This is a genomic window from Streptomyces sp. NPDC026659, from assembly GCF_040638245.1.
GTDB lineage: Bacteria > Actinomycetota > Actinomycetes > Streptomycetales > Streptomycetaceae > Streptomyces.
In genome coordinates this window covers 113,877-320,964 of record NZ_JBEZXY010000010.1, presented here as the reverse complement: position 1 = coordinate 320,964, position 207,088 = coordinate 113,877, and the positions used below count along the sequence as shown (strand labels likewise).

The 207,088-nt window shown below is 72.3% G+C and carries 153 protein-coding genes, 3 pseudogenes and 1 riboswitch (1 of these 157 running past the window's edge); of the genes and pseudogenes, 88 read left to right on the top strand and 68 right to left on the bottom strand.

Going from position 1 to position 207,088, the window contains the following annotated elements; translation table 11 throughout:
• Positions 1 to 457 precede the first annotated feature (457 nt).
• Positions 458 to 2,350, top strand: a complete 1,893-nt coding sequence (locus AB0E91_RS25335) for an FG-GAP-like repeat-containing protein (protein ID WP_361786209.1) — start codon at positions 458 to 460, stop codon at positions 2,348 to 2,350.
• Positions 2,351 to 2,490: 140 nt separating this feature from the next.
• Here AB0E91_RS25335 and AB0E91_RS25330 read toward each other — a convergent pair whose 3' ends face one another.
• The 3 genes from AB0E91_RS25330 to AB0E91_RS25320 form a co-directional block, all read right to left on the bottom strand.
• Positions 2,491 to 3,039, bottom strand: coding sequence for a PadR family transcriptional regulator (locus tag AB0E91_RS25330; RefSeq protein WP_361786206.1), 549 nt, complete (start codon positions 3,037 to 3,039; stop codon positions 2,491 to 2,493).
• 117 nt (positions 3,040 to 3,156) lie between these two features.
• Positions 3,157 to 3,981, bottom strand: coding sequence for a prepilin peptidase (locus tag AB0E91_RS25325; protein WP_361786203.1), 825 nt, complete (start codon positions 3,979 to 3,981; stop codon positions 3,157 to 3,159).
• 22 nt (positions 3,982 to 4,003) lie between these two features.
• Positions 4,004 to 4,363 (bottom strand): prepilin-type N-terminal cleavage/methylation domain-containing protein, encoded by a 360-nt coding sequence (locus AB0E91_RS25320; protein ID WP_361786200.1) that lies wholly within the window; start codon positions 4,361 to 4,363, stop codon positions 4,004 to 4,006.
• Between the two features lie 219 nt (positions 4,364 to 4,582).
• On the opposite strand from AB0E91_RS25320, the gene AB0E91_RS25315 reads away from it, so the two are divergent.
• The 13 genes from AB0E91_RS25315 (at position 4,583) to AB0E91_RS25255 (ending at position 43,260) form a co-directional block, all read left to right on the top strand.
• Positions 4,583 to 6,442, top strand: coding sequence for a GspE/PulE family protein (locus AB0E91_RS25315; RefSeq protein WP_361786197.1), 1,860 nt, complete (start codon positions 4,583 to 4,585; stop codon positions 6,440 to 6,442).
• Positions 6,443 to 6,537: 95 nt separating this feature from the next.
• Positions 6,538 to 7,749 (top strand): type II secretion system F family protein, encoded by a 1,212-nt coding sequence (locus tag AB0E91_RS25310; protein ID WP_361786194.1) that lies wholly within the window; start codon positions 6,538 to 6,540, stop codon positions 7,747 to 7,749.
• On the top strand, positions 7,746 to 8,204 hold the full coding sequence (locus AB0E91_RS25305; RefSeq protein ID WP_361786191.1) for a type II secretion system protein: 459 nt from the start codon (positions 7,746 to 7,748) through the stop codon (positions 8,202 to 8,204). Before AB0E91_RS25310 ends, AB0E91_RS25305 begins: the two co-directional genes overlap by 4 nt.
• Positions 8,201 to 8,725 carry a prepilin-type N-terminal cleavage/methylation domain-containing protein gene (locus AB0E91_RS25300; RefSeq protein WP_361786188.1) on the top strand — a complete coding sequence of 175 codons (525 nt, stop codon included), beginning with the start codon at positions 8,201 to 8,203 and terminating at the stop codon, positions 8,723 to 8,725. The genes AB0E91_RS25305 and AB0E91_RS25300 overlap by 4 nt, the downstream gene beginning before the upstream one ends.
• Positions 8,722 to 12,576: a hypothetical protein gene (locus AB0E91_RS25295; RefSeq protein ID WP_361786185.1), complete on the top strand. Its 3,855-nt coding sequence runs from the start codon at positions 8,722 to 8,724 to the stop codon at positions 12,574 to 12,576. Before AB0E91_RS25300 ends, AB0E91_RS25295 begins: the two co-directional genes overlap by 4 nt.
• Positions 12,573 to 13,676, top strand: coding sequence for a type IV pilus twitching motility protein PilT (locus AB0E91_RS25290; RefSeq protein WP_361786182.1), 1,104 nt, complete (start codon positions 12,573 to 12,575; stop codon positions 13,674 to 13,676). Before AB0E91_RS25295 ends, AB0E91_RS25290 begins: the two co-directional genes overlap by 4 nt.
• Positions 13,677 to 13,971: 295 nt before the next feature.
• Entirely contained in the window at positions 13,972 to 14,328 is a 357-nt protein-coding gene (locus tag AB0E91_RS25285) for a DUF5132 domain-containing protein (protein ID WP_361786179.1), read from the top strand.
• Between the two features lie 167 nt (positions 14,329 to 14,495).
• Positions 14,496 to 16,790 (top strand): ATP-binding cassette domain-containing protein, encoded by a 2,295-nt coding sequence (locus AB0E91_RS25280; protein ID WP_361786176.1) that lies wholly within the window; start codon positions 14,496 to 14,498, stop codon positions 16,788 to 16,790.
• A 108-nt stretch (positions 16,791 to 16,898) separates the two neighbouring features.
• Positions 16,899 to 40,802, top strand: a complete 23,904-nt coding sequence (locus tag AB0E91_RS25275; RefSeq protein ID WP_361786173.1) for a non-ribosomal peptide synthase/polyketide synthase — start codon at positions 16,899 to 16,901, stop codon at positions 40,800 to 40,802.
• On the top strand, positions 40,802 to 41,023 hold the full coding sequence (locus AB0E91_RS25270; RefSeq protein WP_361786170.1) for an MbtH family protein: 222 nt from the start codon (positions 40,802 to 40,804) through the stop codon (positions 41,021 to 41,023). The genes AB0E91_RS25275 and AB0E91_RS25270 overlap by 1 nt, the downstream gene beginning before the upstream one ends.
• Positions 41,024 to 41,033: 10 nt before the next feature.
• Positions 41,034 to 42,281, top strand: coding sequence for a cytochrome P450 (locus AB0E91_RS25265; protein WP_361786167.1), 1,248 nt, complete (start codon positions 41,034 to 41,036; stop codon positions 42,279 to 42,281).
• 30 nt (positions 42,282 to 42,311) lie between these two features.
• On the top strand, positions 42,312 to 43,049 hold the full coding sequence (locus tag AB0E91_RS25260; RefSeq protein WP_361786164.1) for an SRPBCC family protein: 738 nt from the start codon (positions 42,312 to 42,314) through the stop codon (positions 43,047 to 43,049).
• A 31-nt stretch (positions 43,050 to 43,080) separates the two neighbouring features.
• Entirely contained in the window at positions 43,081 to 43,260 is a 180-nt protein-coding gene (locus AB0E91_RS25255; protein ID WP_361786161.1) for a hypothetical protein, read from the top strand.
• Between the two features lie 16 nt (positions 43,261 to 43,276).
• Here AB0E91_RS25255 and AB0E91_RS25250 read toward each other — a convergent pair whose 3' ends face one another.
• From AB0E91_RS25250 to AB0E91_RS25235, 4 genes are all read right to left on the bottom strand, one after another.
• Positions 43,277 to 44,275: an ABC transporter ATP-binding protein gene (locus tag AB0E91_RS25250; protein WP_361786158.1), complete on the bottom strand. Its 999-nt coding sequence runs from the start codon at positions 44,273 to 44,275 to the stop codon at positions 43,277 to 43,279.
• Positions 44,272 to 46,215, bottom strand: coding sequence for a dipeptide/oligopeptide/nickel ABC transporter permease/ATP-binding protein (locus tag AB0E91_RS25245; protein ID WP_361786155.1), 1,944 nt, complete (start codon positions 46,213 to 46,215; stop codon positions 44,272 to 44,274). Before AB0E91_RS25245 ends, AB0E91_RS25250 begins: the two co-directional genes overlap by 4 nt.
• Positions 46,216 to 46,219: 4 nt before the next feature.
• Positions 46,220 to 47,206 (bottom strand): ABC transporter permease, encoded by a 987-nt coding sequence (locus AB0E91_RS25240; protein ID WP_361786152.1) that lies wholly within the window; start codon positions 47,204 to 47,206, stop codon positions 46,220 to 46,222.
• Positions 47,207 to 47,283: 77 nt separating this feature from the next.
• On the bottom strand, positions 47,284 to 48,879 hold the full coding sequence (locus AB0E91_RS25235; RefSeq protein WP_361786149.1) for an ABC transporter substrate-binding protein: 1,596 nt from the start codon (positions 48,877 to 48,879) through the stop codon (positions 47,284 to 47,286).
• 155 nt (positions 48,880 to 49,034) lie between these two features.
• Here AB0E91_RS25235 and AB0E91_RS25230 point away from each other — a divergent pair, with 155 nt between their 5' ends.
• From AB0E91_RS25230 to AB0E91_RS25215, 4 genes are all read left to right on the top strand, one after another.
• A complete protein-coding gene (locus AB0E91_RS25230; RefSeq protein WP_361786146.1) occupies positions 49,035 to 50,807 on the top strand; it encodes a DUF885 domain-containing protein in 1,773 nt (590 codons plus the stop codon).
• Positions 50,808 to 50,918: 111 nt separating this feature from the next.
• Positions 50,919 to 51,251, top strand: a complete 333-nt coding sequence (locus AB0E91_RS25225; RefSeq protein ID WP_361786143.1) for a DUF5132 domain-containing protein — start codon at positions 50,919 to 50,921, stop codon at positions 51,249 to 51,251.
• 53 nt (positions 51,252 to 51,304) lie between these two features.
• Positions 51,305 to 52,003: an alpha/beta fold hydrolase gene (locus AB0E91_RS25220; protein ID WP_361786140.1), complete on the top strand. Its 699-nt coding sequence runs from the start codon at positions 51,305 to 51,307 to the stop codon at positions 52,001 to 52,003.
• 183 nt (positions 52,004 to 52,186) lie between these two features.
• A complete protein-coding gene (locus AB0E91_RS25215; RefSeq protein WP_361786137.1) occupies positions 52,187 to 53,329 on the top strand; it encodes an alpha/beta fold hydrolase in 1,143 nt (380 codons plus the stop codon).
• Here the strand turns inward: AB0E91_RS25215 and AB0E91_RS25210 are convergent.
• Entirely contained in the window at positions 53,312 to 53,980 is a 669-nt protein-coding gene (locus tag AB0E91_RS25210; RefSeq protein ID WP_361786134.1) for an alpha/beta fold hydrolase, read from the bottom strand. The genes AB0E91_RS25215 and AB0E91_RS25210 overlap by 18 nt on opposite strands.
• Positions 53,981 to 54,270: 290 nt before the next feature.
• On the opposite strand from AB0E91_RS25210, the gene AB0E91_RS25205 reads away from it, so the two are divergent.
• Positions 54,271 to 54,942, top strand: a complete 672-nt coding sequence (locus AB0E91_RS25205) for an AraC family transcriptional regulator (RefSeq protein ID WP_361786131.1) — start codon at positions 54,271 to 54,273, stop codon at positions 54,940 to 54,942.
• A 71-nt stretch (positions 54,943 to 55,013) separates the two neighbouring features.
• On the opposite strand, the gene AB0E91_RS25200 is transcribed toward AB0E91_RS25205, so the two are convergent.
• Positions 55,014 to 56,279, bottom strand: a complete 1,266-nt coding sequence (locus AB0E91_RS25200; protein WP_361786128.1) for an MFS transporter — start codon at positions 56,277 to 56,279, stop codon at positions 55,014 to 55,016.
• Between the two features lie 160 nt (positions 56,280 to 56,439).
• Between AB0E91_RS25200 and AB0E91_RS25195 the strand changes: the two genes are divergently transcribed.
• From AB0E91_RS25195 to AB0E91_RS25185, 3 genes are all read left to right on the top strand, one after another.
• The gene (locus AB0E91_RS25195; RefSeq protein WP_361786233.1) at positions 56,440 to 57,396 is read left to right on the top strand and encodes a helix-turn-helix domain-containing protein; all 957 of its coding nucleotides are present in this window, start codon (positions 56,440 to 56,442) and stop codon (positions 57,394 to 57,396) included.
• A 138-nt stretch (positions 57,397 to 57,534) separates the two neighbouring features.
• Positions 57,535 to 58,506, top strand: coding sequence for an SDR family NAD(P)-dependent oxidoreductase (locus AB0E91_RS25190; RefSeq protein ID WP_361786125.1), 972 nt, complete (start codon positions 57,535 to 57,537; stop codon positions 58,504 to 58,506).
• Positions 58,503 to 59,108 (top strand): TetR family transcriptional regulator, encoded by a 606-nt coding sequence (locus AB0E91_RS25185; protein WP_361786122.1) that lies wholly within the window; start codon positions 58,503 to 58,505, stop codon positions 59,106 to 59,108. Before AB0E91_RS25190 ends, AB0E91_RS25185 begins: the two co-directional genes overlap by 4 nt.
• A 56-nt stretch (positions 59,109 to 59,164) precedes the next feature.
• Here AB0E91_RS25185 and AB0E91_RS25180 read toward each other — a convergent pair whose 3' ends face one another.
• Positions 59,165 to 60,019 (bottom strand): HEAT repeat domain-containing protein, encoded by an 855-nt coding sequence (locus AB0E91_RS25180; RefSeq protein ID WP_361786119.1) that lies wholly within the window; start codon positions 60,017 to 60,019, stop codon positions 59,165 to 59,167.
• A 10-nt stretch (positions 60,020 to 60,029) separates the two neighbouring features.
• The gene (locus AB0E91_RS25175; RefSeq protein ID WP_361786116.1) at positions 60,030 to 61,301 is read right to left on the bottom strand and encodes an MFS transporter; all 1,272 of its coding nucleotides are present in this window, start codon (positions 61,299 to 61,301) and stop codon (positions 60,030 to 60,032) included.
• A 126-nt stretch (positions 61,302 to 61,427) separates the two neighbouring features.
• Here AB0E91_RS25175 and AB0E91_RS25170 point away from each other — a divergent pair, with 126 nt between their 5' ends.
• Positions 61,428 to 61,802, top strand: coding sequence for an ArsR family transcriptional regulator (locus AB0E91_RS25170; RefSeq protein ID WP_361786113.1), 375 nt, complete (start codon positions 61,428 to 61,430; stop codon positions 61,800 to 61,802).
• An 83-nt stretch (positions 61,803 to 61,885) separates the two neighbouring features.
• The gene (locus AB0E91_RS25165; RefSeq protein ID WP_361786230.1) at positions 61,886 to 63,346 is read left to right on the top strand and encodes a membrane-associated oxidoreductase; all 1,461 of its coding nucleotides are present in this window, start codon (positions 61,886 to 61,888) and stop codon (positions 63,344 to 63,346) included.
• On the opposite strand, the gene AB0E91_RS25160 is transcribed toward AB0E91_RS25165, so the two are convergent.
• Complete coding sequence (locus AB0E91_RS25160) at positions 63,333 to 64,280, bottom strand: TIGR01777 family oxidoreductase (RefSeq protein WP_361786110.1); 948 nt, start codon at positions 64,278 to 64,280, stop codon at positions 63,333 to 63,335. The genes AB0E91_RS25165 and AB0E91_RS25160 overlap by 14 nt on opposite strands.
• Positions 64,281 to 64,796: 516 nt before the next feature.
• Here AB0E91_RS25160 and AB0E91_RS25155 point away from each other — a divergent pair.
• From AB0E91_RS25155 to AB0E91_RS25140, 4 genes are all read left to right on the top strand, one after another.
• Positions 64,797 to 65,819 (top strand): sugar ABC transporter substrate-binding protein, encoded by a 1,023-nt coding sequence (locus AB0E91_RS25155; RefSeq protein WP_361108695.1) that lies wholly within the window; start codon positions 64,797 to 64,799, stop codon positions 65,817 to 65,819.
• A gap of 182 nt (positions 65,820 to 66,001) precedes the next feature.
• Positions 66,002 to 66,997, top strand: coding sequence for an ABC transporter permease (locus tag AB0E91_RS25150; RefSeq protein ID WP_361786107.1), 996 nt, complete (start codon positions 66,002 to 66,004; stop codon positions 66,995 to 66,997).
• A complete protein-coding gene (locus AB0E91_RS25145; protein ID WP_361786104.1) occupies positions 66,994 to 67,830 on the top strand; it encodes an ATP-binding cassette domain-containing protein in 837 nt (278 codons plus the stop codon). The genes AB0E91_RS25150 and AB0E91_RS25145 overlap by 4 nt, the downstream gene beginning before the upstream one ends.
• A gap of 147 nt (positions 67,831 to 67,977) precedes the next feature.
• The gene (locus AB0E91_RS25140; RefSeq protein ID WP_361786101.1) at positions 67,978 to 69,009 is read left to right on the top strand and encodes a LacI family DNA-binding transcriptional regulator; all 1,032 of its coding nucleotides are present in this window, start codon (positions 67,978 to 67,980) and stop codon (positions 69,007 to 69,009) included.
• A gap of 48 nt (positions 69,010 to 69,057) precedes the next feature.
• Here the strand turns inward: AB0E91_RS25140 and AB0E91_RS25135 are convergent, their stop codons facing one another.
• The 3 genes from AB0E91_RS25135 to AB0E91_RS25125 form a co-directional block, all read right to left on the bottom strand.
• Entirely contained in the window at positions 69,058 to 69,336 is a 279-nt protein-coding gene (locus AB0E91_RS25135) for a glutaredoxin domain-containing protein (protein WP_361786098.1), read from the bottom strand.
• Positions 69,337 to 69,400: 64 nt separating this feature from the next.
• Positions 69,401 to 72,694: a TIM-barrel domain-containing protein gene (locus tag AB0E91_RS25130; protein ID WP_361786095.1), complete on the bottom strand. Its 3,294-nt coding sequence runs from the start codon at positions 72,692 to 72,694 to the stop codon at positions 69,401 to 69,403.
• Between the two features lie 204 nt (positions 72,695 to 72,898).
• Positions 72,899 to 73,522, bottom strand: a complete 624-nt coding sequence (locus AB0E91_RS25125) for a TetR/AcrR family transcriptional regulator (RefSeq protein WP_361786092.1) — start codon at positions 73,520 to 73,522, stop codon at positions 72,899 to 72,901.
• 74 nt (positions 73,523 to 73,596) lie between these two features.
• Between AB0E91_RS25125 and AB0E91_RS25120 the strand changes: the two genes are divergently transcribed.
• Both AB0E91_RS25120 and AB0E91_RS25115 read left to right on the top strand, forming a co-directional pair.
• Positions 73,597 to 73,995, top strand: coding sequence for a hypothetical protein (locus AB0E91_RS25120; RefSeq protein WP_361786089.1), 399 nt, complete (start codon positions 73,597 to 73,599; stop codon positions 73,993 to 73,995).
• Between the two features lie 11 nt (positions 73,996 to 74,006).
• Positions 74,007 to 74,561, top strand: coding sequence for a hypothetical protein (locus tag AB0E91_RS25115; RefSeq protein ID WP_361786086.1), 555 nt, complete (start codon positions 74,007 to 74,009; stop codon positions 74,559 to 74,561).
• 9 nt (positions 74,562 to 74,570) lie between these two features.
• Here the strand turns inward: AB0E91_RS25115 and AB0E91_RS25110 are convergent, their stop codons facing one another.
• The gene (locus AB0E91_RS25110) at positions 74,571 to 74,990 is read right to left on the bottom strand and encodes a hypothetical protein (RefSeq protein ID WP_361786083.1); all 420 of its coding nucleotides are present in this window, start codon (positions 74,988 to 74,990) and stop codon (positions 74,571 to 74,573) included.
• 230 nt (positions 74,991 to 75,220) lie between these two features.
• On the opposite strand from AB0E91_RS25110, the gene AB0E91_RS25105 reads away from it, so the two are divergent.
• Positions 75,221 to 77,065 carry a glycoside hydrolase family 76 protein gene (locus AB0E91_RS25105; RefSeq protein ID WP_361786080.1) on the top strand — a complete coding sequence of 615 codons (1,845 nt, stop codon included), beginning with the start codon at positions 75,221 to 75,223 and terminating at the stop codon, positions 77,063 to 77,065.
• A 33-nt stretch (positions 77,066 to 77,098) separates the two neighbouring features.
• Here AB0E91_RS25105 and AB0E91_RS25100 read toward each other — a convergent pair whose 3' ends face one another.
• The 5 genes from AB0E91_RS25100 to AB0E91_RS25080 all read right to left on the bottom strand — a co-directional run bounded on the left by AB0E91_RS25100 (position 77,099) and on the right by AB0E91_RS25080 (position 83,038).
• Positions 77,099 to 78,118, bottom strand: coding sequence for an ABC transporter permease (locus AB0E91_RS25100; RefSeq protein WP_361786077.1), 1,020 nt, complete (start codon positions 78,116 to 78,118; stop codon positions 77,099 to 77,101).
• Positions 78,115 to 79,080 carry an ABC transporter permease gene (locus AB0E91_RS25095; RefSeq protein WP_361786074.1) on the bottom strand — a complete coding sequence of 322 codons (966 nt, stop codon included), beginning with the start codon at positions 79,078 to 79,080 and terminating at the stop codon, positions 78,115 to 78,117. Before AB0E91_RS25095 ends, AB0E91_RS25100 begins: the two co-directional genes overlap by 4 nt.
• Positions 79,073 to 80,614 (bottom strand): sugar ABC transporter ATP-binding protein, encoded by a 1,542-nt coding sequence (locus tag AB0E91_RS25090; protein ID WP_361786071.1) that lies wholly within the window; start codon positions 80,612 to 80,614, stop codon positions 79,073 to 79,075. The genes AB0E91_RS25095 and AB0E91_RS25090 overlap by 8 nt, the downstream gene beginning before the upstream one ends.
• A gap of 145 nt (positions 80,615 to 80,759) precedes the next feature.
• Entirely contained in the window at positions 80,760 to 81,842 is a 1,083-nt protein-coding gene (locus AB0E91_RS25085; RefSeq protein WP_361786068.1) for an ABC transporter substrate-binding protein, read from the bottom strand.
• A 158-nt stretch (positions 81,843 to 82,000) separates the two neighbouring features.
• A complete protein-coding gene (locus tag AB0E91_RS25080) occupies positions 82,001 to 83,038 on the bottom strand; it encodes a LacI family DNA-binding transcriptional regulator (RefSeq protein ID WP_161178410.1) in 1,038 nt (345 codons plus the stop codon).
• A 218-nt stretch (positions 83,039 to 83,256) separates the two neighbouring features.
• Between AB0E91_RS25080 and AB0E91_RS25075 the strand changes: the two genes are divergently transcribed.
• Positions 83,257 to 85,824 (top strand): PA14 domain-containing protein, encoded by a 2,568-nt coding sequence (locus tag AB0E91_RS25075; RefSeq protein WP_361786227.1) that lies wholly within the window; start codon positions 83,257 to 83,259, stop codon positions 85,822 to 85,824.
• A 68-nt stretch (positions 85,825 to 85,892) separates the two neighbouring features.
• A complete protein-coding gene (locus AB0E91_RS25070) occupies positions 85,893 to 88,289 on the top strand; it encodes an RICIN domain-containing protein (protein ID WP_361786064.1) in 2,397 nt (798 codons plus the stop codon).
• 38 nt (positions 88,290 to 88,327) lie between these two features.
• On the opposite strand, the gene AB0E91_RS25065 is transcribed toward AB0E91_RS25070, so the two are convergent.
• The gene (locus AB0E91_RS25065; RefSeq protein ID WP_361786061.1) at positions 88,328 to 88,633 is read right to left on the bottom strand and encodes a hypothetical protein; all 306 of its coding nucleotides are present in this window, start codon (positions 88,631 to 88,633) and stop codon (positions 88,328 to 88,330) included.
• Between the two features lie 413 nt (positions 88,634 to 89,046).
• Between AB0E91_RS25065 and AB0E91_RS25060 the strand changes: the two genes are divergently transcribed.
• Positions 89,047 to 90,372, top strand: coding sequence for a cation:proton antiporter (locus tag AB0E91_RS25060; protein ID WP_361786058.1), 1,326 nt, complete (start codon positions 89,047 to 89,049; stop codon positions 90,370 to 90,372).
• Between the two features lie 18 nt (positions 90,373 to 90,390).
• Here AB0E91_RS25060 and AB0E91_RS25055 read toward each other — a convergent pair whose 3' ends face one another.
• The 7 genes from AB0E91_RS25055 to AB0E91_RS25025 form a co-directional block, all read right to left on the bottom strand.
• Positions 90,391 to 91,050, bottom strand: a complete 660-nt coding sequence (locus AB0E91_RS25055; protein ID WP_361786055.1) for a response regulator transcription factor — start codon at positions 91,048 to 91,050, stop codon at positions 90,391 to 90,393.
• Positions 91,047 to 92,015, bottom strand: coding sequence for a HAMP domain-containing sensor histidine kinase (locus AB0E91_RS25050; protein WP_361786052.1), 969 nt, complete (start codon positions 92,013 to 92,015; stop codon positions 91,047 to 91,049). Before AB0E91_RS25050 ends, AB0E91_RS25055 begins: the two co-directional genes overlap by 4 nt.
• Positions 92,016 to 92,660: 645 nt before the next feature.
• Entirely contained in the window at positions 92,661 to 93,557 is an 897-nt protein-coding gene (locus AB0E91_RS25045) for a YihY/virulence factor BrkB family protein (protein ID WP_361786049.1), read from the bottom strand.
• The gene (locus AB0E91_RS25040; protein ID WP_361786046.1) at positions 93,547 to 94,122 is read right to left on the bottom strand and encodes a hypothetical protein; all 576 of its coding nucleotides are present in this window, start codon (positions 94,120 to 94,122) and stop codon (positions 93,547 to 93,549) included. The genes AB0E91_RS25045 and AB0E91_RS25040 overlap by 11 nt, the downstream gene beginning before the upstream one ends.
• Entirely contained in the window at positions 94,122 to 95,198 is a 1,077-nt protein-coding gene (locus tag AB0E91_RS25035) for a DUF6286 domain-containing protein (protein ID WP_361786043.1), read from the bottom strand. Before AB0E91_RS25035 ends, AB0E91_RS25040 begins: the two co-directional genes overlap by 1 nt.
• The gene (locus AB0E91_RS25030; RefSeq protein ID WP_202485264.1) at positions 95,195 to 95,380 is read right to left on the bottom strand and encodes a hypothetical protein; all 186 of its coding nucleotides are present in this window, start codon (positions 95,378 to 95,380) and stop codon (positions 95,195 to 95,197) included. Before AB0E91_RS25030 ends, AB0E91_RS25035 begins: the two co-directional genes overlap by 4 nt.
• 90 nt (positions 95,381 to 95,470) lie before the next feature.
• Positions 95,471 to 95,956, bottom strand: a complete 486-nt coding sequence (locus AB0E91_RS25025) for an Asp23/Gls24 family envelope stress response protein (protein WP_361786040.1) — start codon at positions 95,954 to 95,956, stop codon at positions 95,471 to 95,473.
• A 274-nt stretch (positions 95,957 to 96,230) separates the two neighbouring features.
• On the opposite strand from AB0E91_RS25025, the gene AB0E91_RS25020 reads away from it, so the two are divergent.
• Positions 96,231 to 96,815 carry a sigma-70 family RNA polymerase sigma factor gene (locus AB0E91_RS25020; RefSeq protein ID WP_199588102.1) on the top strand — a complete coding sequence of 195 codons (585 nt, stop codon included), beginning with the start codon at positions 96,231 to 96,233 and terminating at the stop codon, positions 96,813 to 96,815.
• Positions 96,812 to 97,564, top strand: coding sequence for an anti-sigma factor (locus AB0E91_RS25015; protein ID WP_361786037.1), 753 nt, complete (start codon positions 96,812 to 96,814; stop codon positions 97,562 to 97,564). The genes AB0E91_RS25020 and AB0E91_RS25015 overlap by 4 nt, the downstream gene beginning before the upstream one ends.
• Before the next feature lie 131 nt (positions 97,565 to 97,695).
• Here AB0E91_RS25015 and AB0E91_RS25010 read toward each other — a convergent pair whose 3' ends face one another.
• Genes AB0E91_RS25010 through AB0E91_RS24990 form a run of 5 tightly spaced genes read right to left on the bottom strand, consistent with a single transcriptional unit; the run spans position 97,696 to position 103,118 of the window.
• Positions 97,696 to 98,502: a DUF1295 domain-containing protein gene (locus AB0E91_RS25010; RefSeq protein WP_361786034.1), complete on the bottom strand. Its 807-nt coding sequence runs from the start codon at positions 98,500 to 98,502 to the stop codon at positions 97,696 to 97,698.
• Positions 98,499 to 99,815 carry a cyclopropane-fatty-acyl-phospholipid synthase family protein gene (locus AB0E91_RS25005; RefSeq protein ID WP_361786031.1) on the bottom strand — a complete coding sequence of 439 codons (1,317 nt, stop codon included), beginning with the start codon at positions 99,813 to 99,815 and terminating at the stop codon, positions 98,499 to 98,501. The genes AB0E91_RS25010 and AB0E91_RS25005 overlap by 4 nt, the downstream gene beginning before the upstream one ends.
• Positions 99,812 to 101,116 (bottom strand): cyclopropane-fatty-acyl-phospholipid synthase family protein, encoded by a 1,305-nt coding sequence (locus AB0E91_RS25000; RefSeq protein WP_361786028.1) that lies wholly within the window; start codon positions 101,114 to 101,116, stop codon positions 99,812 to 99,814. The genes AB0E91_RS25005 and AB0E91_RS25000 overlap by 4 nt, the downstream gene beginning before the upstream one ends.
• Positions 101,113 to 101,856 carry a DUF1365 domain-containing protein gene (locus AB0E91_RS24995; RefSeq protein ID WP_361786025.1) on the bottom strand — a complete coding sequence of 248 codons (744 nt, stop codon included), beginning with the start codon at positions 101,854 to 101,856 and terminating at the stop codon, positions 101,113 to 101,115. Before AB0E91_RS24995 ends, AB0E91_RS25000 begins: the two co-directional genes overlap by 4 nt.
• Positions 101,853 to 103,118 carry an FAD-dependent oxidoreductase gene (locus AB0E91_RS24990; RefSeq protein ID WP_361786022.1) on the bottom strand — a complete coding sequence of 422 codons (1,266 nt, stop codon included), beginning with the start codon at positions 103,116 to 103,118 and terminating at the stop codon, positions 101,853 to 101,855. The genes AB0E91_RS24995 and AB0E91_RS24990 overlap by 4 nt, the downstream gene beginning before the upstream one ends.
• A gap of 573 nt (positions 103,119 to 103,691) precedes the next feature.
• On the opposite strand from AB0E91_RS24990, the gene AB0E91_RS24985 reads away from it, so the two are divergent.
• The 14 genes from AB0E91_RS24985 (at position 103,692) to mmsB (ending at position 118,890) form a co-directional block, all read left to right on the top strand.
• Entirely contained in the window at positions 103,692 to 103,934 is a 243-nt protein-coding gene (locus tag AB0E91_RS24985; protein WP_343245786.1) for a hypothetical protein, read from the top strand.
• 41 nt (positions 103,935 to 103,975) lie between these two features.
• The gene (locus AB0E91_RS24980) at positions 103,976 to 104,194 is read left to right on the top strand and encodes a hypothetical protein (RefSeq protein WP_161182509.1); all 219 of its coding nucleotides are present in this window, start codon (positions 103,976 to 103,978) and stop codon (positions 104,192 to 104,194) included.
• A 236-nt stretch (positions 104,195 to 104,430) separates the two neighbouring features.
• Entirely contained in the window at positions 104,431 to 105,291 is an 861-nt protein-coding gene (locus AB0E91_RS24975) for a Rieske 2Fe-2S domain-containing protein (protein ID WP_361786018.1), read from the top strand.
• An 87-nt stretch (positions 105,292 to 105,378) separates the two neighbouring features.
• Positions 105,379 to 105,915 (top strand): DUF488 domain-containing protein, encoded by a 537-nt coding sequence (locus AB0E91_RS24970; protein ID WP_361786224.1) that lies wholly within the window; start codon positions 105,379 to 105,381, stop codon positions 105,913 to 105,915.
• 166 nt (positions 105,916 to 106,081) lie between these two features.
• Positions 106,082 to 106,990 carry a ribonuclease BN gene (locus AB0E91_RS24965; RefSeq protein WP_361786015.1) on the top strand — a complete coding sequence of 303 codons (909 nt, stop codon included), beginning with the start codon at positions 106,082 to 106,084 and terminating at the stop codon, positions 106,988 to 106,990.
• A gap of 93 nt (positions 106,991 to 107,083) precedes the next feature.
• Entirely contained in the window at positions 107,084 to 109,159 is a 2,076-nt protein-coding gene (locus AB0E91_RS24960) for a SpoIIE family protein phosphatase (protein WP_361786012.1), read from the top strand.
• 153 nt (positions 109,160 to 109,312) lie between these two features.
• On the top strand, positions 109,313 to 110,791 hold the full coding sequence (locus AB0E91_RS24955) for a glutamate--cysteine ligase (protein WP_361786009.1): 1,479 nt from the start codon (positions 109,313 to 109,315) through the stop codon (positions 110,789 to 110,791).
• Positions 110,792 to 110,841: 50 nt separating this feature from the next.
• Positions 110,842 to 111,444, top strand: coding sequence for a flavin reductase family protein (locus tag AB0E91_RS24950; protein WP_361786006.1), 603 nt, complete (start codon positions 110,842 to 110,844; stop codon positions 111,442 to 111,444).
• A 176-nt stretch (positions 111,445 to 111,620) separates the two neighbouring features.
• Positions 111,621 to 112,778 (top strand): mandelate racemase/muconate lactonizing enzyme family protein, encoded by a 1,158-nt coding sequence (locus tag AB0E91_RS24945; protein ID WP_361786003.1) that lies wholly within the window; start codon positions 111,621 to 111,623, stop codon positions 112,776 to 112,778.
• Entirely contained in the window at positions 112,775 to 113,764 is a 990-nt protein-coding gene (locus AB0E91_RS24940; protein WP_361786000.1) for an alcohol dehydrogenase catalytic domain-containing protein, read from the top strand. The genes AB0E91_RS24945 and AB0E91_RS24940 overlap by 4 nt, the downstream gene beginning before the upstream one ends.
• A 93-nt stretch (positions 113,765 to 113,857) precedes the next feature.
• The gene (locus AB0E91_RS24935) at positions 113,858 to 114,826 is read left to right on the top strand and encodes a hypothetical protein (RefSeq protein ID WP_361785997.1); all 969 of its coding nucleotides are present in this window, start codon (positions 113,858 to 113,860) and stop codon (positions 114,824 to 114,826) included.
• Between the two features lie 110 nt (positions 114,827 to 114,936).
• Positions 114,937 to 116,055, top strand: a complete 1,119-nt coding sequence (gene chvE / locus AB0E91_RS24930) for a multiple monosaccharide ABC transporter substrate-binding protein (RefSeq protein ID WP_361785994.1) — start codon at positions 114,937 to 114,939, stop codon at positions 116,053 to 116,055.
• A 32-nt stretch (positions 116,056 to 116,087) separates the two neighbouring features.
• Entirely contained in the window at positions 116,088 to 117,632 is a 1,545-nt protein-coding gene (mmsA, locus tag AB0E91_RS24925) for a multiple monosaccharide ABC transporter ATP-binding protein (RefSeq protein WP_361785991.1), read from the top strand.
• Between the two features lie 25 nt (positions 117,633 to 117,657).
• Positions 117,658 to 118,890 carry a multiple monosaccharide ABC transporter permease gene (gene mmsB / locus AB0E91_RS24920; protein WP_361785988.1) on the top strand — a complete coding sequence of 411 codons (1,233 nt, stop codon included), beginning with the start codon at positions 117,658 to 117,660 and terminating at the stop codon, positions 118,888 to 118,890.
• Between the two features lie 23 nt (positions 118,891 to 118,913).
• Here the strand turns inward: mmsB and AB0E91_RS24915 are convergent, their stop codons facing one another.
• From AB0E91_RS24915 to AB0E91_RS24905, 3 genes and pseudogenes are all read right to left on the bottom strand, one after another.
• Positions 118,914 to 119,759, bottom strand: a complete 846-nt coding sequence (locus AB0E91_RS24915) for an SMP-30/gluconolactonase/LRE family protein (RefSeq protein WP_361785985.1) — start codon at positions 119,757 to 119,759, stop codon at positions 118,914 to 118,916.
• The gene (locus tag AB0E91_RS24910) at positions 119,756 to 120,529 is read right to left on the bottom strand and encodes an IclR family transcriptional regulator (RefSeq protein WP_361785983.1); all 774 of its coding nucleotides are present in this window, start codon (positions 120,527 to 120,529) and stop codon (positions 119,756 to 119,758) included. Before AB0E91_RS24910 ends, AB0E91_RS24915 begins: the two co-directional genes overlap by 4 nt.
• Positions 120,530 to 120,661: 132 nt before the next feature.
• Positions 120,662 to 121,006: pseudogene (locus AB0E91_RS24905) on the bottom strand (transcriptional regulator); the annotation flags it as partial.
• A gap of 1 nt (position 121,007) precedes the next feature.
• On the opposite strand from AB0E91_RS24905, the pseudogene AB0E91_RS24900 reads away from it, so the two are divergent.
• A pseudogene (locus tag AB0E91_RS24900) lies at positions 121,008 to 121,502 on the top strand (zinc-binding dehydrogenase); the annotation flags it as partial.
• 22 nt (positions 121,503 to 121,524) lie between these two features.
• Here the strand turns inward: AB0E91_RS24900 and AB0E91_RS24895 are convergent.
• Positions 121,525 to 122,298: a beta-glucanase gene (locus AB0E91_RS24895; RefSeq protein ID WP_361785980.1), complete on the bottom strand. Its 774-nt coding sequence runs from the start codon at positions 122,296 to 122,298 to the stop codon at positions 121,525 to 121,527.
• A gap of 239 nt (positions 122,299 to 122,537) precedes the next feature.
• Here AB0E91_RS24895 and AB0E91_RS24890 point away from each other — a divergent pair, with 239 nt between their 5' ends.
• Positions 122,538 to 123,407 (top strand): DMT family transporter, encoded by an 870-nt coding sequence (locus AB0E91_RS24890; RefSeq protein ID WP_361785977.1) that lies wholly within the window; start codon positions 122,538 to 122,540, stop codon positions 123,405 to 123,407.
• A 72-nt stretch (positions 123,408 to 123,479) separates the two neighbouring features.
• Here AB0E91_RS24890 and snpA read toward each other — a convergent pair whose 3' ends face one another.
• Positions 123,480 to 124,154 (bottom strand): snapalysin, encoded by a 675-nt coding sequence (gene snpA / locus AB0E91_RS24885; RefSeq protein WP_361785974.1) that lies wholly within the window; start codon positions 124,152 to 124,154, stop codon positions 123,480 to 123,482.
• 181 nt (positions 124,155 to 124,335) lie between these two features.
• Between snpA and AB0E91_RS24880 the strand changes: the two genes are divergently transcribed.
• Positions 124,336 to 125,274 (top strand): LysR family transcriptional regulator, encoded by a 939-nt coding sequence (locus AB0E91_RS24880; protein WP_361785971.1) that lies wholly within the window; start codon positions 124,336 to 124,338, stop codon positions 125,272 to 125,274.
• A gap of 7 nt (positions 125,275 to 125,281) precedes the next feature.
• On the opposite strand, the gene AB0E91_RS24875 is transcribed toward AB0E91_RS24880, so the two are convergent.
• Positions 125,282 to 126,808, bottom strand: a complete 1,527-nt coding sequence (locus AB0E91_RS24875; RefSeq protein WP_361785968.1) for a hypothetical protein — start codon at positions 126,806 to 126,808, stop codon at positions 125,282 to 125,284.
• Positions 126,809 to 127,077: 269 nt separating this feature from the next.
• Between AB0E91_RS24875 and AB0E91_RS24870 the strand changes: the two genes are divergently transcribed.
• From AB0E91_RS24870 to hypA, 9 genes are all read left to right on the top strand, one after another.
• Positions 127,078 to 127,809: a DedA family protein gene (locus AB0E91_RS24870; protein ID WP_361785965.1), complete on the top strand. Its 732-nt coding sequence runs from the start codon at positions 127,078 to 127,080 to the stop codon at positions 127,807 to 127,809.
• Between the two features lie 146 nt (positions 127,810 to 127,955).
• Positions 127,956 to 129,488, top strand: a complete 1,533-nt coding sequence (locus AB0E91_RS24865) for a hypothetical protein (protein ID WP_361785962.1) — start codon at positions 127,956 to 127,958, stop codon at positions 129,486 to 129,488.
• Positions 129,485 to 130,546 carry a hydrogenase expression protein HypE gene (locus AB0E91_RS24860; RefSeq protein WP_361785959.1) on the top strand — a complete coding sequence of 354 codons (1,062 nt, stop codon included), beginning with the start codon at positions 129,485 to 129,487 and terminating at the stop codon, positions 130,544 to 130,546. The genes AB0E91_RS24865 and AB0E91_RS24860 overlap by 4 nt, the downstream gene beginning before the upstream one ends.
• A 75-nt stretch (positions 130,547 to 130,621) precedes the next feature.
• The gene (locus AB0E91_RS24855; protein WP_361785956.1) at positions 130,622 to 132,415 is read left to right on the top strand and encodes a nickel-dependent hydrogenase large subunit; all 1,794 of its coding nucleotides are present in this window, start codon (positions 130,622 to 130,624) and stop codon (positions 132,413 to 132,415) included.
• Entirely contained in the window at positions 132,408 to 132,977 is a 570-nt protein-coding gene (locus AB0E91_RS24850; protein ID WP_361785953.1) for a NifU family protein, read from the top strand. Before AB0E91_RS24855 ends, AB0E91_RS24850 begins: the two co-directional genes overlap by 8 nt.
• Complete coding sequence (locus AB0E91_RS24845) at positions 132,974 to 133,564, top strand: DUF5947 family protein (protein WP_361785950.1); 591 nt, start codon at positions 132,974 to 132,976, stop codon at positions 133,562 to 133,564. Before AB0E91_RS24850 ends, AB0E91_RS24845 begins: the two co-directional genes overlap by 4 nt.
• A gap of 20 nt (positions 133,565 to 133,584) precedes the next feature.
• A complete protein-coding gene (locus tag AB0E91_RS24840; RefSeq protein ID WP_161183633.1) occupies positions 133,585 to 133,791 on the top strand; it encodes a hypothetical protein in 207 nt (68 codons plus the stop codon).
• Between the two features lie 20 nt (positions 133,792 to 133,811).
• Entirely contained in the window at positions 133,812 to 134,000 is a 189-nt protein-coding gene (locus AB0E91_RS24835; protein ID WP_361785946.1) for a hypothetical protein, read from the top strand.
• 7 nt (positions 134,001 to 134,007) lie between these two features.
• On the top strand, positions 134,008 to 134,355 hold the full coding sequence (hypA, locus tag AB0E91_RS24830) for a hydrogenase maturation nickel metallochaperone HypA (RefSeq protein ID WP_361785943.1): 348 nt from the start codon (positions 134,008 to 134,010) through the stop codon (positions 134,353 to 134,355).
• A gap of 68 nt (positions 134,356 to 134,423) precedes the next feature.
• Here the strand turns inward: hypA and hypE are convergent, their stop codons facing one another.
• From hypE to AB0E91_RS24795, 7 genes are all read right to left on the bottom strand, one after another.
• On the bottom strand, positions 134,424 to 135,497 hold the full coding sequence (gene hypE / locus AB0E91_RS24825; protein ID WP_361785940.1) for a hydrogenase expression/formation protein HypE: 1,074 nt from the start codon (positions 135,495 to 135,497) through the stop codon (positions 134,424 to 134,426).
• Entirely contained in the window at positions 135,490 to 136,635 is a 1,146-nt protein-coding gene (hypD, locus tag AB0E91_RS24820) for a hydrogenase formation protein HypD (RefSeq protein WP_361785937.1), read from the bottom strand. Before hypD ends, hypE begins: the two co-directional genes overlap by 8 nt.
• Positions 136,632 to 136,922 (bottom strand): HypC/HybG/HupF family hydrogenase formation chaperone, encoded by a 291-nt coding sequence (locus tag AB0E91_RS24815; RefSeq protein ID WP_361785934.1) that lies wholly within the window; start codon positions 136,920 to 136,922, stop codon positions 136,632 to 136,634. Before AB0E91_RS24815 ends, hypD begins: the two co-directional genes overlap by 4 nt.
• 50 nt (positions 136,923 to 136,972) lie before the next feature.
• Complete coding sequence (hypF, locus tag AB0E91_RS24810) at positions 136,973 to 139,324, bottom strand: carbamoyltransferase HypF (protein WP_361785931.1); 2,352 nt, start codon at positions 139,322 to 139,324, stop codon at positions 136,973 to 136,975.
• A complete protein-coding gene (gene hypB, locus AB0E91_RS24805) occupies positions 139,321 to 140,100 on the bottom strand; it encodes a hydrogenase nickel incorporation protein HypB (protein ID WP_361785928.1) in 780 nt (259 codons plus the stop codon). Before hypB ends, hypF begins: the two co-directional genes overlap by 4 nt.
• 63 nt (positions 140,101 to 140,163) lie before the next feature.
• Complete coding sequence (locus AB0E91_RS24800; RefSeq protein WP_361785925.1) at positions 140,164 to 140,754, bottom strand: hydrogenase maturation protease; 591 nt, start codon at positions 140,752 to 140,754, stop codon at positions 140,164 to 140,166.
• Positions 140,751 to 142,466: an enoyl-CoA hydratase-related protein gene (locus tag AB0E91_RS24795; RefSeq protein ID WP_361785922.1), complete on the bottom strand. Its 1,716-nt coding sequence runs from the start codon at positions 142,464 to 142,466 to the stop codon at positions 140,751 to 140,753. The genes AB0E91_RS24800 and AB0E91_RS24795 overlap by 4 nt, the downstream gene beginning before the upstream one ends.
• A gap of 247 nt (positions 142,467 to 142,713) precedes the next feature.
• Between AB0E91_RS24795 and AB0E91_RS24790 the strand changes: the two are divergent.
• Together AB0E91_RS24790 and AB0E91_RS24785 are read left to right on the top strand one after the other, a co-directional pair.
• A pseudogene (locus tag AB0E91_RS24790) lies at positions 142,714 to 144,051 on the top strand (carotenoid oxygenase family protein); the annotation flags it as partial.
• A gap of 202 nt (positions 144,052 to 144,253) precedes the next feature.
• The gene (locus AB0E91_RS24785; protein ID WP_361785919.1) at positions 144,254 to 145,366 is read left to right on the top strand and encodes an AI-2E family transporter; all 1,113 of its coding nucleotides are present in this window, start codon (positions 144,254 to 144,256) and stop codon (positions 145,364 to 145,366) included.
• Between the two features lie 57 nt (positions 145,367 to 145,423).
• Here AB0E91_RS24785 and AB0E91_RS24780 read toward each other — a convergent pair whose 3' ends face one another.
• Positions 145,424 to 146,272, bottom strand: a complete 849-nt coding sequence (locus AB0E91_RS24780) for a lysozyme (RefSeq protein WP_361785917.1) — start codon at positions 146,270 to 146,272, stop codon at positions 145,424 to 145,426.
• A 159-nt stretch (positions 146,273 to 146,431) separates the two neighbouring features.
• Entirely contained in the window at positions 146,432 to 148,288 is a 1,857-nt protein-coding gene (locus AB0E91_RS24775) for a M1 family aminopeptidase (RefSeq protein ID WP_361785914.1), read from the bottom strand.
• Positions 148,289 to 148,576: 288 nt separating this feature from the next.
• On the opposite strand from AB0E91_RS24775, the gene AB0E91_RS24770 reads away from it, so the two are divergent.
• Complete coding sequence (locus AB0E91_RS24770) at positions 148,577 to 149,482, top strand: SGNH/GDSL hydrolase family protein (RefSeq protein ID WP_361785911.1); 906 nt, start codon at positions 148,577 to 148,579, stop codon at positions 149,480 to 149,482.
• Positions 149,483 to 149,516: 34 nt separating this feature from the next.
• Here AB0E91_RS24770 and pgm read toward each other — a convergent pair whose 3' ends face one another.
• A complete protein-coding gene (pgm, locus tag AB0E91_RS24765) occupies positions 149,517 to 151,157 on the bottom strand; it encodes a phosphoglucomutase (alpha-D-glucose-1,6-bisphosphate-dependent) (RefSeq protein ID WP_361785908.1) in 1,641 nt (546 codons plus the stop codon).
• 113 nt (positions 151,158 to 151,270) lie between these two features.
• On the bottom strand, positions 151,271 to 152,074 hold the full coding sequence (locus AB0E91_RS24760) for an SAM-dependent methyltransferase (RefSeq protein ID WP_361785906.1): 804 nt from the start codon (positions 152,072 to 152,074) through the stop codon (positions 151,271 to 151,273).
• 123 nt (positions 152,075 to 152,197) lie between these two features.
• Here AB0E91_RS24760 and AB0E91_RS24755 point away from each other — a divergent pair, with 123 nt between their 5' ends.
• On the top strand, positions 152,198 to 152,746 hold the full coding sequence (locus AB0E91_RS24755; RefSeq protein WP_361785903.1) for a GNAT family N-acetyltransferase: 549 nt from the start codon (positions 152,198 to 152,200) through the stop codon (positions 152,744 to 152,746).
• On the opposite strand, the gene AB0E91_RS24750 is transcribed toward AB0E91_RS24755, so the two are convergent.
• The 4 genes from AB0E91_RS24750 to AB0E91_RS24735 all read right to left on the bottom strand — a co-directional run bounded on the left by AB0E91_RS24750 (position 152,722) and on the right by AB0E91_RS24735 (position 157,449).
• The gene (locus AB0E91_RS24750; protein WP_161178858.1) at positions 152,722 to 153,516 is read right to left on the bottom strand and encodes an SDR family oxidoreductase; all 795 of its coding nucleotides are present in this window, start codon (positions 153,514 to 153,516) and stop codon (positions 152,722 to 152,724) included. The two genes, AB0E91_RS24755 and AB0E91_RS24750, sit on opposite strands and share 25 nt — an antisense overlap.
• A gap of 128 nt (positions 153,517 to 153,644) precedes the next feature.
• Positions 153,645 to 155,480, bottom strand: a complete 1,836-nt coding sequence (locus tag AB0E91_RS24745) for an arabinofuranosidase catalytic domain-containing protein (RefSeq protein WP_361785899.1) — start codon at positions 155,478 to 155,480, stop codon at positions 153,645 to 153,647.
• Positions 155,481 to 155,704: 224 nt separating this feature from the next.
• Entirely contained in the window at positions 155,705 to 156,313 is a 609-nt protein-coding gene (locus tag AB0E91_RS24740; RefSeq protein WP_361785896.1) for a CE1759 family FMN reductase, read from the bottom strand.
• A complete protein-coding gene (locus AB0E91_RS24735; protein ID WP_361786221.1) occupies positions 156,310 to 157,449 on the bottom strand; it encodes an LLM class flavin-dependent oxidoreductase in 1,140 nt (379 codons plus the stop codon). Before AB0E91_RS24735 ends, AB0E91_RS24740 begins: the two co-directional genes overlap by 4 nt.
• 485 nt (positions 157,450 to 157,934) lie before the next feature.
• Here AB0E91_RS24735 and AB0E91_RS24730 point away from each other — a divergent pair, with 485 nt between their 5' ends.
• Positions 157,935 to 158,882 (top strand): DUF5996 family protein, encoded by a 948-nt coding sequence (locus AB0E91_RS24730; RefSeq protein ID WP_361785893.1) that lies wholly within the window; start codon positions 157,935 to 157,937, stop codon positions 158,880 to 158,882.
• A 90-nt stretch (positions 158,883 to 158,972) separates the two neighbouring features.
• Here the strand turns inward: AB0E91_RS24730 and AB0E91_RS24725 are convergent, their stop codons facing one another.
• Together AB0E91_RS24725 and AB0E91_RS24720 are read right to left on the bottom strand one after the other, a co-directional pair.
• The gene (locus AB0E91_RS24725; RefSeq protein ID WP_361785890.1) at positions 158,973 to 161,054 is read right to left on the bottom strand and encodes a glycosyl hydrolase family 65 protein; all 2,082 of its coding nucleotides are present in this window, start codon (positions 161,052 to 161,054) and stop codon (positions 158,973 to 158,975) included.
• Between the two features lie 169 nt (positions 161,055 to 161,223).
• Positions 161,224 to 161,421, bottom strand: coding sequence for a hypothetical protein (locus AB0E91_RS24720; protein WP_361785888.1), 198 nt, complete (start codon positions 161,419 to 161,421; stop codon positions 161,224 to 161,226).
• Between the two features lie 262 nt (positions 161,422 to 161,683).
• Here AB0E91_RS24720 and AB0E91_RS24715 point away from each other — a divergent pair, with 262 nt between their 5' ends.
• The 9 genes from AB0E91_RS24715 (at position 161,684) to AB0E91_RS24675 (ending at position 177,821) form a co-directional block, all read left to right on the top strand.
• On the top strand, positions 161,684 to 162,841 hold the full coding sequence (locus AB0E91_RS24715) for an AfsR/SARP family transcriptional regulator (protein ID WP_361785885.1): 1,158 nt from the start codon (positions 161,684 to 161,686) through the stop codon (positions 162,839 to 162,841).
• A gap of 51 nt (positions 162,842 to 162,892) precedes the next feature.
• On the top strand, positions 162,893 to 165,166 hold the full coding sequence (locus tag AB0E91_RS24710) for a TOMM precursor leader peptide-binding protein (RefSeq protein WP_361785882.1): 2,274 nt from the start codon (positions 162,893 to 162,895) through the stop codon (positions 165,164 to 165,166).
• Complete coding sequence (locus AB0E91_RS24705) at positions 165,156 to 167,075, top strand: TOMM precursor leader peptide-binding protein (protein WP_361785879.1); 1,920 nt, start codon at positions 165,156 to 165,158, stop codon at positions 167,073 to 167,075. Before AB0E91_RS24710 ends, AB0E91_RS24705 begins: the two co-directional genes overlap by 11 nt.
• A gap of 78 nt (positions 167,076 to 167,153) precedes the next feature.
• Positions 167,154 to 168,764, top strand: coding sequence for a SagB family peptide dehydrogenase (locus AB0E91_RS24700; RefSeq protein WP_361785876.1), 1,611 nt, complete (start codon positions 167,154 to 167,156; stop codon positions 168,762 to 168,764).
• A gap of 97 nt (positions 168,765 to 168,861) precedes the next feature.
• Positions 168,862 to 171,612, top strand: coding sequence for a lantibiotic dehydratase (locus tag AB0E91_RS24695; RefSeq protein ID WP_361785873.1), 2,751 nt, complete (start codon positions 168,862 to 168,864; stop codon positions 171,610 to 171,612).
• Complete coding sequence (locus tag AB0E91_RS24690; protein ID WP_361785870.1) at positions 171,609 to 172,778, top strand: lantibiotic dehydratase C-terminal domain-containing protein; 1,170 nt, start codon at positions 171,609 to 171,611, stop codon at positions 172,776 to 172,778. The genes AB0E91_RS24695 and AB0E91_RS24690 overlap by 4 nt, the downstream gene beginning before the upstream one ends.
• Positions 172,775 to 175,129 (top strand): ATP-binding cassette domain-containing protein, encoded by a 2,355-nt coding sequence (locus AB0E91_RS24685; RefSeq protein ID WP_361785867.1) that lies wholly within the window; start codon positions 172,775 to 172,777, stop codon positions 175,127 to 175,129. Before AB0E91_RS24690 ends, AB0E91_RS24685 begins: the two co-directional genes overlap by 4 nt.
• Positions 175,126 to 175,878 (top strand): ABC transporter permease, encoded by a 753-nt coding sequence (locus tag AB0E91_RS24680; protein WP_361785864.1) that lies wholly within the window; start codon positions 175,126 to 175,128, stop codon positions 175,876 to 175,878. Before AB0E91_RS24685 ends, AB0E91_RS24680 begins: the two co-directional genes overlap by 4 nt.
• Entirely contained in the window at positions 175,875 to 177,821 is a 1,947-nt protein-coding gene (locus tag AB0E91_RS24675; protein ID WP_361785861.1) for a TOMM precursor leader peptide-binding protein, read from the top strand. The genes AB0E91_RS24680 and AB0E91_RS24675 overlap by 4 nt, the downstream gene beginning before the upstream one ends.
• 103 nt (positions 177,822 to 177,924) lie before the next feature.
• Here the strand turns inward: AB0E91_RS24675 and AB0E91_RS24670 are convergent, their stop codons facing one another.
• Positions 177,925 to 178,098, bottom strand: coding sequence for a thiazolylpeptide-type bacteriocin (locus AB0E91_RS24670; protein WP_018548797.1), 174 nt, complete (start codon positions 178,096 to 178,098; stop codon positions 177,925 to 177,927).
• Positions 178,099 to 178,324: 226 nt separating this feature from the next.
• On the opposite strand from AB0E91_RS24670, the gene AB0E91_RS24665 reads away from it, so the two are divergent.
• The gene (locus tag AB0E91_RS24665; RefSeq protein WP_361785858.1) at positions 178,325 to 179,641 is read left to right on the top strand and encodes an amidohydrolase; all 1,317 of its coding nucleotides are present in this window, start codon (positions 178,325 to 178,327) and stop codon (positions 179,639 to 179,641) included.
• 10 nt (positions 179,642 to 179,651) lie between these two features.
• Here the strand turns inward: AB0E91_RS24665 and AB0E91_RS24660 are convergent, their stop codons facing one another.
• Positions 179,652 to 180,545, bottom strand: a complete 894-nt coding sequence (locus AB0E91_RS24660) for a LysR substrate-binding domain-containing protein (RefSeq protein ID WP_361785856.1) — start codon at positions 180,543 to 180,545, stop codon at positions 179,652 to 179,654.
• A 107-nt stretch (positions 180,546 to 180,652) separates the two neighbouring features.
• Here AB0E91_RS24660 and AB0E91_RS24655 point away from each other — a divergent pair, with 107 nt between their 5' ends.
• Together AB0E91_RS24655 and AB0E91_RS24650 are read left to right on the top strand one after the other, a co-directional pair.
• Positions 180,653 to 181,498: an SDR family NAD(P)-dependent oxidoreductase gene (locus AB0E91_RS24655; RefSeq protein WP_361785853.1), complete on the top strand. Its 846-nt coding sequence runs from the start codon at positions 180,653 to 180,655 to the stop codon at positions 181,496 to 181,498.
• Between the two features lie 46 nt (positions 181,499 to 181,544).
• Entirely contained in the window at positions 181,545 to 182,159 is a 615-nt protein-coding gene (locus AB0E91_RS24650; protein WP_361785850.1) for a histidine phosphatase family protein, read from the top strand.
• A 199-nt stretch (positions 182,160 to 182,358) separates the two neighbouring features.
• Here the strand turns inward: AB0E91_RS24650 and AB0E91_RS24645 are convergent, their stop codons facing one another.
• Together AB0E91_RS24645 and AB0E91_RS24640 are read right to left on the bottom strand one after the other, a co-directional pair.
• On the bottom strand, positions 182,359 to 183,111 hold the full coding sequence (locus AB0E91_RS24645; protein ID WP_361785847.1) for a CbtA family protein: 753 nt from the start codon (positions 183,109 to 183,111) through the stop codon (positions 182,359 to 182,361).
• Positions 183,112 to 183,132: 21 nt separating this feature from the next.
• Entirely contained in the window at positions 183,133 to 183,354 is a 222-nt protein-coding gene (locus AB0E91_RS24640; RefSeq protein ID WP_161182617.1) for a CbtB-domain containing protein, read from the bottom strand.
• Positions 183,355 to 183,388: 34 nt separating this feature from the next.
• A riboswitch (cobalamin riboswitch) is annotated at positions 183,389 to 183,529 on the bottom strand.
• A gap of 156 nt (positions 183,530 to 183,685) precedes the next feature.
• Here AB0E91_RS24640 and AB0E91_RS24635 point away from each other — a divergent pair.
• Positions 183,686 to 184,642 (top strand): helix-turn-helix domain-containing protein, encoded by a 957-nt coding sequence (locus AB0E91_RS24635; protein WP_361108951.1) that lies wholly within the window; start codon positions 183,686 to 183,688, stop codon positions 184,640 to 184,642.
• A gap of 142 nt (positions 184,643 to 184,784) precedes the next feature.
• Positions 184,785 to 185,783 (top strand): type I glyceraldehyde-3-phosphate dehydrogenase, encoded by a 999-nt coding sequence (gene gap, locus AB0E91_RS24630; protein WP_361108954.1) that lies wholly within the window; start codon positions 184,785 to 184,787, stop codon positions 185,781 to 185,783.
• A gap of 50 nt (positions 185,784 to 185,833) precedes the next feature.
• On the opposite strand, the gene AB0E91_RS24625 is transcribed toward gap, so the two are convergent.
• The 3 genes from AB0E91_RS24625 to AB0E91_RS24615 all read right to left on the bottom strand — a co-directional run bounded on the left by AB0E91_RS24625 (position 185,834) and on the right by AB0E91_RS24615 (position 190,658).
• Positions 185,834 to 187,270 (bottom strand): NAD(P)/FAD-dependent oxidoreductase, encoded by a 1,437-nt coding sequence (locus AB0E91_RS24625; RefSeq protein ID WP_361785842.1) that lies wholly within the window; start codon positions 187,268 to 187,270, stop codon positions 185,834 to 185,836.
• Positions 187,267 to 189,060 (bottom strand): DUF3556 domain-containing protein, encoded by a 1,794-nt coding sequence (locus AB0E91_RS24620; protein WP_361785839.1) that lies wholly within the window; start codon positions 189,058 to 189,060, stop codon positions 187,267 to 187,269. Before AB0E91_RS24620 ends, AB0E91_RS24625 begins: the two co-directional genes overlap by 4 nt.
• An 80-nt stretch (positions 189,061 to 189,140) precedes the next feature.
• Positions 189,141 to 190,658, bottom strand: a complete 1,518-nt coding sequence (locus AB0E91_RS24615) for an AMP-binding protein (protein ID WP_361785836.1) — start codon at positions 190,656 to 190,658, stop codon at positions 189,141 to 189,143.
• Between the two features lie 149 nt (positions 190,659 to 190,807).
• Between AB0E91_RS24615 and AB0E91_RS24610 the strand changes: the two genes are divergently transcribed.
• The 3 genes from AB0E91_RS24610 (at position 190,808) to cydB (ending at position 195,008) form a co-directional block, all read left to right on the top strand.
• Positions 190,808 to 192,058 carry a helix-turn-helix domain-containing protein gene (locus AB0E91_RS24610; protein ID WP_361785833.1) on the top strand — a complete coding sequence of 417 codons (1,251 nt, stop codon included), beginning with the start codon at positions 190,808 to 190,810 and terminating at the stop codon, positions 192,056 to 192,058.
• 400 nt (positions 192,059 to 192,458) lie between these two features.
• Positions 192,459 to 193,994 carry a cytochrome ubiquinol oxidase subunit I gene (locus tag AB0E91_RS24605; protein WP_361785830.1) on the top strand — a complete coding sequence of 512 codons (1,536 nt, stop codon included), beginning with the start codon at positions 192,459 to 192,461 and terminating at the stop codon, positions 193,992 to 193,994.
• Between the two features lie 12 nt (positions 193,995 to 194,006).
• A complete protein-coding gene (gene cydB / locus AB0E91_RS24600; protein ID WP_361785827.1) occupies positions 194,007 to 195,008 on the top strand; it encodes a cytochrome d ubiquinol oxidase subunit II in 1,002 nt (333 codons plus the stop codon).
• A gap of 504 nt (positions 195,009 to 195,512) precedes the next feature.
• On the opposite strand, the gene AB0E91_RS24595 is transcribed toward cydB, so the two are convergent.
• The 3 genes from AB0E91_RS24595 to AB0E91_RS24585 all read right to left on the bottom strand — a co-directional run bounded on the left by AB0E91_RS24595 (position 195,513) and on the right by AB0E91_RS24585 (position 200,168).
• Entirely contained in the window at positions 195,513 to 197,816 is a 2,304-nt protein-coding gene (locus AB0E91_RS24595; RefSeq protein WP_361786218.1) for an FdhF/YdeP family oxidoreductase, read from the bottom strand.
• 326 nt (positions 197,817 to 198,142) lie between these two features.
• Positions 198,143 to 198,706, bottom strand: coding sequence for a DoxX family membrane protein (locus AB0E91_RS24590; protein WP_361785824.1), 564 nt, complete (start codon positions 198,704 to 198,706; stop codon positions 198,143 to 198,145).
• Positions 198,707 to 198,797: 91 nt separating this feature from the next.
• Entirely contained in the window at positions 198,798 to 200,168 is a 1,371-nt protein-coding gene (locus AB0E91_RS24585; RefSeq protein ID WP_361785821.1) for an NAD-binding protein, read from the bottom strand.
• 260 nt (positions 200,169 to 200,428) lie between these two features.
• Between AB0E91_RS24585 and AB0E91_RS24580 the strand changes: the two genes are divergently transcribed.
• Positions 200,429 to 201,715, top strand: a complete 1,287-nt coding sequence (locus tag AB0E91_RS24580) for a DUF3533 domain-containing protein (protein ID WP_361785818.1) — start codon at positions 200,429 to 200,431, stop codon at positions 201,713 to 201,715.
• A 454-nt stretch (positions 201,716 to 202,169) separates the two neighbouring features.
• On the opposite strand, the gene AB0E91_RS24575 is transcribed toward AB0E91_RS24580, so the two are convergent.
• Positions 202,170 to 203,195, bottom strand: a complete 1,026-nt coding sequence (locus AB0E91_RS24575; protein ID WP_361785815.1) for a cation diffusion facilitator family transporter — start codon at positions 203,193 to 203,195, stop codon at positions 202,170 to 202,172.
• Between the two features lie 491 nt (positions 203,196 to 203,686).
• Here AB0E91_RS24575 and AB0E91_RS24570 point away from each other — a divergent pair, with 491 nt between their 5' ends.
• From AB0E91_RS24570 to AB0E91_RS24560, 3 genes are all read left to right on the top strand, one after another.
• Positions 203,687 to 205,147 (top strand): sugar porter family MFS transporter, encoded by a 1,461-nt coding sequence (locus AB0E91_RS24570; RefSeq protein WP_361785812.1) that lies wholly within the window; start codon positions 203,687 to 203,689, stop codon positions 205,145 to 205,147.
• A 348-nt stretch (positions 205,148 to 205,495) separates the two neighbouring features.
• A complete protein-coding gene (locus AB0E91_RS24565; RefSeq protein ID WP_361785809.1) occupies positions 205,496 to 206,887 on the top strand; it encodes a glucose-6-phosphate dehydrogenase in 1,392 nt (463 codons plus the stop codon).
• Positions 206,888 to 206,988: 101 nt separating this feature from the next.
• Positions 206,989 to 207,088, top strand: the beginning of a protein-coding gene (locus tag AB0E91_RS24560) for a GreA/GreB family elongation factor (protein ID WP_361785806.1). 377 nt of this gene lie beyond the right edge of the window; only the first 100 of its 477 coding nucleotides appear in the window; its start codon is at positions 206,989 to 206,991; the stop codon falls past the right edge of the window.

The following is a 207,088-nucleotide window of genomic DNA, read 5'->3' as shown; positions in this document are numbered from 1 at the left end:
GGGAGTCGACGCGGAGCGTCGGCGACCGACGACAACGCCGCAGATGTGCGTGCCAGCCCCCGCGACTCGGGCTGATCCGAAAGACAGGCCCTAGGCGATCCGGAGCACTGGCGCAACGGACCGTCGGCCAGGCAGGAACATCGCCCGCCGACGGTCCCGGCTCGCCGGTTCTCGTCGGCGGTCCCCCTGCCGATCGGCGGCAGGAACGCCGAAGTGCGCGTCCCGCGGCGGCGGCGACTCCCGTTCATCTTCTGCCGGCCGGATCGGTAACGACCGGCACAGCACTTCGCCGATCGGCGGACGTGCTGCCGAAGTGCGTCACCAACTCTTGTTCATCAGGCCCTGAGGGGGGGCCTCACCTATGAGCAGATCACTACGTCGGCACCTCACGCCGGACGGCCGCTCGGTTGCGGTCACGCACGGTCGGTCACGCCGAGTTCCGACGATCGTCTTCGCGTTGGCGACCGTCGTGATGGCCGGCAGTCCGGCCTCGGCTGCCGTCGCCGACACGACCGGCTTCGGTACCGCGGTGAACCTCGACGACAACGGCCGCGGCAGCTACGCCGTCGCGATCGGCGATCTCGACGAGGACGGAAAGCCGGACCTCGTGACGGCGATCCGCGCCGAGGGCCTCGGCGTGTTCCTCGGCTCGGGCGGCGGCGGCTTCGGCGGTGTGACGAAGTACGCGGCACCGCGCACCGCGTCGAGCGTCTTCCTCGGCTCGGCAGTGATCCGCGACGTCAACGGTGACGGCCACAAAGACGTCGTCAGCCAGGACTCGCGCGGCAAAGTCGCTCTGGTCTGGCTCGGCGACGGTTCCGGTGCTCTCGGCGCCGGAGCGGCGGTGCAACTCAACCCGACGTCCGGGTGCGACACCACGAGCGACAACCCGTGTGTCGCGCGCTTCCCGACCGACGTCGCCGTGGGCGACTTCGACGAGGACGGCAAGCCGGATCTCGTGACGTCCAACGCGAACACGAACAACGTCTCGGTGGTGCTCGGAGACGGCGACGGCACATTCGGCGCGGCAACGCAGTTCGGACTGGGCGGCGGTACCAACCCGCAGGGCATCGCGGCCGCCGATCTGAGCGGCGACGGCCATCTGGATCTCGTCACGGCGAACTTGTCGACCGGCACGCTCTCCGTGCTGCCGGGCGACGGACACGGGGGCTTCGGCGCGGCGTCGAGCGTCTCGGCCGGTATGACACTGCCGTCCAAGCTCAAGCTCGCCGACGTCAACGAGGACGGCAAGCCGGACGCCGTCGTCGTGGCACCCGGCTCGCAGGGGCAGGTCGCTGTCCTGCTCGGCGACGGCGCGGGCGGGTTCAACGCCGCGAGCGTCCTGTCGGCGGGGGCGAACCTCAGCTCCGCGTCGGTGTCCGACCTGAATGGCGACGGCCACGTCGACCTGGTCGTCTCCAGCGCCGATTCGGACGAGGTCGTGGTACTCGAGGGCGACGGCACCGGTGCGTTCGGCAGCCCGCTCGCCTTCGGGCTGAACGGCGGCGACAACCCGCAGGCCACAGCGGTGGCCGACCTCGACGGCGACGGGCGTCCCGATGTCGTCACGGCCAACGGCAACAGCTCGGCGACGTTCACCAACGACGCGTCGGTACTGCTCAACACGACGAACCGGGCGCCGACGGCCACGAACGAGTCGTACAGCCACGTCGGGGCGGACACCCCGCTCGTCGTGGGCGCTTCCGGTCTCCTCGGCAACGACACGGACGCCGACGGCAACACGCTGACGGCGTCGGTCGTGACCGGGCCGACGCACGGCACCCTCACGCTCGACCCGGACGGCTCGTTCAGCTACCAGCCCGACAGCGCGTACGTCGGAAACGACAGCTTCACGTACAGGGCGAGCGACGGCACGGACGACTCGAACGTCGCGACCGTGTCGATCAGCGTCTCGGCCGGCTGTCACGGTCTCGCCGCCACGATCACCGGCAACGGGATCGTGTACGGCACGAGCGGCGCCGACGTGATCGTGACCGGCAACGGGAACGACGGTGTCACCGGGAACGGCGGCAACGACACGATCTGCACGTTCGGTGGCAACGACGCCGTGGCGGCCGGCGGCGGTGCCGACTACATCGACGGCGGTGACGCCACCGACGCCATCACCGGCGGTGACGGCAACGACGTCGTCAAGGGCGGGGCCGGCGACGACGCGCTCTCCGGTGGCTCCGGCAACGACACCGTGGTCGGCGGCGCCGGAAGCGACATCCTCGCCGGCGGCAACGGCACGGACGTCTGCGCCGGCGACGCGAACGGCGGTGCGACGCTCTCGGGTACGGACTCGATCGCGAACGGCGGCTCCTGCGAGACCGTCGTCGAGGTGCCTTAGCCGACGAGCCGTTTGGGGCGGCTGCCTATGAGACGGTGACGTGCGTGGCGGGCACGGCGGTTGCGATGATGCGACCGCCGTGCCCGCACGTGCGCCGCGGTGACGTGGATGCCCGGGCGATGACGACCGCGAGCGTGACGTCAGCCGGCTTTGACGGCTCTCCGCGTCGAGTCGGCGTCGACGGCGTCGAGGAGCCGGCGCGCGGCGCGGACGTGCTCCAGCCGCCAGGCGTAGATCGCGCTGGTGAGGTGGTTGCCGGCCTGCTCCTTGGCGCGCAGCGACTTCTCGATCTCGTCGATCACGACCCGTTGACGCTCGATCAGGCGAGCCGGGCTGGTGTCGCGACGCTGGAGCAGCAGGAGCTTGCTCGTGAGGTCGGCGCGGACGTCGCGCAGGTGGGCCACGGGTTCGCTGAGCCACCGGTTGACGGCCGTCTTCGCCTGGCGGGTGGCGGCATAGATCATGCGCTGCGGTCCGCGATCGCTCTCCTCGGCGCCGACCGGCGTGATCAGTCCGCGCTCGACCAGCCGCGTGATCGACCGGTAGACCATGGGTCGCGAGACGTACCAGAACTCACCGATTTCCGTGCCCTCCGCCGTGAGGGCCGCGATGGCGAAGCCGTGGCTGGGTCGTTCGGCCACGAGTGCGAGTACGATCCACTCGGCCAGTGGCAGATCAGGTTGTTCCATGGTAACTAGGGTAGGGCTCGCCGGTGATGGTTCGCGATGTCGCCCGGTCCTGGAGTCAAAAAGGGCTGAAACCGGGACCGGATCCCAGGCCCCGCGACCGGCGTCCGGCCCGGGTGGTCACGGCCGGTGGTGGACCGTGGTGAGCGGCGCACCCGTCGCGTAGGGGTCGCTCAGGCTCTCGTACCAGTGGACGACAGGTGCTCCGACCAGGACGGCGGCGATGGCGCCGGCGGCGAGAAACAGGCCGAAGGGGAGGCGGGTACTGCGGGTCGCTCGCCCCGTCGCCATGAGCGCGATGCCCACCAGCAACCCGGCGACGCTGCCGGCCAGCAGCGCGAAGACGAGATACCACGGGCCGAGCCAGCCAAGGCCGGTGCCGAGCAGGCCGGCCAGGCGTACGTCGCCGAATCCGAGCCAGGCCGGCCGCACCCAGTGCAGGGCGAAGAAGACGGCGAACGCGCCCACTCCGCATGCCGCGGTCACGCCGAGCCGATGCCACTGGCCGGTGGCCGCCGCGGCCGCGAGCAGACAGGCGGCGGTGAGCCCGAGCGTCGGGTAGACCAGCCGCCGAGGGAGCAGGAACTGTTCGGCGTCGCAGGCGGCCAGGGCCAGTAGTCCCGCGGTGAATACCAGTGCGGCCGGCAGCGTCTCCGACCGGCCGAAGCGCAGTGCCTCGGCGAGGAACAGGATCGCGGTGAGCGCTTCGAGGAGCGGGTAGCGCACGGGGATGGGAACCCGGCAGGCGCGGCAGCGCCGGCCCAGCAGGAGCCAGGACACGACGGGGATGTTGTCCCGGGCGGCGATCGGCGTGCCGCATCGCGGGCAGGCGGAGCGGGGCCGTACGACCGAGCGGCCGGCCGGCACCCGGGAGACGGCGACGTTGAGGAACGAGCCCACCGCGAGCCCCAGCAGACCGATGATCACGACGAGTGCGGGTGGCATGGCCGGATCCCCGCTTCCCGTATCAGGCGCAGGGCCCTGTGGCCTTCGGCGTGACGGTGTATGTGTTGCCGGTCAGAGTGACATCGTGCCAGTTGGAAGCGGTGGACAGGAAACCACCGTCCGTCAGGGCTTTCATGTCCCCGTACTGGTTGGTGGTGGCGAAGAGCGCCTCTTCCGCCGTCTCGATCGTGGACTTGTCTGTCTTGCAGGCCGAGCCCTGGCCCTTGTCGTTGATGCCGCGGACGGAAAAGACCACGATGGCGGACAGGATGCCGAGGATCACGATGACCACGAGAAGCTCGATGAGCGTGAAGCCGGCGTCCGCCGTCTCGTTCAGTCCACGCGTTCGCTGACGCAGCTTGCTTTGCGGGTAGGTGAACATCCTTCTCCATCCACGGCGACCGGTGCGAGCGAAATCGAGCGATAGTAACCGTTTGACTATTCAGCGATAGACTACGTAGTGAGTGATGGACTTACAAGAGGTGACTCCGGCGATTGCCGCGAAGTCGACGCGGATGACAGCATGGTGACGTCCTGTAGTATGCAGCTGACTAATCAGCAGTTGACTGCACTGCGGATGCGCGAAAAGGGGTGGGGTTCCTTGGCGAATCGCCGGCTTCTCCGGCGCCGCGCGGCGACGACAAGCCCTGCGGGCGAGGACGGCACCCTGTCCGAGGGAGCACAGGGCCCGGCGCCGTCTCCGGTTCTGGCGGCCGAACCGGTCCCGACAGGCGAACCGGTCCGGGACGCGGCGTCCGACGCGGCGCAGTCGTCGCCCGCCGGGCAGAACCGGCCGCGCATCGGGGAACTGCTGGTCCAGCGCGGGCTGTTGACCCCGGCGCAGGTGGACGAGGCACTCCTGCAGCAGTCGGCGTCGGGCAAGCGGCTCGGCGTGCTGCTGGTCGAACTCGGCATGGTCGACGAGCGGTCGCTGGTCGAGGCGCTGTCGGTTCAACTCGGTGTCCCGGTCGCCGACTTGCGTCAGAGCGAACCCGATCCCGAGGCGGCCGCCCGGGTGCCGGAGGCGCTGGCCCGCTCGCTGGGCGTCGTCGCGGTACGGCGGACCGAGGGCACGCTGCTGATCGCGGCGGGCGACCCGGGTGACCCGCGCGTGCTGGACGAGGTCGGCCGGGCCGTCGCGCCGGACCGGGTGCGGCTGGCGATCGCGGCTCCGTCGGACATCCGGCGCTCGATCGACAGCACCTACCGGGCGCTGGCGGGCGTCGGCAGCCTGGTCGAGGCCTTCGAGGCGGCCGAGACCGGCCGCAACGCCGACTCCGGGGCCAGGGTGGTGAGCGAGGACGCGCCGGTCGTGCACCTGGTCAACCTCATGCTGACCCAGGGCCTGCGCGACCGGGCCTCGGACATCCACATCGAGCCGCACGCCGACCGGGTCCGGGTCCGGTACCGCATCGACGGCGCGCTGCACGACGTACTGAGCCTGCCGGAGAGCATGGGCCCGTCCCTGGTCAGCCGGATCAAGATCATGGCCAACATGAACATCGTCGACCGACGGCGCCCGCAGGACGGGCAGTTATCCACGGAGATAGACGGCAGGTCTGTCGACATCCGGGTCGCGACCAGCCCCACCATCTGGGGCGAGAAGGCGGTGCTGCGGCTGCTCGACAGCAACCGCACCCTGTTCCGGCTGGCCGAGCTGGGCATGCCCGCCGCGACCTACGAACGGTTCTCGTCCCTGCTGCGCTCCCCGTACGGCATGGTCGCCTGCGGCGGACCGACCGGCAGCGGCAAGACAACTACCTTGTACGCCACGCTCGGTGAGCTGAACCAGAGCGAGCGGAACATCACCACCATCGAGGACCCGGTGGAGTACGTGTTCCCGTCGGTCAACCAGATCCAGATCAACGACCAGGCAGGCATCACGTTCGCGACCGGGCTGCGCTCGATCCTCCGGCAGGACCCCGACGTGATCCTGGTCGGCGAGATCCGGGACGCCGAGACGGCACGGATCGCGGTCGAGTCCGCGCTCACCGGCCACTTCGTCCTGTCGTCCATCCACGCCGCCGACGCCTGCTCCGCGCTGCACCGGTTCACCGACATGGGCATCGAGCCGTTCCTGATCACCTCCACGGTCGCCGGGGTGGTCAGCCAGCGGCTGGTGCGGCGGATCTGCGACCAGTGCCGCGAGCCCTACCAGCCGGGCGTGGACGAACTGGCCTTCTTCGCCAAGGCGGGCGGGTCGACCGACACCGGGTTCTGGCAGGGCCGGGGCTGCAACTTCTGCTCCCGGACCGGCTACCAGGAGCGGATCGGCGTCTTCGAGCTGCTCGTGATGAGCGACGCGGTCAAGCGGCTGCTCGTCGAGAAGGCGCCGATCGACAGCCTGCGCAAGGCCGCCCGCGAGCAGCACATGGACACCCTCCTGGACGGAGGCGTCCGGCTGGTGGAGGAGGGAGTCACGACCATCGCCGAGATCATGTCCAGCGTGTACGTGGTCTAGGGGGACGAGGCGCCCCTGGTGCCCGGCTCGCCTGCCGCCGTACCCGAACACCGACGACGCGAACCCCTGACACCGGAGACCAGGAGGGCATCGGCATGGCCACCTTCAAGTACGTCGCGGTCGGCCCGGACGGGCAGCGGGCCACCGGCGTGCTCACGGGCTCCAGTGTCGACGGCGTGACCGACAGCCTGACCCGGCAGGGCTACGACGTGCGGTCGGTCAAGGCCACGGGCCGCAACCTGCTGCAGCTCGAACTCACCGCGGAGAAGGTCGACCTGGTCGAACTGAGCAACTTCTCCCGCCAGATGGCCGCCTTCATCAAGGCCGGAGTGCCCATCCTGGACGCCCTGGAGATCATCCGCGCCGAGACCAAGGACAAGAAGCTCGGCAAGGTGCTCGTCGACGTCATGGACTCGCTGCGGTTCGGCGAGAGCTTCGCCGTCGCGATGGCCGCCCACACCAGGGCACTTCCGCCGTTCTACATCTCCGTTCTCCGCTCGGCCGAGGCGACCGGTGAACTCGACCTGGTGATGGCCCAGTTGGGCCGCTACATCGAGCGTGACGTCGAAGGGCGGCGCAGTATCCGTTCCGCCCTGACCTATCCGAGCCTGGTCATGGGGCTGGCCGTCGCCGTCGTCCTCGTCCTCGTCATCTTCGTACTGCCCCGCTTCAAGCAGTTCTTCGCGTCCTTCCACGCGCAACTCCCGCTGCCCACCCGGATCCTGCTCGGCTTCACCGACTTCGTCACGGCCTGGTATCCGGTCATCCTCGGCGTGCTCCTCGCGGTCGTCGTGGCGTTGATCGCCGGTCTGCGGACCGAGCGGTGGCGGGTACTGCGCGACCGCTTCCTGCTGGCGATGCCGGTGGTCGGCGACGTGGTCCGCTTCATGGTCATCGAACGGTTCTGCCGCATCCTGACCTCGATGATCAAGACCGGCGTGCCCATCCCGGAGGCCCTCGACCTGGCCGCCTCGGGCGCCAACAACCTGGTGTACGAGCGGTCTATCGCGACGGCCCGGACGGAAATGCTCGAAGGCGGCGGCATCTCCGGGCCGATCGCCCGCACGAAGCTGTTCCCCGGGGCGGTCACGCAGATGATGCGCGTGGGGGAAGAGACCGGAACCCTCGACGACCAGCTGGAGAACGTGTCGGATTTCTACGAGAAGGAGCTGCAGCACAAACTCAAGCGGCTGACCAGCCTGTTCGAGCCGACAGTCGTGATCATGGTCGGGGTGGTCGTGGGGTTCGTGGCCGTCGCCCTCGTCTCGGCGATCTACGGCGTCTACAACCAGGTCAACGTCCAATGACCGGCCTGGCACAACATCCGACGACCGGCCTGGCACGCCGCCCGCGGCGCGGTCGCGGCGAGGAGGGCGAGACCCTGATCGAGGTTCTCGTCGCCGTGGTACTCATGGGCGTCGCCTTCGTGACCATCCTCGGGGGCATCGGCACCGCGATCATCAGCTCGGTCACGCAGGCGAAGGTGACCACCGCCGACTCGGTCATCCGCAGCGCCGCCGAGAAGGTCGTCAGCGATCCGTACGTGTCCTGTGCGAGTGGTTACGAGACTCCGACGCCGCCGGCCGGGTACACCGTGACCGTCGAGGTCGCGTACTGGGACGGGGTGGGCGCCTTCGGCAGGCCCTGCCCGGCGGCCGACACCGGAGTGCAGATGGTGACGCTCACCGTGCACTCGACCGGCCCGCGCCCCGTGAGGGACGCGACGCTCCAGGTGGTCAAGCGGGAGTCGATGCTGTCGTGACCACGCAACGGCCGCCCGGGCGCTCGGAGTCGGGGTTCACCCTGACCGAGCTGCTGGTCACGATCGTCATCATGGGCATCATCGGGGTAATGCTGCCCAAGGCGATCATCCTCGGGCTGCAGTTCACCGCGGGCACCGAGAAGCGGGTGGCCGCCACCAGCGCGGTCGGCACGCTCAACCGCTACTTCTACGGCGACGTGCAGAGCGCGGACGACGTCACGACCGACCCCGCGTGCGGCGTCGCCGACGTGATCGTCCATCTGAGCCGGCCCGGCACCGACGTCGTCTACACCTACGACCGGCCGACCGGCGCCCTCAAGCGCGTGAAGTGCGCGGACGGACGCGTCGTCACCACGTTGCTGGGCCGGTTCGACAACGCCGCACCGACCCGTCCGGTGACGCTGAGCTGCGGTGCCGAGACCTCGTGCACCCCGCCCACGGAGGTGACGCTGACCGTGCGGAGCGACCCCGCCGCGCCCCCGACGGACCTCACCGCCGTCCGACGATCGGGCTCGCCATGACCGGGCGCCCGAATCCGTGGCGCCTGCATCCGCGCCGCCCGAGTCCACGCCGCCCGCGCGACGAACAGGGCGCGACGCTGATCCTCGCGCTGGCGTTCGTCGTCGTCTTCAGCCTGGTCACTGTGTCGGTCCTGTCCTTCGCCGGCGCGGGGCTGAAGGCCGCGAACGTGTACGTCGACCAGGGCAAACGGAGCTACAGCGCGGACGGTGCCACGCAGCTCGCGATCAAGAACTTCTCGCAGGGCAACCCGTGTGCCGACTACACCGCCCCGCCGATCAACGGCAGGCAGATGACCGTCCACTGCGACCCCCTCAACGCGTCCCCCGTAACCGCGCGCGCGACCCAGCCGCAGGACGCGCTGCGCAGCCTGGGCAAGGCGGCGGACGACGGCATCGATGTGACCACGCGCGGCCTGCGCGTGCAGGGCAGCGTGTTCTCCCACTCGGACATCACCACCGGCGCCGGTGCCTCGATGGTGGTGTCCGGCGACGTGTCCGCCGTCGGCGACTGCTCCAGTGCCGTGTCACAGGCCCAACTGCCTCCGACCCAGGCGCCGTACGTGCGCGGCTGCGCCAACGACACCCCGCCCTCTCCCGCCGACGAGGCCGTGGGTGGCGACCCGGACTACACCCCGCCCGCCACGGCCGTCCCGGTCCGGCGGACGGTGCCCGCGTGTCCCGACGACGGTTCCTGGCTGGTGCGGTTGCGGCCCGGTTACTACGACGACGCCCGCGCCCTCACCCGTCTCACCGGTGGCGACTGCCCCGGCGTCGTCGTATGGCTCCAACCGGGGCTCTACTACTTCGACTTCACCTTCACCGGTGGCAGCGCGGTCTGGACGGTCGACGACCCCACGGTCAGCGTGGTCGGCGGCACGCGGGCAGGCTGGGACCCCGGGGCCGTTACCCGCCCGACCGTGCCCGACCCGGGCGGTTGCGACAGAACGGCGCCCGAAGGCGTCGAGGTCATGATGGGCGGCGGCAGCCGGTTCCAGGTCGACCGTGGACACGCCGAACTGTGCGCCCCGGTGTCCCCGGACGCGCAGCAGGTGGCGGTGTACGGGGTCCAGCCGCCGAAGCCGTCCCACACCCTGAAGCCGACAGCGGTGGTCACGAACACCGGCTTCGCCAACCCGGGCCACGCCCTGACCAGTGGCGAACGGCCGACCCTGCCCGGGTGTGCGCAGCCGACGGACACCGTGGGCTGCACGGCCGACGCCGTCCTCGACCCGACGAACCGTCGGTCGGCCTCGATACAGCTCGCCGGCTTCACCCCGCAGATACCGGCCGGTTCGGTCATCACCGGCGCGACGCTGCGGGTGAGGCACGAGGACGACGGCGACCTGACCGCCCCCGGCGCGGTGAAGGTCACCACCGCCGTCGGCGCGGACACCTGCCGCACGGACAACCTGCCCCGGCACACGGCGCTCGCCGCAGATGCCCCGATCGACCTGCTGGGCGCGTGCGGGCTCACCGACCCGGCCCGGTTCACCGGCCTGACGGTGACCTACGCCGCCACCCTGGACACCGACGGCACCACCGCCACGGAACGCCTGGACGGCATCTGGCTGGAGGTCGCCTACCGCACGCCGACCACGTTCAAGCCGACGGCCGTGACCGCGTCGGCCGGGTTCACCGCTGCCGGCACCGATCCCGACAACGCCCTGGAGATCGGTGAACAGCCGACACCCTTGGTGGCCGGTGCCGTTCTGACCACGGCGGCCCCGTCCGCGTCGATCACCCTGGCCGGGTTCGGCCTGCCGCCCTTGCAGCCGGGGTCGACCATCGACTCCGCCGTGCTGCGGGTGGCCCACCGGGAGACCGGCGACGCGGCGGCGCCCAGAATCGACGTCACTCCCGCGGGCGGCGGTGGCAGTTGTACCGATCTGCCGCTCACGGCGCGGGCCGACCTGGGCGACGACCGCGTCGACCTGACGGCATGCGGCATCACCGACCCCGCACAGCTCACCGGCCTGACCGCGACCTACGCCGCCGGGCTGAACGCGGGCGGCACCGTGGGCGCCGATTCCCTGGACGGCATATGGCTCGAAGTCGTCTACGACCCGCCGCCGCCCCGGCCGGCGACGAGCGCGGAGTCGACGACGTTCACCCCCGTGGCCAATGCCAGGGCGATCGACGGCGCCGACACGGCCCGCGCCACCCTTGACCCGGTCACGACGCCGACCGCCACCATCGACCTCGGCGGTTACGACACCCCTGCGGTGGCGCCCGGCTCGGTCCTGGACGGGGCCCTGCTGCACGTCGCGCACCGCGACGATCCCGGGGCGGGCGGAGGACCACCGCCGACGGTCGCGGTCACCCTGACCGGGCCCGACCTGCCCCGCTCCTGCACCACCTCGCAGAAACTCGCCACGCATCAGAACGCCCTGGCCACCGACACCCTGGATCTGGTCGCCCTCTGCGGGCTGACCGACCCCGCCCAGCTGACCGGCCTGGTCGTGACCTACACCGCCACCCTCGGCACCGGCAGCACCACCGCCACCGATCAGCTCGACGGCGTCACCCTGGAACTGGACTACCGGCCCCCGCTCCCGGTACGGCCCACCAAGGCGACCAGCACCGCGACGCCCACCGCCTCGGCTTTCCTCGACCCGGAGAACGCGCAGGCGATCGACACCACCACCTCGACCGCGACACTCGCCACGGCCACCCCGTCGGCGTCGATCCGGCTCGACACCTTCGCGATGCCGCCCCTGCCGGCGGGGGCGGTGATCGACAAGGTCGTACTGCGCGTGTCGCACCAGGACGACACCACCAGTCCGGCACCGCCCTCGCCCACGGAGCCGCCCACGACCGCGCTGACCGTCTCCGGCACCGGTACCGCCTGCGACGCGAACCATGCCCTGACCGCCCATGAAGGGGCGCTCGGTGTCGACGTGATCGACCTCGGCGACTGCGGGGTCAGGACGGACGCCCAGTTGTCCGAGCTCGCTGTCGACTACACGGCGAGGCTGGGCACGGGCAGTACCGGCGCCGCCGACCGACTCGACGGCGTCGAGCTCGACATCGTGTTCCGGGCCCCGTCCATCAGGGCCCTGTCCGGCTGCCTCACCACGGGCAGCGGTTGCGCGGTGCTGAAGTCGACCGACGACGCCGACACGGCCACCGAGCACAGCCGCCTGGTCGTCAACGGCACCGTCTACGTACCGACCGCCGCCGTCGACCTGTCGATGAGCCAGGTCGGCGCACAGGTCGTCACCCGGGGCATCATCGCCCGGACCATCGGGCTCGGCATCAGCCCGGCCACCACGTATCTCCGCCCGGTGATCGGCATCCCACCGGAGCCGGTGCTGTTCACGACCTATCCGGCCGTGATCGCGAAACCGGTGTCGGTCACCGCGATCACCGGGTTCACGACTCCGGCTCCCGGCGCGCCAGTCGACGTCACGGACGCCACCGTCCCCGGCGGTGGCCGGGCGTCCCTCACGCTCGGCGGCTACGACCGGTCGGCACCGGCCGTGACCGGACCGCTCGACCACGTCGTCCTGCGGGTGACGCACCACGACGAGGGCGACGTGGAGTCGGTGAGGATGTCGGTGGACTTCACCGGCAGCACGTGTACCGGTGCCGACAACGCACTGGACGTGCCGGTCCATCCCGGCTCCAGCGGCCCGGTGACCGACCAGGTCGACCTGGCAGCCTGCGGCCTGACCACGGCCTCCCAGCTGGCCGGGCTGACCGTGGCCTACACCGTCACCGCCGGGAGCGGTGGCGCGACCGAGCACCTCGGCGGCGCCCGGATCGACCTGCTGTCCGGCCCGCTCGTCCAGGCCGCCGTGTCCTTCGACGGCCACGCCGCCACCGTCAAGCAGTGGACGGTCCTGCCATGAGCAAGCACTTGGAGGCCACCATGTCCGGGCCGAGTTCCGCGATCATCGACCACCTGCTCGGTGAGCTGTGGGAGCGGGGCGGCAGCGACCTGCTGCTCACCGCCGGATCGGCGCCGTTCCTCCGCGTCGACGGCGCCCTGCGACCGGTCGAGGGGGCCGCGCTGACCGAGCCGGAGGCCGACCGTCTGGTGACCGGAGTGCTGGGCAGGGAACTGACGGAACGGTTCCGTCGGGAGAAGCAGGTCGATTTCGCGTTCAGCTGGGGGGAGAAGGCCAGGTTGCGCGGGAACGCCTTCGTGCAGCGCGGCGCGTCGGCGCTGGCACTGCGGATCATCCCGTTCGACGTGCCGTCGTCCGAGCAACTGGGGCTTCCCCCGGTCGTCATCGGGTGGGCGGGCCTGCCGCGCGGGTTCGTACTGGTCACCGGGCCGACCGGGTCGGGGAAGTCGACCAGCCTGGCGGCGCTCCTCGACCACGTCAACACGCACCGGTCGGTGCACATCCTCACCATCGAGGACCCGATCGAGTACCTGCACCGGCACAAGCGCTCGGCGGTCAGCCAGCGCGAGGTCGGCACCGACACCGACTCGTTCCCCACCGCACTGCGCTCGGCCCTGCGCGAGGACCCCGACGTCCTGCTCCTCGGCGAGATGCGCGACCCGGAGAGCATCTCCGCGGCCCTGACCATCGCCGAGACCGGGCACCTGGTGTTCGCCACCCTGCACACCAACGACACGTCGCAGACGCTGGACCGCATCGTCGACGTGTTCCCGGCCGAGCAACAGCCTCAGATCCGGCTGCAGTTGGCGCACACCCTGGTCGGCATCCTCAACCAGACGCTCGTCCCCCGGACCGGCGGGGGCCGGGTGGCCGCCTTCGAGGTGCTGGTGGGCACGTCGGCGATCCGCAACCTGATCCGCGAGGGCAAGACCCGACAGCTCCGCAACATGATCTCCACCGGCCACCGTGACGGCATGCAGACCATGGAAGCCGGCCTCAACGCCCTCGTCGCGGCGGGCACCATCGCCCACGAGGAGGCCGTGCTGCACACGGCCCACCCGGAGGACATCCAGCGGCCCTACATTCCGGTCGGAAAATAAGCCCACCATGTGTCGCACGGGGAGCACACCGCAGCAATTGTCGCCCCGGAAGATCAAGAGGCACTCACATGAGTGAACCGACCCGGATCATTTGGCTTTGGCGGTCATGACTCCACTACGGTGATGGCAGAGCGGATGTTGGACGCCATCGACGAGGAATTCGACCCGTCCGAGTAACCACGAATTCCGGAAATGGATGCTTCCATCCGCCCACCTGTGCGCTGTCTCGGCTTTCGCAGCGCCCGGGCTTCCTGTCATTCGCGTCATTTCTTACGCGTACCGAGGATGGAGCATCATGCCTCCCGTAGTACCGCCCTTTCTGATCGGTCTCATCGCCGCGCCTCTGGCCAAGCGGCTCTTCAAGCCGTTGATGCGCGGCATCGTCAAGACATCCGTCGGCCTCGCCCTCGAGGTGAAGAAGGTGACCGCCGAGGCCGGGGAGAACATCCATGACCTCGCGGCCGAGGTGGCCGCCGAAATGGTGGCGGCGCAGATCGCCGCAGGTGACGGCGAGGCCCGATCGGCCGGCGGCCGGGACGCCGCCGCGGGCGGCACCCCCAGGGACGCGAGGGAAGGGGCTGCCGCCCGGGCCGACGGAGAGTCAAGGGCCCCGAAGATCCGCCCGACCGCCGGTGCCGGAAAGACGCAGTGACGACACCCTCCGGGCGGCCGGGCCGCCACTCGGGCCCGGAGGAATTCACCCGGTGGCGGTCGGCCGCGAATACACCGGCCACATCGCTTTACCCTGAAATTCAGCTGTCGCGTTAATCCGTCGAATTCGTCACGGTTTTTGCGACCTCCACTAAGGTGTTCGTAAACATGCCATCTCTGCTGGGCGCCGCAGCCGGAAACAGCTCCGTGAATGTGGACGTGCATCCGCGTTCGGTTATTCCGGGCCGCCAGCGCTGGCACGTAAAGCTGGTTCTCGGCCGCCCTCGGACCGCCGAAATTCTCGCCGCGACTCTGCGCCGCCTTCCGGGAATCACCGAGGCACAGGCCAGCCCGGTCACCGGCGGGGTTCTCGTCCGGCACGACGCGCGGGTGAAGACCGCGGACGTCGCCCGGTTCGTCCGCGGAGCCGTCGCCCTGGTCGTGGAGCGCACGGCCGGAGCAGGGCGCCCAGCCCCCGCTCGGACCGCCGCCGCATCCGCCCCGCACGCGGATCACGGTGTCGTGGGCCCCGTGCTCACCGTCGCGGGCGGGGTGGCGGCAGGCGTCGCCCTGATCCGCGGGTCGTCCCTGAGCAGGCAGCTGGTGGCGCTGGCCGGGGTGACGGCGGCGACCGCGGCCGTCATCCGCAAGGCATGGCGCAGAACGGTCGACGCGACCCAGGACCTGCCGGGAGCCGAAACCGGACGACATCCCCTGCTGGAGATCGTCGGACCACACCGTCGGCGCCTCTACCGCGCCTCCGCGCTCTCGGTCGCCTGCCAGGTCTCGGAGATGGCGCTCGGCACCTTCCTCGGCTGGACCGCGCTGGTCCTCATCAAGGGTGAGGCCGCACCGCTCGTCCGCGTCGGGCTGACGACCGCGTCCGCCCAACTCTGGGGCCTGGCGGGGCTGATGGCGCTCGCCTGTGCCGCCGTGGCGGGCCTGTCGTACTCCTCGAACCTCCAGTGGCGCGGGCTCGGCCAGGACATCGAGCACGACTGGCGCAACCGGACGTACGCCCATGTGCAGCACCTCGAACTGCGGCACCTGGAGGGCGAGCGGACCAGCCGCATCGCCGGTGCGCTCACCGAGGACGTGCGCCAGTTGGGCACCTTCTTCGCCACTTCGGCCAGCGACCTGCTGCAGCTGGGCACCAGTCTGGTCCTCCTGGTCCCCCTGTTCCTGCTGCTGGCACCGCAGATCGCCTGGATCGCGTTCCTGCCCATCCCGGTCATCGCCTGGCTGTCGTTCCATTACCAGGACAAGGTCGCGGCCGACTACGCCGTCTCCGGCGAGGACCGCGCCAGGCTGCACAGCCAGTTGGTGAACACGCTGGAGGCCGGCGCCACCGTCAAGAGCTTCTGCGCCGAGGACTACGAGGCCGAACGCATCGACCGGCTGAGCGCCCGGACGCGGGAGAGCGACCGGCAGACCGACCGGAGCACCATCCGCCACGCCGAGATCGTCCGGGTCTGCACGACCAGTTCGATGGCCGGAACCCTGCTGATCGGCGGCCGGTCGGTGCTCAACGGCAGCCTGCCGTTCGAGGTGTTCAGCCCGCTGATCGGGCTCCCCCAGATGGTGCTGCTGCGGATGAACCGGCTCGGCGGCATCATCGACCAGTACCAGCGCACGGTCACCGCCTACGACCGGGTCCAGCGGCTGCACGAGCTGCCCGCCGAGGCGGACGGCACCGGCGAACCGCTCGACGCCGACCGGGTGCGCGGGGAGATCCGGCTCGACAACGTGACCTTCGCCTATCCCGAACGGCCGTCGACGCTGGAGAACCTCTCGCTGACCGTACGCGCCGGGCAGGTCACCGCCCTCGTCGGCCCCACCGGCTCCGGCAAGACGACCATCGCGAAGCTGCTGATGCGGTTCCAGGACACGGAGTTCGGCAGTGTGCGGCTCGACGGGCGGGACGTGCGCGACCTGCCGCGGCGCGATCTGCGCCACGCGATCGGGTTCGTGGCCCAGGACCCCTTCCTGTTCGACGGCACCATCGCCGACAACATCCGCTACGGCAGCTTCGGCGCCCCGGACGAGGCCGTGGTCGAAGCGGCCATGATGGCCGAGGCGCACAGCTTCGTGGCGGCGCTGCCGGACGGCTACGACACGGTGATCGGCGAACGCGGCGCCGCCCTCTCGGGCGGCCAGCGGCAACGGATCGCGCTGGCGCGGGCGATCCTCAAGAACCCGCCCGTCGTGATCCTCGACGAAGCCACCTCCGCCGTGGACAACGAGACCGAGGCCGCCATCCAGCGCACGCTCCGTGTCTTCGCCGCCGACCGGACCATGGTGATCATCGCCCACCGGCTCTCGACGGTCCGCCACGCCGACCGGATCTACGTCATGGACAAGGGCGGAGTCGTGGCCGAGCAAGGCACCCACGACGAACTCCTCGCCCAGCACGGACTCTACGCATCCCTCTGGCAGCTCCAGGCCGGCGAACTCGCTGCCTGACCCCGGCCGCCGCGTCACCCGCCCGCCGACCGCGTGACATCACCGCGGTCGGCGCGCCCTGGCGCGCTCTGCGACCACGCCTGCCCACACTTCTGGAGGTACCACCCCATGTCCCGTCGCGACGGCGATGCCCTTCCCCTGACGGCTGCCCAGCGTGAGATCTGGCTCGCCGAGCAGCGTGCGCGGACAGCGCTCGACGCCTACCGCATCGGCGACTGCCTGGAGGTCCACGGCCCCGTCGACGCGCGGGTCTTCGAGGCCGCGGTGCGCCGGGTGGTCGACGAGACCGACGCGCTGCACGTGAGTTTCGTCGACGACGGTCAGGAGCCGCTGCAGGTCGTCCGTGAGACATGGGACTGGCAGCCCCATCTGCTCGACCTGAGCGCGGAGGCCGACCCGCGAGCGGCGGCCGACGCGTGGATGGCACGGGACCGGATGCGCCCGCTGGACCTCTCGCGCGATCCGCTCTTCAGCTTCGCCCTGATCAGCCTCTCTCCGACCCGCCACCTCGTGTACCAGAACCACCATCACCTGGTGATGGACGGTTTCGGACTCTCTCTCGTCCGGCGGCGGCTCACCCGGACGTACACGGCACTGGCCACCGGCGCCCCGGTCCCGCCGTCGCCGTTCCGTTCCCTGGCCGAGCTGGTCCGCGGTGACGCCGGTTACCGCGCCTCGGAGCAGTTCGCCACCGACCGGTCGTACTGGACGGAGCAGCTCGCCGGACAGCCGGAGCCCACTCAGCTCACCGGCCGGGCCCCGCACGACGGGAGCGGCCCCGCCGCCGCCGAACCGGCGGTGCTCCGGCTGGACGCGCTGCGCGCGGGCACGGCAGGGTCCGAAGTCCACTGGTCCCGTCCCCTGATCGCGGCGGCGGCTCTCTACGCGCACCGGCTCACCGGGGACCGGGACGTGCTGATCGGCCTCCCCGTCACCGGGCGCGAGGGGGGCGATCGCGCCGCGCTGTCCACCCCCGGCATGACGGCGAACGTGGTACCCCTGCGTCTGGCGGTACGACCGGACACGCGGTGGCACGACCTGATCGCCGAGGTGGCGCGGGAGACCGACGCGGCCCTCGCGCACCAGCGCTACCGCGGTGAGGAGCTGCTCCGCGACCTGGGCGGTCCCGGTGCCACCGCGGCGGCGTTCCCGCTGGTCGTCAACATCATGGTCTTCGACTCCTCACCGACCTTCGCCGGGCATCCCGCCACGCTGCGCTATCTGCTCCCGGAGCCCGCCGCCGGGCTGGCGCTCTGGGTCATGGGCTGCCGGGGGGACAGTGAGCTGCGGGTCGAACTCAAGGGCGCGCCGGAGGTGTGGAGCGAGGACGAACTGGCGCTCCATCAGCGGCGGTTGACCGCGCTCGTCGGCACCCTCGCCGACTGTGCCCCGCAGGAGCTCGTCGGCCGGGTCGGTCTGCTCGACGCGGACGAGGAGCGTGAGCTGCCGGCGCTGGGCGCCGGACCGGTGGTCCCGGTCTCCGCCGAGAGCCTGCCTCGGGTGTTCCGGGCGCAGGTGCGGGCGACGCCGGACGCGGTCGCGGTGGCCGGGCCGGACGCGTCGCTGACGTACGCGGAGCTGGACGCGCGGGCCAACCGGCTGGCCCATGCCCTCATCGCCCGGGGGGCGGGACCGGAGCGGCTGGTGGCGGTGGCCCTGCCGCGCTCGGCCGAGCTGGTGGTGGCGATCCTCGCGGTGCTGAAGGCGGGGGCGGCGTATGTTCCGGTCGATCCGGAGTACCCGGTCGCCCGGATCGCCTTCATGCTCGACGACGCCCGGCCGATCGTGGTGGTGACCGACTCCCGCACCGAGGACCGGCTGCCCGGGGCCGGTCCCGCCGGACGACTGGTGCTCGACGCCCCGGAGAGCGCCGCGACGGTGGCGCGGTGCCCGGCAACAGACCCTGAAGCGGCCGTCGAACCGGAGCACCCGGCCTACGTCATCTACACGTCCGGTTCCACCGGGCGTCCCAAGGGTGTGACGGCGACCCACGGCAGCCTGCTCAACCTGTTCGAGGGCCAGCGGCAGAGCCTCTTCCCGCCCGTGCCCGGGGACCGGCGACGGCTGAGGGTGGCCCTGACCACGTCGGTCTCGTTCGACGCCTCCTGGAACCAGTTGCTCGGTCTGTTCGCGGGCCATGAGTTGCACGTCCCGGACCAGGCGACCTGGACCGACCCGGACGCCTTCCTGGACTACGCCCGGCGCCTCCGGCTCGACTTCGTCGAGGCCACGCCGTCGTACCTCCACGTTCTGGTGGAGCGGGGACTGCTGGACGGTCCGCAGTGGCGTCCCGCGATCGTCGCGGCGGGCGGGGAGGCCGTGCCGGAAGCGCTGTGGGAACGGCTGCGGGCGGCCGACGGGGTGTCCTGCCTGAACCTCTACGGCCCGTCCGAGTGCACGGTGAACACGGTCGTCGCACCTCTGGCGTCGAGCAGGCGCCCGGTGATCGGCCGGCCGGTCGGCAACACCCGGCTGTATGTCCTGGACGGCGCGCTGCGGCCGATGCCCACGGGTCTTGCGGGTGAGCTGTACATCTCGGGCGCGAGCCTCACCCGTGGCTATCTGAACCGGCCCGGGCTGACCGCCGGGCGTTTCGTGGCCGACCCGTTCGGTCCGGCCGGTGCGCGCATGTACCGCACCGGTGACCTGGTGCGGTGGGGCCGGGACGGGAACCTGGAGTTCCTCGGCCGTACCGACGACCAGGTCAAGATCCGGGGCTTCCGCATCGAACTCGGCGAGATCGAGGCGGCGTTGGCGGAGCACCCGCAGGTCGCGCAAGCCGCCGTCGTGGTGCGTGACGAGGGGGACACCCGGATCGTCGCCTATGTCGTGCCGGTGCCCGGTGCCGGGGTGAGCGTGCCCGCGCTGCGCGCGCACCTGCGCGAGCGGCTGCCGGAGTTCATGGTGCCCGCCGCGTTCGTGTCGCTGGAGACGCTGCCGCTGACGCCGAACCGGAAGCTCGACCGACGGGCCCTTCCCGTCCCCGAGCGGGCCACCGCCGCCCCGGGCCGTGCTCCGCGCACCGCGACCGAACACCTGCTGGCCGGGCTGTTCGCCGAGGTGCTCGGGGTGGCCGGGGCCGGTCCCGACGACAACTTCTTCGACCTCGGCGGAGATTCGCTGTCGGCCACCCGGCTGGTCGCCAAGGCGCGGTCGGCACTGGGCGTGGAGCTGAGGCTGGGGGACCTGTTCGAAGCACCGACGGTGGCGGAGCTGGCGGCGGCAGCGGACGGCGCGGACGGGGCACGGCCCGCTCTGAAGCGGCGCGAGCGGCCTGAGGTGATGCCGTTGTCCTTCGCCCAGCGCCGGTTGTGGTTCCTGCACCGGATGGAGGGTCCGGGGGCCACCTACAACATCCCGCTGGCGCTGCGGCTGTCCGGGGAGCTGGATCAGCGGGCGCTGGAGGCCGCCCTGGCGGACGTGGTCGAACGGCACGAGAGTCTGCGTACCGTCTTCCCGGTGACCGACGGCGTGCCGTACCAACGGGTGCTGGACCCCGACGACGCGCGGCCGCGGCTGCGGGTGACCGAGATCGGCGCGGAGGAGCTGCCGGACCGTCTGGCGATGGCGGCCCGGCACGGCTTCGAGCTGTCCGAGGAGCCGCCCCTGCACGCCGAGCTGTTCCGGTCGGGTGCCGACGAGCACGTGCTGCTGCTGGTGGTGCATCACATCGCCGGTGACGGCTGGTCGACGGGGCCGCTCTCGCGGGACCTGACGACCGCCTACGCGGCGCGTTGCGAAGGGGGGAAGCCGGAGTGGTCCGCGCTGCCGGTCCAGTACGCCGACTACACGCTCTGGCAGCGGGAGCTGCTCGGTGAGGACGCGGCCGCGGACAGCCTGCTGAGCACCCAACTGCACTACTGGAAACAGAAGTTGGCGGGCCTGCCGGAGCAGGTGGAGTTGCCGTTCGACCGGCCGAGGCCTGCGGTGACGTCGCACCGGGGCGCCCATCTGCCGGTACGGATCGACGCCGAGCTGCACCGGGGCCTGCGCACGCTCGCCCGCGACGGCGGGGCCAGCCTCTTCATGGTGCTCCAGGCCGGGCTGGCCGCCCTGCTGGGCAAGCTCGGAGCGGGCACGGACGTACCCGTGGGCACGCCGATCGCGGGACGCACCGACGAGGCCGTGGACGACCTGGTCGGCTTCTTCGTCAACACGCTGGTGCTGCGCACCGACCTCTCGGGCGACCCGTCGTTCACCGAACTGCTGGCCCGGGTGCGCGCCGACGCGCTGACCGCGTACGCGCATCAGGACGTGCCGTTCGAGCACCTCGTGGAGGCGCTGAACCCGGCCCGGTCGCTGTCGCACCACCCGCTGTTCCAGACCATGCTCGCGCTGCAGAACGCGCCGCTCGCCACGTTCGACCTGCCGCGGCTGCGGGTCGCGGCCGACCTGGTCCACACCGGTACGGCCAAGTGCGACCTGACCTTCATGCTGACCGAACAGCCAGGCACCGACGGCCTGTCGGGCCTGGTGGAGTACAGCACCGACCTGTTCGACGCCTCCACCGTGGAGGGGATCGTCGAGCGGTGGCTGCGTCTGCTGCGCGCCGTGGTGGCCGACCCGGGGCGGCGGATCGGCCAGGTGGACGTGCTCTCCGCCGACGAACTCGGCGCGCTGCTGCCGGCCGTCGACGACAGGGACGGGGAACTGCCGGAGACCACCCTCACCGCGCTCTTCGAGGATCGGGTCCGGGCGAACCCGGCGGCGGTCGCCGTCGTGAGCGGCGAAGTCACGTTGACGTACGGCGAGTTGAACGCCCGGGCCAACCGGCTCGCGCACGCCCTGATCGCCCGTGGGGCGGGGCCGGAGCGGCTGGTGGCGCTGGCCCTGCCGCGCTCGGCCGACCTGGTGGTGGCGGTCCTCTCAGTCCTCAAGGCGGGCGCCGCCTACGTTCCGATCGACCCGCAGTACCCGGCCGCCCGGATCGCGTACCTGCTGCGGGACACCCGGCCGTCGCTGCTCGTGACGACCGGCTCCATCGGTGAACTGCCGGGTACGGAGGAGGTGGACCGGTTCCTGCTGGACGCCGCCGACCTGAGCGGGCTGCCGGACACGGACCCGGGGACCGCCGTCCGTGCGGAACACCCCGCCTACGTCATCCACACCTCCGGCTCCACCGGCGACCCCAAGGGTGTCGTGGTGCCGCACCGGAACGTGGTGCGGCTGTTCGACGCCACCCGGGAACTGTTCGGCTTCTCCGCGGACGACGTCTGGACCCTTTTCCACTCCTATTCCTTCGACTTCTCGGTGTGGGAGCTGTGGGGCGCGCTGCTGCACGGCGGCCGGCTGGTGGTCGTGGACCACGGGACGAGCCGCTCGCCGCACCTGTTCCTGGAGCTGCTCGCCCGTGAGCGGGTGACGGTGCTCAACCAGACGCCGTCCGCGTTCTACCAGTTGATGCGGGCGGACGAGGAGGCACCGGAGACCGGGAGTTCGCTCGCCCTGCGCACCGTGGTGTTCGGCGGCGAGGCGCTGGAGCACGCCCGGCTGGCGAACTGGTACGAACGGCACCCGGACGACGCCCCACGGCTGGTCAACATGTACGGCATCACCGAGACCACCGTGCACGTGACGCACGCGGCGCTCGACCGCTCCGGCACCGTTCCCGGCCAGGTCGGCGCGGCCCTGCCCGGCCTGCGCACGTACGTGCTGGACGACCGTTTGCGGCCGGTGCCCCCGGGTGTGCCGGGTGAGCTGTACGTCGCGGGCCACGGACTGGCGCGCGGCTACCTGAACCGGCCCGCTCTGACCGCCGGACGCTTCGTGGCCGACCCGTTCGGGCCGGCCGGTGCGCGCATGTACCGCAGCGGCGACGTCGTGCGCCGGGGCGCGGACGGCAACCTGCGGTTCGTGGGCCGGGCCGACGACCAGGTGAAGGTCCGGGGTTTCCGGATCGAACTCGGCGAGATCGAGGCGGCGCTCGCCGCGCACCCCGCCGTCGCGCAGGTCGCCGTCCTGGCGCGGCAGGACCGGGCCGACGACACCCGGCTGGTCGCCTACCTGGTGCCCGCCGGGGATGCGGCTCCGCGCCCGGCCGAGCTGCGCGAGCACTTGCGGGAGCGGCTGCCCGAGCACATGGTGCCCGCCGCGTTCGTCATGCTGGAGAGCCTGCCGCTGACCGCCAACGGCAAGCTGGACCGGCGCGCCCTGCCCGCACCCGACCTCGCCCCGGTGCACACCGGCCGCGTGCCGCGTACACCGCAGGAGCAGATCCTGTGCGAGTTGTTCGCCGAGGTCCTCGGCATGGCCGAGGCCGGAGTGGAGGACAGTTTCTTCGACCTCGGCGGGCACTCGCTGCTGGCGACCCGCCTGGCCGCCCGGGTCCGCGCGACCCTGGGGGTGGAGCTCGAACTGCGCACCCTGTTCGAGACGCCGACTCCGGCCGGGGTGGCCGCCGCCCTTGCGGGTGCCCGCGAGGCGCGGCCGGCGCTGGAGCCCCACTCGCGGCCGGAGCGGACCCCACTGTCGTTCGCCCAGCGGCGGCTGTGGTTCCTGCACCAGCTGGAGGGTGCCGGGGCCGACTACCACATCTCCCTGGCGTGGCGGCTGTCCGGAGAGCTGGACCGGCGGGCCCTGGAGGACGCCCTCGCGGACGTGGTCGGACGGCACGAGACCCTGCGCACCGTCTTCCCCGTGGTGGACGGTGTGCCGTACCAACGGGTGCTGGACGGCGAGGCCGCCCGCCCGCGCCTGGAAACGGGCCGGATCACCGGGGACGGGCTGCCGGGCGCGCTGGCGGCCATGAAGGGCCGACCGTTCGACCTGGCGGCCGATCTGCCGCTGCGCGTCGCGCTGTTCGAGCAGGCGCCGGACGAGCATGTGCTCCAACTGGTGCTCCACCACATCGCGGGGGACGGCTGGTCACTGGGCCCGCTGGCGAAGGACCTGACCGCCGCCTATGCGGCGCGCCGCCGCGGCGAGCGGCCGACGTGGTCTCCGCTGCCGGTCCAGTACACCGACTACACCCTGTGGCAGCACGAGCTGCTCGGCGACGCGACGGACCGGGAGAGTCCGCTCGCCCGCCAGACGGCCTACTGGACGCGGCAGTTGGCCGGTCTGCCGGAACAGCTCCAGCTGCCCGGCGACCGGTCACGCCCGGCGGTCGCCTCGCACCGGGGCGGCTTCGTGCACGCCGGGCTGGACGCGGAGCTGCACCGGGGTCTGCGCGAGCTGGCCCGTACGCACGGGACCAGTCTGTTCATGGTGCTCCAGGCCGGGCTCGCGGCCCTGCTCAGCAAGCTCGGCGCGGGCGACGACATCCCGGTCGGCAGCCCGGTCGCGGGCCGGACCGACCAGGCGCTCGACGACCTGGTCGGCTACTTCGTCAACACGCTGGTGTTCCGTACGGACACCTCGGGCGACCCGACGTTCGCCGAGCTGCTGGGCCGGGTGCGGGAGACCGCGCTGGCCGGGTACGCGCACCAGGAGCTGCCGTTCGAGTACCTGGTCGAGGCCCTCAACCCGGTGCGGTCGCTGGCGCACCACCCGCTGTTCCAGGTCATGCTGGTGCTGCAGAACGTGCCCCGGGCCGACTTCGCCCCGCCGGGGCTGCGCGTCGCCGAGGTGGAGCCGGTCACGGCCACGGCCAAGTTCGACCTCGTCTTCTCACTGGCCGAGCGATACGCCGGAGACGGTTCCCCGGCCGGGATCGACGCGTCCGTCCAGTTCGCGAGCGATCTCTACGATCCGGCGACCGTCGACGCGATGGTGGCGCGCTGGGAGCGGTTGCTGAGGGCGGTCGTCGCCGACCCGGGGCAGCGGCTGGGCCGCGTCGGGCTGCTGTCCGACACGGAGCGCTGCGAGCTGCTGCCTTCCGTCGAGGACGGGGCGGTCACCGAGAGCGTGCTGGAGGCCTTCGCGGCTCAGGTGGCGGCCACCCCGGAGGCCGTTGCCCTGGCCGCCAAGGATGTTGAACTGACGTACCGTCAGGTGAATGCGTGGGCCAACCGGTTCGCGCATGCGCTGATCGCTCGCGGGGTGGCTGCCGAGCAGGTCGTGGCGGTGGCGCTGCCGCGGTCGGTGGAGTTCGTGGTGGCCGTTCTGGGCGTCCTGAAGGCGGGAGCCGCCTATCTGCCGGTGGATCCGGTCTACCCGCAGTCGCGGATCGTGTTCATGCTGAAGGACGCGCGGCCGAGCGTGGTGGTCGACGACCCGGCGATGGTGGCCGAAGTGCCGGAGTGGCCGGAGACCGACCCGGTCGTTGCCGTGGACGCCCGGCACGCGGCGTACGTGATCTACACGTCGGGTTCGACGGGCCGGCCCAAGGGCGTAGTGGTGAGCCACGCGGGCGTGCGGGCCATGGCGGCGGCGCACACCGATCGGCTCGGCATCGGCGCCGACAGCCGGGTGCTCCAGTTCTCCTCGCCGAGCTTCGACGTCTCGCTGTGGGACATCCTCGGCGCTCTGCTCACCGGTGCGGCCCTGGTGCCGGCACCCGCGACCGAGCCGGTCGCCGCGTTGACCGATCCGAGCCTCATGCTCACCCACGCGACGGTACCGCCGTCCGTACTGGCGGCGCTCTCGCCGGACGCGGTGACCGTGCCGACGCTGGCGGTGGCGGGTGAGGCGTGCCCGCCGGAGCTGGTGGCGCGCTGGGCGCCGGGGCGCCGGATGATCAACGCGTACGGTCCGACCGAGACGACGGTGGTCGCGACGATCAGCGAGCCGCTGTCGCCGGGGTCCGGCGTACCGCCGATCGGCCGTGCTGTCGCCGGTCTCCGGGCGTACGTGCTGGACCAGCGGCTGGGCCTGGTGCCGCCGGGCGTGACCGGGGAGTTGTACCTCGCCGGCCCGGGCGTGGCACGCGGCTACCTGAACCGGCCGGGGCTGACCGCTGGGCGGTTCGTCGCCTGCCCGTTCGGCGCGGCAGGTGAGCGCATGTACCGAACCGGGGACCTGGTGCGCCGACGCGCAGACGGCCAGGTGGAATTCCTCGGCCGCGCCGACGACCAGGTGAAGGTGCGCGGCTTCCGGATCGAACTCGGCGAGATCGAGAAGGCGTTGGCGGACCACCCGCGGGTCGGCCAGGTGGCGGTGATCGCGCGGACGGACCAGGCGGAGGACACGCGCCTGGTCGCCTACCTGGTGCCCGCCGCGGGTGCCGGGCTCCGGCCGGAGGAACTGCGCGGTCATCTGCGCGACTGGCTGCCCGACTACATGGTGCCGGCCGCGTTCGTCGTCCTCGATGCCCTGCCGCTGACCGCCAACGGCAAGCTCGACCGGCGTGCCCTGCCCGAACCCGATTTCACCGGATCGCGGAGCGGCGGGGCGCCGCGCACTCCTCGGGAGCAGGTGCTGGCCGGACTGTTCGCCGAGGTGCTGGGCGTGACGGAGGTCGGCGTCGACGACGACTTCTTCGACCTGGGCGGACACTCCCTGCTCGCCACCCGGCTGGTGGCCCGGGTCCGGGCGACCCTGGGTGTCGAACTGGCGCTCCGCAGCCTGTTCCGGGCGCCGACCGTGGCCGGGCTCGCCGCGGTTCTGGAGGGCGCCGACCGGGCCAGGCCCGCCCTGGAACGGGCGGAGCGGCCCGAGCGGGTACCGCTGTCCTCCGCACAGCGACGGCTGTGGTTCCTGCATCAGTTGGAAGGTGCCGCGCCGGTCTACAACATGCCCCTGGCGTGGCAGCTGTCCGGACGGCTGGACCGGGTGGCCCTGGAGCAGGCGCTCGCCGATGTGGTCGACCGGCACGAGAGTCTGCGGACGGTCTTCCCGGCGGCGGACGGCGTGCCGTACCAGCGGGTGCTGGCCCCCGGAGTGGTGCGGCCGGGGCTGCGGGTCGTCCCGGCCGAGGAGACGGAGCTGCCCGGGCTGCTGACGGCGGCCGCGGCGCGCGGATTCGACCTCGCCTCCGAACCGCCCCTGCGGTCCGAGCTGTTCGAGACCGCACCGGACGAGCAAGTACTGCTGGTGGTGGTCCATCACATCGCCGCCGACGGCTGGTCGCTGGGCCCGCTGTCGGCCGACCTGGCCACCGCGTACGCGGCCCGCTGCCGGGGCGAGGAACCGCGGTGGGCGCCCCTGCCCGTCCAGTACGCCGACTACACCCTGTGGCAGGACCGGCTGCTCGGCGACGCGGCCGACGAGGACAGCCCGTCCGCCCGCCAGACGGCCTACTGGAAGCGGACGCTCAAGGACCTGCCGGAGCAGATCGCGCTGCCCGCCGACCGCCACCGTCCCTCCGTTCCCTCCAGCTCCGGCGGCAACCTCGCGGTCGAGCTGGACGCCGAACTGCACGCGGGTCTCGTCCGCCTGGGCCGCGAGCACGGGGCCAGCGCCTACATGGTGCTGCAGGCCGCGCTGGCGGCGCTGCTGGACAAGCTCGGGGCGGGGAGCGACATCCCGGTCGGCAGCCTGATCGCGGGCCGGACCGACCAGGCCCTGGACGATCTCGTCGGGTTCTTCGTCAACACCCTGGTGCTGCGGACCGACACCTCGGGCGACCCGACCTTCGCCGAGCTGCTGGGCCGGGTGCGGGAGAACGCGCTGGCCGCGTACGCGCACCAGGACCTGCCGTTCGAGCATCTCGTGGAGGCCCTGAACCCGGCCCGCTCGCTCGCCCGCCAGCCCCTGTTCCAGGTGCTGCTGGCGCTGCAGAACGTGCCCCGCGCCGAGTTCGCGCTGCCCGGCCTGAGCGCCGAGACCGTTCTGGTGCGGACGCCCACGGCGATGTTCGATCTCTCCGTCCACCTGCTGGAGCGCGGTGGCACCGGCGGGCCGGCCGAGGGCATCGTCGGGCGGGTCGAGTACAGCACCGACCTGTTCGACCACGCCACGGTGGAGGCGCTGGTCGCCCGGTGGCTGCGCCTGCTGGCGGCCGTGGTCGCCGAGCCGGACCGGCCGCTGAGCCGGATCGACGTCCTGACCGCCGAGGAGCGGCACGAGCTGCTGGTCGAGCGCAACGACACCGCGTGCCCGGCTCCCGCCACCGCTCTGCCGTCCCTGTTCGAGGCCCAGGTCCGCGCGCTTCCGGACGCCCCCGCGGTGGTGTTCGAGGACACCGTGCTGACCTACCGCGAGCTGAACCGCAGGGCCAACCGCCTGGCGCACGCGCTGATCGCGCGCGGGGCCGGACCGGAGCGGGTCGTCGCCCTGCGGCTGCCGCGCTCCGCCGAGCTGGTGGTGGCCGTCCTCGCGGTGCTCAAGACGGGTGCGGCGTATCTGCCGGTCGACCCGGCCTACCCGGCCGCCCGTATCGCCTACATGCTTCAGGACGCGCGACCGGCCGTGGTGCTCGACGACCTCGTGGCCGTCACGCCGGACGGGGAGTGGCCGGAGCACGATCCGGCCGTCGCCGTGGACCCTCGGCACCCGGCCTACCTCATCTACACCTCGGGCTCCACCGGCCGCCCCAAGGCCGTGACGATGCCCGCGGCCGGGCTGCTGAACCTGCTGGCGTGGCACCACGGGGCCGTCGGTGGCGAACCCGGCACCCGCACCGCGCAGTTCACCGCGATCAGCTTCGACGTCTCGGTCCAGGAGACGCTCTCGGCGCTGCTGTACGGCAAGACCCTGGTGGTGCCGACCGAGGAGGTGCGCCGCAGCGCCGAGCTGTTCGCCCACTGGCTGGACCGGCACGAGGTCGAGGAGCTGTTCGCGCCCAATCTGGTGGTCGAGGCGCTGGCCGAGGCCGCCGAGGAGGCCGGGCTGGACCTGCCGCGCCTGCGGCTGATCGCCCAGGCGGGCGAGGCGATGCGGCTGGGCGGTGCCGTACGCCGCTTGCAGGCCCGGCGCCCCGGCCGGGTGCTGCACAACCACTACGGCCCCGCCGAGACCCATGTGATCACCGCCTACCCGCTGCCGGCCGACCCCGCCGACTGCCCGCTGCCGGTGCCGATCGGCCGGCCGATCGCCAACTGCGGTGCATACGTGCTGGATTCGGCCCTGCGGCCGGTCGCGCCCGGGGTGACGGGTGAGCTGTACCTCGCCGGGGCGGGACTCGCCCGCGGCTATCTGAACCGGCCCGGGCTCACAGCCGCACGCTTCGTCGCCAACCCGTACGGTCCGCCCGGCGTGCGGATGTACCGCACCGGTGACCTGGCCCGCTGGCGTGCCGACGGAGAGCTGGAGTTCGCGGGCCGGGTGGACCACCAGGTGAAGGTGCGCGGCTTCCGGATCGAGCCGGGCGAGATCGAGGCCGAGCTTGCGGCGCATCCGGGTGTCGCCCAGGTCGCGGTGCTCGCCCGGGCGGACCGGCCGGGCGAGCTGCGGATCGTCGCGTACGTGGTGCCCACGACAGGCGCCGGAACGACAGCCGCTGTACTGCAGACGTATCTGCGGGACCGCGTGCCGGACTACCTGGTCCCGTCGGCGTTCGTGCTGCTGGACGCGCTGCCGCTGACGCCGAACGGCAAGCTGGACCGGGAGGCGCTGCCCGAGCCCGAGCCGGGGAACGCCGGGAGCGGCCGTACGCCCCGCACGCCGCAGGAGCAGATCCTGTGCACTCTGTTCGCCGAGGTGCTGGGCCTGCCCCGGGCCGGGGTCGACGACAACTTCTTCGACCTGGGCGGGCACTCCCTGCTCGCCACCCGGCTGGTCTCGCGTATCCGGGCGGCCCTCGGTGTCGAGCTGGAGCTGCGCACCCTGTTCCTGACGCCGACGCCCGCCGGACTCGCGGCCGGGCTGCAGGACGCCGGTGCCGCGCGGTCGGCCCTGGTTCCCCGGCCCCGCCGCGAGCCCATGCCGCTGTCGTTCGCGCAGCGCCGGCTCTGGTTCCTCCAGCAGTTCGGGGCGCCGAGCGCCACCTACCACATGCCGCTCGCGCTCCGGCTGTCCGGCGACCTCGACCGGGCCGCGCTGGGCGCGGCGCTCACCGACGTGGTGGCCCGGCACGAGACCCTGCGCACGGTCTTCCCGCACACCGCGGGCATTCCGCACCAGCGGGTGCTGGACCCCGCCGGGATCGCCGTCCCGCTGGCCCTGCGCGCGGCCGACGAGGCGGAGGTACCGGCCCTGTTGCGGGCGGCGGCGGTGCGGGAATTCGACCTGGCGTCGGAACTCCCCCTGCGGGCGGAGCTGTTCGCCCTCGCACCCCGGGAGCACGTGCTGCTGCTGGTGATGCACCACATCGCCGGTGACGGCTGGTCCATGGACCCGCTGGCCCGCGACCTCGCCGCGGCCTACGCCGTCCGGCAGGGCGGCGGTGCGCCCGCATGGCCACCGCTGCCGGTGACGTACGGCGACTACACCCTGTGGCAGCACGAGATCCTCGGCGACGAGGACGACGCGGACAGCGTGTTCTCGCGCCAGGTCGCCCACTGGACCGAGGCGCTGGCCGGGCTGCCCGACCAGCTGGCCCTGCCCGCCGACCGGCCGCGTCCGGCCGCCATGTCGTACCGCGGAGACGTGCTGGACGTCCGGATCGACGCCGAACTGCACGCGTCGTTGGGCGAGTTGGCCCGGCGTACCGGCACCAGTCTGTTCATGGTGCTCCAAGCCGGCCTCGCCGCGCTCTACACACGACTGGGCGCGGGATGCGACATCCCCATCGGCAGCCCCATCGCCGGACGCACCGACGAAGCCCTCGACGACCTCGTCGGCTTCTTCGTCAACACACTCGTCCTGCGCACCGACACCAGCGGCGACCCCACCTTCACCCAACTCCTCGAACGCGTAAGGGAAACAGCACTCTCCGCCTACGCCCACCAGGACGTACCCTTCGAGCACCTGGTCGAGGTACTCAACCCGACCCGCTCCCTGTCCCACCACCCCCTCTTCCAGACCGGACTGGTCGTCCAGAACGCGCCGGGCGGTGACTTCGACCTGCCGGGTCTGACGACCACCGGCATGCCCGTGTCCACCGGGACCTCCCGGCTCGATCTGACCTTCGGCCTGGCGGAGCGGTACGGCTCCGACGGCGCTCCGGCCGGTCTGAGCGGTGCGGTCGAGTACAGCACCGATCTGTTCGACCGCTCGACGGTGGAGACCCTCTTCACCAGGTGGACCCGGCTCCTGGCCGCGGTGGCGGCAGCCCCGGACCTGCCGATCGGCAGGATCGACCTGCTGTCCGACGAGGAGCGCGGCGCGCTGCTGCCCACCGCCGGCAGCGGGACCGCCCCGTCGAGCGTGCCGGAGATGTTCGCGGCGCGGGTGGCGGCGACACCGGACGCGGTCGCGGTCGTCCGCGGCGACACCGAACTCACCTATGCGCAACTCGACGCGCGGGCCAACCGGTTCGCCCACGCGCTGACCGCCAAGGGCGTCGGCCCGGAGCAGATCGTGGCCGTCGCCCTCCCCCGGTCACCGGAATCCGTGGTCGCCGTCCTCGGCGTACTGAAGTCCGGGGCCGCCTACCTGCCCGTGGACCCCGCCTATCCCCCGTCACGCATCGCGTTCATGCTGGACGACGCCCGCCCGACCGTGGTGATCGACGACCCGGCCACGGTGAACGACGGGGACTGGCCGGACTCCCCTCCGGTGACCACCTTCGACGTCCGGCATCCCGCCTACGTCATCTACACCTCGGGCTCCACCGGCCGCCCCAAGGGCGTCGTGGTCAGCCATTCCGGCGTGGCGAGTCTGGTGGCGGCTCAGGTCGAGCGGCTCGGCGTGGGGCCGGGCAGCCGCGTGCTCCAGTTCGCCTCGCCCAGCTTCGACGCGGCGTTCTGGGACCTGTGTGGCGCCCTGCTCACGGGTGCCGCCCTCGTCCTGGCCCCGTCCGAGGCCCCGTTGGAGGCCCTGACGGACCACCGGCTCGACGTCACCCATGTGACGCTTCCGCCCTCCGCCCTGGCCGCGCTCGACGACGCCGGTGTCACGGCCGCCACCGTGGTGGTGGCGGGTGAGGCGTGCCCACCGGAGCTGGTGGAGCGCTGGGCCCCGGGCCGCCGGATGATCAACGCGTACGGCCCGACCGAGACGACGGTCTGCGCGACCATGAGCGACCCGCTCTCTCCGGGAGCGGGCACACCCCCGATCGGCCGACCGGTCGCGGACTTCCGGGTGTACGTGCTGGACGAGCGGCTGCGCGTCGTACCGCCGGGTGTGACGGGCGAGTTGTACGTCACGGGCCCGGGCCTGGCGCGCGGATATCTGAACCGGCCGGGGCTCACGGCCGGGCGGTTCGTCGCGTGCCCCTTCTCCGACGACGGCGCACGCATGTACCGCACCGGCGACCTCGTACGCCGCCGCACCGATGGAGAGCTGGAATACGCCGGCCGCGCCGACGACCAGGTGAAGGTACGCGGCTTCCGCATCGAACCCGGCGAAATCGAAGCGGCACTGACCCAACACCCCGCCGTCGCCCAGGCCGCGGTCCTCGCACAGGGCGACCGGCTCGTCGCCTATGTGACGGCGTGTCCCGGTGCGGTCGTCCGACCGGCGGAGCTGACGGCTCATCTGCGTGACCGTCTGCCCGACTACCTGGTCCCGTCGGCGTTCGTGGTGCTGGACGCGCTGCCGCTGACGCCGAACGGGAAGCTGGACCGAGGGGCGCTCCCCTCGCCCGAGCCGGTCACCGCGGCGACGGGCCGCGCGCCGCGTACACCGCGCGAGCAGATCCTGTGCGAGCTGTTCGCCGAGGTGCTGGGCGCGCCCCGGGTCGGGGCCGACGACAACTTCTTCGACCTGGGCGGGCACTCCCTGCTCGCCACCCGGCTGGTCGCACGGATTCGCTCGGTCCTCGGGGTGGAACTGGCGCTGCGCGCGCTCTTCCAGGCGCCCACGGCGGCGGACCTGGCCCAGGCGCTGGACGAGGCCGGTCACGTCCGCCCGGCGCTGACGGCGCAGGCGCGGCCGGAGACGGTACCGCTCTCCTACGCGCAGCGGCGGCTCTGGTTCCTGCACCGCATGGACGGCACCGCCGCGACGTACCACATCCCGCTGGCCCTCCGGCTGACCGGGACGCTCGACGCGGCGGCACTGGACGCGGCACTCGCCGACGTGGTGGCCCGGCACGAGAGCCTGCGGACGGTGTTCCCGGAGGTCGACGGCGTACCGTGCCAACGCGTCCTGGACCCGGGCGCGGCGCGTCCCCCGATGCCGTCTGCCGAGGTGGAGGAGGGCGAACTGCCCGGTCTACTGGCGGAGTTCGCCCGGCAGCCCTTCGACCTGGCGGCAGAACCGCCGCTGCGGGCCCGGCTCTTCACGCTCGCGCCGCAGGAACACGTGCTGCTGGTGGTGATGCACCACATCGCGGGTGACGGCTGGTCCACCGGCCCGCTGGCCCGCGACCTGGCCGAGGCGTACGCCGCACGGTCCCAGGGCCGCGCACCGAGTTGGCCGGCCCTGCCGGTGCAGTACGCCGATTACACGCTCTGGCAGCGCGACCTGCTCGGCGACGCCGACGACGCGGAGAGCCGGTTCGCCGAACAACTCGGCTACTGGAAGGAGCAGTTGAACGACCTGCCGGAGCTTCTGCAACTGCCCGCCGACCGGCCGCGGCCTGCCGTGGCCCGCTGGCACGGGGACCAGATCGGCCTGGAACTCTCCCCCGAACTGCACGCGTCGTTGGGCGAGTTGGCACGGCGTACCGGCACCAGTCTGTTCATGGTGCTCCAGGCAGCCCTCGCCGCGCTCTACACACGACTGGGCGCGGGATGCGACATCCCCATCGGCAGCCCCATCGCCGGACGCACCGACGAAGCCCTCGACGACCTCGTCGGCTTCTTCGTCAACACACTCGTCCTGCGCACCGACACCAGCGGCGACCCCACCTTCACCCAACTCCTCGACCGCGTAAGGGAAACAGCACTCTCCGCCTACGCCCACCAGGACGTACCCTTCGAACACCTGGTCGAAGTACTCAACCCCACCCGCTCCCTGTCCCACCACCCCCTCTTCCAGACCGTCCTCGCCGTGCAGAACGCGCCGATGGGCCGCTTCTCGCTGCCCGGTCTGGAGGTCGCGACCTACGCGGTGGCCACCGGAACCGCGAAGTTCGACCTCGGTGTGAACCTCGCCGAGCAGTTCGGGCCGGACGGAAGCCCGGCCGGGATCGTCGGCGGGGTGGAGTACGCCACCGACCTGTTCGACCGGGACACGGTGGCCGCCCTCGCCCGACGCTGGACGCTCCTGCTGGAGGCGGTCACCGCCGACCCCGAGCGGCCGATCGGGCTGATCGACCTCCTCGGCACCGACGAGCGGCACCGGCTGCTGGAGGAGGGCAACGCGACCGCCCGCGAGGTGGGCACCGTGCCTGTGCCGCAGGCGTTCGCGGCTCAGGTGGCGGCGACGCCGGACGCGGTCGCGGTCGTCTGCGGCGACACCGAGCTGACGTACGCCCAACTGAACGCGCGGGCCAACCGGTTCGCCCACGCCCTGATCGCCCAGGGCGTGGGCCCCGAGCAGATCGTGGCCGTCGCCCTGCCCCGGTCACCGGAATCCGTGGTCGCCGTCCTCGGCGTGCTGAAGTCCGGAGCCGCCTACCTGCCCGTGGACCCCGCCTACCCCCCGTCACGCATCGCGTTCATGCTGGACGACGCCCGCCCGACCGTGGTGATCGACGACCCCGCGACGGTGAACGACGGTGACTGGCCGGAGACCGACCCGGAGATCCCGCTCGACGTCCGCAACCCCGCCTACGTGATCTACACCTCGGGCTCAACCGGCCGCCCCAAGGGCGTCGTGGTCAGCCACACCGGTGTGGCGAGTCTGGTCGCCGCCCAGATCGAGCGGTTCGCGATCGAGCCCGGGAGCCGGGTGCTCCAGTTCGCCTCGCCCAGTTTCGACGCCTCGGTGTCGGAGGTCTTCACCGCCCTGCTGCGCGGCGCGGCGCTGGTGCTGCCCCCCGCGGCGGACCCGGTCGCCGCGCTGACCGATCCGGGCCTCGCGGTCACTCACGCGACCGTGCCCCCGTCCGTCCTGGCCACCGTGGAGCGGGACGCGCCGACCTTGTCGACGCTGGTGGTGGCGGGTGAGGCGTGCCCACCGGAGCTGGTGGAACGCTGGGCCCCGGGCCGCCGGATGATCAACGCGTACGGCCCGACCGAGACGACGGTCTGCGCGACCATGAGCGACCCGCTCTCCCCGGGAGCAGGCACACCGCCGATCGGCCGGCCGATCGCCAACGCGCGGGTGTACGTCCTGGACGAGCGGCTGCAACCGGTGCCGCCCGGTGTGGCGGGTGAGCTCTACGTCGCCGGGGCGGGCCTGGCGCGCGGATATTTGAACCGGCCGGGACTCACGGCCGGGCGGTTCGTCGCCTGCCCCTTCTCCGAAGACGGCGCACGCATGTACCGCACCGGCGACCTCGTACGCCGCCGCACCGACGGAGAGCTGGAATACGCCGGCCGCGCCGACGACCAGGTGAAGGTACGCGGCTTCCGCATCGAACCCGGAGAGGTCGAGGCGGCACTGGCCGAACACCCCGCCGTCGCCCAGGCCGCGGTCCTCGCGCAGGGCGACCGGCTCGTCGGCTATGTCGTTCCGCGTCAGGAGCCGGACCGGGACAGCGGCCTCGAAGCGGACCACGTGGGCGAGTGGCGGGACATCTACGACGCGCTGCCGATCGTTCCCGGGGAAGCCGCCTTCGGGCAGAACTTCGTCGGCTGGAACAGCAGTTACGACGCGAGTCCGATCCCCATCGAGCAGATGAAGGAGTGGCGGGACGCCACCGTGGCGCGCATCCTGGCCCTGCGCCCCCGCCGGGTGCTGGAGGTCGGTGTGGGCACCGGTCTGCTCCTCTCGCAGATCGCACCGCACTGCGAGACCTACTGGGCGACCGACTTCTCCGCCACCGCGATCGACACCCTGGCCGCCCAGGTGGCGCGGGAGGAGCGGCTCGCCGAGCGCGTGGTGCTGCGGACCCGCCCGGCGCACGACACCGACGGACTGCCGGCCGGGCGGTTCGACACCATCGTGCTGAACTCCGTCGTCCAGTACTTCCCGTCCGCCGACTACCTCGCGGACGTCATCGACCGGCTGATGGGGCTGCTCGCACCCGGCGGGGCGCTCTTCGTCGGCGACGTCCGCAACCTGCGGCTGCTGCGCCCGCTGACGACGGCCGTACAGCTCCACCGTGCCGACCGGGGCGCCGACCTGCCCTCGGTGCGCCGTGCGGTGGAGCAGTCCCTCCTGGTGGAGAAGGAACTCCTGGTCGACCCGGACTTCTTCACCGCCCTGCGCGACCGCGGCACCGTCGGCGCCGTGGCCGTGGAGGTCAAGCGCGGCCGGCACCACAACGAGCTCACCCGCTACCGCTACGACGTCACGCTGCACGAGCGGTCGGCCGTTCCGGCGGCGGCCGCGACGCGGGAGCTCGCATGGGGCCGTGAGGTCGCCTGCCTCACGGACGTGCGCGAGCTGTTCACCGGGCCCGGCGCGGACGCGGTGCGCCTCACCGGGGTGCGCATCACCGGGGTGCCGAACCGGCGCGTGGCCCGGGAAGCGGAGCTGGCCCGGGCGGTGCGCGACGGGGACGGCACGCTCCCCGGACTGCTGGACCGGCTGCACGGCCCGGACGAGGGCGGTCTGCCCGATCCGGAGGACTTCCGCGAACTCGGCGACGAACTCGGCCGCCGGGTGGCCGTCACCTGGTCGGCCGGCGCGGCCGACGCCCTGGACGTCGTCATCGGCGGCGTACCGGGCGAGGCACCGCTCGATGTACCAGGAGAAGCACCCCTCGATGCCTACCGGCCGCTGCGGCCGTCCGGCACCGAGCTGTCCTCGCTCACCAACCGCCCGACCGGAAGCCGCGCCACGGGCGCCCTCGTCGGCGCGCTCCGCGACCGGCTGCGCGACCGGCTGCCCGACTACCTCGTGCCGTCGGCCATCGTCGTCCTGGACGCGCTGCCGCTGACCCCCAACGGCAAGGTCGACCGCCGCGCGCTGCCCGCACCCGACCTGGGGACGGCCGCGGCCGGGCGGGCGCCGCGCACCCCGCAGGAACAGCTGCTCGCCGATCTCTTCGCCGACGTGCTCGCGCTGCCCAGGGTCGGCGTCGAGGACAGCTTCTTCGACCTCGGCGGGCATTCCCTGCTGGCGACCCGTCTCGCCTCCCGGGTCCGCACCGCCTTCGGTGTGGAGATCGAGGTCCGTACGCTCTTCGAGCACCCGACCGTGGCGGCACTGGCGGCCCGCCTCGACGGCTCGGTCACGCGGCGCCCCGCGCTGACCGCCCGTCCGCGCGTCACGGAGGCGTCCGCGCGCCACCGGGACGGGGAGCGGATCCCGCTGTCCTTCGCCCAGCAACGCCTGTGGTTCCTGCACCGGATGGACGGGCCGAGCGCCACGTACAACATGCCGCTCGCGCTGCGCCTGGACGGTGAACTGGACCGGGCGGCGCTGCACACGGCGGTCGCCGACGTGATCGCCCGGCACGAGAGTCTGCGGACGGTGCTGCGCGAGGCGGACGGCGTGCCGTACCAGCTCGTGCTGAGCGAGGACGAGGCCCGCCCCGGGCTCCCGGTCGTGGAGCTCGACGACGCACGGCTGGCCGCCCGGCTGGCGGAGGGGGCCCGGTACGGCTTCGACCTGGCCGCCGAGCCGCCGATCCGCGCGGAGCTGTTCGCGCTCGCCCCCGACCGGCATGTCCTGCTGCTCGTGGTGCACCACATCGCGGCCGACGGCTGGTCGATGGGCCCGCTCTCCCGGGACCTGGCGACGGCCTACACGGCCCGCTGCCGGGGCGAGGAGCCGCGGTGGTCCCCGCTGCCGGTGCAGTACGCCGACTACACCCGGTGGCAGCGCGATCTGCTCGGCGAGGCCACCGACCCGGACAGCCTGTTCGCCCGTCAACTCGCCTATTGGCGCGAGGAGTTGACCGGACTGCCGCAGCGGCTGCAGCTGCCCGCGGACCGGCCCCGGCCGGCTGTGGCCTCCCAGCGGGGCGGCACGCTCGCCGTCCGGCTGGACGCCGAACTGCACCACGCGCTGCGGGACCTGGCGACCGCGCACGGCGCCAGCGTGTTCATGGTCCTCCAGGCCGGTCTCGCCGCGCTGCTCACCCGGCTCGGCGCGGGCACCGACATCCCGGTCGGCAGCCCCATCGCGGGCCGCACCGACCAGGCCCTGGACGACCTCGTCGGGTTCATGGTCAACACGCTGGTGCTGCGCACCGACACGAGTGGCGACCCCGGTTTCGCCGAACTGCTCGGGCGGGTGCGGCAGAAGGCGCTGTCCGCGTACGCCCACCAGGACGTGCCGTTCGAGTACCTGGTCGAGGTGGTCAACCCGGCCCGGTCGCTGTCGCACCACCCGCTGTTCCAGATCATGCTGGCCCTGCAGAACGCGCCGGTGAGCGACTTCGATCTGCCGGGTCTGTCGACCGGTCACCTGGCGGCACCCACCGGCACCTCGCGGGTCGATCTGACGTTCAGCCTGGCCGAGCAGTACGGTCCGGACGGCAGCCCGGACGGCATGGCCGGTGCGGTGGAGTACGCCACCGATCTGTTCGACCCGGCCACCGTGGAGCTGCTGTTCGACCGCTGGACGCGCCTGCTGCGCGCGGTGGCGGCCGACCCCGGCCGGCCGATCAGCCGGATCGACATCCTGTCCGGCGAGGAACGCCACCGGCTGCTGTCCGAGTTCAACGACACCGCCGTGGAGCTGCCCGGGGCCGCGCTGCCGGAGCTGTTCGCCCGTCAGGCGCGGGCCACCCCGGACGCCGTGGCGGTCGTGGCGGGCGGCACCGAGCTGACCTACCGGGAGCTCGACCAGCGGGCCAACCGCCTCGCGCGGGCGCTGATCCGCCAGGGCGTGGCGGCGGAGACACCGGTCGCGGTCCTGATGGAGCGCTCGGCGGACCTGGTCGTGGCGATCCTGGCGATCATCAAGGCGGGCGGCGCCTACGTGCCCCTGGACTCCCGGTTCCCGCAGTCCCGCATCGGCCTGATCCTCCAGGAGGCCGGGGCCGCGCTGGTCCTCACCGAGGACGTGCTGAGCGCGCTGCTCCAGACGGAGTCCGACACCTCCGACCCCGAAGTGCCGTGCGATCCGATGCAGTTGGCGTACGTGATGTACACCTCCGGCTCGACCGGGCGCCCGAAGGGCGTGGCCGTCACCCACCGCGACGTGATCGCCCACGCCCTGACCCCGTGCTGGCGCGGGGGCGGACACGAGCGGGTGCTGCTGCACTCCCCCACCGCGTTCGACCTGTCGACGTACGAGCACTGGGTACCGCTGCTCGGCGGCGGCCGGGTCGTGGTCGCACCGCCCGGGCGGCTCGACCTCGATCTGCTGCACCACACGGTCGAGGAGCACGGGGTGACCGGGCTGTGGCTGACGGCCGGGCTGTTCCGGCTGGTCGCCGAGGAGCGGCCGGGCCTGCTCGCGGGGGTCCGCGAGGTGTGGACCGGTGGCGATGTGGTGTCCCCGGCCGCCGTCGCCCGGGTGCGGGAGGCCTGCCCCGGCATCACGGTGGTCAACGGCTACGGGCCCACCGAGGCCACGACCCTGGCCACCTGCCACCCGGTGGACACACTCCCCGAGCACGCGGCGACCGTGCCGATCGGCCGCCCGATGGCGAACATGCGCGCCTATGTGCTCGACGACCGGCTGCGGCCCGTACCGCCGGGCGTGGTCGGCGAGTTGTACCTCGCGGGGGTGGGCGTGGCCCGGGGCTATGTCGGCCGGCCCGGCCTGACGGTGCAGCGGTTCACCGCCGACCCGTACGGTCCGGCCGGAAGCCGGATGTACCGCACCGGCGACCTGGCGTGGTGGCTGGCCGACGGCACGCTGGAGTTCGCCGGGCGCGCCGACCACCAGGTCAAGCTGCGCGGCTTCCGGATCGAACCCGGTGAGATCGAGGCGGTGCTGGCCGGTTGCCCGGGCGTCGCCCAGGTGGCCGTCGTCGTCCGCGAGGACCAGCCGGACGACAAGCGGCTCGTCGCCTATCTCGTACCCGCTCCCGGGGGTGCCCCCGAGACGGGTGAGCTGTCCGACCGGCTGCGCCGCGAACTGCCCGAGTACATGGTGCCGTCGGCGTTCGTCGCCGTGGACACGCTGCCGCTGACCGCCAACGGCAAGCTGGACCGGGCCGCCCTGCCGGTGCCCGACTACGGTGTGCCGGGCAGCGGGCGCGGTCCCCGGACGCCCCGCGAGGAGTTGCTGTGCGACCTGTTCGCCCAGGCCCTGGGCCGGGACCAGGTGCACATCGACGACAGCTTCTTCGACCTGGGCGGCCATTCGCTGCTCGCCGCCCGGCTGGTCTCCCGCATCCGCGAGACCCTCGGCGTCGAGGTGGGCCTGCGCACGCTGTTCGAGGCGCCGACCGTGGCCGGGCTCACGGAACGCCTGATCATGGACGATCCCGACGACGCGCTGGACGTGCTGCTGCCGCTGCGCACGACGGGCAGCGGGACACCGCTGTTCTGCGTCCACCCCGGCGGCGGCATCAGCTGGTCGTACAGCGGGCTCCTGAACCACATCGGTTCGGACCACCCGGTCTACGCGATCCAGGCGCGCGGCCTCGGCCGCCCCGAACCCCTGCCGTCGTCCTACGAGGAGATGGCGGCCGACTACGCGGGCCAGATCCGCAAGATCCAGCCCGAGGGCCCCTATCTGCTGCTCGGCTGGTCGGCCGGCGGGCTCATCGCCCACGCCGTCGCCTGCGAGTTGCAGGCGCAGGGCGAGCGGACGGCGCTGCTGGCGATCCTCGACGCCTATCCGGTGAAGGACGTGACGTTCGAGGAGGTGCCCGTGCCCACCGAGCGGGACGTGCTCGTCGGGATGCTCGACTGCAACCTGGACGAGCTGGGCGACCGGCCACTGACCCATGAGGAGGTGGCCGGGATCCTGCGCCGCCGGGGCAGCGCGCTGGCCGGTCTGACGGGGCAGCAGATCGAGGTCGTCGTCCAGATCATGATCAACAACGCGAAGCTGGCGGTCGACTTCGTCCCGGGCCGGTTCGACGGGGACCTGTTGCTGTTCAACTCCACGATCGACCGGGACCACGACGACGCCGGGCCGGCCCTCTGGCGCCCGTACCTCACCGGCCGGCTCGACTCGCACGAGATCACCACCCGGCACGACCGGATGACCCAGGCCGGCTCGCTGGCCCAGATCGGACCGATCCTGGCCGCCAGGCTCGCCGAGGCCACCGGTGACACCACCACCACCAACCAGGAGGACTGATGTCCACGACCAACCCCTTCGAGGACCAGGACGGCACCTTCCTCGTGCTCGTCAACCAGGAGAACCAGCACTCGCTGTGGCCGCAGTTCGCGGACGTCCCGGCCGGCTGGACCGTCGCCCACGGCCCGGACACCCACGCCGCGTGCCTGGAGTACGTCGAGGAGAACTGGACCGACATGCGGCCCCAGAGCCTCGTCGACGCCATGGAAGCCCAGCGGTAGCGCGACCGACGTGAACTCCACCGACACCCTGGACGGGGCCCGCGGCAGCGCGGGCCCCGTCCCGCCCGGCGACCTCGCCGCAGCGCTGCACACGCCCGAGGCACGCCTGGACCCGTATCCCTTCTACGCCCGGATGCGGCAGGAGAGCCCGGTCCACCGCAGCCCCCAGGGCATCTGGTACCTCACCCGGTACGCCGACGTCGAGTCGGCCCTCGGAGACTTACGGCTGTCCAACGACCGGGACAGGATGACCCGCGCCTACGGTGCGCTCGGCGGCGATCTCAAGGCCTTCAGCCGGATCACCGACCGGCTGGGCCGGGTGATGACCAACACCGACCCGCCGGACCACGCCCGGCTGCGCAAGCTCGCCAACCGCGCCTTCACCGCCCGGCGGGTCGAGGCCCTGCGCGACGGCATCCAGCGGATCGTCGACCGGCTCGTCGACGAGGCGGTCGCGGCCGGGCCGTCCATGGATCTGATCGAGGCGGTGGCCTCACCGCTGCCGCTGTCCGTGGTCTGCGAGTTGTTCGGCATTCCGCCCGAGGACCGGCCCCGGGTCAAGGGCTGGTTCCGCCGCTTCGGGCGGCTCTCCGAGGACCTCGGGAAGTCGGAGGCCGCGATCGGGCAGTACGAGGAGTACCTCGCCCGGCTGGTGCGCCGACGCCGGGCCGTTCCGGGCGACGACCTGATCAGCGCGCTGGTGGCGACGCAGGCGCAGGACGACCGGCTCACCGATTCCGAGCTGCTGTCCACCTGCTTCGTCCTGATCACGGCGGGCGACGAGACCACCACCCACCTGATCGGCAACAGCGTCCTGGCCCTGCTGCGCCACCCCGGCCAGCTGGCCCGGCTGCGCGAGGATCCGGCGCTGATCCGCACGGCCGTCGACGAACTCGCCCGCTACGACACGCCGACCCAGGCGATCGTCCGGGTCGTGGCCGAGGACCTCGGGATCGGCGGGCGGACGCTGCGCGAGGGCGAGCTGGTGTACCTGCTGCTCGCCGCGACCAACCGTGATCCCGAGCGCTTCGAGGACCCGGACCGGCTCGACCTGTCCCGCTCCGGCAACCGGCATCTGAGTTTCGGCAACGGGCCGCACTTCTGCCTGGGCGGTCCCCTGGCCAAGCTCCAGGCGGAGGTGGCCGTCGGCACGCTGGTCCGCCGGCTCCCGCGCCTGCGGCTGGCCGACGGCGCGGCCCTCGACTGGCGGCCCAACCCACTGCAGCGGCGGCTGACCGCCCTGCCGCTCACCTACTGACGCATGAACGACGACGAAGGAGAACCGACCATGGCGCGAGAGTTCGAGGTCCGCCGGGAGCAGCACCTGACCGCCACGCCCGAGCAGGTCTGGCACGCGGTCGCCACCGGCGAGGGCAACCTCGGCTGGCTGTACCCCATGGAGGTCGAGCCGCACGTCGGCGGAAAGGTCACCCGGGCCGACGGCACCGTCGTGGCCTGGGAGCCGCCGCACCACTTCGCCGTGCGCGTGTCCATGGACGACGGGTTCTCCAACACCCTGACCTACCGGATCGAACCGCTCGACGACGGGACCAGCCACCTGCGGATGGGAATCCACTGGGTGCACACGGGAGTCGTCGACGAGTACTGGGACGTCAAGTCCGACGCGGCCGAGAAGCACGTCGACTTCTACCAGCACGGCCTGGCCGAGTATCTGCGGCACTTCGCGGGGCGTCCCGCCGTCTACGTCAAGGCGGGCCGGAGCGAGCGCACCGAGGACCCCGCCGACTTCGCCGCGCTGCGCCGCCGTCTCGGCCTCGCCGACGACGCTGCCGTCGGCGACCGGCTGACGCTCGACATCCCGGGTGCGGACGGGGGCCCGGAAGAGGTGGTCGTGGACTGGATCAACCCCGACTTCGTCGGCCTGCGCGGCCCCAACGCGCTGTACCGGTTCTTCAACGGCAGCTCCTGGAACTGGCCGATCTGGGTGGGCCACCACCTCTTCGGCGAGGACGCGGACGACGAGCGGGCCACCAAGGTGTGGAACGCCTGGCTCAACGGCGCCTGATCCGTCACCCGAGACAACCGGAGGACCTCTGGTGGAAACACTGCTCTACACCGCCGAACTCGTCCAGGAGGACGGTGCCTACAAGCTCGTCGTGCAGGACGTGGTGCGGGACACGGTCCAGGTCACCCCTGTCCCCAAGTCCGCGGTGGACCGGCTGCCGACCTTCCTCTCGGTGCTGAGTTCCAAGCTCGGCACGGCCCGCGGCCGCTGACGGGCCGGTCCCAAGGTCACGGGGCCGGTGCCGGTCGCACCGGCCCCCACGGGAAGTGGCACGCGACGCCGTGCGGCTGCCAGGACGCCTCCGGCCGGGGGTCGCGCACGGCGCAGACGTCCCGCCCGGGAAGCCGGTCCGGCCCCACCGGGCACCGTGGATGGAAGCGGCACCCGGCCGGCGGTGACGCGGGGTCGGGCACCTCCCCGGAAAGGAGCGGCACCTCGGCCGCTCGTCGTCCGGCGCGCAGGCTCGGCACGGCGGACAGCAAAGTTCGGGTGTAGGGATGCCTCGGGCCGCGCAGCAGGCTCTCGGTGGGCGCGTTCTCGACGATCCGGCCGAGGTACATCACGGCGACGGCGTCCGACACGTGGCGGACGGCGGCGAGGTCGTGGCTGATGAACAACATGGCGAAGCCCAGGCGTCGTTGCAGGTCCCGGAGCGTGGTGAGGAGCGCCGCCCGGACCGACACGTCGAGCGCCGAGGTGATCTCGTCGGCGATGAGAACCGCCGGATCGACGGCCAGCGCGCGGGCGACGGCCACGCGCTGGCGCTGCCCGCCGGAGAGCTGCCCCGGCACCCGGTCGGCGCAGCCCGCGTCGAGGCCGACGAGCGCCAGCAACTCGCCGACGCGCCGTTCGCGGCCGCGACGGTCCAGCCGGACGAAGGCCCCGGCCGCTTCGGCGAGCGACTGACGTACCGTCATACGCGGGTCCAGCGCGGTGTCCGGGTCCTGGAACACCAGCTGGACCTGTCGGCCCAGCCGGCGCCGGTCGGCCGCCCGGCGCCCCCGGTACTCCAGCCCGCCGACCGTGATCCGCCCTGCGCAGGGGCTGTCCAGTCCGACGACCGCCCGGGCCAGGGTGGACTTTCCCGAACCGGACTCACCCACCAGGCCGACCGTCGTGCCCCGGGGAACCTCCAGTGACACCCCGTCCACCGCCGTGACCGGCCCGGACGGCCCGTGGTGGCGGACGGTGACGTCGTACAGCGCGAGTCCTGTGCCTTCCCTCACCGGTCCGCCTCCTCCGTCTCCCGCTGTGCGCCGAGCGGTGCCTGCGACACCGGCTGCCAGCAGGCGACGTCGTGCTCCGGGCCGAGCGGCGACAGTACGGGGCTCTCCACGGCGCACCGGTCCAGCCGGTGCGGACAGCGGTCGTGGAACGGGCAGCCCGGAGCCGCGCCGTACGGATCGGGCAGCCCTCCCTCGATGGTGTGGAGCGGGCGGTCGCGGTCCGCGTCCAGGTCCGGGACCAAGGCGACGAGGGCGCGCGTGTACGGATGCCGTGCGCCGGTCGCCAGTTCACGGGCGGGCAGGTTCTCCACGACCGTTCCGCCGTACATGACCAGCACCCGGTCGCAGGCGTCGGCGACCAGGGCGATGTCGTGGCTGATGAAGAGGATCGCGGTGGCGTCGTCGCGCCGGATGTCGCGGAGCAGGTCCATGATCTGCCGCTGCACGGTGACGTCCAGGGCCGTCGTCGGCTCGTCCGCGATGATGAGGTCGGGCCGCATCATGGCGGCGGTCGCGATCGCCACCCGCTGGCGCTGACCGCCGGACAGCTGGAAGGGCCGGGAGCGCAGCAACCGGCGCCCGCCGGGCAGCGCCACCCGGCGCAGTTGGGCCAGGGCCTGTTCGACGGCCTCGGCACGAGAGGTGCCTCGGTGGGTGCGCACGGCCTCCGTCATCTGCGTGCCGATGCGGAGGGACGGGTTGAGGGCCGACGCCGGGTTCTGGAAGATCATCGCCATTCCCGTCGCCAACTGCCCGCGCCGCTCCGCCCTGTTCGACGACTCGGCGTCCGCGCCGAGAAACCGGTGGGTGCCCCAGGTCGCGCGGGCGCCGTCCGGCAGCAGATCGGCGAGGGCGAGCGCCGTCAGTGACTTGCCGGAGCCGGACTCGCCGACCAGCCCGGCCATCTCGCCGCGCCGCAGGGCTAGCGTGACACCGCGGACGGGCCGGAGCACCCCGTCCGCCGTGGGCAGCTCGACCCGCAGGTCCTCCACTTCCAGCACGTGGTCGGCGGCGGCCGGAGGGCCGGTACGTGCGGGGAGCGCGCGTTCCTCGAGTCGCCGTGGGCGGGGGCGTCGTACGGCGGCTCCGGCCAGCATCTCGCCCAGCAACTGGAAGGCCACGGCGGCGTAGACGATGGCGATGCCGGGTGCCACGGCGGGCAGCGGCTCGGTGTAGACGCGGTCCAGGCCCTGGCTCAGCAGGAGCCCCCAGTCGTACGAGGGGGGCTGGACCCCGAGGCCGAGGAAGCTCAGTCCCGACAGGGCCACGAGTGCCGAGCCCGCGGCGACCGTGGTGTTGAGGATCAGCGGTTCGGCGATGTGCGGAAGGACATGGCGCAGGAGGAGCCGGTGGCGGCGCAGGCCCAGCACGCGCGCCGCCGCCATGAAGTCGGTTCCGGCGACTTCGGCGGCGAGGGTCTGCGTGATGCGCGCGAAGCCCGGTGCGCAGGCGATGGCCAGTGCGCAGACGGCCCCGCCCGCGCCCGCGCCGAGGAGGGCCGCGAAGAACATCGTGACGAGGAGCGCGGGGAAGGCGAGCAGGAGGTTGATCAGGGCTCCCAGCAGACGGCGTGCGCGTCTGCCCACGACGGCGGTGAGCGCGCCGAGCCCGATCCCCGCGGAGGCTCCCATGAGCGTGGCCCCGACGGCGAGCAGCAGGGAGAGCCAGGTCGCCGAGAGCAGCCGGGCCAGCAGATCCCGACCGAGGCGGTCCGTGCCGAGCGGATGGCCCGCAGTGGGTGCCAGCAGTACCGACGACGGGTCGGGGCGGTCGGCGGCCTGCCCCCAGAACACCGCTCCGGCGACGGCGAGTACGGCGAGCGAGGCGAGCATCACCAGGGTGACGACGCCCATGGGCGAGGCCCAGCCCGACCGCCACGCGCGTGGCCTGCCGGTCGCCGTACGCGGAGCGGAGGGAGCGGAGGGAGGGGACAGCACCATCGGATCACGTCTCCCGGATGACCGAGCGGGGGTCGAGCAGCGCGAGCGCGAGGTCGACGAGGAAATTCACGACGAGGACGGCCGAGCCCATCACCAGCACGGTCGCCTCGACGACCGCGTAGTCCTGCGCGGCCACGGACTGCGCCATCGCCGACCCGATGCCGGGCCAGGCGAAGACCTTCTCGACCAGTACCGTTCCCGCGATCAGGCCCGGCAGCAGGTTCCCGGCGAGCGTCAGTGACGCGGTCAGGGCGTTCGGTGCCACGTGGCGCAGCCAGAGCGGGGCGGCGGGCAGCCGTTTCGCCCGGGCGGCGCGCACATGGTCGGCCGCGAGCACCTTGAGCGTCTCCACCCGGACGATCCGCAGGAGAACCGCGGCCGGAGCGAGGGCCAGCGCGAGCACGGGCAGCACGTAGGACCGGGGACCGAGGTCACCGGCCGCCGGAAAGAGGCGCAGACCGACCGCCAATCCCGCGGTGAGACCCGCGGCGAGCACGAAGTCCGGCACACCGGCCAGGGCGGAGGTGGTGGCGGTGAACGCCAGTTCCGCCCGGGGGCGCCGCCCTCCGCGTGTCCACACCGCGGCGAGCAGCCCGCCGGGAAGGGCAACGACGAGGACGCAGGCGAAGGCCAGGACGGCCAGCAGCAGGGTGGCCGGCAGACGTGCGCCGACCAGGTCGGCCACCGGCTCGCCCGTCACCAGGGAGACGCCGAGATCTCCCTGGAACAGGTTCCGCAGGTAGCGCCAGTACTGTGCCGACAGGCCCGTGTCCAGACCGAGTTGGTGCCGCTTCGCCGCCACCAGGTCCGGCGGCGCGTCCACGCCCAGCGCGGCCCGGACGGGGTCGCCGGGTACCAGCCGGATCATCGCGAACGAGGCGGTGACGACGACGAGGAGGGAGAGCGTCAGCCGCACCGCGCGCCGACAGCAGAACACCCCCCACGGGTGGCGCCGGGTCAGGGCGCCGAGCCGCGCGGACACGGTCGTCATACGGGTTCCCCTCGGCTGGTCGTGGGCGGGCGTCCACCGCTGCCTGTGCGGGCGGATGCCGGTCGGGGCGTCCGCCACTATCTGTGCAGGCGGATGCTGGTCGGTACGACCCGTCCACCGGGCGCGACGGCGAAGGTCGTCCGGTAGCCGTACACGGTGCCCGTGCCGTCGGCGACGGGCAGCGCGTCGGCCGAGCGGAACAGCGCCGCGGCGGCCCGGTTCCAGTCCGCGCACCCGGCGGTGCCCGGCGCGCGCAGCGCGAGGGCGGCGAAGCGGTCGTAGGCGTGGTTGGTGACGTGTGCGAAGTTCAGTCCCCGCGACGGCGGCGGGCCGGAGAAGTACGGGGTGAGCTGCGCGGGCAGCGGCGGGCCGGGCGAGCTGCCGACCACGACGTCGAAGTCCCCGCTCTGGTACATGGCCTGGACGACCGCGTTGCGGCTCTCGCTGACGAGGTCGACGTCCGCGCCCAGCGCCCGCCAGGTGGCGGCCATCAGTTCGGCGACCGACGGCAGGGTGGAGCCGAAGTCGGGGCTGCTGAGCAGCCGCAGCTTCAGCGGCCGGCCCCGCTTGACCAGCCTGCCCCGCGCGTCCTTCGTCCAGCCCGCGGTTCCCAGGGCCCGCACGGCGCCGCGCGAGGGCAGGTTGGCGGCGGCCACGTCCGCGTGGCAGACGGAATCCGCGGCCGTCAGATGGCTCGCGGGCGTGCCCTCGCCGCCGATCGCCACATTGGCGAGGCCCTTGCGGTCCAGGGCCCCCACGAGTGCCCGGCGCAGCACGGGATCGCTCAGGGGGCGGCCGGGCCGTTCGTTGAAGAAGGTGAGCCCCACGACGGTCGGAACCCGCGCGGCGGCCAGGCCGTGTCCGGTCAGCCGCGCGCGGTCGGGGCCGGTCACCGCCGCGATGTTCACCCCGCCCGTGAGCAGCAGGTTCGCCACCGTGGACTCCTGCGGCACCACCGACACCACGATCCGCTCGGGCTGCCCCGGGGCCGCGTTGGTCGCTCCCCCCGGCCCCCACGCGTACCCCTTGCGCCGGGTGAAGACGTACGGGCCGCCCGAGGTGTAGCCGCTCAGCACGTACGGCCCCGTGCCCCGCGTGCTCCGGGCCAGCGCGCCGGGATCCGTGAGCCCGGCCGGGCAGACGACGGGCAGCAGACCGACCGTCCGCAGGATGAAGCCGTACGGTGATGCCGTGCGCACCGACACCGTCCGTGCCGCGTCGTCGGCCGACACCGTGAACGGCACATCGGGCAGCGCCGCCCTGGCGCCGACGAGCCGGTTGCGGGGATCGCCCGCGTACCGCAGCGAGCGGGCCACCCCGGAGGCGGTGAGCGGCGTGCCGTCGGAGCAGGTCACTCCCTTGCGCAGGGTGAAGCTCGCCGAGACGGCTCCGTCGTGCCAGGTCCCGGCCAGCCCGGACACCACCCGCCCGCCCGGCGCCGTGCTGACCAGCGAGTCGTAGGCGTAGGGGGCCAGGGCGGAGCCGAACTGCGCGTACGGATGGAAATCCGGCGTCTCGGCGGCGGTGGCGACGGTGACCGTGCCCCCCATCACGACGGGGGTGTGGATCGACGACGTCTCACCGCCACAGCCCGCCGACACGGCCGAGGCGGCAACGGCCAACGTCACCACGGCCGACCGGGCCCTGGGGAACGACACGGTGCGGCGGTGCATGGCGGCATCGTGCCACCGGGTCCGACGGCGTCGGACGGGCTTTCCGGACCTGGACACGAACGAGGCGGACCGATTCCCCCGTCCGAGTGAGCCTGCCCGACTCGCGGTGCCCGCGTACGTCCTGACCTGCCATCACCCGGGCGCACACTGACGCCATGGCGAACCATCCATCGGACCACCCTGACGGCTCGGCGGCGCGGGAGGTCGACCGGCTCGCGGCCGCGTACTGGGACTTCCTGCTGGCCCGTGAGCCGTCGTTGCGGACACGCCGCGGACTGCCGGTCGAATCGCTGCCGGGGGTGTCCGCCGCGGAGGACGACGAGCGCGGCCGGTTCGCGGCAGGGGTGCTGGAGCGGCTGGACACGCTGCGGCCCGCGGAGCTGTCCGGCGCCACCGCCGACACCGCGGGTTTCCTCCGGGCGCTGGCCGAACAGGAGGCGGAGGCGGGACGCTTCCACTGGCTCACCCCCACCGCCACGCCGTACCGGCTCTTCCGGCTCCAGCAGTACGGGGACATGGTCTTCCGTCCGTACCGCTTCGAGCACCGGGCCGACGCGGACCGGTATGTGTCCCTCGTGCGGGATCTGGCGCGCTGCGTGGCGACGATCGCCGACAAGGCCGCCGGGCAGGCGGCCCGGGGATTCCGCGTCCCGGTCCCGGCGCTGGCCGGGGCCTGCTCCACCATCGGGCGACTGCGGGCGTCGGCGGCCCGGTACGTCCGCGTGGACGCCGAGCGGGTCACGCGACTCGACTCCGCGAGCCGGGGCCGCCTGCGCGACGCGGTGGCCGGGATCGTGGCCACCGAGCTGGAGCCGGCGTTCGACCGGCTCCTCGCCCTCGTGGGCGACCCGGACTACCTCGGGCGGGCCCCGCGGACGGTCGGCTGGGCGCACTACCAGGAGGGCGAGGCGGCGTACCGGGCCTTCGTCCGGACGTACACGTCCGGCGACACCCCGCCCGAACGCCTCCACGCGCTCGGCCGTGAGCACTGCCGCGAACTCGGGGAGCGGATGCGGGAGTTGCGGCACACGCTCGGCTTCACGGGAACGGAGGCGGAGTTCCACACCCGCCTCGCGACCGAGCCCCGCCTGTACGCCGCCACCCCGGAGGAGGTCGAGGACCGCTACCTGGGGCATCTCGACCGGCTCACCCCGCTGCTGCCGCGCTGGTTCGCGGTCATGCCCCGGGCCCCCTACGGCGTGGCCCGCCTCGACCCGGCGCTCGAGAAGTCGATGACGTACGGCTACTACGACCCGCCGACCGCGGCGCGACCGGTGGGACGCTACCGCTACAACGCCTCGGACCTGGCGCACCGCTCCCTGCTCGGCTCGGCCGCGCTGATCCACCACGAGCTGGCGCCCGGCCACCACTTCCACCTCGCCCGCCAGGCCGAGGACACCACCCTGCCCGACCTGCGGCGCGAACTGGTGCCGTTCGGCGGGTTCGAGGAGGGATGGGCGGAGTACGCCGCCGGTCTCGGCTGGGAGATGGGGCTGTACGACGACCCGTGGGACGCGTACGGACGCCTGGCCCACGAGCGGTTCACCGCGCAGCGCCTGGTCATCGACACCGGCCTGAACCTCGGGACGATGGCGCTGGAGCAGGCGCGCGCCTTCATGAGCGCCCACGGGGCGGCCGAGTCCGACGGGCAGATCACGACCGAGTTGCTGCGTTACTCGACCGATCTGCCGGGCCAGGCGCTGACGTACCGGGCGGGATACGCGGAGTTCACGGCATTGCGGAAAGCGGTCGAGCGCGACTCCGGGGACGCGTTCGACGTGCGCGCCTTCCACGAGGCCGTGCTGGGCGGCGGCACGCTGCCGTTTCCCGTGCTCCGCCGACGGGTGGCGCGGGAGACACGCCGCGCCCTGAGCTCCCGAGGGCATGAACAGGCCGTCACGGGCGGCCCCTTCTCCTCGAACGAGTGAAGGTCACGGCCGAACCGGTGACTTTTCGCTCCGTCGCGGATACTCTCCGTGACGAAGAGCTCGTCGCCTTTCCGTCATCGCCCTCCCGGCAGAAGAGAAGGACGTCCTGCCATGCCTCCCGTAGTACCTCCCTTCCTGATCGGCCTGATCACCGCTTCCGTGGCCAAGAAGTTCGGCAAACCCGTCCTGCGAGGGCTTGTCAGAACGTCGGTGGGCCTGGGAATGAGCGTCAAGCGTGTCGTCCACGAAGCGGGCGAGGGAATCCACGACATCGCCGCCGAGGCGACCGCCGAGGTCCTCGCCGTCCAGCTGACGCAGGAGGCCGAGCACCGCGCTGCCACCACCGACGCCGGCGCCTCGACGACCGACGGCACGCACCAGACCGCCCGCAAGGGGCGTCGCGCCGGTTCCACCGCTGCCCGAGCCGCCGCAAGCGCGTCGTGACCGGGAAGTGGCTTCGGGTCCACCGGCGTCCGGTGGACCCGAGGCTTCGGCTGGTGTGCTTCCCGCACGCGGGCGGCACGGCGCAGTTGTTCCACGGCTGGCCCGCACTGCTGCCGGAGGACGTCGAGGTGCTCGCCGTGCGCTATCCCGGCCGCCAGGACCGGCTGGCGGAAGCCTGCGTCGAGGACATGGCCACCCTGGCCGACGCGATCGAGGACGCGCTGGAGCCATGGCTCGACCGGCCGCTGGCGCTGTTCGGGCACAGCATGGGCGCGTGCGTCGCCTACGAGCTGGCCGTGCGCCTGGAGGCCCGCGGCACCGTCCCGGAGCAGCTGCTGGTCTCCGCGCACGAGGCCCCGCATCGCACCGAACGCGCCACACTGCACGGCGCCGACGACAACACCTTGATCAGCCGCGTCCAGAGCCTCGGCGACCTGCACTCCGAGGCGTACGACATCCCGGAGCTGCGCGACCTGCTGCTGCCCGCCCTCCGGGCGGACTACCGGCTCATCGAGGGTTACCGCCCCACGCGTCCGACACCGGTCAAGGCACCGATCACGGCGTACGTCGGCCAGGACGATCCGAGTTGCGCACTCGACCGCGTCCGCGCCTGGTCCGACCTCACCGCACCGGGCTCCTTCGAACTGCGCTCGTTTCCCGGGGACCACTTCTATCTCGCGGCCCGGGAAGCCGAAGTGGTCGCGGACGTGGCGGCACGCCTCGCGCGCCCGTGCGGAACCGGCCCGGCCTGACGGCGCCCTGCTCCCCCGTACCGGCGCGCGTCCGGCGCGCGTCCGACTGCGCCCCTGTGACCACAACGCCCCGGCACCACGCATGGCGCCCCCGGGGATCTCGGGGGACGATGCTTGTGCCGGGTGCTCAGACGCGCGGTGTCCCCGACGGCGGCCACCATGGCCGGGACGGGAGAGGGAACCATGCGACCGGGCGCACGCGCCGCCGACGCGGCACTCCAGTTGCTCAGCCGGGACTGGGCCGGGCTGGTCATCGCCCTGCCACCGGCGGCCGTGGGCGGATGGTGCGTCACCCGGGGTCACGGTCGGCGCGTTCTCGGTGGCGCGCTCTGTGCCGTGGCGCTCGCGCTCGGACTCGGGTCACTGCGCCACATGGTGCATGTGCGGCGGGTCGGCCTCGGGTATCCCCCGCCCGGACGCCTGGTGGACGTGGGCGGCCATCGGATGCACGTCCTCGCCGAGGGAGACGCCGGGTCGGGGCCCACGGTGGTCTGGATGCCGGGCGGCCACGCGGGCGGCTACGCCATGCACCGACTGCACGCGCTGGCGCGGGAGCGGACGCGTTCGGTCCTGGTGGACCGTCCGGGCTCCGGCTGGAGCGACCCGGGCCCCTTCCCGCGCACGACGGCGGCCGAGGCCGTCGAACTGCTCACGGCGCTGGAGCGGGCAGGCGAAGAAGGGCCCTTCGTCCTCGTGGGGCACTCCTTCGGGGGGCTCCTCATGGCCAACGCCGCCAGGCGCCGCCCCGATCTGGTGGCCGGCCTGGTGCTGCTCGATCCCACCCCGCCCGATGTCGTCGCCTTCGGTCCGTCGCTCGCGACCCTGCGGCACGCCGGCCGGGACCAGGCTCTCCGCGCGCTGCGCCACCTCTTCGGTCTCCACCCCCTCCTGCCCAGGAACGAGGCACACCCTTCCGACGATCCGGCGCGGGTCCTCGCCACTGTCGAGTCCAGGACCAGGGCGAGCTGCGCCGCCGCGTCGATCCTGCGCGAGTTGTCGCCGGACGGCATCACCCGCAACGGCTGGCAGACGGTCGTGCACGACGGCGAGCTCGGCTCCCTGCCCCTCCTCGTCGTGGCGCCCCGCGATCTGACGGGCGGTGGCGCGGTCTTCGACACGGTCGACGATCCGCAGGAGAACGCCCGGGTACGGCACTTCTTCCTCACCGTGCGAGACCGCTTCCTGGCGGCCTCCAGCGCGGCCCGCAGGATCTACACCCCGGAGGGAACCGGCCACGACTTCCCGGACCGGGTACCCGAGTTCGTCGTGGACGTCGTGAGCTCCCTGCTGACCGACGCCGAACCGGGTTCATTCGCCCAGCAGTAGTGCGGCGACCGCCTCCGGGGCCTCGTGCATGGCGTCGTGCCCGGTGGGGAGGTCGTGGACCTTCCACTCGGGATCGGCTTGGAGCCGGGTGCGCAGTTCGGCGAACGGCGTCCGGTCCTCCCATCCCGAGCAGTGGACGAACTCCCGACGGGGGATCCGGTCGAGCGTGCCCGAGAGCCGGATCGTCTGCAGGAACGAGGCGAGGGGATGGGGACGGCGGCGGGGATCGCCGCCGTGGGGCGGTCGAACGGCGTAGCCGGTGGACTCGGCGCCGGCGGCGAACACCTCCCGGAAGTGCTCGTTCGTCGACGTCCAGCACGACTCCCCGTCGCGCGGCACGTAGGCGTCCAGATGCACCAGCCGTGAGATCCGGCCGTCGGCACGGTCGGCGGCTGCGGCGATCACCATCCCGGCGTAGCTGTGGCCGACCAGCGTCGCGCCGGTGATGTGGTGGCGGTCGAGGTGCCGCAACACGTCGTCGGCGTGCGTGTCGAGGTTGGCGGTCGCGACCGTCGTCTTGTCGTCGTCCGGCCGCAGACCGGTCAGGGTCAGGGCGTGAACGGTGTGACCGGCACGCTCCAGCAGCGGAACCACCGCCTCGAACGACCAGGAGCCCTTCCAGGCGCCGGGTACCAGGACGAACGTCGCCACGTTTCTCTCCCTCTCTCGCGAGTTCTCTCTCGGGCCGCGGCATCGAGGCGCGCCGCGTCGATGCCCTGTGGTGCGGTCGGGCGCTCCGCGCGCCTCGGGGCCACTCGGCATGGAGGAAATCTCACCGGATCGGGGAGTGGCTTGCCACCGAAGGCTGCCAACCGATGCCCGTTCACCGCCAGCCTCGCCGATCCGCCGACGTGACGTCGTATGTGTGGCCCTCCGGTGGTCGTCATCTCTGGCCGTCGGGCGGGACGAGTGCGACGCAGTCGCACGCACGGGGACATCTGGTGTACGCGGCCGGCGGCGTCCTGGCGGTGCACACCGAGCGCGGCACGTCGATCGTTCCCGCCAACCGGGTCGCCTGGACCCCCGCCGGGTTCACTCATCAGCACCGCGCGCACGGCGACACCGACATGCGGATCGTCTTCCTCACGCCGTCCCTCGCACGGTTCATGCCGGATGGTCCCGCCGTGTTCCTGGCCTCCGGCCTCGCCCGCGAGGTCGTGCTCGCCCTGACCGGTCCCGGCAACCACGACGACACCACGCCCGGTTACAGCCGCTCCGCGCGCGCTCGTCTGGTCCGAGTCCTCGTCGAGGAACTCCGCGAGGCGGACGAGCAGCCGCTGCACCTGCCGGAGCCGCGGGACGACCGGCTGCGGGCCATTGCCCGGATGCTGTCCGAGGACCCGGCGGACAACGCCACGCTGCCCGAGTTCGGGAAGAAGATCGGGGCGGGCACCCGCACCCTCAGCCGACTGTTCCGCGGCGAACTCGGCATGACCTTCTACGAGTGGCGCACACAGCTACGCCTCTACCACGCGCTCGTGCTCCTCGCCGACGGCCACGACACCACCCACACCGCCAACGCCTGCGGGTGGGCCAACCCCAGCAGCTTCATCGCGGCGTTCAGCGCCGTCGTCGGAACGACGCCCGGCCGCTACCGAACCCGAACCAGGTAGCCGCCGGTGGTCGTCCGGGCGGTCGCGATCCCGTGGCACCGGTCCCGGTATGCGGACGGCGTCGTCGCGACCTATTCCGTGCTCGATGCGGACGCTCGCACGTCGTGCGCTCGTGCTTCATGCTCGACGCCGGAGAGAGCGTCCCTCGGCATCGATCCCGTCCGAGTGAGCGAGACGAAGAGTCCGGCGGCTGTTGTGGCGAATGTCGCGGCAGCGTAGACGATCGCCGCGGGCACCAGACCGATGGCGTCGCTGAGGAAGCCCGCCGCGATGGTGGGGACGCCGTACGCGAGATAGGCGACGACGTAGACGGCGGAGAACAGCGTCGCGCGCTCCTGCGCTCGCGTCAGCGGGACAAGCAGCCCGAGCGTGCTGGAGAAGACGGCGCCGAAGCCGAGGCCGGTGATGATCGCGCCGCAGATGATGAGCGAGGCGAGGCCCGCCGCGAACGAGCACGCCTCCAGCGACACACCGGCGAGGACCGCCGCGTACCCGGCGAGCATGAACCGCCGGGGCGGCATCAGCGGGCCGAGTACGAGCGCGGAGAAGGCCGCGGCCAGGGGCTGGGCCGCGACCACCAGGCCGAGGGCGGCTCCGCCGGTGATGTGCAGGGCTTGATGGACGATCGACGCCCCGAGGCCGAGGACCAGTCCGGCCGACATCCAGATCCCGATCATCCCCGGGGCGGTGCGAGCGAACGCGGTCCGGGCGGCGGCCGGCACGCCGACGCGTGACACGAGGGCATCGCCGATCCCTTGACGCCCGCCGACCGTCTCGGGCGACACCGCTGTGACGGCGAGGGCCACGACGACGATCGCGAGTGCGGCTCCGAACACGACCGTGGCGGGTGCTGCCGCGAACTGGATGGCGATGCCAGTCAGGAAAACACCGATGCCGAGACCGGCGACGGATGCGATGCTCACGACCAGTGCCGCAACCTTCTTCAGCGCCGCTGGTGCGACCTCGGCGATGTAGGCGCTGAACGCGCTCGTGGCCGCTCCCGTCGCGAAGCCCTGCAGCGCCCGCGCGACGATGACGACGCCGATGTCCGGAGCGATCAGGAACACCGCCATCGCGACCGCCTGGAGCGCGAGGGCCGCGACGAGTACCGGACGGCGGCCGATGCGATCCGACAAGGAACCGATGACGAGAAGCGCGAGGAGGAGCGCGAAGGCGTAGATCGCGAACGCGACCGTCAACTCGCTGTCGGGAAAGCGCCAGCGCTGCTGGTAGACGACCAACAGGGCGCTCGGTGCTCCCGCGGCGGCCATCACCGCCGTGAACGCGACGGCGGACGTGACGAAGGCGACGACCGGCGGAACCGTTGGACGCGGCATGGGCATGGAACCCCTCTCCACTCGACGTAGGACCGCACCCGGCTGGACGGCACACCCAGTTTCGAGCGGTGGGACGACACCCTCCAGCGGCAAGAATGCCAATACATGCGAGGATTCCGCCACGGGGATGGATCACCGCGAGCCGAGGAGAGGGACGACGATGAGTTCACACCGGGTGATGGTGCTTGTGCTGGAAGGGGCGCTCCCGCTCGACGTCGGCATCCCGGCCCAGGTGTTCCAGCCGCGTGACGGATTCCCGTACGAGCTGACGGTGTGCGGTGTCACCGCGGGAACGGTGCCGTCCAGTCAGGGTTTCGGGTACGCGGTGCCGCAGGGCCTCGACGCGCTGACCGGGGCGGACACCATCATCGTCCCCGGCTACGCGCCGGTCGGCCGACCGGTCCCGGCCGCGGTGCACGAAGCGCTTCGGAGGGCGCATGCGAGAGGAGCCCGCATCGCGTCGATCTGCTACGGCGCGTTCGCCCTGGCCGACGCGGGTCTGCTGAAAGGGCGGCGCGCGACGACGCATTGGGACGCGGCGGAGCTGCTGGCGCAGCGTCATCCCGACATCCGGGTGGAGCCCAATGTGCTGTTCGTCGACGAGGGTTCGGTCCTCACCTCGGCCGGTGTCGCGGCGGGCATCGACCTGTGCCTGCACATCGTCCGGCGCGACCTCGGTGTGAGCGTGGCGAACGACATCGCCCGCCGTCTGGTGACGGCGCCCCACCGGACCGGCGGCCAGGCCCAGTACCTGCCCCGAAGCAGCCCGGAACCGCACGGCGACACTCTCGCGGCGACCCGGGAATGGGCGCTGACACGCCTTCACGAGCAGCTCACCGTCACCGATCTCGCGACGCACGCGCGAATGTCACTGCGCACCTTCATGCGCCGCTTCACCGAGGAGACCGGCGACACGCCGTTGCAGTGGGTCCTGCGCGCCCGGGTCGACGCCGCCCGCGCGCTCCTGGAAACCACGAAGCTCCCGGTCGACCGGATCGCCGAGCGCGTCGGCCTGGGAACCGGCTCCAACCTCCGCCTGCACTTCCGGAGAATCCTCGACGTGTCGCCGACCGAGTACCGGGCCGCGTTCTCCGACCGGACGATTCCGACTCCTTGAGCGGGAAATCCTCAAGCCACCGCTCGCGGACTTCCTTCACCGCGAGCCCCCTCCACACCCGGCCGACGCACGCCGGGACAGCGGCCTGTCGCACCCGACGCGAAGCGAACCACCGTATGTTACGGTACTGAGTACCACATGGAACTCGATACCAAGGAGTCCGCCATGGACAGCCGGACTGTCGTCTTAACCGGAGTGACCCGCGGATTCGGCCGCGAGGCCGTCGAGTCGCTGATCCGGGAACGGCCGCAGGACCACTACGTCGTGCTGGCCCGCCGGGGCGGCGAACGCCTCGCCGCGGAACTCGTCGAGGCCACCGGCGCTTCCGGGGTCACTGGATTGGATTGCGACCTCGTTTCGCTCGCCGAGATCAGGCGGGCGGTGACGGAGATTCTGCGGGGGCTCGACACCGGGCAACTCCCGCCGCTCGGCGGCTATCTGGGCAACGCCGGCCTGACGGTCACGACGACCGACCTGCGCACCACGGACGGGTACGAGATGACCTTCGGGGTCAACGTGCTGTCCCACTACCTGCTCGTCAGGGAACTGCTGCCCCGGTTCACCGGTCCGGGCTGGATCGTGCTCACCTCGAGCGACTGCCACTTCGGGCAGTTCCGCCACACGCTCGGCGCCACGCCGCCGCCGCGCTGGGAGACGCCGGAACGACTGGCCACGCCTCGTGCCGGTGGAGCGCGGGAGGCCGGGCGGGCGTACGCGACCAGCAAACTCGGCGTCATCCATCTGACCCATGCGCTGGCCCGCCGTCTGCCCGACGGCGTCGGCGTCTACTCCTACAACCCGGCGCTCGTCGCGGGCACCGACTTCTTCCGCCACGCCCCCGGGCCCGTGCGGGGCGTGCTCAACGGGTTCTTCCAGCTTCAGCGCTTCCTCGGCCGGGGCATGACGCCGCGGCAGGCGGGCGCCCGGCTCGCCGGGACGATCCTGACCGAGCCGAGCGCCCGGACCGGGTCCTACCTCGATCGCGGCCGCGCCGTCCCCTCGTCGCCGGAGTCGTACGACGAGGCCCGCGAGGAGGAGCTGTGGCGCGAAGCCGCCCTCCTCGTCGACGCCGACCGCCGGGCGGAACGGGCGGATATCCTGACCGAATGAGCGTGAACAAGTTTCCGGTGGAGTCCTTGCGGGACCGCAAGCGCCGCCAGACCCGGGAACGGATCATCGAGACGGCCTTCGCGCTCTTCATGGAGCGGGGGTTCGATGTCGTCACCGTGGACGAGATCGCCCAGCGGGCCGAGATCGGTCGCACCACCTTCTTCCGCTACTTCGGCGACAAACAGGAAGTCGTCTTCTCCACCGAGGACGACTTCCTGCGCGCGCTCACCGCGGCCATGCGCGACGCGCCCGCCGAGCCGCTCCGGGATCTCGCGCAGGCGCTGACCACATCACGGCTGCTGCTGCTCGCGATCTGCACCGAGGCCGCCCGCGACCCCGGTCACCACGCGGTGTACCACCGCCTGGTCACGCAGCACCCCGAACTCGAAGACCGCCACACCCGCAAGACCCGGCACTACGCCGACCTCCTCGAAAAACACCTGATCGACCACGGCACCCCGCCGGCCACCGCCGTCCTCGCCGCCCAGTTGACCCTCGCCTGCTACCAGACGGCATGGCGCCTCGGCGGCCACGACGCGACGGCGGTGCTCCGCGAGGCGAACGACGCCTTCGACCTCCTGTTGGACGCCACCGCGGCTTGACCGGCGGACCGGCCTTCGCCGCGAGATCGTCACATCCCTCGGGCAGTCGGCTCGCCTCACCCCGGCGCGACCGGCAACCCCATGACCGTACGCGCCGCGTCGCGCACGTCACCGTCCTCGTCCGCCGCAAGCCGTTCGAGCGCGGCCCGTACCGTCGGGCCGGGTCGGCGCGCCAGGGACCACGCGGTCCAGAACCGCACCCACCGGTCGGCGTCTTCGGCGCAGGCGACCAACAGATCGGTCACCGCCTCCTCGCGCGAGCGGCCGAGGGCCGAGACCGCGCTGCGCCGCACCTCGGGCGCGGGATCGCGGGCGCCGGCGAGCAGGACGGCCAGGGCTCGTGGCGGGTCGCCGACGCCGAAGACGCTGCCGAGCGTACTCATCGCATGGGCCCGCACCTGCGGGTCCGGGTCGGAGGCCGCGTCGGCCACCACCCCGAAGTACCGCGCACCGCCGAAGTCGATGACGGCCACGCCCCAGATGCCGACCCGACGGGTCCTGGGATCGGCCGAGTCGAGGCAGTCCAGGACCAGCCTGGTCGATTCCTCCGGCCACGCGGAGAACAGATCGAGGACGGTGAGCTCCAGGGTGTCCCCGTCGTCGTTGCGATCGCTTTCCCGAGCGCGCAACAACGCGGGCAGCGCGGCCACACCGCAGGCGCCCGCCAGAACATGGGCGATCCGGCCCCGCGCGAAGGAGTCGTCGGCGTCGACGTGCCGAGCGAGCCGCCGTTCGAGGTCCGGCCGCAGGAACGCGGCCGCCGGTGTCCGCAGTTGCTCCACCCAGGGCTCGAACCGGAGATATGCCCCGGGCCCGCGCGAGGTGACGTCGGCGAGCCGCGCGTCCAGCTCGCTCAGGGCGTGCCGCAGTGCCGAGCGCTCCGCCGCCTGTTCGTCCGTCGCCGCCGTCATGCCGCTGAGCTTACGGTCGGGTGGCGGGTTCAGCGACAGGTCGGTTGACGGGCCTCTTTCTCGAACTTCCGCCTGTGAGGACCACCCCGCCGCCCACGAGCGCCAATCCGAGCAAGGCCGCGCCGAACACCGTGGTCCCTGTCGTCAGCCCGACCGCGTCGCTGAGGTAGCCGGCCAGGACCGGAAGGATGCCCGCCATGAGGTAACCACCCACGTTCAGCGCGGCGTTGGCCTCCGCCAGGCGGGCCGGGGGCACGGCGGCGTTGAGCAGGGAGAGGCCGCCGAGTTGGCCCATGCCCTGGCCCGCGCCCGCGAGCAGCGCCGCGCCGACGAGCGCCGGGACGGAGGCCGTACGGACGGCGATGATCAGCACCGACATGGCCAGCGCGGTCGCCGTGGCGCCGGAGAGCAGTACCGTCCGCCGGTCCAGGCGCCGCACGGCGAACTGCACACCGGTCGCGGCGAGGAACATGGCGAAGGCCAGGGCGCCCGCGACGACGCGGCTGGTGGCGTCGAGCAGTCCGGTCAGCAGCGAGGGGCCGAGCGACAGCACGAATGAGGTGGCGGTAATGCCGGGGGCGAACACGGCGATTCCTTGGGCGAGTTGGCGTCCGCTGCCGGGCGGTACAGCGGGTACCCGGACCCAGGCGCCCCGGGCCGGTGCCGTGGGGCAGTCCAGCGGCGTACGCAGTACGGCGAGCACCGCCGTGAGCAGGAGGGCGGCCTCCACGGCGAAGACGGTCACCGTCGGCGCGGGCAGCGTCTCAGAGAGGACCCCGGCCAGCAGCGGTCCGAGACCGGCACCAAAGACCATCGCACAGGAGGCGAACAGGGCACCGGTCCGCTTGCGGGCGGGCCCGGCGATGTCGCTCACGGCGGCCATCCCGGCCGAGACGACGGCGCCCACCGCGATGCCGGTGAACAGCCGCGCCGCGATCAGCGCGGCGACGCTCGTCGCGGTGGCGAAGATCAGACACGCGGCCAGCGCGAGCGCCAGCGCGGGGAGCAGTACGGGTTTGCGGCCCAGCCGATCGGAGACCACGCCGCACACCAGCAGCGAGCCGAGCAGTCCGACGATGTAGCACGCGAAGACCACGGTCAGCGTGCCCTTGGAGAAGCCGATGTCGCGCTGCCAGAGCACGTAGAGCGGGGTCGCCGCGTTCGAGAGCACGAAGACGGCAGTGACCGGCCACGCGGACAGCCACACCCACCACAGCGGGGCCGCTCCTCCCCCGCGCTCCATTGTCACGGCGCTGACCTGCGTTGTTCGTTGTCCGGGCATGACTGTTCCTCCCGACATCCGTTGTACGAGTTGAGTCGAACTTAGCAGGTAGTACGATGGAACCCGTACAAGGAAATCGGCCCGGCCGAGGAAGCCGGGTCGCGTCGCCGTCACGAGGAGCCGCGCATGTCCGTCGCCGCAGGAGCCGCAGCCACTCCCCCGCCGCCGGAGCCGCCCGGCCTGCCCGAGCCGCTCCCCGAACCCGCCGTGGACGAGCTGCGTCTGGAGACCGTGCTCGTCGCGCTCAGCGATCCGCTGCGGCTCACGATCGTGCGCAAACTGCTGCTGGAGTCCGAGCAGTTCGACCACCCCTGCGGATGGTTCGGCCTCGACCGGCCCAAGTCCTCACTCACGCACCACTTCAAGGCCCTGCGCGAGGCGGGCGTCACCCGTCAGCGGCAGTACGGCCTCGAACGCCGCAGCCACGTACGCGTCGAGGACCTCAACTCCCGCTTCCCGGGGCTCCTGGACCTCGTCGCCGCGTGGGAGCCACACGTGTGACACGGGGCTGACGTGCCCCACAAGTTGATCCCGCCGCACCACAGTTGACAGCTCCGTAACGGCCCCGCCAGAGTCCCGGCGTGATCGACATCAGCGAGCTGACACCGGCCGAGACGCGGGTGTGGCAGGCATTTCCGCGCGGCGAGTCCGTGGACTTCCGCGCCGAGGACGAGGACCCGGCGCTCGACACCACGTACGGCGCCGAACGCACCGTACGAGCACGTGTGTTGCGGGCGCTGTTGCTCCAAGCTCCGCAGGAAGAGGGCGAGATAGCCGCCCTCAAGCTCACCGGGGCGCGGATCACCGGCGTGCTGGACCTGAAGTACTCCACGATCGACGCCGCTGTCCGCTTGAGCCACTGCCAGTTCGACAGCGTTCCCGAACTCTACGGTGCCCAACTGCGCCAGCTCAGTCTGCGGAGTTCCGTTCTGCCGGGCCTGGACGCCGCGACCTTGCGGGTCGGGGGGCCGCTGCGGATGACGGACTGCCGCGTACAGGGGCCGGTACGGCTCAGCGGGGCGCGGATTTCCGGGGCGCTGGTCATGGAGCGGACGGAGTTCACGGCGGGGGACGATTCCGGCTCGGCGCTGTGGCTCAACCAGGCGTCGGTCGGTGCCGACTTGTGGGCCCCGGAGATGCGCGCGCACGGACAGGTACGGCTCACCGGAGCCTCCGTCGTGGGGCGAATCAACATCCAGGACGCCGAGTTCGACAACCCGGGCGGCATCGCACTGGACGCGCAGAACCTCACCGTGGAGGCGCACGTACGGGCGCGCTGCCTACGCGCACGCGGGCGGATCGAGCTGCGGGGCGCACGCATACCGGGTCGCCTCGACCTGCTCCACGCCCGCCTGTCGCATCCGGGCGACACGGCGCTGCGCGCGAGCAGTTGTGTCATCGGTGAGCTGTGGATACGCCGTGGTGACCGCATCGAGGGCGCCCTGAACCTGCGGCGCTCCCACTTCGAGATCCTGACCCTCGAACCGGAGATGCTCCCCGAGCGGGTGCTGCTCAGCAATCTCCAGTACACGGTGCTCACCCCGCACGAGCCTGCCGAGCGCCGTCTCCCGATGCTGGAGCGCGACGGCGGACCGTACGAACCCCATTCCTACGAGCAGTTGATCGCGGCGTACCGCCATGTCGGCGACGACGACGCGGCCCGGCTCGTGCAACTCGCCAAGCTGCGCCGTCGACGCACCACGCTCGTCTGGTACGCACGGCTGTGGGGATACGTCCAGGACGCCACCGTCGGCTACGGTTTCCGCCCGCTGCGCGCGGCCGTGTGGCTGCTGTCCGTCCTGGCCGTGGGATCGATCGCGTACGGCCTGCACCACCCGCGCCCCGTCAAGGCGGGCGAGGCCCCCGACTTCAATCCGGTCTTCTACACGCTCGACCTGCTCCTGCCGGTCATCGACTTCGGCCAGGAGTCGGCGTTCGCCCCTCAGGGCTGGTACCAGTGGCTGTCCTACGGTCTGATCCTCACCGGCTGGATCCTGGCGACGACGATCGTGACGGGCGTGACCCGTACGGTCAGCCGTCAATGACCCTGGCCCGCTGCACGAGGGACGTGGCGGCCTTCTCCCACTCGGGCCACTCGAAAGCGAACCCCGCCGCACTCAACCGCCCCGGCACCACCCGACGGCTCTTGAGCAGCAGTTCCGTGTCCGAGCGGAGCGCGAACGCTCCCAGTTCGGCCATCCAGCGTGTCGCGGGCAGCCCCAGGGGGACGCCCCAGGCCGTACGCAGGGCTCGCATGAAGTCGCGGTGCGGAAGGGGAGCCGGGGAGGCGAGGTTCACCGAGCCGGCGATGTCGTCGCGGGCGATCAGGAACTCCACCGCTCGTACGAAGTCCTCGTCGTGGATCCAGGAGACGTACTGCGCGCCGCCAGCCACCGGGCCGCCCAGTCCCAGCCGGACCAGTCGTGACAGGACGGCGAAGACACCGCCCCGGTCCGGGCTCATGACCATCGCCGAGCGCAGCGCGACCTTGCGGGTGGCGGGAGTCGGCGCCTCGGCCTGGGCACGCTCCCAGTTCTTCGCGATCTCGACGCTGTAGGCCCAGTAGTCCGGCACTCCGTGTTCCGCGCCTCCGATCACTCCGGTTGCCTCGTCGTTCGCCGCGTCGAAGCGGTGGGCGTAGACCGTCGCCGTACTCATCTGCAGCCAGACGCGCGGTGGCCGAGCGGCGGCGGCGATCGCCTCGCCGACCACCCGGGCCGAGTCCACCCGGGAGTCCATCATGGCTCGCAGGTTCTCGGCGGTGTAGCGGCAGGAGACGCTGCGTCCGGCCAGGTTGATCACGACGTCGCAGCCGTCGATCGCCGCTGCCCAGGAGCCGAGCGTGGCGCCGTCCCATGCGATGTCGTGCGCCCGGGTGGGACGCCGGGTCAGTACCGTGACCTCGTGACCGGCCGCCGTCAGCGCACGGTCGAGAATCGTGCCCACCTGTCCGGTTCCCCCGGGCAGCACTACCTTCATCGAATCCCCCTCGGTTTCGTCCGGGATCAGCGTAGCCCGCATTTTTGAACGCGTTCAACTCGGGAGATCGACATGCGGCAGGGCAACTCGAAGAGAGCCCGCCGAAGGCGTGGCAAGTCACGGGGTCAGGAGATGGCCCGCTCGGTCACGCGCGGGTAGCGTCGTCGCCGTTCCTGCCGGTCGGCGACACGGAAGGCGGAACGCGGCCCGGCGTCGGCGGCACGCGTCAGCGCCTCGCCGGGGACGGCAGGTGAACCGATGATGCGTCACCGGCCCGGGAGCGTCAACGGTTCGGCGGGGACTGGTTTTTGAGGCGCGGGGGCGGGTTTCGCCGAGGGTGACGGCGAATCCGCCGCGTTGCCGATTTGTGACAAGTACAAGCCATTGACGTTGCCGGGAGAGGGCGTCCATCATCCTCGCCATGCCGTGTCAACGATGACATAAGTCAACGATGACACCTCGGGACGGCATGCACCGATGCCGGCCGCGCCGCTCGCAATCCCGCAGGAGTCGTTCATGTCTCGCATCACCCGCCAGCGTCCGACCGTCCTCAGAGCCGCCGCGTGTCTGGGTGTCGCGGCGCTCACCCTCACCGCCTGCGGCTCCGGTTCGGGTTCGGGGTCCGCGGGCTCCGGCTCGGGCGGGGTCAAGGTGGGTCTGATCACCAAGACCGACACCAACCCGTTCTTCGTCAAGATGAAGGAGGGCGCGGAGCGGTCCGCCAAGGAGAACCACGCCCAACTCCTGACCGCCGCAGGCAAGTTCGACGGTGACAATGCCGGGCAGGTCACCGCCATCGAGAACATGGTGGCCTCCGGGGTGAAGGGCATCCTGATCACGCCGAGCGACTCCAAGGCGATCGTGCCCGCGATCCAGAAGGCCCAGGCCAAGGGTGTCCTGGTCATCGCCCTGGACACGCCGACCGAGCCGCAGACGGCCGTCGACGCGCTGTTCGCGACCGACAACCTCAAGGCCGGCGAGCTGATCGGCGAGTACGCCAAGGCCGCGATGAAGGGCAAGAAGGCGAAGATCGCCACGCTCGACCTCGCGCCCGGTGTCTCCGTCGGCGTCCAGCGGCACGACGGCTTCCTGAAGGGCTTCGGCGTCGGTGCCAAGGACCCGTCGGTGGTCTGCTCGCAGGACACCGCGGGCGACCAGGCCAAGGGGCAGACCGCGATGGAGAACTGCCTCCAGAAGGAACCCGGCATCAATCTCGTCTACACCATCAACGAGCCCGCCGCGCTGGGTGCTTACACCGCCCTGAAGGCCAAGGGCCGCGAGAAGGACGTGCTGATCGTCTCCGTCGACGGCGGCTGTACCGGCACCAAGGCCGTCAAGAGCGGGCAGATCGCGGCCACGGCGCAGCAGTACCCGCTGAAGATGGCGGCGGAGGGCGTCAAGGCCGTCGTCACGTACGCCAAGGACGGCAAGAAGGCGTCCGGTTACACCGACACCGGCGTCAACCTGATCTCCGACAAGCCGCAGTCGGGGGTCACTTCGAAGGACACCGCGTACGGCCTGGAGAACTGTTGGGGCTGAGCCGCCCCGAGGCCGTACGCCACCGACCGGGGCGGCCGTCCCTACTCCCCTGAGGGACGGCCGCCCCCTCATTCCCTCAACACCCTCTCCTTCGCGGGCACTTCGCGGCCGGAACACCCCGGCACCCTCGAAGGACCCCGCCCGAAGTCCTCCCGCACGGCTCCTTCGACAAGGACTCCGCAATGACAGCCACGACCACGCCGTACGCCGATCTCTCGGCGCCCGGTACGGCGCGCCGACTGCTCACGGCGCCGACCACCGGCCCGCTGGCCGCGCTCCTGATCGCCTGTGTCTTCTTCTCCTTCTCCACCGACCAGTTCCTCACCGGCGGGAACTTCTCGCTGATCGTGCAGCAGGTCATGGTCGTGGGAACGCTCGCCATCGGGCAGACCCTGATCATCCTCACCGCCGGGATCGACCTGTCGTGCGGCGCGGTGATGGCGTTCGGCAGCATCATGATGGCCAGGATGGCCGCCGAGGGCACACTGCCGCCGCTGCTCGCGATCGTCCTGGGCATGCTGGTCTGCGGCGGATTCGGGCTGCTGAACGGGGTGTTGACGGAGAAGATCCCGCTGCCGCCGTTCATCGTGACGCTCGGGATGCTCAACGTGGCGTTCGCGCTGACCCACATCTACTCGGAGGAGCAGACGGTCACCCAACTGCCCAGCTCGCTGACGGCACTTGGGCAGACGTTCCCGCTCGGGCACACCGACATCACCTACGGCTCGCTGGTGACCATCGCCCTGTTCCTGGTGTTCGCCTACGCGTTGAGCAGCACCGGCTGGGGCCGGCACGTGTACGCCCTGGGCAACAGCGTGGAGGCGGCGCGGCTGAACGGCGTGCGCACCTCGCGGCTGACCATCGGCGTGTACACCGTCGCCGGGCTGCTCTACGGCGTGGCCGCGCTGCTGCTCATCTCCCGTACCGGGGTGGGCGATCCGCAGGCGGGCCAGACCGACAACCTGGACTCCATCACAGCGGTGGTCATCGGCGGGACAAGTCTGTTCGGCGGGCGCGGTTCGGTGCTGGGCACCTTCATCGGTGTCCTGATCGTCGGTGTCTTCCGCAACGGGCTCCAGCTGATGGGCGTCGCGTCCATCTACCAGACGCTGATCACCGGAATCCTGGTGATCCTCGCGGTGACCGTCGACCAGTTCTCCCGGAAGAGGGCCCGATGACCGCCACCGACTCCCCCACCCCCGTCCTCCAGGCGCGCGGTCTGGTCAAGCGGTACGGGCAGGTCACCGCGATCGACGGCGCCGATTTCGATCTGCTGCCCGGTGAGGTCCTCGCCGTCATCGGCGACAACGGGGCCGGCAAGACCAGTCTGATCAAGGCGCTGACCGGCGCGCTCGTGCCGGACGCGGGCGAAATCCGGCTCAATGGCGAGCCGATCCGGTTCTCGGGGCCGCAGAGCGCGCGGGCGCACGGGATCGAGACGGTGCATCAGGACCTGGCCGTCGCCGCGTCCATGGACATCGCGTCGAACATGTTCCTCGGCCGTGAGCTGCGGCGTCCCGGAGTGCTCGGCACCGTCTTCCGGATGCTGGACAAGAAGCGGATGCGGCAGGAGGCCGCCGGGCACATGGCCGATCTGAAGATCGGGCTGCGCTCGCTCACCCAGGCCGTCGAGACGCTGTCCGGCGGGCAGCGGCAGGCCGTGGCAGTGGCGCGGTCGGTCGCCTGGGCACGCAGTGTCGTGGTCATGGACGAGCCGACCGCCGCGCTCGGGGTCAAGGAGTCCGGGCAGGTGCTCGACCTGATCCGGCGGGTGAAGGACCGGGGGCTGCCCGTCGTCCTCATCAGCCACAACATGCCGCACGTCTTCGAGATCGCGGACCGCATCCATGTGCACCGGCTGGGCAAGCGGGCGGCGGTGATCAAGCCGTCGGACTACTCGATGGCGGAGGTGGTCGCGATCATGACCGGCGCGCTCACCGTGAACGAGAGCGGCGATACTGTCGTCGCCGACTCCGAGGCCGTGAAGGCCGCCGGGGTCGAGACCCCCTGACACCAGGGCCGCGACCCCTCCGACACCCGGGGTCGAGGTCCCGCCGACACCGCGGGCCGGCGCCGACGCCGGACCCGCGTGTCAGCACTCACGCGTCTCCGGCCGAGGCCGCGGCCGGAGCCGACGAGCACAGGAGACGTTTGCTCCATGGCAGCGAACCGCCGCCCCACCCTGGCCGACGTCGCACGCGAGGTCGGTGTCAGCGCCAAGACGGTCTCCCGCGTCCTCAACGAGGACGGGCCCGCCTCGGCGGGGACCAGGGAGCGGGTGCTCGCCGCCGTCGCCCGCCTCGGCTTCCAGCCGAACCTGATGGCCCGCAACATCCGCGTCGGCGGGCCCGACACCACCATCGGGCTCGTCGTGCCCGACCTGGGCAACCCCTTCTTCGGCGCCGTGGCCGGGAGCATCGAGGACAGCGTCCGCGAGCGGGGGCTGACCCTGCTGATGGGCTCGTCGGCAGACGACGCGGGCCGGGAGCGGGCGCTGACGGACAAGTTCCTGGCGCGCCGGGTGAGCATCCTCATGGTGGTGCCGTCCGTGGGCGCGGACCACGCCCACCTCAAGCCCCATCGCTCGGCGGGACTCCCGGTGGTCTTCGTCGACCGGCCGGGCGCGGGTCTGGCCACGGACAGCGTGGTCAGTTCCAACCGGGCGGGGGCGCGGTCCGGGGTGGCCCATCTGATCGCGCACGGGCATCGCCGGATCGGCTTCGTCGGCGACCTGCCGACCAAGCTCTACACGCGTCGCGAACGGCTCGCCGGGTACCGCGAGGCGCTGCGGGACGCCGGGCTGCCGGACGACCGGCTGCTGGTGGCGAGCGCCCACGACCAGGGCGGGGCGGGCGAAGCGACCGCGCGGCTGCTGGCGCTGCCCGATCCCCCGACGGCGCTGTTCGCGGGAAACAACATCGTCGCCGTCGGCGTCGTAGCCCGCCTCGCCCGCGACCGGCGCAAGGACGTGGCCGTGGTGGCCTTCGACGACATCGCCCTCGCGGACGCCCTCGAACCGGCCCTCACGGTGGTCGCCCAGAACCCCGAGGAGATAGGCCGCACGGCCGCCGTCACGGCCCTGTCCCGCCTGGACGGCGACCGCAGCCGGGTCCGTACGGTCACGGTGCCGACGCGGCTGATCGCGCGGGGGTCGGGGGAGCGGGGTGCGGTCGCGGAGTATGTCAACTGAGCCTTTTCGTATAAGAGTTGGCCGTCACCTCCCGTGCCGACGGCCCGCTCAGCGCCCACCCGGCAACAGATGCGGGGCATACTCCGCGACCGCCCGCTCGATCTCCGCCAGGGACGGATTGACCAGGGCGTGGCCCGCCACGGACACGGTCGGGACGGTCTCGTTGCCGTCCGCGACCGAGCGCACATAGGCGGCCGCCTCCGGGTCGCGCCAGATGTTGACCTCGGTGTACGGCAGCTTGGAGAAGCGCAGCCGCAGCCGGAGTTTCATGCAGTACGGGCACATGGGCCGCCAGTGGACGACGATGCCGTCCCGGTCCTCGGTCACCGAATTCCCTTCGGGTGGTGTGACGTCGGACGGAGTCTAGCGGCGGCCCATGTGCCCGGCTGAACTACCGGTACTCGACGGTCACCGGCGTGCGGATCGTGGTGGTCGGCAGGGTGACCCGGAGGGACTTGGTGTCGGCGTCCCAGTGCCAGGCCGAGGGGGCGAGGCGGTTGCCGGCCGCCGTGACGCCGGTGGGCGCGTGGTCCGCGCCCTGGAAGGTGACCGTCCAGGAGCGGCGGGACACCTGGCCGTGGAAGGAGCCCTTGGCCGGGCCGATGCGGAGGGTGTGGCGCCCGGCGTGCTCGGTGTAGTTGATGCGGGTGGTGGCCGCGCGGTGGCGCGACGGGGTGCTCACGCCGTCGTCCTCGTAGAGGGTGAAGGAGCCCGGCGCGCCGGTCGCGACCGTGACGGCGACCTTGTCGAGCGGGGTCGCCGCGTCGTGGTCCACGTGTGCGGCCCGGGTGGTGACGATGCCGCCCGCGCGGACGAAGACGGGCATGGTGTCGAGGGTGGTCGTCACGTCGTACGTGGCGCCGCCGGTGCCCGCGTTGTAGACGCGGCCGGTGAAGTAGTCGGTCCACTGGCCGGGCGGGAACCACACCGAGGTGGTCGTGCTCGTACCGGGGGTGGTGACCGGCGCGACGAGCATGTCGGGGCCGTAGAGGTACTCGCCGCCCGCCTTGCCGTAGGCGTTCTCCTCCTCGGGGTAGTCGAGATAGAGCGGCCGGACGATCGGGACGCCGGTGGTGTTCGCCTGCTGGGCCAGCGTGTAGGTGTACGGCACGAGGGACTCGCGCAGGTTCAGGAACTTGCTCGCGGAGTCGCGGGCCGCGTCGCCGTACTGCCAGGGGAGCCGGTCGCTGTGGTTGCTGTGCAGGCGGTCCACGGGCTGGAAGGTGCCGAACTGCACCCAGCGGGCGTACAGGTCGTCGGGGAGCTTGGTGGTGCGGTGGCTGCGGCCGTCGTCGGTGGTGTAGGTCTCGGCGCCGGGGATGCCGTGGCCGTCGTTGTGGCCGCCGATGTCGTGGCTGACGGCTGCCATGCCGGTGGCGACGGACTCGCCGGGGGTGTAGCCGACCTCGGCGTGCAGGGTGCCCCAGGTGGAGGAGGTGTCGCCGGTGAAGTGGAGCGTGCTGCGCTTGTCGGCCCAGGGGCCGGTGGGCAGGCCGACGCCGCCGCTGTAGCCGCCCGCCTGGAGGGAACCGTAGGCCCGCGAGAGGACGAAGCCCCGCTCGCTGGTCTCGGCGGTCAGGTCGGCGTACTTCTGGTTGATCCAGGCGTCCGGGGTGACGCCGGGCTGCGAGGAGCGGGAGGCGTCGCAGCACCAGTCGAGCCACCAGAAGTCGTTCCCGGCCTGGTCGAAGGGGCGGTGCAGATCGAGGTACGCCTTGAGCTGGTCCGGGTCGCCGAAGTCGAACGTACGGCACGCCGAGCCCGCACTGGAGGCGCAACCACCCTTGGCCAGCTTGTTCTTGGCGGTCGCCATCGCCTTCGCGTACTGCGGGTCGGACTCCAGGATGCTCGGGTGCACGTTGAGCGTGTTGTGCAGGCCCTCGGCGGTCGACCAGTCGAAGAATCCCTTGGGATCGGGGTACTTGGCCGGGTCGAAGTTCCAGCCGCTCCAGGTGTTGGGCGACTTGAAGTCGGTGTCCGTGACCAGCACGTCCAGCGGGACGCCCGCCTTGCGGAACGCGGGCAGGATGGTCTTCTCGTAGTCGTCGGCCGTGCGGTCGATGTACTCCGAGTACCAGACGCCGTACGCCCAGCGGGGCAGCAGCTGCGGCGGTCCCGTCAGGGTGGCGAGGTCGGTGAGGCCCTGCTTGTAGTCGTGGCCGTAGCCGAAGAGGTAGCCGTCCTGGTAGGGACCGGCGCCGTGCGAGGGGCGCGGGACGGCCTTCTCGGTGCGGGTGTCGTACGTCGCGGAGGCGGTGTCGTCGAGAAGGTACCAGCCGTCGCGGTGCAACAGACCGGAAGTGGTACGGGGGTTGGGGTCGTTGTCACCATTGAGCCCGTCGAGGCTGCGCCGGTAGCCGCCGAGGGCGAGGTGGGACTGGGGGGCCGGGTCGGTCCGCGCGGTCACCGCGAGGGTGTCCGCGTTGACGTGACAGCTCGTGGTGTCGGGGCAGTTGAGCGTGACGTCGTTGGTTCCCGCCTTCAACTGCACCGGTACGGAGGCCGACTTCCAGGTGTCCCAGTTGTCGGTCGCCGGGAGGGTGAGGGTGGTGTCCGTGCCGGTGCCGGTGCCGACGCGCACCTCGCGGGCCTGGTGCAGGCCGTCGCCGCCGGTGCCGTTGGCGTAGCGCAGGTGGAGGAGGTAGGTGCCGTCGGCGGGGACGTCCGTGACGTGGGCGGTGAGCCGGGCGTCCTTGTTCAGCTCGGCGGCGAAGCCGTCGCCGGTGTAGCCCTGGTGGTCGGTGGCGAGCACGGCGGAGCCCGCGAGGAGGGTGTCCTCGGCCTCGCAGCCGGTGCCGAAGTGGCAGCCGGATATGGCCGTCGACGCCTTGCCCGGGTAGTCGGCGCCGGGGTTGGTCAGGGCCGCGCTGTCGATGTTGACGGCGCCGGAGTCGGCGGCGGTGCGGTGCAGCCGTACGGTGTGGTGACCCGCGCCGAGCGTGAGCGGAACGCGGGCCACGCCCCAGGCGTTCCAGTCGGTGGTCGCGGGGAGGCTGAACGTCCGGTCCGCTCCACCGTCGACGCTGAGGCTGAGGGTACGGGTCTCGTGGCGTCCGTCGGAGCCGGTGCCGTTGGCGTAGCGGACGGCGTAGTCGTAGGTGCCGGACTTCTCCGAACGTACGTCCGTGGTAAGCGAGTTGCTGTTCACCTCGAAGCCCGCGAGGAAGCCCTTGCCGGTGAACCCGGCGTGGTCGGTGGCGACTCCGGGACCGTCGTGCAGCTGCTCCTCGGCCTCGCACAGCGTGCCGACCGCGCAGTCCGGGTGCTGCCAGGGCGCGGCGAGCACCTGGTCCTGGCCCGCCTTCAGCCGGACGGTCAGGTTGTCGGCGGAGAAGGGCCCCGAACCGACCTCGTAGCGCAGGGTCAGGGCGCTGGTGGTGATGGTCAGGACGCCGTCCTTGACGGACGAGCTGTACGCGGGCGGCGTGAAGCCGTCCCGGCCGATCGCGTTGAATGTCGCGCTGTCCTCGAAGCGGTTGTCCCCGGCGTACTCGGTGCGGATCAGCGTCGGGGACAGCACCTGGAATCTGGCGTTCTGGACGGACACGGTGGCCTTGCGGGCGGGTGTGGCCGCCTGGCTCGCGGTGGCCGGATCGGCGCAGGTCAGCCCCAGGGCCGCCGTCGCGCAGACGAGGGCGACGCGGGTGAGGCGTCCGCGGGGTGAACGGGACAGGGGTGGTCGCACGGCACGCTCCATGGGGGGCAACGGCGCTCTCGCGAGCGCGGTGGACGTACGGAGACGACAAGTGCACTGGACTACCGGTCGGACCGGTGCGGCTACAACGTTGTAAATCCGGTCCCCACGCATCAGAACACGGCGCCCCTGCGGTGTCCACAGGTGTAACGGGCCTCTTTGGTAACGGAGTTCACGGGGCGGGTGGGCCGTCGGTCACGAGGCATCCGCGTCGTGACCGACCAGGGACAGGCCGGACACCAACGCGCGGGCGGCGTCGGCGAAGTACTGCTCGTCCGCGCCGGATGCGAGGCCGAGGGTCACGCCCTGAGCGAGGCCGACGAACAGGGCCCTGAGCGCGGTGGTGAACCGTTGCGCCTGATGCATCGTCACGACGCCCCCGTGGTGCGATCGTCCGGCGAACAGCGCGACCAGGTGACTCTCCTGCGACCGTACGGACGCGGCGAGTCGGTCCCCCAGCTCCGGGTCGTGCAGAGCCATGTCGAGCAAGGTGATCTGAAGCGACAGGCCGGACCGCGCGTCGGGGGCGTCACAGCCGCGCCGGTAGTGCCGCGCGAAGGCGTCGACCGCTTCGAGCAGATCCAGTCCGGCCGGCACCGCCTGCTCGATCTCCTCGTAGTACGGCCGCAGATGATCAGCGACGAGGGCGACGACCAGGCCGTTCTTGCTCCCGAACAGCGAGTAGATCGCGCCGGTGGTCAGATCGGCGCGCTCGGCTATCTCCTCGAGCCTGGCCCGGTACCCGTCCCGGGAGACGACCTGGAACGCGGCGTCCAGCAGGGCACGGCGGTTGCGTTCCTTGGCTTCCGCCCTCGTCATTCTCATAGTTTCATTATTACCGTAATCTCCTTACGGAATAGTCCAGTTGACGCGAGCTTCAAGGAGGAACGCTCATGACCCAGGTCGCGACACCGTGGGTGACCCGCCGCACGGCGGGTGCTGTCGCCGACGGCGCCTTCAAGTTGCTGCTCGCCGCCACGTGCATCACCGCCGCCGCCCCGCTCGGGCGGCTGCTCGGCGTACCCGTCTGGCTGATGGCCGTCTCCGGGCTGGCCCTGCTGATCTGCGGCGGCGCCGAGATCGGCTACACGCGCAGCCGGTCGATGCGCATGTACACGCGGCTCATGGTCGCGTATGACGGCGGGTGGGTGTTGACGGCGCTTGTCGGGCTGCTGATGGCGTGGCGGGGTGGGACTGCCGGAGGCGACGTGTGGGTGGGATACCAGGCGGTCGCGCCCATCGCGTTCGCCGTACTGCTGGTCGCGGTCAAGGACGAGATGTGCGCGAAGTAGCAGCCGTCGAGGTGCTCTGCGTCTTCGACTGGAACCCCGCCGTACCGGACCAGTTGACGACTCTGGCGGTGAGCGGCGAGACGGTCGACGCGGCGGAACGGGCGGCCGCCGCCGCGCTGCCCGAAGCGGGAACGACCGGGCCGGCATCGTGGCTGGATCTGCCGGCTCCCCTACGTCGACAGTTTGTCCGGGCCTACCGGTCCGTCCCGACGCTCGGCCTGTACTGCGTGATCGACGACGAGCGCCCCGGCGTCACGCCGCGCGAGTTTCTGCGGGCCGCGGTCGCCGACACTGCAGAGCAGTTCGCGCCTCTTCGTCGCGCCCGTACGGCACACGGCTTCCTCGTCAACGATCCCTTCGAGGAGCTGCGCGATGCGCTGCGTGCCGCCCCCTACTGGGACAGGGATGCCCGGCCGCGCTTCCTGCCGCGTTCGTCCTTTCCCGGCCTGTGCGAACTGGTCCGGCTGACGGCCGTGTTCTGCCGGGAGACGCTGTACCGGACGGACATCCCCGAGGACGAGGACCTGCTGGGGATCTACGACACGTACGTCGTGGGCGGGCTCTGACGAGTCCGGTCAGCGGCCCTGGCTCGAGGTCCGACGTCCGGCGGTGCCCAGCCACACGCCGTACGCCACGCAAGCGACGGCCAGCACCGGCAGCGTCACCAGCGCCGGATTCACCCAGCCCGGCACGAGGTCGTATCCCGCGTTGCACTTGTCGTGCAGCGGGAACCAGCGCGTGTATGCGTCGAGGTGCGCCCGGCGGTAGGCCGCGTCGTAGGTCTGGCCGTCGGCGTGGCACGCCTCCTCCGGGTCCAGCGACGCCCCGGCGAGAGCGCCGCTGAGATACGTGACCCCGGTCGCCATCAGGAGCAGCGCGGCCGTACCGGAGAACCAGGCCGCACTGTGCCGCCATCGTCCGTCGGCGAGGGCACGGGCCCAGCGCCACACTCCGGGGCCGATCAGCAGCAGGATCGGAAGCAGTACGAGAGCCATGAGCCCAACTCTGCACTTCTGTGCGGTAGTCCGTGCACGTGGGGGCGCGCGGCGGCAGCGGAAGCCGGGGCACAGCGTCGCGTTCCGGCCGAGTCCGTCCCCGGGCTGGACAGACCCCCCGCGCGGTGCTGTCGTGCTCATGACCGGAGTGGTTCAACGTTGGAAAGTTGTCGATCACTCGGATCGCTCGGCCCCTTGGACGAACGGACGACCGACAGGACGGACGCGCCATGCCGACTCGCAGACATCGCTTCCTCGGAGGACTTCTCGCACTGACCCTCGCCTTGGGCGGGCTGCTCGCGCTGCCCACGCCGTCCGTCGCCGCGACGGCGGTGTGCGCGCTCGCCTGTGACACGCTCGATCCGTCGCAGGCGCGGCAGGAGAGCTTCCCGGTGGCTGACCGGAACATCAACGGGCGGCTGCTGCGCCTGCACGTGTCCGAGGCGGACGACATGGCGTGGGCCAGCATCGACCAGGGAACTCAAGGGAATTCCGTCTGGCTGGACCGGAGTTGGGACCGGGGTGCCACCTGGGACGGACTGCTCGGCAAGGCGAGCATCCCGGGCTCGTGGACCGGCACGCGGACGCTGATGTACAACGTCACCGATCCGGTGGCGCACCGGCGCGGCTGGGTCCGGGCGTGCGGGGACGCGGGGGCGGTGACCTGCACGGACTGGTTCCGGCCGCAGGTGTGCGACGGTTCGGCCTGTGACGGCGCCGACCCGGCGACCGCGGCGGGCGACACGCGCCCGGTGCCCGCGACCACGCTCTACGGCCGCACCATCAGCCTCCACATGGACCAGGCGAACGGCACGGCCTGGGGTGTCGTCGAGAACGGCGGTGCGGGGGACGAGATCTGGCTCGACCGGTCCTGGGACGAGGGCGCGAGCTGGCCGGAAGGATCGTCGCTGGGTCGTACCTCCGTTGCCTCCGGGGCGAGTTCGGGGCGGACCAGGATGTTCGCGACCCGCGATCCGCGCGGGCTGCTGTACGGCGGCGCCGTGCGGGCCTGCGGCCGGGAGGCGTCGCACCAGGAGGGCAGTTGCACGGCGTGGGCGCGGCCGGTGCCGACCCGGGCACGTGCGGCGGCGGACGCGCTCGTGGCGTCGTACCACGTCAACGAGGGCTGGTGGCGAAGCAGTTGGTGGAACTCGGCGGTGGCCCTCACCTCGCTGATCGACTTCGCGCGAACCAGCGGACGGCACGACTACGACTGGGTGATCGCCCGGACCTTCGAGCAGAACAACGGAGTCTTCCCGGCGGGCGGCCGCAGTTCGGACCCGATCGAGGGGCACTTCATCAGCCGTGCCATCGACGACGCGGCGTGGTGGGCGGTGGCGTGGGTGGACGCGTACGACTACACGCACGACAAGCGGTATCTGGACGAGGCGGTCACCATCACCACCTACGTGCAGCAGTACTGGGACACGGGCACCTGCGGCGGCGGGGTGTGGTGGAACCGGGAGCGCACGTACAAGAACGCCGTGACCAACGGGCTCTACCTGTGGCTGGTGACCTCGCTGCACCAGCGCGTCTCCGGCGACACGACGTGGGGCGCGCGGGCGACGACGGCTGCGGACTGGTACCTCAACAGCGGAATGATCAACTCCTCGGGCCTGGTGAACGACGGACTCAACTCGTCGTGCGCCAACAACGGCCAGACGGTGTGGAGTTACAACCAGGGGCTGGCCATCGGCGCGTTCACCCAGTTGTGGCGTTCGACCGGGCAGAGCCGCTATCTCGACACCGCCCGGCGGCTCGCGGACGCGGCGACGACCTCCACGCAGCTGACGCGCGACGGGGTTCTGACCGAATCCTGCGACATCGGGTCCGCGTCGTGCGACGACAACCAGAAGCAGTTCAAGGGCGTGTTCGTACGGCATCTCGCCGACCTCGCGGCCGCCACCGGATCGTCGGCCTACCGCGCGTATCTCACCCGGCAGGCCGACTCGATCTGGGGCACCGACCGGGACGCGCTGAACCGGCTGGGCGCGCGCTGGGCGGGTACGGCGCCGAACCCGGTGGACTGGCGCACCCAGGCGAGTGCGCTGGAGGCGTTGACGGCGGCGGGCTGAACCCGACGCCGTCAACGCCGTGCGGCGCCGGGTTCACCCCACCCGCCGCCGCCTCGCCAGCCACGTCTGGGCGATGACGACCAGGACGAGGAACGCCCCGCTGGCGACCTGCTGGTAGGCGGAGTCCAGGGAGCCGATCTGGTTGATGACGTTCTGGATGACCTTGAGCAGGAGGACGCCCACGAGGGAGCCGCTGACATAGCCGAGGCCGCCGGTGAGGAGCGTGCCGCCGATGACGACGGCCGCGATGGCGTCGAGCTCCATGCCGTAGCCGAGGATGGTGACGCCGGAGGCGAGGTAGGCGGCGCTGAGCGCGCCGGCCAGGCCCGCCAGGAGGCCGGAGAGGGTGTAGACGGCGATCTTGGTGCGGGCGACGGGGGCGCCCATGAGGGCGGCGGCCTGCTCGTTGCCGCCGATGGCGTAGACCCGCTGGCCGAAGGCGGTGCGGCGCAGCAGGATGCCGCCCGCCAGATACAGAACGGCCGTGATCCATACGGGTGTTGCCACGCCGAGCAGCTTGCTCTGGCCGAGGGTGGCGAAGAAGGAGCCCTTGGCGACGAGGTAGGTGTCGGCGCCCTCGTCGGTGATGGCGAGCATGATGCCGCGGGCGGCGAGCATCGAGGCGAGGGTGACGATGAAGGGGGCGAGTCCGGTGCGGGCCACGAGGAGGCCGTTGACCAGGCCGATCACCGCACAGACGGTGAGCGGCAGCAGCAGGGCGACGACCGTGCCGTACTGCGAGCCCCAGGCGGCGAGCACCCCGCCGAGGACGAAGACGGAGCCGACCGAGAGGTCGATGCCGCCGCTGACGATGACGAAGGTCATGCCGAGCGCGACGGTGGCGAGGAACGCGGAGTTGACCGCGATGTTGCCGAGATTGTCGCCGGTGGCGAAGGAGTCGAAGGAGAGGGAGGCGACGGCGGCGAGGACGACGAGGGCCACCAGGGCGCCGTGCCGCTGGGCGAGGGCGGCGACGCGGTCGCCGCGCCGGGTGGTGTCCTCGGCGGGTGCCGCCTGCGGGGCGGTCGTGGGGTGTTCCTTGGTGCTGGTCACCGCTTGCCCCTCTCCCGTGCCGCGTACACCGCGAGCACGATGACCAGTGCCTGGGCGATCTGCGTCCAGGACGTGGGCAGATCGTGTTTGATGAGCGTGGCCGTCAGCAGCTGGATGAGGACGGCTCCGGCCACCGTGCCGCCGATCCTGACGCGTCCGCCGGTCAGCGGGGTGCCGCCGACCACGACGGCGGTGATGGCGGACAGTTCCATGAGGTTGCCGAGCGAGCTGGGGTCGCTGGCCTGGAGCCGGGCCGTGGCGAGGAATCCGGCGATGGCCGCGAGGACGCCCGAGCAGACGTAGACGGCGATCAGCACGCCGCGCACCGGGAGGCCGGCGAGCTGGGCGGCGGGCCGACTGTCGCCCACGGCGAGGAGACGGCGGCCGAAGATGGTGCGGCGCACGACGAAGCCGACGATCACGGCCAGTGCCGCCGCGATGAGCGCCAGGTACGGGATACCGAGGACGCTTCCCGCGCCGAGCGAGGCCATGGTGGGATCGCGCACGTCCTTGAGCTGGGGCAGCAGCACCAGGGCGATGCCGCGGCCGCCGACCATGAGCGCGAGGGTGGCGACGATGGGCTGCACCCCGACGTACGCGATGAGGGAGCCGTTGGCGAGTCCGACGACGGCACCGGCGACCATGGCGACGATCAGCGCGAGCCAGGGGCCGTAGCCGAGGTAGAGCGAGGTGACCGAGGTGGCGAGCGCCATCACCGCGCCCACCGACAGGTCGATGCCCTCGGTGCCGATGGCCAGCGCCATGCCGAGCGCGACGATCAGGACCGGGGAGACCTGGACGGCCTGGGTGCGGAAGTTCTCGCCGGAGACGAAGTGGTCGGTGAAGAGCACGTTGAACAGCAGCAGGACGGCGAGGCCGAGATAGACGCCATAGTTCTGGAGCCAGGCGACCATCGCGGCGCGTTCGGGGAAAGCCCTTCTGTCGAGGGCGAGTTCAGTCATGGCGGGGCTCCTCCTCGGCCGCCTCGGCGATGGCCCGCATCAGCTGGTCCTCGCTCACGTCGTCGCCGGTCAGCTCGCCGACGACGGCGCCGTCCCGGAGCACGACCACGCGGTCCGAGCCCTCGACCAGCTCCTCCACGTCGGAGGAGATCAGCAGGACGCCGAGGCCGTCCTCGGCCAGTTCGTCGATGAGTTTCTGCACCTCGGCCTTGGCGCCCACGTCGATGCCCCGGGTGGGTTCGTCCAGGAGCAGCACCTTGGGCTGCATGGCGAGCCAGCGGGCGAGGAGGACCTTCTGCTGGTTGCCGCCGGAGAGTTCGCCGACCTTCTGGTGCGGGCTCGCGGCCTTGATCCGCAGCCGTTTCATGAAGGTGTCGACGACACGGTCCACGCTCGCCTCGGAGACCAGGCCGAAGCGGGACATGCGGGGCAGCGCGGCCAGGGCGATGTTCTCCCGGACGGAAAGCCCGGGCACGATCCCCTCACTCTTGCGGTCCTCGGGCAGCAGGCTGATCCCGGCGCGGATCGCGGCGGCGGTGGAGCCGGTGCGCACGGGCCGTCCGGCCACGGTGACCCGGCCGCCCGCGAGCGCGAGGGCGCCCGCGATGGCCTTGGCGGTCTCGGTACGCCCCGAGCCGAGCAGCCCGCCGAGCCCGACGACCTCGCCGGGGCGGATGTCCACGGAGACGTCGTTCAGCAGATGACGTTTCGTCAACTTCTCTGCTCTGAGCACTGGTTCGGCGCCCGCGTCGTGGCTTCCGGCGAACTTGGTGACGCCCTCCGCGCTGACCTCGCTCGTCTCCCGGCCGAGCATGAGGGAGACGAGCTGGAGGCGGCCGGTCTCGGCCAGCGGGCCGGTGTGCACCAGCCTGCCGTCGCGCAGGACGGTGACCGTGTCGCAGACGGCGTACAGCTCGTCCATGCGGTGGCTGACGTAGAGCACGGCGATGCCCTGGGCGCGCAGCCGCCGGATGACGCCGAACAGCGTTTCCACCTCGCGGGGTTCGAGCGAGGAGGTGGGTTCGTCCATGACGACCACGCGGGCGTCGACGGAGACGGCGCGGGCGAGCGCGACCATCTGCTGGGCGCCGACGCCGAGTTCGCGCAGGGGGCGGCGGACGTCGACGTGGACGCCGTACTCGGCCATGGTCTCCGCCGCCTCGCGGTGCATACGGGCGAAGTCGATCAGACCGAGCCGGGTGCGCGGTTCACGGCCGAGGCAGAGGTTGCGGGCCACGCTCATCAGGGGGATGAGGTTGACCTCCTGGTAGATCGTGGAGATCCCGGCGTGCTGCGCGGCGAGCGGGGTGGAGAAGGCGGCCGGTGCGCCGCGGTAGCGCAGTTCGCCCTCGTCGGGGCGGTAGACCCCGGTGAGGACCTTGATCAGGGTGGACTTGCCCGCGCCGTTCTCGCCGACCAGGGCGTGTGTCTCACCGGCCCGGAGTGTGAACGTCACCCCGTCCAGGGCCAGTACACCGGGGAAGCGCTTGGTCAGGTCGCGTACGGCGAGTACTTCGTCGGGAGGTGCGGTCACGGCTGCTCTCCATGGGGGTCATGGGCGACGTGCCTGCTCGGGGCGCCGGGAGCGGTCGTTCCCCCGGCGCCTCACGATGACGAGCTGTCGGTAAGCCTTGTCGAACTCAACTGGCCTTGCATGGCTCAGAGTTGCCTTCGCGGCCTCAGAACGCCTTGTCGAGGTCGGCCTTGGCGTTGGCGCTCGTGTACTGGCTGTCCTGGATGACGATGTCCTCGCCGACCGGCTTGCCCTGGGTGAAGGAGTCGAGCGTCGAGAAGGCGAGCGGCCCGAAGCGCGGGTTGGACTCGATGACGGCGCTGATCCAGCCGTCCGCGATGCCCTGGACGGCGTTGCGGGTGCCGTCGATCGTCACGATCTTCACGGCGCCGGGCTTCTTGCCCGCGCCCTTGAGGGCGTTGACGGCGCCGAGGCCCATCTCGTCGTTCTCGGCGTAGATCGCCTTGATGCCGGGCTTGGACTGGATGAGCTGCTCGGTGACCGACTGGCCCTTCTCGCGGGTGAACTCACCGGTCTGCTTGAAGACGACCTTGAGTCCGGGGGCCTTGGCCTTGATCTGCTCCTCGAAGCCCTGGGTGCGCTCGGTGGTGACGTTGTTGCCCGCCGCGCCGAGCAGGATGGCGATCTCGCCCTTGCCGCCGGTGGCCTCGATGAGCTGGTCGGCGGCGCGCCGGCCCTGCTGGACGAAGTCGGAGCCGATGAAGCTCACGTAGTCCTTGCAGGGGGTGGCGTTGATCTGGCGGTCGATGGTGATGATCGGGATCTTCTTGTCCCGCGCGGACTGGAGCACCGGGTCCCAGCCGTCGGAGTTGAGCGGGGCGATGACGAGGAGCTTGGCGCCCTTGGCGATGAGGTCCTGCACGTCGCTGATCTGCTTGGAGAACTGCGACTGGGCGTTGGCGGTGAGCAGCTTGACGCCGCGCTTCTTCGCCTCGGCCTTGATGGAGGCGGTCTCCGCGATGCGGAAGGGGTTGGCCTCCTTCTCCGACTGCGAGAAGCCGACGACCGTCTTCGACAGGTCCAGCTTGTCGGCGCCGTAGTCGCCGATCGCGCAGGTCTTGCCGCCGCTGCTCTCGGCGACCTGCTTCCCGGCGTCGTTGTTCACGGCGGTGCTGCCCGAAGAGGCTTTGTCGTCCTCGGACTTGGTGCAGGCGGCGACGAGCGCCAGGCTGGCGGTGAGACCCACGGCGAGGATGGTTCTGGTGGTGCTGCGGGAGTGCGGCTTCATGCGGATTACCCCACTTCGGGACTGCGGAAGGCCGGTCCGGCGGTGACCAGATCAGGAGCTTTTTACATCGTTGCAAGGGCCGTGTAAACACCTCGGACAGCACGTCATCCAACCGCAATCCGGGCCAACTTCCCTTTGCTGTACGGCATTTGTGCTGGTCAGCTGGTGCGTACGCGCCGTCCGAGGGTGCTCTCGCGTTCCACGAGCGTGAAGCCGGGCTGGAGTTGGCGGGCCGGTCGGGGCGCCTCGTGGTTCTGCTCGCCCTTGAGCCGACCGACCACGGACTCGACGGCGAGGCGGGCGATGGCCACCTTGTCCGGGGAGACGGTGGTGAGCGTGACGGCGCCGTAGCGCGACTCGGTGATGTCGTCGAAGCCGACGACGGCCACGTCCTCGGGGATGCGCAGGCCGCGCTCGAAGAGCACGCGCATCGCGCCGAGGGCGATCAGGTCGTTGTAGGCGAACACCCCGTCCGGCTGTTCCCCGGCGTCGAGCAGCGCGGCCATGGCTCGCGCGCCGTCCTCGTGACCCCAGCCCCGGGTAGTGGCGACCAGGCGTTCGTCGGCGACGAGTCCGGAGGCGGCCAGCTCCGCCTGCCAGCCGATGAATCGCAGGTGGGCGGGCTGGTGGAGGCGGTCCTGACGGGCGCCGAGGAAGGCGATGCGGCGCCGCCCGAGGGAGAGGAGATGGCGCACCGCGGCGCGGGCGGCGGCGATGTTGTCGATGACGATGTGGTCGTAGGGCAGGTCGTAGCGGCGCTCGCCGAGGAGGACGAGGGGCGCGTCGTCGCTGCGGGCGGCGAGGTCCTCGGTCTCCAGCTCCAGCGGGCTGAGGATCAGCCCGTCCATGACCCGGGCCCGGAAGCCCTGGCAGACCAGGATCTCCTGTTCGCGCAGGCCCTGGGTGTGGTCGAGGAGCACGGTGTACTCGTGCTGGGCGGCGGCGTCGATGACGGCGCCGGCCAGCTCGGCGAAGTAGGAGTTGCCGAGTTCGGGCACGGCCAGGCCGATGATTCCGGTGCGTCCTTTGCGCAGGTGACGAGCGGTCAGATTCGGCCGGTAGCCGAGTTCGTCGATGGCTTGCTGGACACGGGCCCGCATGGCCGGTGTGACGTGCGGATAGTCGTTGACCACATTGGAGACGGTCTTCACGGAGACCCCCGCACGTTCGGCCACGTCCTTCAGGCTCACGCGCATCTGCTGTCCTCCCACGCCTCGTGTCAGACACCTGGACAGAGCGCAGGAGGCGTGTTCTCATGCCAACTGCCCTTGTTTCCAACGTTATACAAGATGTTCCGAAGCACGGGCAGAGCACGCACCCGCAACTCCGTTTCCCACCGGAGGTACTCGTGCAACCACCATTCCCCCGCCGCAGAATCCGCCCCGGCCGCTGGCTGGCCTCCGCGTTCACCGCCATGGCGCTGGTGCTGGCCGGAGCGGTCGGCTCCAAGGCCACGCCCGCGGAGCCCCGGGCGTCCGAGGCACCCGTCGCCCATGGGCTCAAGGGCGAGTACTACACCCAATCCGCCCCCGGTGCCTTCGACTTCGGTGCCCTGAAGGCGACGAGCTTCGATCCGAGTCTCGACTTCCCCGACCTCGAACCGCGTCTGAAGGCCCGCACCGGCCAGCAGGACGACGTGAGCGTGCGCTGGACCGGCAAGCTCACGCCCACCGCGAGCGGTGCCCATGTCTTCTCGATCATGGGCGACAACGGCTTCCGGCTCTGGATCGACGGCAAGTCGGTCATCGACCACTGGGTCGACGACTGGGACCGGGAGCAGACCTCGGCGCCCGTCACCCTGGAGGCGGGCCACGCCTACGACTTCAAGGTCGAGTACTTCGAGCACTACGGCGGCTCGAACCTGCATGTGCGCTGGACGCCGCCCGGCGGCGGCAAGCAGGCGATCCCGCAGTCGGCGTTCACGCTGCCCGACGGGTTCACCTACAACGGCCCCAACAGCGCGGCCATCCAGCCCGACGGCAAGACCCTCGTGCTGAACTTCGACCGGCCGCTCGCCGCTCCCCCGGCCGGCTTCGACAGCCACCTCGACATCGATGTCGGCGGCTCGGCGTGGCCGCGCGGCAGCGCCCACCTGGACGCCTCCGACCCGGCCAAGCTGGTCGTCCCGCTCACGGAGCCGGTGGTCGGCGGTCACGGCGGTTACGCCGACCTGCGCTACGACGGCAAGGGCGGCCTGACCGAGGCCGACGGCACCGCCGTCAGCGACTTCTGGAGCACCGGCACCAACGGCTCGACGTACCAGCTGCGCACCAAGTGGGCCGACCAGGTGAGCGCGAAGAACGCCCATCCGGAGTACCCGCGCCCGCAGTTGACCCGCGACGCGTGGAAGAACCTCAACGGCACCTGGGAGTTCGCCGGGGCCAAGGCGGGCGAACTGCCGCCCACGGGACGGAAGCTGGCGGAGAAGATCCTCGTCCCGTACCCGGTGGAGTCCCAGCTCTCCGGGATCGAACGGCACGAGGACCGCATGTGGTACCGGCGGACCTTCACCGTGCCGTCCGACTGGCGCGCGCACGGGCAGCGCCTCCAGCTGAACTTCGACGCCGTGGACTGGCAGGCCGAGGTGTACGTCAACGGCCGCAAGGTCGGTGAGCACAAGGGCGGTTACGACCGGTTCAGCATCGACGTGACGGACGCGCTCAAGCGGTCCGGCTCGCAGGAGCTGATCGTCGGCGTCTACGACCCGACCGACTCGGCGAACGGCGAGAACCCGCCGATCGGCAAGCAGCGGCTCGACCCCAGCGGCATCTGGTACACGCCGAGTTCGGGCATCTGGCAGACGGTGTGGATGGAGCCGGTCGCCCGCGACCACGCCTCGGACGTGAAGACCACCCCTGATCTCGCCACGAGTTCGGTCGCGGTGGACGTGCGCGGGGTGCGCGACGGCGTGCCGGTCACGGCCGTCGCCTACGACGGCCGCCGCGAGGTGGGCCGCACGCACGGCACCACCGGTACGGCCCTGAAAGTACGGGTGCCGCACCCGCACACCTGGACGCCGGACGACCCGCATCTGTACCAGCTGAAGGTCACCGTGGGCCGGGGTGCCTCGGCCGACCGGGTGGACAGCTACTTCGGTATGCGCTCCATCGAGGTCAAGACGGTGAACGGCAAGCAGCGCACCCTGCTCAACGGCAAGCCGGTCTATCTGATGGCCACGCTCGACCAGGGCTTCTGGCCCGACGGTCTCCACACGGCCCCGACCGACGAGGCCCTCGCCTACGACCTCAAGGTGCACAAGGAGCTGGGCTACAACTCGGTGCGCAAGCACATCAAGGTCGAGCCCGACCGCTGGTACTACTGGGCGGACAAGCTGGGTCTGCTGATCTGGCAGGACATGCCGGCGATGAACACGGTCAACCCGTCGGCGGCCGCGCGCACCGAGTACGAGCACGAGCTCAAGCAGATGATCCAGCAGCACGACAGCCACCCCTCGGTGGTCATGTGGGTCACCTTCAACGAGGGCTGGGGCCAGTACGACCAGGCCCGGATCGCGGACTACGCCAAGTCCCTCGACCCGACCCGGCTGGTGAACAACATGAGCGGCCTCAACTGCTGCGGCGCGGTGGACGGCGGCAACGGCGACATCGCCGACGCCCACGGCTACCCCAGCCCGCAGCTCCCGGCGGCCGACGGCAAACGGGCCCTGGTCAGCGGCGAGTACGGCGGCCTCGGCCTGGGTGTCCCCGGGCACGCCTTCCCGGTCCAGATGACCTATGTCGGCGTCACCCCGGAGACCTACACCGATGTGTATCTCGACCGGCTGAAGGAGGTCGAGCAGCTCGCGGCCTGCAAGGGCGGCAACGGCGCCGTGTACACCCAGATCACGGACGTCGAGGGCGAGTTGAACGGGCTGATGACCTATGACCGCAAGGTCCTCAAGCCCGACGCGAAGCGGCTCCGCGCCGCGCACGAGGCGCTGATCAAGGGCGCCGAGAACGGCACGCTCACCTGCACCTCCTGACCGCACGGCCCGCCTCGCCTCCCCGGGGCGGGCCGCGCTTTCTCTCCCCCACTCCTCAGGAGCGCCGTATGCCTCTCCACCGACGTCATTTCCTCACCGGCGGCGCCCTGGCGCTGAGTTCGGCCGCGCTGTCCGTCCGCCTCGCCCCCGCTGCCGCCGCCGCGGGCCGCTCCCCCCGCGCGCTCGCGCCCGCCGCCTTCACCCGGCTGCGCCCCGGCAGCATCACCGCGCGCGGCTGGCTCGCGGGCCAACTCCGGCTTCTGCTGGACGGGTTGTTCGGACAGTACGAACAGCGCTCGCACTTCCTCGATTTCACCACCACCGGCTGGGTGCATCCGGAGAACCCCGGCTGGGAGGAACTGCCGTACTGGCTGCGGGGTTACGTACCACTCGCCATCGCCACCCGCGACGAGCACGCGCTGGCGAACTCCCGGCGCTGGATCGACGCGGTCCTGGCCACCCAGCAGTCCGACGGCTTCTTCGGCCCCCGCGCGCTGCGCACCTCGCTGGACGGCGGCCCCGACTTCTGGCCGTTCCTGCCGCTGCTGATGGCGCTGCGCACCTGGGAGGAGTACAGCGGCGACGCGCGGATCGCGCCGTTCCTGACCCGCTTCCTGACCTTCATGAACGCGCAGGGCAAGGGCGCGTTCGACCACAGCTGGGTCTCCTACCGCTGGGGCGACGGCCTGGACGTCGCCCTGTGGCTGTACGACCGCACGGGCGACGCCTTCCTCCTCGACCTGGCCGACAAGATGCACGGCTACGGCGCCGCCTGGACCGGCGCGCTGCCCACCCCGCACAACGTCAACATCGCGCAGGGCTTCCGCGAGGGCGCCCAGTACGCCCGTCGCTCCGGCTCGACGGCCGACACCCGGGCCGCCTACCAGGTCTACGACCAAGTGATGGGCTCCTACGGCCAGTTCCCCGGCGGTGGCTTCGCGGGCGACGAGAACATCCGCCCCGGGTTCGGCGATCCCAGGCAGGGCTTCGAGACCTGCGGCATCGTGGAGTTCATGGCCAGCCACGAGCTGCTGACCCGGATCACGGGCGACCCTGTGTGGGCGGACCGCTGCGAGGAACTGGCCTTCAATCTGCTGCCCGCGGCCCTCGACCCCGCGGGCCGGGCGGTGCACTACGTCACCAGCGCGAACAGCGTCGACCTCGACAACAGGACGAAGACGCAAGGGCAGTTCCAGAACGGCTTCGCCATGCAGTCCTTCCAGCCGGGTGTCGACCAGTACCGCTGCTGCCCCCACAACTACGGCATGGGATGGCCGTACTTCAACGAGGAACTCTGGCTCGCGGCCCCCGGCGGCGGACTGGCCGCCGCCCTCTACTCCCCCTGCACGGTGCGCGCGACGGTGGCGGGCGGCACCGAGGTCACGATCACCGAGGACACCGACTACCCCTTCGGCGAGACCGTCCGCCTCACCCTCGCGACCCCGCGCCGGGTGCGCTTCCCGCTCCACCTGCGGGTGCCGGGCTGGTGCGCGGAGCCTCAACTCACCGTAAACGGCAGGGCCGTTGCCGCGCAGCCCGGTCCCTCCTTCACGGTGGTGGACCGCCAGTGGTCGGACGGCGACACGGTGACGCTACGGCTCCCCCAGCGGACCGTACTGCGCACCTGGAGCGCCGGCCAGGACGCGGTGAGCGTCGAGCGCGGTCCTCTCACCTACGCCCTGCGGATCGGCGAGAACTACGTGCGCTACGCGGGAGACGACGCCTTCCCCGAGTACGAGGTGCACGCCACCACGCCCTGGAACTACGGCCTGGTTCCCGGCAGCACCCCCGAGTTCACCCGCGGCGGGGGCCCGGTCGCGGCCAACCCCTTCACCCAGGAGGGCACGCCCGTGCGGATGACGGCGCGGGCCCGCCGCGTCGCCGAGTGGGTCGCGGACGACGAGCACGTGGTCGCCCCGCTCCAGCGGAGCCCGGCCCGCTCCGACTCCCCCGTGGAGAGCATCACGCTCGTCCCGATGGGCGCGGCCCGGCTCCGGATCAGCAGCTTCCCGACCGCCGCGCCGGACGGCCGCCCCTGGACACCGGAACCGCCCTTCCGGCGCGTCCAGAACAAGCACAGCGGCAAGGTGCTCGCCGTGGACAACATGTCCACCGCCAACAGCGCGCGGGTGGTGCAGTACGACAACACGCCCACCGGCGATCACGCCTGGCAGCTGGTCGACCGGGGCGACGGCTGGTTCCTCGTCCGCAACGGGCACAGCGGCAAGGTGCTGGGCGTGGACGGCATGTCCACGGCCGACAGCGCGATCGTCGTCCAGTACGAGGACAACGGCACCGACGACCATCTGTGGCGCCGGGTGGACAAGGGCGACGGCTGGTTCCTCCTGCTGAACAAGCACAGCGGGAAGGTGCTCGGCGTGTCGGGGATGTCCACGGCGAACAGCGCGCAGGTGGTGCAGTTCGCGGACAACGGCACGGACGACCACCTGTGGCGGTTGCTGTAGGCGGTGGACCATACGTCAGGCCGGGAGTCCCGGTCGGCTCACCGGGACTCCTCCAGCACGTCGCACTCCAGGAAGGACGGCGGGCTGGTGCAGAGCGCCGCCATGCGCTCGGCGAACTCGCGGGACTCGGGGTTCTGGCGGCTGCGCGCGGCCTCGTCGAAGGAGTCGAACTGGAGGACCTCGTAGTAGCGGTTCGGCTGGTTGCGGTCCTTGAGGACGGCCTGGTAGCTGGGGCCGTGCTCCTTGCTGCCGAAGCGTTCCTCGATCTTCATGGCCAGGGTGCGCATCTCGTCGATGCGGTCGGTCTCGAAGGCGATGATCTGGACGAATTTCTGCGCTGCCACTGTTCCTCCAGCCGGCCGTGCGCCCCCGGGCGGGGATCGCTCAGCACCCAACGAAACACGGGCGGCACGGGTCGGCAATTCGTCGCGGGGCGTTCGCAGGGGCGTTCACCGGACGGGGTGCGGGAGTTGCGGGGGTGGCGGGGCGGGGCGTTCGGCCGGACGGGTGTCGTGGCTCCTCGTGGGGACCGGTGTCGTGCCTTCCCGCGGAGAGGAGCGCCGTACCTCCCCGCGGAGATGGGTGTCGTACCTCGCCGTAGATGGGTGTCGTCACCGATGGTGGGCGCCGCGCGGCCCGTGCGACCGTGTCATGACACGTGACCTCGATGTCGTGCGGGTGACCTCGGCGTCACGCACGTGACTCGACCGACGGCGGCACGTGACCTCGACCGACGGCCAGGGGAAGGCGGTGGCCCGTGGGACATGCCGATGCCCTGCTCGCCATGGGCGGCGCCTTCCTGGCCGCCGCGTTCCTCGCCCGCCTCGGCGCCAGAATCGGCGTGCCGACCATTCCGCTGTTCATGCTGGCCGGTCTGCTGCTCGGTCCCCACACCCCCGGTCTGGTCCTGGTGTCGGACCCGCACGACTTCGAGATGCTGTCCGCGCTGGGGCTCGTGCTGCTGCTGTTCTACCTGGGGCTGGAGTTCCAGCTGAAGGACCTGCGCCGGGGCGGCAGACGGCTGCTCACGGCGGGCGGGATCTATCTGCTGCTGAACGTGGGCGCGGGCCTCGGCTTCGGGTTCGCGCTCGACTGGGGTGCGCGGGAGGCGCTGGTGCTGGCCGGTGTGCTCGGCATCTCGTCCTCCGCCATCGTCACCAAGATCCTCATCGATCTGGGCCGGATCAGCCGCCCGGAGACGCGGCTCGTCCTCGGCGTGATCGTGGTCGAGGATCTCTTCCTGGCGCTGTATCTCGCCGCGCTCCAGCCGGTCATCGGCGGCGCCGAGGGTGTCACGGAGACGATCCTCCAGGCGGCGAAGGCGTTCGCGTTCCTGCTGGTGCTGGCGGCCGCCGCCCGCTACGGCACCCGGCTCGTGGGGCGTCTGATCCGGGTCCGGGACAACGAACTGCTGGTGATCAGCTTCCTCGGCGCGGCCGTCCTGGTCGCCGGGGTCTCCGAGCTGCTGGGGGTCGCGGACGCCATCGGCGCGTTCATGGTGGGCCTGATCCTGGCCGGCACCTCGTCCGGGCCACGCATCCGGCAGCTGGTGCATCCGCTGCGCGACGCGTTCGCGGCGATCTTCTTCTTCGCGTTCGGGCTGGCCCTGGACCCCGCCCGGCTGGCCTCCGTGGCAGGTCCGGTCGCCGCGGCGGCGGCCCTGACCATCGTCATGAACGTCATCGCCGGACTGCTCGTCGCCCGCTCCTACGGCTACGGCCCCGAGCACGCCGCCGACATCGCGACGACCTTGGTCGCGCGCGGGGAGTTCGCGCTGATCCTGGCCGCCATGGCGGTGGGCGCGGGCCTTGACGGACGGCTGCCGTCGTTCATCGCCGGATACGTCCTCGTCCTGGCCGTGCTGGGTCCGGTGATCGCGGCCCGGGCGCATCTGCTCGCCCGGGTGCTGGGCGCGCTCGGTTTCGCAGGCGCAGGGCGGCCCGCGGAGACTGCCGAGCCGGTGTGCGCCGACCCGGTGTCCGCCGACCCGGCGAAGACGGCGGACACGCGCGCGTACGGCGAGGAAGCCTCGGCGGCCGAGAAGGCTTCGGCGGAGACCGTGGGAGCCGACGCCGAGCGTTAGGGCGTCAGGGGGTGGGGCTCAGGGTTCGATCAGACCGACGCGGATGGCGTAGCGGGTGAGTTCCAGGCGGTCCTTGAGGCCAAGTTTCTGGAGCAGGTTGGCGCGGTGGCGTTCGACGGTCTTGGGGCTGATGACGAGGATGTCGGCGATCTGCTGCGAGGTGTGGCCCTCGGCGACGAGCTTGAGGATCTCCTCCTCGCGGCCGGTGATCACGCGGGACGGCAGCGTGCGGCCGTCCCTCACCCGGTCGAGGTAGTCGCGGATGAGGGCGTTGACGGCGCCGGGATAGAGGAAGGGCTCGCCGCGCATGGTGGCGCGGCACGCCTCGACGAGGTCGCGGTCGGCCACGGACTTGAGGACGTAGCCGGAGGCACCGGCGGCCAGGGCCTCGAAGAAGAACTGCTCGTTGTCGTACATCGTCAGGATGAGGATGCGGGTCTCCGGCTGGGTGCGGGACAGCTCGCGAGCGGCCTGGAGGCCGGTCAGCCGGGGCATGGCGATGTCGAGGACGGCCAGGTCGGGCCGGAGTTCGCGGGCCTGGGTCAGGGCCTCGGCGCCGTCGTCCGCCTCGGCGACGACGATGAGGTCGGGTTCGCCCTCCAGGATGAGGCGGACGCCGCGCCGTACCAGTGCGTGGTCGTCGGCGAGCAGGATGCGGGTGGGGGCCGGGTCGGTCATGACAGCGGCTCCGGGCGGGGGCGGTGGCTGCGGACGGGGACGGTGAGGAGGACTTCGGTGCCGTCGCCGTCGGGGCCCGGGCCCACGGCCAGGTCGGCGCCGATGAGCAGCGCGCGTTCCCGCATTCCCCTGAGGCCCGCGCCTTCGGGTGCGCCGCCGGTGCCGCGTCCGTCGTCACGCACGCGCAGCTCGACCCCGGTGGGGGTGTGCCGGAGGGTGAGTTCGGCGTGGTGGGCGCGGGCGTGCCGGGCGACGTTGGTGAGTCCTTCCTGGGCGACGCGGTAGAGGACGAGTTCGCTCTCGTGGCCGAGCTGGGGCAGGTCGGCGCCGAGCTGGTGGCGGACGGTGAGGCCGGGTCCGGAGAACTCGGCGGCGAGGGCCTTGAGGGCGCTGGTCAGGCCGAGTTCGTCCAGGACGCCGGGGCGCAGTCGGCGGGCGATGCGGCGGACCTCGTCGAGTCCGGCCCGGGTGGTCTCCTGCACCTGCTGGAGCTCCTCGCGCAGTCCGGGCGGGGCCTGGCGGGCGGCGCGGTTGAGTTCGAGCAGGACGGCGGTGAGGGTCTGGCCGACCTCGTCGTGCAGCTCCTGGGCCACGCGGTGGCGTTCGGCCTCCTGGGCGGAGAGGGCGCGGGCGCTGCTGGTGGCCCGCTCGTCCTCCAGGCGGTCGAGCATGGCGTTGAAGACTGTGATCAGCTCGGCGATCTCGCCGTGCCCGCCGACCGGCGGCCGTACTCCGGGGCGGAGCAGGTCGGCCGTGGTCATGGCGCGGGAGAGGCGTTGCAGCGGGGCGAGGTTGATGCGCAGCAGTACGGCGTTGGCCACGAGCATGGCCGCGAGTCCGGCGGTGAGGATCGCGGCCTCGGTGAGCAGGACGGGCGTGGAGACGGTGACGGGGCCGAGCAGCAGGGCGGCGGCCGCGACGAGGACGGCGGCGTTGAGCAGGAAGATCCGCCAGAACAGGGGCATCGCGGGTCACCTCCTCCGGGCTCTGGGGCTGGGGCTGGGGCTCGGGACTTCACGGGGTTGGTCTCTCGGGCGCCCGTCTCGGGGGCGGTTTCTCGGGGGTCCGTCTCGGGGTTGCTGGGGGGGGTGCTCGGGGGCGCGGTCGGCGGCCGCGAGGGGCTTCATCGTCCAGCGTGGGCGCGGGTCGGATGCCCCGCCATCCGTGGCGGCCCCCATCCGGGGGAACGGGCGCGTCCCCCCACGCCTGTCCCCCACACGAGTGGCCACCCGGCCCGCGACCCCGAGGTGGTGAGGGATGGGCTCCGGGGCGAATGGGGGTCGTACCCGATGGTGGCGGAGGGCGGGTGGGGCGAATCCTGGTGGTGCGCGGAGATCCGCGTGCAGGACCGGCCGGCAAGCGCGAGGCGAGGAGGAGTCATGACCCCGTACGACGACGAGGTGCTGCTCGGCCGTGCCGCTCCCCGGCTCCCGTCCGGCGCGCGCGTCCGCCGCCCGCCCCACCGCGCCCGGTACTGGTGGGTGCTGGTCGCCGGAGGTGTGCTGCTGGCGGCGGGGATCGTGCTGGCGGAGGCGCTGCTGATCGCGGCAGGGCTGGTCCTCGGCGGCGTCGCGGGGCATCTGCTCGATCCGGCCCGCATACGCCCGCGCTCAGTCGGCCGGTCCAGGCTCGGCCTTGTTCAGTTCGGCGGTGAACTGCGCGCCGGTGAGCAGCGCCAGGTTGGACAGCCACAGCCAGATCAGAAAGACCACGGACCCGGCGAGAGAGCCGTAGAGACGGCTGTAGGTGCCGAGAGCGGAGGCATACAGGGCGAAGGCGCCCGAGGCGGTGAGCCAGAGGGCCGCAGCGAGGAAACCGCCGGGCAGCGAGTGCCCGCGCCTGCGGGCGGGTGCCGGGCCGGTGCGGAAGACGACCACGACGAGAACGACCGCCAGGCACAGCAGCAGCGGCCAGCGCAGCAGGCGCCAGACCAGGGCGGCCGTGACGCCGAGGCCGAAGAAGGAGCCGACGGCCTCCGCGCCGGGCCCGGTGAGCAGCAGGACCAGCGGGCCTGCGACGAGCAGCCCGAGCAGGGCCAGCGCGGTCAGGACGATGCGGTGCGCGCGCCGCCAGGGAGAACGCCGGTCCTCCATGCGGTACATCCGGTGCAGGGCGCGCCGGAAGACGGCCAGATAGCTGGACGCGGACCACAGTGCGCTGGCGGTTCCCGTGACGAGCAGGGGCCAGACCGCCGAGTCGGCGCGCAGCATCCGGGCCAGCGTGTCGTGGAGTTCGCCGCCGGACTCGGCGGGGGCGTACGCCGCGACCTGGGCGATGAACCGCTCGGCCGTGCCGGGGCTGAACAACGCGGTGGCGATGACCGTCACGAGCATGGCGGGCAGCACGGTCAGGATCGCGTAGTAGGTCAGCGCGGCGGCGTGGTCGGACACGTCGTCCCGCCACATGGCCACCGGGGTACGGCGCAGCGCGGCTCCCCAGGTCGCGGCCCGGGAAGCGGAGGTGATGCGGGGGCGGGAGGCGTCGGGCGCCCGGTGTTCAACGGACATGCGGTACCCGGTGGGATCGGTGGCTGAGCCGGACTCGGCTGTGGACGGTACAGGGGGCGGTGGCGGATTCGGCGCGCCCGATGAGCCTGGTCAGGCCGGGCAGCACGGCGGCGGGGGTGATCCCCGGCCGGAGCCACAGATGCAGCCGGACCGTGAGCCGCCCACGTGAGGAGATCACCCGGGTACGGCAGCGGGCGACACCTCGCAGGGCCGCCGCGTCGTGGTTGAGGGCGTCCTCCAGGGCGCGGGTGCGGACGGTGCCGCCGGTGCCGGGCAGCGGCAGCAGGGAACCGCCGCCGACGCTGAACTGACGGGCACACCAGAGCGCGCACAGTGCCGTCGCGGCGAACGACCCGGCCATGACACCGGGCGCCCACCAGCCCTGCGCCCGCAGTCCGTCGAGGCGGGCGCTGGTCAGGAACGCGTGAGGGGCGGCCGGTGCGGGCAGCAGGCCGGCCGCCGGAGTGCCGGTACCGCTCAGCGCGAGCCAGCAACCACCGACCAGCAGGGCCAGACCGGTGACGGCGAGGACGGTGCGATTGAGGAGGGAGCGGAAGGTCTGCATCAGAGGTCGCCTCCCACGAGGGCGTGGGTGGGCGGGGTGGCGAGGGTCGCCGATGACGCGGGAGCCGGAGCCAGTGCGGGGGTCTCTGCGGGTGCCGGAGCCTGTGCGGATGCCAGAGTCGCTGCGGATGCCAGGGTCGCTGCGGGTGCCGGAGCCGGAGTCGGTGCCGGTGCTGCGGCCCGTCCCCGCCGATGCCGTGCCGTGACCCGCAGCCGGAGTGGCCGACGCAGCCCGCAGTCGGTGAGGACCTGGTCGGCGGCCCGGGTGATCCGGAGTTGGGCGGTGGTCCGGTCGCCGGAGGTCAGGCCGGCGCGTACGGTCACGCGGCGGCGTCCGACGCGCGCCCTCGCCCCAGTGACGCCGTCGGTTCCAGTGGCGGCGTCGCGGAGCAGGGCGGCGACGGCCGAACGGTCGATCGCGAGGTCGGCGCCGGGGGCGGGTGAGGCGGTGGTGAGGAGGTTGCGGCGGCCGGGAGTGACGGCGAGGAGGAGCAGGCAGGCGCCGAGGAGCGCGCAGCAGATGCCGGCGACGGTGACGAGCGGTTCGCCGGGGCTGTGGCCGTAGAGCCAGTGCAGGGTGCCGGTGCGCCAGGCTGCGGCCGGGCGGTGTCCGGTGTGGACGAGGATCAGGTCGGCGGCGAGGAGGCCGAAGGCCAGGGTGGCGAGGAGGGTGAGGATGCCCATGGGGAAGCGGCGCTGTGCCCACCAGCGGCGGGGCGGCCGTGAGCCGGACAAGGGTGCGTCGGCCGGGGCCGGTGAGGGATCGGGCGGCACCGGGCCGGGGGCGGGGGTGAGCGTGGTGACGCCGATGCGTACCCGGGACACGTCGAGGCCGGTCAGTTCGGCGGTTCGGGCGGTCACGTCGTCCTGGATACGGCGGACCAGCGGAGCGAGGGGCTCCGGGTAGGGCAGGGCGACGTCGAGCGCGATCTCGGTGCGGCGCCCGTGGACGGCGGCCGCGGTGCCGGTGACGCGTACGGTGCCGTCAGGGTGTGCCTCGGTGGCCGCCCGGCCGGCGATGCGGCGGACGGCCTGTTCCGGGACCGCGGCGGTGCCGCGGGGGTGCGGCTCGGTCATCGACGGCCCCGCTGGAAGGTGTCCCGCAGGTCCCGGGCGCGCCCGCCGCCGTCGACCCAGTGGCCCACCGCCCAGCCGAGGGCGCCGAGCGCGGCCACGAGCACGAACGCGCCGAAGCCGCCGAACCAGCCCGCGAACGCCAGCGCCAGGCCGGCGATCATTCCCATCAGCGCTCTGTCCATCTTCCGTCTCCTCTTCGTCCGGCCGGTCGTCGCCGTCCGGGCCGGTCGTTGCCACCCGCGACCGCTCGGTCCGCCGGGGCCGGTGCCGGGTCACGCCACACGCGGCGTGGTCTCCGGCTCGGGTTCGTCGTCGTCGGGAAGGTGCACGTCGTTGACGGCGATGTTCACCTCGACGACCTCCAGTCCGGTGATGCGTTCCACGGCGTGGATCACGTTCTCGCGGACGTCGCGGGCGACCTCGCCGATCGGTACGCCGTACTCCACGACCAGGTCGAGGTCGATGGCGGTCTGCTTCTCGCCGACCTCGACCTTGACGCCCCGGCCGACGTTCGAGCCGCCGCCGGGCACCCGGTCGCGGACGGCGCCGATGGTGCGGGACAGGCCGCCGCCCATGGCGTGCACGCCGGGTATCTCGCGTGCGGCCGTGCCGGCGATCTTGACGACGACCACGTCCGCGATGGAGGTCTTGCCGCGCGTGGCGGCCGGTTCACCGATGCCGGTGTTGCCGGCGGTGAGGTCGGTGGCCGCCCGCTGCGGCTCGCCGGGGCGGCCCGTCTCTGCGTTGGGGATGCTCATGACCAGGTCCTCTCGGTGGTCCGGTGTGTCCTCTGTTCCCTTGAACGTGTTCCCTCGGACCCGGCCGGGCCACAGGTGTGAGGCAGATTCCCCGAATTCGTCCACTGATGCGTCCTGCTGCGGGGTGACGTGCGAAGACCCGTCCGCCGGTGGTGCATCCACGGCGCGTGCGGGGGCGAAGTAGGGGCATGAGGCGGAAATGGCCCGAGCCCGCCGGGAACGCACTCGTCACGGGCGGCGGGTCCGGGCACCGCCGTGCGCTGGGAGGACCGTTGTGAAGGAAGCCGTGTACATCGGCGGGAACCCGGCGGCCGAGCCCGATCTGGAGCGGCTGCTGCACGAGGTGGCGCTGGGCGACCAGGAGGCGTTCGCCTCGGTCTACGACACGGTCGCCGGGCCGGTGCTCGGGGTGGTGCGCGCGGTGCTGCGCGACCGGGCGCAGTCGGAGGAGGTCGCACAGGACGTGCTGGTGGAGGTGTGGCGCACCGCCCCGCGCTACCGGCCCGAGCGGGGCACCGCCATCAACTGGATCCTCACCCTCGCCCACCGGCGCGCCGTCGACCGGGTGCGCTCGGTCGAGGCGGCGGCCGCCCGCGACACGAGGGCGGCGCTGCTGGACCGCACGCCCGAGTACGACGAGGTGACCGAGCAGGTGGAGACGCGGCTGGAACAGGAGCAGGTGCGGCGGTGTCTGCGTACGCTGACGGAGCTTCAGCGGCAGTCGCTGACGCTCGCCTACTACCGGGGGCTGACGTACCGTCAGGTAGCGGAGGCGCTCGCGCTGCCGCTGGGCACGGTGAAGACGCGCCTGCGCGACGGGCTGATCCGGATGCGCGACTGTCTCGGGGTGTCCGCGTGAGCACGGCCGATCCGCACACCCTGACCGGTTCCTACGCGCTGGACGCCCTGGACGATGACGAGCGCGCCGGTGTCGAACGGCATCTGGCCCACTGTGCGTCCTGCGCGCTGGAGGTCGCGGAGTTCGAGGCGACGGCGGCGCGGCTGGGGCTCGCCGCGACGGTTCCGGTGCGGCCCGCGCTGCGCGCGGAGGTGCTGCGCCGGATCGCCTCGGTGCGTCAGGTGGCGCCCGGTACCGCTCCGGCCGCGCGGCTCCGGACAGCGGGGCGGCGACGCGCGCGCGGGCCGCTCGCGTGGGCGCTGGCCGCGTCCGTCGCCGTCGCGGCGGGGTTCGGGGGCGCGGCGCTGTGGCAGTACGAGCGCGCCCAGGACGCCACGCGGCGGGCCGCCGTGGCAGAGGTCCGGGCCGACCAGGTGGCGGGGGTGTTGGCCGCGCCCGACGCCAAGTCGCGCACGGTGCGGGTGGCGGGCGGCACGGGCACGGTGGTGGTGTCGGCGGACCGGGACCGGGCGGTGTTCATGGCCTCGGGGATGCCAGCGCCGCCGGACGGCAAGGTGTACCAGCTGTGGTTCGACGACGGCGGGACGATGCGGTCGGCCGGCCTGATGAACCCGGCGCTGCGCAGCCAGACCGTGTTGATGCGGGGTCCCGTGGCCGGGGCCTCGGGGGTCGGCGTCACGGTGGAACCGGCGGGCGGTTCACGCCGGCCGACCACCGCGCCCGTCACCGTGTTGAGCCTTCCGACGTAGCTCCGGCCAGGCCGCGAGCGGGCGCGGCCCCGACCCGGCGGGCGGCCGCACCTCCTTGCCGCACCTCCCCCGGCCCCGCCCGCGCGAAGGCCCCGGCACCCAAGCACCCCAACACCCCAACACCCCAACGTCTACTGCTTCCTCGGCGGCCTCGGGAAGAACCCGCTCGTGCGGGCCATGTACGCGTCCCAGCCCGGCCGCCCCTCCATGTGCCGCTCCAGCATCCGCTTCCCGCTGCCGTTGACGAGCAGGAAGCTCATCACCACCGGGGAGATCACGGACACCACGGCCGGGGCCCAGCCGCCGTCGCAGGCGACGAGGAAGAGGCCCCACCAGACACAGAAGTCGCCGAAGTAGTTGGGGTGCCGGGTCAGTCGCCACAGGCCCCGGTCCATGATGCGGCCCCGGTGGGCGGGGTCGGCCTTGAAGCGGGCGAGTTGGGCGTCGCCCACGGTCTCGAAGAACATGCCGAGCGCCCACACGGCCGTACCCAGCCAGGCCAGGACGGAGACGGACGGCGACGCGTACGGGGCGGCCTGCACGGGCAGCGACACCAGCCAGACCAGGGCGCCTTGGAGGAGGTAGACCATCCGCAGGGCGTAGAGGTTGCGGTTGCCGGGGGCCTTGTCGAGGAGGGCGGCGTAACGCGGGTCCTCGCCGTGGCCCCGGCTCCGGCGCGCGATGTGTACGGCCAGCCGCAGCCCCCAGACGGCGGTGAGGACCGTGACGAGGATCCGCCGGGCCGTGTCGCCCTCCCCTGCCGAGGCGGCGAGGGTCACCAGCGCGACGGCGGTGAAGGCGGCGCCCCAGGCGATGTCCACGACCCGGTGCACGCCCTTGCGGACCGCGACGGCGAAGGTGACGGCCATGGCGCCGAGGGCGGTCGCCGCCGCCCAGCCGAGGTTCGAGGCGAAGGCGCCCCACGCGAAGCCGGTCACGACTGCTCCAGTCCCCGGTACCAGTCGGCGCCCTCGGGGCGCGCCAGTCCGCTCGCGCCCGTGTCCGAGGGGCGGACGCAGAGGATCTGGTCCACGCCCATGCGCCGTTCCTCGAAGGCGAGCGCCCCGCCGACCAGGTAGAGCCGCCAGACGCGGGCGGTCTCCTCGCCGACCAGGTGTACGACGTCGTCCCAGCGGCGTTCCAGGGTGCGGTGCCAGGCGGCCACGGTGCGCACGTAGTGCTCGCGCAGCGACTCCACCGAGCGCACCTCCAGTCCGGCGTCCTCCAGCAGCCCGACGGTCTCGCCGAGCGGCCGCATGTGCATGTCGGGTGCGATGTACGCCTCGATGAAGGCGCCGCCGCCCGGCGCGCGGTGCCCTCGGGACATCTGCTGGACCAGCACCCGGCCCTCCGGCACCACCAGCCGGTGCAGCGCGGCCGCGAAGGCGGGGTACTCGGCGTCGCCGACGTGCTCCCCCATCTCCACGGTGGCGACCGCGTCGTACCCGGAGCCGGTGATGTCGCGGTAGTCCTGGCACACCACCTCGACCAGGTCCGCGAGGCCCCGCTCGCGGACCTGTTCGCGGACGTGGGCCGCCTGTTCGCGGGCGAGGGTGACGGCGGTGACCCGTGCCTTGTGCCGCTCGGCGGCGTACAGCGCGAGGGAGCCCCAGCCGCAGCCGATGTCGAGCAGCCGGGCGCCGGGGCGCAGTCCGAGCTTGCGGCAGATCAGCTCCAGCTTGGCGCGCTGGGCACGGACGGCAGCGGTGTCGTCGGTCGCCTCGTCGGTCCAGTAGCCGCAGGAGTAGGCCATGGTGTCGTCGAGAAGGAGCCGGTAGAAGTCGTTGGACAGGTCGTAGTGGTGGCTGATCGCAGCGCGGTCGCGGGACCTCGTGTGGAGTGCGCCGCGCAGCCGGGCCTGGGAGGCGGGTGCGGGCGGCGGTGGTCCGACGGCGCCGAGCCGTACGGCCTCGACGGCGGCGCGGGCCCGGTCGGCGAGGGTGAGGCGCGGGGCCCGCGTACCCCGGGTGCGGGCGGCGGCCCCTACGGCGCGCAGCCCCTCGGCGAGATCGCCCTCGACGTCGATCTCGCCGGTCACGTACGCCTGGGCGAGGCCGAGTTCGCCGGGCTGCCACAGCAGTCGGCGCAGGGCGCGCCGGGAGCGTACGACGACCACGGGGGTGCCGGGCGGGCCGGTCTCGCTGCCGTCCCAGGCGCGCAGCCGGACCGGCAGCCGGGTGCCTACGGCCTCCTCGGCGAGGTCCGCGATCCGGTGGGCGGCACCGGGCCGCTTCGGGGATGTCGTGCTCATGGGGCCGGGTTCTCCTTGGTGAGCAGGTACTGCTGGACGTCGAGGTAGCCGGAGCGGAAACCGGCCTCGGAGTAGGCGAGGTAGAAGGTCCACAGGCGCCGGAAGACCGCGTCGAAGCCGAGAGCGGCGACCTCGTCGGCGCGGTCGGTGAACCGTTCGCGCCACAGCCGCAGGGTCTCGGCGTAGTGCGGGCCGAAGGAGTCGCGGCGGGCGACGGCAAGGCCGGTGTGCTCGCGCACGGTCTGTTCGACGGCCTCCACGGAGGGCAGCAGGCCGCCGGGGAAGACGTACTTCTGGATCCAGGTGTGGGTGTCCCGGGCGGCCAGCATCCGGTCGTGGGGCATGGTGATGGCCTGGAGGGCGGCCCGGCCGCCGGGGGCGAGGCGCGCTTCGAGGGTGCGGAAGTAGACGGGCCAGAACTCGGCGCCGACGGCCTCGATCATCTCCACGCTGACGATCGCGTCGTAGGTGCCGCGCGCCTCGCGGTAGTCGCGCAGTTCGACGGTGACGCGGTCGCCGAGGCCCGCCTCGCGCACGCGGCGCAGGGCGAGTTCGCGCTGTTCGCGGGAGAGGGTGAGGGAGGTGACGTGGGCGCCCCGGGCGGCGGCGCGCAGGGCGAGTTCGCCCCAGCCGGTGCCGATCTCCAGGAGCCGGGTGCCCTCGCCCACGGCGGCCAGGTCGAGCAGCCGGTCGATCTTGCGGTGCTGGGCGGCGGCGAGCAGGGACCACTCGGCGGGGAAGCCCCGGAAGACGGCGGCGGAGTAGCTGAGGGTGTCGTCCAGGAAGAGGGCGAAGAGGTCGTTGGACAGGTCGTAGTGGTGGCTGACGTTGTCGCGGGCGCCGTCGGCGGTGTTGCGGCGGGCGGCCGGCTGCCTCGGGGCCCACAGGCCGCGCAGGCGTTGCAGCGGGGCCGGGACCAGCTCGGCCGCGTGGGCCGCGAGCACGGTGAGAGCGCTCACCAGGTCGGGGGCGTCCCACTCCCCCGCCATGTACGACTCGCCGAAGCCGATGAGTCCGCCGGTGCCGACGCGGGCGTGGAAGGCGTCGGGGTCCCGGATCTCGATCAGCGGGCCGCCCAGGCCGAGGGTGTCTCCCCCGGCGAGCCGGACGCGCAGGGGCAGTCGGCGCAGCGCGTGGCGTACGACGGCGGCGGCGACGGCCCGCACCGGCCGGGAGGCGCGGGGTACGGCGGCCACGTCGGGCCAGCGGGCCGGGTCCACGCCCTCGGTGGTCCGGGCGCGGCTGCCCCGGGCCCGCGGGATACGGGCGCGCGTATCGGGGCGGTGGTCGGCTGTCGTCATGTGGGGATCTCCGGGTGACGGTGGTGGCTGCCGGGGCGGGGCCGTACCGGCAGGCCGCGCAGGAACAGGCGGATGCCGTGGAAGCGGATGGCGGCCGAGACCGCGAGGGTGGACCAGGGGTGGCGCAGGGCCAGGCGCAGCAGCGCGGCCGGGGTGGCGGCGCGCCGGGTGCCGTGGACCGTGGCCGTGAAGGGCGGGGCGCCGGGCCGGTCCAGGCGCAGGGACAGATGGAGGCGTTCGCCGGGCAGCGGCAGCCGCATCTCGTAGCGGCCGTCCACCGGGAAGAACGGCGAGACGTAGAACTCCTTCTTGGTGGCGGCGACTTGGTCCGGGCCGGGGTGCAACAGATAGGCGTGGCGGCCGCCGTAGGTGTTGTGGACCTCCGCGACCACGCAGCGCGGGGTGCCGTCGGGGCCGTGACACCAGTACAGGGTCAGCGGGTTGAAGACGTGGCCGAGGACGCGGGCGTGGGTGAGCATCGCGACCGGGCCGCCCGCCAGGTCGATGCCGTGCCCGGCGAGGAAGCCGTCGAGCGCGGCGCGGATCGTCGGGGCCTCGCCGGTGAAGTGGTCGCGGGCCCGGAATCGCGCCAACGACCTTGCGAACAGGGGGAGTTGTGGCAGCCGGTCGGGGTCGACCAGCCACAGGTACGTCCGGTGGCGCAGGGCGTACCGGATAGGCGCCCTGCGCACATGGTGGATCGTGCAGGGGTACAGCGCGGGTACGTCGGGCAGGGTCACCAGCGCACCCCCAGCGCGGCCGCCGCCTCCACTCCGCTGCGGCAGCCGTCCTCGTGGAACCCCCAGCCGTGGTAGGCACCCGCGAACGCCGTGACGCCGGTGGCGAGTTCGGGCAGTCGCCGCTGGGCGGCGACCGACTCCGTGGTGTACACCGGGTGTTCGTACGTCATCCGGGCCAGCACCCGGTCCGGGGCCACCCGGTCCTCGCCGCCGAGGGTGACGATGTGGGGCTCCGTCGTGTCCAGGCGCTGGAGGCGGTTCATGTCGTAGCTGACCCGCACCCGGTCCGCGCCCGCGTCGCAGGCGGGCATCAGGTAGTTCCAGGAGGCGCGGGCGGCCCGGGCGCGGGGCAGCAACGCGGTGTCGGTGTGCAGCAGGGTGGGATTGCGGGAGTAGCGGAAGGCGCCGAGGACCTCCTTCTCGCGCGGGGTGGCGTCCCCGAGGAGCCGCAGCGCCTGATCGGGATGGACGGCGACGACCACGTGGTCGTACGCGGCCGTGCCGCCGTCCCCGGCGATCACCTCGGCCCCGTCCGTGTGGCGCAGCACGGTGCGTACGGGAGTGGCGGTACGGACCTCGTGCAGCCGGGCCGCGATCCGGTCGACGTAGGTGCGGGAACCGCCGATGACGGTCCGCCACACCGGGGAGCCGCTCACGGAGAGCATCCCGTGGTGGTCGAGGAACCTGAACAGGTAGGCGGCCGGATAGCGTTGGGCGGTCTGCGCGTCGCAGGACCAGACGGCCGAGACCAGCGGGGTCATGAAGTGGGCGCGGAAATAAGGGGAGAAGCCCGCGCGGTCGAGGAACTGCCCCAGGGTGAGCGCGGGTTCGCCTCCGTCGTCGTGGACGAGAAGGTCGCGGGCCGCCCGGTGGAAGGCCGGGATCTCCGCGAGCATCCGCAGATACCGGCCGCGGAGCGCGTTGGACGGCTGGGCGAACAGTCCGCGCGGGCCGCGCGCCCCGGCGTACTCCAGACCGCACCCCTCACACCGCACGGACATGCTCATCTCCGACTCCTGCGTGGCGACGCCGAGTTCACGGAAGAGGCGGAGCAGGTGCGGATAGGTGCGGCGGTTGTGCACGATGAAGCCGGAGTCCACCCGCAACGGGGGGCCACCGCCGGGGCGGGCGAGGTCGTGGGTGTGCGCGTGGCCGCCGAGACGGGCGTCGGCCTCGTAGAGGGTCACGCGGTGCGAGCGGGCCAGTACGTGGGCGGCGGTGAGCCCGGCGACGCCGCTGCCGACGACGGCGGTGTGACGCATGGATCGGTCCTCTCGAAGGGCGACGGAAAAACATGGAGGGCGCTGGAGGCTCGACCCGAGGAGTCCGAAGAGCCCGAAGAAGAGCCCGAAGAGGAAGAGAAGGACGAGCGCGGCCCCGGCACGCCGCTCTCGCACCGGAGCCACCCCGAGGGCCGCCGTCGCCGGGGCGGCACGGCGGGAATGCCGCACCGCCGGACCGGAGCCGCACCCCGGTCCCGTACCGCGCCGTCCACGGCCGCCGGACGTGTCGGCGGACGGACGCCCGCCGCCGCACGTCCGGTCGCCGTCGGCACGGCACACCCCGCGACCGGCCCGCCCATCGGGTACGGACCTCGCGGCCCTCGCTCGTCCTTCTCCTCATCCCTCACACGGGGAATCCGGTCCCGGCGGTCCGGCGGATTGGTCAATCACCCGATCAGGTGAAAGAAAGATCCCGGCCCCATCCATCGGGCCTTCGGCTACGGATATGTGCCACGGCAGCTACGGATATGTGCCACGACTGCGTGCCACGGCCCGGAGGCACTCCTCGCCTTCCGGGGCGCGAGCCGCCCGCCCCCGGCTTACGATCCCCTCGTGGCAGACATCCCCGACAGCCTGATCGCGCTGGAGCGTTCCGCCGAGATCGAGCGGGCCCGGCTGGCCGGTCTCACCGGCGCCGAGTACGACGCGCAGCGGCAGCGCTGGCGCGCGGTCTACGACGCCGTGCAGGACGCGATCACCACGTACGCGACGGCGACGGGCGAGGACCGCGACCGCCTGGAGGAGGCGGTCAAGACCGCGGTGCGGTGCAGCCAGGAGGACCCCGCCGTGGAGTAGCCGCGCGTGCGGCCGACCGCCTCCCGGGCCACGCTGGGAACATGGCCGCCCCACCCCCCGTAGTCGTGTACCCGCCCGCCGAGGACGGGGGACGCCGGGTGCGCGTCGGCGACCGGTTCGTGGGGATGGCGTACACCCTGCTGGACGTGGCCGAGTTCCTGCGCCGGGCGGGGATGGAGGACGTGGAGGCGTCGGACGTCGAGGCCGGTGCCTGGGTCGAGTGGCGGGGCGGCGGCCCGGAGGCGTGGCAGCGGGACTGAGGCGTGGGAGTGGGACTGAGGCGGTGGGGGCGGGACTGAGCCCGTACGACCCGTGTCCCGCACCGGAACCCTCGTCCCCTGCGCGCTTCCCCCTCCCGAACTCCCCCTCCCCGCCGCGCACATGCTCCGGTGGCCGGGGTACCCGGGCGGTGGGAGCATGAGGCGGAAGCGCCCGGGAGGCCGCTCGTCATGTCCGCCCGCCCGATGTCCGCCCGCCGCGACGAGGAGCGACTGTCATGCCAAAGCTGGTCGAGGACGCCATCAACGAGATCGGGAACCTGCAGGTTCTCGACGGCCCGGCGAGCAAGGCCGCCGGTCTGGTGGGGCGCGTGACGCGCAGCGCCCCGGTCAAGGACGCGCTGTCCGGCACATGGTTCGGCCACGCGCTGCACCCCATGCTCACCGACCTGCCCATCGGCGCGTGGAGCATGGCCTCCGTGCTGGACCTGACGGCCGGACAGTCCGGTGCCGCCGCCGCGCGGCGCCTCATCGGCTTCGGGCTGCTCGCGACGGTGCCCGCCGCGGCGACCGGCGCGTCCGACTGGGCCGACACCTACGGCCCACAGCAGCGGGTCGGTCTGGTGCACGCGGTGGGCAACTCCGCCGCGACCGTGGTGCAGGCCGGTTCCTGGCTGGTGCGCCACGCGGGCCACAACCGCGCGGGTGCCGCGCTGAGCCTGCTGGGCCTGGGCATCGCGGCCGGTGCCGCCTACCTCGGCGGCCATCTGTCGTTCGTCGACGGCGTCGGCGTCAGCCACACCGCGTTCCAGGAGCCCGCCGCGAAGTGGACCGAGGTCGCGCCGCTGGCCGACCTGAGCGAGAACAAGCTCGTGCGGTGCGACGCGGACGGCGTGCCGGTCGTCGTCGTACGGCACAACGGCAAGGTGTACGCGCTCTCGGACACCTGCACCCACGCCGGCGGCCCCCTCCACGAGGGCAAGGTCACCGATGACGGGTGTGTGCAGTGCCCGTGGCACGGCAGCGAGTTCCGCCTGGACGACGGAGCGGCGGTCCGGGGTCCGGCCTCGGTGCACGAGCCGGACTGGGAGGTCAAGGTCGTCAGCGGCCGCGTCCACGTGCGGCCCGTACAGGTCTGACGGCCCGGCTTGCCCGGGAAACGCAAGGCCGAGGCACGCAAGGCCGAGGCACGGCGCGAGGGCGGTGAACGGAACCGCGTCTGCACGGTGGGGCACTCCACGCGCGACTTCGACGACGTGGTGACGATGCTGCGCGAGAACGGCATCACCCATCTGGTGGATGTGCGCTCCTTCCCGTCCTCGCGCAAGTTCCCGCAGTGGAACCAGGACGCCATCGTCGAGGCCCTGCCGGACGACATCGAGTACCGGTGGATCCCCAAGCTGGGCGGTCGGCGGTACACGCCCAAGGACGTGCCGACCCCCAACGGGGCCTGGCGGGTCAAGGCGTTCCGCGACTACGCCGACCACATGGCCACCGACGAGTTCCACGAGGGCCTCGACGAGCTGCTGGAGCTGGCCGAGCACGGCAGGCCCGCCATCATGTGCAGCGAGGCGGTGCCCTGGCGCTGCCACCGCAGACTGATCACGGACGCGCTGCTCGTCGCGGGCGCCGACGTCGACCACATCATGTCGGCCACGTCGACGAAACCGGCCGCCCTGGACCGCCACGCACACGTCGAGGACGGCCGCATCACATATCCGCCGGACGAGAAGGAAGAGACTCCGGACGGGTCGCCCTCCTGACACCTACGAGAGCCCGCACCGCCCCGCCCACTGACCCGTACGACACACCCGTTCACCACTCTGGCCCGCTCAAGGCCCCGCGGCCGGGCGCCCCGTGCCGCCCGGGCGGATGATCGGAGCAGGAGACGGAGTCGGTCCGCGTGCGGTGTGCAGGGGAGTCGAGAGCGTGAGCCAGTGGCGGCGCGGCCTCCACCGCGCCTGGGAGTGGGTCGGGCTGCCCGCCCTGCTCCGGCGTGGCCGCGAGCTGGAGCTGATGCACCGCGCGATGGGCTTCGCGACACTCTCCCTGGTCACGCTCGCCCCGCTGCTCATCGTGGTCGCGGCGGCCGATCCGCTGGTGCGGGGCGGTTTCGCGTCGTGGCTGGCGGACGGCATGGGGCTCTCCGGCACGTCGGCGCAGGTGCTGACGGACGTGTTCAGCCCCCCGCGCGAGGTCATCGGCACCACCAGCGCGTGGAGCATCCTCATGCTCGCGCTGTTCGGCGTGTCCTTCGGCGGCAGCGTCCAGAACGCCTTCGAGCGCGTGTGGAGCCTCCCGGCCGGTCCCTGGCACCGGGTCTGGCGGCAGGCGACCTGGCTGGCGGTGCTGATGGCGTACCTGTACCAGGAGGTGCAGACGAAGGTGTCGCTGCACGGCTCCCCCCGGGTCGTTCTCACCACCCTCACCACGGTGCTGTTCTTCTGGTGGGGCCCGTGGTTCCTGCTCGGCGGCCAGGTCCGCTGGTACCTCCTGCTGCCGGGCGCGCTCGCCACCGTGGTCGGACTCGCCGGGCTGCGGGCCTTCTCCACCCTGGTCTTCACCCCGCTGATCGTCACCAACGCGCTGAGCTACGGCGCGGTCGGCACCGTGCTGGTGGTGTCGTCCTGGCTGATCGGGGTCGGGTTCGTCGTGTACGGCGGCGCGCTGTTCGGGCGTTGGTTCTGCGAGCACCACTGGCTGCCGTCGCACGACGAGGACGAGCCCGCCACGGACCGGGCCGACGCGGACCAGGCCGACGCGGACCGGGACGACGCGGACCGGGACGGAGAGGACCCCGGCGAGGCGAACCCCGACACCGACACCGACAAGGGCTGAGCCGCGCCCGGCCCTTGCTCCTGCGGTGCGCGCGCCCCGGCGGCGGAGGCAGCATGGAGGTACGGCGCTCGTACCGGCGGTGGAGGTGGCGGGATGGCAGTGGACTCCTTCCTGGCGGACGACGGGCACCGCTCCGGGCAGCCGCTGCCGACGACCGGTCTGCTGGACATGCTGAGCGTGGCTGCGGTGGCGCTGGAGCCCTCGGGACGGATCGTCTTCTGGTCCCCTCAGGCCGAGGACCTGTTCGGCTACAGCGCCGGGGAGGCGCTCGGCCAGTACGCCGCGCGGCTGCTCATCGACCGGTCCCAGCTGAAGGCCGCCGTGAACCTGTTCACCGAGGTGCTGCGGACGGGCCGGGGCTGGGCGGGCACCTTCCCGGTACGGCACAAGGACGGCTCCATCCGGCTGACCGAGTTCCGCACCATGCGGCTGCTGAACGACGTGGGCGAGGTCTACGCCCTGGGCATCGCCGCCGACCACACGTTGCTCCAGCGCGTGGAGACCGATCTGGCGCTGTGCGAGCGGCTGGTGAACCAGTCCCCCATCGGGCTCGCGCTGCTCGACCCGGATCTGCGCTATCTGCTGGTCAATCCGGCGCTGGAGCGGATCGACGGGATGCCGGCCTCGGAACACATCGGGCGGCGGCTGCGGGACACGATGCCGTTCCCGGACGTGGCCACGGTGGAGTCCGCGCTGCGCCAGGTGCTCGCGAGCGGGCTGCCGCTGCTCGACCAGTACCACGTGGGGCGGCTGCCGGGCGATCCCGAGCACGAGCACGCCTGGTCGCTGTCGTTCTACCGCCTGGAGGATCCGCGCGGGCGGGTGCTGGGTGCGGCCGCCTCGGTGGTGGACGTGACCGAGCGGCACCGGGCGGCCGGGGAGGCGGACCGGGCGCGCAGGCGGCTGGCGCTGATCGCGGACGCCTCGGCCCGGATCGGGACCACGCTGGAGGTGCAGCAGACCGCCGACGAGCTGGCCGAGGTGGCGGCCCCCGAGCTGGCGGACGTGGTGGCGGTGGACGTGCTGGACTCCGCGCTGGCCTGCCGTCGTACGAGCCGTCCCGACGAGGGGCCCGAGCTGTTCCGGGCGCTGGCGCTGAAGGCGGCCCATTCCACGGAGGCGCTGGGCGCCGCCGACCCGCCCGGGGACCTCGCGGCGTACGAGGGCGACCGGCTGGTGACGCTGTGCGTGCACACCGGGCGTCCGGTGCTGGTGGCCCGGGTCGGCCCCGAGGACCTGCCGCGCATCGCGCGGGACGCGGCGGCCGGGGAGCTGCTGGCGCAGGCCGGGGTGCACTCGTATCTGGCCGTGCCGCTGATCGCGCACGGCGAGGTGCTGGGCGCGCTGGACCTGAAGCGGACCCGTAATCCGCTGCCGTTCGACGAGGACGACGTGGTGCTGGCGGCGGAGATCGCCGGGCGGGCGGCGGTGGCGATCGACAACGCGCGCTGGTTCCAGAGCGTGCGGAACACCGCGCTCACCCTCCAGCGCAGTCTGCTGCCCGACCACTCGCCCCGGCACACCGGCCTGGAGCTGGCCTCCCGCTACCAGCCCGCGCAGTCCACGAGCGAGGTCGGCGGCGACTGGTACGACGTGATCCCGCTGGAGGACGGCAGGACGGCGCTGGTGGTGGGCGACGTGATGGGCAACGGCATCGACGCGGCCGCCACCATGGGCCGGCTGCGCACCGCGACCTGCGCCTACGCCGACCTGGATCTGCCGCCGGAGTCGATCCTGCGCCACCTGGACAAGATCACCTGCGATCTGGAGCACTACATCGTCACCTGTCTCTACGCGGTGTACGACCCCGCCACCGGGCGGTGCACCATCGCCAACGCGGGTCATCTGCCGCCCGCCCTGGCCCGGCCCGGCGAACCGGCCGGGTTCGTGGACCTGCCGACCGCCGCTCCGCTCGGGGTGGGCGGGGTGCCCTTCGAGGCGACCACGGTCGAACTGGCGCCCGGCGATCTGCTGGTGCTGTACACCGATGGGCTGGTCGAGACCCGGCAGCACGCCATCGACGACCGGCTCCGGACGCTGCTGACCTTCCTGGACGAGCCCGCCCGTCCCCTGGAGGAGACCTGCGACCTGCTGCTGTACGGGCTGCGGCACCCGGACGACCACGACGACGTGGCGCTGCTGGTGGCCCGCGCGCTGGAGCCGGAGTAGCGGGCCGGAGGCGCGCACCATAGCGGGCCCGGGGCCGCTCCCCGTAGCGCCCGGGGAGGGTCGGCGGTGCCTTCCGGTCCGCGTGGTGGAGCGGCCCGGGTGGTGCGACGCTGGGGTGGAACAGGTGTCCGAGGAGGGAATCCAGGAGGGCCGATGGGACGCGACGTCCCGGCGCTCGTCTTCACCCGCGAGGACCGCCGCCGGTACCGGATCAAGATGCAGGAGTGTCTGGACGCGTTCGCGCAGATGCTCCGCGAGTCGCGCTTCGAGTCCGAGCGGCCGCGGGTCGGCCTGGAGATCGAGCTGAACCTGGTGGACTCCGGCGCGGAACCGGCGATGCGCAACGTCGACGTGCTGGAGGCGATCGCGGACCCCGCCTGGTCGACCGAGCTGGGCCGGTTCAACCTGGAGATCAACGTGCCGCCGCGCGGACTGACCTCGGGCGGCCCGGACGCCTGGGAGGCGGAGATCCGCGGCGCCCTCAACCACGCGGAGGACCGCGCCCGTTCGGTGGGCGCGCGCCTGGTGATGATCGGCATCCTGCCCACGCTGCGGCAGGAGGACGTCGGGGAGAAGTCGCTCTCGGAGAACCCGCGCTACCGGCTGCTCAACGACATGGTGTTCGCGGCCCGGGGCGAGGACCTGCGCCTCGAGGTGGACGGCGTGGACCGGCTGCGTGCCTGGGCGGACACGATCACCCCGGAGGCCGCGTGCACCAGCACCCAGTTCCATCTCCAGGTCTCGCCCGAGGAGTTCGCGCCGTACTGGAACGCGGCGCAGGCGATCGCCGGGGTGCAGGTGGGGCTGGCGGCCAACTCGCCGTTCCTGTTCGGCCGGGAGCTGTGGCACGAGACGCGTGTCCCGCTGTTCGAGCAGGCCACCGACACCCGCCCGGAGGAGATCAAGGTCCAGGGGGTGCGGCCCCGGGTGTGGTTCGGGGAGCGGTGGATCAACAGCGTCTTCGACCTGTTCGAGGAGAACCTGCGCTACTTCCCGGCCCTGCTGCCGCTCTGCGACGAGCAGGACCCCGGCGAGACGCTGGACCGGGGCGACATCCCCGAGCTGGGCGAGCTGACACTGCACAACGGCACCATCTACCGCTGGAACCGCCCGGTCTACGCGGTCGCGCACGACAAGCCGCACGTCCGCATCGAGAACCGGGTGCTGCCCGCGGGACCGACGGTCGCGGACACCCTCGCCAACGGCGCGTTCTACTACGGCCTGACCCGCGCCCTGGTGGAGGAGGACCGGCCGGTGTGGTCGCGGATGTCGTTCGCGGCGGCCGAGGAGAACCTGCACACGGCGGCCCGCAACGGCATCGACGCGCTGCTGTACTGGCCGGGCATGGGCGAGGTCCCCGTGCCCGAACTCGTCCTGCGCCGACTGCTGCCGCTGGCGCACCGGGGCCTTGAGCTGTCCGGCATGGACGCGGCGTGGCGGGAGCCGCTGCTCGGGATCATCGAGCAGCGCTGTGTCACGGCGCGCAACGGCGCGGTGTGGCAGAAGGAGGTGTTCCACCGCTTCGACGCCACCTCCGAGGCGGGCCGTCACGAGGCGCTGCGGCGGATGACCGAGACGTACATCGACTACATGCATCTCAACGCCCCGGTGCACACCTGGCCGGTGGACTGACACCGACGCCCACCTGCGCGGTGGCGGCGATCGCGGCCTACTGTGCTGTCATGCGTGTCGACTACTCCCCCGAGTCCATGGACCGGCGCTCGTTCTACCAGCTGCTCACCGCCGTGGTCGTGCCCCGGCCGATCGCCTGGGTCTCGACCCTGTCGGCGGACGGGGGGACGGCGAACCTCGCTCCGCACTCCTTCTTCACCGTCGCCTCCACCGATCCGCCGATCGTGCAGTTCACCTCCGTCGGGCGGAAGGACTCGCTGCACAACGTGGAGGCCACCGGGGAGTTCGTCGTCAACCTCGCCCCGGAGCCGCTGTTCGCCGAGATCAACGCGACCGCGACCGATTTCCCGCGCGACGAGGGTGAGTTCGACGCCGTGGGCATCACGCGCGAGCCCTCGCTGAAGGTGCGTCCGCCGCGGGTGGCCGACTCGCCGGTGGCGATCGAGTGCGTGCTGCACGCGACGCTGGGTCTGGGCGACTCGACGGTGGTGTTCGGCCGGGTCGTGCACGTGGTCGTCGACGAGGACGCGCTGACGGACGGCCGTCCCGACATCGGTCTGCTGCGCCCCCTGGCCAGGCTGGGCGGGAACGAGTGGAGCACGATCGGCGACGTGCGCGAGCTGGCGCGCGAGCGGTACAAGGAGCGGGGCTAGTACGTCAGCGGCTCTTGCCCCCCTCGCTGCTCGGGAGCGGCTCTTGCCGTGACCGGGCAGCTCGCGCTCCACCCGATCCGTGTCCGCCCCATTGACACCCCCCGCACCCCCTCCCTACTGTCACGCCAGAATTTCGAACGCATGACGAAATTTCGAACACCGAAGGGTGGGCGGGCGTGCGTATCACCGGAATCGGCACCCATGTGGTCGGCACACCATGGCGCAATCTGACCTATGTGCAGGTCCACACGGACGAGGGGCTCACCGGCGTCGGGGAGACCCGGATGCTCGGCCACACCGATGCTCTGATCGGCTATCTGCGGGAGGCCGAGGCCAACCACATCGCGGGCTCGGACCCATTCGCCGTGGAGGACCTGGTGCGCCGGATGAAGTACGGCGACTTCGGCCGGGCCGGGGAGATCGTGATGTCCGGGATCGCGGTGGTCGAGATGGCCTGCTGGGACATCAGGGGCAAGGCGCTCGGCGTACCGGTGTGGCAGTTGCTCGGCGGAAAGGTCACCGACCGCGTCAAGGCGTACGCCAACGGCTGGTACACCACCGAGCGCACCCCGGAGGCGTATCACGCGGCGGCCCGCGCGGTCGTGGCGCGGGGCTACCGGGCGCTGAAGATCGACCCGTTCGGCACCGGGCACTTCGAGCTGGACCACGAGCGCACCCGGTACGCCGTCTCGCTGATCGAGGCCGTACGGGACGCGATCGGACCGGACACCGAGTTGATGCTGGAGATGCACGGCCGCTTCTCCCCCGCCACCGCGATCCGCCTCGCCCGTGAACTGGCACCCTTCGACCCCGCCTGGCTGGAGGAGCCGGTGCCGCCGGAGAACCTGAAGGCGCTGGAGAAGGTGGCCGCCAAGGTGGACGTCCCGGTCGCCACCGGGGAGCGGATGCACGACCGGATCGAGTTCCGGGAGCTGTTCGAGAGCCAGGCGGCGGACATCCTCCAGCCGGACGTCGGCCACATCGGCGGCATCTGGGAGACCCGCAAGCTGGCCGCGACCGCCGAGACCCACTACATGCTGCTCGCCCCGCACAACGTGGGCGGCTCGGTCCTCACCGCCGCCTCGCTCCAAGTCGGCTTCAGCACACCGAACTTCAAGATCCTGGAGCACTTCAACGACTTCGCGGACGCGGAGATCAAGACGGTGGTCAAGGGCGCCCCCGAGGTGGTCGACGGCTACTTCCACCTCTCCGACGCCCCCGGCCTCGGCGTCGAGCTGGACACCGACGCGGCGGCCGAATTCCCGCAGCAGCAGGCCCGGTTCGACCTGTGGGCCGAGGGCTGGGAGCAGCGTCGGCCGAAGGGGACGAAGTGAGCGTCCAGGTGGTGGTCGAGGCGCCGGGCACGCACCGGCTGGAGCCGCACACACCCCGTACGCCCGGTCCCGGCGAGGCGTTGGTCACCGTTCACGCGGTGGGGATCTGCGGCAGCGACCGCGAGCTGTACCGGGGCAACCGGCCCGCGCCGTACGCGCGTTACCCCGTGGTGCCGGGCCACGAGTGGTCCGGCACGGTCCGCGCGGTGGGCGCCGGGGTGCCTCAGCAGCTGGTCGGCCGCAAGGTGGTCGGCGAGGGCTTCCGCAACTGCCAGGTGTGCGCCCGTTGTCACGCGGGCGAGACGACGCTCTGCGAGGCGGGGTACGAGGAGACCGGCTTCACCTACCCCGGCGCGATGGCCCCCACCCTCACGCTGCCCGCCCGGCTGCTGCACCCCCTGCCCGACGACGCCGACCTCACCGCGGCCGCCCTCCTGGAGCCCGCCGCCTGCATCGCGGCCGCCGCTCTGCTGGCCGACGTCCGGCCGGGCGAGCGGGTCGCTGTGGTGGGCACGGGGACGCTCGGGATGCTCGCGGTTCAACTTCTCGCCGCGGTCTCCCCGAAAGAACTCCTGCTGGTGGGGCTCGACCGCGAACGCGAGGCGCTGGCAAAGGAGTTCGGTGCGACCGACTTCGTGGTGAGCGGGCCGGACCTGCCCGGCGGCCACGACGTGGTGATCGAGGCCGCGGGCTCCGCCGAAGCCGCGGTCACCGCCGCCACCCTGCTCCGGCGCGGCGGTCGCCTGGTCCTGACCGGCATCCCGGCACCGGGCGCCGAGGGCCTGGACCCCACCGACCTCGTCGTACGACGGCTGGAGGTGCGCACGGTCTTCGGGGCACCCCCGGCCGCCTGGGCGCACGCGGTACGGCTGTTCGGCGCCGGGCTGCTGGACCCGCTGCCGCTGGTGTCGCACCGGCTGCCGCTGACCGAGTTCGCGCGGGCGGTCGAATCAGGAGGGCCCGGGAAGGTGCTGTTGCTGCCCTGACCCGCACATAAATACCCCTGTCCCGGCCCCTCAGGGCCCCTCCCGCCCGAAGATCCGAACCCTGTCCGGCATACCGAACACGAAAGGCAGCCCGTGACCGACCTTTCCGCTCCGGCAGTCCGCAGGCCCGGTGAGCAGGCGCTCGCCGCTCTGGGGCTGGCCGCGCCCGCCCTTGACCCCGCCGACGCCTCCCCGCACCGCTTCCCGGGCGGTGGGAGCTGGCGTACCGAGATCCCGTCGTGCGAGGGGCCCGAGGCGCTGGCCGTCGTCCTGGCCGAGGCGGCGCGGCTGGACGTGCCGGTGCACCGGATCAGCCAGGGCAGCGGCGTCTGGATGCTCACGGACGCCGAGATCACCGAGATGGCGGAGGCGACCCGCGAACGCGGCATCGAGCTCTGTCTGTTCACCGGACCGCGCGGCACCTGGGACACCGGAGGCGCGGTGCGTTCCGACTCGCGCGGCGGCGGCCCGCGCGCCCGGGGCCACGACGCGGTGGCCGGCTGTGTCGAGGACGCGGTGCGCGCGACCGAACTGGGCGTGCGCTGCCTGCTGGTGGCCGACGAGGGCGTGCTGTGGGCCCTGCACCGGGCGCGGGAGTCAGGGGTGCTCCCGGCGGACACGACGCTGAAGGTCTCCGCGCTGATCGGCCCGGTCAACCCGGTCTCCTACGCGGTGTTCGAGCGGCTCGGCGCCGACTCGATCAACGTGCCCGGCGATCTCACCCTCGCCCATCTCACCGAGATTCGCCGGGTGTCCGGCGCCCCCATGGACATGTACATCGAGGCGCCGGACGACCTCGGCGGCCAGGTGCGGATGTACGAGGTGGCCGAGCTGATCCGGCGCGGCGCCCCGCTGTATCTGAAGTTCGGCCTGTCGAAGGCGCCCGGCATCTACCCGTGGGGCGCCCATCTCCGTAGCGTCGCCCTGGACACCGCGCGGGAGCGGGTGCGGCGCGGCCGGCTGGTCCTCGACCTGCTCGCCCGGCACGGTGCCGACCACGGCATGGCCCCGCTCGGCACCCGCCTCCCCGGCCCCCTGCACCGCTTCCCCACGACCGAGTGACCCCGCACCACCACCGCGTGCCCCCAAAAAAACACACCCCGCACCACCGCACGGCCCGACCCGCTCAACGCCGAGAAACCCAACGCCGAGACGAACAAGGACGGTTCCCCATGCGCGACCGGTACACCGCACGCCCCCGCAGAGTCGCCCTCGCCGCGACCGCCGTACTCGCCCTCACCCTGACCGCCTGCGGGCAGAGCGGCGAGGGCGGCAGCGAGGAGAAGGGCGGCGACGCCAAGGGCGGCACCATCGGCGTCGCCATGCCGACCAAGTCCTCCGAGCGCTGGATCGCGGACGGCGCCAACGTCGTCAAGGATCTGCACGCCAAGGGGTACAAGACCAAGCTGGTCTACGGCGAGGACGACCCGGACCAGCAGGTCGCCCAGATCGAGAACCTGATCACCCAGGGCGTCAAGGGCCTGATCATCGCGGCGATCGACAACAAGTCCCTGAACAACGTGCTGCAGGAGGCCGCCGACGCCCACATCCCGGTCATCGCCTACGACCGGCTGATCCTCGGCACCAAGAACGTCGACTACTACGCCTCCTTCGACAACGAGAAGGTCGGCGAGCTGCAAGGCACCTACATCGCACACAAGTTGGGGCTGGACAGCGGCAAGAAGGGTCCGTTCTCCATCGAGTTGTTCGCCGGGTCCAACGACGACAACAACACCAAGTACTTCTTCGGCGGCGCGATGAAGGTGCTCCAGCCGTACATCGACAAGAAGCAGCTCGTGGTGAGGTCCGGGCAGACCGCGCTCAACCAGGTCACCACGCTGCGCTGGGACGGCACCACCGCCCAGCACCGCATGGAGGACCTGCTGACCTCGGCCTACCGCTCAGGGCGGGTCGACGCGGTGCTCTCCCCGTACGACGGCATCTCCATCGGCATCCTGTCCGCGCTGAAGTCGGACGGCTACGGCGCGAAGAGCAAGCCGCTGCCGGTCGTCACCGGGCAGGACGCGGAGCTGGCATCCGTGAAGTCGATCATCGCCGGGGAGCAGACGCAGACGGTCTACAAGGACACCCGCAAGCTCGCCGAGGTCGCCGCGAACATGGTGGACGCCACCCTCAAGGGCAAGAAGCCCGAGGTCAACGACACCAAGACCTATGACAACGGTGCCAAGGTCGTGCCCGCCTATCTGCTCCAGCCGGTCAGCGTCGACAAGGGCAACTACCGCGAAGTGCTGGTCGACGGCGGCTACTACACCGAGTCCCAGCTCAAGTGACGGCCGACTCGTACGACTTGGAAGGCGCGGCCATGGCGGAACCCGTCCTCGAAATGCGCTCGATCGTCAAGACCTTCCCCGGCGTCACGGCCCTGTCCGACGTCACCCTGACCGTCCGGCCCGGCGAGGTGCACGCCATCTGCGGGGAGAACGGCGCCGGGAAGTCGACCCTGATGAAGGTGCTCTCCGGGGTTCATCCGTACGGCAGTTACGAAGGCGAGGTGCGCTTCGAGGGCGAGGAGTGCCGGTTCCGGGACATCCGGGCCAGCGAGCGGCAGGGCATCGTCATCATCCACCAGGAGCTGGCGCTGGTGCCCTATCTCTCCCTCGCGGAGAACCTGTTCCTCGGCAACGAGCACGCCCGGCGCGGTCTGATCGACTGGACGGAGACCCTGCGGCACGCCGCGAAGCTGCTGCGCCGGGTCGGACTGGACGAGCATCCGGAGACCCGGGTCGCGGACATCGGCGTCGGCAAGCAGCAGTTGGTGGAGATCGCCAAGGCGCTCGCGAAGTCGGTGCGGCTGCTGATCCTGGACGAGCCGACGGCCGCCCTGAACGACGAGGACAGCGGCAAACTCCTCGATCTCATCCTGGAGTTGAAGGCCCAGGGCATCACCTGCATCGTGATCTCGCACAAGCTGAACGAGATCCGCCGGGTCGCCGACTCGGTGACCGTGCTGCGCGACGGCCGCTCGGTGGAGACGCTGGACGTGCGGGCGCCGGGGACCACCGAGGAACGGATCATCGCGGGCATGGTCGGCCGCGACCTCGACCACCGCTTCCCCGAACGCCCGCCGCACCAGGCGGAGTTGGGTGCGGCTCCGGCCCTGGAGGTGCGCGGCTGGACCGTACGGCATCCCATCGACCGGCAGCGCAAGGTCGTCGACGACGTGTCGATCGAGGTGCGCCGGGGCGAGATCGTCGGCATCGCGGGGCTGATGGGCGCGGGCCGCACCGAGCTGGCGATGAGCGTGTTCGGCCGCTCCTACGGCCGGTACGCGGGCGGCACGGTGTTGAAGGACGGCCGGGAGATCCGTACCCGGACCGTGGCGGAGGCGGTGGGGCACGGGATCGCGTACGTCACCGAGGACCGCAAGCACTACGGGCTCAACCTCATCGACACCGTGCACCGCAATGTCTCGCTGACCGCGCTCGGCAAGGTGGCCCGGCGCGGGATCGTGGACGAGCACGCCGAGCGGCGGGCGGCGGAGGGGTTCCGTACCGCCATGAACATCAAGGCGCCGACCGTGCTGGAGCCGGTCGGCCGGCTGTCGGGCGGCAACCAGCAGAAGGTCGTCCTCAGCAAGTGGATCTTCGCGGACCCGGACGTGCTGATCCTGGACGAGCCGACGCGGGGCATCGACGTGGGCGCCAAGTACGAGATCTACACGGTGATCGGGCGGCTCGCGGCGGAGGGCCGGGCGGTCGTCTTCATCTCCTCCGAACTGCCCGAGCTGCTCGGCATGTGCGACCGGATCTACACCATGGCCGCAGGCCGGCTGACCGGCGAGGTGCCCCGGGCGGAAGCCACCCAGGAAGCGCTGATGCGCCTGATGACCAGGGACGAAGACGCCTGATGACCAGAGACGAAGAGGTGACGCCATGAGCGCGGACGTGACGGCCCCGGCCCCGCCGGAGCGCGACGGGCCGCCCGCCGGGCCGGGCGTGCTCCGGCTGATGCTGGACGGCCTGCGCCGCAACATGCGCCAGTACGGGATGGTGATCGCGCTCGGCCTGATCGTCGTCCTGTTCGCGGTGTGGACCGACGGGGACCTGCTGCTGCCGCGCAACGTGTCCAACCTGGTGCTCCAGAACAGCTACATCCTGGTGCTGGCGATCGGGATGATGCTGGTGATCATCTCGGGGCACATCGACCTGTCGGTGGGCTCGCTGACCGCGTTCGTCGGGGCGTTCCTGGCCGTGCTGAACGTACGGAACGACGTGCCCTGGCCGCTCGCGATGGTGCTGTGTCTGCTGGTGGGCGCGGCGGCGGGGGCGGTGCAGGGGTATCTGATCGCCTATCTGGGCATCCCGTCGTTCATCGTGACGCTCGCCGGGATGCTGCTGTTCCGGGGGCTGACGGAGATCCTGCTCAAGGGGCAGACCCTGGGGCCGTTCCCGGAGGGGCTCCAGAAGATCGGCAACGGCTTCCTGCCCGCGTTCGGCCCCGACACCGACTACCACAATCCGACCCTGCTGCTGGGCCTGGCACTGATAGCGGCCGTGGTCTGGCAGGAGGTCCAAGGGCGGCGCAGGCAGAAGGAGTTCGCGCTCCAACTGCCCCCGCTGAGGCTCTTCGCGCTGAAGCTGACCGCGCTGGTCGCCGCGATCCTCGCCCTGACCCTGCTGCTCGCCAGCTACAAGGGCGCCCCGATCATCCTGATCGCGCTGGGCGCCCTGGTCGTCGGCTACGGCTACCTCATGCGCAACGCGGTCTTCGGCCGCCATGTGTACGCGATCGGCGGCAACCTGCCCGCGGCCAAGCTGTCCGGGGTGAAGGACAAGAAGGTCACCTTCCTGGTCTTCCTCAACATGGGCGTCCTCGCGGCGCTCGCCGGTCTCGTGGTCGCCGCCCGGCTGAACGCGGCCTCGCCGAAGGCGGGCGTCAACTTCGAACTGGAGGCCATCGCCTCGTCGTTCATCGGCGGCGCCTCCATGAGCGGCGGGGTCGGCACGGTCCTCGGCGCCATCATCGGCGGCCTCGTCCTCGGCGTGCTGAACAACGGGATGAACCTGCTCAGCGTCGGCACCGACTGGCAGCAGGTCATCAAGGGCCTGGCGCTGCTGCTGGCGGTCGGCTTCGACGTGTGGAACAAGCGCAGGTCGGGGGCGTGAACTGATGGACGCAGGACGCGACTTCACCCTTTGAACGGCGGCTGGGGCAGCCCCTCTCCCGCGCCCGGCACCACCAGCACCGACCCCGACAGGGGCGTGGGCGCGGTGAGGCCGACGCGGGCGGTGGTGACGTACAGGTCGGTCAGGCCGGGGCCGCCGAAGGCGCAGGCCGTGGTGCGCGGGGCCGGGAGGCGGATCTCCCGGTCCAGCGCGCCGGAGGGTGTGTAGCGGCGGACCGCGCCCCCGTCCCACAGCGCCACCCAGACACAGCCCGCCGCGTCGACGGTCAGCCCGTCCGGGAAGCCCGCGCCGTCCTCGATCACGGCCAGGGTGCGCCGATCGCGGACGCCGTCGCCGTCGTAGTCGAAGACGTCGATACGCCGGGTGGGGCTGTCGATGTAGTACATCAGCGTGCCGTCCGGGCTCCAGCCGATGCCGTTGCTCACGGTGACGTCGGTGAGGATCGGCTCGGCGGTGCCGTCGCCGGCCAGGCGGGTCAGGGTGCCGCCGCCGGGGGCCTCGTCATAGCGCATGGTCCCGGCCCAGAGCGCGCCGTCGGGGGCGACGGCCGCGTCGTTGGCGCGGCGGCCCGGCACCGGGTCGCGGTGCAGCCAGCGGAAGGCGCCGTCGGGGTCGAGCAGGGCGACGCCGTCGCGCAGGTTGAGCGCCAAGCCGCCGTGGGTGCGGGGCTTGGCGGCGCCGACGTGCTGCCCGGTGTCGTGGACCGTGCGGTGGCCGGTGGCGGGGTCGTAGGTGTGCACACGGCTCGCCAGAACGTCCACCCACAGGAGGCGGGCGCCGGCCGGGTCCCAGGTCGGGCCCTCGCCCAGCTCCGCCCGCGTCTCGACCGCGACCTCGTAGCCGCTCACGCGGCCTCCCGGTGGCCGAGCCGCTCGGAGAGTTCGGCGGCGCCCTTGACGGCGAGCGCTTCCAGTTCCGTACGGCGTTCCTCGCTCCAGCGGATCGTCGGCACCGAGATCGACAGCGCGGCGACCACGCGTCCGGTGCGGTCGCGGACGGGGGCGGCCACGCAGCTCACGTCCGGGTTGGACTCCCGGCGCTCCACCGCGACGCCCCGGCGCCGGATCTCGGCGAGCGCGTCCCGCAGCCGGCCAGGGTCGGTGAGGCTGTCCGGGGTCATCGCGGCCAGCTCGGCGCCGTCCGGGACGCGGGCGGCCAGTTCCCGCTCGGGCAGCGAGGCCAGCAGCATCTTGCCGACCGCCGTGCAGTGCGCGGGCAGCCTGCGCCCGGCCGCCGAGACCATGCGGACCGCGTGCGTGGAGTCGACCTTGGCGATGTAGATGACGTCGGTGTCCTCCAGCAGCGCCACGTGGACCGTCTCGTCACAGGTCTCGGCGACGCCGCGGGCCACCTCCCGGCCCTCGGCGGCGAGGTCGAGCTGCTCGGCGTACCGGCTGCCGAGCTGGTACGGGCGCACACCGAGCCGGTACCGGCCGGGCTGCCCGGGCACCGCCACCAGGTAGGAGCGGGCGGCGAGGGTGGTCACCAGCTCGTGCACGGTGGTGCGCGGGAGCCCGAGCCTGCGCACGATGTCGGGCGCGGAGAGCGTGCCGTCCCCCTCCAGAAACAGTTCGAGGATGTCGAGGGCCCGCGTCACTGCGGGCACGAGGCGTCCCATGCACGGCCTCCTTGCCTGCTTCCGGGCGCGGCGGTCCGTCACCCGTGTTCGATACCCCGACCAGTGACCGGCGGGACGAACACAGGCTAGTCAGCGCGCGCCCCACGGGCAACGGTCACCCGCGCGCCGGGCTCACCCCTGTCGACCGGTGGCCTCGGGGGCGGCCGAGAGGCCGTGCCCGGACCGGGGTGCGCTCATGTCGAGCAGGATCAGGGCGTCGTGCTCGGGGGTGCCGGGTTCGGCGGTGTAGACGCCGATGCGCCGGCCGGGGGTGCCTTCCACGTGGAGCGACTGCGGGGTGAGGGTGAGCGTGCCGGCCTGGGGGTGCCGGAAGGTCTTGTGCGCGGCTTTGCGTCCGGTCACCTCGTAGCGCTCCCACAGTCCCGCGAAGTCGGGGCCCTTGAGAAGGAGTTCGCCGATGAGGCCGGCGGGGGCGTCCGGGGCGGTTCCGGCGATGGCGCGCAGGCGGGCGACGCAGATCGCCGCGCGGCGGCTGGGTGCCGAGCGGATCGTGCTCGCGGGCCGTCACGAGGAACGCACCGCTCCGGGCCGCGAGTTCGGCGCCACCGACGTGGTCGCGGAGCGCGGTGCGGAGGGTGTCGCCCGCATCCACGAGCTGACGGGCGGCGTGGACAAGGTGATCGAGGCCGTCGGCACCCGCCAGGCGCTCGACACCGCCCTGGGCGCCGTCCTGGACGGGGGCACCGTCAGCCGCCCGGGTGCTCCGCAGTACGAGGAAGGGCCGCTCGGCCAAGCCGGGTTCCTGCGGAACATCCCCCTGACCGGCGGCGCCAGTCCCGCTCGCGCCCACATCGAGTGGCTTCTGCCCGACGTGCTCGACGTGCTCGACGTGCTCGACGGCACGATCGACCCCGGCCGTGTCTTCGACCGGACCTTCGCCCTCGACCGGGCCCCGGACGCCTATCGGGCCATGGCCGACCGCCAGGTCCTCAAGCCGCTCGTCCGCCCCTGACTCCCCCACCCGCGCCATCGGATCAGACCGGCTGTTCCTCCTCCGGCGTCACCTCCCCCTCCTCGTCGTCCCGCTCGGCGACCGCGCCCCGGCCCGCCGGGCGGCGTACGACGAGGCTGCTGACGGTGTACGACATCTCGGTCGTCCCGCGTGCGGGCGGCGGGTGGTAGCGGCCGCCGCAGACCGAGAGGTTGACGATGAGGTAGGCGTGCCAGCCGCGTCCGGTCCCCCGGCGGTCGGCGAAGGCCACCGTGCCGTTCACGGACCAGACGACGGAGCCGGCGCCGAACTCGGTGCGCAGGTCGACCCAGGCGGCGGGGCGGATCGCGCGGTCGCGGAAGTAGCTGTTGCTGCCGCGTACGTGGTTGGTGAGTTCCAGGAGGTCGGGGTTGTCGGGGTGGTACTCGAAGACGTCGATCTCCTGGCCGCCGTCCCGCCAGGTCCAGATGGCGGGCCAGGCGCCGGTCTCGACGGGCAGCCGCACCCGGGCCTCCAGGACGTCCCCGGTGCGGACCATGAAGCCGTCGCGGCTGCCCTCGGTGGTGAGCAGGCCGGTGTTCCATCTGCCGTCGGTGCGGCGGCGGGCCCGGAAGACGCCCGAGCGGCTGTAGGCGGGGTCGGCTACGAGGTAGTCGAGCTTGTCGTCGCCCGGGTTGACCGGGCCGCCGTTCGGATAGGCCCAGGAGTGGCCCGCGACCCACTGTCTCTCCGAGGCGAAGTCGGCCGTGAACACCACGTCGGACCCGGGCGCGGCACGCGGCGCCGGGAGGGGGCTGTCGGGTGTCGATTCGTGCATGTCGGATGTCTCTCCGCCATACGCCCCGTCATGCGGCGAAGACGGACATCACGGAGATAATGACCCGTTCGAGTGAATCGGGCTCCGGACCCGGTGGCGCAGGGCGCCCCGGCGGCGCGATGGCGTGGGCTTTCGTAGGGTGGGGATGCCCGAAGCGGCCGGGATTGTCCGACACCCCTCCGGGCTCCTCCGGGACGTGGACTTTCGGTACATGGACGACCCGCAGGCGGGAGACGGTAGTGATCGAACTTGCCGCGGTGTTCGCCGTCGCCGGTGCCGCGAGCAATGCCGTGGGCACCGCCTTCCAGCGCAAGGCGGCCTCGGTCAGCTCCAAGAGCGGTTTCCGGCTGCTGGCCGAGCTGGTGCGCCGCCCCGCCTGGCTGATCGGCATCGCCGGGGTGATCGGTGCCGCGATCTTCCAGAGCCTCGCCCTCGTCAACGGCCCGCTGGCGCTGGTGCAGCCGCTGTTCATCCTGGAGCTGCCCTTCGCGCTCCTCGTGGTGGGCCCGCTGCTGCACCGGCATCTGCCCGCCTACGGCTGGTGGGGCGTCGGCGCCGTGGTGCTGGGGCTCGCGGTGATGCTCGCCGCGGCGGCGCCGTACGGAGCCCGCGACCAGGCGCCGCTGACCCACTGGGTACCGGCCCTGGTCCTGTGCGTCGGGGCGATCGTGGCGGTCGTGCTGCTGGCCCGGCACGAGCGGGCCCCCACCGGCCGGGCGGCGCTGCTGGCGTCGGGGTCCGCGATCGCCAACGCGCTCACGGCCGCCCTGCTGAAGTCGGCCACGGGCACCTTCGCGGACGAGGGCTTCGAGGCGTTCCTGTCGTCCTGGCAGACCTACGGCTTCGCCCTGGCCGGCACCGCCGCCGTCCTCCTGCTGGAGAACGCCCTCCAGGCGGGCCCGCTCGCCGCCGCCCAGCCCGCGCTGACCATCGGCGACGCGGTGGTCAGCCTCGCCCTCGGCATCACCCTGTTCGGCGAACGCATCCGCACGGGCTGGTGGCTGATCCCCGAGGCGTGCGGCGCCCTTCTGATCATCGCGGGCGTCCTGGTCCTGAGCCGCGCCGTGCAGAACCTCATCGAGCGGCCGCCCAAGTCCCGCGTGGCGTAGCGGCCCGAGCGGAGACGGCGGCGGTGCGGGTGTCCGCGCCGCCGCCGTTCCCTGTGCCCTCGCGCGCCGGGATCAGCGCGCCGCGTTCACCTTCTCCAGCGCCTTCGCCAGGCCCGCCGCCCACAGCTGGTTCACGCGGGAGCGCTCGGCGCTGTTCGGGTAGCGGTTGGTGCAGGACGGGCCGGGGCCGCCGCCGGACATCAGTTCGCTGCACGGGCCGCTGTAGTGGTCGGGCAGGCCCAGGACGTGGCCGGTCTCGTGGGCGGTGACGCGGATGGAGTCGTACTGCTGGTTCTGCGCGTAGTCGAGGAAGATGTAGCCGCGGCCGTGGCCGTCGGTGGAGGCGTACGAGCCCTGCGGGTCGCTGCCCTCGTAGTAGGAGAAGTCGGCTCCGCCCGAGGTGGCCTGGAGCTTGACGTTGGAGACGGAGCTGTTCCAGATGGACGCGGCGTTCGTTATCTGGGACCTGAAGCTGGGTGCCTGGGAGGCGTTGTAGTAGACGGTGACCGCCGCCGCCAGGCTCGGGTGCGCGGCCTGCTTCTTCGCGACCGAGGCGAGCACGGCCTCGAAGAAGGCCCTGTTCTGCGCGGTCTCTCCGGCCGACCCGGTGAAGCGGGCGTGCGGGGCGGCGGCGGTGGCGTGTGCCGGGGCCGCGGTGCCGAGGGCGGCGCAGGCCAGACCCAGGCCGAGGGCGAGGACGCCTCTGGCGGTCTTCGCGGACAGGGCGGAGGTGCGGAAGGGCTTCATGTGGGGAGCTCCTGCTCGTTCCGTGGGGTGAACGATCGGTTGCCCATGAGTCTCGGGGAGAGCAACTCCCGGCGGATGATGGCAAGTAGGGATAGCGCGGGGCTATCACCGTCAACTCGCCCTGCTGCGCCCCCATTTGAACCTCTGGCGCCGTCTCACAGCCCACACCTAGGCTCCCGGCATGGATCTTGAGGTCAGACATCTGCGCGTGCTGTGCGCCATCGCCGACGCGGGCAGCCTGCACCGCGCGGCCCGTGAACTGGGCCTGGCGCAGCCGTCGTTGAGTACACAGCTACGGCGCATCGAACAGGCCCTGGGCGGGCGGCTGTTCACCCGGGACCGCACCGGCTGCCGACCCACCCCGTTGGGCCGGCTGGTGCTGGGCCGCGCGCGACCGCTGGTGCGCGAGCTGGGCGCGCTCGTCACGGAGGCGCGGGCCGCGGCGACGCGCGCACCGGGCGGTCCCCGGCCGCGCATCGGGGCGACGGCCAGCCGCGCGCTGCCGGGCTGGCTGCGGCGGCTGCGCGCCCGGGTGCCCCCGGCCGACCCCACGCTGCATGTGGACGCGTCGGCGAACGCGCTGCTGCGGATGGTCGCCGAGGGCGGGCTCGATCTGGCCTTCGTGCACGAGGTGGAGGGCAGTCCGCTGCGCGTCCCGGCCGGGCTCAGTCTGCGGGTCCTGGTGCAGCGGGAGCCGCAGTTCGTCTCGCTCGCCGCCGACCATCCGGCCGCCGCCCGGCACGAGGTGCGGCTCGCGGACCTGGCGAAGGAGCGCTGGATGGTGGACTCCACGGTGGACGGCGAGTGGGACGGGCTGTGCCGGGTGCTGCGCGAGGCGGGGATCGAACCGCGCCTGCTGCACGGCGACTATCTGACCGCGTACACCCTGGCCGCCACCGGCGAGGTGGTCACGGTGAGCCAGCCGACCGCGCGGCCCCGCTCCGACCTCGCCATCCGGCCGCTGCGCGGCGACCCGATCGGGGTGCGGCTGCTGCTCGCGGCGCGCACCGAGGCCGAGTTGGAGGACGGTTACGCCGAACTGGCCGACGCCTACTGGGAGGTGGCCGCACAGTCACCGGTCTACCGGGCGTGGCTGGACCGCTCCCCGGCATCGGTGTGACGGTACGTCAATAGCCGAACGTCCGCGTGGTGTAGGCGCATTCGGTGTAGATGTAGCCCGAGCGGATCTTGGCCGTGTCGGAGGCGGGCTTGGCGGTGCCGGTGCCGTTCGGCTTGTGGACGAAGTACGTGGTGCCGACGGGCAGACCGATCGTGCGCTTCGGGTAGTTCTTCCCGGTGTCGCTGCAGGGCTTGAAGCCGATCGAGAGGGTGTCGGCGAAGGTGTACGCCCGGCAGCTGCCGCAGCCCTTGAGGGTGAAGCTGCCGGTGACCGGGCCGGTGTAGAGGACGGTGATGTCGTCCGGGCTGTCGTTCTTCACGGTGACGGAGATGCCGCCGCCGGAGGCGGTGGTGGGCAGCTTCTTCCCGGCGGCGGGGACGATCTGGGCGACCTCGGCGCCGATGGCTATCTTCCGGGCCCGGTCCCGCTTGGCGCCCGTGGCCCGGGCGGCGTAGTCCTCCATGGTCTTCTGCGCGGCGGTGAACTGGCCGTCCTTGTACTGGTCGATCCCGCAGTCGTACGCCCCCTCGTCCCCGCTGCGCTTCGCGCGGCCCGCCGAGGCCGTCAGCTGGGCGGCGGACCGGCCGCCGGAGTTGGCGAGGGCGACGGCGCGCGTGTTCAGTTCGCGCAGCCGCTCCACGGCGGTGCAGGGCGCCGTGCCGCCGACGTCCTTCTGCGCCTTCGCCACGGCCGACTCGACGGCCGGGGCGACCTTGGTGGCCTGGCCCGAGTCGGGGAAGGTGCCGAGCAGGTCGCCGAAGTGCTCCACCCACTCCTCGCCGTCCCCGGAGAGGGCGGCGGCACCGCATTCGTACAGCGACGTGGCGAGCCGGTCGTCGGGCCAGCGGGCGAGCGTGCCCAGCCGGTCCTCGGAGATGGTGTCCGGCACGGTGCGCAGATACTTCAGCGGCTCGATCGCGCCGCAGTAGTCCCCGCCCGCGTAGGGGGCGCCGACGGTGCGGTAGTAGGTGCGCAGGCTGTCGGGCACCTGGTCGGCGGCGCGGGAGCCCGTGTGGTGGACGGCGAGGTCCCGGTAGACGTCCAGGGCATCGCGGTAGTCGGCGCGGGAGGCGGCGAAGGAGTGGCGGCCCGCCGCCGTCACCTTCGCGTCGGCGCGGTGCAGCCGGCCGAGCAGGGCCTGCTGGACGGCTTCCTCGCGGGCGTCGCGGTACCAGAGGGTGCCGCCCGTCGGCACCGCGAGCAGCAGGACGCCGAGGGCGAGCGCGAGGGGTGCCTTGGAGGGCCGGGTGAGCCGGGTGCGCAGGGCGGCGAACGCGCCGTGCGCGGCGGCGAGGAGCAGGACGATCACGTATCCGGCGAGCGCGCCGGCCGGGACGCCGTCCGGGTCGGCGGGCAGTGCGACCAGCAGCAGGACGGCGGTCGCCACCCAGCAGGCGGCGGCGAGGAACCATCTTCGCAGCAGGACGTAGCCGAGGCCGAGCCCGCTCAGATTGAGCAGGCCGACGGCGGCCGCGCGCAGCGGGTCGGGCGGTGCGGGCGGCGGGCTCGACGGCATCGGCGGTACCGGGGGCATGGGAAACCCCGGTGTCCCGGCAGGTCCGTACGGTGTGTCCGGCATGGCGGCTCCCCCCGTCAACTGCCCCCGTGCCCCTGTGAATCGGCAGTGTACGAGCAGTGGCGGCGCACGGACAGAGGGTTTTCGCGCCGACTCCCGCCGGGCCGGTCCCGGGGTGCGCGGCCCGCGTTCCGGACACCGGGGACGCGTCGTCTGCGGGCGGGGCAGCCGGGTCCGGGCGACACTTGCCGGGAGGCTACCGAGCGACGGACCGGGGAGGCGATGGGGTGGAAGCCGTCAACCCCACGGACAGCGCCTCGCTGCTGGCCGCCTTCGGCGCGCTCGGCGTTCTGGTGGTGACGTTCGCGGAGTCGGGTCTGCTGGTCGTCGGCTTCTTCCTGCCCGGCGACACGCTCCTCTTCCCGGCCGGGGTGCTGTGCGCCGGGGCCGACGGGCAGCCGCCCCGGCTGGTCCTCTGGCAGGTGATGCTGTGCGCCGCGGCCGGGGCGGTGGCGGGCGCTCAGGTCGGCTACCTCATCGGGCGGCACGGCGGCCGCCCGCTGCTGACCCGTACCTCCAGCAGGCGGGTGAAGGAGGGCGCGGAGCGCGCGGAACGGCTCCTGGCCCGCTACGGCTACGGCAAGGCGCTGGTCATCGGCCGCTTCATCCCCATGCTGCGCTCGGTGCTGCACCCGGCGGCGGGCGCCCTCGGTGTGCCGCTCGGCACGTTCACGCTGTGGCAGACGGTGGGCGGGGTGCTCTGGTCGCAGAGCCTGGTGCTCGTGGGGTACGCCCTCGGCTCCTCGGTGTCCCACGTGGACGACTATCTGCTGCCGCTGGTCGGCGTCATCGTCGTCCTCTCCCTGATCCCGCTGCTGGTGGAGGCGGTGCGGTCACGGCGCGCGCGGCGCGAGGACGCGGCGCAGGGGGAGCACGCGGCCGACGACCACCCGGGCCACGCGGGAGACGATCACCCGGGCCACGCGGCGGACGACCACCCGGGCACGGAAGGCGACTAGAGCGGCCCGGCCGGGAAACCGCCGCCCGCATATGCCCACTCACCCGCCCGGCCCAACCGGCGTGGGTCTGAGGGGCGAGGTCGCGTGACGGATGTGACGGTGAGTGGAAGGCATGGACCACTGCACCGGCACGGCGAGGAGGCGGCATGGTGGACACGAGCGGCGAGGGCGGCACGGCGTGTGCCTTCGCGCCCGGTGACGGCCCCGCCCCGGCCACCGGGACGATCCCGGACACCGGCCCGGCCGACGTCTTCGCCGGGGTGGGCGCGGTCGCCGACGCCGTCCTCTACGAGGGCTATCTGCTCTACCCGTACCGCCGCTCCTCGGCCAAGAACCGCGTCCGCTGGCAATTCGGGGTGCTGCCGCCCCGGGACTGGGTGGAGACGGACGGCCCGGTCACCGAGGGCATCTCCGGCTCGGCGGACTCCTGGTACCAGCGGACCGAGTGCCTGGTGCGCGCCGAGGGCCCGGACGCGGCGCTCAAGGTGCGGGTGCGTTACCTCCAGCTGCAGCGCAAACAGGTCGAGGCGGCCGACGGCGACTGCGGGCACCGGCCGGTCGAGTCCCTGCTGACGGCGGACGGCGGGGTCCAGCTCAGCTTCGACGAGGCCGTACCGCACGAGGTGGAGCTGGTGTGGCCGCTGGCCGACCTGCTGCGCGGCGTGTGCACGGCGCCGTCGGGCGCGCCCGCCGCCCGCGAGACGGAGGAGCTGTCCAAGGGCGCCGGGCGGGTCGTGCGCACCCGCGAGGCGGTACGGGCCCGTACCACGGCCGGGGCCGAACGGCTCGCGGACGGCCTCTACCGGGTGTGCGTACGCACCGAGAACACCGGGCGGGCCCCCGAGACCGGCGGCGCGCGCGGCGAGGTGCTCCGGCACGCGCTGCTCGCCGCCCACACCCTGCTCGGCGGTACGGGCCTGGAGTTCGTGTCCCTGATCGACCCGCCGGAGGCACTTCGCGCGCAGACGCGCGGCTGCCGCAACGCCTTCACCTTCCCGGTGCTCGGCGGACCCGCGCCGGAGACGGACGGCACGGACGACGGCTGCACGGGGCCGGTGCTGCTCTCCTCCCCCATCATCCTTCCCGACCATCCGCAGGTGGCCCCCGAGAGTCCGGGCGATCTGCACGACGCGGCGGAGATCGACGAGATCCTGACGCTGCGCACGATGCTGCTGACCGACGAGGAGAAGGCCGAGGCCCGAGCCACCGACCCGCGCGCCGCGCACATCCTCGACCGCGTGGACACGATGCCCCAGGAGGTGTTCTCCCGGCTGCACGGCGCCATCCGCTCGCTGTCCCCGACGTCCCCGACGTCCCCGGCTTCCCCGGCACCCGACCCGGCCGGCGCGCGCCCCGCCTGGTGGCAGGAGGGCGGTGACGAGGGCCTGTCCCCCACGACCGACACCGTGCTCGTGGACGGTGTGGAGGTCGGCGGCGGCACTCCGGTGCGGCTGCGTCCGCGCAAGCGGGGCTCGGACGCGCAGGACATGTTCCTGGAGGGGCGGGCGGCACACGTGTCCGCGGTCTTCCACGACGTGGACGGCAGCACGCATCTCGCGGTGACCGTAGACGACGATCCGGCGGCCGAACTGCACGGCTGGTACGGCCGATTCCACTACTTCCGACCCGACGAGGTCGAGCCCCTCGGCGACCGACCGCAGCGAAGGCAGGCGACATGACCACGCAGAGCCCCACCACCGAAGCCAAGGGCATGGACGAGATCACCATCCTCTGGATATCGGAGGGCATGAGCTGCGACGGCGACACCGTCTCGCTGACGGCGGCCATGCAGCCCTCCATCGAGGACGTGGTCCTTGGCGTGATCCCCGGGCTGCCCAAGGTCAACCTGGTCAACAAGGTGCTGTCGCCGAGCCTGGGCGGCGAGGACTTCCTCGCTCCCTACCGGGCGGCGGCGCGCGGCGAGCTGGACACCCCGTTCATCCTCGTCGTCGAGGGCTCGGTGCCGAACCAGGAGATCATCGAGGGCGACGGCTTCTGGACGTCGTTCGGCAACGACCCGAAGACCGGGCAGCCGCAGACGATCAACTGGTGGATCGACCAGCTCGCGCCGAAGGCGTGGGCGGTGGTCGCCGCCGGTACGTGCGCCACCTACGGCGGCATCCACGGCATGGCGGGCAACCCGACCGGCTCGATGGGCCTGGCCGACTACCTCGGCTGGGACTACAAGTCGCAGGCCGGGCTGCCGATCGTCAACGTGCCGGGCTGCCCGATCCAGCCCGAGAACTTCATGGAGGTCCTGGTCTGGGTGCTCCAGACCGCGGCCGGTACGGCCCCGCCGCCCCCGCTGGACCACATGCTGCGGCCGCAGTGGCTGTTCGGCAAGACCGTCCACGAGGGCTGCGACCGGGGCTCGTACTACGAGCAGGGCGACTTCGGGCTGGACTACAACTCCCCCAAGTGCCTGGTGAAGACCGGCTGCTGGGGCCCCGTGGTCAACTGCAACGTGCCCAAGCGGGGCTGGATGGCCGGCATCGGCGGCTGCCCCAACGTCGGCGGCATCTGCATCGGCTGCACGATGCCCGGATTCCCGGACGCGTTCATGCCGTTCATGGACGAGCCGCCCGGCGGCACCCTGTCCTCCCTGGTCATCAAGCCGTACGGCGCCGTGGTGCGCCGACTGCGCGGCCTGACCAACGAGATGGTCAACCACGAGCCCAAGTGGCGCGGCAAGAAGCGCAAGCTGACCAGCGGTTACGACCCGTACTGGCGTGCCTGAGGCCGCCGGGACCGTGACCCGACCACCACCACCCCCACCACCCGCCGAACTCCGACAGCGAGGGCAGCACCGCAGATGACGACCACCGAATCCCGGCCGACGGGACGCAAACCGGCCCAGCTCGTGGACATGTCGTGGGATCCGATCACCCGGATCATCGGCAACCTGGGCATCTACACGAAGATCGACTTCGCCAACCGGGAAGTCGCCGAGTGCCACAGCACCTCGTCGCTGTTCCGCGGCTACTCGGTGTTCATGAAGGGCAAGGACCCGCGCGACGCCGGGTTCATCACCTCGCGCATCTGCGGTATCTGCGGCGACAACCACACCACGTGCTCCAACTACGCCCAGCAGATGGCGTACGGCATCAAGCCGCCGCCCATGGCGGAGCACATCACCAACCTCGGCGAGGCCGCCGAGTACATGTTCGACCACACGATCTTCCAGGACAACCTGGTGTTCGTGGACTTCTGCGAGGCCATGGTCAAGGCCACCAACCCCGGGCTGCTGGCCCGTGCCGAGCGCACCGACGCGCCCCGGGGCCACATCCACGGCTTCCGGACCATCGCCGACATCATGAAGGCGTTCAACCCCTTCGAGGGCGAGGTCTACAAGGAGGCGCTGCGCATCAGCCGGGTCACCCGGGAGATGTTCTGCCTCATGGAGGGACGGCACGTCCACCCCTCGACGCTCTACCCGGGCGGTGTCGGCACGATGCCGCAGCCGAGCATCTTCACGGACTACCTCAGCCGGCTGATGCACATCATCGACTTCATCAAGAAGGCCGTCGCCATGAACGACGACGTCTTCGACTTCTTCTACGAGGCCCTGCCGGGCTACGAGGAGGTCGGCCGGCGTCGCATCCTCCTCGGCTGCTGGGGCGCCTGGCAGGACCCGGCGGTCGTCGACTACCGCTACGCCTCGATGAACGAGTGGGGCAAGGCGATGTACGTGACGCCCGGCGTCATCGTCGACGGCAAGCTGGTCACCAACGACCTGATCGACATCAACCTCAACATCCGCATCATGCTGGGCAGTTCGTACTACGACGACTGGGTCAACGAGCAGCCGTTCGTCACCCACGACCCGCTGGGCAACCCGGTCGACATGCGGCACCCGTGGAACCAGACGACCGTCCCGGTGCCGCAGAAGCGGGAGTTCGACGGCAACTACAGCTGGGTCATGAGCCCGCGCTGGTACCACAAGGAGACCGACAAGCACCTCGCGCTCGACACCGGCGGCGGCCCGCTCGCGCGCCTGTGGTCGACGGCGCTCAGCGGCCTGGTCGACACCAAGTACGTCAAGGCGTCGAACGGCAAGGTGCGCATCCAGCTCCCCAAGGGCGAGTCGCTCCCGGAGACCACACTGGAGTGGTCCATCCCGAAGTGGAGCAACACCATCGAACGCGACCGCGCGCGGCCGTACTTCGTCGCCTACGCGGCGGCGATGGCCCTCCAGTTCCTGGAGGAGTCCATGGAGCTGATGCGGGCGGGCGAGACCAAGGTGTTCCAGGACTTCGAGGTCCCGGACGAGGCGATCGGCTGCGGCTTCCACGAGGCCGTGCGCGGGGTCCTCTCGCACCACCTGGTGATCAAGGACAAGAAGATCGCCAACTACCACCCGTACCCGCCGACCCCGTGGAACGCGAGCCCGCGCGACATCTACGGCACACCGGGCCCGTACGAGGACGCGGTGCAGGGTCAGCCGATCTTCGAGGAGAACGGCCCGGACGACTTCAAGGGCGTCGACATCATGCGCACCGTGCGCAGTTTCGACCCCTGTCTGCCGTGCGGCGTGCACATGTACATGGGCAAGGGCAGGACGCTGGACGTCGTGCACTCGCCCACGTACGGGGCGAACCATGGCTGAGGACGCCCGCCGTCTCGACGACCCGGCGGTGGAGACGCGCCTGGCCCATCTCGACCACGTGCTGGGCGAGTTGGAGTCCGACTCCGGCTCCACCGCCCGCGAGGCGCTGGGTGCGGTCGGGCTGCTGACCGAGGTCTACGGCGAGGCGCTGGCCCGCGTCCTGGACCACGCGGACGACGCGCTGCGCGACCGGCTGGCCGAGGACGAGCTGCTGGCGCATCTGCTGGTGCTGCACGGCATCCACCCCGAGCCGCCGGAGCGGCGGGCCGCCCTCGCGGTCGAGCGGCTGCGCCCCGCCGTGCGCAAGCGCGGCGGCGACCTGGAGTGGGAGGGCGTCGAGGGCGGTGTGGCGCGGGTCCGGGTGGACCCGGGCGGCGGTGGCTGCGGCGCCGGGTGCGGCTCGGACTCTCCCGACGTGGCCGAGGTGGTCCGCGCGGCGGTGCTGGCCGCCGCGCCGGAGCTGACGCGGGTGGAGGCGGTCACGGCCGAGCGGACCTCCCCGCCCGCGTTCGTCCCGCTGGCCACGCTCACCCGCCGGGGCGCGGCGCAGGGAGCGCGGTGAGCGGGGCGCTGGCCCGGGTCGTCCGCTCCGGCGCCGCGGCGGGCCGTACGGCGGCGGCCGAGGTGTGCGAGCTGTGCGCGGCGCCCGTCGCCGAGGAGCACGCCCATCTGTACGAGGCGGAGGCCGACGGGCTGCGCTGTGTGTGCGGCCCTTGCTCGGTGCTGTTCGCCGACGACGGCGCGGGCGGGGGCCGGTACCGGCTCGTGCGGCGCCGCCGGGTGCGGCTCGCACCGGTCGACACGGCGGCGCTGGGTGTGCCGGTGGGCCTGGTGTTCTTCGTGCCCCGGGCGGACGGCTCGGTGACCGCAGAGGGGCCGAGCCCGGCCGGGGCGATGCGCTGGGAGATCGACGCGGCCGCCTGGCACGGGCTGGCCGAGTCGGTTCCGCCGCTGGCCGGTATGACGCCCGACGTGGAGGCGCTGCTGATCAACACGGTGCGCGGACACGAGGAACACTGGATCGTACCGATCGACGACTGCTTCCGGATGGTCGCCCTGGTCCGCGAGGAGTGGCGGGGGCTGTCCGGCGGCGGCCGGGTCTGGCCGGCCGTCGAACGGTTCTTCGCGGAGCTCACCGAGCGTTCGTGAAGCCCAGAGAGGAGACCGTCATGGGCAAGATCAGAGTGGGCCGCCCGCAGGTCAAGCCGGACACGCCGACGCATGTGCCGGGCCTGCACCAGGGCAACGAGGGCCCCTATCAGGAGCAGACGGGGCACCACGAGGACGGCACCGCCGACGCGCGCCGCTCCACCGGTGTCCGCTCCAAGCAGCACAACGCGCTGCTGGACGTCATGCCGAACATTCCCCCGGGATGAGAGAGCAGGAAGTGAGTGCCATGAAGCACGTCGGAGCGGACGAGGCGGCGCAGCCCCTGGTCTCGGGCAGGCAGGTGCTGATCGCACAGGCCGCCCTGCTGGCCGGGCTGACGCTGGTCCTCCTCGTCAAAGAGATCCCCGGCATGGTGCGGGAGCTCAAGATCTACCGCATGACCGGGGGCCTGGGCGCGGGCCACCGCTACCCCTGAGGCCGCCGTGCACGAGCTGTCGATCGCGACCGCGATCGTGGAACGCGCCGGGGAGATCGCCCGCGCCGACGGCGGCGGGGACGTCTCCTCGGTGACGGTCCGGGTCGGCGAGCTGGCCGGGGTGGTGCCGGACGCGCTGCACTTCGCCTTCGAGGTGGCACGCGACGGCACCCCCCTCTCCTCGGCCCGGCTCGTGGTGGAGCAGGTGACGGCGGTGGCCTGGTGCGGGGCGTGCGTCGAGGAGTTCGCGGTGGGCATGCCGCCGTTCTTCTGGTGCCCGCGCTGCGACCGGCCCTCGCAGGATCTGCGCAGCGGGCGGGAGTTGGAGATCACGGCGGTGGAGCCGGTGCCCTGAGTGCCGGTACGTGCCGTGGGCCCCGTCTCTTTCGAGGCGGGGCCCACGGCTTGTGCGGACGAACGCCATCAGCAGATGCGCGGCAACTGCTCCCCGAGCGGCAGGTCGAGCACCCGGGTGCCGCCGAGTCCCGTGGCCACGGTGACCATCCCGGGGTGTTCCGCCACGCACTCCCCGATCAGCGCGGCCCCGGCGCCCTGCGGGTGGGCACGCATCGCGGCGAGCACGGCGTCGGCGTGCTCACGGGGTACGAAGGCGACGAGCCTGCCCTCGTTGGCGACGTAGAACGGGTCGAGGCCGAGGAACCCGCAGGCGTTGGCCACCTCGTCGGGTACGGGTACGGCCCGTTCGGTGAGGCGTACGCCGGTGCCGGAGGCGCGGGCGATCTCGTTGAGGGCGGCGCCGAGGCCGCCCCGGGTGGGGTCGCGCAGGACGTGCAGATCGGGGGTGACGTCGAGCATGGTGGCGACGAGCCCGGCGAGCGGCGCGGTGTCCGAGGCGATCTCGACGCCGAACTCCAGCCCTTCGCGCACGCTCATCACGGCGACCCCGTGCAGCCCGATCGGGCCGCTGACGATCACCGCGTCGCCGGGGCGGGCGCGCTGGGGACGGATGTCGACGCCGTCGGGGACGAGGCCGACCCCGGCGGTGGTGACGTAGACGCCGTCGCCGTGTCCGGACTCGACCACCTTGGTGTCGCCGGTGGCGACGGTGACCCCGGCCGCCTCGGCGGCGGTGCCGACGGCGCGGGCGATCCGTGCGACGACGTCGAGCCCGACGCCCTCCTCCAGGACGAACGCCGTGGACAGATAGGCTGGTTGGGCCCCGCTCATCGCGAGATCGTTGACCGTGCCGTTGACGGCGAGGTCGCCGAGGCAGCCGCCGGGGAAGAACAGCGGGCGCACCACATAGGAGTCGGTGGAGAACGCCAGTCTGGCGCCGCCGAGTTGGAGGACGGCGGAGTCGGTGAGCGCGGCCAGGACCGGGTTGCCGTAGGCCGGGGCGAAGACCTGCTCCATCAGCTCGGCGGAGAGGGCGCCGCCCCCGCCGTGGCCCATGACGACGACGCCCTGGTCGCGCAGGGGCGCGGGGCAGGACCAGTTGGCGGGGTCGACGGTTGTCTCGGTGGCGAGGTCAGCCAACGGGGTTCATCTCCTCTCGGGGGATGCGCGACCCGGGCGAGACCGGGGCGCCGGCCATCCGCCGGTACAGGTAGTACGCGGCGCAGGCGCCCTCGCTGGAGACCATGGTGGCGCCGAGCGGGGTGCGCGGGGTGCAGGAGGTGCCGAACGCCTCGCACTCGGTGGGCTTGATGAGGCCCTGGAGGACTTCCCCGGCCCGGCAGACGGCGGGTTCCTCGGTGCGGATGCCGGTCACGTCGAAGCGGTGCTCGGCGTCGTACGCCCGGAACGCCTCCGACAGGCGCCAGCCGCTGGCCGGGATGCGGCCGATGCCGCGCCAGTTGCGGTCGGTGACCTCGAAGACCTCCTCGATCATGCGCCGGGCGGCGGGGTTGCCCTCCTCGCGCACGGCGCGGGGGTAGGCGTTCTCCACCCGGTGCTCGCCGCGCTCCAGTTGGTGGACGGCGCGCCGGATGCCCTCCAGGATGTCGAGGGGTTCGAAGCCGGTGACGACCATCGGCACCTTGTGCCGTGCGGCCAGCTCCGGGTATTCCTCGGTGCCCATCACGCTGCACACGTGCCCGGCGGCGAGGAAGCCCTGCACCCGGCACTCGGGGGCGGTCATGATCGCCTCGATGGCCGGGGGGACGCGGACGTGGGAGACGAGCAGGCTGAAGTTGTCCAGGCCGAGGCGACGGGCCTGGTGCACGGCCATGGCGTTGGCGGGCGCGGTGGTCTCGAACCCGATGGCGAAGAACACCACTTGGCGGTCCGGGTTGCGGCGCGCGAGGTCGAGCGCGTCGAGCGGGGAGTAGACCACGCGTACGTCGCCGCCCTCGCCCTTGACCCGGAACAGGTCTCGGTCGGTGCCGGGCACGCGCAGCATGTCGCCGAAGGAGCAGAAGACGACGTCCGGGCGGGCGGCGATGGCGAGCGCCTTGTCGATGACGTCGAGCGGGGTGACGCAGACCGGACAGCCAGGGCCGTGGATCAACTCGACTTGCTCCGGCAGGAGTTGGTCGATGCCGTGCCGGATGATGGAGTGGGTCTGGCCGCCGCAGACCTCCATCAGGGCCCAGGGCCGGGTGGCGGTGCCGCGGATCTCGTCGAGCAGACGGCGGGCCAGCGCCGGGTCGTTGAACTCCTCGATGTACTTCACCGGTTCTCGCTCCCGCTTCCCTGGCGCTCCGCCTGCTCCCAGGCGTCGCCGAACTCCTCTTCCAGCAGGCCGAGTTGCTCGAAGAGTTCGAGCGAGGCCCGCGCGGACTCCTCGTCGAGCTTCTGGAGGGCGAAGCCGACGTGGACGATGACGTACTCCCCCACCTGGACGTCGGGCAGATACTCCAGACAGGCCTGTTTCCGCACCCCGCCGAAGTCGACCAGCCCGGTGCGCGGGTCGGCGCCATCGTCGATGGCCACGACCTTGCCGGGCACTGCAAGACACATGGGTCACTCCGTCTCGTCGTCGTGTGCCGAGCCGCGGGTCAGCGGGCTCGTCATGGCCGTGCCGTGTGCGCGGCGACCATGAGCTGTCCGAGCGCCAGTCCGCCGTCGCCCGGCGGCACTTCGCCGTGCCGCAGGACGGTGAACCCGTCCGCCGTGAGCAGGGCGGCGCTCTCCTCCTCCAGCAGGGCGTTGGCGAAGACGCCCCCGGTGAGGGCCGTGACGGTCAGGCCGGTGGCGGCACGGGCGCGACGGCACACCTCGGCGACCGCGCGGGCCACGCCCCGGTGGAAGCGGGCCGCCATGACCGGCGCCGGAACACCCCGGCGCACGTCCTCGACCAGGGCCCGGAGCAGGGGCGCGGGGTCCAGCTGCCAGCCGTCCGGCGGGCCCGCCCCGATCCCGAAGGGGTACGCCACCGGGTCCGCGTCCCGGGCCCTGGTCGCGAGCGCCTCCAGCGTCAGGGCGGCCTGCGCCTCGTGCCCGGCGCGGTGGCAGGCGCCGACGAGGGAGGCCACGGCGTCGAAGAGGCGGCCCATGCTGGAGGTCGGGACACAGTTCACCTGCCGGGTCAACTGCTGTCTGAGGACGGCGAGTTCGTCCGGCGTACAGGCCAGGAAGCTCGGCAGGTCCGGCGTCCACTCCAAGCCCGCCGCCCACAGTCGGGCCAGCGCGATGCGGCACGGGTTGGCCACGCCCGCGTCGCCACCGGGCAGCGGGGCCGGGGTGAGGTGGGCCAGGCGCCGGTGCCCGGTGTAGTCGGCGAGCAGGATCTCGCCGCCCCACACCGTGCCGTCGTCGCCGTACCCGGTGCCGTCGAAGGCGACGCCGATGACGGGGGTCGTGCCGTCGAGGCCGTGCTCGGCCATCGCGGAGGCGACGTGGGCGTGGTGGTGCTGGACCAGGACGGGGTCGGGCAGCCCCGCCTCGGCGGCGCGGCGGCGGGCGTGGGCGGTGGAGTGGTAACCGGGGTGCCGGTCGGCGGCGACAAGTTCCGGGGTGACGCCGGTGAGGGTGGCGAGGTGGACCTCGGCGCGGCGGGCGGCCTCCAGGGTGGCCAGGTCGCCCATGTCCCCGATGTGCGGGCCGAACCACGCCTGGTCGCCCTCGCCGAGACAGAGGGCGTTCTTCAGGTCGCCGCCAACCGCGAGCGCGGGCCGCACGGGCACCGGGAGGGTCAGCGGGCGCGGGACGTACCCGCGCGAGCGGCGCAGGACCTGCGTGCTGCCGTCGGCGCGCACCCGCACCAGGGAGTCGTCGCAGGGGGAGGCGATGGGCCGGTCGTGCGTGAGCCAGGCGTCGGCCAGTCCGGCGAGCCTGATCAGCGCCTCGGCGTCGTCGGTGACGATGGGCTCGCCGGAGCGGTTGCCGCTGGTCATGACGAGGGCGCGCGGTCCTGGAGGATCGCCGGGGAGCCCGAAGAGCAGGGTGTGGACGGGGGTGTAGGGCAGCAGGACACCCACGTGCGGGCTGCCGGGGCACACCTCTTGGGCCAGACGGGGTCCACTGACCGTCGTCCGCGCGCGCAGCAGGACGATGGGGCGCGACGGGCCCGTGAGCACGGCGCGTTCGGCGTCGGAGAGGACCGCGAGGCGTTCGGCGGTGGCGAGGTCGGCGCACATGACCGCGAACGCCTTGCCGCCGCGCTCCTTGCGGCGGCGCAGGGTGGCGACGGCTTCGGCGTCGGTGGCGTCGCAGGCCAGGTGGTAGCCGCCGAGGCCCTTGACGGCGACGATCCGGCCCGCGTCGAGCAGTTCGCGTGCCCCGGCCAGGGCTTCGGCGCCGCGCGCGGGGCGGATCGGGGTGCCGGGGGCGGGGAGCAGGGTCGGTTCGGGGCCGCAGTCGGGGCAGGCGACGGGCTGGGCGTGGAAGCGCCGGTCGGCGGGGTCTGCGTACTCGCGGGCGCAGGCGGGGCACATAGGGAAGGCGGCCATGGTGGTGGCGGCGCGGTCGTAAGGCATCGCGGTGGCGATGGTGAAGCGGGGGCCGCAGTGGGTGCAGGTGACGAAGGGGTGCCGGTGGCGGCGGTCGGCGAGGGCGGCCAGTTCGCGCAGGCAGTCGGCGCAGGTGGCGGTGTCGGGCGGGAGCTGGGTTCGGCCTTCGGGGGAATCGGTGGGGCGGATGGTGAACGGTTCCGTCGACCCGGTGGCGGGCAGGTCCTCGTGGCCGATGCCGGTCACCCGGGCGAGCGGCGGCGGCTGTTCGGCCAGCAGGGCGCAGAACCGGCCGACCCCGTCCGCGGGGCCCTCGACCTCGATGACGACCCCGTCGCCGGTGTTGCTCACATACCCGGCGAGCGCGAGGCCGTCGGCGAGCCGGTGCACATGGGGCCGGAAGCCGACGCCCTGCACCGTGCCGCGCACGGTGAGACGCCGGCGGACCGTACCGGTCGCCGGGGCGGTCATGAACGGGGCGCGGCGGCGGTGGCGGGACCGTGGCTGTGCGCCCCATCGGGACCATGGTCGTGATCGCGACTGTGACTGTGCCCGTGTCCGTGCGGTCCGGGTGCGAGAGGGGGCCGGTGCGGAACGGCGTCGGGCGCCGAGAGCACGTACTCGAGGAGCGCGTCCACCCCGTCCCCGCTCCGGGCGCACGAACGGACGATCTCCACCCCCGGGTTGACCCGGTGTACGTTCGCGCGGAAGGCGTCCTCGTCGAAGCCGGCGGGCTCCGCGAGGTCGGTCTTGGTGATGACGACGAGGTGGGCGGAGCCGAAGGCGGTGGGGTACTTCAGGGGTTTGTCCTCGCCCTCGGTGACGGCCATGAGGGCGATGCGCAGGGTCTCGCCGAGGTCGTAGGAGGCGGGGCAGACGAGGTTGCCGACGTTCTCGACGAAGAGCGCGCGGGTGCCCGGCGGGAGCCAGCCGGTGAGCCGGTCGCGGACCTGGGCCGCCTCCAGGTGACACAGCCCGTCGGTGAGGAGCTGCTGGACGGGGGCGCCGGAGCGGGCGAGGCGTACGGCGTCGTTCTCGGTGGCGAGGTCGGCGGTGAGGGCGGCCACCGGGACGCCCCGTTCGACGGCGCGGGCGAGGACGCGGCCGAGGAGTTCGGTCTTGCCGCTGCCGGGGCTGGAGAGCAGGTTGACGACGGTGACGCCCTGCCGGGCGAGGTCGTCGCGCAGCCGCGCGGCGAGGTCGTCGTTCTTGGCCAGGACGGCCTGTCTGAGATCGGCCTCGCACATGGCGCAGCTCCTCGGGTGGCGGGAAGAACGGTCGCCGGGCCGTGTCGGGCACGGCCCGGGCTCTCACCGATCTTCGGCGCCGTCGGCCGCGAGGGCGGGCAGCGCAGCCGCGCGCGGGGGCCCGGATTCCATCGGGCGGCCCAATGGGGGCGCGGGTGCGGCCGGGTCGGCCAGCAGGACGGGCACGAGGACGTGCAGGGCGTCGACGGCCCGGCCGACGGCCTCGCGCACGGGGCCGCTGAGGCCGGGGGCGATGTCCTCGTCGCCGCGCGGCAGCACGGCGGGCTCGCAGGCCAGGACGAGGACGCGGGGCAGGGGTTCGTCGCCCAGGTGGGCGGCGAGGGCGAGCACCTTCTGCGGGTCCATGCCGTGGGCCTCGGGCACGGTGGTGGCGTCGGGGGGCTCTGCCTCGATCAGGGACAGGGTGCCGGGCGGGTGCCCGCGTTGCGCGGTGTCGACCAGGACGGCGGTCGCGCAGCCGTCCAGCAGGGTGTAGGCGAGGTCCATGCCCCGGATGCCGAAGTCCCGCACGGTGACCCCGGCGGGCAGCGGGCGTTCCTCCAGGGCGCGGATCACCTCGGGGCCGAAGGCGTCGTCGGCGAGGAAGATGTTGCCGACTCCGGCGACGAGGAGCCGTTCGGTGGCGCCGTTCACGACGCCTCCCCGGGAGCGGTGGCGAGCGGCCGTACGGAGGCCGAGGGCTGTTTGCGGACGAACGCGGAGCGCAGCGCGTGGTAGGGCGCGGTGGGGTCGTCGAAGAGGGCGTGCATCCGGGCGAGTTCGTCGCGCCGGTACTCCGAGAGCGGCCGTCGTTCCTCGTCGGCGCGGCGGGCGGCCGACTTGGCGGTGATGCGGGCGGCGAGGCCGGGGCTCGCGGCGAGGTCGGCGGCCATGATCTCGACAGCGGGGGCGAACTCCCCGGCGCCGGTGGGCACCAGGCGGTCCACCAGGCCGAGCCGGGCGGCGTGTTCGGCGCTGACCGGAAGCGCCTCGGTGGTCAGGCGGTGCGCGGTGGCGTCCCCGGCGCGGCGCGGCAGGCTGTAGGTCCAGTACTCGGAGCCGTACAGGCCCATCCGCCGGTAGTGCGGGTTGAGGACGGCGCCGGTGCGGCACCACACCTCGTCGGCGGCGAGGGCGAGCATGGCGCCCCCGGCGGCGGCGTTCCCGGCGAGCGCGGCGACGACCAGCCGGTCGGTGGTGCGCAGGACGGCCTCCACGAGGTCGTCCATGGCGCCGAGGTTGTCCCGGGACTCCGCGCCGGGGTCGGCGGCGCCCTCGATGACGTTGAGGTGGATGCCGTTGGAGAAGAAGTCGCGGGCGCCGCCGAGGACCAGTACGGGGGTGGGCCGGGCGAGGGCGTACTCGTAGGCGGCGAGCAGGCGGCGGCACTGGTCGGTGCTCATGGCGCCGCCGGGGAAGGCGAAGCTCAGGAAGCCGGTGTCGCCGCGCTGCCGGTAGCGGATGTCGGACCAGGTGCGCCGGTCCCCGGGGAGTTCGAGAGGGACGGTCGACTCGGGGAGCGCGGCCGCGTACTCGGGCGCCCAGGAGGCGAGGACGGTGGCGGCGGGGCGGCGGAAGGGCGCCGGGTCGCCGGTGCTCTTGCGCGGGCGCAGTTCGGGGATCCATACGGCGCCGTCGCGGGTGGCGCGGCAGACGGCGCCGTTGCGGGTGGCGATCAAGTCGCCCGGGCGGCCGTGCAGTTGGTCCTCGGGGTGGCCGCCGTGCAGGAAGACCTCGCGGCCGAGGAGTTCGTCGAGGACGCCGGGCTGGGAGTCGGCGCCGCGCAGCTTGCGCAGGACGGTGGCGGTGTCGTCGTGGGCCCAGTCGACGCGGCGGCGGTCCTGGCGGAAGTAGTCCCGCCAGACCACGGTGGGCCACTCGCCGGTCTGCGGGCGGGGCTTGTAGGAACCCTCGGCGTAGCGGCGGACGGCGAGGCGTACGGCGGCCGCGGCGGCGTCGGCGGCCTCGTTGCGGTAGAGGTCGCTCTTGCCGACGGCGGGCACCGGGAAGATCTCGGAGGCCCAGACGGCGCCCGCGTCCATGGCGGCCTCGGCCTGGAGGACGGTCACGCCCCAGTGGGTGGCGTCCTCGGCGATCGCCCAGTCCAGGGAGGAGGGGCCGCGGTCTCCGGGGGGCCCGGGGTGCACGATCAGACAGACGTGTTCCCGCCACACGTCCTCGGGGAGGGCACTCTTCAGCATGGGCGCGACGATCAGCTCGGGGCGCCTCTCGCGGACGGCGGCGCGGACCGGTTCGGGGCCGTGGGTGGCGAGGACGACGTCCACGATGTGACCCTGATCGGACAGTTCCGCGTAGACCCGTTGACAGAGGCTGTTGAACGCGCTGGCGACCAGCAAAATGTCCATGCGACGATATGTTCGTCCATTTTCCCGATGCCGTGAAGAACCGGTTCGGCGTTTCCCTCGCCCCTTGCGAACAGGGTCCGAAATCGCCGGAAAACATACGGAAATCTCATTCGAGAATCACTCTGTTGTCCTAATCTGGTGGCTTCCCCGCCACGCGGATGCATGAGCGGCCCGGCGGCGCCACGATGAGAGAGCGGCCGACCCCACTTCCGCCGCTCGGGAGGCCCGCCATGACCGCGAGGTCGGCCTGCGGGTGGAGGGACATCTTCCCGGCGATCTGGACGGGGTCTACCTGCGCAACGGCCCCAACCCGCGCTTCACCCCGATCGGCTCGCATCTGTATCCGATCGACGGGGACGGCATGCTGTACGGCGTCTGACTCGAACACGGCCGCGCCCGCTACCGCAACCGTTTCGTGCGCACCCCCGCACTGCGCGCCGAGGAGAGAGCGGGCCGGACGCTGCGGGGCGGGGTCGAGTCGATGATCACGCCGGGCCCCGAGGAGGTGGGCCCTCGACTCGCCCACACCTTCCGGGACATGCCCGACATCAACGTGGTCCGGCATGCGGGCCGACTGCTCGCCCTCGCGGAGTCGGAGTGCCCGTTCCGGCTGAGCCCGGAGCTGGAGACCCTCGACAAGGAGACCTTCGGCGGCACGCTGCCGGCCGGCATCACCGCTCACCCGAAGACCGACCCGGTGACCGGCGAGATGGCCGTGTTCCGCTACGGACTGGAACCGCCGCACCTCACCTGGTCCCTGATCTCCCTGGACGGCACGGCCACACGCGGACCCGTGCCCGTCGAGGACGTGGACGAGCCGATGATGATCCACGACATGGCACTCGCCGGCCGCTACCTGGTACTGGTGCTCGCCCCCGTCTTCTTCGACGTCTCCGCCGCGCTTTCCGGCGGCTCGCTGATCGAATGGCGGCCCGACGCGGGCACCCGGATCGCGCTGATCCCGCGCGACGGCTCGCCGGTGCGCTGGGCTCAGGACGAGGCGTTCTGGCTGTGGCACACCATGAACGCCTACGACGACGAGACGGACGACAGTGTGGTCCTGGAGTACGTGCAGTGGACCCGGCTGTCCCTGGGCGAGTCCGGTTCGGACGGCACCCCCAACGTCAGCCACCTGGTCCGCGCCGTCGTCGACCCGGTCTCGGGGCGGATGCGGCGCACACCCCTGGACGACACCCCCGTGGAGTTCCCGCGCATCGACGACCGCCGGATCGGCCGCCGTCACCGCCGGATCGCGGTCGCAGCGGACAGCCGCCGGACGGACGGCCTCCTGCCGGGCGAGTTCGACGCGCTGCGCTGGTACGACACCGGCGCCCCGAACACACCGGCCGCCACCTGGTACGGAGGTCAACTCTCCGTAGGGGAACCGACGTTCGCCCCCTCCCCCGGACACCAGGGCGACAGTCACGGGTACTGGCCGACCTTCGCCACCGACCGCACGTACGACAGCGCCCGGCTGCTGGTGTTCCCGGTCGAGGACCCGGCGGACGGCCCGCTCGCACGGGTGCGCGTCCCGGTGCGCGTCCCGCTCGGCCTGCACGGCAACTGGCTGCCGACGCAGGAGTAGCGGGGTGTCGGCCCGACGCACCGGGACGCGTCGCGCGTCCCCTTTCACCCGGTTTGCCCTTACCTTTCTCTAGATGTGACCGTGGGCACGGAGGCGAGGCGGGCGCGTGGTGGGCGGTGCGGGGTGGTGGTGGAGGAGGCACGGGAAGTCCGGTCACCCGGCGCGTGACACGGCCTCCGGCGGCAAGGCCGCCGCCCCCACCGTGCGACTGCCCTCCCGCTCGCGCACCGCGCCGAGGGTCTCGGCGGCCGAGCGCACCGTGCCGTGGCTGCGGATCGCCGCCGCGTACGCCTGGCGGCTCATCCTGGTCGGCATCGCGGTCTACGGCATCTTCGGTGTGCTGGGCCGCTTCCAGCTCATCGCGGTGGCGCTGTTCCTCGCGATGGTCATCACCTCGGTACTGCGCCCGGTCGCGGATCTGCTGGACCGCTGGATGCCGCGCCCGCTGGCCGTCGCCCTCGCGATGCTCGGCAGCCTGTGTCTGCTGCTCGGGCTGCTGGCGCTCGTGGGCAACGCGGTGGCCGGTGAGTCGGCGCAGCTGGGCGACGAGTTCCGGGGCGGGGTGCACCGTATCGAGGACTGGCTGCGGCGGCCGCCGTTCCGGCTGAGCCAGGCCAGGCTGAACGCGCTCCAGCGGGAGGTGACGCAGTATCTGTCCACGCACCGGGCGGCCCTGCTGAGCAGTGCGGTGGCCGGGCTCGGGCGGGTCGTGGAGGTGGTCACGGGCGGGGCACTCGCACTGTTCGCCTCCGCCTTCTTCATCCACTCCGGGGACCGGCTGTGGGAGTGGGTGCGCGACCGGGTGCTGCCGCGCGGAGCGCGCACGGTGTGGGACCGCGCGGGCCGGGCGGCGTGGGGAACGTTCGCCGGGTACACGCGCGGCATCATCATCGTGGCCGGGACCAACGCCGTGCTCGTCGGCATCGCCCTGTTCGCGCTGCGGGTGCCGCTCGCGCTGCCGCTGACGCTCCTGGAGTTCTTCGCCGCGTTCGTGCCGCTGGTGGGCTCGCCGGTGGCGCTCGGGGTGGCCACGGTGGTCGCCCTGGCGACCCGGGGTCCGCTCACCGCGGTGGCGGTGCTCGTACTCATCGTCGTCATCGGCCAGTTGGAAGGCCATGTGCTGCATCCGCTGGTGATGAGCTGGGCGGTGCGGCTGCATCCGCTGGTGGTGGCCGTGTCGGTCATCGCGGGCAGCATCGTGGCGGGGGTGATCGGCGCGGTCGTCGCGGTGCCGTTCGTCTCGGTGGTCTGGGCGGTGCTGAGCACCCTGCGCGGACCGCCCGCGACCAAGAAGCCGCCGCCCAGGGCGCCCTGACCGGCCGGGACGCGTGGCGTCCGGCCGGTCGGCGGGCTCCTGCGAGGTGGGACGGGGTCAGCCGGTCGCGAAGGAACGCAGCCTGGTCGTCGAGCCGTTGAACTTGTCGTGGTCGCCGACCGTCGCGCCGGTCGAGGTGTACTGCCACATGGTGTACGCCGACCAGCCGGCCGGGAGGGTGCCCGGGGAGGAGGCGTAGCGGGCGATCCACAGGGGGTTGGCGCCGAAGCCGGAGTAGTTGCCGGTGCACTGGGTCCACCAGGCGGTGGCGGTGTAGACGACGGCGGCGCGTCCGGTGCGGGCCTTGTAGCGGTTCAGGAAGTCGCGGACCCAGCTGACCATGCCGCTCTTGGACTTGCCGTAACAGGAGGCGCCGTAGGGATTCCACTCGATGTCGAGCACGCCGGGCAGCGTCCTGCCGTCACGGGACCAGCCGCCGCCGCGGTCGACGAAGTAGTCCGCCTGGGCGGCGCCGCTCGTGGTGTCCGGGGTCGCGAAGTGGTACGCGCCGCGGATCATGCCGACGTTGTAGGGGCCGTTGTACTGCTGGGCGAAGTAGGGGTTCTTGTAGTACGTCCCCTCCGTCGCCTTGGTGTAGGCCCAGCGGGTGCCCGCGTTCCACAGGGTGTTCCACGCGACGTTGCCCTGGTGGCTGGAGACGTCCACGCCCTCGGTGAGGGTCGCCCGGGTGGTCAGGGCGCGGTCGTCGGACCACGTGGTGTCCCGTTCGTGGGCGCGGACGCCCACGCCCATGTACGCGCTGCCGCGCGGAAGGATGCGCCACCCGGAGTCGGACACCGCGGCGGGGGGCGACAGGAAGAGGAGGAGGCCGGACAGGACGCCGGTGAGGCACAGGCGTGAGCTGCGGCCACGGAGGAGGTGTATGTCGCTTCGCACGAGATCCATCTGACCCGGCATCGGGGCGTCCCGCACGCCGGGTTGGGCCGGGCGAAGGCCGGGCGGGGCGGGGGTTGGGCCATGCGGGTGGGTCGTACGGGAGTCGTGCATGGATCTACGGGGACGCTGTGCCCGGCCGGGCGCGGGCCCGGCCGGGGTCGGTGCGGGTCAGCCGTCGATGCGGTGCTGGGTCCAGAAGGAGGTCAGGTCGGTGGTGGTGGCGGCCTGGGCGGCGGCCTTGAACTCGGCGGTGGTGGAGACGCCGTACCAGTGGGCGGTGGCGTAGTCCTTCAGCAGCTTGGTCATGGCGGTGTCGCCGATGAGGCGGCGCAGGTCGTGCAGGGCGCACTTGCCGTAGCCGTAGACGACGGTGGAGTAGCGCGAGGAGTGGGCGTCCCAGTAGGCCATCGAGTTGGTGATCTTCTCGGCGCTGGAGGCCCAGGAGACGCTGTTCCAGCAGCCCGAGCCGGTCTTGCCCTGGGCGAGGTCGGTGGCGTAGTCGGTGAAGGACTCGTCCAGCCAGGGGCTGGTGTACTCGTCGTCGCCGACGATGCCGTACCACCACTGGTGGCCGATCTCGTGGGTGAGCGCGGTGGTGCTGACGAGGTCGAGGACGAAGCCGGGGTACTCCATGCCGCCGAACCAGAAGTTGTTGTCGATGACCGCGTCCAGCTCGCCGTAGGGGTAGGCGCCGAAGCGGCCCGCGTGGGCGTCGACGGCGCTCTTGGCGGTGCTCAGCATCGACTGGGCGCTGGAGGAGCTGATCCCTGAGACGGAGTAGATGTTGACCGGGACGCCGCCGGGTGAGGTGCCGGAGATCTTGCTGAACGGCCCGGCCGCCCAGGCGAAGTCACGGACCTTCGATGCGGTGGCGGTGGTGACCGTACGGCCGGTGCCGCCGGGGGTGTCGGTGGAGGTGCCGGTGGCGGGGACCAGCAGGGAGCTGGGGTGGTCGAGGGTGACCTTGAAGTCGGCGGCCAGTGAGTAGAAGGACTCGCCGTTGTTGGTGTACGGGTCCAGGTGCCAGCCCGCGCCGTCGCGTACGGCGAGGACGGGCAGGGCGTTGCCGATGAAGCTGAAGGCTCCGTCGTGGCCGAACCGGTCGGCGCCGTCGGGCACGGTGATGCCGAGGTCGAAGCCGATGGTGGCGGACTGGCCCTCGGCGAGCGGCTGCGGGAGCGTGATCTTCAGCGCGGTGCAGGCCACCGAGAGGTCGCCCGCCGTGCCGCCCGTGACGTTGCTGACCTTGATCGGCGGTGCCGAGCAGGTGCCGTGGTAGTTGTCCCAGAGCCTCAGATAGACCTCGCTCAGCGCGTCGGCCGAGGCGTTGGTGAAGGTCGCGCTCTCGTGGCCGGTCCAGACGGTGCCCGTGCTGTCGCTGCTGAGGCTGACGGTGTAGTCGGGCGCGGCCGGGGTGCGGACGGTGTCGCCCGCGGGCGGGGTGGTGGTGTCGGCGGTGTCGAGCGCGATGTCGTCGAGGACGAAGCTGGTCTTCAGGCTGGAGTCCTCGGTGCCGGTGAAGGCGAGGTCCACGGTGCGGCCCGCGTACGAGGACACGTCGACCGTCTCGCGGACGTAGCCGGTGGCGTGGTCGAGGTTGGAGTAGCTCGCGAGGGTGGTGCCGCCCAGTTTCACCGTCAGTTTGTCGTAGGCGGTGGAGGAGGTGGTCTCGGCGGTGTCGATGTGCAGATAGAAGCTGAGGGTGGCGCTGCCGCAGCCGCTGGGGACGGTGACGCTCTGGGTGAGCGTGTCGGTGCGGGTGGCGCCGGTGCCGCCGAGCCAGGCGTAGGCGGAACCGCCGTGCGCGCTCTGGCCGGTGCGGCTGGTGATCAGGGTGCTGGAGGACTGGATCCAGGGTGTCGTACCGCTCTCGAAGCCGCCGTTGCCGACGACCTGGGCCGGGGTGCAGGCGGCGGCCGCCCTGGCCTCGGCGGGCCGGGCGACGGCGGAGCCCGCGGGCAGGGAGAAGGCGAGCAGGGCGGCGAGGGCGAGCCCGCCGAGCGTCTTGTGGGGGGTGGGTCTCACACGCTACTCCTTTGCGAAGGCCGGGGTTTCGGCCTGCCGATGACCGAGTCCGGCCGGAGTGCGCCGGCGCGGCCGTGGGGTCGGGGCTGCGCGATGGCCGTGCGGGGTGCGCCCTCGGTGAGGAGGGTGCGGCCGGGGCAAGCGTGACAGATCTGACCTGCTCATGCCAGAAGGCGGTGATGGGGGCGCCGTGTACGGAAAGTGTGTTCACGCGTCTGGCCCCGTGGACCTACCCGGCGGTATACAGACCCGGTCGCAAGTGATGACCTGTCAGCTGGGGAGGACTCCATGGCGAACGGCGCGCGGAGGCACGGGATTTCACGGAGATGGACCGGGGCGCTCGGGGCGGTGCTGGGAGGTTGTGCGCTGGTCGCCGGGTCGGTGGCGCCGGCGGCCGCGCATCCCGGGCACGGGCAGGTCCGTTATGTGGCGCTCGGGGACTCCTACACCTCCGGGCCGCTCATCCCCCGCCAGGTGGACGCGAATTGTGCGCGGTCCGATCAGAACTACCCCTCGCTCGTGGCCGGGCGGAGACGGGTGGACGACTTCGTCGACGTGAGCTGTTCGGGGGCCACCACGGCGGAGATGTGGCAGGCGCAGGGTACGAATCCGCCTCAACTCGACGCGGTCACACGGGACACGGACCTCGTCACCGTGCAGATCGGCGGGAACGACGTCGGCTTCGGCTCGATCATCACCGCCTGTGCCCGGCTCGGTGCGCAGGAGCCGGACGGCAACCCCTGTGAGCGTTCCTACCGGGACTCCGGGTACGACGAGTTGGCGCTGACCGTGGCGCGCACGGCGCCGAAGATCGACCGGGTGCTGCGGGCCGTGCACACGCGGGCGCCGCACGCGCGGGTCCTGCTCGTGGGGTATCCGGATCTGCTGCCCGACGACGGCACCGGCTGCTTCCCCGCCGTGCCGTTCGCGCGCGGCGACTTCCCCTATCTGCGGGACACCGAGAAGCGGCTCAACCTGATGCTGCGGCTGGTCGCGGCCTGGAACCGGGTCGAGTACGTCGACACGTACGGTCCCACGGTCGGCCACGACATGTGCAAGGCGCCCGAGGACCGCTGGATCGAGCCGCTGCGGCCGGCCGCGCCCGCCGCACCGGCGCACCCCAACGCGCGCGGCGAGGCGGCGATGGCGCAGGCCGTGCTGGCGGCGGTGGGACGGGGACACGGCAGGCGCTGAAACTCCGCCCCACCGTGCCCCCGTCGGCAGGAGTTCAGTCGCCGAGCGCCGCCAGCACCACCGCCTGCGCCTCCTCCTGCACCCGGGCCAGGTGGTCGGGGCCGAGGAAGGACTCGGCGTACACCTTGTACACGTCCTCGGTGCCCGACGGCCGCGCCGCGAACCAGGCGTTCTCGGTGGTGACCTTGATGCCGCCGATGGGGGCGCCGTTGCCCGGCGCCTCGGTGAGGACGGCGGTGACGGGCTCACCGGCGAGGGTGTCGGCGGTGACCTGGGCCGGGGAGAGCTTGGCCAGCAGGGCCTTCTGCTCGCGGGTGGCGGGGGCGTCGATGCGGGCGTAGGCCGGTTCCCCGAAGCGCTCGGTGAGGTCCGCGTAGTGCGCGGAGGGGGTGCGCCCGGTGACGGCGGTGATCTCGGAGGCGAGCAGGGCGAGCAGGATGCCGTCCTTGTCGGTGGTCCACACCGAGCCGTCGCGGCGCAGGAAGGACGCGCCCGCCGACTCCTCGCCGCCGAAGCCGAGGTCGCCGCTGAGCAGTCCGTCCACGAACCACTTGAAGCCGACCGGGACTTCGACCAGACGGCGGCCGAGGTCGGCGGCCACGCGGTCGATCATCGAGGAGGAGACGAGGGTCTTGCCGATGCCGGTCGCCTGCGGCCACTGGTCGCGGTGCTCGTAGAGGTAGCCGATGGCGACCGCGAGGTAGTGGTTGGGGTTCATCAGCCCCGCGTCCGGGGTGACGATGCCGTGCCGGTCGGCGTCGGCGTCGTTGCCGGTGGCCAGGGCGAAGCGGTCGCGCTGCTCGATGAGGGAGGCCATCGCGTACGGCGAGGAGCAGTCCATGCGGATCTTGCCGTCCCAGTCCAGCGTCATGAAGCGCCAGGTGGGGTCGGTGTGCGGGTTGACCACGGTGAGGTCGATGCCGTGCTCGTCGGCGATCCGGCCCCAGTAGGCGACGGAGGCGCCGCCGAGCGGGTCGGCGCCGATGCGCAGCCCGGCGTCCCGGACCGCGTCCAGGTTCAGCACGCTGGGCAGGTCGCGGACGTAGGCGCCGAGGAAGTCGTACCGGCCGGTGGTGTCGGCGGCGAGCGCGTGGGCGTACGGGATGCGGCGTACGTCCTTCAGGCCGCCCGCGATGATCTGGTTGGCGCGGTCCTGGATCCACGAGGTGGCGTCCGAGCCGGCCGGGCCGCCGTTCGGCGGGTTGTACTTGAAGCCGCCGTCGGCGGGCGGGTTGTGCGAGGGCGTGACGACCACGCCGTCCGCGAGGCCCGTCGTACGGTCGCGGTTGTGGGTGAGGATCGCGAGGGAGACGGCGGGGGTGGGCGTGTAGCCGTCCTCGCTGTCGATCAGGACGGTGACGCCGTTGGCGGCGAACACCTCCAGGGCGGTGACCTTCGCGGGCTCGGAGAGGGCGTGCGTGTCGGCGCCGAGGAACAGCGGGCCGTCGATGCCCCGCTCGGCGCGGTATTCGCAGATGGCCTGGCTGGTGGCGGCGATGTGGTCCTCGTTGAAGGCCGTCGCCAGGGACGAGCCCCGGTGTCCCGAGGTCCCGAACGCGACGCGCTGCCCGGGGTCCGCCGGGTCGGGGTGCAGCGCGTAGTACGCCGTGACCAGGCGGGCCACGTCGACAAGGTCCTCAGGACCGGCGAGACGGCCGGCTCGGTCGTGCGGCATGAGTCCGCTCCTCCGTGTAGGTGTTGTTCGGCCAGGTACGTTCGACGGGGTGATCGAACGCACCGGGCCCATCTTTCCTTGTCAGGAGGCCGCCATGCGAGTACGGGGCGGGGCTAGCAGGTCTTGCGTCCGATCGCCGCGTACAGCGGGAGGTCCGCGCCCTGCCGCTGCCCCGGGCTGTCGGGGCGCCAGTCGCTGACGAACTCGATGCCGGGTTCGAGGAGTTCGAGTCCGGCGAAGAACTCCGCGAACTCCGCCCGGGAGCGCACCGCCACCGGGGTACCGCCCCGCCGGTAGACGTCGGCCACCGCGTTCCAGGTGTCCGGGTCGGTGTCGGCGGTGGCGTGGGAGAGGACCAGGTGGCTCCTGGCGGGGAGCGGGGCGAGCAGCTCGCGGACCAGGGCGAGGGCGCCGTGCTCGTCGGGGACCAAGTGCAGCAGGGCGACCATGGAGAGTGCCACCGGCTCGTCGAAGTCCAGGATCTCCCGAGCGGCCTCGATGATCTTCGCTGGCTCCCGGACGTCCGCCTGGAGGTACGCGGTGCAGCCCTCGGGCGCGCTGGTCAGCAGGGCCTGGGCGTGGCGCAGCACGATCGGGTCGTTGTCGACGTAGACCACCTTGGACTCGGGCCCGACCGCCTGGACGACCTGATGCAGATTCGGGTCCGTCGGGATGCCGGTACCGATGTCGAGGAACTGCCGTATCCCCAGTTCCGCGAGGGCGCGCGCCGCCCGCACCATGAACTGCCGGTTGGCCCGCGCCAGTTCGGGCACCTGCGGGAACAGCGCCTGCACCTGTTCGGCGGCCGCCCAGTCCACCGGGTAGTTGTCCTTGCCGCCGAGGTACCAGTCGTACATCCGGGCGGCGTGCGGCTTGCTGGTGTCGATGACGGGCGGCTGGGTATCGGCGTCGGACACGGAGGAGTCTCCTCTGCGGGGTCGGCGGTGGCGGCTGCATCCTGCCACGGCGCGGGTCCGCCCGTCAGTCCCGTACGGCATCAACTCGGCTGATCGCGGGCCCGGTTGTGCCACCATGCTCCGGTGCTGATCGACATACCCGCCGCTCCCCCGCTCCCGGCCCTCCTCCTGCGACGCTGGGCCCCCGTCCACGCCACCGCGCTCGCACGGCTGGAGCGGGACGACGCGCTGCGCCGCTGGACGAGTTTCCCGGCCCTCGCGGACGCGGCGGACGCCGGGCGGTGGATCGAGGAGCAGCGGCGGGGGTGGGAGACCGGGGAGCGCTACGCCTTCGCGGTGCTGGAGCCGGACGGGCGACTGGTCGGCCACGTCGTCCTCAAGGTCCCCTCACCGGGCGGCGGCACCGCCGAGGTCGGCTACTGGACCGCCGCGCACGCGCGGGGCCGGGGTGTGGCCCCGCGCGCGGTGGAGGCGCTGACGGAGTGGGCGTTCCAGGATGTCGCGGGGCTCACCCGGCTCGAACTGCTGCACCGGGTGGGCAACGAGGCGTCCTGCCGGGTGGCCGTCAAGTGCGGGTACGGGCTCGCGGGGACGCTCGCCCCGGCGCCGCCCGCGTACCCGGACGAGGGGCATGTGCACGTGTGGGGCTACGGCAGGATCGCGTCGACGTAACCGCCGTCCACGCGCAGGGCGCCGCCCGTGGTGGCGGAGGCCTGGTCGGAGCTGAGGTAGACGACCATGTTGGCGATCTCCTCGGGTTCGATGAGGCGCTGGAGCAGGGACTGGGGGCGGTACTCGCGCATGAAGACGCGCTGGGCCTCGTCCCACGGGAGGTCGCGGTCGACGAGTTCGTAGACGAAGTCCTCGACGCCGCCGGTGTGGGTGGGCCCGGCGATGACGGAGTTGACGGTGACGCCGGTGCCCGCCGCCTTCTTGGCGAAGCCGCGGCTCACCGCGAGCAGGGCGGTCTTGGACATGCCGTACTGGATCATCTCGGCGGGGATGACGATCGCGGAGTCGCTGGCGATGTACTGCACGCGGCCCCAGTGGCGCTCGGTCATGCCGGGGAGGTAGAGCCGGGTGAGGCGGACGGCGGCGAGGACGTTGATCTCGAAGTAGCGCCGCCATTCGTCGTCGGTGATCTCCAGCGGGTCGGCGGTGCCGAAGATGCCGAGGTTGTTGACGAGGATGTCCACGTCCGGCAGCTCGCGTTTCAGCCGTTCGGCGCCCTCCTCGGTGGAGACGTCGGCGGCGGCCGCCGTGAACTCGCCGTCCGGGACCTGCTCGGCGAGGGCCGCGATGGCGGCGGCGACCCGGCCGGCGTCGCGCCCGTTGACGGCCACGCGGGCCCCCGCGCGGGCGAGACCGGCGGCGATGGCCGCGCCGATGCCCTGGGTCGAGCCGGTCACCAGTGCGGTGCGTCCTGTGAGATCGATGTGCATGGGCGAACGGGTTCCCCTCGGCTCCGGATACGACACCTGGCCCCCAGTGTGCGGGGGCCGGGTGCCGTAACCGGTGAAGGGCGGGTCTACGGCGGGGCGGGCCCACCATTGGGTCGCCCCGGCCGTTCTCAGCCCAGCCGGAACTTCTGGGCCGCCGAACCGTTGCAGTCCCAGATCCGCAGCCGCGCGCCATTGGTGGTGGTGCCGTCGGGCAGGTCCAGGCAGCGGCCCGACTGCGGGTTCACCAGGGAGCCGTCCGACTGCTGGACCCACTTCTGCCCGCCGACCCCGTTGCAGTCCCACAGCTCGACCTGGGTGCCGTTGGCGGTGCCGTTGCCGTTGATGTCGAGGCAACGGCCCAGGGTGGCGAGGGAGTTGTCGGTGCGGTGGTACCAGTGCTGGTCGACGGCCCAGGTCTGGCAGTCCCAGAGCTGGACGGCCGTGCCGTTGACGCCGGTGTCGTCGGCGGCGACGTCCACGCACTTGCCGCCGGGCCCGGCGACCGGGGCGCCGCCGTTCACCGCGAACTTCTGGGCACCCGAGCCGTTGCAGTCGTAGATCTGGAGCCGCGTGCCGTTGCCGGTGGCGCCGCTGGGCGAGTCGAGGCAGCGGCCGGACTGCGGGTTGAGCAGCGAGCCGTCCGCCTGTTGGACCCACTTCTGGCCACCGACACCGTTGCAGTCCCAGAGCTCGACCTTGGTGCCGTTGGCGGTGCCGTTGCCGTTGATGTCCAGGCAGCGGCCGATGGTGCCGAGCGAGCCGTCGGGGTTGTGCGTCCAGTGCTGGTCCTCGGCGTAGGACTGGCAGTCCCAGAGCTGGACGGCGGCGGCGTTGACACCGGTGTCGTCGGCGGCGACGTCCACGCACTTGTTGCCGGGCCCGGTGATGGTGCCCTGGGGCCCGTTGGGGACGTTGGTCTGGCCGGAGTAGCCGACGGAGACGATGTCGGCCTGGACGGCGTTGTCGGCGGCGTCCGTCGGATAGCCGGCGGTCATGACGCCCTCGAAGAAGGTGCCCATGTTCCAGTTGCTGTTGTCGCCGCCGGTGCCCAGGATGATGCCGCCCTCCTGCTGCATGGGCTTGTAGCCGCCGCGTGTCGGCAGCCCGCCGTCCCACCAGGTGGTCAGGGCGCCGGACTGGGAGTCGCCGCCCTTGAGGGCGTAGCGGGTCTGGCCGTTGTTCTTCAGCATGGCGGTGACGTACGTGCTGCTGTTGCCCCGGTTGGCGGTGTTGGAGCCGTTGTCGCCCTGGAACATGCCGTTCTCCAGGTCGGCCTCGACCCACGGTCCCGAGCCGGTGCAGGGGGCGAAGTAGCAGGTGGTGGCGATGGAGACGGCGTCCATGTGGCCGTTGCCGGTGTCGGCCGGGGTGCGCTCGGCGTTGCCGTAGTCGAAGCAGCAGGCGGAGCCCACGTGGGTGCCACTGGCCACCATGTAGGCGCCCTCGGGCTGGCCGTTGACGGCGACGCCCGAGGCGACTCCGGTGTAGCGGTAGCCGACACCGGGGGAGATCCAGATGCCGTAGACCTTGTGGCCGCCCGCCGTGACGGCGATCTCGCTCGCGTCGGCGCCCCGGTCGGCGCCCATTCCGGCGGTACCCGCCGGGCCCGGGGTCAGGTCGTTGTGGCGGGTGGTCTGGTCGTAGACCTTGCTGATGCGACAGGTGGAGCCGCCGCAGAAGGTGTCCTGGCGGCCCGCGTCGGCGTAGCCGCCCGCCGACAGGACGCCGATGTCGGCGGTGGCGCCGTCGGACACGCGGGTGACCTGGTAGAGCGGGCCGTTGTAGGCGGAGAACAGGGCGCGGGTGGTGCTGTGCGCGGCGACGCAGGGGGTGCCGGCCGCGCCGTAGATGTCGCACGGCAGCGAACCGGCGGCCTCCGCGCGCCCGGCGAGTCCGATCAGGGAGCCCAGCAGGAGCAGCAGGGCGGCCAGGACGGACGGTAAAAGCGATCTCTCTCGGCGCATCGTCTGCTCCTCGAAGGACGGGACGTGCTTCCAACCGGCGTGCGGGGAAACCGCGTTCCGTTTCCGTCGCGGAACGCGTCACAGCCGTTGCGGAAGGTACGGACCACGTTCGAGGACGTCAAGATTTGTCGCTTCAGGCTTGGTTCAAAGTTTGATACGTGTCCTGAATTGTTGCTTTGTGGGGCCGGGGACGGGCGGGGCGCGCCCGGCCCCGGACCGCGCGCCTATCGCTCGCCGGTCAACAGGCGCTCCATCGTGGCGAGTTCCTCCTCGGCCGCGTCGCGCCGGGAACGCGGTCCGCAGGAGCGGAGCACGCGGGTGAAGTCGGCCGCGGCCTCGGTGATGCGGTTGCCGAGTCCCGTACCGCTCTGCGCGCCGAAGTCGCCGGTGGCGGCGTAGACCGGGCGGGGGGAGACGATCGCGTGCAGGTAGGAGAACATCGGGCGCAGGGCGTGCTCGAGCACCAGGGAGTGGCGTTCGGTGCCGCCGGTCGCGCCGATCAGGACGGGCATGTCGGAGAGGGTCTCCTCCGGGAGCACGTCGAAGAAGGACTTGAACAGTCCGCTGAAGGAGGCGTTGAACGCGGGCGTGACCGCGATGACCCCGTCCGCTTCCCTGATCTGCTCGAAGGCCGACTCCAGCGCCTCGCCGGTGAACCCGGTGAGCATGGCGTCCATGACGGGGTGGGCCAGCGGGCGCAGTTCGACGTAGGACAGCTCGACCGGCTCGCCCTGCGCTTCCAGGTCTTTGGTGACGGCCGCGGCCAGGCGGTCCGCGAGCAGCCGGGTGGAGGACGGCTCGCGCAGGCCGCCGGAGATGACGGTGATCTTCATCGGGCTTCGGTGTTCCCTTCGTCGTCGCTCTTCGTCGCGCCGCCCTCCCCTTCGGCCTCCTCCGCGCGGCGGGCGCGCAGCAGGGACTCATGGGTGGGCGCGGCCGGTGCGTCCGCGGACCGGCCGGCCGCGAACTCCTTGCGGAGCACCGGCACGACCTCTTCGCCGAGCAGGTCGAGTTGTTCGAGCACGGTCTTGAGCGGCAGTCCCGCGTGGTCCATGAGGAAAAGCTGGCGCTGGTAATCGCCCACGTAGTTGCGGAAGTTGAGCGTCTTCTCGATGACCTGGGCCGGTGAGCCGACCGTCAGCGGGGTCTGCTCGGTGAACTCCTCAAGCGACGGACCGTGGCCGTAGACCGGGGCGTTGTCGAAGTAGGGGCGGAACTCGTTGATGGCGTCCTGGCTGTTGGGCCGCATGAACACCTGGCCGCCGAGGCCGACGATCGCCTGCTCGGGGGTGCCGTGGCCGTAGTGCGCGAACCGTCGGCGGTAGAGGCTCACCAGCTGTTTGGTGTGCGAGGCGGGCCAGAAGATGTGGTTGGCGAAGAAGCCGTCGCCGTAGTACGCGGCGAGTTCGGCGACCTCGGGGGTGCGGATCGAGGCGTGCCAGACGAAGGGAGGTACGTCGTCCAGCGGGCGCGGGGCCAGGGTGAATCCCTGGAGCGCGGTGCGGAACTTGCCTTCCCAGTCCACCGTTTCCTCGCGCCAGAGCCTGCGCAGCAGGTCGTAGTGCTCGACGGTCAGCGGGAGGGCGGAGCGGATGTCCTGGCCGAACCAGGGATAGACCGGGCCGGTGTTGCCGCGTCCGAGCATGACGTCCGTGCGGCCGCCGGAGAGGTGCTGGAGCACGCTGAAGTCCTCGGCGATCTTCACCGGGTCGTTGGTGGTGATCAGCGTGGTCGAGGTCGACAGGATGATGCGCTCGGTCTGCGCGGCGATGTAGGCGAGGAGGGTCGTGGGCGAGGACGGCACGAAGGGCGGGTTGTGGTGCTCGCCGGTCGCGAAGACGTCGAGCCCGACCTCCTCGGCCTTGCGCGCGATGGCGACGGTGGCCTGGATGCGCTCCGCCTCGGTGGGGGTGCGTCCCGTGGTGGGGTCGGCGGTGACGTCCCCGACGGTGAAGATGCCGAACTGCATCCCGGTCGCGCCGGGCAGGTCCCGGTCCGCGGCCGGGCCGTTGCCGGCCGAACCGGTTCCGGTTGTCTCGGACGACGCCATGCTGGGTTCCTCCTGGGCTCGCTTGCGGGGGCCGTCCCGGACGCCGGGGGACGGCGGGCTTCCGGGAGTGGTGACCGGTGCGACTGTCGCACGTCGCACCCCATTAGTACAACATTAAACGACCGACTCCGCGGTCCGCACGCAGGGCTCCCGCACCGGCGCCGCGCCCCCTCGCGCGCCCCGTATGACCCCTTATGCCACTGTGCCGTCATGGTCGCACGCAGGGGACGATCCGGCAGGGCGGCCGGATCGGACGGGAGGGCAGGGGCGCCCGGGGACGGGCGGGGCGGCCGGGAACAGGCGGAGCCCGGTCGACCGTGGAAAAATGGCGCTACGGCCGTGCCCTGCGGGACAGGCCGATCCTCCTTCCGGACCGATCCCTTCGACACGCTGGGGAGGCATCCGTGAGCGCACGTTCCGACGCGTGGCCGGTGCTGGACCACGCGGAACTGGCCCCCATGATCGAGTACGTGAACCGGGTCGTGCAGATCGCGGGCAAGTACGCCCTGGACGATCCCTTCCAGGTCGGCTGGGGCAACATCGTCCTCACCGTCACACCACGCGGCCTGACGACTCCGGTGTACCGGCGGGACGGGGTGACCTTCACGGTGCACTACCGGCTGCTCGACGGTGACGTGGTGATCGAGACCAGCGACGGTGCGCGCACGCTGCCGCTGTCACGGACCTCGGTGGCCGACTTCTACGCCCACTTCTGCGACGCGGCGGCGCATCTCGGCATCCCCGCCCCGCACAGCTCCCTGATCTGCGAGATCCCGGGCGCCCCGCCGGCCTTCGAGGACGACCGCGCCGAACGCGTCTGGTCGGCCCACCCGGCCCGGCACATGTGGGAGGCGTTCAACCTGGCCACCGACGGCCTGGAGGCATGGCAGGCCCCCTACCTCGGACATCGGCCGCGCGTCGGCCTGATGTGGGGCGGCTTCGACCTCTCGGCCACCCGCTTCCGCGCCAAGCCGACCACTCCCCCGTCCCAGGGCCCGCCCTTCATGCGCAACGCCCAGCTGTACGAGTACGTATCGGTGGGCTTCTCCTTCGACAACACCAAGTCCGGTGGCGACAACCCGCTGGACATCGGCATGTACGCCTACATCTGGCCCCAGCCGGACGGCCTGGAGGACCGCTCCTGGGGCGTCGACGGCGCCGAGTGGCACCCCGACGCGGGCCTCGTCATCCTCCCGTGGTCCAAGCTCCGCGAAACCCCCGACCCCCACCAGGCGATCGTGGCCCTCGGTGACGCGGTCTACGACGCGGCGGTGGCCACGGCGGGCTGGCCGGCGGACCTGGTCGGGCCCCGGGTGGACGGCTGGTACATGAGCGAACACGCCCCGGCCTGAGCCCTCTTCGACCACCTCGTCGACGACGACCGGTACCGCCGTCGCGCTGCTCGCGGCGGCGGTTCCGGTCGCCAGGGGGACGGGAAGTCGTCAGGGGGACGGGAAACGGAACTCCGCCCGGTCGAGATTGACGGCCGCGTTGTCGCCGGGCTCGTAGGAGAGGGTGACCACCGGGTCCCGGCCGTCGACGGGGATGCCGTCGACGGTCACGGAGCCCCAGTCGTCCCAACTGTCGGAGACCTTGGGGAAGTTCACCTGCCGGACCTTGTGGCCGTCGACCGACAGCGTCATGGTGCGGGTGTCGCTGTGGGCGTTGGCGTACCGCAGGGTCAGGCTCGCCGTCGAGGGGGCGGACGTCGTGCGGTGCGGGGTGTAGGAGGACGAGGCGCCCGGTGACCAGAGGCCGTCGACGAAGGCCCGGCCGCTGTAACCGGCGTGGTTGACGTTCGTCTTGACGCCGCCGGTGTTCAGGGCGTCCTCCGCCTCGATGCGGCCGGGGTCCGGGCAGCCGAGGAGTGCGGCGGTTCCGGCGGTGTCCGGGCACCGGTCGCGCGAGTCGGTGACGCCGTCCGCGTCGCGGTCCTTGTCGACGGCACCGGTGAGGGTGACGTCGACGGTGTGCTCGCCGGTGAGCGACGCCGGGAGGGTGTGGCCGGAGACGGGCCTGCCGTCGATCCTGAACGAGCGGATCACGGTGCCCGCGCCGTGCAGGGAGACGGTCAGGGTGGCGTCGCGGTAGCGCAGGCCGCGCAGGGTGACGTTGCCCCAGCCCGCGGGCAGCGTGGGCGCGATCGACAGTCCCTGGTCGCCGAAGGCCAGCCCGAACAGCCCGGAGTGGATCATGTCGATGAAGGCCGTGGCCGACCAGGTCTGGTCGGGCTGCGATCCCCAGTGGAACTTCACCGTGTCCCCCAGGCGCTGCCAGCCGCCGTCCACCACTCCCGTCCGGCCGTTGTAGATCTCCCAGAACCCGCTGTTGTTGCCGGCCAGCCGGGCGAGCCGCGCGGTCCCGGAGGCGAAGGTCTCCTGCGCTCCCCACCGCGCCGCCGCCTTGGCCCACAGTCCCTGCACCACGGGCCAGACGATCGCGTTGTGACGGCCGGGCTGTTCGTCGGAGTAGCGCGCCCAGTTGGGATAGGTGTCGGGCATGCCCCAGGTCATCTCGGTCGCGTGCGAGAGGACCGACCGTGCCCGGGCCGGGTCGGCGATACCGAAGACGAGCGCGAACGCGAGCCCGGTGCCCTCCTGGTAGGCACCCTTGGTGCCGTCGGCGAGGAGCATGTAGTCGTACAGCCCTGTCCCGGGGTTCCAGAAGCGCTTGTTGATCGCCGCCTTCAACGCGGCCGCCTTGCCCTGGTAGGCGGCGACATCGGCGGCGGGACGCCCGAGCCGGGCGGCCATGTTCGCCGCGTTGGCATATGCGGCGTAGTAGACCGCGTTGGTGCTCAGGAACATCCCGGTCGCCACGCCGGGCCACGGCATGGACCCGGTGCTGACCGATTCGGTGGCGTCGGCCGGGGGTGCGGGATACCCGGCGATCCCGTCGTTGAAGAAGGACGCCCCGGTGAACAGCCCGTACCTGGCGTTGTATCCGGCGGTGGAGGCGTGCTCGCGGATCGCCAGCGTGTCGGCGGCCGTCCGGTAGGCGTCCCGCAGGAACGCCCTGTCGCCGGTCACCAGGTAGTGGTTCCACGCGGCCGTGACCCAGATGACCTGGTCCCACTGCTGATCGTCCTGCTGGACCCGCAGCTCGCCGTCGGCCCCCTTGTCGACGGTCGACCACAGGGTGTTCCTGGCCAGCGCCGGGTCCAGGACACTGGTGGCGTTCCAGCTGTTCACCGACGCGTCGCGGGTCCACGGCTGCGGATAGCCGCCTCCCGCACGCACGATGCCGACGTCGGGGTCCATCAGACCGCTCTTGTCGTACACGGCGGGGTCCCAGGCGATCGTGTTCGTCCGCAGCAGATTGTCCAGCGCGGCCGTGTACGCCGTGCCGATCAGGGCCTGCGTGTCGGAGTCGGCGAACTCCAGCGACGGGGAGGACGGCGCGGCCGCACCGGTCTCCGCTCCAGCCGCGCCCGCTCCGCAGAGCACGCTGCTGAGCGCCAGTGCGGTGGCCGCCGTCATCCCGGCAAGGCGTTTGCGCCGACGGGTCGTCCGAGTGAGCGTCATGGCACGTACCTTCCTCGGCGCCGCGGCGGGCGCCGCATCGAGTGGAGGGTTCGCTGTCCAAGAACGGGTGACCGGAACGCTTCAGGGCCGGCGACCGGACACCGACAACGTTGTCATAGTGCGCGGTACCGCACCTGCCCCAGAACGGGCCGGTGCGGGCGACGCCACGTCAGGCGTGCGGGTGCCGGTCCCCCGTCGTCGGCGGTTCGCCGGATTCCGTCTTCTCCAGCAACTGGTCGTACTTGCGGGAGAGTTCCTCGTAGCGTTCCTCGGTGTCGTCGTCGGCGCGCTTGCGACGGCTGAGGATGTAGAGGACCACCGGACCGGTGATCATCGTGACGACCGGGACGAGCGCCCACCACAACATGCTTCCTCCCCTGTGCGGCCTTGCGGGGAGCGCCGCGTGGCTCCACCGGGAGGGTAAGCCCTGCTGGACCGCGCGCCAACACCACAGCGGGCAAAGGCACTTCCACCTCACATGTAACCAGTTGTTTCGCGCCAACCACTGGACGGGATGACCCGTTCGCTTCTAAGTTCCCGTCTCGACAGTGGACTTGTTCACAACCTCCACCCCGGATGTGAACAAGTGTGTTGCCGTGCAAGGCCGTTGGTGCATCACTCACCCTGCGATGCGAAAGGCTGTGGTGAAGACCGGTCTCCACGCGCCCGACGGCGCCCTCCCCGAGCGACTGGCCGCCGCGGCACACTCCGGCCGCCCCCGCTTCCTCGTCCTCGGCCTGCTGGCCATCACCGACGGCCACGAGACGGTCGTACTCCAGCCGTCCAGGCCCACGTCCCTGCTCGCCGCCCTGCTCCTGCACCCGGGCGCGGTCGTCTCCGCCGAGCTGCTCCAGCGCGTCGTCTGGGGCGACCGGCCGCCCGCCGGGGGCCGCTCCGCCCTCCACACCTGCGTCCTGAGGCTGCGCAGGCTGTTCACCAAGTACGGCGTCGCCGACGGCGCCGTGGAGGCCGTGCCCGGCGGCTACCGGCTGCACGCCGACGCCGACACCCTGGACCTGCTCCAGTTCCGGGGGCTGCTCGGCCGGGCGTCCGCCGCCGAGGACCCCGAGCAGGCGCTGCACCTCGGCCGGGCCGCGTTACGCCTGTGGAAGGGCCCGCTGCTCGGCAACGTCCACTCCGACGAGCTGCACCGCGACCACGTGCCACGTCTGGCCGAGGAGCGGCTGTTCGCCGTGGAGCGCGTCTTCGACGTCGAACTCCGCCTGGGGCGGCACCGGGAGATGATCGCCGAGGCGCGCGAGGCGGTACGGGCCGAGCCGGGTCACGAAGGGCTCTCCGCGCTGCTGATCGAGGCGCTGTACCGCTCGGGCCGCCGCGCCGAGGCGCTGGCCGAGTACCGCCGTATCCACACCCACCTCACCACGGAGCTGGGCGTGGAGCCGGGCCCCGCGCTGCGCGGTCTCCAACTGGCCGTGCTGCGCGGCGAGGAGTCCGGACAGCGGCCCGCGCTGCCCGCCTCCGGTGTGCCGCCCTCGGCGCCCGGCGAGGCGCCGCCCGGTCTCGGCCGGGCCTCTCCCCCGGCGCCCGGGGACCTGGTGCTGCGCGCGCTGGTGGACGCCGGGCTGCTGGAGGAGGACCCGCCCGGCCGCTACCGGGTCCACGACCTGCTGCGGCTCTTCGTCCAGGCGGCCGGCACCAGCCTCCCGGCCACGGCCGCCACCGCCGCCGGGGCCTCCGCTCCCGCGCCACCCGGCCCGTCCGACCGGCACGACCCGTACGCCCCGTACGACCCGCACAGCCCGTACGACCCGATGGACCCGCCTTAGTCGGCCCCGGCCGACCGTCGTCCCCCCTCGTCTTTCGGAGGTACCGCAAGCATGGCCCAGGCCCCCGCCACCCCCGAGGAGATCGCCCAGTCGCGGCCCCGCATCCGCAGGGACGTGCTGTTCACCCAGACCCCGGACGGCGTGCTCTTCCACAACGCCCACGGCGGCTTCAACGTGGTCACCCGGAACGCCTACCGCTTCGCCTCGCTGATCGTGCCTCATCTCAACGGCGAACGGCGCGTGGACGAGCTCTGTACCGGCCTGGGGGACAAGCAGCGCGACATGGTGTACGGACTCGTGCGCGCACTCTACGCGCGTGGTTTCGCCCGGGATGCCGGACCCGGACCCGAGGCCGATCCGCTCCCGTCGCAGGTGGCCAAGCATTTCGCCCATCAGGTCGACTATCTGGACCACTACGCGGACGACGCGGCGGGCCGCTTCCTCCGCTTCCGCTCGACCCCGGTCGCGGTCCTCGGCTCCGACGCCCTGGCCCGCTGGGCGGCCCTGGGCCTGCTGCGCAACGGCTGCGAGGCGGTCGCCATCACCGAGGGCCCCGCGTCCGCCGTGCTCAGCCGGGAACTCCACGGCGTGGAGGGCGTCGCCGAACTCGACGCCGAGACGGTCGAGTTGACGGAGGCGGGATGTGCGCCGCGCGTCGCCCGCCTGCCCGAGTCCGCCGACGGCACCTACGGCTGGGCCGACCTGGACGGCTGGGACACGGTGCTCGTGACCGGCTCCGACGCGCCCCGGCAGATCCTCCGGCTGCTCACCGAGGGCATACCCGCCGGGCGGCGGCTCCTGGGCGCCTGGACCTTCGGCAACCGCGCGGTGGTGGGCCCGGCGACGACCGCCGGTACGCCCGGCTGCTGGTCGTGCGCGGCACTGCGGCTCGGCGCGGGGGCCGACGCCGCCGACAGCGCGGACCTGTGGGCCTCGGTCGGACCCGCCGCGCCACTCGGCACCCCGGACCGCGTCCTGGCCGGGCCGCTCGCCGGGATGCTCGGCAACCTCCTCGCCTTCGAGGTGTTCCGCCTGGTCACGGGGGCACTGCCCGCCGAGACCCGGGGGCAGGTCGTCGTCCAGGACCTGGACTCGCTCGACGTGCTGACCGAGCCGCTGCTGCCGCACCCGCGCTGCCCGTTCTGCGCGGCCCCCGAAGCCGACGCCGACGCCGTCGCCGGTGACATCCTGCGCGAAGCCCACGCCGACGACCAGGCGGCCGCACTCCCCGCCGACGGCCCGGCCGACGAGGCCGCCGCCAAGGCCGCCCTCACCGAGCTGGAGCGGCGTGACGTACTGGTCCACGCGGCCGCCGGGGTCTTCACCGCCTACGCCGACGACGACTGGGAGCAGACCCCGCTCAAGCTGAGCACCGTACGGCTCGGTCTCGCGCCCGGCCGGGTCCGCGAGGTCTCCGCCGCCGATGTGCACCATGTGGCCGGAGCACGCCTCACGGCCCTGTTCCGGGCCGCTGAGGTGTATGCCGAACACGTGGTGCCGCCCCACATAGTGGACTCCGCGGCACTGGAGGCAGCGTCAGGCAAGTGGACCCGGGTGGCCCCGGCGGAACTCGCCGTCTCCAGCGGCCTGGACGTGCCCGTCGACCGGATCGCCGCCTGGAGCGAGGCCGTCTCGCTGCTTGACGGGCGGACGGTCCTGGTCCCCACGGGCGCGGCGCGCACGCTGGGCGGCTGGAACGACCAGGGGCTGTTCGAGCGCACCTCGGCCGGTACGGGCGCGGGCGGCAGCCCGCGTGCCGCGCTGACCCGCGCCCTGCGGACCGCCCTCGCCCACGACGCGCTGCGCCGCGCGGTCCGCCGGGCCACCCCGGTCCGCACGCTGGACCTCGGCTCGCCCACCGGCGACCCCGAGCTGCTCTTCCTGCTGCGCTCGGCGGAGAACCTGGGTGTCGCCGCGGAGGTCCTGGATCTCACCGGACCGGGCGGTCAACTCCCTGTCGCCCTCGCCCGGTTCACCGACCCGGAGAGCGGGGAGACGCGCTGGGCCGTGGGCGGCGGACTCCGTCCCCGCGAAGCCGTGCTGGAGGCGCTGCGCGATCTGCTCGGCGCGGAGCAGCTGCGCCGCGCCGGGGCCGGGCCCGACACCGGCGACCCGGCATGGGCGGACCTGGAGGCGGCGACGCTGGTGGCATCCGGTGCCGTACCGCTCGGGGAATCCGGCACCACCTGGGCCGCCGTGCTGGACGGGTTGGGCGCCGACGGGCGGGACGCGTTCGCGGTACCGGTGGCCGCGCCGGACCTCGCCGCGGGCGACGTTCACGTGGCGCGGGTGCTGCTGACCGGCGGGGAGTGTCGTGCCCACTGAGACCACGGCGGCCGTGGCCGATCCGGTGGTGTGCGAGCCGTGGGACGAGGTGTGCGCCGCGCTCACCGCCGACCTCGCCGCACGCCCCGGCACACCGCCCTGCGTGGTGACACAGCTCGGGGTACGGGATGAACTCGCCTCGGATGAAAGGGAGTTCACGCCCGGGGTCGTACCCGTCGGGCTGTACGGGCATCACGCCGTGGTCGGTCCGGTCACCCCGCCCGGGGCGACGGGCTGTCCGCGGTGTCTGGCCCGGCGCTGGCAGGCGGTGCGCGCGGGGTTTCTTCGCGATGCGCTGGAGCGGGGCCGGGAGACCCGGGCGACCGGGGTTCCGCCGTGGCGGGCCGCGTTCACGGTGGACGCGCTCGCCGCGCTGGTCACCGCGGCGGCCCGTCGGCCGGGCACCGCGCACCGGCCCTGGGTGTGGCTCCTCGACCTGGAGACCCTGCGCGTCTCCCGGTTCCCGCTGGTCCCGGACGGCGAGTGCCCGGCCTGTTCGCAGCGGCCCGACGACACCGCCGAGGGGGCCAGGATCGTCCTCGGCCCGTCGCCCAAGCACGACCCGGACGGCTTCCGCACCCGGCCCATCGGGGCGTACGACCTGCCGCTGGAGGCGTTCGTCAACCCGCTGACCGGGATGCTCGGCCCCTCGGTCGCGCCGGATCTGGCGTCGGCGTCCACCTCGTCCACGGTGGGCGCGTTCACCACCCGCTCCGGCGCCCATCTGCGCGAGTGCTACTGGGGCGGCCACACCGGCGCCTACGGAACGAGCGTGCGGGTGGGGCTCCTTGAGGGCCTGGAGCGGTACGCCGGGATGCGCGCCCGCGCCAATCGGACCGTGATCACGGCGACTTCGGAGGAGCTCGGGGACACGGCGGTGGACCCGCGGGTGACCGGCCTGTACGCCGACTCCTTCTACGACCTCGGCACCGGAGCGCCGCGCTTCGCGCCGGACCAACCCATCGCATGGGTGTGGGGCTGGTCGCTGCGCGACGAACGGCCGGTGCTGGTACCGGAGGTGGTCGCGTACTACCACGCGCCCGGCGGCATCGGTCGGCGCTTCGTGCAGGAGAGCTCCAACGGCTGTGCGTCCGGCGGGAGTCTGGCCGAGGCGGTGCACCACGGGCTGATGGAGACCATCGAGCGGGACGCGTTCCTGCTGGCCTGGTTCGGCAGGGCCCGGCTGCCCGAGATCGACCCGGCGAGCAGTACCCGTCCGGCGACCCGCGCGATGGTGGACCGGCTGGCGATGTACGGCTACCGGGCGCGGTTCTTCGACACCCGGATCACCTTCCCGGTGCCGGTCGTCACGGCGGTCGCCGAGCGGGTGGACGGCGGCTCCGGGCTGCTGTGCTTCGGCGCGGGCGCCTCGCTGGACCCGGAGGACGCGCTCGCGGGCGGGCTGTGCGAGATCGCCACCGACTCGGTGAACCTGCGCCGCCGCACCGCGCGCGAGGAACCCCGGCTGCGCCGCATGGCGGCCGACTTCGACGAGGTGCGCGTGCTGCACGACCATCCGCTGCTGTACGGGCTGCCCGAGATGGGCCGGTACACCGACTTCCTGCTGCGCGGCCGGGACAGCGAGGAGCGGGTGCCGCTCGCCTCGCTGGCCGACGGCGCCCCGCGTCCGGCCGCGGATCTGCGCGAGGACGTGGCGGCGTGCGTCGCGGCCGTCACCGGGCGGGGTTTCGACGTGGTGGTGGTCGACCAAACGGCGCCCGAGCAGCGGGCGTTGGGCTTCCACACCGTCAAGGTGCTGGTCCCCGGGCTGATCCCGATCGACTTCGGGTGGAGCCGTCAGCGCGCGGCGCTGATGCCCCGTACGCGCACGGCGCTGCGCGAAGCGGGGTTGCGTGCCGACGACTTGACGCCGGACGACCTCAACCCCGCACCGCATCCCTTCCCTTGACCGGCCCTTTCCGTACCTCCGGCGTCGGCGCCCGAGCCGTCGACGCCCCCACAGACGATGCAGACAGAGGGAGTGACCGTGGGATACGCCCATGAGTACGCGACCGCGGTGATGCGGCGGGGCAGAACGCCCATGGAACCGGCCGACTTCGTGCCCGACTGGGCCGACCGGCCGCGCAAGGGGAAGCACTTCCCGGGCGCGCCGTCCTTCCCGCTGCCCGACGGGGGGTGCGCCGAGGACGCGACGCTCGGCCGGGGCCTGTTCGGGGAGGCGGGCACCGGCGCGTTCACGCTGCCGCTGCTCGGCTCGATGCTCCGCGACTCCTACGGCCTGACCGGGCGCAGACTCGCCGTGCAGGCCAACTCCGACCTGGGTTCGCTGCCGTTCCACACGCACGCCAACTGGTCGCGCGGCACCGCCTCCGGTGGCGGCCTCTACCCGATCGGGGTGCACTGGGTCAGCGGCGCGAGCGGCCCGCTCAATCCGGGCGTCTACTACTACGACACCCCGCGCCACCGGCTGACCCGGCTCCTGGCCGGCGATGTGTCGGGCGAGGTCCGGGAGGCGCTCGGCGGGCTGCCGGAGGCGGCGGACACCGATCAATTCCTGGTCCTGGGCGTGACGTTCTGGCAGAACGCCTTCAAGTACAACAGCTTCTGCTACCACGCGATCACCATGGACATCGGCGCCCTGCTCCAGACCTGGCGGATGTGGGCCCGCGCGCACGGGCTGAGCCTGGGCAGCGCGTTCTGGTTCGACGAGCCGCGCATCGGGCGGCTGTTGGGGTTCGACCCCGAGGAGGACGGGGTGTTCGCGGTGGTGCCGCTGCGCTGGGCGGGTGCCGCACCGGGCGTCGACTCCGGGCCGGAGTCCGGGGAGGTGTCCGGGCCGGTGTCCGGGGCGCGGGTGCGCCAGGTGCCCACGGAGAAGTCGCGGCGGACACTGACCTTCCCGACGCTTCAGCGGATCCACGCCGCCACCCTGGAGGGTGCCGCCGACCGTCCCGCGCCCGGTGTCCTGGACCCGGCGCTCGCGGCTCCGGCCGATTCCGGTGAGCGGGTCACGCTGCCCGGACCCACCCTGCTGGACGCCCCGGTGCGCCGGGCGCTGCGTGAACGCCGCAGCAGCTTCGGCCGGTTCACGGGCACCCTGCTCGACCCGGCCAAGCTCTCCGTCGTCCTCGCCTCGGCCGTCGCCGGAAGCGACCTGGACACCGACGTGGAGACGCCCGGCGCACCGCCGCTCACCCGGCTGCACGTCTTCGTGAACCACGTACGGGACGTGCCGCCGGGGCTGTACGAGTACGACCGGGACACCGGCGAGCTGGTGCTGATGCGGGCCGGGTCCTTCGGGGCCTTCCTTCAGGAGAACTACTTCCTCGCCAACTACAACCTGGAGCAGGCCGCCGCCGTCCTGGTCCCGGTCGCGCGCACGCACGCCGTCATGGACGCCGTGGGCGACCGGGGCTACCGGCTGGTCAACGCCGCCGTGGGCGCCACCGCCCAGGCCGTGTACACCGCCGCGTCGGCCGCCGGTACCGGCTGCGGGGTCGCGCTCGGCTTCGACTGCGTGTCGTACGCGGAGGAGTTCGGCGCCGACGGGAGGGGCGAGATCCCGCTGCTGATCATGATGATCGGCGACGAGGGCCGCCGCCCCGCCGACTACCGCTACGACATCGTCGCCCCGTGACCCGCACCCCGTACGCCTCCCCGGTGCGCCGGGGCTTCGGGCGGCCGACAGCCGAGCGGTCGACCGACCAGCGGCCAACAGACGAAAGGGGCCCGGCATGAGCCCGACCGCCACCACCGCGCAGGACACCCCCGGCACCGCCGGACCCGTGGGCCTGCACCGCCGGTTCATGCTGCGCGTGGCCGGTCTGCCCGTCACCTCCGTGGAGGCGCTGCGCGCGCCCGAGGCGGCCGACTGGGCCGCCCGCACGGCCGCCGAGGAATCACGGCTGCACGACCTCGGCGCCCGGCTGAGCGATCCGCTGTCCGCCGCCGTCGGCGCGACCGAGGACGCCACGCCGCGCCGCCGCCTGCTCGCGCTGCGACGGCAGGTCTTCAACAACCGGCTCCCCGCCGACCTGGCCGAGGCCCGCGCCCTGGCCGCGGGGCTGGGCGGTACGACCGGGGCGGACCTCGCCGCCTGGCTGGACGCCCGCGTCCGCTTCGAGGAGCTGCGCGTCGAGGGCGAGAAGGTCGTCGCCGACGAGCTGGTGCGCACCCGTGCCGCGCTGCGCGGGCTCGCCCAGGACGACCGGCTGCGCCGGGGCCTGCTGCTGGCCTCGCCCACGCTGGAGGAACGGCTCGACGCGTTCGTCGCCGATCCGGCGCCGGTGCCGGGCAAACGGGCCCGCAAGATGGAGCGTTCGCTGCTTTCGTACCTCTACCGGACGGCCTGCAAGACCAGCCCCTTCAGCACCCTGACCGGTGTGGCGCTCGGGCACTTCTCATCAGAGGCTGCCGAGACCGTCGTCGGGGACGCCTGGACGAGTCATCCCCGGCTCAACGTCGTCGTCCTCGCCCGGCTCGCGGAACTGATCACCGCCGACCCGGAGCGCCGGGCCGGGCTGCCGGTCGCGCTCGCCTCCGGCTGGAAACTGGACGACGACCGGGTGCGCTATGTCCGCCGGGCCGTGACGGCGGGCGACGACAGCGCGCCGGTCAGCTTCGACGCGGCCCAGGACCGGCTGTTCTTCCTGCGTCGCCAGGGCGCCCTGGACGGCATGCTGGACCTGCTGCGTGACGCGGAAACTCCGCTGACGCATGGCGAGTTGGCCCGCTGGCTGGCGGACACCACCGGCGCCGGCGACGCGGAGGCCGAGCACTATCTCGCCGCGCTGCGCGACCTCGGGATGCTGCGCCTGCCCGCGCTGGAGACGAGCGTGCACAGCCCCGACCCGCTGGCCGCGTTCCAGGACGCGCTGCGCGGACTCGGACTGCCGTGGGCCGACGCCCTCGCCATCCGGCTGGACGGACCGGCCGCCGCCATCGCCGGGTATCCGGCGGCGGACGTACCCACCCGGCGCGCGCTACTCTCCGCCCTGCGCATTGAACTCCTGTCCCTGCAAACCGAGTTGGGAGCCGAACGACCCGTGCTCCCGCAGACCCTGCTCTACGAGGACGTCTCCGCCGGGACCACCACGGCCGGACTCGCCGAGTGGGCCGCGCTGGCGGACGGCCCGCTGCGCTCGATCGGGCGCGTCCTGCCCGCGTTCGACGTGGCGCTCCCCCAACGCCTCACCCTCAAGGGCTTCTTCCTCGCCCGCTACGGACGCGGCGGCCGCTGCGACGATCTGCTGCGCCTGGTCCACGACTTCCACGAGGACATCTTCCGCCAGTATCTCCAGTTCACCTCGGCCAAGAGCGGCTACCTCCCCGACGGCAGCCACGCGCCCGAGGAGAACTGGCTCGGCATGCCCGAGATCACGGCCGTCGACCGGGCCCGCGCGGCACTCACCGCCCGGATGCGCGCGAGCTGGGCCGAACTGTCCGCCGACACCGAAGAGTTCGTCCTCGACGACGCCACCGTGGACGAGGCGGCACGCGAACTCGGCTCTGCCGCACCCGCGTTCGCCCCGCAGAGCCACTTCCTCCAGCTCGCCCGCCGTGAGGGCGGCCCGCTGGCCGTTCTCAACAACTCCTACGGTGGCCTGAGTTTCCCCTTCACCCGCTTCACGCACTGCTTCGACGGCCCGGACTCCCCCGGCCTGACCGACGCCCTGCGCGAGGAGCTGCGCGGCACGCTGCCGCCCGGCGCCGTGCTCGCCGAGGTCACCGCCGGTGCCGCCACCACCAACCTGAACCTGCACGGACGCCTCACCGACCACGAGATCGTCTGCCCCGGCGAACACAGCACCGCCCCCGAGGAGGCCCGCCTCCACCTGGACGACCTGTACGCCGTGCACGACGAGGGCACCGACCGTCTGCTGCTTCGCTCGCGCCGCCTGGACCGCGAGGTCGTCCCGGTCTACCTCGGCTATCTGGTCCCGATGGTCCTGCCGGAGATCCCGCGCACCCTCCTCCTGTTCTCCCCCACCTCCCGAGCCGTTCCGGACGTGTGGCGCGGGGTGCCGGAAGGAGCCGCCGAGGCGGGGGTGACCCGCAGGCCCCGCGTGCGCCATCACGCGCTGGTCCTCCAGCGGCGCTCCTGGACGGCCGCCGACGGCTCGCTCCCACTGCGGGCGCCCGGCACGACGGACGGCGAGTGGTATCTCGGCTGGCACCGCTGGCGGCTCCAACAGGGGCTGCCCTCGCGGGTGTTCGCGACCGTCCACGAGGAGTCCGGGGCCGGGGGCGCACCGGCCTGGTTCGGCGGGTCGAAGCCGCAGTACGTCGACTTCGAGTCCCCGCTCTCCCTCACCGCCCTCGAAGGACTCCTCGCCGGGAAGCACGTCCGGACCGTGTTCGAGGAGATGCTCCCCGGCGAGGACGAGCTGCACGTCACCTCCCCGCGCGGCCGGCACGTCGCCGAACTCGCCGTAGAACTGCTCCCCGGCCCGGCCGGACGGCCCGAAGAGGACGGACCCCGATGACCGTTTCCACCGAACCCTCCACCGCGCCCGGCCCGGCCGCCGGGGACGACACCCCCGACGCCCCCGACGCCCCCGGCGAGTGGCTGGCCGTGCACGTCTTCTACGCGGCCAGCCCCCGCCCGCTGCTCCTCCAGTGCGTCCGCCCGCTGGTGGACGCGCTCACCGAAGAGGGGCTGCTCGCCGGGTACTTCTTCATCAACTACTGGCTGGAGGGCCCGCATCTGCGGCTGCGCCTCAAGCCCGCCCGCGCGGCCGACGCCGAGGCCGTACGGGAGCGGGCGCACGCCGCGCTCACCGCGTTCCTGCGGGAGCGGCCCGCGCTGTACGAGGTGAAGGACGGCTTCTTCGCGGATCTCTACGAGACGCTGTTCACCCTGGAGTTCGGCGACGAGGAGCGCTCGGAGTACCTGGGCCCGGACGGCAAGATGCTGCTGCGGCCCAACAACTCCTTCGAGGACCGCCCCTACGAGCCGGAGTACGGCAAGTACGGCGGCCCGGCCGGGATCGAGCTGGCCGAGTGGCACTTCCAGCGCTCCAGCGACCTGGTGATCGAGGCCGCGCGCACGATGAACCTCCATGTGCGCACGGTGCTGTTGGGGCTCTCCGCGCAGCTGATGATGGTCATGTCCGGCACGTTCCTGCGGGACGACGAGGCCCTGCTGAACTTCCTGGACCGCTATCACACCTTCTGGAACCGGGCGTTCAGCACCACCAACTACACCGCCGACGACGGCTACGACCTCGCGTACTCCGGGATGGGGACGAGCCTGCCCGGGCGCTTCCGGCAGATCCGCCGCGCGGTGGCCGAGGGCGAGTCCGCGAAGCTCCCCGCGTTCCTGCGCGGCTGGGCCGGGCACTGCGCCGAACTCCGGGACCGGGCCACCGAGTTGGCCGAGAGGGACGCGCTGGTCTTCCGGTCGTACGACGGCACCCGGGACATCGTCCCCGAGGGGCCGGGGCAGGCGCTGCCCATGCTGCTCTCGCCGTACATGCACATGACCAACAACCGGCTGAGCATGACCGTGCGGGACGAGGCGTTCCTGTCGTACGTGCTCGCGCGCGCCCTGCGCGACGGGGCGAAGGACGATGCGGATGCGGCGAGTGACGGCGGCGCGGATGCGGCAGGCGACGGCGGCGCGTGTCCGGAGCCGGAGGGCGGGGCGTGACCACCGAGACCTTTCTCGCCGCCCGGCCCCGAGTTCGTCCCGACCTCGTCCAGGGGCCCGCGCTCGTGCGCGGGGCGGCACGGGTCCATCTGCTGAAGGACCCGCGCACGGGACACCGTCTGGAGCTCGGCCCGAAGGAGCACTTCCTGATCAGCCGCCTGGACGGCAGCCGCACGCTGGCGGAGATCGGGCAGGAGTACGCCGGGGCGTTCGGGGCGCGGCTGGGTGAGGCGCAGTGGGGGCAGTTGCTGCGGCTGCTGCACGGCCGGGGTCTGCTGGAGGGCTCCCCCGCACCGGCCGCGGGGCCGCCGACCGGCCCTGAGCATCCGCCGAACGGGATTCTCGCCGGGCGCACGCGGATGGTCGCGGACGCGCCCGCGCTGATGGACAGACTGCACGGCATGACCGCCTGGGCCCGCCGCCCGGGCGTCCTCGCGGTGCTCACGGCGCTGGCGGTCGGCGTGCTCGTCGGCGTCGTCGTCCAGGCGGGCACGCTGTGGCGGCAGACGGAGGAGACCGCGCGGCAGCCGGTGCTGCTGTTCGCGATCGGCTGTGTGCTGTGGTGCGGTCTGGCGCTGCACGAGCTGGCGCACGGGCTGTTCGCGCGGGCCTGGGGCGGGAAGGTCACCGAGATCGGGCTGCGCTGGTTCTGCTTCGCGACGTACCTCTACTGCGAGGTGGAGGACGTCCAGTTCCTCGGCAGCCGGGCCCGCAAGGTGGCCACCGCCTGCGCCGGGGTGTTCGCCAACCTCCTCTTCCTGGTGCCGTTCTACCCGGTGTGGGCGCTGCTCCCGGCCGGTGCCGACGGCCGTTCCGCGCTCGGCGCGCTGCTGCTGCTCGGCACGGTGCTGGGCCTCGCCAACCTCCTCCCGCTGCCGCCGCTCGACGGCTACAAGGCGCTCGCCCACGCCCTCGGTGTCGTCGAACTCGCGGGCAACAGCCGCACGTTCATGGCGCTCGCGGTACTGCGCGTGTTCCGGCGGGGTCCGGGCGTCGCCGCGTACCCGGCGCGGCTGCGGCTGCTGTACGGCGGCTTCGTGCTGCTGATCGCCGTGCAGAGCGCGGCGCTGCTCGCGCTGTGCGGGTTCGCGCTGCGCTCGCTGCTCCCGGACCGCTATGCGGCGCTGGCCTGGTCGCTGCCTCCTGCCCTGCTCGCGGCCGTGCTGCTGCTCTGGGCGCTGGGCGGGCTCGGGCGCTCGCTGCGGGAGCGGCGCGCGGCGGCGGCACCGGAAGCGGCCCCCGCCCCGCAGGCAACCCCACAGACGGCCCCACAGGTCGTCCCCCACCCCCACAGTCCGCCGGGGGGTACCGCCCCGGCGGTCGTCCCGGCCGCTCCGGACACAGCAAGGAAAGGCGAGATGAGCACACCCGACAGCAAGACGGAGACCGCGCCCGAGACCGGTCCCGAGACCGAGTCCGACGCCGCGCACCCCGAACCCCCCGCCGAGACGGTCGTCGACCTCACGGGCGTGACCAAGCGCTACGGCGACGTGACCGCCCTCGACGGGGTCTCGCTCTCCGTACGGCACGGCGAGTTCTTCGGTGTGCTCGGCCCCAACGGCGCGGGCAAGACCACCCTCGTGGAGATCGTCGAGGGGATGCGCGAGGCCGATTCGGGCACCGTGAGCGTCTTCGGGCAGAGCCCGTGGCCGCGCGACACCAAGCTGCTGGCGCGGATGGGTGTACAGACCCAGTCCTCGGCGTTCTTCGCCCGGCTGACCGCCGGGGAGCATCTGCGCACGGTCGCCGCGCTCTACGGCATGGGCCCGGAGGTGGCGACGACGGCGCTGGAGCGGGTGGGGCTCACCGAGAAGGAGAACGCCCGGATCGACCATCTCTCGGGCGGCCAGCGCCAGCGGCTCGCGGTCGCGACGGCGCTGCTGAACGAGCCGGAGCTGATCTTCCTGGACGAGCCGACGGCCGCGCTCGACCCGGAGGCGCGGCGCGAACTGTGGGAGCTGCTCAAGTCGTTGCGCTCCGAGGGGCGCACGATCATCTGCACGACCCACTACCTGGACGAGGCCGAGGCGCTGTGCGACCGGGTGGCGATCATCGCCGGCGGACGGGTCGTCGCGCTGGACTCGCCCCGCAATCTGATCCGTGCCCTGCACGCGCCGACCCGGCTCCTCGTGCCCGCCGGGCGGCTCACCCCCGAGGCCGCGCTCGCCCTGGACGGGGTGGACCGGGCCACCGTGGAGGGCGACGACCTGGTCCTGGAGACGACCGTGCCCAACCGCGTGCTGCCCGCGCTGGGCGACCTGGTCGACATCGACTCGGTCACCGTGCGCACCCCCACCCTCGAAGACGCCTACCTCTCGCTGACCGGCACCGGATCGGAGCACCACCGTTGAGCGCCTACGCCGCACTGACCAGGGCCACTTATGTCGCGAGCGTGCGCGACAAGACGACCCTCTTCTTCACCTTCGCCTTCCCGCTGGCCTTCCTGGTGCTGTTCGGGCTGATCTTCCAGGGCCAGCACGTCGACGGCGGTCTCGCGTCCATCAACTACATCGCGCCGGGCGTGCTGTCGTGGGGCGTGGGCAACGCGGCCGTGTTCTCGGTCGGGTTCTCCCTCATGCAACAGCGCCGTGACGACCTGCTCCGGCTGATCTGGCGCACCCCGACCCCGCTGCGCACGCTGATCGCGTCCCGCTGGACAGTCGCGCTGGCCGTGGCGCTCACGCAGACGCTGCTGTTCACCGCCGTCGCCCTGCTGCCGTTCTTCGGCCTTGAGCTCAACGGCCCCTGGTGGGCGGCGTTTCCGCTGCTCGTGCTCGGGGTGACCGCGTTCCTCGCGATGGGTCTGGTCGTCGGCAGCCTGGCGAACACCCCGGAGGCGGTCGCGGCCATCGCCAACCTGGTGATGGTGCCGATGGCGTTCCTGTCCGGCTCGTTCTTCCCCGACGACCTGATGCCGAGCTGGCTGCGCACGGTGGCCAAGGTGCTGCCGCTGCACTACCTCAACGACGGCCTCACCGACGCGATGGGCGGCCGGGGCGACCTCGGGGACATCGCGCTCGACTGCCTCGGGCTCGTCGTGTTCGCCGCGGTCTTCGGACTGATCGCCACCCGGATCTTCCGCTGGAGCAACCGGACATGACGACCACGCTCGCACCTGCGCCACTGGAGGCCGCGCGGGCCGACCTGGAGGCCCGGCTCGCGGCGCGCGCCGCCGCGGCCGGGCTGCCCGCGCCCGCCGTCTCCCGGATCGGCGACACCAATGTGCTCGGCGAGAGCGTCCGCGCCGGGCTGCCGCCGAACCCGGCGGAGATTCATCTCACCGCGCAGGCCGTGCTGTTGGGGCCGTGGGGCGGGGCGCCGGAGACGCCGTCCGCGTGTGGGACCTGTCTGGCGATGCGCCGCCAGCGGCTGCGCACCCGTACCGAGCGGGACGCGCTGGAGACCGGTATCGAGACGACGGCGGCCGGGCAGTGGCCCGTGCTGCCCGACCACACGGTGGACGCCGTGTGGTCGCTGCACCGGCTGATCGCCTCGGGCGCGGCCCGGCACCCGGCGCGGGGCGCGGACGCCGCGCTGCCGCAGGTCACCGAGGTGGACCTGGAGACCCTGCGGGTGCGCACCTTCCCGCTGGTGCCCGAGCCGATGTGCCCGCACTGCCGTCCCTTCACCGAGGAGGACACGGCACGCGCGGCCGCCGAGGCCACGCTGTCGGAGCCCGCCGCCCTGCCCAAGCCCGACCCGGGAACGTACCGGCTGCGCCGCGCGGCCGACTATCCGCTCCCGGTGAAGGGGCTCGCCAACCCGGTGTGCGGGGTGCTCGGCGGCGGCACCTGGATCGACGTGACCTCGCCGACGACGGCTCCGGTCGCGGGCAGCGTCTTCATGCGCGGGTACGCCGGGCTCACCGACGTCACCTGGAGCGGCCAGTCCAACTCCTTCGCAAACAGCAGGGAGTTGGCGTTCCTGGAGGGCCTGGAGCGGTACGCGGGCACGCACCGGCGTCATCGCGCGCCGGTCGTCACCGCCTCGTTGGAGGAGCTGGGCGACCGCGCCCTGGACCCTCGTACGTGCGGGCTCTACGGACCCCGCACCTACACCGAAGACCCGATGGTCGAGCCCTTCGACCCGGCCCGGCCCATCCCCTGGGTGAGCGGCTGGTCGTTGCGCGACGAGCGCGAAGTCCTGGTCCCGGCCCGGCTGGTGTACTACAGCGCGGGCACCCGGGCCGACAACTTCGTCTTCGAGTGCTCCAACGGTTGTGCCACGGGAGGCACTTGGGAGGAGGCGGTCTTCTTCGGGCTGCTCGAACTGGTCGAGCGGGACGCCTTCCTGCTCGGCTGGTACGGGAACCTCCCGCTGCCCGAGATCGACCTGGCGGCGGTGGCCGGTCCCCGGGTGCGGGCGATGGTCGCGCGGGCCGCGCTCCAGGGCTACGACGTGCATGTCTTCGACAACCGGGTGGACCTCCCGGTGCCCGTCGTGACCGGCCTCGCGGTACGCCGCGACGACGGCCCGGGCACCCTCGCCTTCGCGGCGGGCGCCTCCTTCGCCCCGGAGACGGCCGTGGAGTCGGCGGTGTCCGAGATCCTGACGTACATCCCGCATCTGCCGGGTCAGGTGGCGGAGCGTCCCGCCGAACTCGTTGCCATGGTGGAGGACTTCGACCTGGTACGACGGCTGCCCGACCACGCGGCGCTGTTCGGGCTGCCCGCGATGCGGGAACACGCACGGGGGTATCTGAACCCGCCACGCACGGCTACCCCAGTCGAACTGTTCGCCGGGTGGGAGGAGTTGCGTCCCCGTACCGGCGATCTCCGGGACGATCTCCTGCTGTTGCGGGATCTGCTGGCCGGAGCGGGATGCGATGTCGTCGCCGTGGACCAGACGACGCCCGAGCAGCGGCGGATGGGGCTGCGCACGGTCGCCACGCTCGCACCCGGGCTGCTGCCGATCGACTTCGGCTGGCCGCGACAGCGGGCGCTGCACATGCCCCGGCTGCGCACGGCTCCGCACCGGGCGGGGATGGTGGCGGCTCCGCTGCGGGAGGAGGAGCTGCGGCACGTGCCGCATCCGTTCCCCTGAGGCTCTCGGGGAAGTGAACGAGCCCTGCACCAGAGCTCGTTCACACGGACGGTCCCCGGCGCGCGAGGTGCGCGCCGGGGACCGTCGGTGCCGACGACGAGCGTCAGGCGGTGCAGGAGGTGGTGCTGGTCGTGCTGGAGCAGGTGCTCGTGGAGGAGCAGCTCGTGGACGAGCCGAGCATGACCTCACTGGCGTCCGAGTAGTCGGTGATCTCGAAGGTCTCCGACTCCAGGTCCAGGATCTCCTGGGCGAGGGAGGCGAGGTTGTTGTCAGCCATGATGGCTCCTTCCGGGTCAGGGGACGTGACTCCGGACGGGACGGCTCCCGGCCGGTGGTGCGGCGAACCCGCCGGAGGCCGTGGCCTTCGGCAGCTCCTTTTCTACGCGCGTCCGTTGTCACCGCCCTGGCGTTCCGCTGTCACATCGCTGACATGTTCCGCCCAAGTCCCGCCGCCGCGCCCCCGCGTTCCACCCGGGCCGGTCGTGATCCCGAGGAGCCCCGCCGTGCCCGACCTCCGTGAATCCCCCGCCCCTGGCGCCGAGTTGCCCGACATCCGCCCCCTGCTCGCCCCGGCCGCCGAGCTGTACCTCGATCTGCATCAGCACCCCGAACTCTCCGGCGCGGAGGCCCGTACGGCCGCCCGGTTCGCCGCCTGGCTGGAGTCGGACGGCTTCCGCGTGCTGCGCGGCGTGGGCGGCCATGGCGTGGCCGCCGAACTCCGCAACGGCGACGGCCCAACCGTCCTCCTGCGCGCCGAACTCGACGCCCTGCCGGTCGCGGAGCGCACCGGCGCCCCCTACGCGAGCACCGTCACCGCGCCCGGCCCCGACGGGCGCCCGGTGCCGGTGATGCACGCGTGCGGCCATGACGCGCATCTGGCCTGCGTGGCGGCGGCCGCCCGCTGGTTCGCCGCGCACCCGGGCCGCTGGCGCGGCACGCTCCTGGTCGCCGGACAGCCCGCCGAGGAGACCCTGAGCGGGGCGCGGGCCATGCTGGAGGACGGGCTGTACGAGCGGATCACCGTGCCCGACGTGGTCCTGGCCCAGCACACGGCCGCCTTCCCGGCGGGAATGGTGGCCCACGCCGACGGCCCGGTGCTGGCCGGCAGCCGCACACTGGAGCTGGTCTTCGAGGGCGACGGCGGCCACGCGGCGACCCCGCACCTGTCGGCCGACCCGCTGTCGGCGGCGGCCGGAGTGGTCACCCGCCTGCCCGCCATCGCGGCCCGGGAGTCCGACCCGGCCGAGCGGCTGACGGTCACGGCCGCCGCACTGCACACGGGCGACGCCGCTCACGCCGGGAACGTCATCGCCGCCCGCGCTGAACTCCGCGTCACCATCAGGGCGTTCTCCGAGTCGGCGCTCTCCGCCGCGGCCGCCGCCGTGGAGCGCGTGGCCCGCGCCGAGGCGGCCGCCGCCGCGCTGCCGCCCCGGGTCACCGTCACCGAGTTGTCCCGCTCGGGAGTCACGCTCCCGGACCCCACGGTCACGACGGCCGTACGACAGGCCCACCGCGCGGCGTTCGGCCCGGCCCGCGTCACGGGCTGGCCCGCCACCACGGCCACCGAGGACTTCCCGCTGCTCACCGGAGCGGGCGCCGAACTCCACGGCCACCCCGGCATCCTGGGCGGCTACTGGATGCTCGGCACGGTGGGCCCGGCCCAGTGGGCCGCGGCCCCCGGCGACACCCCGGCCGAGAAGTTCCGCACCCTGCCCGGCAACCACTCCCCGCACTATCTCCCCAGCGTCCGGCTGACGTTGGAGACGGGGACGGCGGCGCTGGTGACGGCAGCGCTGAGCCAGCTTCAAGCGGACGCGTGAAGCCGCCGGGTCAGGAAGCCCCCACCTTCGCCGCCGCTTCCAAGTAGCCGCGCACCAAGGGTCGTTCGTCGTCCCGTCGGGCGGCCACCGCCAACCGCGCCGGAGACAGGCCCCGGACCGGTACGGCGACCACCTCGTCCCGGACGACCAGCGGGGCGTTGCCCCGGGCCAGCAGGACGACGCCCTGTCCGTTGGCGACCGCCTCGTGGGTCTCCTCGGCGCTGCCCACCACGGCCCCGATCCGGGGTGGGCGGCCGCCCCGGGCGTCCAAGGCCAGCCAGAAAGCGCGCAGCGGACCCGCCTCCGCCGGGAGGGCGAGGAACGGCTCGTCCAGGAGGTCGGCGAAGTCCACGGCCCCGTCGTGCGTCGCGAGCCGGTGCCCGCGCGGCAACGCCACCAGACGCGGTTCCTCGGCCACCACGACACAGCGATAGCGCTCACCGCCCGCCAACGGCAGCCAGACGAACGCCACATCGCTCGACCCGTCGGCCAACCCCGCGCTGGGGTCGGCCCAGTTGACCTGCCTCAACACAGGCCGTGCCTCGGGATGCGCGGTAAGCAACCGGGTCCGCAGAGCGGGCAGCAGCCCGCGCCCCGGACTCGTGGACATGCCGATCACCAGCGTGCCGCGCTCAGCGGCCCTCGCCTCGGTCACGGCGGCCTCCGCCTCCGTCCAGGCCGCCAGCACGGCGCGGGCGTGCGGCAGCAGGGCCTCCCCCGCCGGGGTGAGCCGTACCGTCCGCCGGTCCCGCCGGAACAGTTCCGTGCCGAGCTGTCTCTCCAGCATCCGGATCTGTTTGCTCAGCGCGGGCTGGGAGACGAAGAGCCGCTGGGCTGCCCGAGTGAAGCTCAACTCCTCGGCTACGGCGGCGAAGTAGCGCAGATCCCGTCCGTGGACATCCATGCCGCATGGCTATCACAGCAGGTCTTGGACAGGGCCCGGTCGGCGGCGAAGGATGGGAGACATCGACGGGAAGATCCCGTACGGCGATCCACGGAGGAGACGGACACATGACCGACAAGGGCAGGGTCTGGCTGGTCACCGGGGCGAGCAGCGGTTTCGGGCGGGCTCTCGCGGAGGCCGCGGTCGCCGCCGGTGACACGGTGATCGGTACGGCCCGGCGACCCGAGGCGCTGGCCGACCTGGTCGACGCGCATCCCGATCTGGTGGAGGCCGTCGCGCTGGACGTCACCGACGGGGAGCGGGTCGACGCGGTCGCCGCCGATGTGCTGGCCCGCTACGGCCGGGTGGACGTGCTGGTGAACAACGCGGGGCGCACCCAGGTCGGCGCGTTCGAGGAGACCACCGACCGGGAGCTGCGGGACCTCTTCGAGCTGCACGTGTTCGGGCCCGCGCGGCTGACCCGGGCGCTGCTGCCGCGGATGCGGGAGCGGGGTGACGGCGCGATCGTGAACATCAGCAGCTACGGGGGCCAGTTGTCGTTCGCGGGGTTCTCCGCCTACAGCGCGACGAAGGCGGCCCTGGAGCAGCTCTCGGAGGGATTGGCGGACGAGGTGGCGCCGTTCGGCGTCAAGGTGCTGATCGTGGAACCGGGCGCGTTCCGGACCGGCCTGTTCGACAAGGGCGCGGCGTACTTCTCCGCCGAGCATCCGGCGTATGAGGAGAAGGTCGGCACGACCCGGCGGCTGGTGCGGGACGGCGCCGGCACCCAGCCCGGCGACCCAGCCAAGGCCGCCCGGGCGATCCGGCTGGCCCTGGACGCCGAGCACACTCCCCTGCGGCTGGCCCTCGGCGGTGACGCGGTGGACGCCCTGGTCGCCCATCTGGACTCGGTCCGGGCCGAGTTGGCCGGCTGGGAGGAGGTCTCCCGGGGTACGGACCTCGACGCACCGTGACGGTGTTACGTTCGCCGTCCGCCCGTACGACAGCACCAGGAGCCCCGTGAGCAGCCGTGTCCTCCTCGTCTCGCCCGCGAGCAGCCCGGCGCTGCGGCAGGCCCGCTTCTACGACGGGCTCGGTCCCCTCGACCCCTCCGGCGCGGCCCGCGCCCGCGCGGCGGCGGGCTTCCTGCCCCACTCCGACCGGGCCGTACGGTCCCCCGGCGCCCGCTGCCACGAGACGGCGGCCGAACTCGGGCTCGACACCGATGAGTTGCCGGAGCTGGCCACGCTCGACGCGGGCCGCTGGCGGGGCCGCACGCTTCAGGAGGTGGGCGCGGCCGAGCCGGAGGCGCTGATGCGGTGGCTCACCGATCCCGAAAGCGCCCCGCACGACGGGGAGTCGGTGCACGTGCTGTGTCAACGCGTCGGCTCCTGGCTGGAGTCGGAGGGGAAGGAGGACGGACGCACACTCGCCGTCGTCGAACCGGAAGTCGTGCGCGCGGCCGTCGTCCACGCCCTCACCCTGCCCCCGGAGACGTTCTGGCGCCTGGACGTACCCCCACTGACCGTCACGGAGTTGAGCGGCCGGTCCGGGCGTTGGAATCTGCGCCTCGGCCGCCCGCTCACCGGGGACACGACGCCGCCGGAATCCGGCCGTTCCCGGACTGGCCAATGAAACTTAGGCAAGGCTAAGCTAAGTTCAGCGAGTCGACGCCCGGTACTCGGTCCCACCGGGCGCCGCTCTTCGCCCGTGAACCCGTGCCGCTCCCAGTGGCGGGGGCCGGGCGGACGAACGCGAGAGGGCCCCGGACGGTCCCGGGGCCCTCTCGTCGTTGAACGGCCGTCGCTGAAACGGCCGTCGTCGAACGGCCGGCTCAGCCCGAGGCGGCCACCGCCGCGACCGAAGGGGCCTTCACGGGGCGCGGGTTGAGCTGTCGCTCGGCCAACTCGCCGAAGAGCAGACCGAATCCGCCCCACAGCACGGCCTGGACGGCGAGCGCGGCGAGCCGGAAGCGCCACAGCAGCGTGGCCGGGAAGTCCCGGGGGACCTCGTTGATCACCGGCAGGAACGCGTACGCGAGGCCGATCACCACCGCGAAGGCGGTGACGGCCACGACGGTGGCGTACCAGGTGCCCAGGCTCGGGGCGAGCCGCTTGCCGAGCAGGGTGGCGCCGATCGCGAGCAGCACACTGAGCAGCATCATCAGGAAGTACAGCGTGGTGCGCTTGCCGATGGTGTCCGGGTCGCCCACCGAGGGCGGGTTCGCCGGGTACTTGAGGAACGGGACGACGTACACCGCGAGCAGTGCGGCCGTGGACAGCAGCAGCGCGGTCGCGCGGGGGCCGAAGCGCCCGACGCGGCCGAGCGCGAAGCAGTACGCGAGCGCGGCGATGCCGCCGAAGGCCACCCCGTAGACCAGGACACCGGTGGCGAGACCGGCGGTGGACTGCAGGGAGCGGGAGACGACCTCCATCTCGTGCTCGTGGGAGTGGGCGTCCTCGAAGGCGATCGCCCGGTCGACGTTCGGTTCACCGAGGAAGTAGGCGGCGACCAGGGCGAGCAGACCGGCGGCGAGACCCGCCAGCATGCCCCGGACCAGGAGGTTTCTGACCGTTGCGGAGTTCATGGGCCTGCGGCGTCCCTTACGTCAGTGGCAGGGGAAGCCGAGCAGGTGGCGGGCGTCGTGCACCCACTCGTGGACGTCCGTGCCGTTGAACACGGAGGTGGCGCCCTGCTCGGCGCCGACGAAGTAGAGCAGGATCAGCATGAGGACGCCGAAGAAGACGGCCCAGGGCGCGATGTCCTTGAGCGGCAGCTTGGCGGGTACGGCGGGGCTGGTGGCTGTCGGCGAAGCGACGGTCTGCGCCATGGCAGGACCTCCTCGGGAATTCGCGTCCCATCTCGGTGGTGCAAAGGACGACGGCCACGGGTCTGACTCGCGCTGCCCCTCGCGGGGCCTCGCACACAGTGGCGCGACCGTGCCGGATTTCCACCGGCTTCCGTTCCGCCGTCGTCGATTTCGCACCGACGGTACCGCGTACGGAGGGCGCGGCCAAGACCGCGCCGGGCCGGGTGATCTTCCTCTCCCGGCAGGCCGGGACGCGTGGGCACGCGGTGAACACCCGTTGCCGACGCGCCGGTTCGCTCTCCTCGTACGCGGTGCCGACGCGCCGGTTCACCCTCCTCGTACGCTGCTCCCCGTGCCGTCCTCCCCGCTGCTGCGCGCCGCCGTCCTCGTCCTCGAAGGCGCCAAGCCCCTCGACGTGGGCATCCCCGCCCAGGTGTTCACGACCCGCGCCTCCATGCCGTACGAGGTGCGGGTCTGCGGGGCCGAACCCGGTCTGGTGACCGGCGGCGACGGGCTGTCGTACCACGTGGCGCACGGTCTGGAGGCACTGGAGTGGGCGGACATCGTGTTCGTGCCCGGCTACCGGTTCCCGGACCGCGAGGACCCGCCGGCCGCCGTGGTGGCCGCGCTGCTCGCGGCGCACGCGCGCGGGGCGCGGCTCGCGGCCATCTCGACGGGCGCGTTCGCCCTGGCGGCCACGGGGCTGCTCGACGGGAAGCGGGCCACCACGCACTGGCACTACACGCGCGCCCTGGCCGAGCGGCATCCGCTGGTCCGCGTGGACGGCAACGTGCTGTTCGTGGACGAGGGCAGCGTGCTCACCTCGGCGGGCGCCGCCTCCGGCATCGACCTGTGTCTGCACGTCCTGCGCGGCGACCTCGGGGTGGCCGCGTCCCACCACGCGGCCCGGCGCCTGGTCGCGGCCCCCTACCGCAGCGGAGGCCAGGCGCAGTACGTGCCGCGCAGTGTGCCGGAGCCGCTGGGCGAACGGTTCGCCGGTACCCGGGAGTGGGCGCTGCGCAGGCTCGGGGAGCCGCTGAGCCTCGCGGCGCTGGCCCGGCATGCCTCGGTGTCGCCCCGCACCTTCTCGCGGCGGTTCGTGGAGGACACCGGCTACACGCCGATGGAGTGGGTGACGCGGGCCCGGGTCGACCTGGCCCGCGAACTCCTCGAGCGCTCGGACCACGGGGTGGAGCGGATCGCGGCCGAGGTCGGGCTCGGCACGGGCGCGAATCTGCGGCTGCATTTCCAGCGCGTGCTGGGCACGACACCGAGCGACTACCGGCGCACCTTCACCAAGGGAAGCTGACCTCGAAGGCACCGAAGGCACCGAAGGCGTCGCAGGCCGCAGAAGAACGTCTGGCGCGATCCTTGCGAACCGTGGCGCTCCCGCCGCTCCCCCGCCCGCGCGCCGCCCGCGAATCTGGGGGCGAACGGAAGGGACACCATTCATGACTCGTATCGCCGTCAACGGATTCGGCCGCATCGGACGCAATGTGCTGCGCGCCCTGCTGGAGCGCGGGAGCGACCTCGAAGTGGTCGCCGTCAACGACCTCACCGAGCCCGCCGTGCTCGCCCGGCTGCTCGCCTTCGACACCACCGCCGGACGCCTGGGCCGCCCGGTGTCCGTGGACGGCGACACCCTCGTGGTCGACGGCCACCGCATCAAGGTCCTCGCCGAGCGCGACCCGGCGCGGCTGCCGTGGGCGGAGCTGGGCGTGGACGTCGTCCTGGAGGCGACCGGCCGCTTCACCGCCGCCAAGGACGCGCGCGTCCACCTCGACGCGGGTGCGAGCCGGGTGCTGGTGAGCGCCCCGTCGGACGGCGCGGACGTGACGCTGGCGTACGGCGTGAACACCGACGCCTACGACCCGGCACTCCACACGATCGTCTCCAACGCCTCCTGCACGACCAACGCGCTGGCACCGCTGGCCGCCGTCCTGGACGACCTCGCGGGCATCGAGCACGGCTTCATGACGACGGTGCACGCCTACACCCAGGAGCAGAACCTCCAGGACGGCCCGCACCGCGACGCCCGCCGGGCGCGTGCCGCCGGGGTGAACATCGTGCCGACGACGACCGGTGCGGCGAAGGCCATCGGCCTGGTGCTGCCGGGCCTGGACGGCAAGCTGTCGGGCGACTCGATCCGGGTGCCGGTGCCGGTGGGCTCCATCGTGGAGCTGAACACCACCGTGGCCCGCGACGTGACCCGGGACGAGGTGCTGGCCGCCTACCGCGCCGCCGCCGAGGGCCCGCTCGCCGGGGTCCTTGAGTACTCGGAGGACGCGCTGGTCTCCGCCGACATCGTCGGCAACCCCGCCTCCTCGATCTTCGACTCGGCGCTGACGCGGGTGGACGGCCGGCACATCAAGGTCGTCGCCTGGTACGACAACGAGTGGGGCTTCTCGAACCGCGTGATCGACACGCTGGAGCTCCTCGCGGGGAGCTGAACACCCTTCTGTGGGCGGCCCGTTGAGCCGGAAGGGCCGCCCACATCCGCTCAGCCCGCGAGCAGATCGGTACGAACGCCGAGGTGCCGCAGCGCGGAAGCCGCCGCACCCGCGCCGCACATGCCGTGGGCCCCGGGTCCGGGAGGCGTGGCCGCCGAGCACAGGAACACCCCGGGCAGGCCCGTGGCGTACGGGTCGAGGGCCGGACGGGCACCGAACACCAGCTGGGGCACGGTCTTGGCGCCGGTGAGGATGTCGCCGCCCGCGAAGTTGGGGTTGGCGGCGGCGAAATCGGCGGGCCGGGTGACCTCCATGCCGAGGACGCGCTCGCGCGCACCCGGCGCGAACCGCTCCAGCTGGGCGAGGATCGCGCCGGTGGCGTCCCCGTCGTAGCCGTACGGCACGTGGGCGTACGTCCAGACGGGGTGCACGTCGCCCACCGACCGGCCGGGGTCGGCCAGATACTGCTGGCCGACCAGGACGAAGGGCCGCTCGGGCATCCGGCCCGCCGACACCTCGCGCTCGGCGCGGGCGATCTCGGCGAAGGTGCCGCCGAGGTGGACGGTGCCCGCGCGCCGGGCGTCCGCGTCGGTCCAGGGGATGCCGCCCTCGACGGCCAGGTCGACCTTGTAGGCGCCGGGGCCGCGCCGGAAGCGCCGGTAGGCGGACCGTACCGGGCCGGGCAGCAGGTCGCCGTAGATCGCGAGGGTCTGGCCGGGGTCGAGGTCGAGCAGGGTGACGTCGGCGGGCGGGAGCTGCCGGTGGTCGGTGACGCGGACGCCGGTGTGGATCGAGCCGCCGTGTTCGAGCAGGACCTTCTCCAGGGCGCGGGCGATGGACTGCGAACCGCCCTCGGCGACCGCCCAGCCCGCCGCGTGCCCGGCGGCGAGGATGCCGAGCCCGATGGCCGAGGTGAGCGGGCGGCTGAGCGGGCGGTAGGCGTGGGCGGCGACCCCGGCCCACAGGGCGCGGGCCCGCTCGGTAGTGAACAGCCTGGCCAGAGCGGCCGCGGGCAGGGTGGTGGGCAGTCCGAACCGGGCCAGCAGCAGCGGGTGCGAGGGGACGCGCAGCAGCGGGCCCATCACGTCCTGGGCGAGCGCGTCCCAGTTCCGTACGGAGGGGCCGAGGAGGGCGCGGTAGCGGTCGCCGTCGGCGCCGAGCAGGCGTGCGGTGTCCTCGACGGAGCGCAGCAGGACGCCCGCGTCGCCGTCGTCCAGGGGGTGGACGCAGTCGATCTCGGGCAGCAGCCAGCGCAGTCCGTGCCGTTCCAGGTCCAGGGCGCGCAGCGCGGGTGAGGTGACGGCCATGGGGTGGATGGCGGAGCAGTGGTCGTGCAGCAGTCCGGGCACGAGGGCTTCGTGGCTGCGGGTGCCGCCGCCGACCTCGTCCGAGGCTTCCAGCAGGGTGACCTCAAGGCCCGCCCGCGCGAGCAGGGCCGCGGCGGCGAGCCCGTTGGGCCCGCCGCCGACCACGAGGGCGGAGGTCATGAGGCGGCGTCCGGGGTGGCGGCGTCCGGGACGGAGGGCGTGCTGGGGGCCGGACGCAGCGGGTGCCGCGAACGCACGTCGTGCACGGGGTAGTCGGGGCCGTCGGCGGGCCAGGGCGGGCGGCTCAGCATGTCGCCCACCGTGACGTGGCCGCTCTCCAGGAGGCCCAGGGCAGCGTCGTGGATCTCATAGTCCTGAGTCTGCCGGTGGAGGGGCTGGCCCTCCAAACAGATCACGCGCACCTCGCCGGGGGCGAACCCGCAGCGGGCCTGGACGGCGCGCAGCAACTGGTCGTCGTGGAGGTGGCCCTCGCCGAAGTTCCAGCCGATCGCGAACCCGGCGATCAGCTCGCCCTCGACCACCACCACGTCCTCCTCGCCCTCGGTGAGGCGGTCGACGAGCCCGTTCAGGGCGCGGCCGTGGGAGTGCAGGGACCGCCAGGCATCCACCTTGCCGGACAGCAGCAGGGCGGTGTCGGCGTCGTAGAGGGCCGCGATCTGGTGCACGGGCAGGCGGCTCACCGTGGTCAGGCCCGCTTCCAGGCGCTCCAGGGCGTCGCCGGTGAACACCCAGGCGCTGGTGGCCCAGTTGCCCGCGTAGTAGCGCATCGCGGGCAGGAAGGAGACGAGGTCGGGGCGGAGGTTGCCGAGCAGCGGGAGCAGGACGAGGGTCGGCAGGAGCACCGCGAGCAGCCAGGGCGAGTGGAGGTGCCACACGCTGATGTCGCCGTGGGCGCCGAAGAGATGGAAGAGCGAGAAGACGAAGAACAGGTTCCACTCCAGCGGCACGCCCATGGGGACGGTCGAGAGGATGTGGAGGTGGAAGACGGCCATGTAGATGAGGGCTGCCCAGGTGAGGGGGCCGCCGTCGCCGAGGAGGACGAGGTAGAGCGGTACGGCGTACTCGGTGGCGGTGCCGACGTGGGCGAGCAGGAACGCGAGGCGGGAGGGGCGCAGGTCGCGGGGGTGGTCGCGGTAGAAGAGGGGCCGCAGCCCGCGGGGCATCAGCGGCGCGTTGCTCATCATGATCGCGACCACGAACGGGAAGTGGTGGTTGAGCTTGGAGGTGGCGGCGCCCCACCAGATCGCCAGCATGACGAGCTGGAAGCCGATGAACATGTCGCCGTACGGAAAGAAGAACAGCAGCAGCGAGAGTCCGTACTGTTCGGCGCGCGCGGCGAGGAAGACGGTCTTGTCGCGCAGTCCGAGCAGCGCGAGGGCGACGATCAGCGGTACGGCGGCCGAAGGGTCGAGCAGGCCCACGTGCGCGGAGCCGGGAATCCGGCCGCTGTCGCCGGGGCGGGTGAGCAGCCAGACGCCGGAGGCGAGGACGGCGGCGTAGAGCAGCACGTCGGTGAGGGTGCGGCGGTCGCCCCGGGTGAGGGGCACCTTGTCCGGCCACGGGGGCAGCCGGATCGTGCCGGGCCTGAGCCAGTAGAGGGCTGAGCCGACGGGCGGGCTGAACCGGGAGGAGAGCGGCCCCGAGCCGCAGCCGAGCCCGATGACCTCCCACAGCAGGGTGAAGACGATCAGCTTCTGGTAGACGACGGGCTCGGACCACCAGGAGGCCAGGTCGGCGAGGGAACCGAGGCCGGGCGTCAGCGAGATGACGAGCGCCGCTCCGCCCACGTAGAGCAGGCATTTGACGACGTAGAACAGATACACCGCGAAAGGGCTGCCGAAGCCGTGCTCGACCCAGTGCCGGGTCAGCGCCTCCAGCCGCTCGCGGCGCGGCAGGGCGCGGTAGGTGTCGGCGTCCAGGGGGACGAGCCGGGGTGTCATGAAGCCCATGGGGATCACGCCTTTGTGTCGCGTAGGGGCCGGGGAGAGGGGCGCGCGGGCAACGGCAGCCTGCGCCGGGGGGGATCACGTCACGCGGGCGCGAGCAGCGCCCGGCGCCGCAGCGCGGGCTTGTCGGGCTTGCCGACCGGGTTCTTGGGGATCGCGGAGACGACGAACACCTCGGCGGGCCGCTTGTACGGCGCGAGGCGCTCGGCGCAGAAGGCGGTGACCTGGGCGAGCGTGAGGTCCGATCCCTCGCGCGGGGCCACGAAGGCGACCGGCACCTCGCCGAGCACGTCGTCGGGGCGGCCGACGACGGCTGCCTCCAGGACGCCGGGCAGGTCGTGCAGGACGGTCTCGATCTCCTTGGGGTAGATGTTCTCGCCGCCCCGGATGATCATGTCCTTGAGCCGGTCGACGAGGACCAGATAGCCGTCCTCGTCCAGGCGGCCCACGTCACCGGTGTGCAGCCAGCCGTCCCGGACGGCGGCGGCCGTCTCCTCGGGCCTGCCGAGGTAGCCGCGCATGACGGTGGGCCCGGAGATGACGACCTCGCCGGTGCTGCCATCGGTGATCAGCCGGCCGTGCTCGTCCATGACGGCGACGCGCTGGCCGGGCAGCGGCGGTCCGACGGTGCCGGGCTTGCGCGGTCCGTCCAGGGGGTTGGCGGTGGAGGCGCAGGTGGCCTCGGAGAGTCCGTAGCCCTCGACGACCGGTACGCCGAAGCGCTCTTCCCAGGCGGCGATGAGCTGCGGGGGCATGGGTGCGGCGCCGCAGGCGGCGAAGCGCAGCGAGGAGGTGTCCGGGCGCACCTCGGGCGGCAGGCCGGTCAGCATGGCGTAGATGGCCGGGACGGCGGAGAAGCAGGTGGGGCGGGCGCGCTCGACCTCGGCGAAGAAGTTCCGGGCGCTGAAGCGGCCCAGGACGGTGGCCCGGCCGCCCGCGCGCAGCGGCGAGAGGACGCCGACGACGATGCCGTTGACGTGGAACAGCGGCAGGACGAGCAGGCTGTGGTCGGCCTCGGTGAGCCGGGTCGCCTCGATCATCGTCGCGGTCATGGCGTCGATGTTGCGGTGGGTCAGCTCGACGCCCTTGGGGCTGCCGGTGGTGCCGCTGGTGTAGATGACGAGGGCGAGATCGTCCGGGCCGGGCTCGGCGGCGACCGGGCGCGCGGACGGCGGGAGCGGGTGGGCGGACGGCGGGAGCGGGTGGGCGGACGGCGGGAGCGGGTGGGCGAGGTCGTCCGGGGTGAGGACGGCGACGGACTCCGGCAGCCCCTCGCGCACCTGGTCGGTCACCAGCACCCGGGCCCCGCTGTCGCCGAGCTGATGGCCGGTCTCGGCCGGGGTCAGCGCCGGGTTGACCGGGGTGAGCGCGGCACCGAGCCGCCAGGCGGCGAACAGGGTGACGACGAGTTCGGCCCGGTTGGGGAGCTGGACGGCGACGATGTCGCCGGGGCGCACACCCAGGCGGGCGAGACGGTCGGCGCAGTCCTCGACCCGATCGGCGAAGGCGGCGTTGGACAGGGTGCCGTTCTCCTCGTCGGTGAGGGCGGGGGCGTGGGGCGCTTGTTCGGCGCGCACGGCGGGCAGCCGGCTCAGAGTCATGGGGGTCCTTCGCTCCAGGAGGGGACGGAACCAGGCGAAGATAGGGGCGCCCCGGCCTCGGCGGCGACGGCCGCGCGCCACAACATCCGGGGCGGCTTTCGTGCTCCGCGCACAGTCCCGGCCGGGCCCGGACGGCCTACAGTGCGCACATGCCGACAGAACAGGCCCTGGTCAGCCGATTGGCCGACCGTTTCGGGGAGAGGCGGGACGGTGTCGTCGCCGACCTCGTGCGGATGACGCTCGGCCGGATCGACGACCTCGACCACGACGCCGCCACCCGTTCGCTGCTGGAGGCGAGCATCACCGAGAACGTGGTGGCCGCGCTCAACTTCGTGGGGCGCGACTTCGACGCCGATCTGCTGGAGGCCCCGTCGGCGGCGCTGGCGTACGCGCGGATCCTGGCCCAGCGCGACGTGTCGCTCTCCGCCCTCGTCCGTGCCTACCGCATCGGCCACTCCCGAGTGCTCGACGACTGCTTCACCCTGGCCGAGGAACTGCCGGCCGAGGACCGGGTGGCGGTCGTCCTGGCGCTGGTGCGCCGCTCCGCGCTGTACATCGACCAGATCTGCGAGCAGGTCGGGCGGGCCTACGAGCGTGAGCGCGAACGCTGGGTGGCGAGCCAGGACGGGGAGCGCCGACGGTGGGTGGGCGAGCTGCTGGGCGGCGGCCCGGTGGACCGGGCGGCGGCCGAGCGGGCGCTGCACTATCCGCTGGACGCGGTGCACGTGGCCTGCACGCTGTGGCCCACGGGCCGGATGACCTCCTTCGACCTGCTGACCGCCGTGGACGAGGTGCGCGCCCACGCGACGGCGGCGCTGCGCGCGCGGGCCGCGCTGGTCGTGCCGACCGACGAGCGCGAGGTGCGGCTGTGGCTCGCGCTGCCCGCGCGGGGCGGAGCGGACCGCACGGATCTGGTGCCGCCCGAAGGAACGTCGCTGCACGCCGCCGTCGGCCGTCCCGGCGCCGGTCTGGAGGGCTTCCGTTCCTCGGCCCGTCAGGCGGCCCGGGTCCGGGAGGTGCTGGGGACGCGGTCCGGGGCCGCGGGCGGCAAGGGCACGGAGGACCCGCACTGGGTGCACTACGCCGACGTGGCGCCGGTCGCGCTGATGGCGGGCGATCCGGCGGCGGTACGGGACTTCGTGACGGACACGCTCGGGGAGCTGGCCGCGCCCGGTGCGCGCGGTGCGGTGCTGCGCGAGACGCTGCGGGTGTTCCTCGCCCACCGGCGCAGTCACGCCGCCGCCGCGACCGCGCTGAATCTGCACCGCAACTCGGTCCAGTACCGGGTCCGCCAGGCGTCCGCGCTGCTGCCGGGAGGGGCCCGCGCCCTCGACGACGACTTCCCCGTACGGGCCGCTCTGCTGGCCGCGCAGTGGCTCGGAGACGCCGTTCTCGCGTGATTACCGGCCGGTTATGCGCCGAACGTGCGGTAAAGCGGGACAAGCAATAGGCAATGCCGCCCCTATTCGATTGTGGGGGCAAACCATTTACGGAATAAATGCCACATAAAGGTCGCATCTGCGCCCGGAATCCGCCCTTTCGGTACGCATGTGCGGCCCACACGGGCGGGCCACCGCTCCGGCGACACCCCGCACCGGCACCCCCGCTCACCCGAACGGGCCGCCCCCGTCCGTGCGATCGATCACCCGTTCGGCACACCGAACATGGGAGGGCGCCCGAGTCTCGGGGCCTGTTTCCCGGCTCGCCCGGTTGCTCCGCATTTGTTCGAGTCGACGCGACTATGCGCTGGAGATACCTTTTAGCCACAATGCGGCTGGATCGAAGCGAGAGAAGGACGCAGTGGAACTAGCAATCGCTCACGAGACCATCGCCCGATGGCAGTTCGGTGTCACCACCGTCTACCACTTCCTCTTCGTCCCGCTCAGCATCGGTCTGGGAGGCATCGTCGCCGGTCTGGAGACGGCCTGGGTGCGGACAGGGAAGGAGAAGTACTTCCACGCGACCAAGTTCTGGGGCAAGCTCCTCCTGATCAACCTCGCGCTGGGTGTCGTCACGGGCATCTTCCAGGAGTTCCAGTTCGGCATGAACTGGTCCACGTACTCCCGCTTCGTCGGTGACGTCTTCGGCGCCCCCCTGGCGATGGAGGCGCTGATCGCCTTCTTCTTCGAGTCCGTGTTCATCGGCCTGTGGATCTTCGGCTGGAACCGGCTGCCGAAGAAGGTGCATCTCGCGACGATCTGGGTCGTCACGATCGGCAGCTTCCTCTCGGCGTACTTCATCCTGGCGGCCAACTCCTTCATGCAGCACCCGGTCGGCTACCGGATCGACCCCCTCACCGGCAGGGCCCGGCTCACCAACATCTGGCGCGTGCTGTTCCAGGACACGACCCTGACGCAGGTCTGGCACACCCTGTCGGCGGCCTTCATCACCGGCGCGGCCTTCGTGATGGGCATCGCCGCCTACCACTTGTGGCGGGCCAAGAAGGGCAAGGACACCGACCGCCGGCGGATCGCCGCCATGCGGGCGTCCTTCCGGTGCGCACTCGTCGTCATGCTCGTCGCCGGCATCCTGACCGCGTTCAGCGGCGACCAGCTGGGCAAGGTCATGTTCCGGCAGCAGCCGATGAAGATGGCCGCGGCCGAGGCCCTGTGGGACACCCAGGGACCCGCACCCTTCTCGATCCTCTCGGTCGGCAACGTCAACGAGGGCCGCAACGACGTGGCGCTGGAGTTGCCCGGCCTGTTGTCCTTCCTCGCCCAGAGCAACTTCCACTCGCCCGTACCCGGCATCAACAACCGGGCCGACGAACAGGTCAAACTGTTCGGCGGCAGCCGCGAGGACTACATCCCGAACATCTTCATGACGTACTGGGGCTTCCGGCTCATGATCTTCTTCGGGATGACGAGCTTCGGCATCGGCGTCCTCGGCCTCTGGCTCACACGCAAGAAATTCTGGCTGGAGTCCAGATACCGCACCGGTGAGGACGAGCCGCCCAACCTGATGATCACCAACAAGATCAGGATGAACGACTTCTTCACCAAGTGGAGCTGGCGCATCGTCATGCTCACGCTGGGCTTCCCCCTGATCGCCAACAGCTTCGGCTGGATCTTCACGGAGATGGGCCGCCAGCCCTGGGTGGTGTTCCACCTGATGAAGACCGCGGACGCCGTCTCCCCGAACGTGAGCATCGGCACCCAGATCGGCTCGCTGGCCGCGCTCAGCGTCGTCTACGCGATTCTCGCGGTGGTCGAAGGGGGGCTCATGGTCAAGTACGCCAAACCCGGTCCGGACGTCGAGGAGAAACCGCCGTCCAAGGACCCGACCATGCGGGTGTCCCCGGACGACCAGGACAAGCCCCTCGCCATCGCCTACTGAGGACGGACGGTCATGTATCTCCACGATCTCTGGTTCATCCTGATCGCCCTCCTCTGGGTCGGCTACTTCTTCCTCGAGGGCTTCGACTTCGGCATCGGCGTCCTCACCCAGGTGATGGCCAGGAACGACAAGGAACGGCGCGTCCTCATCAACACGATCGCCCCGGTCTGGGACGGCAACGAAGTCTGGGTGATCGCGGCCGCCGGCGCCACCTTCGCGGCCTTCCCGGAGTGGTACGCCACGTTGTTCAGCGGCTTCTACATCCCGCTGCTGATCATCGTGCTCTGTCTGATCGCCCGGGGCGTGTCCTTCGAGTACCGCGGCAAACGCGACAACCCCCGCTGGCAGCGCAGCTGGGAGCAGGTCACCTTCTGGACCTCGCTGATCCTGCCGTTCCTGTGGGGCGTCATCTTCGCCAACATCGTGCAGGGCGTCGCGATCAACGCGGGCAAGTCGTACGTGGGCACGCCCGGCGAGCTGTTCAACGGGTACGCGATCCTCGGCGGGTTCGCCCTGCTGGCGGTCTGTGTCACCCACGGCGCGATCTTCGCGGCGCTGAAGACGGCGGGTGAGATCCGGGAACGGGCGCGGAAGTTCGTGCCCCTGCTGGGGCTGATCACCCTTCCGCTGGTGCTCGCCTTCCTCATCTGGACCCAGGTGAACTCCGGCGACGGCCGGAGCCTCGCCATCATGATCGTCGCGTTCGTGGCGCTTCCCGTGGCCCTGTTCTTCAACCAACTGGGCCGTGAGGGCTGGGCGTTCATCTTCTCCGGGCTGAGCATCGTGGCGGCGATCTCGATGCTGTTCCTGGCGCTCTTCCCGGACGTCATGCCCTCCACGCTCAACCCCAACTGGTCCCTGACGGTGAGCAACGCCTCGTCCAGCTCCTACACGCTGACCGTGATGAGCATCGTCGCGGCGATCTTCGCCCCCCTCATCGTCCTCTACCAGGGGTGGACGTACTGGGTGTTCAGCAAGCGCATCGCCGTCCACCACATCCCGTCGGGCCACTGAGAAACAGTCCCCCGAGGCCGAGGCTCCCCCGTTCCACTCCGGAACGGGGGAGCCTCGCCGCGTCGAACTGCCCTGGCGAGCCCCGCCCTTGGCGGTCACGCCGGCCCGACCCGGCGCACGGCGGCGGTGGCCCGCCACGTCCGGTACCGAGGACGACCGCGGCGCCCGGGCCATGCGGCGGCGACGCCCACGAAGGCAGCCACCGACCGGAGGAGGCTCTCCCGGTTCCCGCTTCGCGCCGTGAGGGCCCCGGCGCGCCGGACTGCTGTGGCGCACCGCGCCCGTGGCGGCCGCGCAGGGCCCACCCGGCGCACAGCGGCAATCCCCTGCCGCGTCCGCGATGTCCGCGGCGGGCGCGGGCGGAGGGGGCTTCGCCGGGCCCGGGGTCACCGGGTACGGCTCGGATGGCCGGGCGCCCGACAGGGCCGCGTCCGTCCCCTCGCGCGCCCGCACGGCAGGCGGCCCCCCTCACCAGGAGGGGGGCCGCCTGTCCTTCGCCGGGGGTCAGGTCGCCGCGGTGATGTGGACCTTCACCTGCTTCATGAGCGGCTGGTCGCTCTGGGTGCTGTAGTCGCACAGGGCGATCAGGACGTTCATCTCGGGCATGTAGCCGGCCGCGCAGCCCCGCGGCATGTCGTACGGGATGGCGAGGTAGCCGTCGAGGTACCGATGGCTGCCGTCCTTCGCCGTGGAGACGATGTTCACGGGGTCGAACTCCGAGATGCCGCGCTCGCGCATGTCGTCCTCGTTCATGAAGACGAGCTCACGCAGGTTCTTGATGCCCCGGTAGCGGTCGTTGTCCGAGTAGATCGTGGTGTTCCACTGGTCGTGCGACCGCATGGTGCCGAGCATCAGCATGCCCGCGGGCGGGATGACGTCCGGCAGCGGCGCGTGGGAGAACTCCGCCTTGCCGGACTCGGTGAGGAAGACCAGCTCGCGGGCGGGCTGCTTGATGCGGAAGCCCAGCGGCAGCCGCACCCGGCGGTTGAAGTCCTCGAAGCCGTCCAGCACCTCGGACATGGTGTCCCGGATGCGGTCGTAGTCCTCGATGTACCACTCCCACGGCGTGGGGCTCGCGGGCAGCGCCGCACGCGCCATGCCGGAGATGATCGCGGGCTCCGACAGCAGATGCTTGGAGGCGGGCCGCTTCATGCCGACCGACAGGTGCACCATGGACATCGAGTCCTCGACGGAGGTGCTCTGGATGCCGTTGCGCTGGTGGTCCTTGTCGGTGCGGGCGAGGCACGGAAGGATCAGCGCCTCCTTGCCGTGCACCACGTGGCTGCGGTTCAGCTTGGTGCTGACCTGGACCGTGAGGTCGCAGTTGCGCAGCGCCTCGTAGCTGAACGGCGAGTCCGGCACGGCGAGGGCGAAGTTGCCGCCCATGCCGATGAACACCTTGACGTCGCCCCGGTTCATCGCCTGGAGCGTGCCGACGGTGTCGAGGCCGTGGTCGCGCGGCGGGTTGATCTTGCAAACCTCGGCCAGCCGGTCCAGGAACTCCGGCTCCGGGCGGTGGTCGATGCCGCAGCTGCGGTTGCCCTGCACATTGCTGTGCCCGCGCACGGGGGACGGTCCCGCGCCCTCGCGGCCGAGGTTGCCGCGCAGCAGCAGCACGTTCACGATCTCGCGGACCGTGTCGACGCTGTGCTCGTGCTGGGTGACGCCGAGACACCAGCTGATGATCGAGCGGTCGGCGTCGGTGTAGATGCGCGCCGTCTTGAGGATGTCGGCCCGGCTGAGCCCGGACTGGCGCTCCAGCTCCTCCCACGGAGTGGCCTCGCACAGGGCGCGGTACTCCTCGAAGCCGGTGGTGTGGCGATCGATGAACAGCTTGTCGATGGCCTTGGGGTCGGTCTTCGCCTGCTCCAGGACGGCCTTGGCCATGCCGCGCAGCAGCGCCATGTCGCCGCCGACCCTCGGCTGGAGGTCCAGCGTGCTGGTCCGCGTCGCGTGGAACGTGGCCATGTCCATGAAGTCGTGCGGGATGATCGCCTTGGTGGCACCCGCCTCGATGAACGGGTTGATGTGGACGACCTGCGCGCCGCGGTCGAAGGCCTCGGTGAGCGAGGTCAGCATCCGGGGCGCGTTGGAGGCGACGTTGACGCCGATGATGAACAGGGCGTCGGTGGCCTCCCAGTCCTTCAGGTCGACCGTGCCCTTTCCGGTGCCGAGCGATGCCTGGAGGGCGCGGCCACTGGCCTCGTGGCACATGTTGGAGCAGTCGGGCAGGTTGTTGGTGCCCAGCTCGCGCGCCATCAGCTGGTACAGGAAGGTCGCCTCGTTGCCGAGGCGTCCCGAGGTGTAGTACGACGCCTGGTTCGGGTTCTCCAGGTTGCGCAGGTGGCGCCCGACCAGCTCGAACGCGTCGTGCCAGGAGATCGGCACGTAGTGGTCGGTGGCCGCGTCGTAGACCATGGGCTCGGTGAGACGGCCCTGGTCCTCGAGCTTGTAGTCGCTCCACTCGTGCATCTCGCTCACCGTGTGGCGGGCGAAGAGTTCCCGGCCGGCCCGTTTGTGGGTCAGCTCCCAGGTGACGTGCTTGATGCCGTTCTCGCAGATGTCGAGTTTCAGGCCCTTGGTGTCATCGGGCCAGGCGCACCCGGGACAGTCGAAACCACCGTTCTCGTGGTTCATCTTCATGATCGCCCGCGGGCCCTCGATCAGGGTGCCCTCGCGCAGCAGGAACTTCGTCACGCTCGTGGCGGCGCCCCATCCTGCGGCGGGGTGATGGTAGGGGTGGAAGTACGGCTCCCCTTTGGGGATCGGGCCCACTCGGGGCTCGAGATCCGTCTCCGCTTCCATCATCTTTGACTGTTCTTCGTCCAAGGTGCTCAAGGCTCTCACCCTTCCGCCGTTGGGCAGGCATCCATATCCCATATATGGCGCTTTAGGCCAGAGTATGCCGGTGAAAGACCCCCCGCCACGCGACGCGCAATGGCCGGGAAATTCGGGGCGGAAAGGTCAATTCCCTTGCCTCGCGGCCATGTTGGAGAACGGCCGGCGGCCGGGATCGAAATGCGGAAAACAAAGGACCCGGCCCGGGAGGCCGAGTCCTTCATTGCATATTCGAGGCATTTCGCGCTTTATGCTCGCATGTGCGCATCATTTGGGCGCGGCGCACGAGCAGATGCTCACTTCGGCCTGGCCGCGCTCGCCTTCGCGGTCCGCCGCGCGCTCTCCTTCGCCTGTTCGGTCACCGCCCGGTCCCTGCGGCCCACGACCACGGCCGCGGCGGCACCGGTCGCCAGGAAGGAGAGCGCGATCAGGCCGGGCCGGTCGAGGCGGTAGCCGATGAGCCGGTCCAGGGAGTAGCGGCCGGGGCCGAACAGGCCGACGGTCGCCGCGACGAAGCCGAGGTAGGCCGGATACTCGTAGCCGCCGGAGGTGATGAAGAACCCGGACTTGCGGTGCACGGCGACGGCGCCCGACATGCCGCCCGCCACCGCGGCGCCGGCCGCCGGGGTGGCGAGTCCGAGCGCGAGCAGCACGCCGCCACCGCCCTCGGCGAGACCCGAGGCGATGGCGCTGGGCTTGCCGGGCTTGAAGCCCATGGCCTCCATCGCCTGGGCGGTGCCGTCGATCCCGCCCCCGCCGAACCAGCCGAGGAGCTTCTGCGCGCCGAGCGCGGCCAGGACGCCGCCGGTGCCCAGGCGCAGCGCCAGGAGTCCGAGATCCTTGCGGTGCAGCAGACCCATGGGGAGATCCTTCCGTCGAAAGAAGCGGTCTTCTCCCAGTGTTCGGTCTCGTCTCCGCCCGCGCCGCCCGAGGAGGGGCCAGGTGCCGCGCTCAGTGGTGCGGCGCCGGGGTCTCCGGCGCGGACGCGGTCCCGTTCGGGTGCGGGCAGTGGTCGCGGGAGGTGAGGGGGAAGGGGACGAAGGTCTCCTCGTCCGTCTGGAGACAGATGTCGTGCTGGTACGCGACCACTCCGGTGACGGGCTCGCGCAGCAGCCGGGCGAGGACGTAGGCGGCGGCCAGGCTGGTGACGTCCCGGACGGTGCCCATCGGGAGCAGGGAGCGGGTCTCCGCGATGGCCTCGTGCTCCCCCGCCCGGACGACGATGCGGGTACCGGGTGCCACGCCGTGGGCGGCGATGGCGACGGCGATGTTGTCGAGGTCGTCCGAGCCGACGGCGGCGAGCGCGCGGGCGTGGCCGAGCCGCAGCCGTTCGAGGACGGCCCGGTCGCCGCCGTGGCCGGTCATGACGGGGATGCCGAGGGAGCGGGCGAGGCGCGCGGTCGTCGCGTGCGGGTCGCGTTCGACGCCGACGACGGGGATGCCGAGCCGCTGGAGTTCGGCGGCGAGCCGCATGCCGACCTGCCCCATGCCGACGACGATGACGTGCCCGGAGCGGGGCAGCGTGCGCGGGCCGATGAGCCCGATCAGTTTCAGGCCGAGCATCCGCTCGATGATCCCGGCGGTGAACAGGGCGCTGAAGACCAGGGTGGCGAGCATCGCGAGCCCGGAGGCGATCTGGTAGCCGGTCTCGTCCTCGCCGGCCGTCGCCGGTCCGACCCCGGCCACGACGCGGGCCGCGTGGAAGAAGGCCTCGGCGGGCGGATGGCCGTGCGCGACCATCCAGGACCAGTCGCCCGCGAGGACGGCGAGGATGCCGAAGAGCCCGATGAGCAGCAGCCGGGCGCCCGCGTCGTACGGCCGGAGCTGGCCGGCGAGCCGTCCCACCCGGTGGCCCGGTCCGCGCCGGTAGGGCAGCCACTCCTCAAGGCGGGGCACGCCGTCGCGGGCGCGTACGGCGCGCAGCCGTTCGCCGGAACGTTCCAGGGCGAGGTTGGCCGGGTCGACACAGGGTCCGGCGAGCGCGGGGGCAGCGAGGTCGGCGGGCGAGGTCACGTCGCACTGGGGCAGCAGGCGTTCGAGTTCGTCGGAGACGGTCCGGTCGAAGACGGTGGCGACGATGGGGACGTCCGGCACCAGGTGGGCGACGGCGAGCGCGTAGCGCAGGGCGGCCACGTCGTCGTGCAGCAGGATCGCGACGCCGTCGGCACCGTCCGCGAGCGCGGCCCGCAGCTCCCGGTCGCCGGGCTTGGCCAGGTGGGTGACCGCGCGGCCGCGTTCCTGGAGGGTCGCGCAGACGCGACGGCCGAGGTTGGTGTTGCCGATCACGACGAACGGCCGGGGAGGGAGGCGTGGAGAGGTCACTGAGCCGGGGTGTCCCTTCACTCGCGGGGGCGCGCTCGCGGGGTGCCGCAGGGGGCACGCCGTACGGGCGCGGTACCGGAACCCTACGAGGTCGGACCCGTCCGGTCACCCGGAAGGACGCGTGCGCCGCTCGGCTGCGAGGGGACGCGTGAGCCCTCGTGGGAGAAAAGTGTCGCGTCGTCCGGTTCGCCCGCGGGCGATCTATCGTCGTCTGCGCGCGGGCCGTCCGTGCGTCGCCGCCGCCCCGACCTTGGAGTTGTATGGCCTCCGGGAAGCCTCCGCGCCCCTCCGTCCACCGGCTCCCGGCGCGCCGGCTGCTGCGCAGGGGGAAGCTGTGGATCGTTCCGGCCGTGATGACCGGGTTGGTGTCGCTGCTCCTCTCCCTTCTCTACATGGGCGGAATCCTGACCCCCACCGGGAGCCTGCACCGGCTGCCCCTGGCGGTGGTCGACGAGGACACCGGCAGGCCGCTGCCGGGGCAGCGGACCAACATCGGCGCGCAGGCGAGCCGCGCCGTCCTGACCTCCACGCAGGGAGGCGCCGTGCGCTGGCTGAGGCTGACCCGGGCGCAGGCGCAGGAGCGGCTGGACACCGGTCGGCTCTACGGCGTGCTGGTGATCCCCGCCGACTTCACGGACACGGTGGCGGCGCTGCCCACCGCGCGCGCCGCCAAGCGGCCGACGCTGACCGTGCTCACCAACCCCGGCGTGGGCAGCCTGGCCTCCTCGCTGGCGGGCCAGATCAACCAGCGGGCGGCGCACGAGATCTCGCTGTCGGTCGGCAAGCAGCTGTCCGCCTCCCCGGTGGTGCGCGGCGGGAGCGCGTCCACGCGGGTGCTGATCGCCGACCCGGTGGAGGTCCGTACCGAGGTCGGCCACCCCATCGGGGCGCACAGCGGGCTCGGTCTGAGCGCCTTCTACTACGCGCTGCTGCTGGTGCTGTCCGGGTTCATCGGCGGCAACATCATCCACAACACGGTCGACAGCGCCCTCGGCTACGCGGACAGCGAGATCGGCCCCTGGCACTCGCGCAAGCCGACGGTCCCGATCAGCCGTACCCAGATGCTGGTGCTGAAGATGGTCATGACGGCGGGCCTCTCCCTGCTCACCACGTCGCTGATCATGCTGGCGACGATCGGCGCGCTGGGCATGGACGCCCCGCACCCGGGCCTGCTGTGGATCTTCTCCTACTGCGCGACGCTCACCGTCGGCCTCGGTGTGCAGGCCATCAACGCGGCGTTCGGCAGCCTCGGGCAGCTCGTCTCGATGTTCGTCTTCATCGCCTTCGCCCTGCCGTCCTCGGGCGCCGCCGTCCCCCTGGAGGCGGTGCCCGGCTTCTACCGCTTCCTCGGCGCCTTCGAACCGATGCGCCAGCTCGCCGCCGGCGTCCGCGCGATCCTCTACTTCGACGCCCGCGCCGACGCCGGTCTCGACCGGGGCTGGCAGATGATCGCCATCGGCTTCGCCGTGGCCCTCGTCTTCGGCTTCACCGCCACCCGCTACTACGACCGCCAGGGCCTGTCCCGCATGGTGCCGCGCCCGGCATGACGGGGCCGGTCCCGGCAGGGCGAAGACCGGACGCGCGACGTCGCGGTGACATGGCCGAGTGGGAGCCGCCCCGTGCCGGAGCCAACCCGTACCGGAGCCCGCCCGGAGCACGCGCCCGGGGCGGATGAGCAGTCCCGGCCCGGGTCACCCACTCGAAGCGGACCCGATCGGGCGGATCAGCCGATGCGGAAGCGGGCCCCGGGAGCAGGGGACCACTCCCGGGGCCCGCTCATGCGCAGCGCGGGTTACGGGCCGAGCGGGGCCCGCGCGGGGAATCGGCGGGAGCACCGGTCCCGACCGGCGCGCGCCAAAATTCGGGCCGGTCCGCCCGACCCGGCTCCGGTCAGGCCGGTCAGGCCGGGGGGGTGGGGTAGGCCCAGGTCGCCTACAGCGGGCCCGAGTTGCCCCTGCCCCCTACCGGAGGTGACGGACCGAGCCCAACCGCTCACGCGCGTCAGGCCGCCGGAGGCGAAGGGGTGCGGGGTGGCGTCGGGTCCAGGTAGACGCGCTTCACGGCCGGGATCAGGGTGCGCAGACGGGTCTCCGCCTCCTCGCAGGCCCATTCGATCTGGCTGGAGGTGGAGACGTCGCGGAAGTCGATCTTCGCGGCGATGAGGATCTCGCCGGGGCCCTGCACCATGGTCGTCAGCTCCAGGACCTCCTGGACGGCGTCGACGGAGAGCAGTTCGCGGCGTACCGCGTCCCGCATCGGCTTGGGCAGGGCGCGGCCGACGAGGAGTTCGGTGTTCGCGCGGCCGAGGATCCAGGCCACGATGATCAGCAGCACACCGATGAGGATCGAGGCGATCCCGTCGTACACCCCTGACCCGGTGAGCTGGCCGCCCAGCAGGCCGAGCGCGGCGAGGGCGAGGCCGATGAGCGCGGCCGAGTCCTCCATGACGACCGCCTTCACGGCCGTGTCGGGGGTGTGCTGGAGGTAGCGCAGGATGGGCACGCGGAAGTGCTCGGCGCGTCCGGTGGCCTGTCGCAGGCCGGTCCGCAGGGAGAGCCCCTCCAGGACGAAGGCGACCGCGAGCACGATGTACGAGATCAGCGGGTTGCCCGGCTTCTCGCCGTGGGTGAGGGCGTGGATGCCGTCGTAGAGGGCGAACACGCCACCGCCGACGAAGGTGGCGACGGAGGCGAGCAGCGCCCAGATGTACCGCTCGGGGCCGTAGCCGAGGGGGTGGTCGTCGTCGGCCGGTTTCCGGCTGCGTTTGAGCGCGACGAACAGCAGCCCCTCGGTGACGGTGTCGGCGGCCGAGTGCCCGGCCTCGGCCAGCATGGCGCTGGAGCCGCTGAGCACACCGGCGACGGCCTTGGCGAGCGCGACGCCGAGGTTGGCGGCGGCCGCCACCAGCACCGTGAAGGTCGATCCGCCCGCGCCCGGACCGGCCGCGGAGCCCACCCGGGCGTCCAGATAGGGGCCCTTGCGCGCGTTCTTCCCCGGCTCCTGCTCGGGTTCACCCTGTTCGCTCATAGCCGGACAGTAATCCCCTTCGGTGCGGGAAGTCCCGGCGTGGCGGCGCACACGCGGGTGCGGCCCGTACGGGACGGGCCCAGGGCCTGTCTGACAATTCGCGTCGTCGCCCGAAGGGCGGCCTCGCGGCGTCAGGTGCGTGCTCTCGGCGTGTCGGCTCCAGATCCTCGTACTGGACGTACTTGGGTCTGGGGCCGGCGCGGCGAGTGGGGGCGCCCCCTGCTCGAAGAGCTTGGGGGAGTGCATGGCGTCGCGAGGCAGACGGGAATTGTCAGACAGGCCCTAGGCCGCCGGGGCCGGCGTTCGCCGTCCAGTCTCGGCGGCTGTGCGCACCCCGGCCAGCGCTGCCGTCCGTCCGGGCGAAAGGCGTACCCGCCCAGGTCCGCGCCCGTTTCCCCGGCGGCCCGGTGCGGAAGACCTTGCCCGCACCGCCACCCGGCCCTCGCCCGGGACGCACTCCCAGGACACGCCGAGGACAAGGGGACGCGCAGATGCAGGGGTTCTCCCGCGAACCGGGGACACGCGGGCCGGTGACCGAGGTGCCGCCCGAGGGGATGCGGAGGATCTACCGGTGGGCGGCGATGATCGGCGTCGGCGGCTTCCTGTTCGGCTACGACACCGGGGTCGTCTCCGGCGCGCTGCTGTTCGTCACCGACGACTTCCGCCTCTCCCCCACCGAGCAGGGCACGATCGTCAGCGTCCTGCTCGTCGGCGCGATGGTGGGCGCGCTGTGCGCGGGGCGCCTCGCCGACGCGCTCGGGCGGCGCAAGGCGGTCGCCCTCGAAGGCGCGGTCTTCCTCGTGGGTACGGCCGTCGCGGCGACGGCGCCCACCTACGGCACGCTGCTGATCGGCCGGGTGGTGCTCGGCCTGGCGGTGGGCGCGGCCTCGGCCACCGTCCCGGTGTACCTCTCGGAGATCTCCCCCACCCGTGTCCGGGGCCGGGTGCTCAGCGCCAACCAGCTGATGATCACGCTCGGCATCCTGGTGTCGTACCTCGTCGACCTGGCGTTCGCGTCCAGCCGCGACTGGCGGCTGATGTTCGCGCTCGGCGCGGTCCCGGCGACCGTGCTGACCCTGTGCTGTCTGCTGGTGGTGCCCGAGTCGCTGCCGTGGCTGGTGCGCCGGGGCCGCTGGCGGCAGGCGCGCGAGGTGCTGGACCGGGTGCTGCCGCCCGAGGAGGCGTACCGGGTGGTGGCCCGGCTGCGCAACGAGGTGCCGGGACCGCGCCGCAAGCCGGGCGAGGCGCCGGAGCGCCCGGTGGGCTGGCGCACGCTGCTCACCCCGGGAGTGCGCCCCGCGCTGGCCGTCGGCCTGGCGATGGCCGTGATCCAGCAGTTCGGCGGCATCAACACGATCATCTACTACGCCCCGACGATCATCGAGAAGACCGGTCTGAGCGCCTCGAACTCGATCTTCTACTCGGTGTTCATCGGCGTGATCAACCTGGTGATGACCGTCCTGGCGACCCGGCTGATCGACCGCGCGGGCCGCCGCACCCTGCTCCTGGTCTCGCTCGCCGGGATGGCGCTCCTGGTGGCACTGCTCGGCCTGAGCTTCATCGCGGGCTGGAACTCCGAGCTGTCCCTGGTGTGCATGATCCTGTACACCGCCGCGTACGCGGGTGGTCTCGGGCCCGTCTTCTGGGTGCTGGTCGGCGAGGTCTTCCCGCCTCGGGTGCGCGCGCTGGGTTCGAGCACGGCGACGACGGCCAACTGGATCGCCAACTTCGCCGTCAGCCAGGCGTTCCTGCCCGTGGCCGCCGCCATCGGCCAGGGCCAAACCTTCCTGGTCTTCGCGGTGATCTGCTTCCTCGGCCTGCTCTTCGTGGCCCGCTTCGTCCCGGAGACGAAGGACCGCACGTACGAGGAGATCGACGCGGCCCTCCAGGCCCGCTTCGGAGGTCCGGGCGGCGGCCGCGGCGAGGTGCGGGAACCGGCGCGGCGGGGCTGAGGCATCGGGCAGCGGAACAAGGCCGGGCCCGGGCTCCTCCCCCGAGGGAGAGGCGCCCGGGCCCGTTCGGCTCAGGCCGGTGTCAGCTCTGGGGCCGCTTGCCGTGGTTGGCGGCGTTGCCGCGGCGGGCCTTCTTCTTACGACGGCGCTTCGAGGACATGGGATACCTCCTGCGGCTCTCGACGGCTCGGTCCGGCCGCGCGGCGGACTCGCCTCCGCGCGGCGCGTGCGGACACCGTACCTGCCGTCCCCGCGCCGGGCCACCGCCGACCGGCCGAGTCGCGTACGAGGTCGGGGGCGCGGACGATTGCGGGGAAGGATCGCGTCCACGGTGAGGAGCGGGAGCCCATGCCCGGTTCGTGGGAAGCCGATGCTCTGGTGATCTTCGGGGTGACCGGGGACCTCGCGCAGAAGATGACGTTCCCCGCGCTGTACCGGCTGGAGCGGCGCGGGCTGCTCGACTGCCCGGTGATCGGCATGGCGGGCCGGGAACTGACGGACGCGCAGCTCGTGGAGCGGGCCCGCGAGGCGGTGGAGGCGGCCGAACCGTCCGTCAACGAGGCCGTCTTCGACCGGCTGGCCGGCCGGCTGAGCTATATCCACGGCGATCTCCAGGGCCCCGGCCCCTACCACCGTCTGGCGGATCAACTGGGCCGTCGCAGACGCCCGTTGTTCTATCTGGAGACACCGCCCTCGCTGTTCACCCCGATCGTGGACCAGCTGGCCGCCGCGCGGCTGCTCGGCCAGGCGCGGGTGGCGCTGGAGAAGCCCTTCGGGCACGGTCTGGCCTCGGCGCGGGCGCTGAACCGGCAGCTCACCCAGGTCCTTGACGAGGGACAGATCCTGCGCGTGGACCACTTCCTGGGCAAGGAGCCGGTCATCGAGCTGGAGTATCTGCGGTTCGCGAACTCCGCGCTGGCCGAGGTGTGGCACCGCGACAGCGTGACGGCCGTGCAGATCACCCTGGCCGAGGAGTTCGGGGTGGAGCAGCGCGGCCGCTTCTACGACGACGTGGGCGCCGTACGGGACGTGGTGCAGAACCATCTGCTCCTGGTCCTGGCGCTGGTGGCGATGGACCCGCCGGTCGGCTCCGGCGCGGCCGACCTGTGGGCCAAGCGGGTCGAGGTGCTGCGCGCGATGCCGGAGGCCGACCCCCACGACTGCGTGCTCGGCCAGTACACCGGCTACCAGGAGATCTCCGGGGTGGCACCGGGATCGACGACGGAGACGTACGCCGCGCTCCGGCTCGGCATCGACAACTGGCGCTGGGCGGGGGTGCCGGTCCTCATCCGCGCGGGCAAGCGGCTGCCGGTGCGGGTGACCGAGGTGCGGCTGATCCTGCGTGAGCCGCCCACGCTGAACTTCCTGCCCGATCCGTGCCGGGTCGCCGGGAACCAGATCGTGCTGCGCATCGACCCCGAGGCCGGGATGCGGCTGCAACTGTCCGCGCTGGACGAGAACTCGGCGTGGCGCATGGTCCCGCTGGACAACATCTTCGCCCGTGAACTGGGCGCGCCCCTCGCGCCGTACGAGCGGTTGCTGTACGCCGCGCTCACCGGCGACGACCGCTACTTCGCGCCGCAGGACGTGGTGGAGGAGTGCTGGCGCATCGTGCAGCCGCTGCTCACCTATCCCCCGCCGGTGCACCCCTACCCGCCCGGCTCGTGGGGGCCGCCGCAGGCCGACGCGCTGGTGGCGGGCGGGGTGCCCTGGCAGCGGCCGTGGGTGCCGGGCGGCTGAACCCGCGCACCGCGCCGACGACACCGCCGACTGGCAGGCGACTTGACGGCGCGGTTAGGTTTCTCCTGTCCAGCTAGTACGCCTGTACCTCAGGAGCAGGGATGACCGGTGACCCCGAGCCCATCAGCGCCGACGCACGTCACGCGCTCGAACAGGAGCTGGCCGACCTGCGCGAGGAACGCGCGCTGGTGGCCTCGACGC

Excerpts from the sequence above, each read along its gene's own strand:
- AB0E91_RS25025 (WP_361786040.1), bottom strand. The coding sequence starts at position 95,956 with ATGAGCATCCCCAACGCAGAGACGGGCCGCCCCGGCGAGCCGCAGCGG.
- AB0E91_RS24645 (WP_361785847.1), bottom strand. The coding sequence starts at position 183,111 with ATGAACTCCGCAACGGTCAGAAACCTCCTGGTCCGGGGCATGCTGGCG.
- AB0E91_RS24610 (WP_361785833.1), top strand. The coding sequence starts at position 190,808 with ATGCCGACAGAACAGGCCCTGGTCAGCCGATTGGCCGACCGTTTCGGG.
- AB0E91_RS24720 (WP_361785888.1), bottom strand. The coding sequence starts at position 161,421 with ATGTTGTGGTGGGCGCTCGTCCCGGTCGTCACGATGATCACCGGTCCG.
- AB0E91_RS24580 (WP_361785818.1), top strand. The coding sequence starts at position 200,429 with ATGGCCTCCGGGAAGCCTCCGCGCCCCTCCGTCCACCGGCTCCCGGCG.
- AB0E91_RS24715 (WP_361785885.1), top strand. The coding sequence starts at position 161,684 with ATGCGAAAGGCTGTGGTGAAGACCGGTCTCCACGCGCCCGACGGCGCC.
- gap (WP_361108954.1), top strand. The coding sequence starts at position 184,785 with ATGACTCGTATCGCCGTCAACGGATTCGGCCGCATCGGACGCAATGTG.
- AB0E91_RS25240 (WP_361786152.1), bottom strand. The coding sequence starts at position 47,206 with ATGACGACCGTGTCCGCGCGGCTCGGCGCCCTGACCCGGCGCCACCCG.
- AB0E91_RS24750 (WP_161178858.1), bottom strand. The coding sequence starts at position 153,516 with ATGCACATCGATCTCACAGGACGCACCGCACTGGTGACCGGCTCGACC.
- AB0E91_RS24815 (WP_361785934.1), bottom strand. The coding sequence starts at position 136,922 with ATGTGTCTTGCAGTGCCCGGCAAGGTCGTGGCCATCGACGATGGCGCC.
- AB0E91_RS25030 (WP_202485264.1), bottom strand. The coding sequence starts at position 95,380 with ATGGACAGAGCGCTGATGGGAATGATCGCCGGCCTGGCGCTGGCGTTC.
- AB0E91_RS24835 (WP_361785946.1), top strand. The coding sequence starts at position 133,812 with ATGAAGCACGTCGGAGCGGACGAGGCGGCGCAGCCCCTGGTCTCGGGC.
- AB0E91_RS24880 (WP_361785971.1), top strand. The coding sequence starts at position 124,336 with ATGGATCTTGAGGTCAGACATCTGCGCGTGCTGTGCGCCATCGCCGAC.
- AB0E91_RS25055 (WP_361786055.1), bottom strand. The coding sequence starts at position 91,050 with ATGACCGACCCGGCCCCCACCCGCATCCTGCTCGCCGACGACCACGCA.
- AB0E91_RS24960 (WP_361786012.1), top strand. The coding sequence starts at position 107,084 with ATGGCAGTGGACTCCTTCCTGGCGGACGACGGGCACCGCTCCGGGCAG.
- AB0E91_RS25160 (WP_361786110.1), bottom strand. The coding sequence starts at position 64,280 with ATGAAGGTAGTGCTGCCCGGGGGAACCGGACAGGTGGGCACGATTCTC.
- AB0E91_RS25285 (WP_361786179.1), top strand. The coding sequence starts at position 13,972 with ATGCCTCCCGTAGTACCGCCCTTTCTGATCGGTCTCATCGCCGCGCCT.
- AB0E91_RS25075 (WP_361786227.1), top strand. The coding sequence starts at position 83,257 with ATGGCGCTGGTGCTGGCCGGAGCGGTCGGCTCCAAGGCCACGCCCGCG.
- AB0E91_RS25155 (WP_361108695.1), top strand. The coding sequence starts at position 64,797 with ATGTCTCGCATCACCCGCCAGCGTCCGACCGTCCTCAGAGCCGCCGCG.
- pgm (WP_361785908.1), bottom strand. The coding sequence starts at position 151,157 with ATGCCGCACGACCGAGCCGGCCGTCTCGCCGGTCCTGAGGACCTTGTC.
- AB0E91_RS24565 (WP_361785809.1), top strand. The coding sequence starts at position 205,496 with ATGCCCGGTTCGTGGGAAGCCGATGCTCTGGTGATCTTCGGGGTGACC.
- AB0E91_RS24780 (WP_361785917.1), bottom strand. The coding sequence starts at position 146,272 with ATGGATCTCGTGCGAAGCGACATACACCTCCTCCGTGGCCGCAGCTCA.
- AB0E91_RS24575 (WP_361785815.1), bottom strand. The coding sequence starts at position 203,195 with ATGAGCGAACAGGGTGAACCCGAGCAGGAGCCGGGGAAGAACGCGCGC.
- snpA (WP_361785974.1), bottom strand. The coding sequence starts at position 124,154 with ATGAAGCCCTTCCGCACCTCCGCCCTGTCCGCGAAGACCGCCAGAGGC.
- AB0E91_RS24660 (WP_361785856.1), bottom strand. The coding sequence starts at position 180,545 with ATGGATGTCCACGGACGGGATCTGCGCTACTTCGCCGCCGTAGCCGAG.
- AB0E91_RS25040 (WP_361786046.1), bottom strand. The coding sequence starts at position 94,122 with ATGCAGACCTTCCGCTCCCTCCTCAATCGCACCGTCCTCGCCGTCACC.
- hypB (WP_361785928.1), bottom strand. The coding sequence starts at position 140,100 with ATGTGCGAGGCCGATCTCAGACAGGCCGTCCTGGCCAAGAACGACGAC.
- AB0E91_RS24590 (WP_361785824.1), bottom strand. The coding sequence starts at position 198,706 with ATGGGTCTGCTGCACCGCAAGGATCTCGGACTCCTGGCGCTGCGCCTG.
- AB0E91_RS24655 (WP_361785853.1), top strand. The coding sequence starts at position 180,653 with ATGACCGACAAGGGCAGGGTCTGGCTGGTCACCGGGGCGAGCAGCGGT.
- AB0E91_RS25190 (WP_361786125.1), top strand. The coding sequence starts at position 57,535 with ATGGAACTCGATACCAAGGAGTCCGCCATGGACAGCCGGACTGTCGTC.
- AB0E91_RS25235 (WP_361786149.1), bottom strand. The coding sequence starts at position 48,879 with ATGCACCGCCGCACCGTGTCGTTCCCCAGGGCCCGGTCGGCCGTGGTG.
- AB0E91_RS24955 (WP_361786009.1), top strand. The coding sequence starts at position 109,313 with ATGGGACGCGACGTCCCGGCGCTCGTCTTCACCCGCGAGGACCGCCGC.
- AB0E91_RS24675 (WP_361785861.1), top strand. The coding sequence starts at position 175,875 with ATGACGACCACGCTCGCACCTGCGCCACTGGAGGCCGCGCGGGCCGAC.
- AB0E91_RS25180 (WP_361786119.1), bottom strand. The coding sequence starts at position 60,019 with ATGACGGCGGCGACGGACGAACAGGCGGCGGAGCGCTCGGCACTGCGG.
- AB0E91_RS24620 (WP_361785839.1), bottom strand. The coding sequence starts at position 189,060 with ATGGGCTTCATGACACCCCGGCTCGTCCCCCTGGACGCCGACACCTAC.
- AB0E91_RS25270 (WP_361786170.1), top strand. The coding sequence starts at position 40,802 with ATGTCCACGACCAACCCCTTCGAGGACCAGGACGGCACCTTCCTCGTG.
- AB0E91_RS25125 (WP_361786092.1), bottom strand. The coding sequence starts at position 73,522 with ATGACGAGGGCGGAAGCCAAGGAACGCAACCGCCGTGCCCTGCTGGAC.
- AB0E91_RS24740 (WP_361785896.1), bottom strand. The coding sequence starts at position 156,313 with ATGAAGATCACCGTCATCTCCGGCGGCCTGCGCGAGCCGTCCTCCACC.
- AB0E91_RS25175 (WP_361786116.1), bottom strand. The coding sequence starts at position 61,301 with ATGCCCGGACAACGAACAACGCAGGTCAGCGCCGTGACAATGGAGCGC.
- AB0E91_RS25150 (WP_361786107.1), top strand. The coding sequence starts at position 66,002 with ATGACAGCCACGACCACGCCGTACGCCGATCTCTCGGCGCCCGGTACG.
- AB0E91_RS25295 (WP_361786185.1), top strand. The coding sequence starts at position 8,722 with ATGACCGGGCGCCCGAATCCGTGGCGCCTGCATCCGCGCCGCCCGAGT.
- AB0E91_RS24745 (WP_361785899.1), bottom strand. The coding sequence starts at position 155,480 with ATGCGCCGAGAGAGATCGCTTTTACCGTCCGTCCTGGCCGCCCTGCTG.
- AB0E91_RS24595 (WP_361786218.1), bottom strand. The coding sequence starts at position 197,816 with ATGATGGAAGCGGAGACGGATCTCGAGCCCCGAGTGGGCCCGATCCCC.
- AB0E91_RS24950 (WP_361786006.1), top strand. The coding sequence starts at position 110,842 with ATGCGTGTCGACTACTCCCCCGAGTCCATGGACCGGCGCTCGTTCTAC.
- AB0E91_RS24725 (WP_361785890.1), bottom strand. The coding sequence starts at position 161,054 with ATGACGCTCACTCGGACGACCCGTCGGCGCAAACGCCTTGCCGGGATG.
- AB0E91_RS25140 (WP_361786101.1), top strand. The coding sequence starts at position 67,978 with ATGGCAGCGAACCGCCGCCCCACCCTGGCCGACGTCGCACGCGAGGTC.
- AB0E91_RS24670 (WP_018548797.1), bottom strand. The coding sequence starts at position 178,098 with ATGGCTGACAACAACCTCGCCTCCCTCGCCCAGGAGATCCTGGACCTG.
- AB0E91_RS25050 (WP_361786052.1), bottom strand. The coding sequence starts at position 92,015 with ATGCCCCTGTTCTGGCGGATCTTCCTGCTCAACGCCGCCGTCCTCGTC.
- AB0E91_RS25230 (WP_361786146.1), top strand. The coding sequence starts at position 49,035 with ATGGCGAACCATCCATCGGACCACCCTGACGGCTCGGCGGCGCGGGAG.
- AB0E91_RS25305 (WP_361786191.1), top strand. The coding sequence starts at position 7,746 with ATGACCGGCCTGGCACAACATCCGACGACCGGCCTGGCACGCCGCCCG.
- AB0E91_RS25290 (WP_361786182.1), top strand. The coding sequence starts at position 12,573 with ATGAGCAAGCACTTGGAGGCCACCATGTCCGGGCCGAGTTCCGCGATC.
- AB0E91_RS24840 (WP_161183633.1), top strand. The coding sequence starts at position 133,585 with ATGGGCAAGATCAGAGTGGGCCGCCCGCAGGTCAAGCCGGACACGCCG.
- AB0E91_RS25120 (WP_361786089.1), top strand. The coding sequence starts at position 73,597 with ATGACCCAGGTCGCGACACCGTGGGTGACCCGCCGCACGGCGGGTGCT.
- AB0E91_RS25195 (WP_361786233.1), top strand. The coding sequence starts at position 56,440 with ATGAGTTCACACCGGGTGATGGTGCTTGTGCTGGAAGGGGCGCTCCCG.
- AB0E91_RS25215 (WP_361786137.1), top strand. The coding sequence starts at position 52,187 with ATGCGACCGGGCGCACGCGCCGCCGACGCGGCACTCCAGTTGCTCAGC.
- AB0E91_RS25005 (WP_361786031.1), bottom strand. The coding sequence starts at position 99,815 with ATGAGCACGACATCCCCGAAGCGGCCCGGTGCCGCCCACCGGATCGCG.
- AB0E91_RS25225 (WP_361786143.1), top strand. The coding sequence starts at position 50,919 with ATGCCTCCCGTAGTACCTCCCTTCCTGATCGGCCTGATCACCGCTTCC.
- AB0E91_RS24795 (WP_361785922.1), bottom strand. The coding sequence starts at position 142,466 with ATGGACATTTTGCTGGTCGCCAGCGCGTTCAACAGCCTCTGTCAACGG.
- AB0E91_RS25095 (WP_361786074.1), bottom strand. The coding sequence starts at position 79,080 with ATGACTGAACTCGCCCTCGACAGAAGGGCTTTCCCCGAACGCGCCGCG.
- AB0E91_RS25260 (WP_361786164.1), top strand. The coding sequence starts at position 42,312 with ATGGCGCGAGAGTTCGAGGTCCGCCGGGAGCAGCACCTGACCGCCACG.
- AB0E91_RS24895 (WP_361785980.1), bottom strand. The coding sequence starts at position 122,298 with ATGCACGAATCGACACCCGACAGCCCCCTCCCGGCGCCGCGTGCCGCG.
- AB0E91_RS25070 (WP_361786064.1), top strand. The coding sequence starts at position 85,893 with ATGCCTCTCCACCGACGTCATTTCCTCACCGGCGGCGCCCTGGCGCTG.
- AB0E91_RS24690 (WP_361785870.1), top strand. The coding sequence starts at position 171,609 with ATGACCGTTTCCACCGAACCCTCCACCGCGCCCGGCCCGGCCGCCGGG.
- cydB (WP_361785827.1), top strand. The coding sequence starts at position 194,007 with ATGTATCTCCACGATCTCTGGTTCATCCTGATCGCCCTCCTCTGGGTC.
- AB0E91_RS25245 (WP_361786155.1), bottom strand. The coding sequence starts at position 46,215 with ATGGTGCTGTCCCCTCCCTCCGCTCCCTCCGCTCCGCGTACGGCGACC.
- hypF (WP_361785931.1), bottom strand. The coding sequence starts at position 139,324 with ATGACCGCCCCGGCGACCGGTACGGTCCGCCGGCGTCTCACCGTGCGC.
- AB0E91_RS24735 (WP_361786221.1), bottom strand. The coding sequence starts at position 157,449 with ATGCAGTTCGGCATCTTCACCGTCGGGGACGTCACCGCCGACCCCACC.
- AB0E91_RS25325 (WP_361786203.1), bottom strand. The coding sequence starts at position 3,981 with ATGCCACCCGCACTCGTCGTGATCATCGGTCTGCTGGGGCTCGCGGTG.
- AB0E91_RS25275 (WP_361786173.1), top strand. The coding sequence starts at position 16,899 with ATGTCCCGTCGCGACGGCGATGCCCTTCCCCTGACGGCTGCCCAGCGT.
- AB0E91_RS24980 (WP_161182509.1), top strand. The coding sequence starts at position 103,976 with ATGGCCGCCCCACCCCCCGTAGTCGTGTACCCGCCCGCCGAGGACGGG.
- AB0E91_RS25330 (WP_361786206.1), bottom strand. The coding sequence starts at position 3,039 with ATGGAACAACCTGATCTGCCACTGGCCGAGTGGATCGTACTCGCACTC.
- AB0E91_RS24865 (WP_361785962.1), top strand. The coding sequence starts at position 127,956 with ATGGTGGACACGAGCGGCGAGGGCGGCACGGCGTGTGCCTTCGCGCCC.
- AB0E91_RS25035 (WP_361786043.1), bottom strand. The coding sequence starts at position 95,198 with ATGACCGAGCCGCACCCCCGCGGCACCGCCGCGGTCCCGGAACAGGCC.
- AB0E91_RS25200 (WP_361786128.1), bottom strand. The coding sequence starts at position 56,279 with ATGCCGCGTCCAACGGTTCCGCCGGTCGTCGCCTTCGTCACGTCCGCC.
- AB0E91_RS24910 (WP_361785983.1), bottom strand. The coding sequence starts at position 120,529 with ATGGGACGCCTCGTGCCCGCAGTGACGCGGGCCCTCGACATCCTCGAA.
- mmsB (WP_361785988.1), top strand. The coding sequence starts at position 117,658 with ATGAGCGCGGACGTGACGGCCCCGGCCCCGCCGGAGCGCGACGGGCCG.
- AB0E91_RS24770 (WP_361785911.1), top strand. The coding sequence starts at position 148,577 with ATGGCGAACGGCGCGCGGAGGCACGGGATTTCACGGAGATGGACCGGG.
- AB0E91_RS25320 (WP_361786200.1), bottom strand. The coding sequence starts at position 4,363 with ATGTTCACCTACCCGCAAAGCAAGCTGCGTCAGCGAACGCGTGGACTG.
- AB0E91_RS24850 (WP_361785953.1), top strand. The coding sequence starts at position 132,408 with ATGGCTGAGGACGCCCGCCGTCTCGACGACCCGGCGGTGGAGACGCGC.
- chvE (WP_361785994.1), top strand. The coding sequence starts at position 114,937 with ATGCGCGACCGGTACACCGCACGCCCCCGCAGAGTCGCCCTCGCCGCG.
- AB0E91_RS24860 (WP_361785959.1), top strand. The coding sequence starts at position 129,485 with ATGACCACGCAGAGCCCCACCACCGAAGCCAAGGGCATGGACGAGATC.
- AB0E91_RS24990 (WP_361786022.1), bottom strand. The coding sequence starts at position 103,118 with ATGCGTCACACCGCCGTCGTCGGCAGCGGCGTCGCCGGGCTCACCGCC.
- AB0E91_RS24975 (WP_361786018.1), top strand. The coding sequence starts at position 104,431 with ATGCCAAAGCTGGTCGAGGACGCCATCAACGAGATCGGGAACCTGCAG.
- AB0E91_RS25280 (WP_361786176.1), top strand. The coding sequence starts at position 14,496 with ATGCCATCTCTGCTGGGCGCCGCAGCCGGAAACAGCTCCGTGAATGTG.
- AB0E91_RS25310 (WP_361786194.1), top strand. The coding sequence starts at position 6,538 with ATGGCCACCTTCAAGTACGTCGCGGTCGGCCCGGACGGGCAGCGGGCC.
- AB0E91_RS24625 (WP_361785842.1), bottom strand. The coding sequence starts at position 187,270 with ATGACCTCCGCCCTCGTGGTCGGCGGCGGGCCCAACGGGCTCGCCGCC.
- AB0E91_RS24640 (WP_161182617.1), bottom strand. The coding sequence starts at position 183,354 with ATGGCGCAGACCGTCGCTTCGCCGACAGCCACCAGCCCCGCCGTACCC.
- AB0E91_RS24570 (WP_361785812.1), top strand. The coding sequence starts at position 203,687 with ATGCAGGGGTTCTCCCGCGAACCGGGGACACGCGGGCCGGTGACCGAG.
- AB0E91_RS25105 (WP_361786080.1), top strand. The coding sequence starts at position 75,221 with ATGCCGACTCGCAGACATCGCTTCCTCGGAGGACTTCTCGCACTGACC.
- AB0E91_RS25080 (WP_161178410.1), bottom strand. The coding sequence starts at position 83,038 with ATGCGCGTGAGCCTGAAGGACGTGGCCGAACGTGCGGGGGTCTCCGTG.
- AB0E91_RS25185 (WP_361786122.1), top strand. The coding sequence starts at position 58,503 with ATGAGCGTGAACAAGTTTCCGGTGGAGTCCTTGCGGGACCGCAAGCGC.
- AB0E91_RS24875 (WP_361785968.1), bottom strand. The coding sequence starts at position 126,808 with ATGCCCCCGGTACCGCCGATGCCGTCGAGCCCGCCGCCCGCACCGCCC.
- AB0E91_RS25000 (WP_361786028.1), bottom strand. The coding sequence starts at position 101,116 with ATGACGACAGCCGACCACCGCCCCGATACGCGCGCCCGTATCCCGCGG.
- AB0E91_RS24710 (WP_361785882.1), top strand. The coding sequence starts at position 162,893 with ATGGCCCAGGCCCCCGCCACCCCCGAGGAGATCGCCCAGTCGCGGCCC.
- AB0E91_RS25170 (WP_361786113.1), top strand. The coding sequence starts at position 61,428 with ATGTCCGTCGCCGCAGGAGCCGCAGCCACTCCCCCGCCGCCGGAGCCG.
- mmsA (WP_361785991.1), top strand. The coding sequence starts at position 116,088 with ATGGCGGAACCCGTCCTCGAAATGCGCTCGATCGTCAAGACCTTCCCC.
- AB0E91_RS25045 (WP_361786049.1), bottom strand. The coding sequence starts at position 93,557 with ATGTCCGTTGAACACCGGGCGCCCGACGCCTCCCGCCCCCGCATCACC.
- AB0E91_RS25085 (WP_361786068.1), bottom strand. The coding sequence starts at position 81,842 with ATGAAGCCGCACTCCCGCAGCACCACCAGAACCATCCTCGCCGTGGGT.
- AB0E91_RS24615 (WP_361785836.1), bottom strand. The coding sequence starts at position 190,658 with ATGACTCTGAGCCGGCTGCCCGCCGTGCGCGCCGAACAAGCGCCCCAC.
- AB0E91_RS25145 (WP_361786104.1), top strand. The coding sequence starts at position 66,994 with ATGACCGCCACCGACTCCCCCACCCCCGTCCTCCAGGCGCGCGGTCTG.
- AB0E91_RS24855 (WP_361785956.1), top strand. The coding sequence starts at position 130,622 with ATGACGACCACCGAATCCCGGCCGACGGGACGCAAACCGGCCCAGCTC.
- AB0E91_RS24695 (WP_361785873.1), top strand. The coding sequence starts at position 168,862 with ATGAGCCCGACCGCCACCACCGCGCAGGACACCCCCGGCACCGCCGGA.
- AB0E91_RS25110 (WP_361786083.1), bottom strand. The coding sequence starts at position 74,990 with ATGGCTCTCGTACTGCTTCCGATCCTGCTGCTGATCGGCCCCGGAGTG.